The organism is Streptomyces sp. NPDC004266 (assembly GCF_042874095.1).
Lineage (GTDB): Bacteria > Actinomycetota > Actinomycetes > Streptomycetales > Streptomycetaceae > Streptomyces.
Map to the genome: position 1 here is coordinate 229,912 of NZ_JBIAMM010000001.1, position 224,079 is coordinate 453,990.

Sequence of the window (224,079 nt, forward strand, 5' to 3'; positions counted from 1 at the left end):
CGCCCTCGGCGCCAAGCGCTCGCGCACCCACCACAGCGGCCTGCGCAACGTCGTCAACCAGCTCCTCACCGAGCTCGACGGCATCGCGAGCGGCGCCGGCAACGAGGGCGTCTTCGTCCTCGCCGCCACCAACGTGCCCTGGGACGTGGACATCGCGCTGCGCCGCCCGGGCCGCCTCGACCGCACGCTGCTCGTGCTGCCGCCGGACGCCGCCGCCCGGGAGGCGATCCTCCGCTACCACCTGCGGGAGCGCCCCATCGAGGCCGTCGACCTCGGCAGACTCGTCAAGGCCACCGAGGACTTCTCCGGCGCGGACCTCGCGCACGTCTGCGAGACGGCCGCCGAGGCCGCGCTCCTCGACTCCGCCCGCACCGGCTCCGTCCGCCTGATCACCACCAAGGACCTGCTCGGCGCGGCCCGGCAGATCAAGCCGTCCACGGAGCCGTGGTTCGCCGCGGCCCGCAACGTCGCCATGTTCGCCAACGAGGGCGGCCTGTACGACGACCTCCTCGCCCACCTCAAGCGGAAGCGCAAGCTGTGACCGCCTCCTCCACCGCGCTCGCCCGCGCCGAGGCGCTCTACGAGACCGGGCGGTACGCGCAGGCCGGCGAGCTCGTCGCCCGGCACCTGGCGACCGAGCCGGAGGACTCCCAGGCGCTCCTCCTGCTCGCCCGCTGCCACCACCGGGCCGGCGACGGGGCCGCCGCGCTCACCGCCGTCGACCAGGCGCTGAGGGGCGAGCCCGAGCTGCTCGGGGGCTGGCTGATGCGGGTCCACATCCTGCTCGCCGCCCGGCGGTTCCAGGAGGCCGAGGCCACCGCCCGGCACGCCGTGGAACTCGCCCCGCAGCACTGGGGCAGCCACTACGCGCTCGGCACCGCCCTCGCCGAGCACGCCGAGCACGCGCGCACGCCCGCGCGTGCCGTCGAGGCGTACGAGGCGGCGCGGGTCGCCGTGAGCCTCGCCCCCGAGGAGGACGCGGCCCACTTCCTCGTCGGCCTCACGGCCCAGCGGCGCGGCGACCACGCCACCGCGCAGCGGGCGTACGAGACGACCCTGCGGCTCAACCCGCAGAGCAGCGAGGCCCACAACAACCTCTCGCTGCTGCGGCTGCGCCGCCGCTGGTTCCGGCGCGGGGCCTGGACGCAGGCCGCCGAGGGCTTCGTCGCCTCCGCCGCGCTCGACCTCCACGACCGCAAGGCCCGCTACAACCTGGAGGCCATGGCCTGGAACACCGCCGCCGGGGCCCGCTGGGTCGCCCTCGTCGGCTTCCTGGCCTCCGCCGTCGCCCTCGCCGCGGTCCCGGACGGCGCGACCGGGGCGGACGCGGCCGTGCCGCTCCTGGTCGGCGGGGCCGTGATCCTCGGCGCCTGGACCGGGTGGGGGGTGTGGATGGCCCGCCGGGTGCCGCCCCGGCTGCGCCGGCCCCTGCTCCTCGTGGCCCGCAACTGCCGGCCCGTGCTGTTCATGGCGGGGGCCGTCGGGCTCCTCGGCCTCTACTCGCTCGTCTCGCTCGCCCTGGGGTCCTTCGACCCGGGCGTGGTGAGCGGATTCGGCACGCCCCTGTTCTGGGGCGTGATCATCACGTACTGGGTGAGCCGCTCGGCGCTCAACCGCCGCACACCCAAGGAGTAGGCCCTCTTCCCGGCCGTGAGGTTCTCCGTCGGCTGTCGGAGGCGGCGGATAGCATGACCGGGTAGTTGATCGTCAGTGCGTCGTCAGTGATCGCCATCAGACCGAGGAGGCCCGGGACATGGCCGGAGAGCCGCAGAGCGACTGCCTGTTCTGCAAGATCGTGGAAGGGGAGGTGCCGGCGACGATCGTGCGCGAGACGGAGACCACCGTCGCGTTCCGCGACATCAACCCGCAGGCGCCCACGCACGTCCTCGTGATCCCGCGCCTGCACTACCCCGACGCCGCGTCGCTGGCCGCCGCCGCGCCGACCGTCGCCGCCGACATACTGCGGGAGGCGGGCGAGGTCGCCGAGCAGGAGAAGATCGACGGCAGCGGCTTCCGGATCGTCTTCAACACCGGCGCCGGCGCCGGCCAGACCGTCTTCCACGCCCACGCGCACGTCCTCGGCGGCCGCGGCCTCAACTGGCCCCCCGGGTAACCCGTGTCCGTACGCGAACTGGTCGTCCTCGGGACCGCGAGCCAGGTCCCGACCCGGCACCGCAACCACAACGGCTACGTGCTGCGCTGGGACGGCAGGGGCATCCTCTTCGACCCCGGCGAGGGCACGCAGCGCCAGATGCTGCGGGCCGGGGTCGCCGCGCACGACCTCGACCGGATCTGCGTCACGCACTTCCACGGCGACCACTCGCTCGGCCTGGCCGGGGTGATCCAGCGGATCAACCTCGACCAGGTCCCCCACCCGGTCACCGCCCACTACCCGGCGAGCGGGCAGCACTTCTTCGAGCGCCTGCGGTACGCCACGGCCTACCGCGAGACCGTGCGGCTGACCGAGGTCCCGGTGGCCGCCGACGGGCCGCTCGCCGTCACCGGGTCCTTCACCCTGGACGCCCGCCGGCTCTCCCACCCCGTCGAGTCCTACGGCTACCGGATCATCGAGCCCGATGGGCGCCGCCTCCTGCCCGAGAAGCTCGCCGCGCACGGCATCAAGGGCCCCGACGTCGGCCGGATCCAGCGCGACGGCAGCCTGAACGGCGTCTCCCTCGACGAGGTCAGCGAGGTCCGGCGCGGGCAGCGCTTCGCCTTCGTCATGGACACCCGGCTCTGCGACGGGGTGCACGCCCTCGCCGAGGGCGCCGACATGCTCGTCATCGAGTCGACCTTCCTCGACGAGGACGTCCGGCTCGCCACCGACCACGGTCACCTGACGGCCGGACAGGCCGCCGCCGTCGCACGGGACGCGGGCGTCCGGCACCTCGTCCTGACCCACTTCTCGCAGCGCTACTCCGACCCCGCCGCCTTCGAACGGCAGGCGCGGGCGGCCGGGTTCGACGGCGAGCTGAGCATTGCCCAGGACCTCATGAGGGTCCCCGTACCGAAACGAACGTGAACATGCCTGTACCCAAGGCCGAACTGCACCTCCACATCGAGGGCACCCTCGAACCCGAGCTCGCCTTCGCGCTCGCCGCCCGCAACGGCGTCACCCTGCCGTACGCGGACACCGACGCCCTCCGCGAGGCGTACAGCTTCAGCGACCTCCAGTCCTTCCTGGACCTCTACTACAACCTGATGGCGGTCCTGCGCACCGCCGAGGACTTCACCGAGCTCGCCGACGCCTACCTGGAGCGGGCCGCGGCCCAGGGCGTCCGGCACGCCGAGATCTTCTTCGACCCGCAGGCGCACACCGCCCGCGGCGTCCCGATCGGCACCGTGATCGAGGGTCTCGGCGCCTCCCTCGACCGCGCCGAGGAGCGGTACGGGATCTCCACCCGGCTCATCCTCTGCTTCCTGCGCGACCAGTCGGCCGAGTCGGCGCTCGCGACCCTGGACGCCGCGAAGCCGCACCTGCACCGGATCACCGGGGTCGGACTGGACTCGGCGGAGGTCGGCCACCCGCCGGCCAAGTTCCGCGAGGTGTACGAGGAGGCCGCCCGGCTCGGCCTGCGCCGCGTCGCCCACGCGGGCGAGGAGGGCCCGGCGGCCTACGTCCGCGAGGCGCTCGACGTGCTCGGCGCGGAGCGGATCGACCACGGGCTGCGCTGCATGGAGGACCCGGAGCTCGTCGACCGGCTGGCCCGCGAGCGGATCCCGCTGACGGTGTGCCCCTTCTCGAACGTCCGGCTCCGCGTCGTCGACACCCTCGCCGACCATCCGCTGCCCGCGATGATGTCGGCGGGGCTGCTCGTCACCGTCAACTCCGACGACCCCGCCTACTTCGGGGGATACGCGGGCGACAACTTCGACGGGGTGCGCGACGCGCTGGGCCTGTCGCCGGAACAGCTCCGCGAGCTGGCGCGGAACTCCTTCCGGGCCTCGTTCCTGGAGGACGACGAGGAGCGGCGGGCGCGGTACCTCGCCGAGGTGGAGGCGTACGAGTTCGCCGTGTAGCGGCGGTTTTCCGCCGTACCGGCCCCACGGGCCCCCCGCGCGGTGATACTGGGCGCCGGCAGTCGTCTCCGGGGGGAGCAGCAGGGTGTCAGACGCGTCCGGTCCCACGGGGGAGCCCAGGAGCACGGATCCGGGCGCGGCCGTCGGCCGGCCCCCCTACCAGCCGCCCCGGTGGGCCTGGTGGGTGGCCGGGGTCGTGGTGCCGCTGATCGGCATTCTCGCGACGGTCCTGGTGCAGACACAGCGCGCGGGCAGCGCGGGCGCGCCGCCCGTCCAGGGCGCGCCGTCCGCCGCCCCGTCCACCACGAGCGCCGCCCCGGCCGCCCCGGCCGTTCCGTCGGCCTCCGCGACGTCCTCGGCCCCGGCGCCACCGAGCCCCTCGCCGCCGGTCTCCGCGCCGTCGCCGACCCGGGCTCCCACCGGGGCGCCGGCGACGACCCCGCCCGCCCGGCGGTCCACGGCGCCGGCCCCGCCCGCCCCGCCCGCCCGGCAGGACACCGGCAGCGCCGTGGCACCCCCCGTGGGCTCGCTCGTACGGATCGTGAACGGCCACAGCGGTCTGTGCCTCGCGGTGCCCGGCGCGTCGACCGAGGTCGTCGACCTGAACCAGTTCGGCTGCGGCCCGTACGCCGACCACTTCTGGCGTCTGAGGGCCGCGGGCGCGGACGGCGCGGGCCGGATCCGCTACCGGATCGTGAACGGCAACAGCGGCTACTGCGCGGCCGTGCCGGCCGCGAGCAAGGACGCGGCGGTGCGGGTCAACCAGTTCCCCTGCGGCGACTATCCCGACCACTTCTGGCGGGTCGAGTACCAGAAGCGGGACGGCGGCGGGCGTCCGCTCTACCGGATCGTGAACGCCAACAGCGGGCTCTGCCTCGCCGTCCCCGGCGCGGCCACCCACGAGACCGCGCCCGTCGACCAGGCCCCCTGCGGCCCGTACGCCGACCGCTTCTGGCGGTTCGCCCGGGAGTGAGCCCTCAGCCCCGGTCCGACGGGCGGGCCAGACGGAACGCCGACCTCGCCATGCGGCGGCGCCCCGCCGGGACCCCGACCGGCGTGACCTCCTGCTCCGGCGCCCCCACCTGGGGGACCAGGGCCGTCGTCCCCGGTCCCCGCCCCGCGAGCACCGCGGCGGGCGCCCCGCCGCGGCGGCGGATCGAGCCCGGGACCAGGGGGCGGCCGGAGGCGTGGCGGGCGACCGCCGTCATGGGGGCGGCGACCAGCAGGAGCAGGGCGCAGAGGACCAGGCCCATGCCCGGGTAGCCCGCGCGGTCGGAGAGCAGGGAGCCGGTCACCGGGCCGCAGGCCACGCCGAGGGAGGAGGCCGAGCCGACCATGACGGCCCAGCGGCCGCGCGGGTCGAGGGAGGCGGCCAGGCCCAGGAGGTAGGACAGGACGACCGGGTAGACGGTGTTCCAGAGGATCTCGCCGGTCGCGAAGCCGGTGAGGTCCTCGGCGGAGGAGCTCAGCCACACGCAGCCCGCGATGACCACCGTGCCCGCGCCGATGGGGACCGCCCGGCCCAGGCGCGAGCCGAGCGCGCCCGCCGCCGTGACGCCGGCGAGGCCCGCGCCGAGCGCCGCCGCGAAGACCGCGCCGACGGTGACCTCGGAGAGGCCCGCCTGGGTGAGCCCGATGCGGCCGCTCACGCCCCACAGGGCGTTCTGCGCGAGGGACCAGCACAGGACGCCTCCGGCGAGCACGGCACCGGCCCGCCGGTACGGCAGGGGCCCCGGGGCCGCCGCGGCCCCGGGCCCCCTGTCGGAGGACCCCCTGCCGGAGGCCGTGGCCGTCGCCGACCGATCCCGCACCGCGCGTCCGGCGTCCGGCAGCAGCCCCGTGGCCGGCCCGACCAGGGCCGCCGCGCAGGCGATCGCGAGGAGCGGGGCGGCGTGGCCGCCGCCGAGGTGCGGGAGGGTCAGGTAGAGGGCGCCCGCCGTCGCCGAGACGGAGAGCAGGCCGAGGGTCGAGGCGCGGTGCGGGTCGCGCCGGCCGGCGATCCCCGCCACGGCCACCGCCGTCGCGGTGCCCGAGCCGAGGCCGCCGAGGACCGCGCCCGCGACCACCAGCGGCACGAGGCCGGTCGCGGCGGCGGAGCCGTATCCGACGGCCATCGCGAGCAGGCCGGCGCGGGCGGCGCGGCGCGGCCCGATCCGCTCCCCGCGCGCGGCGAGCGTGAAGCCGGCGGTCGAGGAGCCGAGGAGGAGGACGGAGCCGACCAGGCCCGCCTGCGCGGGCGTGAGGCCGAGTCCGGCGGAGAGGCGGCCGACGACGGTCGGCAGCAGGTACGGGGCGAGGTAGCCGGCGGTGAAGAGGGCGACGAGGGCGACGAGCGCCCCGCCGCGGGTCCGCGAGGACATGGGCGTTCCCAGGAACGGAAGGGGAGGGGTGGAGCGCCCGGGGCGTGCGCGGGGCACGGGGTCGCGGAACCATGTGTATCAAGCGGGCGGGCGGCCGGAGAAGGTGGTTTCCGCCGGTTCGGCGTGTGATCCGGGTCACCAACGGTTTGGCAGGTCGGGGCGGGGGTAAGAGGGCGTATTTCTGTGCGTCCAGCCCGTCACCCCATCCCCATCAGGCACACTGATCTGATCCGCACCGCGACCGGGGAGTCTGCCGTGACCACAGCAAGGGGAGAGCAGCCGCAACACGACGCAGGGGTCGACCCGTTGGTGCGCCTGCGCGAGCCCACCGACCCGGCCTGCGACGTCTTCCTGACCGGCACCGTCTTCCTGGACATCATCTTCACCGGACTGGACAGCGCGCCCGTCCGCGGCACCGAGTCCTGGGCCCGGGGGATGGGGTCGAGCCCGGGCGGCGTCGCCAACATGGCCACCGCCCTCGCCCGGCTCGGGCTCCGGACCTCGCTCGCCGCCGCCTTCGGCGACGACCACTACGGCGAGTACTGCTGGGACGCCCTGGAACAGGGCGAGGGGATCGACCTCTCGCTCTCCCGGACCGTGCCCGGCTGGCACTCGCCCGTCACCGTCTCCATGGCCTACGAGGGCGAGCGCACGATGGTCTCCCACGGCCACGAGGCCCCGCCGCTCGACGGCGCCCTGCCCGCCTACCCGCCGCACGCGCGCGCCGCCGTCGCCTCCCTCGTGCCCGGCCGCTCCGAGGAGTGGGTCGCCCGGGCCGCCCGCGGCGGCGCCAAGGTCTTCGCCGACGTCGGCTGGGACGACACCGGCCGCTGGGACCTGGCGGGCCTCACCGACCTCCAGCACTGCGAGGCCTTCCTGCCCAACGCCGCCGAGGCGATGCGCTACACCCGCACCGACTGCCCCCGGGCCGCCGCCCGCGCCCTCGCCGACAAGGTCCGCTACGCCGTCGTCACCCTCGGTGCCGAGGGCGCCTACGCCGTCGACGGCGCCACCGGCGAGACCGCCGAGGTCCCCGCCATCCAGGTCTCCGCCCTCGACCCGACCGGCGCGGGGGACGTCTTCGTCGCCGGCTTCGTCACCGGCACCCTGGCCGACTGGCCGCTCGCCGACCGGCTCGCCTTCGCCGGCCTGACCGCGGCGCTGTCGGTGCAGGAGTTCGGCGGCTCGCTGTCCGCCCCGACCTGGGGCGAGATCGCCGCCTGGTGGCAGCACGTCCAGGGCCACGCCTGCCAGGACCCCGAGGCGCTGCGCGGCCGCTACGCCTTCCTGGAGCGGATCCTGCCCGCCCCGGACCGCTCCTGGCCGCTGCGCAGGGCCGTGCCGACGATCGGGTTCCGGGCGGCCCACCCGTAAACCGCTACGGGCTTGTCGGCGCCTGGTCGTAGGCTTGGTAGCCGAGAGGTCGTCGAGCGGCGAGGACCCCGCAACGGGAGGTATGTGCAGGCCACAGTGCCGGCCCATGACTCACACACCCACAGCCCATGACGGAGCGCCCCGCGAGGAGGCGCCCGGACAGGCCCGCGCCCACTTCACCGTCCCCGCCAAGCACCCCATGGTGACCCTGCTCGGCTCGGGTGACGCCCTGCTCCGCGTGATCGAGCGGTCGTTCCCGGAGACCGACATCCATGTGCGGGGCAACCAGGTCAGCGCGGTCGGAGACGCGGCGGAAGTCGCCCTGATCCAGCGCCTGTTCGACGAGATGATGCTGGTGCTCCGCACCGGTCAGCCGATGACGGAGGACGCAGTGGAACGCTCGATCGCCATGCTCAGGGCGAGCGAGAACGGATCGGCGGAGGGCGGCGAGGAGACCCCCGCCGAGGTGCTCACGCAGAACATCCTCTCCAGCCGGGGACGCACGATCCGTCCCAAGACGCTCAACCAGAAGCGGTACGTCGACGCGATCGACAAGCACACGATCGTCTTCGGCATCGGCCCCGCCGGCACCGGCAAGACCTATCTCGCCATGGCGAAGGCGGTCCAGGCCCTGCAGTCCAAGCAGGTCACCCGGATCATCCTGACCCGCCCCGCCGTCGAGGCGGGCGAGCGCCTCGGCTTCCTGCCGGGCACGCTCTACGAGAAGATCGACCCGTACCTGCGGCCGCTCTACGACGCCCTGCACGACATGCTCGACCCCGACTCCATCCCCAAGCTGATGGCGAACGGGACGATCGAGGTCGCGCCGCTGGCGTACATGCGCGGACGGACGCTGAACGACGCGTTCATCATCCTCGACGAGGCGCAGAACACGAACCCCGAGCAGATGAAGATGTTCCTCACCCGCCTCGGCTTCGACTCGAAGATCGTCATCACCGGTGACGTCACCCAGGTCGACCTGCCGAACGGGACGAAGAGCGGTCTGCGGCAGGTCCGGGACATCCTCGACGGGGTCTCCGACGTCCACTTCTCGACGCTCACGTCGCAGGATGTCGTCCGGCACAAGCTCGTCGGCCGTATCGTCGACGCGTACGAGCAGTACGACAGCCGCAACGGCCGCAACGGGAAGTAGTACACAAGCACCATGTCGATCGACGTCAACAACGAGTCCGGCACCGAGGTCGACGAGCAGGCGATCCTCGACATCGCCCGCTACGCGCTCGCGCGCATGCGCATCCACCCGCTCTCCGAGCTCTCGGTGATCGTCGTGGACGCGGAGGCGATGGAGCAGCTCCACATCCAGTGGATGGACCTGCCCGGACCGACGGACGTCATGTCCTTCCCGATGGACGAGCTGCGCCCGCCGTCGAAGGACGACGAGGAGCCCCCGCAGGGCCTCCTCGGCGACATCGTGCTCTGCCCCGAGGTCGCCACCCAGCAGGGCAAGGACGCCCCGACGCAGCACTCCATGGACGAGGAGCTCCAGCTCCTCACCGTCCACGGGGTGCTGCACCTGCTCGGGTACGACCACGAGGAGCCGGACGAGAAGGCCGAGATGTTCGGCCTCCAGGCGGCGATCGTCGACGGCTGGCGCGCGGAGAAGGGGCTCACCGGCCCGTCCCCGGCGCCGACCGTCTCCTGACCCCGATGGACGCTTCGCTGATCTTCGGCGCGGTCGCGCTGGTCGTGGTCGCATGGCTCGCCGCCTGCGCCGAGGCCGGTCTCGCCCGCGTCTCCAGCTTCCGCGCCGCCGAGGCCGTCCGGTCCGGGCGGCGCGGCTCGGAGAAGCTCGCCCAGGTCGCCTCCGACCCGACCCGCTATCTCAACGTGGCGCTGCTCGTCCGCGTCGCCTGCGAGATGGCGGCCGGGGTCCTCGTCACGTACGCCTGCCTGGAGGCCTTCCCGGAGACCTGGGAGGCGCTCCTCGTCGCCATCGTCGTGATGGTCCTCGTCTCGTACGTGGCCGTCGGCGTCTCGCCGCGCACCATCGGCCGCCAGCACCCGCTGAACACGGCGACCGCCGCCGCGTACGTGCTGCTGCCGCTGGCCCGGATCATGGGCCCGATCCCGCAGCTGCTCATCCTCATCGGCAACGCCCTCACCCCGGGCAAGGGCTTCCGCAAGGGCCCCTTCGCCTCGGAGGCCGAGCTGCGGGCCATGGTCGACCTCGCCGAGCAGGAGTCGCTGATCGAGGACGAGGAGCGCCGGATGGTGCACTCGGTCTTCGAGCTGGGCGACACGCTCGTCCGCGAGGTGATGGTGCCCCGGACCGATCTCATCTGCATCGAGCGGTACAAGACGATCCGTCAGGCCCTGACCCTCGCGCTGCGCTCCGGCTTCTCCCGGATACCGGTCACCGGCGAGAACGAGGACGACATCGTCGGCGTCGTCTACCTGAAGGACCTGGTCCGCCGGACCCACATCAACCGGGACTCCGAGGCCGACCTGGTGTCCACCGCGATGCGGCCCGCCGCCTTCGTGCCCGACACCAAGAACGCCGGTGACCTGCTGCGCGAGATGCAGCAGGAGCGCAACCACGTCGCCGTCGTCATCGACGAGTACGGCGGCACGGCCGGCATCGTCACCATCGAGGACATCCTGGAGGAGATCGTCGGCGAGATCACCGACGAGTACGACCGGGAGCTGCCGCCCGTCGAGGAGCTCGGCGAGGACCGTTACCGGGTCACCGCCCGCCTCGACATCGGCGACCTCGGCGAGCTGTACGGCTTCGGCCCCGACGAGTACGACGACGAGGACGTGGAGACCGTCGGCGGCCTCCTCGCCAAGTCGCTCGGCCGGGTCCCGATCTCCGGGGCCAAGGCGGTCGTGGAGCTGCCGGACGGCCGCTCGCTGCGGCTGACGGCCGAGGCCCCCGCCGGCCGCCGGAACAAGATCGTCACCGTGCTCGTGGAACCGCTGGAACCGGAGGAGAAGCCGGAATGACCCCCGACGAGCTGCGAACCTTCTGCCTGGACTTCAACGACGCGTCGGAGGAGTTCCCCTTCAGCCCGGAGGTCTCCGTCTTCAAGGTCGCCGGGAAGATGTTCGCGCTCTCGTGGCTCGACGCCGAGCCGCTGCGGGTCAACCTCAAGTGCGACCCGGAGGAGGCCGTACGGCTCCGCGAGGAGCACCCGGCGATCGCCCCCGGCTACCACATGAACAAGCGGCACTGGAACACCGTGACCGTCGGAGAGCTCCCGGACCGGATGGTCCGGGAGCTCGTCGAGGACTCGTACGACCTGGTGGTCGCGGGTCTGCCGAAGGCCGTACGGCTCCGCCTCGACAGGCCGTAGCCGGGGGCGTACGGCACCGGCCCGACGGGCCCAGGTTCAGGACCGGCGCCGCAGGCCGAGGGCGACCAGGGCCGCCGCGCCCAGCACGATCGCCGCGTCCAGGGCGATGACCGTGCGGACCCCGGCGAAGAGGTCCGTGCCGGTGGTGGCGAGCACCCCGAGCAGCGGGATGCCGACGGTGAGGCCGACCTGCTGGGTGGTGGTGACCAGACCGGTCGCGAGCCCCTGCTCCTCGTCGCTGACGCCGGAGGTGACGGTCACGCCGTACGAGACGATCGCGCCGAGGTGCAGCATCGACGCCAGGGAGACGGCCGCGGTCGCCAGGACCGCGCCGGACTCCCGGCCGATGCCGAGGATCGCGGCGGTGAGCAGGCCCTGACCGGCGAGCGAGACCACCAGGGTGCGGTGGGCCCCGATCCGGCCGATCACCTTCGGGGTGATCATGCCGGCGAGGACCGAGAAGGCGCCCTGGACGCCGAAGACGATGCCGGAGGCGAAGGCCGAGAGGCCGAGGGTCTCCTGCAGGTACAGGGTCAGGACGAAGACGATCGTCGACATCATCGAGAAGGTGACCAGACCGCCCACGTTGCCGAAGGCGACGGTGCGGCGGCGCAGCACCGGCAGCGAGACCAGCGGGGCCGGGTGCCGGGACTCGATCACGCCGAAGGCCACGAGCAGGAGCACGCCCAGGGCGAGGGTGACCGGGACGTCCACGCCGCCGAAGCCGCGCTCGGCCGCCGTCGTCAGGGCGTAGATCAGGGAGAGCAGACCGCCGGTGACGGTCATCGCGCCGGGCACGTCGAGGCGGGGCCGCTCGGGGGTGCGGGACTCGGGCAGCAGGCCCGGGGCGATCGGCACCACGACCAGGGTGAAGACGGCGAGCAGGGCCATCGTGGAGCGCCAGCCGAGGGTGTCGGTCATGACGCCGCCGAGCACCATGCCGATGGTGAAGCCGAGGGACATCAGGGTGCCGGAGATGCCGAGCGCCCTGGCCCGCAGCGGGCCCTCGGGGAAGACGGTGGTGAGCAGCGCCATGCCCGTCGGCACGATCGCCGCCGCGCCCAGCCCCTGGAGGGCCCGGCCGGCGAGGAAGGCGCCGGGGCTCCAGGCGAGGGTGGCGAGCAGGGAGGCCGCGCCGAAGAGCACGAGGCCGGAGAGGAAGAGCTTCCTGCGGCCGAAGAGGTCGCCGATCCGGCCGAAGAGCAGCAGGAAGCCGCCGGAGGGCAGGGCGAAGGCGGTGACCGCCCACTGGAGGGCGGACGGGTCGAAGCGCAGGTCCGCGCCGAGGACGGGCAGGGCGACGTTCAGGACGGAGAAGTCGAGCGCCACCATGAACTGGGCGGCGCACAGGACGAAGAGGACGAGCCGGTCGCGGCCGGTGAGGGCCGGGGGAGCGGCCGGGGCGGCGGAGGCGGCGGAGGGGGAGGCGGGGGACTCGGGCGGGGTGGTCGTCGTTGCCATGCCCCCACCTTCGGCGGACGGGAACAATGCCGGGGAGCGGGTACTTATCCTGTTGGTCGCACCACCAGGCATCCACCATGCGTCCAGGGGGAGGAAGCACACGTGGCCACCGCTCTCGAGAGTGCCGGCGCGAAGCAGCACCGACTCGGCGAACTGCGCGAGTTCCTGATGAGTCGTCGGGCCCGGGTCAGTCCGGCCGAGGCGGGACTCCCGGACGGCGGCGCGCGCCGCCGCACCCCGGGCCTGCGCCGCGAGGAGGTCGCGGTCCTCGCGGGCGTCGGGGTCTCCTGGTACCAGTGGCTGGAGCAGGGCCGGGACATCACGGTCTCCCCGCAGGTCCTCGACTCGGTGGCGCGGGTGCTGCGGCTGAGCCCGGCCGAGCGGCGCCATCTCTACGTCCTGGCGGCGCTGAACCCGCCGCCGCTGGAGGCGGCGCCGGAGGACCTGGACATGTGCCACGGCCTGCGGCGGCTCATCGACGCGTGGATGCCCTTCCCGGCGCACATCATGGACCAGTACTGGAACACCGTGATGTGGAACGACGCGGCGGCGATCGTGCTCGGCATGCGCAAGGAGATCGTGCAGAACTGCCTGACCGCGTTCTTCACGGACCCGCTGTACCGCTCGCGGTCGAAGCGCTGGGAGGAGCTGGCGCCGAAGGTCGTCGCGCAGTTCCGTTCGGCGTGCTCCGAGTGCCCGGACGACGAGGGTTTCCGGGCGGTGGTCGAGGAGGCCAAGGAGCTCAGCCCGGAGTTCGCGGAGCTGTGGGAGCGGCGGGACATCCTGCCCGGCGGCCAGAACCGCAAGGAGATGGAGCACCCGCTGGTCGGCACGCTGGTCGTCGAGGCCACCCAGCTCAGGGTCCCGGCCCGCCCGGACCTGGTGATCGTGATGCACACCCCGCTCCCGGAGGCGGACACGGCCGAGAAGCTGGAGTGGCTGGTCTCGCCGGAGGGACGCCGCGGGGCGATGTACCCGGTCGCGGGCTGAGCCCGGGCCGGCCCCGGCCGGTCGCGGGCTGAGACCGGGATCGATCACGGGCTGAGACCGGACGGGGCGCGCGCGGACCTCGACCTATGCTCGGGGCATGACACTCAGCAGCGAGCACGGCGACCTCGGCGCCGAGGACCTCAAGATCATCACCCTTGCGCGGAGCGCCCGCGCCCGCAACGGCGTGCCCGAGGGCGCGGCCGTGCGCGACGAGACGGGCCGCACCTACGTGGCCGGCACCGTGGAGCTGGAGTCGCTCAAGCTGAGCGCCCTGCGGACCGCGGTCGCGATGGCGGTGGCCAGCGGTGCCGAGTCCCTGGAGGCGGCGGCCGTGGTGTCGAGCGCCGAGTCCGCCTCGGAGGAGGACCGCGCGGCCGTACGGGACCTGGGCGGCCCGGAGACGCCGGTGCTGCTCGCGGGCCCCGACGGCAAGCTGCGCGCGGCGGTCACGGCCGGCTGAGCCGGGCGGCGGGAACGGGGCGCGAGGGTCCGGCGGCAGGCCGGGCCCTCACGTCTTTGTGCGTTCGTGAAGGATCACCGCGTCTTCTCTTGCCTTCCCCGGCGGTCTGCGCGTCAATGACAGCGGTTCGTCCGACGGACCGTCAGATATCCGTCTTTCACGCAGTGTCCGCACCCCTGCGTTCGGCATCGGAAGGGGTTCGAACCCGTCATGAGAAGCAGAAGCACCTTAGGGACCGTCGCGGTACTCACCGGGGCGCTCGCCGCCGCCGGCCTCGCCTTCGCCCCGACGGCCGGGGCCGTCTCGCCGGGCTCGGCCACGGCGACGTACGACTGCGGCAGCTGGGGCGGTGGCGCCGCCACCCTCACGGCCACGCAGAGCGGCACCGCCGCGACCATCACCATCAGCTCCTCCGTCACCACGCCGATCGCGGTCGGCACCGACACCATCAGCTCGACCCTGACGCTGGCCAAGGCCGGCGGCGGCACCCGGGTCTTCACCGGGAAGAAGAACCCGGCCCGCTCCGCCGGGCAGTCGGTCGTCATGGGCCCGCTGAGCGGGACCGTGGCCTCGGGCGACAGCCTCAACTCGTACTTCGCGGGGGTCGCCCTCAAGATGGTGATCTTCGGGGTCACGGTGAACTGTGACGCGGTGACCTCGCAGTCGCCGGGCCCGTTCGTCTTCAGCTGACCCCGTCCCCACCCGGACCGGTGTCGCCCTCGGCGGCACCGGTCTCTGTCGTGACCTGTCGTGACCTGCGTAAACGACGGAAATCCATCGATCTTGACAGTATCTGATGGGTCATCAGTCGGTGGAATCCGATTCCATTGACTTCTCTCCGCCCGCCACCGTCAATGGCGCCCACTCATCCCTCAGGAGGGGGCACACCATGGCATTCACCCGATCCCGGGCGGCGGCCCGAAGACGGCGCTGGACCGCCGTCCTCGGCGTCACCGCCCTCGCGGCCGCCGGCACGGGCGCGCTCGCCGCCCCGGCCGGCGCGACGGCCACCTCGCAGTCGGTGGACTTCCAGACCCGCTGCGTCCCGCCGCCGATCGCCCAGATCCCGCCGATCGAGGGCACCACCACCGCCCAGATCACGGTCGACAAGACCAGCCCCAAGGTCGGCGAGACCGTGACCGTGACCTACACCGTCACCAAGCCCGCCGCGTCCAACCCCGTCGACCTCGCGCTCCCGGCCGACATCATGACGCCCAGCGGCAAGGTGGTCCTCGGCGGCGCCCAGACCGGCACGGTCACCGTCACCGGCCCCAAGAAGAACCCGCCGGTCCCCGGCAAGGGCTCCTTCCCGGCCTTCTCCATGACGGGCACCTTCACCGCCACCGAGGCCGGGTCGATCACCCTCTCGCCCGGCGACTACAACATCCACACCAGCTACCTCATGGAGCTGGACACCCCCTGTACGGTGCTCAACCCGCCCGCCCCGGTCTCGGAGACGGTCGTCGCGAGCCCCGTGACCAGCCCCAACACCCGCGCGCTCCAGCTCGACAGCGCCTCCGGCGACCCGGGCGTCCGGGTCACCGTCACCGGCTCCAGGTTCACCCCGCTCACCGAGGTCACCGTCGTCGGCCGCGCCGGAGCGGCGGAGACCGCCGACAGGATGACCGCCACCACCGACAGCGAGGGCGGCTTCGCCGCGCGCCTGAAGGTGAACGACCCGGCGACCACCGGGATCGTGGCGTACGAGGGCACGGCCTGGGACCCCGAGAAGGGCGCGGGCCCCGCCGCGTACAAGGTCGTCGTCCCGGCGCCGCCGAACAGCCAGACGATCACCGCGGCCGTCACGGCGGGCGAGCTGTCCATGACGCAGGCCGGGGACGCCGTCCAGCTGTCCTCCGTCGACTTCGGAGCGGGCGGCGCGGCCACCGGCGCGCTGCAGACGGTGACCGTCAAGGACTTCCGCGGCGGCCCCGCCGGCTGGTCCCTGACCGGCAAGGTCACCGACTTCACCGGCCCCGGCGGCGCGATCGGCGCCGGAAACCTCAGCTGGACCCCCGCCTGCACCGCCAGGGCCGGCAGCCCCAGCGCCTGCGCGGCCGGTTCGGCGGGACCGGTCGGCAGCGGCGGCGCGACCCTCGCCTCCACCCCGAACGGCACCCTCACGGGCGGCGAGTTCACCGTCGACGCGCAGCTCTCCCTCGACGTCCCGGCGTTCACCGCGCCCGGCTCGTACGCGGGCGTGCTCACGCTGACCCTGTCCTGACCGCCCTCGCGGGCCGGGCGCGCACCCGGCCGGCCCGCCCCGATCCGCACCCCGGGGGTCCGCACCCGTGCGCACGAAGCCGTACGTCCTCCTCCTGAGCACCCTCCTCGTACTGCTCGGCCTCGCGCCGGGCGCCCGGGCCGCCGAGAACGGCGAGTGGGCCGTCTACCCGGCCGCCTCGAAGCTCGGCGGCCGCCCGTACTTCTACCTCTCCGCCGACCCCGGCACGACGCTCACCGACCGCGTCACCGTGGCCAACAAGACGTCCGCCCCGCTCACCTTCCGGCTGTACGGCGCCGACGCCTACAACACCGACCGGGACGGCGGCTTCGCCGTCCGCACCCAGCGGGAGAGGCAGACCGGCGCCGGCGCCTGGATCAGGCCCGAGCGGACCCGGATCACCGTCCCGGCCCGCTCCGCCGTCACCGTCCCCTACACCCTGACCGTCCCCGCCGACGCCGACCCCGGCGACCACCCCGGGGCCCTCGTCGCCCTCGACGAGCGGATCGCCCGGGGCGGGAAGGGCTCCGTCGCCGTCGGCGTCCAGCGCGCGGTCGGCGCCCGCGTCTACCTCCGGGTCAACGGGCCGACGGTCCCCGCCCTCGCCGTCGAGGACGTCACCCTCGACCAGGACCGGCCGCTGGTCCCCGGCACCCGCACGAGCAGCGCCCTCGTCTCGTACACCCTGCACAACCGGGGCAACGTCACCCTCAACCCCAAGGTCGTCCTGAAGGCCCGGGGCCTCTTCGGCCGCACCCTCCTCGACCGCGACCTGGTCAGGGTGCCGGCCGAGCTGCTGCCCCGCCAGAAGATCCGGCTCACCGAGCGCTGGACCGGCTCCCCGCAGCTCGACTGGGGCGACGTCACCCTCACCGCCACCGCGAAGGACGTGAAGGAGAGCGGCACCGTGTCCTTCCTGGCCCTGCCCTGGCTCGCCGCCGCGGTCCTCGTCACGGGCGGCGCGGCCGGGCTCTACGGCCTGCGGATACGCCGCCGCCGGGCACTGAGTGCGTGACGCGGGCGCTCATCGGGGACAATGGCCCCCATGAGCGCTCGCAACCAAGAAACCGAAGCCGTCCACCGGGCCGGCTTCGCCTGCTTCGTCGGCCGCCCCAACGCGGGCAAGTCCACCCTCACGAACGCTCTGGTCGGCCAGAAGGTGGCCATCACCTCGAACCGGCCGCAGACCACCCGGCACACCGTCCGCGGCATCGTGCACCGCCCGGACGCGCAGCTGATCCTGGTCGACACCCCCGGCCTCCACAAGCCGCGCACCCTCCTCGGCGAGCGGCTCAACGACGTCGTGCGCACCACCTGGGCCGAGGTCGACGTCATCGGCTTCTGCCTGCCCGCCGACCAGAAGCTCGGCCCCGGCGACCGCTTCATCGCCAAGGAGCTCGCCGGGATCAAGAAGACCCCGAAGGTCGCGATCATCACCAAGACCGACCTGGTCGACTCCAAGACGCTCGCCGAGCAGCTCATCGCGATCGACCAGCTCGGCAAGGAGCTCGGCTTCGAGTGGCAGGAGATCGTCCCGGTCTCGGCCGTCGGCGACAAGCAGGTCCAGCTCGTCGCCGACCTGCTCATCCCGCTCCTGCCGGAGTCCCCGCCGCTCTACCCGGAGGGCGACCTCACCGACGAGCCGGAGCAGGTCATGGTCGCGGAGCTGATCCGCGAGGCCGCGCTCGAAGGCGTACGGGACGAGCTGCCGCACTCGATCGCGGTGGTCGTCGAGGAGATGATCCCGCGCGAGAACCGCCCGGCGGACCGGCCGCTGCTCGACATCCACGCCAACGTGTACATCGAGCGCCCCAGCCAGAAGGGCATCATCATCGGCCCCAAGGGCAGCCGCCTCAAGGAGGTCGGCATGAAGTCCCGCAAGCACATCGAGGCGCTCCTCGGCACCCCGGTCTTCCTCGACCTCCACGTGAAGGTCGCGAAGGACTGGCAGCGGGACCCCAAGCAGCTCAGGAAGCTGGGCTTCTAGGCGATCTCCTGGGCGGCCGCCCGGGGCGCGTGTCAGCATGGCGCCGTGACAGAGATCGTCAAGGGGGGAAACCTGCCGGTCCCCGGGCAGGTGTGGCGGATCGCGGTCGTCCGGCGGGCCGCCGGCGACGGGGTGCCGGAGGTCGACGCCTCGGCCCTGCTGCTCGACGCCGACGGCCGGGTCAGGGGCGACGGCGACCTGGTCTTCTACAACCAGCCCGCGCACGCGTCCGGCGCGGTGCGCCTGCTCGGGCAGGTGCGGGACGAGGAGCAGCGGGTCGCCGACTGGCTGGAGATCGACACCGGGCGCGTGGAGCCCGGTGTCCGGCGCATCGTGATCACCGCCTCCAGCGAGGACGGGACGTTCGGCCAGGTGCCGGACCTCCACATACGGACGGTCAGCGCCGCCACCGGCGAGCAGCTGGCGCTGTACGAGGTCGACGACGCGAGCACCGAGACGGCGTTCGTCCTCGGCGAGTTCTACCGGCGCGACGAGGCGTGGAAGTTCCGTGCCGTGGGCCAGGGGTACGACTCCGGTCTCGTCGGCCTGGCCGAGGACTTCGGCATCGAGGGCAGGGACCCGGAGACCGGCCCGGACGACGAGCCCGTCCCCGACGAGGAGCCCGTCCCCGACGACGAGCCCGCCACCGCCGGGACCCCCGTGGAAGCCGTCCCCGAAGAGCTCCTGGCCAAGGTCCGGGAGGACGAGGCCGACGCTGCGCGGACACGGGCACAGGTCCCCGTACAGCGGCCCCCGCGACTCGGCCCCCGGTCGGACATCGAGCTCTTCGGCGAGGACTTCCCGGAGTTCTTCCGCAGCGGCAAGGGCCAAGCCGTCATCACCGTCGACGTGCCGATTCCGGCCGGTTACCTCATCGTCGACTCCACCCGGAAGGGCGACGGCTACTTCTCCGTGCGGACCCTCGACGAGAAGGGCAACGGCGACGTCCTGCTCGCGAGCACGACCCTGACGGACCACGAGGGCCGCGGGCTCCTGCGGTACGACGGCAAGCGCCCGCTGCGCCTGCGCGTGAGCGGCTACGACGAGCACTGGACGGTCGCCCTCCGTCCGGTCGGCACCGTGGAGGTCCTGGACGGCGCCGCCGAGGGGCGGGGCGCCGACGTACTGCTGTACACGGGTCCCGCCGCCCTGCTCACCTCCCGGCTCCACACGAGGCTCGGCCACGCGTACTTCAGCGTGCGGGGCCACGAGCCGGACGGCCGCGATCACCTGCTCGCCACGGCCGCGAGCCGGCTCCCCGGGGACGCGCGGCCGCTGCCCGAGGGACCCCTGCTCGTGCAGGTCCGCAGTGCCGAGGGCGACTGGTCCCTCAAGGTCAGGCCGCCGAAGCAGAGCAGGTTCTGGCGGCGCGCCCGCTAGGCCCCTTCCTTGAGGACCCTCGTGACGAGGGTCCTCTGGGCGTCCGTGAGGTGCGGGTCGCGGCAGCGGACCGTGCGGCCGTCGACGGTGATCTCGTACGAGAAGCCGTCCGGCACGCCCCGGTCGTCGTCGTCGCCGCCCGCGAGGACGGCGGAGGACAGGGACTCCCACTCGGGCCCCGAGACCTCCACCTCCGCCGACCGCTCGATGCCCGCGAAACCGCCCGTGCGCCGCACTCGAATCCGCATGGGCCCTGTCTACCAGCCCTCTCAGGACGTGGACACTCCGACGCCCGACCAGGCCCGCCGCACCGCCTCGGCCGTCTCCTCGCCGTAGACGTCCCGCGCCGTCGCCACCGTCGCCCGCGCGAACTCGCCGAACCGGACCTCCTCGGTCAGCGTGCCGCCGGTCATCGTCGTGTACCAGATCCGGCCGGGCCGCTCCCAGGCGTTGCCGCCGAGCTCGGTGGCCAGCAGGTAGAAGGCGTGGTTCGGGATGCCGGAGTTGATGTGCACCCCGCCGTTGTCGGAGCCGGTGCGGACGTAGTGGTCCATGTGGGCGGGCTGCGGGTCCTTGCCCAGGACGTCGTCGTCGTACGCGGTGCCGGGGGCCTTCATGGACCGCAGCGCCGTGCCCTCGTCGACGGCGGGGCCGAGCAGCCCGGCTCCGATGAGCCAGTCGGCCTGATCCGCGCTCTGGCCCAGGGCGTACTGCTTCACGAGCGAGCCGAAGACGTCCGACACGTGCTCGTTGAGCGCCCCCGACTGGCCGTAGTAGGCGAGGTTCGCCGAGTACTGGGTGAAGCCGTGGGCCAGCTCGTGGCCGATGACGTCGACCGGGATCGTGAAGTCGAGGAACAGCTCTCCGTCGCCGTCGCCGAACACCATCTGCTCGCCGTTCCAGAAGGCGTTGTCGTACTTCTCGTCGTAGTGGACGGTGGCGCGGAGCGGCAGCCCGGCGCCGTCGATCGAGTCGTGGCCGAAGGCGTTCAGGAAGAGGTCGTAGGTGGCGCCGAGGCCGGCGTAGGCGCGGTTGGCCGTGTCGTCGGTGGTGGCCGGCTCGCCCTCGCCGCGCACCTCGTGGCCCGGCAGCCGGGTGCCGTTCTTGGCGTCGTAGATCGTGCGCCGCGGCTTTCCGGTGCTGCTCTCCGCCGGGGCGGGTGCGGGCCGGTCGGTCCGGGTGGCGCGCTGGGCCAGGTCGACCGCGAGGGTGCGGCGGGCGGCTTCGGCGACGGCCGGGTCGGCGTGCTCGGCCAGCCGCTCCAGGACGTGCGGCGGGACGATCGAGCAGAAGACAGGCAGGGGGGAGGTCATGCCAGCAATGTGGCACTGCGTGCTGCCGGTGTCACGAGTAGCGACGACGATTGGCGAAATGGAGTGATGAGTCACGTTTCGGGATTGACGCGACCGCCGTCCCGCATACTGAAACAGGACGTCCGCCTTCCACGGACCTGGGCTATGGTGACGCACATCATGCGTTTCGGGCTGCTTCTCCTTAGCTGCCGCGGCGAGGGCCTGTAGTCGTAGGCCGACCCCCTCCCCGCGGGTTTCGGTGTTGCGTTCGACAGTCGGCCGTCCACTCCGCAGGACCCTCCGAGGAGCCCTACGCAATGTCTCAGTCGCCCTTCGTCAGCCGCCCGACGCCCGTCACCAACGCGACGCACACGCAGCAGCCGTCCGGGATGCCGATCCACAAGTACGGCCCGTACGAGGCCGTGGTCATCCCCGACCGGACCTGGCCCGAGAAGCGCATCACCAAGGCGCCCCGCTGGCTGTCCACCGACCTGCGCGACGGCAACCAGGCCCTGATCGACCCGATGTCCCCGGCCCGCAAGCGCGAGATGTTCGACCTGCTCGTACGCATGGGCTACAAGGAGATCGAGGTCGGCTTCCCGTCCTCCGGCGAGACCGACTTCGCGTTCGTGCGCTCCATCATCGAAGAGGGCGCGATCCCGGACGACGTCACCATCTCCGTCCTGACCCAGGCCCGCGAGGACCTGATCGAGCGGACCGTGGAGTCCCTGAAGGGCGCCAAGCGCGCCACCGTCCACCTGTACAACGCGACCGCGCCCACCTTCCGCCGGGTCGTCTTCCGCGGCTCGAAGGAGCAGATCAAGCAGATCGCCGTGGACGGCACGCGCCTGGTGATGGAGTACGCGGAGAAGCTGCTGGGCCCGGAGACGACCTTCGGCTACCAGTACAGCCCCGAGATCTTCACCGACACCGAGCTGGACTTCGCCCTGGAGGTCTGCGAGGCGGTCTGTGACGTCTGGCAGCCCGGCCCGGGCCGCGAGATCATCCTCAACCTGCCCGCCACCGTGGAGCGTTCGACCCCGTCCACGCACGCGGACCGGTTCGAGTGGATGGCCCGGAACCTGACCCGCCGCGAGCACATCTGCATCTCCGTCCACCCCCACAACGACCGCGGCACCGCCGTGGCGGCGGCCGAACTGGCGCTCATGGCCGGCGCCGACCGCATCGAGGGCTGCCTGTTCGGCCAGGGCGAGCGGACCGGCAACGTCGACCTGGTGACGCTGGGCATGAACCTCTTCTCGCAGGGCGTCGACCCGCAGATCGACTTCTCCCAGATCGACGAGATCCGCCGCACCTCCGAGTACTGCAACCAGATGGAGGTCCACCCGCGCCACCCCTACGCGGGCGACCTGGTCTACACCGCCTTCTCCGGCTCCCACCAGGACGCCATCAAGAAGGGCTTCGACGCCATGGAGGCCGACGCGGCCGCCCAGGGCAAGACCGTCGACGAGATCGAGTGGGCCGTCCCGTACCTGCCGATCGACCCGAAGGACGTCGGCCGCTCCTACGAGGCCGTCATCCGGGTCAACTCGCAGTCCGGCAAGGGCGGCATCGCGTACGTCCTGAAGAACGACCACAAGCTGGACCTGCCCCGCCGGATGCAGATCGAGTTCTCGAAGATCATCCAGCAGAAGACCGACACCGAGGGCGGCGAGGTCACGCCGGCCGCGATCTGGGCCGTCTTCCAGGACGAGTACCTGCCCAACCCGGACAACGCCTGGGGTCGCATCCAGCTGCGCTCCGGCCAGTCCACCTCCGACACCGACGGCACGGACACCCTGACCGTCGAGGCGATCGTCGACGGTGTCGACACCGTCCTGACGGGCTCCGGCAACGGCCCGATCTCCGCGTTCTTCGCCGCGCTGCAGGCCATCGGCGTCGACGCCCGCCTGCTGGACTACCAGGAGCACACCATGAGCGAGGGCGCCTCCGCGCAGGCCGCCTCGTACATCGAGTGCGCCATCGACGGCAAGGTCCTGTGGGGCATCGGCATCGACGCCAACACCACCCGCGCCTCCCTGAAGGCGGTCATCTCGGCGGTCAACCGCTCCGCCCGCTGACCCCGGCCGCCCCGTCGTCCACTGCCCCGCACCCTTCCTCCCGGAGGGTGCGGGGCAGTGGCACGCGCATGCCGGAAACGGCGTCTTTCCGGATGACCGGTGCCGCCCTCGCCTGGACCCCCGCCGCCTCCGCCACCGCGGAGCGCGCGTCGCAGCCGCTCGGCACCGCCGGTCCGTACGCCGAGTTCGTCGAGAAGGACTCCGTCCGCCACCCCGGAGGGTGATCTCGCGACGACCGGTTCGGCCATCGGGCCCGGAGCGATCGCCGCCGCCGTGGCCGCCGCCGCCGTCTGCGGCGGCTCCCTGGCCTTTGCGAAGCGCCGCCGCCGGGCCTCCTGAGGCCCCCCGAGCCGGTGACGTGTCTCGGCCATCTCCGGGGCGAAGTCCTGACGGGGTGCTGACGTCACATCAAGGATGTGGCTAACATCACGCCAACGCCGGCAGTGCAGCCGGGCCGTTGAGGAGGTGCGTGTGCGGTCTGCCCGGAATTCACGTGGTGGGAAAGTGGGCGTCTGCGGGATCCGCACCTCCTGGAACACCGTCGGGGACGGCGAGTTCTTCTGCGAGGAGTGCGGGGGCGACCGCAACTACCGGCGGCGCACCGGCCGCCGCAGGTTCGCCGTCCTGGGCGTCCCGGTCCTGCCCCGGGGCTGTACCGGCCCCGTCGTCGAGTGCGCGGCCTGTCACACGCACTTCGGCACGGAGGTGCTCGACCACCCGACGACGAGCCGCTTCTCCGCGATGCTGCGGGACGCCGTGCACACCGTCGCCCTCGCCGTCCTCGCGGCCGGCGGCACCGACTCCCGCGAGGTCCTGGACCGGGCCGTCACCGCCGTCCGGGCCGCCGGCTTCGCCGAGTGCACGGCCGTCCAGCTCGTCGACCTCGTCGAGGCGCTGGAGGCCGACACCGGACGCTTCATGCCCGAGGTGAACCCCGAGGGGACGCTCCTGTCGATCGAGCTCCACGAGGCCCTGGAGCCGCTCACCCCGCACCTGGCGCCCGCCGGGCGGGAGTCGATCCTCCTCCAGGCCGCCCGGATCGCCCTCGCGGACGGGGCCTACACCCCGGCCGAGACGGAGGTCCTCGGGACGGTCGGCAACGCCCTCGCGCTCGCCCCCGAGGACACCGTCCGCCTCCTCGCCTCGGCCCGGACGGTCCCGTAGCCGGTCAGCCCCTACGGGACGATGTTCTGGTTCAGCCGGAACACGTTGTCGGGGTCGTACCCGCGCTTGACCGCACGCAGCCGGTCGTAGTTCTGGCGGTAGTTCACCCGCACCCGGTCCTGGTCGTCGGTGTCCATGAAGTTCACGTAGCCGCCCTCCTGGGTGTGCGGGCGCAGCGCCCTGTCGTAGGCGCGGGTCCAGGCGATGTTCCGCTCCGAGTCCGCCGGATCGGTCCACGTGCCGCCGAAGGAGTGCGAGAAGGCGGCGTCCCGGTAGGCGAACGCGGTCTCCTCCGCTCCCACCTCGTGGCAGGCGCCGTCGATCGGGAAGATCGCCGTGTCCGACTCCATCGACGGCATCGTCGCACCGAACTCCATGTGGGCCGCGATCGCCCCGTCCGACAGCTCGCGGCTGAAGTTGCCCTTCCAGTAGTGGTAGAGGCCGGGCGGCAGCTGCTCGTCGAAGAGGGTGTTGATCACCGGGTACGGCATCCGGTCCATGAACCGGCCGATGACCGGGCCCAGCCCGTCCAGGCGGGCGAGGACCTTCTCGTCCTCCGCCGGCGAGCCGCTGAAGCAGGTGAACGCGGCGCAGATCGGGCGCCCGTGCCACCGCTCCGGCAGGAACGGCTCCTCCGGGCCCAGCGCCAGGACGAGGATCACGTTCAGCTCGACCGGTGCGGCGGCGTTCATCTCCCGCCAGGCGCGGGCCACGTCCCCGTCGAGCGGATAGCAGGTGATGCCGCCGAGGATCACGTCGACGGGGTGCAGCCGGTACGCGAGCGAGGTGACGACACCGAAGTTCCCGCCGCCGCCGCGCAGCGCCCAGAACAGGTCGGCGTTCCGGTCCCGGTCGCAGGTGACGAGCCTGCCCTCGGCGGTCACCACGTCCGCCGCGATCAGGTTGTCGCAGCTCAGGCCGCAGCGCCGGGCCAGATGCCCCATGCCGCCGCCGAGCGTCAGGCCGCCGAGGCCGGTCGTCGAGACCACCCCGCCGGTGGTGGCGAGCCCGAAGGCGTGGGTCGCGTGGTTGAAGTCGCCCCAGGTGGCGCCGCCCTCGGCCCGCGCCGTGCGGGCCTCCGGGTCGACCCGGACGCCGCGCATCCGGGACAGGTCGACGACGAGACCGTCGTCGACGGTGCCGAAGCCGGCGACCGCGTGGGAGCCGCCGCGCACGGCCAGCGGGAGCTCGTGCTCCCGGGCGTACAGCACCGCCGCGATCACGTCGCCGGCGTCCACGGCGTGCACGACGACGGCGGGGCGGCGGTCGTGCAGGGCGTTGTAGACCCGGCGGGAGACGTCGTACGACGGGTCGCCACGGGTCACGACGGCGCCGCGCACGGCGCCGCGAAGCGTGTCCAGGGGGAGGGTGGTGGTGGTCATGCCTCCGGTGTAGCGCGGCGCGCCAGGGCCTGGCATCGCCCGAACCGCCCATGTGGGGGGCGGGGGGATGGGCGTTTCGACCCACTGCGACAGGGCCCGCGCCCGACGGGGCGGTGCCCCGGTCCACCCGCCGTGTGGGCGATCGTCCCGCTGGGGCGAGGGGGGTCCCCCCTGCTCGAGCGAAGCCGAGAGCTCGGGGGAGGGTGGGCACACGGGACGGCGCCCTTCAGCGGCGCCTCCGCGTTCCGGGCCCGGACCCGCACCGACAGCGGCGGCGCACAACGGGGGCGGGGCGCCGCCCCAGCGGGCGCCGCCCGCAACGGGGGGCGCGGGGGATCAGGTCAGGTCGTGGGCGTAGGCGTAGGCCGTGGCCGCCGCGCGGGAGCCCACCCCCAGCTTCGCGAAGATGTTGTTCAGGTGCCGCGCCACCGTGTGCTCGCTGATCACCAGCGCCCGCGCGATGTCCCTGTTCGTCCCGCCCGACGCGACGAGCCGCAGCACCTCCGCCTCCCGCGCCGTCAGCCCGCCCGGCAGCCGTCGCCGTGTCCCGCCGGTCAGCAGGGCGGCCGCCCGCCGGGCGTCCGGCCCGGCCCCGAGCCGTTCGAACACCGCCCGCGCCGCGCCCAGCTCCAGGCGGGCCCCCTCCTCGTCGCCCACCGTCCGGTCGGCCGCCGCGAGCAGCATCCGTACCTGCGCCGTCTCGTACGGCACGCGCAGCTCCAGCCAGCCGGCGAGCGCCCGGCGCAGCAGCCGCAGCGCGGGCTCCGGCCGGGCCTCGGCCAGGGCCACCGCGCCCCGCGCCGTGTCGGCCATGGCCCGCAGCAGCGGCACGTCCCCGGCCAGCACCTCCAGCTCCGCCGCCGCGCCCGCCGCTCCGGGGACGTCACGGACGGCGAGGGCCACCTCGGTGCGGGCGGCGAGCAGCCTGGCCCGGCCGAGGAGGTCGTGGCGGGGGTCGCTCTGGCAGGCCAGCGCCAGGTCGACGCCGGCCACGGCGGCCTCGGCCCGGCCCTGGGCGAGGCGCAGCAGCGCGAGGCCCGGCTGCGGAATCCGCCCCAGCTCGTGGGCGTGCGCGTACGAGACGGCGGCCTCCTCCAGGCGGCCCTGGCGCCGCTGGACGTCCCCGGCGGCGTAGTACGCGGCGGCCGCCGACTCCAGGCAGTCCACCGGCACTTCCCGGCATGCCTGCCGGGCCTCCGCCTCGGCGAGGGCCCACGCCCCGAGGAGGTCGAGCACCTCGACCCGGTGCGCCCGGCACACGCCCCGGAAGGGGTTCTCGCCGGAGGGCGTGACGCCGAGCGGCGGGGTCTCCCCGTCGCGGTGGCCCGTCCACGGCGGGACGCACCACTCCATCGCCGCGTTCGTCCATTCGACGGCGCGGGCGAAGTCCGCGGACTCCATGCACTGGGTGATGGCCAGGCAGTACAGGAAGCCCGTGAACATGCCGCTCAGTTCGCCCGCCGTCACCGCGCACATCGCCTCGTCGAGGTGGGCCAGGGCCTCGGCGCGGCGGCCCTGGGCGAGGAGGGCCGCGGCGGTGGCCTGGCGGGCGAGGGCCAGCAGGTCGGGGCTCTCGGCGCGGAGGGCGAGGCGGGTCATGCGGCCGGTCGCCGCGAGGGCCGCCGCGTGGTCGCCGCGGGCGGTGGCCTCCTCGGCGTCCGCCCAGGCGAGGAAGCAGTGCTCGGGGCCGGGCGGCAGGCCCTCCAGGTGGTGCCGGGCGCGGTGCAGCCAGCCGGCCGCGGCGGCGGGCCGTCCGAGGCCGGCGTACTCGTAGTGGAGCCACCAGGCGGCGAGGCCGGCGCCCCGGCGGTCATGGGCCGCGACGTACGCGGCGTGCGTCCGCAGCCGGGCGGCGACGGACTCGTCCACGTGCCCGGACCACCAGGCCGCGTCGGAGAGCACGTCGAGGTCCTCGGCGGTCAGGGCGCTCGTGGGGTGCCGGTCGGCCTCGCGCAGCAGCGCGTACGCCTCGGCCCAGGACTCCCGGGCCGCCGCGGACCGTGCCCGCTCGACGGCGGGGGCCTGCTCGACGGGGACGGCCATCGCCGCTCACTTCCCTTCCCGGTCCCTCCAGGATAGGAGCGCGCACGCCGCCGGGCCCGTCGGCCGGGGGCTCGGGGCGGAACGGGCCGGGCCCCCACCGGTGCGTGACCGGTGGGGGCCCGGGAGACGGGGGCGGGTCCGTCAGCCGAGGTCGACGCCGGAGGCGCGGAGCATGTCCTCGCGCTCGACGATCTTCACGCGCTCACGGCCCTGCGCCTCGCCGAGGGCCTTCTCGGCGGCGTCCAGGGCGTACCAGCCCTCCCAGGTGGTGTACGTGACGCCCTTGCCGTCCAGGAAGGACACGACCGCGTCCTCCTCCGGGGTGTCCGGGGTGAGCAGGCGTCCGTTCGCGAAGTCGTCCAGGAGGTTCGCGACGGTCTCGTTGGCGTCGCCCTTGGTGTGGCCGATGAGGCCGACGGGGCCGCGCCGGATCCAGCCGGTGCAGTAGGTGGAGGCCATGTGCGCGCCGGTCTCCTCGATGACGCGGCCGCCCTCGTCCGGGACGGTGCCGGAGACGGCGTCCCAGGGGAGCTTGGGCAGCTCGTCGGAGAGGTAGCCGACGGCGCGGTACACGGCCCGGACGTCCCAGTCCGTGGTCCGGCCGGTGCCCTTGACGTTGCCGGTGCCGTCGAGCTCGGTGCGCTCGGTGCGCAGGCCGACGACCCGGCCGTCCTCGCCGAGGATCTCGACGGGGGACTCGAAGAAGTGGAGGAAGAGCTTGTGCGGGCGGTCGCCGACGTCGCGGATCGCCCAGTTCTCCAGGGTCTTGGCGACCATGTCGGTCTGCTTGTTCTTGCGGCGCTCGGCGATCGAGCCCTCGTCGTAGTCGATGTCCTCGGGGTTGACGATGACCTCGATGTTCGGCGAGTGGTCGAGCTCGCGCAGCTCCATGGGGCTGAACTTCGCCTGCGCCGGGCCGCGGCGGCCGAAGACGTGGATCTCGACGGCCTTGTTGGCCTTCAGGCCGTCGTAGACGTTCGCCGGGATCTCGGTCGGCAGGAGCTCGTCGGCCGTCTTGGCGAGGATGCGGGCGATGTCGAGGGCCACGTTGCCGACGCCGAGGACGGCGACCTTCTCGGCCTCCAGGGGCCAGGTGCGCGGCACGTCCGGGTGGCCGTCGTACCAGGAGGCGAAGTCGGCGGCGCCGTACGAGCCGTCCAGCTCGACGCCCGGGATGCGGAGCTCGCGGTCGAACATGGCCCCGGTGGAGAAGATCACCGCGTCGTAGAAGGAGCGCAGGTCGTCGAGGTGGACGTCGGTGCCGTAGTTCACGTTGCCGAAGAGGCGGACCTGCGGCTTGTCGAGGACCTGGTGGAGGGCGGTGATGATGCCCTTGATGCGGGGGTGGTCGGGGGCGACGCCGTAGCGGATCAGACCGAAGGGCGCGGGCATCCGCTCGAAGAGGTCGATCGACACGCCCGGCTCGGCGGCGGCCTCGGACTTCAGCAGCGCATCGGCGGCGTAGATTCCGGCGGGGCCGGCGCCGACGATCGCGACCCGGAGGGGGCGGGGCATGACGGGGTTTCCCTTCGCAAGCGACGTGGCGACGAGACCGCCGACACTTAGGCCACCCTAAATAACCCTGTGCGCGAAGAGGTACCCGCCCCCGGTCTATGGCCTCATAAGGCGAACTTATGACTTCCATAAGGAGGGCTAGGCGGTTCCGGAGATCGATTCGGGGTCGACGAACGCGAGGACGGTCAGTGTGATCAGGGCGGCGAAGCCGACCAGCGCGAAGAGGGTGAAGAGCAGTCCGAGCGCGAGCTCCCCGCGTCGGAAGAGGGCGGCCCTCGGCAGGACGACGTCCCCCGGGTCGGCGGGGTCGTAGCTGACCTTGACGGCGATGCCGCCCGCCCAGGTGAACACGTGGCGGATCATGCCCGCCGGGTCCGTGTAGAGGTACATCCCCGGCCTCTCCGGAACCTCGGCGGCGAAGGCCGTGATGCCGTGCCGGATCAGACGCCACTCGCGGTACCAGTTGGCCAGGGCGTTCGCGCCGACGGCGAGGGTCCCCGTCAGGACGAGGCCCCCGGGTATGAGAGCGGCCATGGCGACCGCTTGCCCGGCAACGGCGACGAGCACGCACGCGACGACGATCAGGCCGAGGGCACCGGCCGACAGCCCCGTGATGCGGCGCAGCTTCCTCGTCCGTCTGCTCAGGGGGAGCGTGCGCGTCTCGACGAGCATGGTCCCGTCGGCCGTCGTGTCCCGCCCGGCCGCCCCGGGCAGGGCGGCGTTCACGGTGTCGGCGAACATGGCGGCCGCCGCCGCGCTCGCCCCGGCGATCCGGTGCGCATAGCGCGTGGCCCCCGACGGGGCCGTCAACTCGACGGTGACCGACCGCCCCTCGGCCCGTATCCGCTCGATCGCCGCCAGCGGGATGCGCGCCTCCTCGTGCGGGGTGCTCAGGAGCACGCCGTCGCCGTCGAGCCGGAGGGAGGTCTTCTTGGCGCCCTGGACGACGGGCGTGGAGGGGACGATCGACATGGACGGGATGGTAGGGGCGGGATCCGGTTCACGGGAGGGGTGCCGCCCGGGAACCGGGCGGTCCGTCCGCCGTCCTCGGCCGAGGGCCCGCGCGACGGCTCACTTCGGCTTGAAGAGGATCTTCTCCGGAGGGAGCGTCATCCGCACGGTGTTGGCGTCGGTGATCTCCACGATCCGCTGAAGCCCGATCTGCTCCTTCGGCTTGGCCTGCGTCAGGTCGAGGAACTTGTCCGCGGCTCCCGCCAGGTAGGCGGGGAAGGCGTCGAGCGTGGTGTAGCCGAGCGAGAAGTACTCCTTCAGGCGGCGGAAGAGCTTCGGGAGGATCACCACGTCGTCGGTGATCGACCCCATCCCGGTGATCTTCGCGCCGGAGAGGGTTACGTCGCCGAAGGCGTTGCCCGTGGTGTTCCAGATGCCCACGCCGATCCCCGCCTGCGCCTCCGCCTTCCCTTCGGCCAGCGCGTCGCGCAGGACGGGAAGCAGCCCCTGGTAGAACGTCGGGTACGCCAGACCCAGTCTGAGCAGGTGGTAGTTGGCCGTCCTCTCCTTCAGGAGCCTCACCGACACGTCCAGCTCGTAGCCGCTGGGCCCCGGCGGATCCCCGGCGCAGGCGAACGCCACGCAGCGGCCGAAGACGTCGGCGCCGTTGGTGAGGATGAAGCCCGGGACCGATTCCGGGGTCGCCGAGATCATGTCGTGCGGGTGATGGGGGTCGGGGGTGCGCCGGATGTCACGGAAGCCGAGGAAGGTCAGCAGCGCGTCCGTGGCCTCGTCGCCGAACTTGGCCGGCTGGCGCTTCTCGTCCCCGTAGTTCCCCGTGTAGTGGGTCTCCAGCGCGTCGATGCCTTCGAGCCGGACGTCGACGTGTCCGTCGCGCTCCGGCTGCGGCTTCTCGCAGCCCCGGACGAGCTTCCACTCGCCCACGTAGTCCGGGATGAAGGGGACGGTGTCCCCGTCGGGGGCCGTGCGGCCCGAGAGATGGAAGGATCCCTTGATCAGCAACATGGGCATGGTGTCTCCCACGGCGATGTGCGTGCGGCATGGAAGGGAACCGGTTCTCCTCCTTCCATGCTGCGACCGCGCACGGCGGAGCGCCATCGGGGAGGGGGCAGGGGCAGAAGGCCGCGGTAGGGCCGCTCAGCCCTTCACGCCGGCGACGAACGCCGCCCAGGCTGCGGCGGGCACGACCAGGACGGGCCCGTCGCTGACCTTGCTGTCCCGGACCGGGACGGCGCCGGTGAAGTCGTACGAGACCTCGACGCAGTTGCCGCCGTCGCCGTTGCTGTGGGAGCTCTTGAACCAGTGGGCGTTGTTCAGGTCGTACTGGCGCATCGTCTGTGGTCCTCCGCCGCCGACTCGATCAGGGTCAGGGACGCCTCCGGCGGCAAGGTGGCGATCCTGAGCAGATCGTAGGCGCGCTGTGCCTGCTTCACCACCGCCGGATCGTCGAGGAGCGTTCCCGAAAACGCAGTCTCTGTGTAGGCCGTTGGCGGCTGGTCCTCGAACTCCATCAGTCGGAGTGAGCCCTCCATGACGGAGTGCGCTCCGGCCGCGCGGGGGATCACGGTCACCAGGACCCACCGCGCACGGATCAACTCCGCGATGTGGTCCAGCGCCGCCGCCATCGCCGAGGAGCCGCCTACGGGCGTGAGCACCGCGTTCTCATGCAACACGACCCAATACTCGGGCCTTGTAGTGCCCCGCAGGATTGCTGCCCTGTCGATCCGTGAGGTGACCTTCTCCTCGATGAACTCCTCCGTGGCGAACGGGTGCATCGCCACCGTCACAGCCCGCGCGTACTCCGCCGTCTGCAACAACCCCGGCACCACCGTCGGCGCGAACTCGCAGATCCTCGTCGCCACCCCCTCCAGCTCCGCCACCGCACTGAAATAAGACGCGTACGGCGACTTGTCGATGAGCTTGCGCCACGTACGTTCGAAAATACCGCCGGTTTGTAGGACTTCGTCGATTCGCTGCGCCACATCCCGCTGCGGCTTTCGAATTCCCTGCTCGAACAGGCCGATGTACGCCCCGGATACGAACACCCGTCTGCCCAGTTCGCCCTGCGACAGCCCCGCAGCCTCGCGGCGTTCCTTCAGGAGCTCGCCGAAGAACTCCCACGCGTCCTGCTGCTTGCTTCTGGCCATGGATTAACTCCCCCGCCCTACGCCGCAGTTGTACGGACTGCGAGTCTGCCGATTCTACGGATCCGCCCCCACCCTGGAGAGGCGAAGCAGGAAATGGATTCAGAAAGGCATACGTTGGTGATGGAAGACATCATGAAGCCGACCACGGGGGCACTCGGAACCGCACAAGAGGCAGTGGCGGAATTGCGCGAGGCCCTCGCGAGGGCGGGAATCACGCTCCCCTCGCTCGGGCTCGACGTCGTCACGCTCGCCGCGGAGCCCCCGCGGCCGCTCGTGGAATTGGGATGCTGCACGGTGGAAACGGCCCGGCTCCTCGCCGCCGCCGTACTGCCGAGGGAGGAGGGTCGCTCATGACGCTGCCCATCGGGTCGTACGTCGTCGAGATCCGCACCGGACGGGTCGGGAGACTCATGGGGCGCGAGGGCCCGTACGTCCAGATCCGTCCGCTGGGCGGCGGCCGGGAGTGGGACGTGGAGCCGGAGGGGGTGCGGGAGGCCACCTCGGCGGAGCGGCTGAGCGCGGCCACGGCGCACGTCAACGCCCGCAGCCGCGGCGAGGTGCCCTGAGGGCCCCGGGCCCCCGCCCCGCCCTGCGCCCGCCCGGGTGAACGCCGCCCGGCGGGCCGTTGGTCCATCCGCCGCGCCCGCGCTGCACGCACCTCGCCGCACCGGTTACGTGGTCGCCGCGAACCGGTTCTGGTTCGTGGACCACGGAAGGAGACGAGGTGTTCGGCATGGTGGGACGAGGCCGGGTCGCGAGACCGGCGTACCGGCTGGCGGCGGTGTCCGCGGCGGCAGGGGCATTGCTGGCGGGGGGACTCGCGGGGGCGCGGGCCGCGGAGCCGGAGGGGCGGTACATCGTCGTCCTCCAGGACTCGGCGCGCGGCCGGGCCGACTCGGTCGAGCAGGGGCACGGCCGGGACCACGGGGTGCGGGTGGGCTTCCGGTACCGGCACGCGCTGGTCGGGTACTCGGCGGTGGTGCCGGAGTCCCGGGTGGCCGCGCTGCGGGCGGACCCGAACGTGAAGGCGGTGGCGCCCGACCGGCCCGTGCACGCCACCCGGCAGGTGCTGCCGACCGGTGTGGACCGGATCCAGGGCGACGCGAGCAGCGCGCTCTCCGGGAACGGGACGGGTGCCGTCGACACGGCGGTGGCGATCATCGACACCGGGATCGACACCGGGCACCGCGATCTCAACGTGGCCGGCGGGATCAACTGCACGAACGCCTCGCGTCCCGACGACTACCGGGACAACAACGGTCACGGCACCCATGTGGCCGGCACGGTCGCCGCCCGGGACAACGGCGACGACGTCGTCGGTGTCGTGCCCGGCGCCCGGCTGTACGCGGTGAAGGTGCTCGGCGCCAGCGGCAGCGGATCGACCTCCAACATCGTCTGCGGGCTCGACTGGCTGGCGCGGAACGCCGCCTCGCTCGGCATCAAGACTGCGAACATGAGCCTCGGCGGCGACGGCGCCGACGACGGCAACTGCGGATTCACGAACAACGACCCCGAGCACCAGGCGATCTGCCGCGTGGTGAACGACGCCGGCGTCACGCTGGTCGTCGCGGCCGGCAACAGCACCGACGACCTGGCGAACCACACCCCCGCCGCCTTCGACGAGGTCCTCGCGGTGACCGCCGCGGCCGACTTCGACGGACGGCCCGGCGGTGGCGCCGCCGCGACCTGCCGGACGAGCAACCAGGACGACACCGCGGCGAACTTCTCCAGCTTCGCCGTCAGCGCCGCGGACGCCGCCCACACCGTCGCCGGTCCGGGGGTGTGCATCAGGTCCACCCGCAACCACGGCACCACGGTCGTTTTCTCCGGCACCTCCATGGCCTCCCCGCACGTGGCCGGCACGGCCGCGCTGTGCCTCACCGGGCCCTGTGCGGGCATGACCCCCGCCCAGGTGATCGGCAAGCTCCGCGCCGACGCCGCGGCGCAGCCCGCCGCGTACGGCTTCGCGGGCGACCCGAACGCTCCCGTCGCCGGCCGCTACTACGGACACCTCGTCCACGCCGGCGGCTACTGAGCCGCGCCCCGCACGACGGAGCCCCGGGTCCCGGCCCGGGGCTCCGTCGGCGTGCGCGAGAATGGGGACATGAGTCTGTTCCGCGACGACGGCATCGTGCTGCGCACCCAGAAGCTGGGCGAAGCGGACCGCATCATCACGATCCTCACGCGCGGTCACGGCCGCGTACGCGCCGTCGCGCGCGGCGTGCGCCGGACGAAGTCGAAGTTCGGGGCGCGCCTCGAACCCTTCTCGCACGTGGACGTGCAGTTCTTCGCCCGGGGGAGTGAGCTGGTCGGGCGCGGCCTGCCGCTGTGCACGCAGAGCGAGACCATCGCCGCGTACGGCGGCGGGATCGTCACCGACTACGCCCGGTACACCGCCGGCACGGCCATGCTGGAGACGGCGGAGCGCTTCACCGACCACGAGGGCGAGCCCGCCGTGCAGCAGTACCTGCTGCTCGTCGGCGGTCTGCGGACGCTCGCCCGGGGCGAGCACGCCCCGCACCTCATCCTGGACGCCTTCCTGCTCCGTTCCCTCGCCGTGAACGGCTACGCGCCCAGCTTCGAGGACTGTGCCAAATGTGGACTGCACGGGCCGAACCGGTTCTTTTCGGTCGCGGCGGGCGGGGTCATATGCGGCGACTGCCGGGTGCCCGGAAGCGTCGTACCCTCTGCGGAGGCCATCGGCCTGCTCAGCGCGCTGCTCACCGGCGACTGGGCGACGGCGGACGCGTGCGAGCCGCGTCACGTCAGGGAGGGCAGCGGACTCGTGTCCGCCTATCTGCACTGGCACCTGGAGCGCGGCCTGCGCTCCCTGCGGTACGTAGAGAAAAGCTAGGAGAGACCACTCATGGCCATCGCACGACTCCTCGGGCGCCAGCGTCGGGAGTACAGGACCCCCGAGCCGCACCCGTCCGGCGCCCGGCCGCCGAAGCTCCAGGCCGAGCTCGTGCCGGAGCACGTCGCGATCGTCATGGACGGCAACGGCCGCTGGGCCAAGGAGCGCGGCCTGCCGCGCACCGAGGGGCACAAGGTCGGCGCCGAGCAGGTGCTCGACGTGCTCCAGGGCGCGATCGAGATGGGCGTGGGGGCGATCTCGCTGTACGCCTTCTCCACCGAGAACTGGAAGCGCTCGCCCGAGGAGGTGCGCTTCCTGATGAACTTCAACCGCGACTTCATCCGCAAGACGCGTGACCAGCTCGACGAGCTCGGCATCCGCGTGCGCTGGGTGGGCCGGATGCCCAAGCTGTGGAAGTCGGTCGCCAAGGAGCTCCAGGTCGCCCAGGAGCAGACCAAGGACAACACGAAGCTGACGCTGTACTTCTGCATGAACTACGGCGGTCGCGCGGAGCTCACGGACGCGGCGCAGGCGATGGCCGAGGACGTGAAGGCGGGCCGCCTCGACCCGGGGAAGATCACCGAGAAGACCATCCAGAAGTACCTCTACTACCCGGACATGCCGGACGTGGACCTCTTCCTGCGGCCCAGCGGCGAGCAGCGCACCTCCAACTACCTGATCTGGCAGAGCGCGTACGCCGAGATGGTCTTCCAGGACGTGCTGTGGCCCGACTTCGACCGCCGCGACCTGTGGCGGGCCTGCGTCGAGTACGCCCAGCGCGACCGCCGCTTCGGCGGCGTCGACCCGGCCGACCTCGCCGTCCTCGACAAGGCGTAGGCCTCCGGCCGGAAGCGAGGGGGGACGATGGAGCTGGTCTACACACCGACGCGCGCCGACGTGACCGACGCCGTCCGCGTGCAGATGAGGCACGGCTGGTACCGGTGGCTGATGCGGGTGGTGCGGACCGTCGCGGTCCTGGCGGCCCTCGTGATGGTCCTGGAGCTGTTCGGCCCCGGTGACCCGAAGCCCGCGGGGGCCGTGCGCATGGCGGGGCTCGTGCTGCTGCTCGTGGTCCTCGGCCCGCTCGCGCGGTGGGTCACCGTCCGGCAGATGTACGCCCTGATCGGACGGCAGGGGGAGTTCCGGGCCCGCGTGGACGAGGACGGCGTGCGCTGGACCACCCGCGACAGCGAGGTCGTCCACCGCTGGCAGCTCCTGTCCCGGTACACCGAGACGCCCACGCAGTTCGTGCTGCTCTCCGGCGACAAGGGCGGTGTCGGAGTGGCCGCCCTGCCCAAGCGGGGCCTCACCGACCCGGCCGAGGTCGACCGGCTCCGCCAGGTCCTGGAGCGGAACGCCACCCGCCTGTGACGCGTAGACGAAGGGCCCGCGCCGGATCGTTCCGATGCGGGCCCTTCGCACGTCAGGTCACTTCTGGGCGCACTCCGCGCACGTGCCGAAGATCTCGACCGTGTGCGCCACGTTCACGAAGCCGTGCTCCGACGCGATCGTCTCGGCCCACTGCTCCACCATCGGGCCCTCCACCTCCACGGCCTTGCCGCAGACGCGGCAGACCAGATGGTGGTGGTGGTCGCCGGTCGAGCAGCGGCGGTAGACCGTCTCGCCCTCGCTGGTGCGCAGCGCGTCCACCTCGCCCGCGTCCGCGAGGGACTGGAGCGTGCGGTAGACGGTGGTGAGGCCGACGGAGTCGCCGCGGTGCTTGAGCATGTCGTGCAGCTCCTGGGCGCTGCGGAACTCGTCCACCTCGTTCAGTGCCGCCGACACGGCGGCCCGCTGCTTGGTGGAGCGGCCGCGTACGGGGGGTCCTGCCGTCGCCACGGGGGCCTCCTTGGATGCTTGTCTGCCCCGCCATTCTGCCAGCCCCCCGTGCCCCCGGGATCAGCCGAGGATCAGACCTTCACATCGTCCGTGGGCCGCCGGGTGGCCGGAACCTTCGCGTCGCAGGCCCTCGTGGCCGCTTCCGCCGCCCGGGCCCGCCGCTTGGCGAGCGGGGTGGCGAGCAGGGTCAGGACGAGGAAGATCCCGATCGCGTAGAGGACGATCGTCGCGCCGGGCGGCGCCTCCACGTAGTACGTGGTGACCGTGCCGGACAGGGCCACGACGACGCCGATGACGACCGCGCCCACGAAGGTCGCGCGGAAGGACTTCGACAGCTGCTGGGCCGCCGCGACCGGCACCACCATCAGCGCGCTGACCAGGAGCAGGCCCACGACCCGCATGGCGACCGTGACGGTCACGGCGGCGGTGACGGCGACCAGCAGGTTCAGGGCGCGCACCGGCAGCCCGGTGACCCGGGCGAACTCCTCGTCCTGGCTGACCGCGAAGAGCTGCCTGCGCAGGCCGATCGTGACGAGGACCACGAAGGCCGCCAGGATCGAGATCGCGGTGATGTCCTCGGGCGCGACCGTGGAGAGCGAACCGAACAGGTACGAGGTGAGGTTGGCGTTGGAGCCGGTCGGCGAGAGGTTGATCAGCAGGACGCCGCCGGCCATGCCGCCGTAGAAGAGCAGCGCGAGGGTGAGGTCGCCGCGGGTCTTGCCGTACGCCCGGATCAGCTCCATCGCGACGGAGCCGGCGACGGCGACGAGGGTCGCCATCCAGACCGGGCTGGAGTTCAGCAGGAAGCCGAGGCCGACGCCGGTCATGGCGACGTGCCCGATGCCGTCGCCCATCAGCGCCTGGCGGCGCTGGACGAGGTAGACGCCGACGGCGGGTGCGGTGATGCCGACGAGGAGGGCGGCGAGGAGCGCCCGCTGCATGAAGGCCGGTTCGAGGAAGTCCATGGTCAGGTCAGCAGTCCCGTACGGAGCGGCTCGTCGGCCGCGTGCGGATGAACGTGGTCGTGGCCGGGCAGCGCGTGCTGGCCGAGGGCCTCGGGCGGCGGACCGTCGTGGACGACGCAGCCGTCGCGCAGGACGACCGCACGGTCGATGAGGGGCTCCAGGGGGCCCAGCTCGTGCAGGACGAGGAGGACGGAGGTGCCGCCGGCGACCTGCTCGCGCAGGGTCGCGGCGAGGATCTCCTGGCTCGCGAGGTCCACGCCGGCCATCGGCTCGTCCATGATCAGGAGTTCGGGCTCGGAGGCCAGCGCGCGGGCGATCAGCACCCGCTGGTGCTGGCCGCCGGAGAGCGCGGAGACGGAGTCGGCGGCGCGGTCGGCGAGGCCGACGAGGTCGATGGCCCGCTCGACGGCGGCCCGGTCGGCCTTCGTCAGCCAGCCGAACTTCCGGCGGGAGAGGCGGCCGGAGGAGACGACCTCGCGGATGGTGGCGGGGACGCCGCCGGCGGCGGTGGTGCGCTGCGGCACGTAGCCGACGCGGGCCCAGTCGCGGAACCGCTTCCGGTCGGTGCCGAACAGCTCGATCGTGCCGCCGGTCAGCGGGACCTGGCCGATGATCGAGCGGACGGCGGTGGACTTGCCGGAGCCGTTGGCGCCCAGCAGGGCGACGACCTCGCCGGGGTGGACGGTGAGGTCGACGCCCCGGAGGACGGGGCGGGCGCCGAGGGCCGCCGTGGCTCCGCGGACGGAGATGACGGGCTTGTCGCTCACGACTGCCTCCTACTTGGCGCCGAGCGCGGTCTTCAGCGCGGCGAGGTTGGACCGCATGACCTCGATGTAGTCGCGGCCCTCGGACTTGTCGGTGATGCCTTCGAGGGGGTCGAGGACGTCGGTCCGCAGTCCGGTGTCGCCGGCGAGGGTCTTCGCGGTCTTGTCGCTCGCGAGGGTCTCGAAGAAGACGGTGGAGACCTTGTCCTTCGCCGCGATGTCCTGGAGCTCCTTGATGCGGGCGGGGCTCGGCTCGGACTCGGGGTCGATGCCGGTGATGCCCTCCTGCTCCAGGCCGTACCGCTCGGCGAGGTAGCCGAAGGCGGAATGGGTGGTGATGAAGGTCTTCGTGGTGGTGTTCCGCAGGCCCGTCTCGAACTCGGTGTTCAGGGCGCCGAGTTTCCTCACCAGGGCTTCGGTGTTCTTCCGGTAGTCGGCGGCGTGGTCCGGGTCGGCCTTCTCCAGGGCGCTGCCCACGCCCTTGGCGACCTCGGCGTACTTCACGGGGTCGAGCCAGAGGTGGGGGTCGGCGCCGGCCTCGGACTCGTGGGCCTCGCCGTGGCCGTGGTCGTGGCCGACCTCGGTGCCGTGCGCCTCCAGCTTCGTGAGGGCGGCGGCGTCGACGGTGTTCTTCACGCCGGCCTGGGCGACGGCGTCGTCGACGGCGGGCTGGATGCCCTTGAGGTAGAGGACGACGTCGGCCTCGCCGAGCTCGCCGATCTGCCGCGGCTTGAGCTCCAGGTCGTGGGGTTCGACGCCGGGCCTGGTGAGGGTGTTGACGGCGACGTGGCCGCCGCCTATCTGCTCGGCCAGGTACTGCATGGGGTAGAACGACGCCACCACGTCCAGCTTGCCGCCGCTCCCCTTGCCCGCCGCGTCGGAGCTGCCGGAGCAGGCGGAGAGGGAGACGACCCCGAGCGCGACGGCTCCGGCGAGGGCGGTGGAGGGTATGAGGCGACGTACGTTCATGACAGTCATTTTCAACAAAGATGGAAACGGTTGTCAATTGCCCTCCCTGTGTTCCGGGCCACCCGGGCCCCGAGGCGGAACCGATTTGATACGGGGGGCGTGCGCGCCGGTAACCTGTGGCATTCGCACTTCGTCGTCGTAATGAAGAGAGCACCGTGGCCGCCGACAAGATCGACACCATCGTCAGCCTGAGCAAGCGCCGTGGCTTCGTTTTCCCCTGCAGTGAGATCTACGGCGGTCAGCGCGCCGCCTGGGACTACGGACACCTGGGCGTCGAGCTCAAGGAGAACATCAAGCGCCAGTGGTGGCGTTACATGGTCACCTCGCGCGAGGACGTCGTCGGCATCGACTCGTCGGTCATCCTGGCCACCGAGGTCTGGGAGGCCTCCGGCCACGTCGCCACCTTCACCGACCCGCTGACCGAGTGCACCTCCTGCCACAAGCGCTTCCGCGCCGACCACCTGGAGGAGGCGTACGAGGAGAAGCACGGCCGTCTCCCCGAGAACGGCCTCGCCGACCTCAACTGCCCCAACTGCGGCAACAAGGGCACCTTCACCGAGCCGAAGAACTTCTCCGGCCTGCTCTCCACGCACCTCGGCCCGACCCAGGACAGCGGCTCCGTCGCGTACCTGCGCCCCGAGACCGCCCAGGGCATCTTCACCAACTTCGCCCAGGTGCAGACGACCGCGCGCAAGAAGCCCCCGTTCGGCATCGCGCAGATGGGCAAGTCCTTCCGGAACGAGATCACTCCGGGCAACTTCATCTTCCGCACCCGCGAGTTCGAGCAGATGGAGATGGAGTTCTTCGTCAAGCCGGGCGAGGACGAGCAGTGGCAGGAGTACTGGATGCAGCAGCGCTGGAACTGGTACACCGGCCTGGGTCTCCGCGAGGAGAACATGCGCTGGTACGAGCACCCGCAGGAGAAGCTCTCCCACTACTCGAAGCGCACCGCCGACATCGAGTACCGCTTCTCCTTCGGCGGCAGCGAGTGGGGCGAGCTGGAGGGCGTCGCCAACCGCACCGACTACGACCTGAGCGCCCACTCCAAGGCCTCCGGCGCCAGCCTCTCCTTCCTGGAGCAGGAGACGGGCGAGCGCTACACGCCGTACGTCATCGAGCCGGCGGCCGGTGTCGGCCGCACGATGCTCGCCTTCCTCCTCGACGCCTACATCGAGGACGAGGCCCCGAACGCCAAGGGCGTCATGGAGAAGCGCACCGTGCTGCGCCTCGACCACCGCCTGGCCCCGGTCAAGGTCGCGGTCCTCCCGCTCTCCCGCAACGCGCAGCTCTCCCCGAAGGCCAAGGGCCTCGCGGCGGACCTGCGCCAGAACTGGAACATCGAGTTCGACGACGCCGGCGCCATCGGCCGCCGCTACCGCCGTCAGGACGAGATCGGCACCCCGTACTGCATCACCGTCGACTTCGACACCCTCGACGACAACGCGGTGACCGTCCGCGAGCGCGACACCATGAAGCAGGAGCGCGTCTCCCTCGACCAGATCCAGGGCTACCTGGCCAGCCGCCTCATCGGCTGCTGAATCTGATCGCAGACACGGGAAGGCCCCCGGTTCCGTCTTCGGAACCGGGGGCCTTCCCGTGCCGTCAGGCGGTCGCGGCGGCCGCGGCCGCTTCGGCCTCGGCCTGGCGGCGGGCCCCCTCCGCCGCGCGGCGCTTGCCGAACCAGGCCGTCCACACGCCGAGGGCGCCGAGGACTCCGTAGATCATGACCGGGCTGAGCGTGACCATGGTCCCGGTCGGCAGCGCGTACGCGAGGGCGATGCGGAGCAGCGCCTCCGCCACGTACGCCACGCCCCACACCAGCGTCATCGTGCGCATGGTCGAGCGGAAGCCCTCGTACTGCCACATGCCGTTCCACCAGGCCGTGGACGCCGGGGTGCCGTCGGTCGCGAACTTGCGGCCGAAGTAGAACATCAGCGGGCGCGGGGCGAGCAGCGTCCCCAGGCAGAGCAGGCCGAACAGGCCCGTGACCGACGAGTCCTTGATCAGGAGCGCGCGGGCGGTGTGGGCACCGACCAGCGAGACCACGGCCGTGATCACCAGGAAGACCAGGGTGACCGCGGCGAACTCGTCGATCTTGCGGCGCCAGGCGACCATGATCGCGGTGTCGAGGACCGGCCACGCGCTGCTGAGGAGCAGGGCGGAGAACTCGGACCAGCCGTGGTCCTCCGTCAGCGTGTTGTACGTGAGGATCGGCGCGACGACGTTGAGGCCGATGGTGAGGACCCACCCGATCGCGGAGGACCCGCCTGATCGGGCCGGCTTGGCGGGTGTGGACATGGTTCCCCCTGGGAGTGCTTACGGTCGCGGTGCGGGAGAACGCTAGTCATGCACCGGACAGGGAAGGGGAAACTCCAAGCCAAATGATCTTCAAGGCGGGAAGGTCTTCAGACCCGCAGCGCCCGCCGCACCAGGGAGACGACCGCCGTGAACGCGTCCTCGGCCCCCGGGGCCGCCCACTCGGCGGCGTGCGCCGGGTTGTGGAAGCGGTCCGTGGCGTGGAAGACCGCACGCGCCGTGGTCGCGAAGTCCCGCTCCGGGGCCGCGAACAGGCCCTCGCGGTGACCGTCCTCCAGGATGCGGGCGATCTGCTCGACCAGGTGGTCCTCGTGCCGGTCGACGACCGCGCTGTTCTCGCCGATCAGCACCTGGAAGGTGGCCATCAGCTCCGGGTCCCCGCCCGCCTTCTTGCGCTTCAGGCCGAAGAGGGCCGTGAGCCAGCCGGCCAGCCGCTCGTCGGCCGGACCCTCCGCCTCGACGTACGGCACGAGCGCGACGATCGTCCGCTCCAGCCACCGCTCGGTGACGGCCTCGCGCAGCGCCGCCTTGGTGCGGAAGTGGCGGTAGACGCTGCCGTGACTGACGCCGAGGACCCGGGCCACGTCGACGACGGTCGCCTTCGCCGGGCCGTAGCGCCGCAGCACCTCCTCGGTGGCTTCGAGGATGCGCTCTGCGGTCAGGGTCTCGGTGGCGGCCATGCGATGACAGTACCCGTCAGTGCTCGCTGTCCAGGTGGGCCATCTGCGCCTCCGGGTAGCGGGCGCCGGAGGCCGCGCCCGCCGGGACGGCCTCCTCGACGGCGGCCAGGTCGGCGGCGTCGAGCGTGACGTCCAGGGCGCCGAGCGCCTCCGCGAGCCGGTCCCGGCGCCGGGCGCCGATCAGGGGCACGATGTCCTGACCCTGGGCGAGGACCCAGGCGATCGCGGTCTGCGCGACCGTGACGCCCTTGGCCTCGGCGACCGCGCGCAGCCGGTCCACCAGGTCCAGGTTCCGGTCGAGGTTCTCGCCCTGGAAGCGCGGGGACATCCCGCGGAAGTCGCCGGCGCCGAGCTCCCGGTCCCGGGTGAAGTGGCCGCTGATCAGGCCGCGGGAGAGGACTCCGTACGCGGTGACGCCGATGCCCAGTTCACGGGCGGTCGGCAGGATCTTCTCCTCGATGCCCCGGGAGATCAGCGAGTACTCGATCTGGAGGTCCGCGATCGGGGCGACGGCCGCCGCCCGGCGCAGGGTGTCCGCGCCGACCTCGGAGAGGCCGATGTGCCTCACGTGTCCGGCCTCGACCAGCTCGGCGATGGCGCCCACGGTCTCCTCGACCGGCACGTCGGGGTCGACGCGGGCGATCCGGTAGACGTCGATGTGGTCGGTGCCGAGGCGCTGGAGCGAGTACGCCGCGAAGTTCTTCACGGCGGCCGGGCGGCCGTCGTAGCCGGTGAAGCCGCCCTCGACCGTGCGCAGGGCGCCGAACTTGACGCTGGTCAGCGCCCGCTCGCGGGCGCCGGCGGGCGCCGTCCGCAGCGCCTCCTCGATGAGCAGCTCGTTGTGGCCCATCCCGTAGAAGTCGCCCGTGTCGAGCAGGGTGACGCCGGCGTCCAGGGCCGCGTGGATCGTCGCGATCGACTCGGCCCGGTCGCTCTCGCCGTACAGCGCGGACATGCCCATGCAGCCGAGGCCCAGCGCGGAGACGGTGGGGCCGGTGGTGCCGAGGGGGCGGGTGGGAACGGAGTTCTTCGGTGTCGTGGTCATGGAACAACCATGACATGACCGATGACAGATTTCAATATCTGTCACTCCATCCCCGGCTTCCCCGTCTCCTCCCCGCCCCCCGGTCCCCTCCCCTCACTTCACCGTCCGGGGGAGACGCAGGCTCAGCAGCAGCGTCAGCGCCACCACGCCCAGCTGGACCAGGAGCGTCGTCCGCAGCGCCGTCCCCATCTCCGCCGGCGAGGAGGCCAGCGACAGGAAGAGCGAGCCCAGCGTCGCCACGCCCAGCGTCAGCGCCGACTGCTGCGTGGTCACCATGACCCCGCTGCCCACGCCCGCCCGCTCCGACGGGACCTCGGACAGCACCACCCGGAACAGCACCGGCAGCTGGAGCCCCTGACCGAGACCCGCCACCGCCATGCCCGGCACCAGGTCCCCCACGGAGAGCCCCTGCCAGTCGTGCCCCACCGACCAGGCGATGGCGGCGATCCCGAGGCCCTGGAGCACGGCCCCCACCGGCACGACCCGGGTGCCCCAGCGCCGCACGAGCCGCGGCCCCGCCAGCGAGGCGCCGAAGAACGCGAGCGCCATCGGCACGAGCGCCAGGCCCGAGGCCACCGCGCCCGTCTCCAGACCCTGCTGGAGCGCCACCGCGATCACGAACATGAAGCCGCTGAAGCCCAGCGAGAGCGGCAGCACCACCGACAGCCCGCGCCGCAGCGGGACCAGGGCGAGCAGGCTCGGCGGGACCAGCGGCACGGCGCCCCGGCGGTCCGCCCTCCGCTCCACCCACCAGAAGGCCCCCGCCGCGAACGGGAACAGCGCGAGCGACACCCAGGTCCACAGCGGCCAGCCCGCCGCCCTGCCCTCCGTCAGCGGCGCGAGCAGGGCCAGCAGCGCGAGCGCCAGCAGCAGCGTGCCCGGCACGTCCACCGGCGCCGGACGGTCCGAGCGGGTCTCCGGCACGGCGCGCAGGGCGAGGACCAGGCCCGCCACCGCCACCGGCACGTTCACCAGGAACACCGCGCGCCAGCCGGAGCCCGCGATGTCGGCGGTCACCAGCACCCCGCCCAGGATCTGGCCGCCCGCCATCGCGAGACCCGCCGTCGCCCCGTACAGGCTCAGCGCCCGCGCCCGGCGCGGCCCCTCCGTCGAGGAGTGGATGGTCGCGAGCACCTGCGGCAGCATCAGCGCCGCCGCCGCGCCCTGGGCCACCCGCGCCGCGACCAGGGCCCAGGCGTCCGGGGCGAGCCCGCAGGCGAGCGAGGTCAGGCCGAAGGCGGCCATGCCGGCGAGGAAGAGGCGCCGACGGCCGAAGAGGTCGCCGAGCCGCCCGCCGAGGACGAGCAGCACCGAGTACGCCAGGCCGTACCCGGCGACGACCAGCTCCAGCAGCGCCGGTCCGGCGGCCAGGTCGTGGTCGATGGACGGCAGGGCGACGTTGACGATGAAGAAGTCGATGAGGGGGAGCGCGGCACCGAGGAGGACGGTGAACAGGCCGAGGGCGCCGAGCGCCGAGGGCGGCGCCTGGCGGCCGGCCGGGGCCGCGGTGCGGACGGAAGCGGTGGTAGTCACGGGACCGAGCCTCCGCCTCCGCTCAGCCTGGTACCAGAGTGTCTTTATCCTGGTACAAGCACTACCTGGAAACCGGCTGACGACCTCGGCACCCTGGAGGCATGACCATCATGGCGACGAGCGGACCCGAGGCAGCGAGCGAGACCGACGTGCGGCGCCACGAGCTGGCGGCCTTCCTGCGCAGCCGGCGCGAGCGCATCACCCCCGAGCAGGTCGGGCTGCCCCGGGGCCGTCGCCGCCGCACCCCCGGCCTGCGCCGAGAGGAGGTCGCGCACCTCTCCGCCGTCGGCGTCACCTGGTACACCTGGCTCGAACAGGCCCGTGACATCCAGGTCTCCCCGCAGGTCCTGGACGCCCTCGCCGGAGCCCTCCTGCTCGACCCGACCGAGCGCAGCCACCTCTTCGCCCTCGCCGGAGCCGCCGACCCGCACCCCGAGGCGTCCTGCTCCGCCGTCACGCCCACCCTGCGCCGGCTGCTCGACCAGCTGGAGCCCGTGCCCGCCGCGATCCAGAACAGCCGCTACGACTTCCTCGCCCACAACCGCACCTTCGGGCAGCTCTTCTGCGACCTCGACGCGCTGCCCCGCGAGGACCGCAACTCCCTCTGGCTGGCCTTCACCAACGAGGACTTCCGGGCCTCCGTCACCGACCTGCCCGAGGTCATGCGCGCGCTCGCCGGGAAGCTCCGCGCCGCCATGGCCGAGCACCTGGCCGAGCCCGCCTGGAAGGAGCTCGTACGCCGCCTCGAAGAGGCCTCGCCCGAGTTCCGGGAGCTCTGGGCGCGGCACGAGGTGGTCGCCCCCGGCGGCCGCGTGAAGGTCATCCGCAACGCCCGCGTGGGGCTCCTCGGCTTCGAGCACACCAACCTCTGGCTCGGCCCGAACGCCGGGACCCACCTCGTCACGTACGTCCCCGTGGACGACGCCACCCAGGCCGGCGTCGCCCGCCTCCTCGACCTGGTGGTCCGGGAGCGCGAGGCTCAGGGCGTTCTGACGGCCGTCTGAGGGCCGCCTTCCGCGCGCGGCCCGCCCGGCGGGGACTCCTCCTCCGGCGCCAGGCACCGCGCCGTCCGCTCCGCCGTGCGCCGGGCCCACGCTCCGCTGGTCAGCGCCCCGACCGCCAGGACGGCGAGTCCGCAGCCCGTGATGATCCAGTAGCCGGGGCGGGCCGCCGCCACGAAGGCGTCCGCCTGCGGCGTGGCGCCGACCCCCGCCGCCAGGACCGTGCCGATCACCGCGACGCCCAGCGTCTGTCCGACCTGGCGGCTCGTCGAGGCCACCGCCGCCGCCACCCCGGCCTGCGCGCGGGGCATCCCGGAGACGGCGGTGTTCGTGATCGGGGCGTTCACCAGGCCGAAGCCGATGCCGAAGACCACATACCCGGTGAAGAGCAGCGCGTCGCTCGTCTCGGCGGCGAAGGCCGCGAAGAGCAGCGGCCCGGCCGCCATCGCCGTCCCCGCGAGCAGCAGGGAGGGGCGCGGCCCGCGCGCCGCCGTGAGGCGCCCCGAGAGCGGGGCGAAGACGAAGGTCATGCCGGCCATCGGCAGCATCCAGAGCCCGGCGGACAGCGGGGAGAGCCCGCGCACGTCCTGGAGGTACAGCGTGTTCAGGAAGAGGAAGCCGCCGAGCGAGGCGAAGGCGCAGACCGCGATGACGGTGGCCCCGCTGAACGGCGCGCTGCGGAAGAACCGCAGATCGATCAGGGGCTCGCGACGCCGGGGCTCGTAGAGGAGGAGACCGGCGAGGGCGACGACCGCGATCCCGGCGAAGAGCGGGTCGGTCTCGATGATCGCGTACGTGAGCGAGCCGAGGAGCGCCGTCACCAGGACCTGTCCGACGGGGTCGGGGCGCCGGGGCCGGGGCGCGCGGGACTCGGGGACGTACCGCAGGGTCAGGAGCAGGGCGACGAGGGCGACCGGCAGGTTCACCCAGAAGATCGCCCGCCAGCCGACCGACTGGACGAGCACCCCGCCCACCAGCGGCCCGGCGGCCATGGAGACGCCGACGACCCCGCCCCAGACCCCGATGGCACGCGCGCGTGCCGCCGGGTCCGTGAAGGTGTTGGTGATGATCGACATGGCGACCGGGTTCAGCATCGAGCCGCCCACGGCCTGCACCGTCCGGAAGGCGACCAGGGCCTCCAGGTTCGGCGCGAGGGAGCAGAGCAGCGAGCCCAGGGCGAACACCACCAGACCGGTGGCGAAGACCTTCCGGCGGCCGATCCGGTCGGCGGTGGAGCCGGCGAGCATCAGGAGGGAGGCGAGGACGAGGGTGTAGGCGTCGATCGTCCACTGCATGCCGGCGACGGTGGCGCCGAGGTCGCGCCGCATGGCGGGCAGGGCGACGTTGAGGGCGGTGTTGTCCAGGCTGACGATCAGCAGGCTCATGCAGCAGATCGCGAGGACGACGAGGCGGCGACCGCGTGTGAGCTCGGGCATGTGCGGATCGTATGGCTGTCTAAGAAACTCCGCAGTGCGGGACAATGGCCGAATGACCGCGTTCACCCCCCTCGCCATCGGGCCGCACATCGTGCAGCCCCCGGTGGTGCTCGCCCCCATGGCCGGCATCACCAACGCCCCCTTCCGTACCCTCTGCCGTGAGTTCAGCGGCGGCAAGGGGCTGTTCGTGAGCGAGATGATCACGACACGCGCCCTGGTCGAGCGCAACGAGAAGACGATGCAGCTCATCCGCTTCGACGAGACGGAGAAGCCGCGCTCGATCCAGCTGTACGGGGTCGACCCCGTGACGGTCGGCAAGGCCGTGCGGATGATCGTCGACGAGGACCTGGCCGACCACATCGACCTGAACTTCGGCTGCCCGGTCCCCAAGGTGACCCGGAAGGGCGGCGGCTCGGCCCTGCCCTACAAGCGGCCGCTGCTGCGGGCGATCCTGAACGAGGCCGTGACCAACGCGGGCGACCTGCCGGTCACGATGAAGATGCGCAAGGGCATCGACGACGACCACATCACCTACCTCGACGCGGGCCGGATCGCGGTCGAGGAGGGCGTCACGGCGATCGCCCTGCACGGGCGGACGGCGGCGCAGCACTACGGCGGCACGGCCGACTGGGACGCGATCGCCCGGCTCAAGGAGCACGTGCCGGAGATCCCGGTGCTCGGCAACGGCGACATCTGGTCGGCGGACGACGCCCTGCGGATGATGCGCGAGACGGGCTGCGACGGTGTCGTCGTGGGCCGCGGCTGCCTGGGCCGCCCCTGGCTCTTCGGGGACCTGGTGGCGGGCTTCGAGGGCACCGGGGCCTACGCGCAGCCGGGCCTGCGGGAGGTCGCGGACGCGATGGTGCGGCACGCGCGGCTGCTCGGCGAGTGGCTGGGAGACGAGGCACGCGGTGTCATCGACTTCCGCAAGCACGTGGCCTGGTACCTGAAGGGCTTCGCGGTCGGTTCCGAGATGCGCAAGAAGCTCGCGATCACCTCCTCCCTGGAGGAGCTGCGCGCTCAGTTGAGCGAGCTCGACCTGGACCAGCCCTGGCCGGTGGGCGCGGACGGCCCCCGGGGTCGTACATCCGGAAACAACCGGGTTGTCCTGCCGGATGGCTGGTTGAAGGACCCGTACGACTGCGCCGGAGTGAGCGAGGACGCCGAGCTGGACACGTCCGGAGGCTGAGATTCAGCCCCTTCCGGGGGAGTGATCCTCGCCACCCTTGAGGGGGCTTGCGCTCAGATGAGCGGATCACGGGCAGCTGTACAGCCTGAAGGGGTGGCACCGAGTGCCACCCCTTTTGCCTTCAAGAGTTGAACGCAAATGCTCGATTGGGCGCTCAGAAGAGCGGCTCTTCCCTGATTTGGGTCAACTGGCCTTCGGGGCGTGAAACCGGATACTTCGCATCGGTAACTTTCGAAGTGGTGGCGGATGGGTGGTTAAAACCGTGTGACCGGCAGGCGTACCTCCCTAGAAGCCTTCGATCTGGGTATGTTCCTCGCCGTCAGGGCAGCCAACCGAGTCGTCGAGGAGTCGAGACCCGTGTCGGGAAACATTGATCAGAAGTTCGTGTACGACTTCACCGAGGGCAACAGGGACCTGAAGGACCTGCTCGGTGGCAAGGGCGCCAACCTCGCCGAGATGACCAACCTCGGCCTGCCGGTGCCTCCGGGCTTCACGATCACCACCGAGGCGTGCAAGGTCTACCTCGAGAGCGGCTCCGAGCCGGTCGAGCTCCGCGACGAGGTGACCGCCCACCTCGACGCCCTCGAGCGGAAGATGGGCAAGAAGCTCGGCCAGGCCGACGACCCGCTGCTCGTCTCCGTCCGCTCGGGCGCGAAGTTCTCCATGCCGGGCATGATGGACACCGTCCTCAACATCGGCCTCTCCGACGAGTCCGTCACCGGCCTCGCCCGCCAGGCCGACAACGACCGCTTCGCGTGGGACTCGTACCGCCGCCTGATCCAGATGTTCGGCAAGACCGTCCTCGGCGTCGACGGCGAGCTCTTCGAGGAGGCCCTCGACGAGGCCAAGGCCGCGAAGAAGGTCGCCAGCGACACCGACCTGGACGCCGCCGACCTCAAGAAGGTCGTCAAGCACTTCAAGAAGATCGTGAAGGCCCAGACCGGCCGCGACTTCCCGCAGGACCCGCGCGAGCAGATGGACCTCGCCATCGAGGCCGTCTTCAACTCCTGGAACACGGACCGCGCCAAGCTGTACCGCCGCCAGGAGCGCATCCCGGGCGACCTCGGCACCGCCGTCAACGTCTGCTCGATGGTCTTCGGCAACCTCGGCCCGGAATCCGGCACCGGCGTCGCCTTCACCCGCGACCCCGCCTCCGGCCACCAGGGCGTCTACGGCGACTACCTGCAGAACGCGCAGGGCGAGGACGTCGTCGCCGGCATCCGCAACACCGTGCCGCTGGCCGACCTCGAGTCGATCGACAAGAAGTCGTACGACCAGCTCATGCAGATCATGGAGACGCTGGAGACCCACTACAAGGATCTCTGCGACATCGAGTTCACCATCGAGCGCGGCCAGCTCTGGATGCTCCAGACCCGTGTCGGCAAGCGCACCGCCGGTGCCGCCTTCCGCATCGCCACGCAGCTCGTGGACCAGGGCCTGATCGACGAGGCCGAGGCGCTCCAGCGCGTCACCGGCGCCCAGCTCGCCCAGCTGATGTTCCCCAAGTTCGACGAGAACGCCAAGGTCGAGCAGATCGGGCGCGGCATCGCCGCCTCCCCGGGCGCCGCCGTCGGCAAGGCCGTCTTCGACTCGTACACGGCCGTCAAGTGGTCCCGCTCCGGCGAGAAGGTCATCCTGATCCGCCGCGAGACCAACCCGGACGACCTGGACGGCATGATCGCCGCCGAGGGCATCCTCACCTCCCGCGGCGGCAAGACCTCGCACGCCGCCGTCGTCGCCCGCGGCATGGGCAAGACCTGTGTCTGCGGTGCCGAGGAGCTGGAGGTCGACACCAAGCGCCGCCGGATGACCACGGCCGACGGCCAGGTCGTCGAGGAGGGCGACGTCGTCTCCATCGACGGCTCCACCGGCAAGGTCTACCTCGGCGAGGTGCCCGTCGTGCCCTCCCCGGTCGTCGAGTACTTCGAGGGCCGCATGCACGCCGGCGCCGACGACGCCGACGAGCTCGTCGCCGCCGTCCACCGGATCATGGCCTACGCCGACCGCGTCCGCCGCCTCCGCGTCCGCGCCAACGCCGACAACGCCGAGGACGCCTCGCGCGCCCGCCGCTTCGGCGCCCAGGGCATCGGCCTGTGCCGCACCGAGCACATGTTCCTCGGCGAGCGCCGCCAGTACGTCGAGCGGCTCATCCTCGCCGACACGGAAGCCGAGCGCGAGGAGTCGCTGAAGGCGCTGCTCCCGCTGCAGAAGCAGGACTTCATCGAGCTCTTCGAGGCCATGGACGGGCTGCCCGTCACGGTCCGCCTGCTCGACCCGCCGCTGCACGAGTTCCTGCCCGACATCACCGAGCTGTCGGTGCGCGTCGCCCTCGCCGAGTCCCGCAAGGAGCCGCACGAGAACGACCTGCGCCTGCTCCAGGCCGTGCACCGGCTGCACGAGCAGAACCCGATGCTGGGTCTGCGCGGCGTCCGCCTCGGCCTGGTCATCCCCGGCCTGTTCACCATGCAGGTCCGGGCGATCGCGGAGGCCGCGGCCCACCGCATCGAAGCCAAGGGCGACCCGCGCGCCGAGATCATGATCCCGCTCGTCGGCACCGTCCAGGAGCTGGAGATCGTCCGCGAGGAGGCCGAGCAGGTCATCGCCGAGGTGCGGGCGCAGACCGGCGTCGAGCTGAAGCTCGCGCTCGGCACCATGATCGAGCTGCCGCGCGCCGCCGTGACCGCCGGTCAGATCGCCGAGGCCGCGGAGTTCTTCTCCTTCGGTACGAACGACCTGACGCAGACGGTGTGGGGCTTCTCCCGCGACGACGTGGAGGCCTCGTTCTTCACCGCGTACCTGGAGAAGGGCATCTTCGGCGTCAGCCCCTTCGAGACCATCGACAAGGACGGCGTCGGCTCCCTGGTGCGCAGCGCCGTCGAGGCCGGCCGGGCCACCCGCCCCGACATCAAGCTCGGTGTCTGCGGCGAGCACGGCGGCGACCCGGAGTCGGTGCACTTCTTCCACGAGGTCGGCCTCGACTACGTCTCCTGCTCGCCCTTCCGGATCCCGGTGGCGCGCCTGGAGGCCGGCCGCGCCGCGGCCGAGGCGAAGGGCAGCGACAGCCGCTGAGTCCACCGGGGCCGCCGTCGGTCTCTCACCACCCTCACCGACGGGCGGCGGCTCCGGATTCACAAAAGAGGCGGGACGGACACCTTTGTGCGGAGGTGTCCGTCCCGTTGTTCGTTTGCTTGTCGAGCTGATGTGAGTCAATGTTCAATTGCGGCCGTTTGAATTATTGGACATTGAACTTCTGGATTCTTCAGCGCAAAGAACGGGGCGGGCGCGACCCCCGGATCCCCACCCGGAGGCCGCGCCCTTTACCGATGCCGGGCAGGTGAGCCACAACCTCGCCGACCGCCGCCGGACGGGCAAAGCCCCCCACGGTCTTCACCACGTCACCTCGGTCCTGAAGGTTTCCTGCCCGACCCGTACAGCTTTTCGGTTCCCCCCTGATCGCCGCGATGCCTTTCAACTGTGGCTGAAACACCCTGGTAACGTGCAGTGATGCTGTGCATACTCGTCGTCGGGGGTGGTTGCGAGTGCACAGGTGGGGACGTTCATGCTGCGGATTCATTTCACCGGGAACGATTTGGCAGGGGTGCGGACGGCCGCCCGGCCGGATGTTCTGTGGGAAACGATTCTGAGCTTTCACCGTTTAAGGGACCGGCGCGGCCCCGTCTTCTACGGAGAATGGCGCTCGGACGCCCGGATGCGGCTCGGCGGTGAGACCCGGATCCTCGCCGCGCTCGTTCCCAGCCGCGGCTATTTCCCCGACTTCCTGACGCCCGCCGAAGGCGTCCACGGTCTCGACGAGGGCCTCCAGGCGATCCGTGCCACCGAACCCGGCCGGCTGCGCGACGAGCTCTCGCTGCTCGCCGCCGACCGCTCCGGAGCACGGACCGTGCCCCACTCGCTGCGGGCCCTCGCCGACGGCGGCGCGGAGCCCTTCGACCGGCTCGTGGGGGCCCTGCGCAGCTACCACCGGGCCGCGATCGAGCCGTACTGGCCGCACATCCGGGCCCGGGTCGAGGCCGACCGGGCCCGCCGCGGCCGGGCCCTCCTGGACGGCGGCGCCGAGGAGCTGCTCGCCTCGCTGCCGCCGATGCTGCGCTGGCGCGCGCCCGTCCTGGAGGCGGACTACCCGGTCGACCGGGACGTCCACCTCGACGGGCGCGGGCTGCTGCTCCAGCCCTCGTTCTTCTGCCGGGGGACCCCGGTGGTGCTGCGCGACCCCGCGCTGCCGCCGGTCCTCGTCTACCCCGTCACGCACGGCGAGTCGCCGACCGTCCGCGCCCCGGGCGGCTCCTCGCTGGCCAAGCTGGTCGGCCAGACCCGCTCGGCCGTCCTGCACGCCATCGGGGACGGCGGGACGACCAGCGAGCTGGCCCGCAGGGCCGGGGTGTCGCTGGCCTCGGCCAGCCAGCACGCGGGCGTGCTGCGCGAGGCCGGGCTCATCGCGACCCTCCGCCATGGCAACGCGGTCCTGCACACGCTGACGCCGCTGGGCGCCGCCCTGCTCGGCGGTGCCCAGCGGACGGTGGACCTGCGCTGCTACCCGGGCGGCTACGCGCGGAACGGGCAGGTCACGTCATAGCTACGCGCGAAGAGGGCCCGTCCCCGGGAGCGGGACGGGCCCGTCGCCTCGTGGCTACGCGCGGAACGGGCCCCTCACCTCGTAGGTGATGCCGCCCGAGGAGCTGCCGGTCGTGCCGCGCTGGCTGGAGAAGTACAGGCGCGTGCCGTCGGGGGAGAAGGCGGGGCCGGTGATCTCGGAGCCGGACTGGCCGTTGATCCGCAGGAACGGCGTCACGATGTCGTCCGGCGTGATCAGGCAGATCTCCATGTTGCCGCCGTCCTCGGCGACGTACAGGTCGCCGGAGGAGGAGCCGGTGATGTTGTCGACGCCGGTCAGCGGGGCGCCGCCGCCGACGACCAGCGAGTCGTCGTAGGCCAGCTCGTACGTGCCGGCGGCCAGGTCGACCTGCCAGACCCGGTTGTCGCCCTTGGTGGTGAACCAGACGGTGTCGTTGGCGTAGTGGCAGCCCTCGCCGCCGTTGAAGTGCTTGGCGGCGGAGACCTGGGTGCGGGTGGTGGTCGGGGAGCCGTCCGGGTCCGGCACGTTCTGCCAGGAGAAGGTGCCGGAGGCGGCGGTGCCGGCCGTGAGCACCTGGAGGGTGCCGGAGGAGAGGTCGCCCCAGGTGGTGGGGACGAAGCGGTAGAAGCAGCCGTCCGTCTCGTCCTCGGTCAGGTAGATCACCCGGCGCACCGGGTCGGCGGCCGCGGCCTCGTGCTTGAAGCGGCCCATCGCGTCCCGGCGGGTGGCGGTGCCGCCCCACGGGTTCGTCTCGTAGACGTAGCCGAGGGACACCTCCTCGCAGGACAGCCAGGTGTTCCACGGGGTCTTGCCGCCGGCGCAGTTCTGGCGGGTGCCGGAGAGGATGCGGTACGCCCCGGTGACCGTGCCCGCCGAGTCGAACCGCACCGCGCTCGCCCCGCCGCTCGGGTTGATCTCCGAGTTCGATACGTAGATCCAGCCGGTGCCGTCGGCGAAGCAGGCGCCGCCGTCGGGGGCGTTGTGCCAGGCGTACGAGGTGCCGGTCACGGTCTGGCCGGACCGGGCGATCACCCGGCTGCTGAACCCGGCCGGCAGCTGGATGCCGTTCGCGTCGGCCGTGCCGAGCGCCCCGTAGGGGCCGGCGCCGGGCTGGGCGGGGGCGGCGACGGCCGCGCTCTGCCACAGGCTGCCGCCGAAGGCGGCGGCCGAGGTGCCGATGACCGCTCCACGCAGGAAAGTGCGTCGCTCCACGTCTCACTCCCGAGAAGGGTGGTGCCCCGCCGCACCGGTCGGCGACGGGGTCGCGCGCTTCCGGAACCTAGGAGCACGGAGTTGACTGCACGTCAACGAGCGGTGACGGGGAGGCGGCGGGTGCCGGGCGGGTGCCTCGCTGTCGGTGCGGGGCGCTAGGTTTCCCGCCATGGACGTCGACGCACAGCTGCTCGATTCGATCGCGCTCCCGGGAGCGCGCGAACTGGTCTACGGCCGGCCCTTCGAGGCGCAGGCGACCGGTCGGCCCCGGGCCCTGCTGCTGCACGGCGCCGACCTCGAAGTGCACGCACTGGACCCGCTGTTCGCGGGGGACCGGGCGCCCGACGTCGTCTTCCCGCTGCCGTGGCCCGGCTGGGGCGGGGGAGTCCACTCCGCGGACCCCGGCCTGGCCTTCGCCGCCTTCTCCGGACAGCGTTCGGTGCGGGCGGTGCGTGCCGACGGGTCGACCCGGTGGGTGTACGAGCACGCCTGCTGGGACCAGCGCGTCGGGCACCCGCACACCGGCGACGATCGGCAGGTCTGCTCGGGGAGCGAGTCCGGCTCCAGCGGGGTCTCCGCCGACGGACGGTTCGTGTGGGCGCACGTCGTCCTGGAGGCGGGGGACGCCCCCGACGACTACCTGGAGGGCTGGGTCGTCCTCGACGCCGAGACCGGCCGCGAGCTGGCCCGGCTGCCCATGCCGGACAGCGTGGCCTCCGGCTCGTGGCACCTCGTCCACCCCGACGGCGTGCACATGGGCCTGTGCGTGGGCATGGGGCAGGACGGCGTCCTCGTGTACTGGGGGCGCTGGGACGGGCGGCGGCTGACCGTCCACGACGGGCTGAACGACGGGCTCGACCGCATCCTGTTCGACGTCCACCCCGACCACGCCGGATTCCTCACGGTCGAGCACCACGGCAACGACCTCCGGCTGCACGCCCTCGACGGCACGGTCCTCGCCGAGAACGAGGAGGTGCGGTGGGACCACGGCTGCGGCTTCCTCGACGGCGACACCGTCCTCGCGACCACCCAGGTCGAGTACGACTCCGATCCCGGGGCGCACGGCACCTGGCTCCTCGACGCCCGCACCCTGGAGCGGCGCGGGCGCGTCCGCTACCCCCAGGGCACGGCCGACGGCCTCGTCCGCGCCCTCGGGGACGGCACCTGGCTCACCTGCGGCGGCACGAGGGACACCGTCCACCACTGGACGGTCCGGTGACGAGGACCTCGGCACCGGGGGACACCCTGTGCCGGGGCACACTGGGGGCATGCGTGAGACCCCCGACATCGGCGACCGCCACGACCTCGACGTGCTGCTGCGGCGCTTCTACGGCGCCGCCTTCGCCGATCCGCTGATCGGGCCCTTCTTCACCGAGATCGCCGGGACCGACCTGGAGCTCCACCTGCCGCGCATCGCCGACTTCTGGGAGCGCGCCCTCTTCCGCACCGCCGGCTACGGCCGCGACGCCTTCGCCCCGCACGCCGTCCTGCACAGCGCCCGGCCGCTCACCGCCGCCCACTTCGGCCGCTGGGTGCAGCTCTGGCACGCGAGCGTCGACGGCCTCCACAGCGGCCCCCGGGCCGAACGGGCCAAGGCGCAGGGCGAGCGGATCGCCCTCGCCATGCTGCGCCGGCTCGCCGGGCCCGACGCGGACACCGGGGGCACGGGCGGCGGGTTCGTCCCCCTGGCGGCCCTCGAACTGCGCTCCGTGGCCTGAGCGAAAAGAATCCCCGGGAGAGCGATGAGTTCCGAGGGGCGGGGCCGTCTTACCTCTCGACAGGACCGGACGAGAGAAGAGAGAGCGCCATGGCCCCGCAGATGATCTTCGTGAACCTGCCCGTCAAGGACGTCGACGCCAGCAAGGCCTTCTTCGAGAAGCTCGGATACGCCTCGAACCCGCAGTTCAGCGACGAGACGAGCGCCTGTGTGGTCATCAGCGACACGATCTTCGCGATGCTCCTCGAAGAGCCCAAGTTCACGTCCTTCATGGCACCCGGCAAGGAGATCTCCGACGCGACCAAGACCACGGAGGTCCTGGTCACGCTGAGCGCCGAGAGCCGGGAGGCGGTCGACCGGCTCGCCGACGCCGCCCTCGCGGCCGGCGGCACCCCCGCGAAGGAGCCGCTGGAGATGGACTTCATGTACGGCCGTTCCTTCGCCGACCTGGACGGCCACCACTGGGAGGTCTTCTGGATGGACCCGGCGGCCGTCCAGGGCTGAGGCCCGACGTCCGGCTCAGGCCGAGACGCCGCCGTCGATCACCAGGTCCGTGCCGACGGCGGAGCCCGCGTCGTCCGACGCGAGGTACAGCACCGCCGCCGCCACCTCGGCCGCGGACGAGATGCGGCCCAGCGGCGACTGCTCCTTCATCCGGACCTCCCGCTCGGCCTCCGTCTCGCCGGGCTGCAGCGACATCGTGGACTCGGCGGCGCCGGGGCTGACGGCGTTGATCCGGATCCCGTCGCCGATGTGGTCCCGGGCCGCTGCCCGGGTGATCGCCGAGACCGCCGCCTTGGAGACCTGGTAGCCGAAGACGCCGGGGATCCGGACGTGCGGGCCCAGGTTGGACGCGATGTTCACGATGGCCCCGCCGCCGTTCGCCCGCATGTGGCCGACCTCGGCCTGGAGGGCGTGCAGCACGCCCGTGACGTTGACGTCGAGCAGCGTGTGCCAGTCCTCCAGGGGGAGGTCGGCGGCGCTGTGGCCGCCGCCCCGGAAGACCCCCGCGTTGTTCACGGCGACGTCCAGGCCGCCGAACAGCTCGACCGTGCGCCGGACCAGCTCCCTGGTGGACCCGGCGCTCGACACGTCGGCGGTGACCGCCGCGGCCGTGCCCCCGGCGGCCTCGATCAGGGCGACCGTCCCGTCGAGGGGCTCCGCCGTGCGGCCGGCGACGACGACCTTCGCGCCCTCGGCGGCGAACGCGAGCGCGATGGCCCGGCCGAGACCGGAGCCGGCGCCGGTGACGAGGACGGTGCGGTCGGTGAAACGTGCGGACATGCTGGTCAGCCCTTCTGGTGGAGGAGTGCGGCGGCGAGGACGGTGAACAGGACGGCCGCGGCCGCCAGCGACACCGCGTCGCCGCCGAGGGTGAGCAGGGCGGCGAAGAGCACGGTCGGGCCGAGCTCCATCGCCGTGTTCAGGACGCCGCCCGCGAGGCCCGCGCGGTGTGCCGGAACCCCCTCGGTGGCGAGGACCGCGGCGCCCGCGAAGGACAGCGCGGCACCGGCCGGCAGCAGGAGCAGGCCGGGAAGCAGCCCGTACGCGTACGGGACGGAGGTGTCGGAGCCGGTCGCGGCGAGCAGCCCGAGTCCGGCCGCGGCGGTGCCGAGCCCGGCGGCGGTCACCCGCCCGGGGCCGTACCGCCCGATCAGCGGGCCCGCGAGCCGGCCCGAGCCGAGCAGGGCGACCGCGAAGGGCACGAAGGCGGCGGAGGTGAGCGGCGCGGACCAGCCGCGCCCCTGCTGGAGCGCGAGGGACAGCAGGACGAAGACCGTGGCCGTGCCGGCCGCCGTGAGCCCGATCGCCGCGAGGCCCAGGGCGCGGCGGCCGTCGCGCAGGAAGTCCGGGGGCAGCAGCGGGTCGGCGGCCCGCCGCTCGACGGCCCCGAAGGCGGCGAGCAGGACGAGGCCGGCGAGCAGCGGGAGGAGCACCGGGGCGGAGCCCCAGGGGTGGGCGTCGGTGAGGACGAGCCCGTAACTGGCGAGCGTGACCCCGGCGGTGGCGAGCAGCGCCCCGGGCAGGTCGAGGGGGCGGCGGGAGCCGGAGGCCGGGGCGGGCTCCGGCAGGAGCCTCGGGGCCAGGGACAGCGCCGCCGCCGTCACCGCGATCGGGACCGCGAAGGTGCCGCGCCAGGAGGCGGCCGCCGCGACGACCCCCGAGAGCAGGTTCCCCGCGGTCGCGCCGAGCACGGAGAGGCCGCCCCAGGTGGCCATCGCCCTGCCGTACGCGGCGGGTTCGGGGTACAGCGCCCGGAGCACCGCCATCGCGGCCGGGGCGACGAGCGCCGCGCCGACGCCCTGACCGAACCGGGCGGCGAGCAGCGTCCCGTACCCGGGGGCGAGGGGCGCGAGGACGGAGGCGGCGCCGAAGACCACGAGCCCGGCGGTGAGGGGCCGGCGCCCCCCGGAGCGGTCGGCGATCCGGCCGCCGAGGAGGAGCAGTCCGGCGAAGGTCAGGCCGTAGGCGGCGCTCAGCAGGATCAGCTGGGCGCGGTCGAGCCGGAACTCGGCGCCGATGCGGGGGAGGGGGACGGCGAGGGAGGCGAGCGTGAGGACGAGCGTCGTCTGGACGGCGCCGAGGAGGAGGAAGCCGTGCCGGGTGCGCACGGCATCGGGGCGCCGTGACCGTGTCGTCGCCATGTCCATCCCCCTGAGCCCCTGTTCCTCTGATCCCTTGAGCTTTTGAACTTGACCGTACGTTCCAGAATGAGCGCCGAAGAAAGGGCGCCCCCCGTGGGCGCCCGTCCCTCAGTCCAGCAGTCCCAGCGCCTGCTCCGCCGCGTCCGTGACCCGGCCCGGCTCGCTCGACACCTTGCCGACCACCCGGATCCCCTGCAGCAGCACCAGCAGCATCCGGGCGAGCGCCCGCGGATCCCGGCCGGCCGGGAGCTCGCCCCCGGCCCCGGCCCGGACGAGCGCCCCGTGCAGCAGCGTCTCGATCTGCTCCCAGCTCAGCTCGACCCGCCGGGCGACCACCGCGTCGTGCGGCCCCAGCTCCGCCGCCGAGTTGGTGACGAAGCAGCCGTTCAGCCGCTCCCCGTCCGTCGCCGCCTCGGCGGCGAAGCGGCGGACGAGGGCCCGCACGGCCGGCAGGGCCGGGCCCGGCGCGGACAGCTCCTCGACGATCCGCGGATCGCGGGTCTCCAGGTAGCGGTCCATCGCCTTCAGGTACAGCTCGTGCTTGTTGCCGAAGGTCGCGTAGATGCTGGCGCGGCCGATGCCGAGGTGCTCCACGAGGTCCGACATCGTCGTCGCCTCGTAGCCGCGCGCCCAGAACAGTTCGAGGGCTGCCTGGAGTGCGGCCTCCGGATCGAACTCCTTGGTCCTGGCCATGAGGAGACCGTACGGTCATCTGGAACGATCGGTCAAGTTACTTGGTGCGGACGGGATATACCGTCACCGCGACCTCGTCGTCGTCCAGGCACCGTCCCGTCTCCAGGTCGAAGCGCTGCTTCAGGAGCGGCGAGGCCACGAACGGCCGCCCGCCCGCCGAACCGACAAGACCCCGGGACAGCACCTGCGCCCCCGTGAACGGATCGCGGTTGTCGATCGCGTACGTCCGGCCCGAGCGGTCCCGGAAGACCGCCACCTGCCGGCCGTCCGGCAGCAGCGCCGCCACGCCCCGGCCCGGGGTCAGCCGGGCCTCCTCGCAGACCGCCATCCAGGAGTCGGGGGAGGGGGAGAGTTCGAGGGTGGTCGTCATCGTCGTCGTCATCGGGAGGTGGCCCCTTCCAGCGTTCCGATCGTGAGAATCGTGAGGTCCGGCTTGATCTGGTCCCGCTCCGGCACGAACCGGACCGACGGGTCCGGCGCCCCGGGCGCGTTCACGAAGGAGACGAAGCGCTGCAGCCGCTCCGGGTCGTCCAGGGTCTCGGCCCACTCGTCCCGGTAGTCGGCGACGTGCGCGGCCATCAGCGCCTCCAGCTCGTCGCAGAGGCCGAGCGAGTCGTGCACCACCACGTCCCTGAGGTGGTCGAGTCCGCCCTCCAGGCGCTCCAGCCAGGTCGACGTCCGCTCCAGGCGGTCCGCCGTCCGGATGTAGAACATCAGGAACCGGTCGATCAGACGGACCAGTTCGGCGTCCGAGAGGTCCTGCGCGAGCAGGTCCGCGTGGCGCGGGGTCGCGCCGCCGTTCCCGCCCACGTACAGGTTCCAGCCGTTGGCCGTCGCGATGATCCCGAAGTCCTTCGACTGCGCCTCCGCGCACTCCCGGGCACATCCCGACACCGCCGACTTCAGCTTGTGCGGGGCGCGCAGGCCCCGGTAGCGCAGCTCCAGCCGGATCGCCGTCCTCACCGAGTCCTGGACGCCGTAGCGGCACCAGGTCTGCCCGACACAGGACTTCACCGTGCGCAGCGCCTTGCCGTACGCGTGCCCCGACTCGAAGCCCGCGTCGACGAGCCGCGTCCAGATCGAGGGCAGCTGGTCCACCCGCGCGCCGAAGAGGTCGATCCGCTGACCGCCGGTGATCTTCGTGTAGAGCCCGAAGTCCCGGGCCACCTCTCCGATCACGATCAGCTTGTCCGGGGTGATCTCACCGCCGGGGATGCGCGGCACCACCGAATAGGAGCCGTTGCGCTGCATGTTGGCGAGGAAGTGGTCGTTGGTGTCCTGGAGGGAGGCCTGCTCGCCGTCGAGGATGTAGCCGTTGTTGAGGGAGGCCAGGATCGAGCCGACGGTCGGCTTGCAGACCTCGCAGCCCTCACCGCCCCGTGCCTCCTCGCGCCCGTGCGAGTCGAGCAGCGCCGCGAAGGAGGTCATCCGCAGGGTGCGGGCGATCTCGTACAGCTCGCTCCGGGTGTACGAGAAGCAGCCGCAGAGCCCCTCGTCCGTCGGAGCCGGCAGCAGCTTCTCGATCACCTTCACGCAACTGCCGCAGCCCGTACCGGCCTTGGTGCACCTCTTCACCTCGGCCAGCGACTCGCACTGACCGATGGCGTGCTTCGTCACGTTGTGGCAGGAGCAGATCACCGCGTCGTCCGGCAGCGCCGAGGGGCCCAGCGCGACCGGCGCGCCCGCGCCCGCCGGGAGCACCAGCTGCTCGGGCGAGACCGGCGGCACGGTGCCGGTCAGCGGGCGGAGCAGCCCGTACTGCTCGGCGTCGCCGACCAGGACACCGCCGAGCAGCACCCCGTCACCGGAGACCACCAGCTTCTTGTAGACGCCCGAACGGGAGTCGGAGTACACGACGTCGAGGCAGTCCCCGGCCGTCCCGTGCGCGTCGCCGAACGAGGCCACGTCCACGCCGAGCAGCTTCAGCTTCGTCGACATGTCGGCGCCCGTGAAGCCGTCCCCGGCCTCCTCCCCGGCGATCGCCGCAGCCGCCGTCTGCGCCATCTCGTAACCCGGCGCCACCAGGCCGTACACCCGGCCGTCCGAGGCCAGTGCGCACTCGCCGATCGCGAAGACCGCCGGGTCCGACGTGCGGCACAGCTCGTCGACCGCGATGCCCCCGCGCTCGCCGACCGTCAGGCCGCAGTCGCGGGCCAGCTGGTCCCGGGGCCGGACGCCCGCCGAGAAGACCACCATGTCCGTGGCCAGTCGGGAACCGTCCGACAGCTTCATGCCCGTCACGGCGCCGTCCGCCGTCACGACCTCCTGCGTGCCCGTCCCCGTGTGCACGGTCAGGCCCATCTTCTCGATCGTGCGGAGCAGGGCCGCGCCGCCGCCCTCGTCGACCTGCACCGGCATCAGACGCGGAGCGAACTCCACGACGTGCGTGTCGAGGCCGAGGCCCTTCAGCGCGCCCGCCGCCTCCAGGCCGAGCAGGCCGCCGCCGACGACCGCGCCGGTCGTCGCCGTCTTCGCGTACTCCTCGATCGCGAGCAGGTCCTCGATCGTGCGGTAGACGAAACAGCCCTTGGCGTCCTTGCCGGGGACGGGGGGAACGAAGGGGTACGAGCCGGTGGCGAGCACCAGCGTGTCGTACGCGAAGACCCGCCCCGAACGGGCCGCCACCGTCCGGGCCTCCCGGTCCACGGACTCCGCCGGGTCGTCGGTGTGCAGCTCGATGCCGTGCCGCTCCATGAAACCGGCCTCGACCATCGACAGGTCGTCGGGCGTCCTGCCGGAGAAGTACGAGGTCAGCTGCACGCGGTCGTAGGCCGGACGCGGCTCCTCGCAGAGGACCACGATCCTGGCCCGCTCGGTGACGCCACGGTCGGCGAGCGCCTCCAGGAACCGCTGGCCGACCATTCCGTGGCCGACCAGGACGATGGTGGGAGTGGTCATGAGGAGCCTCCGTCGTGGGTGAGCAGGTGGAGCAGGGGGGCCTCGTCGGGCAGGGCTTCGTCGCCCTCCCAGGCCCGTGCGAGCGCGCCGACCGCGGCCAGGTCGCCGAGGAGTACGCCCCCGACGAGCCGGTCCCCACGGACGACGACCTTCCGGTACGCGCTGCGCGTGGCGTCGGTGAGCTGGACGACGTCGTCACCGGGGCGGGCGGTGACTTCGCCGAAGGCGGCGAGATCGAGGGGCTTCGGACCGCGCAGCGTGAGGCGGGTGAGGGCGCGGGTGCCGGTGTACCCCGTTGTGGGCCCGCTTTCCGCCGGGGCGGCCGCCTCTGCCCCGTGGGGGCGATCGTCCCGCGGGGCGATGGGGGTCCCCCCTGCTCGAGCGAAGCCGAGAGCCTGGGGGAGGGTGGGCACACGGGACGGCGCCCTCGGCGGCGCCTCCGCCTCCGGTTCCTCCCCGCACCCCGAGGGCGAGGTGCTCTCGGTGCGGGTCCGGGCGCGGGGGGCGGAGGCACCCGCAGGGGTGCCGTCCGTGGTGCCCACCCGTTCCGCCCCGGCGGAACGACTGCCCACAACGGACGCCAGGAGGTCCGCCAGGGCGTCCGCCTGGTCCAGGGCCGGGCCCGCCAGGCCGTACACGCGTCCCGCGTGCTCCGCGCAGTCGCCGATCGCGTGGACGTACGGGTCCGACGTCCTCAGCTCGTCGTCGACCACGATCCCCGTCGCGACCTCCAGGCCCGCCTCCCGGGCGAGCGCGACCCGGGGCCGCACCCCGCACGCGAGGACCACGACCTGCGCGTCGAGGACGAAGCCGTCGGCGAGTTCGACCGCCGTGACCGCCCCGCCCCGCTGCCGCAGGCCGCTGACCCGGCACTCGGTGTGGACCTCGACGCCGAGGGCCTCGACGTGCTCCCGCAGCAGCGCCGAGGCGTGCTCGTCGAGCTGCCGCTCCATGAGGCGCTCGCCCTGCTGGGTGAGGACCACGTCCGCGCCCCGCTCGGCGAGGGCCCGCGCGGCGGAGACCCCGAGGAGTCCGCCGCCGATGACCACGGCCCGCGCCCCGGGCCGTACGAGGGCGCGCAGCTCCAGGCAGTCGTCGAGGGTGCGGAAGGGGTGGACGCCGGCCGGGAGCGCGGCCCCGCGCAGACCGCGCAGCGGCGGGAGCACGGGGTTGGAGCCGGTGGCCAGGACGAGCCGGTCGTAGGCGACGAGCGAGCCGTCCGCGCACTCGACGGTCCGCGCGGCCCGGTCGATCCGCACCGCCCGCACCCCGAGCCGTACCGGCTCGCGGGTCCCGGGCAGGGCGATCACCTCGGGGGCGTACCGTCCGGCGAGGACGTCGGCGAGCAGCACCCTGTTGTAGGGGGCGTGCGGTTCTTCGCCGAGGAGGGTGACGGGCAGGCGCTGGGCGAGCCGGGCGCCCGCCGTTCCGCCCCCGACCACCACGATCCGTGTACTCATACCGGAAGGGTGCGGGGCCGGTGTTACCCGTCGGGATCCCGACTGTTTCCCGTACGGAACGCTGATCTCCGTCCGGGGCGGGGGCCGCTGTGAGGCCGCAAGCTCTGAACCAGCTCAACGATCAGGCGATCGATGGACGGGGCAACGATCGCCTCCCTAGGCTCACGCTCATGCCCGACATCTCGCTGACCACCCTTGTCCTGCTCTGTCTCGCCGCGCTCGTGGCGGGCTGGATCGACGCCGTGGTGGGCGGCGGCGGGCTGCTCCAGCTGCCCGCCCTGCTGCTCGGCCTTCCGCACGTCCCGGCCGCGCACGTCCTCGGCACCAACAAGGCCGTCTCGATCGTCGGCACCACGGGAGCCGCCGTCACCTATCTCCGCAAGGCGCCCGTGAGAGTGTGGACGGCGGTGCGGATCGGGCTCGCGGCCCTCGCCGGCTCCATGGCCGGGGCCTTCTTCGCGGCCGGGATCAGCAGCGAGGTCCTGCGCCCGGTGATCATGGTGGTGCTGCTCGGCGTCGCGGCCTTCGTGATGCTGCGGCCCTCCTTCGGCGCGAAGCCCGAGGGGGAGGAGCGGGCGCCGCTGACCCGGGCGCGGATCGTGACCGCGATCGTGGTCGTCGGCGGCGGGATCGGGTTCTACGACGGTCTGTTCGGGCCGGGCACCGGCACCTTCCTGGTCCTCTCGCTGACCGCCGTGCTCCACCTGGACCTGGTGACCGCCTCCGCCACCGCGAAGATCGTCAACGTCTGCACCAACGCGGGCGCGCTCGCCATGTTCGCCCATCAGGGCACCGTGTACTGGCAGCTCGCGGCCGTCATGGCCGTCTTCAACCTCGTCGGCGGGACGCTCGGCGCCCGGATGGCGCTGAGCAAGGGCGCCGAGTTCGTCCGCGGCGTGCTGCTCGTCGTGGTCCTCTCGCTGGTCGCGAAGCTGGCCTTCGACCAGTGGGCCTGACCGGGAGCGGGGCCGGAACCGGGAGCGGGACCGGGACCGGGGACGGGAGCGGGGCCGGGGACGGGAGCGGGGCCGGGGACGGGAGCGGGGCTACTTCACCCCGATGAGGTGGCCGAAGGCGACCACGTTCCCCTGGTAGCCGTTCTTCTTCGAGAAGCCGCCGCCGCAGGTGATCACCCGGATCTCGGCCCGGTCGGCCTCGGCGTACACCTTGCGGTCCGGGAAGTGCTCGTTGTCGTACACCTCGATCGCGTCGACCGTGAAGACGGCGGTCCGCCCGTCCTCCCGGACCACCTCGATCCGGTGACCCTTCCTGAGCGCGCCCAGGGTGTAGAAGACGGCGGGCCCGTCGGCGTTGTCGACGTGGCCCGCGACGATCGCGGTGCCCCTGGCGCCGGGCGCGGTGCCGTCCGCGTACCAGCCGGCCAGGTTCCGGTCCGCGGCCGGCGGCACGTCGAGCGCGCCGTCCGCCGTGAGGCCGAGCCGGGTCATCGGGGCGTCCACGTCGGTCTCGGGGATCCGGAGCCGGACCGGCACCGAGGGCGGCAGCGGGTCGGCGGCGGCGTCGGTGTGCACGCTGGGCCCCGCGGCGAAGGCCTGCGCGGCCGACGGCACGGGCGGGGTGACGTTCTCCGAGCCGTTGTGGACGAGCCAGATCCCGACGCAGGCGGCCGCGGCTATGCCCCAGCCCTTGCTTCTGTTGCTCACCTGGGTTCCCTCGGTCGCGCTTCGTGGGGTGTGGCCCTGCCCCCGCCGGGCCGTGTGCGGGCGCGCGGCGGGGGCAGGACAGGCGGTGGTCTCAGTGGCCCTGCGCGCCGCTCGCCCGGCGCCGCAGGAGCCAGACACCGCCGACGGCAGCCGCGGCCAGCACCGCCGCGCCCGCCGTGACCTGGGCGGTGTCGGGGCCGACGCTGCCCCCGACACCGGTCTGGACGTGGCCGCTGGGGCTCCGGTGCTTGACCCACAGGTCGCCCTTGGCGGTCTTGCCGTTGTCGCAGGCCACGCTGATCCCGTAGGAACCGGCCTTGACGTGCTCCGGCACCGTGAACCGTCCGACCACGACTTCCTTGTGCGTGCTCGGCTTCAGCTGGAACTCGCCCGCGCCGAGCGAGTTCGCGTCGCCCACGCCGTGCCCGTGCTTGCCGCAGGCGAGCGTGTTCACGGTGACGGTCTCGCCCGGGGACGCGGACGACGGGGAGAGCTCCAGCGACCCGTGGCCGCCGCCGCCCTGGTTCCAGTTCTCGTCGGCCGAGTTCCAGCTCTCGCCGGTCGAGTTCCAGCTGTCGTCGTTCGCGTACGCCGCGGGGGCGGCGAAGGCCCCTATCGCGGCGACCGTCAGCGCGGTACCGGTGAGCAGGCGGGCAGTGGTGCGCATGGGGGTCCTCCGGGGCGCGCGAGCGGTCATGCCGGCTGGTCCTGCCGGGAGGGACGTCCCGGAGCCGGACCTTCTGAGACCGAGATAAGGGGCATGTCGCGCGCGCCGCCTCCTGATGAGGCATCAGGATTGCTCCGTCCGAGACGGCGTGTCGCCTGGATTTCGGACGTTTTCGCAGGTCAGGGCGGTTCGCAGGCCGTCGGCTGACGGTCCGTGCCGAACGGGTGAGCGCCTCGCGCGGACCTCGGGGCCACCGACGGGTCCCGCGGGGCCGGACCCCCGGCCCACCCGATCCCGGTCGGTCCGGCTCGACGGGCTCCGGCCCGGTGATCCCGGCCAGGACCTCCTCGGCCGTGTGGCGGCCGACGACGTCGGCGTCCCTCGTGAGGGCGGGGTGGGCCCGGCGACCCCCGCGCGGCGAGACGACGTACCTCGTGACCGTCTCGTCGATCCTCCCCCGTACCGCTCGGTCTAGAGGCCGTCCCACTCCACGGAGTCGTACGCGGCGAACACCCGCCCCATCAGCTCCTCGTCCACCGCGAACGCCAGCTCGTCGATCGCCGTCACGGGGGCGATCGTCCGGGAGTTGGTCACGAACGCGGCCCGGTAGTCCGGGAGGCCGGCCAGCGTGACCGGCCGCCGGACCGACTCCAGGCGCCGCTCCAGGAGGCTCATGGTGATGCCGGTGAGGCAGGGCGCCGACGGCCAGACCAGCGAAGTGCCGTCCCAGAAGGCGATGTTGGTGACCGCGCCCTCGGCGATCTCGCCGTACGGAGAGGTCAGCAGGGCCTCGTCGTAGCCGGCCCGGCGGGCCGCGTCGCCGTGGAAGCGCTGGCCGAAGCCGCCCAGGTGCTTGATGTGCGGCGCGGGCCGCCAGTAGTCGACGGTGGTCAGGCGCTGCGGGGCGCCGGGGCCGTCCGGGGCGGGCTCGGCGACGGTCACGACGGTGCGGACGCCGGGATACACGTACACCCGGACCGAGGCGTCCCGCCGCCCGGCGTTCGCGAGGGCCCCGGCGACGAGCTCGCGCACCCGCCCGCCCTCCAGCTCCCGGCCGAAGAGCTCGCGGGTCGAGCGGTCGAGGCGGTCGAGGTGCAGGTCCAGGCCCTTCACGCGCCCGTCCCGCACCTGCATCGCCGTGAAGTGGCCGTACCCGGTCAGGAGGGCGGCGAGGAGCCCCGGATCGGTCGCGGGGGTTCCGTCGATCTCGGTGTGCGGGGGAGGCGTCGTCATGCCCTCACCGTACGGCGCCCGCACGGCACTTGAGCCCGACGGGGTCCGAGGACGCGCCTCTTGACCTCAAGCAAACTTGAGGTATCACGATCGTCCGCATGCTGTTCCGACTGCTCGCCCCCCGCCTCCGGCCGTACGGGCCCCTCCTCGTCCTCCTCGTCGCCCTCCAGCTCCTCCAGACCCTCGCCTCCCTCGCCCTGCCCACCCTCAACGCCGGCGTCATCGACGAGGGCGTCCTGCGCGGCGACACCGGCCGCGTCCTCGGCGGCGGCGCCGGCATGATCGCCGTCACCCTCCTCCAGGCCGTCGCGGCCGCCGCCGCCACCTACACCGGCGCCAGGATCGCCATGGGCGTCGCCCGCGACCTGCGCTCCGAGGTCTTCCGCCGCGTCCAGGACTTCTCCGCCCGGGAGCGCGGCCGCTTCGGCGCCGCCTCCCTCGTCACCCGGACCACCAACGACGTCCAGCAGATCCAGACGTTCACCGTCCTCGTCCTCACCATGCTGGTCGCCGCCCCCCTCCTCTGCGCCGGCGGACTCGTCATGGCCCTGCGCCAGGACGTCCCGCTCGCGCTCGTCCTGCTCCTCTTCGTCCCCGTGATGACCGGCGCCGTCGGCACCGTCGTCCTGCGCATGCGGCCCCTCTTCCGCGGCATGCAGGAGCGCGTCGACCGCGCGAGCCGCGTGCTGCGCGAGCAGATCACCGGCGTCCGAGTCGTCCGCGCCTTCGTCCGCGACCGGCACGAGCGGGAGCGCTTCGCCGCGGCCAACGACGAACTCCTCACCGTCGGCCTCCGGGCCGGCCGGCTCCAGGCCCTCATGTTCCCCACGGTCCTGATCGTCTGGCAGCTGACGACCGTCGCCCTGGTCTACGTCGGCGCCCACCGCATCGACGCCGGAGCCCTCCAGCCGGGCGGCCTCGTCGCCTTCCTCGGCTACCTCCTCCAGACCTCCATGTCCGTGATGATGGTCCTCTTCCTCCTCATGCACATGCCCCGTGCCGAAGCCGGGGCCGAGCGGGTCCGCGAGGTCCTCGACACCCGCCCCTCCGTCACCCCGCCCGCCCATCCCGTCCGGACCCCGACCGGCCCCGGCCGCCTCGACCTCGACGGCGTCGGCTTCCGCTACCCGGGCGCGGAGGAGTCCGTCCTCCACGACGTGAAGCTGGTGGCCCGGCCCGGTGAGACCACCGCGATCATCGGTTCGACGGGCAGCGGCAAGTCGACGCTGCTCGGGTTGGTGCCCCGGCTCTTCGATGCCACCGGCGGCGAGGTCCTCGTCGACGGCGTCGACGTCCGGAGGCTCGACCCCGCCCTGATGGCGAAGACCGTCGGACTCGTCCCCCAGAAGCCCTACCTCTTCTCCGGCACGGTGGCCACCAACCTCCGCTACGGCAAGCCCGACGCCACCGACGAGGAACTCTGGCACGCCCTGGAGGTCGCCCAGGCCGCCGACTTCGTACGCGAACTGGAGCACGGCCTCGACGCCCCCGTCTCCCAGGGCGGCGCCAACTTCTCCGGCGGACAGCGCCAGCGCCTCGCCATCGCCCGCGTGCTCGTCGCCCGCCCCCGCCTCTACCTCTTCGACGACTCCTTCTCCGCCCTCGACCCCCGCACCGACGCCCGGCTCCGCACCGCCCTGCGCGAGGAGACCGCCGACGCCACCGTCGTCATCGTCGCCCAGCGCGTCTCCACCATCCGGCACGCCGACCGGATCGTCGTCCTCGACCGGGGCCGGACCGTCGGCACCGGCACCCACACGTCCCTCATGCGGGACAACCCCACCTACCGGGAGATCGTCCTCTCCCAGCTCACCGAGGAGGAAGCCGCATGAGCACGGCGACCGCGACCCGCGCCCCCAGCCCCACCAAGGCCCCCGTCCGCACCGGCCCCCCGCCCCAGCGCGGCCCCGGCCTCCCCACCCCCTCCCTCGAACGCTCCCTCTCCTTCCGCTCCTCCGGCCTCCGCCTGCTGCGCACCCTCGCCCCCGACCGGGGCCGGCTGCTCGCCGTCCTCGCCGCCGGCGCCGCCGGCGTCTCCCTCTCCGTCCTCGGCCCCCTCCTCCTCGGCCGCGCCACCGACCTCGTCGTCACCGGAGCCACCGGCCCCGCCGGCGTCGACTTCGCTGCCGTCGGCCGGATCCTCGCCCTCTCCGTCGCCGTCGTCACCGGCTCGTCCGCCCTCACCTGGGTCCAGCTGCGGATCGCCACCACCGTCGTCCAGCGGGCCGGGCACCGGCTCCGCGAGCGGGCCCAGCACAAACTGGCCAGGCTGCCCCTCTCCTACCTCGACGGGCAGCCGCGCGGCGAGGTCCTCTCCCGCACCACGAACGACATCGACAACATCACCCAGACCCTCCAGCAGGCCTTCAGCCAGATGACGCGCGCCCTGCTCACCCTGACCGGCGTCCTCCTGATGATGTTCTGGATCTCCCCGGTGCTCGCCCTCGTCGCCCTCGCCACCGTGCCCGTCTCGGTCGCCGTCGCCGCCTTCGTCGGCAAGCGCGCCCAGCCCCAGTTCGTGAAGCAGTGGGCCGTCACCGGCCGGCTCGGCAGCCACGTCGAGGAGATGATCACCGGCCACACCGAGGTCGTCGCCTTCGGCCGCCGCGCCGAGGCCGTGCGCCGCTTCGACGAGCTCGGCGAGGAGCTCTACCGGGCGAGCTTCCGCGCCCAGTTCGTCTCCGGCTTCATCCAGCCCGCGCTGACCTTCGTCGGCAATCTGAACTACGTCGCCATCGCCGTGGTCGGCGGCCTGCGGGTGGCGAGCGGCACCCTGTCCGTCGGCGACGTGCAGGCCTTCATCCAGTACTCCTACGACTTCAACGGCCCCATCACCCAGGTCGCCGCCATGGCCAACCTCCTCCAGTCCGGAGTGGCCTCCGCCGAGCGGGTCTTCGACCTCCTCGACGCCGAGGAGGAGTCCCCAGCGCCGGCCCGCCCGAAGAAGCCCGCCGAGCTCCGCGGCCGGGTCTCCTTCGAGAAGGTCGCCTTCCGCTACGAGGACGGCAAGCCGCTCATCGAGGACCTGTCGCTCACCGTCGAACCCGGCCGGACGGTCGCCATCGTCGGCCCCACCGGCGCCGGCAAGACGACCCTGGTCAACCTGCTCATGCGCTTCCACGAGGTGACGGCCGGGCGGATCACCCTCGACGGCGTCGACACCGCCGCCATGACCCGGGAGGAGCTGCGCTCCGCCACCGGCATGGTCCTCCAGGACACCTGGCTCTTCGGCGGCACCATCGCCGACAACATCGCCTACGGAGCGCCCGGGGAGGTCTCCCGCGAGCGGATCGTCGCCGCCGCGAAGGCCGCCCGCGCCGACCGCTTCGTCCGCACCCTGCCCGCCGGCTACGACACCGTCCTCGACGAGGACGGCGAAGGCCTCAGCGCCGGCGAGAAGCAGCTGATCACCCTCGCCCGCGCCTTCCTCTCCGATCCGGTGATCCTCGTCCTCGACGAGGCCACCAGCTCCGTCGACACCCGCACCGAGCTCCTCGTCCAGCAGGCCATGACCTCCCTGCGCGCGGGCCGCACCAGCTTCGTCGTCGCCCACCGGCTCTCCACGATCCGGGACGCCGACACGATCCTGGTCATGGAGGGCGGCTCGATCGCCGAGCAGGGCACCCACGAGGAACTCCTCGCCGCCGGCGGGGCCTACGCCCGGCTGCACGCCGCCCAGTTCGCCCGTACGGTGGAGACGTGATCGTCACCGTCCGCACCACCACCGACGCGCGCGCCAAGGCCGACGCCCTGGCGCGCGGCGCCGTCGAGGCCCGGCTCGCCGCCTGCGCGCAGATCTCGGGGCCCGTCACCTCCGTCTTCCACTGGCGGGGCGCGATCGAGACCTCCGAGGAGTGGGAGGTGGTGTTCAAGACCACCGAGGCCCGCTACCAGGCCCTGGAGGCGCACCTCCTCGCCGCCCACGACTACGAGACGCCGGAGATCCTCGCCACCCGGGTGACCCGGGTCAACGAGGCCTACGCCCACTGGGTCGAGCAGGAGACCCACGCGGCCGAGGCGATCGAGGCCCCGGCGCCCGACGAGCGGCCGTTCTTCGTGTACGGGACGCTGCGCCCGGGCGCGTACAACCACGACCGCTTCCTCGCCGGCCGCATCGGCACCGAGGCGGACGCCGTGCTGCACGGGGCGGTCCTGCACGACGGGCCCGGCTATCCGTACGTCGTCCCGGCGGACGAGGGCCAGGTGGTCGGCACGCTGCTGACGCCCGCGCCCGGCGCGTACGGCGAACTGTTCGGCCTGCTCGACCGCCTGGAGCTGCCCGTCGGATACGAGCGGGTGGCGAGGGACGTCGTACGGGTGCGGGACGGGGCGCGGGTGTCCGCCTGGGTGTTCCTGGCGGCCCCGGACGCGCCCCTCGGCCCGGTCATCGAGAGCGGCGACTGGTTCAGCCGGCCGTAGCCCCCGCGGCGGCGACCCGCTCCAGGCGCACCGCGCACACCTTGAACTCGGGCATCCGCGAGACCGGGTCGAGCGCCGGGTTCACCAGCGTGTTGGCCCGCCCCTCCCCGTACCAGTGGAACGGCATGAAGACGGTGTCCGGCCGGATCGCCGCCGTGATCCGCGCCGGGGCGACGGCCCGCCCGCGCCGCGAGACCACCGCCAGCGCCTCGCCCTCGGCGACCCCGAGCCGCTCGGCGAGCCGGGGGTGGAGCTCCACGAAGGGGCCGGGCGCCGCCGCGTTCAGCTCCTCGACCCGCCGGGTCTGCGCCCCCGACTGGTACTGGGACACGACCCGGCCGGTGGTCAGCACGACCGGGTAGTCGGCGTCCGTCTCCTCGGCCGCCGCCCGGTGCACCACCGGCACGAACCGGGCCCGCCCGTCCGCCGTCGCGAACCGCTCCAGGAAGAGGCGCGGGGTGCCCGCGTGGCCCTCGTCCGGACACGGCCAGAACACGCCCCGCTCCTCCTCGATCCGCCGGTAGCTGATGCCCGCGTAGTCGGCGGGCCCGCCGGCCGAGGCCCGGCGCAGCTCCTCGAAGACCTCCTGCGGGTCGGTCGGGAAGCCCTTCTCCCAGCCGAGCAGCCCGGCCAGCCCGTGCAGCACCTCCAGGTCGCTGCGGACGCCCCCGGGCGGGGTGAGGGCGCGGCGGCGCAGCAGCACCCTGCCCTCCAGGTTGGTCATCGTGCCGGTCTCCTCCGCCCACTGGGTCACGGGCAGGACGACGTCCGCGAGTTCGGCGGTCTCGGAGAGCACCACGTCCGCGACCGCGAGGAAGTCGAGCGAGCGGATCCGCCCCTCGACGTGCGCGGCGCGCGGCGCCGACACCACCGGGTTGGAGCCCATGAGCAGCAGGGCCCTGACGTCCCGGCCCAGCGCGTCGAGCAGCTCGTACGCGCTCCGCCCGGGTCCCGGCAGCGACTCCGGCGCGACCCCCCACACCCCGGCGACGTGCGCGCGGGCGGCCGGGTCGTCGAGCTTGCGGTAGCCGGGCAGCTGGTCGGCCTTCTGGCCGTGCTCGCGGCCGCCCTGGCCGTTGCCCTGGCCGGTGAGGCAGCCGTAGCCGCTCAGCGGCCGGCCGGCCCGGCCGGTGGCGAGGCAGAGGTTGATCCAGGCGCCGACGGTGTCGGTGCCCTTGGACTGCTGCTCGGGGCCGCGCGCGGTCAGCACCATGGCGTTCTCGGCGTCGCAGAACATCGCGACGGCCTCCCGCAGCTGCGGCACGGACACGCCGGTGATCCGCTCGACCTGCTCGGGCCAGTGGGACATGGCCCCGGCGCGGGCCTCCGCCCAGCCGGCGGTGCGCTCCTCGACGAAGGCCTCGTCCACCCGCCCCTCGGCCACCACCAGGTGCAGCAGGCCGAGGGCGAGCGCGAGATCGGTGCCGGGGCGCGGCGCGAGGTGCAGATCGGCCTGCTCGGCGGTGCGGGTGCGGCGCGGGTCGACGACGATCAGCTTCCCGCCGTTCTCCTTCAGCTCCGTGAGGTAGCGCAGGGCGGGCGGCATGGTCTCGGCGAGGTTGGAGCCGACGAGGACGACGCAGCCGGTCCTCGGGACGTCCTCCAGGGGGAAGGGGAGCCCCCGGTCGAGGCCGAAGGCCCGCTGGTGCGCTGCGGCGGCCGAGGACATGCAGAAGCGGCCGTTGTAGTCGATCTGCGAGGTGCCGAGGACGAGCCGGGCGAACTTGCCCAGCGTGTACGCCTTCTCGTTGGTGAGGCCGCCGCCGCCGAAGACCCCCACGGCATCGGGACCGTGGTCGGCGCGGGTCCGGCGAAGGCCTTCGGCGACGGCGGAGAGCGCCTCCTCCCAGGACGCGGGCTCCAGGGCCCCCGTGTCAGGGCGCCGGACCAGGGGCTCGGTGAGCCGCACCCGGGAGGAGAGCACGGAGGGGGCGGTGCGGCCCTTGCCGCACAGCGCGCCCCGGTTGACGGGGAAGTCGGTCCGCTCGACCACCTCGGCGGGGAGCTCCGGCGCGCCGGTGGGGCGCAGCGACATGCCGCACTGCAGGGCGCAGTAGGGGCAGTGGGTGGGAACGGCGGCGGCGTCGGACATGCGGCCAGCATGCGTCCGGCGTGTTACGCGGGGCGGCGCGGCGTATTACGGCCGCGGTGCGATGCGCTCCGCGGGGCGGGCCGCGCCGGGTGAGGCGAGGGCCTCGGCGACGCCCTCCTCCTTCGGGCCCAGGAAGCGCGGGTCGGGGCGGAGCCCGGCGTCGAGGGCGGCCTTGCCCGCCGCGAAGAGCTCGCGGGTGGTGCCGTAGTACCAGGTGCGGTCGTGGGGTTCGGCGACCCCGACCCCGTACGCGTCGACGCCCGCCCGGCCGCACAGCGCGACGGCCCGCTTGATGTGGAAGTCCTGGGTGACGAGGACGGCCCGGTCGACGCCGAAGACCTTCCGGGCGCGGACGCAGGAGTCCCAGGTGTCGAAGCCCGCGTAGTCGCTGACGATCCGTCCGTCCGGCACCCCGCGCGCGGTGAGGTAGGTGCGCATGGCGCTCGGCTCGTCGTACGAGGTCCGGCTGTTGTCGCCGGTGACGAGGAGGACCCGTACCCTGCCCGCCCGGTACAGCTCGGCGGCGGTGTCGAGGCGGTGCGCGAGGTACGGGGTCGGACGCCCCTTCCAGAGGCCGGCGCCGAAGACGACGGCGACGTCCCGGGCGGGCACGTCGGCGACGGTGCGGAGCCGGGGCTCGGCGACCGTGTGCATCCAGGTGGCCGGGGCGAGCGCGAGGACGGCGCCCAGCATCACGGCCTGGACGGTGCGGCGGCGGGCCCGGGTGGTGCGGGGGATCAACCGGGTGAGCCGTGCCGGCATGCGGAAACCTCCGTGGGGCGGGGAGCGGTGTCGGTCTGTCACCCCGTCCGACGCGCTTCGGCGGCGTTCGGTTCGCCGGACGCCCGTTCTGTTCCGTAGAGCACACCGGCGAGGCCCATCCCGAGGAGCATGCCGAGCAGCTGCGCGGCGGCGAAGGCGGGTACGGAGGCGGGGGCGATGCCGGTGAAGGAGTCGGAGAAGGCCCGGCCCAGCGTGGCCGCCGGATTGGCGAAGGAGCCGGAGGAGGTGAACCAGATCGCCGCGGCGATGTAGCCGGCGACCGCGACGGGCGCGAGGGCGGGGCGGTCGATGTGGCGCAGGCCCTGGACGACGAGGACGAGCCCGGCGGTGGCGACGGCCTCGCCGAGGAGGAGGTGGAGCGCGGCGCGCGGCTCGGTGGCCCAGGAGCCGGGTGCCCGTCCGAACATCGCCTCGGCGAGCAGGGCGCCGGCGACGGCCCCGGCGAGCTGGGCGGCGATGTAGGCGAGGACCTCGCGCCCCTTGCCCTCGTGGCGCCGGGACCACCACTCGGAGAGCGTCACGACGGGGTTGAAGTGGGCGCCGGAGAGCGGGCCGATGAGGGCGATCAGCAGGCCGAGGCCGAGGGCGGACGCGGCGGCGTTGGCGAGCAGCCGGACGCCGACGTCCTGGCTCAGGGAGTCGGCGCGGATGCCGGAGCCGACGACGACGGCGACGAGGGCGGCGGTGCCGATGAACTCGGCTGCGGCGCGCCGGGGGAGCGCGGGCGGGGACATTCTCATAACGGAAAAGATATTCCGTGATTCGGAACGAAAAAAGAGGGGAGGGGAGGGGCGACACCCTCGTACGATCCGTCCATGATCATCGACGACGTCCTCGGGGCCGCGGTCCGCGACAACGCCGACTGGTGCCAGGCCATGTGCCGCGCCCACGGCCTCACCGGCACCTTCGGCCCCCGCGCCTGGACCAGCGCCGTCCGCACCCCGCTCTACTACCCGGACGCGGTGACGCTGACGGAGGACGCCACCGCCGGCGACGTCCTGACCGGAATCGACCGCACCGCCCCGGGCGCCTCCGTCAAGGACAGCCACGCCCGCCTCGACCTGACGGCCGAGGGCTTCCGCCTCCTCTTCGAGGCGAGCTGGATCCACCGCCCCGCCGGACTCCCGGCCCCCGCCGCCACCGGCGACTGGCGCCCGGTCCGCACCCCGGAGGAACTCGCGGCCTGGGCCCTCGCCTGGAGCGGCGGCGACACGGACGAGGCGGCGCTCTTCCGCCCGGAGCTCCTCGCCGACCCGACGGTGACCGTGATCGCGGGCCACGGTCCGGACGGCCGGATCCTCGGGGGAGCGGTCCTCGGCACGAGCACCCGCGTGACGGGGATCTCGAACCTCTTCGCCGTGGACGGCACGGACCCGGCGCACGTGTGGTCCGGCACCCTGGGCCTGATCCCCGCCGACCGCCCGGCCGTCGGCTACGAATCGGGCGACGACCTGGCGCCCGCCCTCGCCACGGGCTTCGAGGAGCTCGCCCCCCTCCGCGTCTGGCTGGCCGGCTAGGGCCTGTCTTTCGGCTCATGCCGGGCCCCGCGGGCCCGGCATGAGCCGAAAGACAGAGCCTAGGCGTCGCGGCCCGGGCGGGACCTTCCGGACACGGCCCGGGGACGCCCCGCCGTCACGCCGCCACGGGGGCGAAACGGTGGAGTTCGTCGGTGCCGGGCTGGACGACGCCGTAGCTGCTCTCCGGCACCTCGTTCCACGCGCCGGGCAGGTCGCCGAGGGGCTCGGAGACGATCAGGCGGGTCTCGTCGGAGACGTCCCGCAGGAAGGCGATGTCGGGATGCAGCCTGCGCAGGGCCTCCACCTGACTGCTGTAGAACAGCGAGCGGGAGGCGTGCGCGCTGGAGTAGCGGAAGGCCCAGAGGCGCTCGCCGTCGGTGAGGGCGAGCGTCATCTGGAGGGGGAACTCCACCCCGTGCTCGCGGCCCACCCGTTCCACGACGCCCGCCATGCGCGCCACGGCGGCGGGCGGGTCCCGGTCCAGGCCGTAGGTGAGGGCCAGGTAGAACATCACCTCGGAGTCCGTCGTGCCCTCGATGCCGGTGTAGAGCTCGGGATCGACGAGCAGGGTGAGGTCACGGCGCATGAGGTGGAAGCCGGCGATGGCGCCGTTGTGCATGAACATCCAGCGGCCGTGCCGGAACGGGTGACAGTTCGACTGCTGCACGGCCGTCCCGGTCGACGCCCGGATGTGGGCGAAGAACAGCGGGGACCGGACGTGGTCCGCCAGCTCCCGCAGATTGCGGTTGTTCCAGGCGGGTCCGACGTCCCTCAGCAGCGCCGGGGTGTCGCCGTGCTCCGAGTACCAGCCGACGCCGAACCCGTCGCCGTTGGTGGTCTCCACGCCGAGCTTGGAGTGCAGGCTCTGGTCGATCAGGGAGTGGGCCGGTCGGTACAGGAGGGTGTCGAGCAGCACCGGAGTCCCCCGGTACGCGAGCCATCGGCACATGCGTGATCACCTGGGTCCCTGCCGGATCGGCGGGTTGCCTCGTGCGCCCCGTCCGGCCCTCCCATTCTCGGCGCCCTCCCCACGGGGTGCCACATCGGCACCGACGGGCGACCGGCCCGGCGGTCACGCGGACGGCCTGGCAGGCGGGGCCCGGGGCGCGTGAGGAGGGCGGCGAGGACACGTCACGCGCCGGAAACGGCGGGGCAACGCGCCCCCGCCAGGATCGGCGCATGACGGAGCCGGACAGCACGCTCGCCAGCACCGCAGGCCTGCTCGTGAGGATCGCCGGACAGCTCGGGACCCAACTGGCCCAGGTGCGTCCGTACGACCGCCGACAGCGGAAACACGACGAGGAGGTATGCCCACCGATGAACGTTCCCGCCCTCGCCCGACAGGTCCGCGCCACCCCCGCCCCGGCCGCGCCCACTTCGCCGGCGCCCGCCCCGGCCGCCCCCACTTCGCCCGCGCCCGCCCCGGCCGCGCCCACTTCGCCCGCGCCCGCCCCCGTCCTCGTCGCCGTGGGCCACGGCAGCCGCGACCCCCGGGCCCGGGCCGCCCTGGCCCGTCTCCTCGACCGGGTCCGCGAGCTGCGCCCGGGGCTCGACGTGCGCCTCGCCCACATCGAGCTGAACGCCCCGCTCCTCGACGACACCCTCGCCGGGCTCGCCGCCGCAGGCGGCCGGGACGCCGTCCTCGTCCCCCTCCTCCTCGCCCCCGGCCACCACGTCACCCACGACCTGCCCGCCGCCCTGGCCGGCAACCCCGCCCTCCGCGCCCGCGTGGCCGACCCCCTCGGCGCCCACCCCCTCCTCGTCGAGGCCCTCGCCGACCGCCTCGCCGAGGCCGGCTGGACCCCCGGCGACACGGACTCCACCGGCGTCGTCCTCGCCTCCGCGGGCTCCCGCGACCCCCGGTCCGGCGCCGTGACCCGCCGGATCGCCGCACTCCTCGGCGAACACCTCGGCGGCGTCCCCGTCGTCCCCGCGTACGCCTCCGCCGCCGCGCCCACCGTCCCCGCCGCCGTCCGCGCGCTCGCCGCCCGGGGCCGGCACCGGGTCGCCGTCGCCTCCTGCTTCACCGCCCCCGGCCTCTTCGCGACCCGCGCCGCCGCCGGCGCCCCCTGGATCGCGTCGGACCCGCTGGGGGCCCACCCGGCCCTCGCCCGCCTGGTCCTGCACCGCTACGACCGCGCCCGCACCGCCTTTCCCGTACGGCAACTCGCCTCCGTCTGAGCTCTTCTGTCGGCCCCTCCGGTTACCTTCGACGCATGGCAGGCATCGAGGACACCAAGGACAGCGCAGACATCACCGACACCCCCGGATACGACGAGACCGCGACCGAACGCTGGGCCGCGGAGCCCGACAAGCGCCCCGGGCGCACCGCCTTCCAGCGCGACCGCGCCCGCGTGCTGCACTCCGCCGCGCTCCGCAGGCTCGCCGGCAAGACGCAGGTCGTCACCCCCGGCACCCGGAGCCACGCCTGGGACGCCAGCCCCCGCACCCGCCTCACGCACTCCCTGGAGTGCGCCCAGGTCGGCCGGGAGCTGGGCGCCGCCCTCGGCTGCGATCCCGACCTCGTCGAGGCCGCCTGCCTCTCCCACGACATGGGTCACCCGCCCTTCGGGCACAACGGCGAGCAGGCCCTCAACGACGTCGCCAAGGACTGCGGCGGCTTCGAGGGGAACGCCCAGTCGCTCCGGCTCCTCACCCGCATCGAGCCGAAGCGCTTCGTGAAGGACGCCGACGGGGAGCTCGTCAGCGTGGGGCTGAACCTCACCCGCGCCGCCCTCGACGCCGCCACCAAGTACCCGTGGGCGCGCGGCGGCCACCCCGAGGACCCCGGCTCGCCGAAGTTCGGCGTGTACGAGGACGACCGGCCCGTCTTCGAGTGGATCAGGCAGGGCGCCCCCGCCCACCGCAAGTGCTTCGAGGCCCAGGTCATGGACTGGTCCGACGACGTGGCCTACTCGGTCCACGACTTCGAGGACGGACTGCACGCCGGGCACGTCGACCCGAACATGCTCCTCGCCGAGCCCGAGCGCGCCGACATCTGGGCGGTCGCCATCGGCCGCTACGTGCCCGAGGACACCGACCCGCAGGAGCTCGCCGAGGCCCTCGACCGGCTCGTCGACCAGGAGTGGTGGCCGCACGGCTACGACGGCTCGGCCGTCGCCCAGGCCCGGCTCAAGGACGCCACCAGCCAGCTCATCGGCCGCTTCTGCCTCGCCGCCGAGGGCGCCACCCGCCAGGCCCACGGCTCCGGGCGCCTCACCCGCTACGGGGCCGAGCTCGTCGTCCCGCGCGAGACCCGCAACGAGTGCGCGGTCCTCAAGGCCGTCGCCGACCGGTACGTGATGCAGCGCCCCCAGCAGGAGGCGCTCCGCGCCGACCAGCGCATCGTCGTCGCCGAACTCGCCGAGGCCCTCGTCGCCCGCGCCCCCGACGGCCTCGAACCGCAGTTCCGGGCCGCGTTCGACACGGCCCGTGACGACCGGGCCCGCAAGCGCGTCCTCGTCGACCAGATCGCCAACCTCACCGACGCCTCCGCCCGCGCCCTCCACGCCCGCCTCCGCGGCCCCCGCTAGGAGGTGCCCCGCCGGTCAGGCCCTCTTCCGTCGCCCTCCTCCGTACGGGACCCTCGCAGGCACGGCCCGGGGAGGTACGACGGGACGAACGCCCGGGGGCGTAGGTTGGAACCGGTCGCAACGAGGAGGAAACGACGTGGTCGACGCAGATCAGACCTTTGTCATCGTCGGCGGGGGCCTGGCAGGGGCCAAAGCGGCGGAGACCCTGCGCGCCGAGGGATTCAACGGCCGGGTGATCCTCATCGGCGACGAACGCGACCACCCGTACGAGCGCCCACCGCTCTCCAAGGGCTACCTCACCGGCGCCAAGGAGCGCGACGGCGTCTTCGTCCACGAGGCCGCCTGGTACGCGGCGAACGACGTCGAGCTCCACCTCGGCCAGTCCGTCACCGCCGTCGACCGCGAGGCCCGCACCGTCCGCCTCGGCGACGGCACCGTCATCCGCTACGACAAGCTGCTCCTCGCCACCGGCGCCGAACCGCGCCGCCTCGACGTCCCCGGCACCGAGCTCGCCGGCGTCCACCACCTGCGCCGCCTCGCCCACGCCGACCGGCTCCGCCAGGTCCTCGCCGGCCTCGGCCGGGACAACGGCCACCTGGTGATCGCCGGCGGCGGCTGGATCGGCCTGGAGGTCGCCGCCGCCGCCCGCGGCTACGGCGCCGAGGTCACCGTCGTCGAGGCCGACCCCACCCCGCTGCACCGGGTCCTCGGCCCCGAGCTCGGGCAGCTCTTCGCCGACCTCCACGCCGACCACGGCGTCCGCTTCCACTTCGGCGCCCGGCTCACCGAGATCGTCGGCCAGGACGGCATGGTCCTCGCCGTCCGCACCGACGACGGCGAGGAGCACCCGGCGCACGCCGTCCTCGCCGCGATCGGCGCCGCCCCCCGGACCGCCCTCGCCGAGAACTCGGGGCTCGCCCTCGTCGACCGGGCCGACGGCGGCGGCATCGCCGTCGACGAGTCCCTGCGCACCTCCGACCCCGACATCTACGCCGCCGGCGACGTGGCCGCCGCCCACCACCCGCTGCTGCACACCCGGCTCCGCGTCGAGCACTGGGCCAACGCCCTCAACGGCGGCCCGGCCGCCGCCCGCGCCATGCTCGGACAGCGCGTCTCCTACGACCGGGTGCCCTACTTCTTCTCCGACCAGTACGACCTGGGCATGGAGTACTCGGGCTGGGCGCCGCCCGGCACGTACGACCAGGTCGTGGTCCGCGGCGACACCGGCAAGCGCGAGTTCATCGCCTTCTGGCTCAAGGAGGGCCGGGTCCTCGCCGGGATGAACGTGAATGTGTGGGACGTCACAGGACCGATCCAGGACCTCATCCGGGCCCGTACGGCCGTGGACCCGGAGGCCCTCGCCGACCCCTCCGTGCCCCTGGAGAGCCTGGTCTGATCGGTGCGAGTGACCCGTAGAATTCATGCGTGGCAGGCAGGATCAACGATGACGACGTGAAGGCGGTACGGGACGCGGTCCCGATCGACGCCGTCGTGTCCGAATACCTCCAGCTGCGCAACGCGGGCGGCGGCAACCTCAAGGGCCTCTGCCCCTTCCACGACGAGAAGTCGCCCTCCTTCCAGGTCAGCCCCAGCAAGGGACTCTTCCACTGCTTCGGCTGTCAGGAAGGCGGCGACACCATCGCCTTCGTGATGAAGATCGACCACCTCTCCTTCTCGGAGACGGTCGAGCGCCTCGCCGCGAAGGCGGGCATCACCCTGCGGTACGAGGAAGGCGGCTACAACCCCGGCCACCAGCGCGGCGAACGCATCCGCCTGATCGAGGCCCACAAGGTCGCCGCCGAGTACTACGCCGGCCAACTCGGCTCCGCCGAGGCGGAGATCGGCCGGAAGTTCCTCGCCGAGCGCGGCTTCGACCAGGCCGCCGCCGAGCACTTCGGCGTCGGCTACTCCCCGGCCGGCTGGGACCACCTCACCCGCTTCCTGCGCGGCAAGGGCTTCTCCGACAAGGAACTGATCCTCTCCGGCCTCTCCCAGGACGGCCGACGCGGCCCCATCGACCGCTTCCGCGGCCGCCTCATGTGGCCGATCAAGGACGTCGGCGGCGAGATCGTCGGCTTCGGCGCGCGCAAGCTCCGCGACGACGACAACGGCCCCAAGTACCTCAACACGCCCGAGACGCCGATCTACAAGAAGTCCCAGGTGCTCTACGGCATCGACCTGGCCAAGAAGGACATCGCCAAGGTCAGCCGGGCCGTCGTCGTCGAGGGCTACACCGACGTCATGGCCTGCCACCTCGCCGGCGTCACCACCGCCATCGCCACCTGCGGCACCGCCTTCGGCGGCGACCACATCAAGATCCTCCGCCGGCTCCTCATGGACAACGGCTCGGCCCGCGTCATCTTCACCTTCGACGGCGACGCCGCCGGCCAGAAGGCCGCCCTGCGCGCCTTCGAGGACGACCAGAAGTTCGCCGCCGAGACGTACATCGCCATCGCCCCCGACGGCATGGACCCCTGCGAACTCCGGCTCGCCAAGGGCGACGAGGCCGTCGCCGAGCTCGTCCGGCCCCGCACCCCGCTCTTCGAGTTCGCCCTCCGCCAGATCGTGACGCGGTACGACCTGGAGACCCCGGCGGGACGCGCCGCCGCCCTCGACGAGGCCGCGCCCGTCGTCGCGAAGATCAAGAACATCGCCTCCCAGCACGAGGTCGCCGTCCAGCTCGCCGGCATGCTCGGCATCCTCGACACCCAGTTCGTGGTCCGGCGGGTCGCCCAGATCGCCCGCTGGCAGCGGCAGGGCGGCGAGCGCGGCCCCGGCCGGCAGCAGCAGCCCCAGCGGACGTACGACACCCCCGCCCCGGCCGCCGCCCCCTCGGGTCCCGCGCTCAACCTGCGCAGCCCCGCCCACCGCACCGAGCGGGAGCTCCTCAAGCTCGCCCTCCAGCGGCCCGAACTGGTCTCCCCGGCCTTCGACGCCTACGGCGTCGACGAGTTCACCGCCCCGCCCTACGCGGCCGTCCGCCAGTGCGTCATGGACGCGGGCGGCGCCACCGGCGCCCCCTCCGACTACCTCGACGCCGTCCGCGAGGCCGCCCCCAACGACTCGGTCCGCGCCCTCGTCACCGAACTCGCCGTCGAGACGATCTTCGCCAAGACCGTCGACGAGGCCTACGCCGGCGACCAGCTCGTCACCGTCCGCCTCCGCGCCGTCGACCGCCGCATCCGCGACGTCCAGGGCACCCTGGCCCGGCTCGGCGCGAACGGCGACCCCGAGCGGCTCGCCGCCGTGCAGAACGAGCTGTGGGTCCTCACCCAGTACGGGCAGTCCCTCCGGAACAACGGCGCCGCGGCCCTCTGACACACGTTCGGTCACGCCCCGGTCTCAAAAAGTCACCGCACGCCCCTCGTGGCGGCGATGTGTCGTACCCCACACTGGGTGACGGTGTCGTTCCGCCCCTCCTGGAGGTCGCCCGCCGTGCAGACCGAGATCCGGACCGTGTCGCAGGAGCCGTCCCCCGAGGAGCCGGACGAGCCGCCGGAGATCCCCGTCCAGCGCCGCCGCACCGGCGACCCCGGCGGCAACGGCCCCTCCTCCGACCTCTTCCGCCAGTACCTGCGCGAGATCGGCCGCATCCCGCTGCTCAGCGCCGAGGAGGAGGTCGAACTCGCCCGCCGCGTCGAGGCCGGGCTCTTCGCCGAGGAGAAGCTCGCCAACACCCCCGATCTGGACTCCCGGCTGGCGATCGACCTGGACCGGCTCGTCGTCCTCGGCCGGATCGCCAAGCGCAAGCTCATCGAGGCCAACCTCCGCCTCGTCGTCTCCGTCGCCAAACGGTACGTGGGCCGCGGCCTCACCATGCTCGACCTCGTCCAGGAGGGGAACCTCGGCCTCATCAGGGCCGTCGAGAAGTTCGACTACGCGCGGGGCTACAAGTTCTCCACGTACGCCACCTGGTGGATCCGCCAGGCCATGTCCCGGGCCCTCGCCGACCAGGCCCGGACCATCCGCGTCCCCGTGCACGTCGTCGAACTCATCAACCGCGTCATCCGCGTCCAGCGCCGCATGCTCCAGGAACGCGGCTACGAACCCACCGCCGAGGAGGTCGCCGCCCAGCTGGACCTGGCCCCCGAGCGGGTCGGCGAGGTCCTCCGCCTCGCCCAGGAGCCCGTCTCCCTGCACGCCCCCGTCGGCGAGGAGGAGGACGTCGCCCTCGGCGACCTCATCGAGGACGGCGACGCCGCCTCCCCCGTCGAGTCCGCCGCCTTCCTGCTGCTCCGCCGCCACCTGGAGGACGTCCTCTCCACCCTCGGCGAGCGCGAGCGCAAGGTCGTCCAGCTCCGCTACGGCCTCGACGACGGCAGGCCCCGCACCCTGGAGGAGATAGGCCGGATCTTCGGCGTGACGCGCGAACGCATCCGCCAGATCGAGTCCAAGACCCTCAACAAACTGCGGGACCACGCCTACGCCGACCAGCTGCGCGGCTACCTCGACTAGTCCAGGTCCCTGACCGTCAGCGTCCACGGTCCGTCCGCCTTGAAGAGCAGCAGGAGCGGACCCGGCGGCAGCGGAACGGTGTGCAGCAGCGGATCGGTGTCGCTGACCAGCAGGGTGGGCCGGGGCGTGAGGGCCGTGTGCCCGGCGACCTCGTGGCACCACATGCCGACGTACCCGCCGCCGTCCTCGTTGCCCTTGAAGTGCAGCTGGAGGTCGGCCGCCCCGCCCGTGTACAGCAGGGCCTCGGGGCCGTACCCGTGCAGCGTCCCCTCCAGCCGGCGGGCGGCGGCCACGGGCTTCACCCGCAGGGCCCAGCGGTTGTACGCCCGCACCCGCAGCCGCAGGGCGCGGCCCTCGGGAGCCGGGGTGACCGCACTCCCCGTGAAGTCGGGGAGGGTGGTGCTGAAGAGGTACTCCCCGTCCTTGTTGCGCTTGTCGAGCGGGAAGACGGCGAAGTAACCCCTGTCCGCGTGCGCGGTCTCGACGAGGACGGGACCGGGCGGGACGCGGCGGTCCACGGTGACCACCTGGTCGCCGTCGCCCGTGACCGTGAAGGGCTCGAAGACGGGGCCGAACTCCCAGCCCTCGACCAGCTCGTACGGCCGGTCGGCCGGCGGGAACGGCCCGCCGGGGGACGGCGAGGGCGCGGGCTCTTCCCGAGGGCCGTCGGCGGCGGGCAGCGGCTGCCCCGGCACCTTCACGACCCCGGTCAGCGGGACCGGCCCGGACACGGCCGGCCGCGGCTCCGGCTCCTCCTCCGCCACCTCGACCCCGTACTCGGTGACGAGGGCGGCGAGGCCGGAGCCGTACCCCCGCCCGAGCCCCGTGAACTTCCAGCCGCCCGACTCCCGGAAGAACTCCCCGAAGGCGACGGCGGTCGCGTCCCCCGTGCCCGTCACCGCGTACGAGGCGACGGCCGCCCCGTCCGGCGCGACCGCCTCCAGGACGCCGCCGTCCGCCGCACCGGCGATCACGATCCGCTCGACGGCCGCCTCCACCTCGTGCAACGCGAGGACCAGCGAAGCCCGTTCGTGCCGCACCGCGCCGGAGGGGTGGACGGGCTGCCCGTCGAAGACCATGTCCGCGTCCCCCCGGACCCGGCCGTCCGTGCCGAGCAGCAGGGCCGCCAGGTCCACGGCGCCCACGCCCTCGGCGCCCACGCGCAGGGTGACCGACGGCACCCACGAATCCTTGGTTATGTGACCCATGCCGCACATCATGCGGCATGGGTCACCGCCGGGTCAGTCGACCTCGGCGACCGCCTGCGCGAACTGTGCCGCGTACAGCCGGGCGTAGGCCCCGCCGGACGACAACAGCTCCTCGTGCGTGCCCTGTTCGACGATCGAGCCGTTCTCCATCACCAGGATCACGTCCGCGTCCCGGATCGTGGAGAGCCGGTGCGCGATCACGAACGAGGTCCGCCCGGCCGCGAGCCGGGCCATCGCCTTCTGGATGAGGACCTCGGTGCGGGTGTCGACCGAGCTGGTCGCCTCGTCCAGGACGAGGATCACCGGATCGGACAGGAACGCCCGCGCGATGGTGATCAGCTGCTTCTCGCCCGCGCTGACCCCCGCCCCGTCGTCCTCGATCACCGTGTCGTACCCCTCGGGCAGGGTCCGGATGAACCGGTCGGCGTGCGCGGCGCGCGCCGCCTCCTCGACCTCGGCCCGGGTCACCGGGCGCGTGGCGCCGTAGGCGATGTTGTCCGCGATGGTGCCGCCGAAGAGCCAGGTGTCCTGGAGGACCATGCCGATGCCCTTCCGCAGCTCCTCGCGGGACATCTTCGCGATGTCCACCCCGTCCAGGGTGATCCGGCCGCCCGTCACCTCGTAGAACCGCATCAGCAGGTTCACCAGGGTCGTCTTGCCGGCGCCGGTCGGGCCGACGATCGCGACCGTCTGCCCCGGATCCACCGCGAGCGACAGGTCCTCGATGAGCGGCTTGTCCGCCTCGTAGCGGAAGGAGACGCCCTCCAGCGCCACCTTGCCCTTGAGGTCCGGCGTCCCCCAGCCTTCGGCCGGGGGCGCCCCCATCTCGCTCGTCGGGCCGTCCGGCTCCTGCTCCTCCGCGTCGAGCAGCTCGAAGATCCGCTCCGCCGAGGCGACGCCCGACTGCACCAGGTTCGCCATCGACGCGACCTGCGTCAGCGGCATCGAGAACTGGCGCGAGTACTGGATGAAGGCCTGCACGTCGCCGATGGACAGGCTGCCGGTCGCCACCCGCAGGCCGCCGACCACGGCCACCAGGACGTAGTTGATGTTCGAGACGAAGAACATCACCGGCTGCATCACACCGCTGTTGAACTGCGCCTTGAACCCGGCCTCGTACAGCGCCTCGTTCTGCTCGCGGAAGTCCTTCGCGGACTCCTCCTGCCGGCCGAAGACCTTCACCAGGCCGTGCCCGGTGTACATCTCCTCCACGTGCGCGTTGAGCGCGCCCGTCGACTTCCACTGCTGCACGAAGTGCGGCTGCGAGCGCTTGCCGATCTTCGCCGCGACGAACACCGAGACCGGCACCGTCACCAGCGCCACCAGCGCCAGCAGCGGCGAGATCCAGAACATCATCCCGAGCACGCCGACGATCGTGAGCAGCGAGTTGATCAGCTGGCCCATCGACTGCTGGAGCGTCTGGGAGATGTTGTCGATGTCGTTGGTCGCCCGGGACAGCACCTCGCCGCGCTTCGCCTTGTCGAAGTACGAGAGGGGGAGCCGCGCCAGCTTCGTCTGGACGTCCTCCCGCATCCGGTAGACCGTCCGGTTGATCACCTTGATCGACATGCGGGTGGAGACCAGCATCAGCAGGCCCGCCGCCACGTAGATCGCGAGGACCCACAGCAGGACCTCGCCGACCGCGCCGAAGTCGATCCCCTGGCCGGGGGTGAAGTCGACCCCGGACAGCATGTCGGCCATGCCGCCGTCGCCGTCCGCGCGGAGCTTCTCCAGGGCCTGCGCCTTCGTGACGCCCTCGGGCATGTTCCGCCCGACGACGCCCGCGAAGATCAGGTCCGTCGCCCTGCCGAGGATCTTCGGTCCGACCACGGAGGCCGCCACCGACAGCACGCCCGCGATCAGCATCAGCCAGAGCGTGCCGCGCTCGGGCGCCAGCTGCTTGAGCAGCCGCTTGCCCGAGCCCTTGAAGTCCATGGACCGCTCACCGGACTGGCCCATCATCATGCGTCCGCCAGGACCGGCCATCAGGCTGCCTCCGCCTCGGTCAGCTGGGAGAGCACGATCTCCCGGTACGTCTCGTTCTCCGCCATCAGCTCACGGTGCCGTCCGGTGCCCACGACCCGGCCCTCGTCGAGGACGACGATCCGGTCGGCCTCCCGGATGGTGGAGACGCGCTGGGCGACGATCACCACGGTCGAGTCCGCCGTCTCCCGGGCCAGCGCGGCCCGGAGCAGGGCGTCCGTCTCGTAGTCCAGCGCGGAGAAGGAGTCGTCGAAGAGGTAGATCTCCGGCCGCTGCACGAGCGTCCGCGCGATGGCGAGGCGCTGGCGCTGTCCGCCGGACACGTTGGTGCCGCCCTGCGCGATCGGGGCGTTCAGGCCGTGCTCCAGCTTGCGTACGAAGTCGGCGGCCTGGGCGACCTCCAGGGCGTGCCAGAGTTCCTCGTCGGTGGCGTCGGGCTTGCCGTAGCGGAGGTTGGTGGCCACCGTGCCGGAGAAGAGGTAGGGCTTCTGGGGGACGAGTCCGACGGTCTTCGCCATCAGGGCGGGGTCGAGCCTCCGGACGTCGACGCCGTCGACGAGGACCTCGCCGCCGGTGGCGTCGAAGAGCCGGGGCACCAGCCCGAGCAGCGTCGACTTGCCGCTGCCCGTCGAACCGATGATCGCGGTGGTCTCACCGGGCCGGGCCACCAGCGCCACGTCCTTCAGGACCGACTCCTCCGCGCCCGGATAGCGGAAGTCCGCGCCCTTGACCTCCAGGTGCCCGCGCTTCAGCAGCTTCGTCACCGGCTCGGCCGGCGGCACGACGCTCGTCTCCGTGCCGAGGACCTCCTCGATGCGCTCCGCGCACACCTCGGCGCGCGGCACCATCATGAACATGAAGGTGGCCATCATCACGGCCATCACGATCTGCATCAGGTAGGCGAGGAAGGCGGTCAGCGCGCCGATCTCCATCCCGCCGCTGTCGATGCGGTGCGCGCCGAACCAGACCACGGCCACGCTGGAGACGTTCACGACGGTCATCACCGTCGGGAACATCAGCGCCATCAGCCGCCCGGTCGCCATCGACACCTCGGTCAGCTCGCCGTTGGACCCGCGGAAGCGCTCCTCCTCGTACCCGTCCTTCACGAAGGCGCGGATGACCCGGTTGCCGGTGATCTGCTCGCGCAGCACCCGGTTCACCGTGTCGAGCCGCTCCTGCATGGTCCGGAAGAGCGGCCGCATCCTCCGCACGATCAGCGAGACGGAGACGCCGAGCACCGGCACCACCGCGAGCAGCACGCCCGACAGGGGGACGTCCTGGCCGAGCGCCATCACGATGCCGCCGACGCACATGATGGGCGCGGAGACCATCAGGGTGAACCCCATCAGGACCAGCATCTGGACCTGCTGCACGTCGTTGGTCGTACGGGTGATCAGCGACGGAGCGCCGAAGTGGCCGAGCTCCCGGGCGGAGAAGGACTGCACCCGGTCGAAGACCGCGCCGCGCACGTCGCGGCCGAGCGCCGAGGCGGTCCGCGCGCCGTAGTACACGGCCCCGATGTTGCAGACGACCTGGACGACGGAGACGCCGACCATCAGGGCGCCGAAGCGCAGGATGTAGCCGGTGTCCCCGTTGACGACGCCGTGGTCGATGATGTCGGCGTTCAGGGTCGGCAGGTAGAGGCTCGCGCAGGTCTGCAGGAACTGCAGCAGGACGAGCAGTGCGATGGGTTTTCGATAGGGCCGCAGATGGGTTCGGAGAAGTCTTATGAGCACGGCTCCTACTATCGCCCGCACCCCGGGAGCGTTACGACTCGGTTTCGGGGCGCGGGCGGAGCCCGGGGGAAGACTTTACGAACCGAACGCGCCCGGGTGGATCTGCTCCCGCGTGGCCACGTACTGCTGCCGCACCGCCTGCCCCGCCGACAGCTCGTCGCCGGGCTCCAGGATCTGCGCGACCGCGCCCTGCCACGGCGGGGGAGCGGACGGGGACAGCGTGCCCCGCGCGACCCCGAGTGCCCAGGCGGCCTGCCGGGCCGCGCCGAGCGCCGCGTAGTCGGCCGGCTGGGGGACGACGACCTGGGCGCCGAAGAGCGCCGGCGCGAGGGCCTGCACGGCCGGCAGGGCGGCCGCCGCGCCGAGCAGGAAGACCCGCCGCACCTCGACGCCCCGCCCGCGCAGCACGTCCATGGCGTCGGTGAGCGCGCAGAGCATCCCCTCGAACGCCGCCCGCGCCAAGTGCTCGGGCTTCATCGACTCGCGCCGCAGCCCGCTGAGCGTGCCCGCCGTGTGCGGCAGGTTCGGGGTCCGCTCGCCCTCCAGATAGGGCAGCAGGACGAGCCCGGAGGCGCCCGGCGTCGACTTCAGCGCCAGCGCCGACAGCTCCTCCAGCGACTCCAGGCCCAGCATCTCGGCGGTCCCGCGCAGCGCCCGTACGGCGTTGGAGGTGGAGACGACGGGCAGGTGCATGCCGGTGGCGTCGGCGAAGGAGGTGATCATGCCGCTCGGGTCGGCGAGGGCCTCGTGGTGCACGGCCATCACGGAGCCGGAGGCGCCGAGCGAGACCACCGCGTCGCCGGGGCCGAGGCCGAGGCCGAGCGCGGCGGCCATCGTCTCGCCGGTGCCGGCGGAGACGAGGAGGCCCTCGGGAGTGATGCCGGCGGCCTCGGAGGGACCGAGGACCTCCGGCAGCACCGCCTGGTGGCCGAGCGCCAGCTCGACGAGGTCGGGCCGGTAGGTCCCGGTCCGCGCGGACCAGTAGCCGGTGCCGGAGGCGGCGCCGCGGTCGGTGGTGCGGCGGACGGGACGGCCCAGGAGCTGCCAGACGAGCCAGTCGTGGGGCTGGAGGACCATGGCGACCCGCTGGGCGTTCTCGGGCTCGGCGCGGGCCAGCCAGCGCAGCTTGGCGACCGGCTGCCCGGCGCCGGGCACGCTGCCGACCGCCTCGGCCCAGGCCTGCCGGCCGCCCAGCGACTCGACGAGGTCGGCGGCGGCGACCTGCGCCCGCTTGTCGTTGCGGACCAGCGCGGGCCGCACCAGGCCGCCCTGCGCGTCGAGCGGCACGAGCCCGTGCTGCTGCGCGGAGACGCCGATGGCCTCCACGCCCTCCAGGAGCCCGCCGGTGGCGGCCTCCCCGAGCGAGAGCAGCCAGGTCTGCGGATCGACGTCGACGGCCTTCGGCTCACCGGGATGCGCGGCGTACCCCTGCCGCAGTACGGCACCCGTGTCCGTGTCACAGACGACGATGCGTGTGAACTCCGCAGAGCTGTCCAGTCCGGCGACTATCCCCATGACACATGATTCTGCCGCACGCGCGGGGCTCAGGTGTTGCTGGTGCCCCAGTCCTCCTCCTCGACCTTGCCGTTGCCCATGCCGCGCCCGCGCAGGGCGTGGACCCGGTCGGTCACGGAGGACGGCAGCCGGTCGCCGACCTTGTCGCCCACGAGGTGCACCGCCTTGCCCGCGGCCTGGCGGCCGGTCTGGGCGGCGGTCTCGGCGGCGTTCCGCACGGCCGGGTTCTCGGCGAACTCCTTGGCGGACTTCTTCATCTGCTCGTAGCGCTCGCGTCCGGCCCGCGTGCCGATCACGTAACCGAGAGCGAGACCCACGACGAACGTCAGCTTGTACCGCACGGCTGCGATCCTTCCCTGGAGGCCCTGGGGATACCGATTGGCGGAGCACCCCCCTGCTTGCGCTAATGTATGTCTCGCAGCGAGCGAGCGCCGCCCGGCAAGGTCCGAGGTGGATCCGATCGGTGCAACGCAGCAATCCCCTGTAGCTCAATTGGCAGAGCAGCCGGCTGTTAACCGGCAGGTTACTGGTTCGAGTCCAGTCGGGGGAGCGCGATCCCCTGTAGCTCAATTGGCAGAGCATTCGGCTGTTAACCGGAGGGTTGCTGGTTCGAGTCCAGCCGGGGGAGCAAGTCGGAAGAGGACCCTTCGGGGTCCTTTTTCGCGTCTCGGGGAACCATCCGGAGCGCGGCGTGGTCTTCATGGACGAGCAGAGCCGATCATCCGGAGCAGGAGATCGTATGAGCGGCTATGCTGCGGCAGACGGCGCGCACACATGTACGCGCCTCACCGTTCGGGGCGGTAGCTCAGCCGGTTAGAGCAGCGGACTCATAATCCGTCGGCCGTGGGTTCGAGTCCCACCCGCCCCACCGAAGAAAAACGTTCTGATCTGCGGAAACGCCCCTGGAGGGGTGTTTCCGCAGGCTGCGTCCACTCCTCGCCCATGATGCGGGAGGGGCGCCCCGGCCTGCCGCACCGTTCCCCGGCCTTCTCCAGCTGGAGCGCCAGGTGGAACGCAGGTGCGGATCCAGGACGATGATGCCACGGCGATCCCCCGGCTCCTGCGTGTGACACGCCGCACACTCCGCCGAATTTCCGACTGCTTCGCGGCGGCCGGCGCCGCGAAGCCCGTCACTCTCGGGAGTGACGCAGAGCGATCGGCCCGTCGACGGGACGGCACCGGGGCCGGGCGGCGGGTCATGCACGGCGGGTCGTGCCCGCGAAGTGCGGCCGGAGCCGCCGCCGTGGCGCCGAGCGGCCGTCGTTTCCGAAGCCCTGTGCGGTGCGGTGCGCGGTGCCCCCGCCCCCTCGCCGTGAGCCCGTATGCACCATCCCAAGTGGCAGGCGGACCGGCGGCAGCTGACGGTGAGCCATGTCGCCGCGTATGGAGAGCCGACACTGGGTCAGCTGACGCGGCGTACGGAAGGAAGTTCAGCGATGCGCTCTGCCCGCATTCTCTTCGCCGCGGCCGCCACCGCCGGCACCCTGGCGCTCGCCGCACCCGGCGCCTACGCGATCACCGCAGGTGACTGGGACGGCTCCTCCCACAGCAAGGAAAGCGACCACGGCAAGCCGGAAAGCGACCACGGCAAGCACGACAGCGACCACGGCAAGCACGACAGCGACCACGAGAAGCCGAAGGGCGGCATGCACACCGGCTCCGGCGCCCTGTCCCTCGTCGGCGGAGACGAGTGGTCCAAGGAGCACGACAAGGGCGACAAGGCCGAGAAGGCCGAGAAGGAGCACGACAAGGGCGGCCGGTACGAGAAGGACCACGACAAGGGCGACGGCTACGAGAAGGACCACGAGAAGCCGAAGGGCGGCATGCACACCGGCTCCGGCGCCCTGTCCCTCGTCAACGCCGACGACTGGACCAAGGACGCGGAGAAGGACAAGCAGAAGGACTGGTCCAAGGACACGGAGGACGAGAGCGGCTACAAGTCGGAGAAGCCGAAGGGCGGCATGCACACGGGCGGAGGCGGCCTCGCGAGCGGCACCACGAACGTGACCGGCGCGGCCCTGGTCGTGGGCGGGCTCGCCGGGTTCGTCCTTTACCGCCGCAAGAAGGCCGCCGGCACGGCTGCGTGAGGAAGACCGGACGCAGGGGCCGCCCCCAGGACGGCGGCCCCTGCGTCCGGCCGCCCACGCCCCCGTATCCCCGATCCCGGATCTTCCGCCCGAATCCGAAGGAGCCCCTGGTGACGACCCGACCGGATCCCGCTGACGCGGGAGCGTCCCGGCGTATCCCGCGGTGGGTGGTCCCCGCCGTGTTCTGGATGCTGGTGCTCGCTGTGCTTCTGCTCGTATTCCGTCCGGGGACGTCCGGCCAGGACACGGAGGCACCGGCCCGGCCCGCGGCCGCCGCCGAGTCCGGTACCGCTTCGGATCCCGCCGCGTCCTCCCTCCCCGGCGCCTCGCACCGTGCCTCGCCGAGCGCCGTCCCGGCGGCCGGTCCGTCGATGCCGAGGTCGGCTCCCACCCGGCTGAGGATTCCCAGAATCGGAGTGGACGCGCCGTTCACCGGCCTGAAGATCGGCCCTTCCGGTGCGCTCGACCCGCCCCCGGCCGACGACACGAACCTGGTGGGCTGGCAGGAGTCCGGCGTCTCCCCCGGTGAACCGGGGACCGCGATCGTCGCGGGCCACCTGGACACGGCCACCGCCCCCGCCGTCTTCGCCCGGCTCGAGGAACTCAAGGGCGGGGACACCTTCGAGGTGAGCCGCGCCGACGGCACCACCGCCGTCTTCCTCGTCGATTCCGTGGAGGCGTTCGACAAGGACGACTTCCCGGACCGGCGCGTCTACGAGGACACCCCCAACGCGCTCGTCCGGCTCATCACGTGCGCCGGCGCCTACGACCGCAAGGCGAAGGACTACACCGAGAACCTGGTCGTCTTCGCCCACCTGGAGGGGACCGGCGAGCGGACCGCTCCGGCCGAGGGAGGCCGCTGAGGCACCGTCGCCCACGACGCCGGCACCACCGCCAAGACGGTCGACCGGACCACCGGTGGCGGCACCTGGGTCCCGCCGGGCCCGTTCACGTTCGAGCACGTTCGAGCAGGGGATCGCGTCCGAGACCGCCCCGGCGACCGACGCCTCCGGCAAGGTCGTCGCCGATGCGGTGAAGATCGTCCGTACGGTCACCGGGACGGACGACGAGAAGAACTTCCCCTGCTCGTACGACCTCGACGGCAACCTGGCGCAGGGGAAGCCGCGGATGAACGGGAGCGTCGCGGCGGGCGGGGGAGACCCCTGTTCCTTTTCGTGTCACTACAGGCACACCTCCGCCGACCCCGACCCCGACCCCGACGCCGGTCGACGGCAGGCCCGTCCGGGCGTGTGGCGCTGATCACACCCCGGACCCGTGATGATCCGGCGCCCCGTTCCGCTGGGCTCTGGGGAGGACGTGGGGGAATCCACCGCCCTCCCGAGGTGCCAGGAGGACCGGGGAACGCGCCGGTTCATACACGAGGGGTGGGACCGATGGACCGAGTCAGCCGCACGCTGCGGGCCGCCGACATGAGCCGCTGCGCCTCCACGTTCGCGACCCGCACGACCGCGAGGACGCGGCTCCCCCTCGACTTCTCCGCGGCCAGCCTGCGGATCGTCGACCGCGTGGTGGACGGTCTGCGACGGGGGGCCGGCGACCCGGCCGGCGTCGCACCCGTCCTCCAGGAACTCGGTGCCTACGTCGGCGAAGTGCTCGTCCGGCGGGCGCGGGCCCGCTGGGTCGACTTCGACGACATGACGGCCGAGCTGTTCCGGCAGCCGGTGGGCGTCCGGACCCCCGACGGACAGGGGTGGAACCCGCTCGGCAAGGTGGTCAACCGCTTCGAGCTGGGCTCCGGCGAATCCGCCTACGAGCTCTTCCTGCAGGTTCCGCGTCGTCCGAACGACCTTCCGCCGGCGCGGGGGACGGCCGACGGCCCGCGCCTGACAGCCGCGTAAGGCGATGCGCCGGGCGGCGCGACGCGGGAAGACCAGGGGAAGAACACGTGAGGGCGGACGACGCCACTCTGCGGCATGCGGTGGAACGTGCGCTGCACGGTGACGAAGAGGCGTTCGCCGAGGTGTACCGGACCGGGCAACCGGGTCTCCTGGGATGTCCGAGAGGGCTCGTCGGCGAGTCCGCCGAGGACGTCGCCTCCGACGCGTGGCCCGAGACAGCCCGCGACCTGGCGCGGTTCCGCGGAGACGGTGCGGGGTTTCGCGGCTGGACCGCGGCCATCGCCCGCAACCGCGCGCTGGACCACCTGCGGCGCCTGCGCTCCCGACCGGGTACGGCCCCCTTCGCGCAGGACGTGTCCGACGGGCCCGCGACGTACTGCGACTCCCTCCTGGCACCCGCGGGCACGGACTCGCCGTCGGCCTCCGGGCACGGCCGCTGACCGCGACCGCTCGCCGTCGGAGTGCGGACGCCCCGAGTCCACGGGCGGGCCCGACGACCGCGACGGGTGCGAGTCCCGGTCTCAGTCCGAGCGGAAGGCGACGCGCACCGCTCCGTCCGTCGGCACGACGAGCACGCCGCCGCCCGTCCTGGCCCAGTCCTCGGGGATGAGGAACATGCGGCCGTTGACCTCGGCGAGGAGCCGCAGACCCTCGTACCGGTACCGGAACCGCTGCGGAGCACCGGCGACGGGCAGGGTTGTCTCGCGTACCTGTCGAGGGGGGAAGTACAGGCGTTCCGCCGTGTCGACGGTCACCGCGGGACGCAGCCACAAGCGCCGCGCCAGGTACCGGGCGTCGTCCGTGCCGTGCTGCTTGGCGTATGCGTGGACCGCCCAGAAGCACGACAGGCCGACCAGCGCGGCGACGAGCGCGAGCGCCAGCCGCTCGCGCGCCACCGGGTAGTCGGCGCCCCCCAGCTTGAAGGACAGCGCTCTGCCGAACACGACGAGGACCAGTCCGCCGCCGATCAGCAGCGGGGTGTCCATCGCCCCGGCACCCCACACGGCGAAACCGCCGAGCACCCCGAGGGCGAACATGACCAGCCCGCAGGCCGAGACCGCGTACGCCACCGGCCGGCCCCACGGCGGCGGGGGCGCGCCCCGGTCTCCCAGCGTGCGCGCCGCGTAGTAGACGAGGACGCCGGCCAGCGCGACGGTGAGCGCCGCGCCCGCCGGGACGTAGAGGGCTCCGGCGCTGCGCAGCGCGTACTCCTGGGTGGAGAAGCCCAGGGTCGCGGCGTCGACGCCGAAGTACGCGTAGAGGGCGTCGGTGTAGGCGAAGCCGAAGTAGAGCAGCAGGGCGCCGATGAACGTGGTCGGGGCGGCCAGGGTGGCGAAGGTGGTGACCCAGTTGCCCCAGGAGCGCGTTCCGCTGTCGGAGTCCGCTTCGGCCATGAGGCTCAGGCTCCCTTCGCTCGGCCGGGCTCAGCCGTTCCCGTCGGACCCGCCGGTCGCGGAGGTGCCGCCGCCGTTGGGCTGACCGGTGGTCTGCCCGGTGGTGTCCCCGGTGGTCTGCCCCGTGGTGTCCCCGGTGGTCTCGCCCGTCGTCTCCCCGGTGGTCTCACCCGTGGTGTCCCCGGTGGTGTCCCCGGTGGTCTCACCCGTGGTGTCCCCGGTGGTGTCCCCGGTCGTCTCACCCGTGGTGTCCCCGGTCGTCTGGCCGGGCGGCGTCACGGGATCCGCGGAGATCGGCTCGCTGACCTCGTCGGAGACACCGGCGTCGTTCCGGAGCGTCGCGCAGACCTGGCGGGTCGGCTTCGAGTTGCCGCCCTCCTGCGAGAACGTGAACTCCGGGGCCGCCGTGCCCCCGGGGGACAAGGTCACGGTCCGGCTCGGCGGAATGGCGGCCCGGCTCTGCTCGCCCGGTGTGCAGTCCAGGACCCAGAGCGTGCCCACATAGGGATCGGACGACGGGTTGGTGACCGTCTTCTTGTAGCTCTGAGGCCAGTGGCCCGAGAAGCCGTCGGAGAGCCGGCCCGCGCGGCTGAAGCTCCCGTTGTCCTTCTCCTTCTCCCTCTCCCTCTTCTCCCTCTCCTGTTTCTGCTGCTCCGTCTCCTGCCCGTCCTGCGTCGTCGGGGCGGTCGCGTCGGTGGCCGGGCTCGGAGCGGGGTCACTGCCGGAGGAGCAGCCGGTCAGCGGGGCCACCGCGGCGCAGGCGAGCGCGAGCGCGAGGAGCGCGCCCCCCGGCCTGCTCCGGAGGCGAGTCGTCCGGCCGCGCATGGAGCCTCCCGATCCGAGTCCGTCGGGGCGGAGTGCCTCCGCTCCTCTTCCGGCAGACTAAAACGGTGCCAAATCGGGAGAAACCGCCGTTCGGGTGCGTGGGCTTCGACCTGACGCGCGGGGCGGACGGGCCGGCGTGCCCGTCCGCCCCGGCGTCACGCGCCTAGTACGTCAGGATGCCCGGGTCCGTCGTGCCCGCCGCGCCCGTCTCCACGTGGCCCGCCAGGCGGCGGAGGTAGTCCGTGGAGGCCGAGGACGTGACGGTGACGTCGTACCAGCGGGCGGAGGCGGAGAGCGGGACGGTGTGGGTGACCGTGGCCCCCTTGGGGACGGACAGGGTCGTCGGGGTGCCGCCGTAGGCGTTGGCGACGGTCACCGTGGCCGTCGTGCCCGCGTTGGTGAAGGTCAGCGCGAGGTCGCCGGTCGTGGCGTCGTGCCGGGCGGTCACCTCCGGGACCGCGGTCTTGCCGGGGGAGCGGAAGCGGCGGAGGAAGCCGTTGGGGCCGTGGACCGTGAGGTCGGTGAGGCCCTTGCTGTACTTGGTGTTCCAGGTGTCCGCGATCGACTTGTTCGCTTCCGTCGTGTACGTCCACGGGGCGTCCGTGCGGTTCGCCGAGGTCACGTAGAACTGGGCGCCGGCCGCGGGGCCGCCGCTGAAGGCGAGGCGGTAGGTGCCCGCCGTCACGTCCGCCGCGCCGTCCACGTACGGCGCGTACTTCAGCGGGCGGGTCGGCTTGGAGCCCGGCTCCTGGCGGGGCATCGTGCCGACGGCCGGGGCGGTGGCCAGGAAGTCGGGGTGGCGGTTCTTGTCCGGGGGGTAGTAGCCGGCCGTCGGGGGCAGCGCGGCCGGCTGGGTCTGCGTGCGGGTGAAGTCGAAGGCGCTGGTCAGGTCGCCGCAGATCGCTCGGCGCCAGGGGGAGATGTTGGGTTCGCGCACCCCGAAGCGGCTCTCCATGAAGCGGATGACCGAGGTGTGGTCGAAGGTCTCGGAGCAGGTGTAGCCGCCGGTGGACCACGGGGAGACGACGATCATCGGGACGCGCGGGCCGAGGCCGTAGGGGCCGGCCACGTAGCCCGCCTTGCCGCCGAAGTAGTCGAGGGCGGTCGGGGCCGTCGACAGGCCCTGCGCCGCCGAGCCCGGGGCGTAGGGCGGGACCACGTGGTCGAAGAAGCCGTCGTTCTCGTCGTACGTGATGAACAGCGCCGTACGGGCCCACACGTCCGGGTTCGAGGTGAGCGCGTCCAGGACCTGCGCGATGTACCAGGCGCCGTAGTTGGCGGGCCAGTTGGCGTGCTCCGAGAAGGCCTCGGGGGCGGCGATCCAGGAGACCTGGGGGAGCCGCCCGGCCTGCACGTCGGCGCGCAGGACGTCGAAGTAGCCCTCGCCCGCCTTGGCGTTCGTGCCGGTGCGGGCCTTGTCGTAGAGGGGGTTGCCCGGCTGGGCGTTGCGGTAGTTGTTGAAGTAGAGGAGGGAGTTGTCGCCGTAGTTGCCGCGGAAGGCGTCGTTGATCCAGCCCCAGGAGCCGCCGGCGTTCAGGCCGTCGCCGATGTCCTGGTAGATCTTCCAGGAGACCCCCGCCGCCTCCAGGCGCTCGGGGTAGGTGGTCCAGCCGTAGCCCGCCTCGGCGTTGTTCAGGACGGGGCCGCCGCCCGTGCCGTCGTTGCCGACGTACCCGGTCCACATGTAGTAGCGGTTGGGGTCGGTGGCGCCGATGAAGGAGCAGTGGTACGCGTCGCAGATGGTGAAGGCGTCCGCGAGCGCGTAGTGGAACGGGATGTCCTCACGGGTGAGGTGCGCCATCGTGGCCTTGGTCTTGGCCGGGATCCAGTTGTCGTACTTGCCCTTGTTGAAGGCGCTCTGGCCGCCCGCCCAGTCGTGGTTCAGGCCCTGGAGGTACTCCATGCCCAGCTTGTCGCTGGTCGGCCGGAAGGGGAGCGTGACCTTGCTGCCGTCCGACTGGTTCCAGACCGACTTCCCGCTGGGCAGGGTCACCGGGCGCGGGTCGCCGAAGCCCCGTACACCCTTCATCGCCCCGAAATAGTGGTCGAAGGAACGATTCTCCTGCATCAGGACCATGATGTGATCGATGTCCTGGATCGTGCCGGTGGCGCCCTGCGCCGGGATCGCGGCGGCGCGGGCGATGCTCTCCGAGAGCATCGTGAACGCGGCGGCGCCGCCGGTCAGCTGCAGGAACCGGCGGCGGTTGAGGTCGGCCATGGGGGAGTTGCCCTCCGGGTGTGAGTACGGCGGTGGGGGTGCGGGTGCGGCGACCGGGCGGACCGGCCGCCGGGCGCCCCAAGGAGAGCGCCCGTGAACCACCGCCAGGAGGCCGTCCCATGACTGCCCGTCGTACGGCGGGCGAACCCCCCGTGCCCGAACGTGAAAACTCACAACCGAACGCCCCCGGTGGGTCGATGACCCCCAGGGGCGAGCGGGAAGCGACAGAAAACTACTCGACGACGAGCTCGACCTCGATGTTTCCGCGCGTGGCCTTCGAGTAGGGGCAGAAGGCGTGCGTCTTCTTCAGCAGGGCGAGGCCCGCCTCGCCCTGGAGGTGGTCGGGGAACTCGGCGCGCATCACGACCGCGAGGCCGAAGCCGCCGTCCGCCGGGTCCTTGCCGATGGAGACCTCGGCGGTGACGGAGACCTCGGAGACGTCGATGCGCTCCTGGCGGGCGATCACGCCCATGGCGCTGGCGAAGCAGGCCGCGTACCCGGCGGCGAAGAGCTGCTCCGGGTTGGTGCCCTGACCGTTGCCGCCGAGGGCCTCGGGGTGGGCGAGGGGGAGGTCGAGCCGCCCGTCGGAGCTGACGGCGCGGCCCTCGCGGCCGTTGGCGGTGGCGACGGCGGTGTAGATCGCGTCCATGGGGTCTTCCGTTCCTCGAAGGGGCCGTGTGGTGCTGCCCTCATATTGTTAGAGCACGATTAAGTTGTGCACAACTTAATAGCGTGTGATGCGCGTCTCCCGTATCCTGGACCCCATGGACGAGGACTTCCTCCGGCTCGACAACCAGATCTGCTTCTCCCTGCACGCCGCCACCCGCGCCTTCAACGGCGTCTACCGGGGCGCGCTCAAGGAGCTGGGCCTGACCTACCCCCAGTACCTCGTCATGCTCGTGCTCTGGGAGCACGGAGAGCTGCCCGTGAAGGGGATCGGCGAACGGCTGCGCCTCGACTCCGGCACCCTGTCGCCGCTGCTCAAGCGCTTGGAGGCGGCCGGATACGTCGAGCGCCGCCGCAGCCCCGAGGACGAGCGGTCCGTCACCGTCCGCCTCACCGGCGACGGGACCGCCCTGCGCGAGAAGGCCCTCGGCGTGCCGCGCCGGATCGCCGCCGCCACCGGGCTCGACCTGGCGGAGCTCGGGGAGCTGCGGGAGCGGCTCCACGCCCTGGCCGCCCGGCTCGACGGCGTCGACCCGGACGACGTGGCGGCCGCCTGCGGCTGACCCCTGCTCGTACGGAGCGGGCGACGGCCCCTTACGCCCCTTACGCCCCCTACGACCTCTTACGAAGCGGTGATCACCAGCGCCGCGTTGTGCCCGCCGAAGCCCACCGACGTGGAGACCGCGAGGCGGAGCCGGGCCCCCCGGGCCGTCGTCGGGACGTCCAGGTCGACGCCCTCGTCCGGCTCCGCGAAGTTCGCGGTCGGCGGCACGGTCTCCTCCGCGAGCGACAGCACCGTGAGAGCCGCCTCCACCGCCCCCGCCGCGCCCAGCAGATGCCCGGTCACCCCCTTCGTCGACGTCACCGGAGGCCGGTGCGGAAGGAGCGCCGCGAGCACCGCCCCCTCCACGGCGTCGCCCCGCGGCGTACCCGTCCCGTGCGCGTTGACCAGGTCGACGTCGCCCGGCACCGCGCCCGCCTCCGCGAGCGCGCCCCGGACGGCCGCCGTCAGACCGGAGCCGTCCGGCCGGGGCGCCACCACGTGGTGCGCGTCCGACGTCGCCCCGTAGCCCGCGATCAGCGCCCGGGGCCGGGCCCCGCGCGCGACGGCGTCCGCCGGGCGCTCCAGCACCAGGAACCCGGCGCCCTCCGCCATCACGAAACCGTCCCGGTCCCTGTCGAACGGCCGCAGCGCGCCCGCCGGGTCGTGGAACCGGCGGGACAGCGCGCCGAGCCGGTCGAAACCCGCGACGTAGAACGGGCTCAGCGACGCCTCGGCCCCGCCCGCCAGGACGATGTCGCAGCGGCCCAGGGCCAGCAGGTCGAGCGCGACGCCGATCGCCGTGGCGCCCGCAGCGCACGCCGTCGTCACCGCCGTCGACGGGCCGCGGATCCCGAACTCGACGGCCAGCTGCCCCGCGACGGAGTTCGGCAGCGCGCCCGGCACCGCGAAGGGGGACATGTCCCCGGGACCGTCCGTCCGCAGCACCTCGCGCTGCGCCTCGAACGTGAGGACGCCGCCCGCCCCGATCCCGGCGACCACGCCGACCCGCGCCCCGTCCCAGCCCGCGGGGTCCAGGCCGGCGTCGGCGAGCGCCTCCCGCGCCGCGACCAGCGCGAGCAGCGCGCTCCGGTCGGGCCGCCGCACCGTCACCGCCCTCCCCAGGTCCCCGGGAAGCCCGGGTGCCCGGCAGACGAGGTGGCGCAGGCCGCCCCCCTCCTCGAGGGCGGCGGTGGCCTTCCCGGCGCGGACGGTCTCCCAGGTCGTCGCGGCGTCCGCGCCGGCCGGGGTGAAGAGGCCGATGCCGGTGACGGCGGCCCCGGCGCCGAGGCCCGTGCCGCCCGGCCCCTCCGGCATGCGGCCCGTCATCGGGCCGCCCCCGCGGACCGGCGGACGAGGTCCCCGATCGCCGCGACCGTGGGCGCCGCGTACAGCTCCTCCTCCGGGACGGGGACGCCCCGCTCCTTGCGGAGCACGAGGGCGAGCTCGGTGAGGAGGAGCGAGTCGAGCCCGGCCTCCTCGCGGGTGGACTCCGGGGTGATGTCCGCCGGGTCGAGACCGAGCGAGACGAGCAGGGTCTTCAGTTCGTCGAAGGTCAGGGCGTTCCTTGTGGGCAGAGGCTCGTGGGCAGGGGTGGGGGTCAGAGCGCGGCGCACGCGCGCGCGTGGTTCAGGCCGAGCAGCACGCACACGTCCGTCAGGAGCGGCACGTGGTACGCGAGCGGCCGGGGCCCCGCCTGGTCCGGGCGGGAGACGAAGCCGCCGTCCGGCCGCTGCCGCTCCAGGAGGTGGCGTACCGCCCGCCCGGTCGCACCCCGGGCGGACGGCACGGTCGGTGTCCGGGCCACCGCGATCAGCGCGTACGCCGTGCTGATCGGGTCGCTCGGATCGGACGGCACGTGCCCCCAGCCGCCGTCCGCGTTCTGCGTGTCGAGCAACCGGGACACGGCCCCCGCCCGGGCCCGCGCCACCTCCGCCCGGGCCGGATGCCCGGGCGCCACGACCAGGAAGGAGTCGTGAGCGAGGACGGTGCGGAACAGGGCGTTGCTCTCGTTCAGGCTCCAGCTGCGTTCGAAGGAGCCCGCGGCCTCCTGCCGGGCCACCACGAACCGGACGGCGGCCTCCACCGCCGGCCGGTGCGCGGGCTCGGGGGCCAGCGCGTTCACGGCCGCGGCCGTTATCCCCACCTCGGACGCGGTGCCGTGCTCGAAGGTCGGGAAGCCGCCGTCCGCGCCCTGCCGGGCCAGCAGGTACCGCTCGCCGTCCGCCACCTCCGCGCCGAACAGCACCGCGCCCGTCGCCCGCAGGAACTCCACGCAGTACGAGGTGTCGTCCACGTCGCTCTGCCCGACACCCCGGTCGAACCCCCAGCCGCCGTCGGCGTTCCGGTGCTCCGCCAGGGCCGTCGCGAGGGCCCGCAGGGTGTGCGCCGGAGCCCCCGCCCCGGCCAGCGCGAGCCCGCCGGTCGCCGTCGCGAACACGTCCATCCCCGTGATGAACGGCAGCCCGCCGTCCTCGCGGAGCCAACCGCGCAGCTCCCGCGCCCGCGCCCGCACCGCCTCCGCGTACCGGGGACGCAGCCGCAGCGCGAGCAGCGCCAGGATCCGGGCGAGATGGTTGCCGTACGGCGGCGGGCCGGGCAGCGAACAGGGTTCGAGCGCCCGCCAGTCCTCCTCCGCGACGAGCCTCGGCGCACCCGTCCCGAAGGCGTGCAGGACCTTGAGCGCCGCCATCTCCGTGATCAGCCAGCGCTGTTGGCCGCGCGCCTCGAAGAGCGTCTCGGGGGAGGGGAGTTCGGGGAAGGGATGGGCGCCCAGCTCGGCCAGGAGCGTCTGGAACATCAGCCGCTTGCGCCCGGCGGTGAAGTGGTCGAAACCGCCGAGCAGCCGGGCGAGCGCGCCCCGCCCGTCCACGTACTCGCCGAGGGCCGCGCGGGCGGCGCACTCCTGCACGGGGTCGGGAGCGCCCTCGTCCAGGGCCGTCTTCAGGCGCCGCGTCAGCCGCTCCTGGGCGTCGGGGTCCACACCCGTCACCGTGAGCAGCCGCAGGGCCAGGGCGGATTCCAGGATCCGGCTGTCGCACGGCGCCCGGAGCAGTCCCCCGGGCCCGGCGGCCGCCACCAGACGGGTGGCGAGCCGTGCCCGGGCACGGTCGAGCGGCTCGGCCCCCGGGAGGGGCTCCGGCCGGGGGCCGGGGACGGCGAGGGAGGCGCCGGGTAAGGGCAGCGCGCAGTACGTCATGGGGAGGTGTCCTTCGGTGCTGTCGTACGAAAGGTGGGGTACCGGCCGGGGGAGCGGCGGCCGGAAACGGCGGTGGCCGGGAACGGCGGTGGCCGGGAGAGGCCGTGCGCTTCTCCGCGCCCACGGCGGTCGGCGGGGCGGGAGGCGCCGTGCGGTCTCCGCGCCCCGGGCGGTCAGCCGGGGAAGAGGCGCCGCACCGCCTCCGCGCCGGCCGGGACCAGCGGGGTGTAGCCCCCGGTCAGGACCGCGAGCGGGGCGACGAAGCCGCACCAGGCGATCTCGTCCGGATCCGGCCGGGGCGCGCGGTCCGCCACCCAGCGGTGGACCGTCAGGAAGCAGGCGCCGTGCGGATCGTCGACGCGGATCCGGTACGCCTCCGTCAGGCCGGGCGCCCGCTCCCAGCCCAGCTCCTCCCGGAGCTCCCGGAGCGCGGCCGTCCGGTACTCCTCGCCGCTGCGGACGGCCCCGCCGACCAGGACGTCGTAGTGGTCCGGGTAGGCCGGTGCCGAGGCGGTCCGCCGGTAGAGGAGCACCCGGCCCGCGTGGTCGGTGCAGACGGTCGCCGCGTACCGGCGGAGCAGTCCGACGGGCGGCCCGGCGGCCCGTCCGCCCTGGACGACCACCCGGTCCCGGGGATCGACGTAGTCGACGCGCTCGGAGACGTACCCCTCGTCGGGGTGCCGCTCGTCGGGGTGCCTCCCGGCGGCGGGGGCCCCGGAGCCGCGCCCGTCGGACGGGGACGCGTCGGAGGGGCGCCTCTCCGGTGCGGGCGCGTTCACGTCCGCTCGCGGACGCGCGCGTGCAGCGGACCGGCCGGGCGCAGGTTGATGCCGAACACGGGCTCGCCCACCGGGCCGGTCGTCTCGACCGTGAACCGGGAGAGGAGCGCGCCGAGCAGCACCTCCATCTCCCGCATCGCGAACCGCGTCCCGAGACAGGCCCGCGGGCCGATGCCGAAGGGGAGGTACGCGCCGGGCGGCAGCGGCGACCGGGCCGGGAAGCGGCCTGGGTCGAAGGTCTCGGGCTCCGGCCAGACCTCCGGGTCGCGGTGGGTCAGGTAGGGGCAGACGAGGAGGTCCGTACCGGCCGGGATCGCCCAGCCGTCCAGCGTCTCGTCCGCCGGACTGTGCCGGGGCAGCAGCCAGCCCGTCGGGTAGAGCCGCAGCGTCTCGGAGAGCACCGCCTCCACCGCCCGCGCGTCCCCGGCGGCCCGCTCCATGACCTCCGGATGCGCGTCGAGCAGGACGAACGCCCAGGTCAGCGTGCGGGCGCTGCTCTCGTACCCGGCGACGAGCAGGGTGACGAGCTCGTCGCGGATCAGCCGGTCCGTGTACGCCGGGTCCGTCTCGGCCGCGTCGAGCAGCCGGTCGAGGACGCCGGGGCCCGCCGGGCGGGGCGCGCCGGACTCGCGGGACCCGGCGCCGGTGCCGCCCCCGCCGTGGCGGACGCGGGCGTCGGCCAGCGCCCGCAGGATCCGCTCGTCGAGCGCGGCGATCGCCGACCCGACCTCCGGCGGCAGCGCGGTCGCGCCGCCCACGTCGGTGGGGAGCGCGGCGACGATGTCCTGCACGGCCGCGAGGTCGACGTACGTCTCCCGGTCCAGGGGCCGGTCCGTGAGCGAGCGCCAGATCGTGTCGACCGTGAAGAACTGCACGTCCTCGGCGATGTCGGTCGGCGCGCCCCGGCGCGCCCGCTCCGCCCAGCGGCCGACGACGCGGGCCGCCGCCTCCGCGAGGTGGTGCTCCCAGCGCTGGATGCCCCGGCCCGTGAACATCGCCTGGAGCAGCCTCCGTTGGGACCGCCAGGCCTCGCCCGTGGCGGTGATCATGCCGTCGCCGAGGAGGGGCCTGGCCCGGTGCGACCGCTTCACGTACCGGTCGCCGCCGACGCCGAGCACCTGGTGCACGTGCCGGGGTGCCGTGACCAGGACCGCCGCCCGGCCGCCGCGGCGGAATCCGGTCAGCCGGCCCGGCGCGTGTGCCCGGCGGAGGAGGTCGACGAGGGGGGCTCCGGAGGCGGTCCAGGCCGTCACGACGCCGTCGTCGAGGAAGTCGGGCAGCATGCCCTCCGTCACGCATTGCGATTGCATGATGACGTATCGTAGCGCTCCGTGCGATCTTCAGATCCGATTCGATCTTCCGCGGCGGTGCCGCTCGGGGTGCTCGACCGGCTCTCCCTCGACGTGGCGGAGCTGCACGCGACGGACTCCGCCCTGCACCTCGGCGGCTTGATCGTCTTCGAGGGGGAACCCCCTTCCCGGGCGCGGGTGTTGGATCACCTGAGGCGCCGCGTCGGCCCGCTCCCCGAACTCGCCCACCGGCTCGCGGGCGACGCGGGGCGCCCCCGCTGGGAGCCCGACCCCGGCTTCGACCCCGACCGTCACCTGTACGAGCTACCCGGAGGCGCCGACCCGTTGACGGTCGTGGCCGAGCTGCTGCGGCAACCCCTGCCGCGCGAACGGCCGTTGTGGGGGATCTGGCTCGTCCGCCGGGCCGGCGGCGGGCGATGGGGGCTCTGCTACCGGGCCCACCACGCCTTCCAGGACGGCGCCGCCGCCGTCGCCACCCTGGAGCGGCTGCTCGGCCCCGAGGGGGCGCCGCGCCCCAGGGCCCTCGCCTTCCGGCCGCCCCGGCCCGTGCCCTGGGCCGCCGTCCTCCCCGAGTTCAGGCCGCCGCGCCGCGTCACCTGGTGGCCGGCCCTCGACACCCCGCCCGCCGGGTCCTACGCCGCCGCGTTCGCCGACGTCGACACCGCCCGGCTGCACGCGCTCGGCCGTCTGACCGGGGCCACCGTCCCGCAGCTCTGCCTGGCCCTGACCGCCGGGACGCTGCGCGCCTGGCACCCCGACGGCTGGGGGCCGGACGGCCCCGGCCACGGCCGGGGGCTGCGCGCCAACCTGGGCATCGGCGTCCGGGACCCCGACGACCCCCGCCCCCTGCTCGGCAACCGGGTCGCCGTCGCCGGGGTCGACCTCCCCTGCGGCGAACCCGACCCGGTCCGGCGGCTCGCCCGCCTCGGACGCGCCCTCGACCACGCCCGGCTCGCCCGGCTCGCCGACGCCCACCGGGTCGTCCTGGGCAGACTCCCGTACCGGATCGGCCGCCTGGCGCTCGTCCGGGGCGTCGACGCCCGGTACACCCCGCTCAGCGTCGCCGACCTCCGGATCCGGCAGCCGCTCGGCTTCGCCGGTGTCCCCGCGGCCGGGGTGTACGCCCTGCCGGTCATGGTGCCGGGCCAGCCGCTCTTCGTCGCCTGGGTGGTGCACCGCCGCCGCCTCCACGTCACCTTCCTCGCCGACCGCGCCCTCGCCGGCGCCGAACGGCTGCCGGAGGCATGGGAGTCGGCCCTCGTCGCGTACGAACGGCTGGCCGGGGAAGGCGCGTTCGCGGGGGTGTGCGGGCTGCCCGGGCAGGCGGGCGAGGGCCCGTCCGCACGGGCGGGTGACGGCGCGTCCGCACGGGCCGAGGGCGGGGCGGGGGCGTCGTGAGCGGCTCGGATCCGATGCCCCCGCAGCCGCCCGGCCCCGGGCGGGAGCGGTCGCCCGATGACGGGCGGGAGCCGTCGCCCGGTCATGGGCGGGAGCCGTCGCCCGGTCATGGGCGGGGGCCGTCGCCCGACCCCGCGCAGGAGCGGCCGCCCGCTCACGGGCAGGACCCCCCGCCCCGGCCCGGCCGAGTGCCCCCGCCCCGGCACGGGCGGGCCCCCGGGGCGTGGCCGCTGCTCGGGCACCTGCCGTACCTGGCCACCCGGCCGCTGGCCTTCCTGGACTCGCTGCCCGGTCACGGCGACGTGGTCCGGGTGCGGATGGGGAGCCGCACCGCCCACGTGGTCAGCCACCCCGCGCTCGTCCGCCGCGTGCTCACCGACCGCGTCTCCTTCGACCGGAGGGGCGTCCTGTACGAGAAGGTCCGGGCGCTCCTCGGCAACGGCCTCGCCACCTGCCCGAACGCCGAACACCGGGACCAGCGGCGCGCCCTCCAACCGGCTTTCCACCCCTCCCTCATGGACCGCTACGCCGCCGTGATGACGGCCGAGACCCAGGCCCTGACCGGGCGCTGGCGGTCCGGAGCGGTCATCGACGTCACCGAGGAGGCGTTCCGGCTCACGACCGCCGTCGCCGTCCGCACCCTCTTCTCCGCCGGCATCACCCAGCGCGCCGCGGAGGAGCTGCGCGAGGCCCTCGAAGTCCTGCTGCGCGGGGTCTACACGCGGGTCGTGGTCCCGGCCGTCGACCGGGTTCCCTCCCCGTCCCGCCGCCGCTACCACCGGGCCCTGGCCCGCTGGCGCACGGGCGTCGCCGCCATCGTCGCCTCCTACCGGGCGACCGGGGTGGACCACGGGGACGCCCTCTCACTGCTGCTCGCCGTGCGGGACGAGCACGGCCGGTCCCTGTCGGACGCCGAACTCGGCGACCAGGTCGCCACCCTCGTCCTGGCCGGCGCCGAGACCACCTCCTCGGTCGTCGCCTGGGCCCTGCGCCTCCTGGCCGACCACCCCGGGGCCGCCGCCCGGCTGCACGAGGAGCTCGACGCGGTCCTCCCGGGGCGCCCGGTCACCCCGGCCGACCTGCCCCGGCTGCCGTACACCGGCGACGTGGTGCGCGAGGTGCTCCGCCTCTATCCGCCGGCCTGGGCGGTCACCCGCACCACCACCCGCGGGACCGAGCTGGCGGGGAGGCCGCTGCCACCCGGCTCCACGGTCGTCTGCTGCCTCTACCTGCTCCACCGGCGCCAGGAGCTCTTCCCGGACGCGGCCCGCTTCGACCCGGGGCGCTGGGCGGCGGGGGCGGTGCCGCGGGACGCCTGGCTCCCGTTCGGGCTCGGGGCCACCAAGTGCGTCGGGGACGCGTTCGGCACGGTCGAGGCCACCCTCGCGGTCGCCGCGATCGCCTCGCGCTGGCGCCTGGACCCGGTCTCGCCGCGCCCGTCCCGCCCGGTCCCGCGCATCGTCCTCTCGCCGGGGCCGCAGCCGATGCGACTTGCCGAACGGTGACCGGAGAAGCGGGCCCAGCCCCCCGTTCACCGAATTGTAAGGAGCATAGTCCGCACTCGCCCCTATACTCGCCCCATGTCCGACATCACCATCCGGCGCGCCACCGCCGACGACTCCCCACGGCTCACCCGGCTCGTCCGGACCTCAGGGGCCTACCGGGGCGACTACGCCGCCATGGTCGAGGGGTACCAGGTCGGCGGTCCGTACATCGAGCACCACCCCGTCTTCGTCGCCGTCGACGAAGGTGACGGCGGCCGGGTGCTCGGCTTCTACGCCCTCCTCGTCGACGAGGCCGAGCTCGACCTCGCGTTCGTCGCCGACGCCGCCCAGGGGCTCGGCATAGGCCGGCTCCTCATGGAGCACATGACCGAACAGGCCAGGGCCGCCGGCCTCGGCGCCGTGCGGGTCGTCGCGCACCCGCCGGCCGAGGAGTTCTACCTGCGGACCGGCGCCGTCCGCACCGGCACCGTGCCCCCCGCCGGCCGCATCCACTGGGAGCGCCCCGAGCTGCGGTACGACGTCGCGTGACCGCCGCCCAGGACACCCAGGAGCGGGAGCGGGACCGCCGCAAGGTCTTCGCCGACCTCACCCCGCTGCGCACCTCCGCGCACTACCGCCGCCTCTGGTTCGGGAGCACCGTCTCCTGGGTCGGACAGGGCATGACGGCCCTCGCCGTCTCCCTCCAGGTGTACGACATCACCCGCTCGCCCTTCTCCGTCGGCCTCGTCGGCCTCTTCGCCCTCGTCCCGCTGATCGTCTTCGGCCTGTACGGCGGCGCCATCGCCGACACCGTCGACCGGCGCAAGCTCGGCCTCGCCAGCGCGAGCGGCTCCGCCGCGCTGTCCATCGCCCTGGCCGCCGCCGCGTTCGCCGGCTTCCACCACGTCTGGTTCCTGTACGGGATCGTCGCCCTCCAGGCCGTGTGCAACGCGCTCAACGCGCCCGCCCGCTCCTCGATGATCCCCCGGCTCCTGCCGCCCGAGCAGCTGCGCGCCGCCAACGCGCTCAACTCGATGGTCATGACCTTCGGCACCCTCGTCGGGCCCAGCCTCGGCGGCCTGATCGTCGGGTTCGCCGGCTACCAGACCGCGTACCTCGTGGACGCCGTCGCCTTCACCGCGAGCCTGTACGCGATGTGGCGGCTGCCGTCCATGCTCCCCGACCGCACGGGCGGCAAGAGGGCCTCGGTCCTCGACGGGCTCCGCTTCCTCGCCACCCGCCCCAACCTGCGCATGACGTTCTTCTCGGACTTCTGCGCGATGATCCTCGCCCACCCCCGCGCCCTGTTCCCGGCCGTCGCCGTCCTCTGGTACGGCGGCGACGCCAGGACCACCGGACTCCTCGTGGCCGCGCCCGCGTTCGGGGCGCTCCTCGGCGGGGTGCTGTCCGGCTGGCAGGGCCGCATCCGCCACCACGGGCAGGCGATCCTTCTCGCCGTCGCCTGCTGGGGCACCGCCGTCGCCGTCTTCGGGCTGACCCGGAACCTCTGGCTCGGGCTCCTCCTGCTCGCCCTCGCCGGCTACTCCGACACCGTCTCGATGATCTTCCGGAACACGATGATGCAGGTCGCCGCCCCGGACGAGATGCGCGGCCGGCTCCAGGGCGTCTTCATCGTGGTCGTCGCGGGCGGGCCCCGCCTCGGCGACTTCCTCGCGGGCTCCGTCGCGGACCTCACCTCGCCGGCGGTCGCCATCACCGGCGGAGGGGTCGCCTGCGTCGTCGCGATCGGCCTCCTCGCCCTGTACGGGCGCGGATTCCGCCGCTACGACGCCCACGACCCGACTCCCTGACCGCCCTCGAACGGCCCCCGCCGCACTGGCGGTTGGCCGCCACGGCACATAACCGCCAGGAGCGACAGGGGTCGACTCCCGCCCCATGGGCCAAGACTCCTCGCGGACCCGGAACACACCCCCGACCCCGGGTCCGCGAGGAGTTCGAACGATGACGTCGAGGACCGCACCCTTCGACAGAGGCAGGGCCGCGCTGCTCGCCGCGGGCATCTCCCTCGTGATGCTCTCGGCCGGGCAGACCGCCGCCGCGAACACCACCGCCCCCGCCGTGCCGGACACCTTCGCGGCGTCCGCGACGAGCCGCACCGTCACCCTCGTCACCGGCGACCGCGTCACCCTCACCGACCTCGGCGACGGGAACCGGACCGTCACCGTCGACCGGGCGAAGGGCGCCACCGGCGCCGTACGCAGCCGGACCGCGAACGGCCGCGTCACCGTCGTCCCCGACGAGGCCCGCCCCTACCTCGACTCCGGCGCGCTCGACCCGCGCCTCTTCGACGTCACCGGCCTCGTCGAGCAGGGCATCACCGGCGAACTCCCGCTGATCGTCACGTACGGCGGGAAGAGCGCCCGCACCGCCGCCGCCCCGCGCGGCACCGAGACCGTCCGCGCCCTGCCCAGCATCGGCGGCGCGGCCGTCACCGCCACCGACCCCACCGCCTTCTGGCAGGACTTCACCGCACGCGGCACCCGGGCCGCCCGCGCCGCCGCCCCCGGCAAGGTCTGGCTCGACGGCCGGGTGAAGGCCGCCATGGCCGAGTCCAACGCCCAGATCGGCACCCCGAGGGCCTGGGAGGCCGGACTCGCCGGCAAGGGCGTCAAGGTCGCCGTCCTCGACACCGGCGCCGACCTCGGCCACCCCGACCTCGCGGGCCGGATCTCCGAGAGCAAGTCCTTCATCGAGGGCCAGGAGGTCGCCGACCGCAACGGACACGGCACCCACGTCTCCTCCACCGTCGGCGGATCCGGCGCCGCGAGCGACGGCGAGGAGAAGGGCGTCGCCCCCGGCGCCACCCTCGCCGTCGGCAAGGTCCTCAGCGACCAGGGCTCCGGCACCGAGTCGCAGATCATCGCGGGCATGGAGTGGGCCGCCAAGGACATCGACGCGAAGATCGTCTCCATGAGCCTGGGCTCCCCCGAACCCAGCGACGGCACCGACCCGATGGCCCAGGCCGTGAACGCCCTCTCCGCCGAGACGGGCGCCCTCTTCGTCATCGCCGCCGGAAACTCCGGCGCCCCCGGCTCCATCGGCTCGCCCGGCGCCGCCGACTCCGCGCTCACCGTCGGCGCCGTCGACTCCGCCGACCGCGCCGCCTACTTCACCAGCCAGGGCCCCCGCCACGGTGACCAGGCCCTCAAGCCCGACGTGTCGGCGCCCGGCGTGGACATCCTCGCCGCCCGCTCCCGGCTCGTCGCCGGCAGCGGCCCCTACACCTCCCTGAGCGGTACGTCGATGGCGACCCCGCACGTCGCCGGCGTCGCCGCCCTCCTCGCCGAGAAGCACCCCGACTGGACCGGCGCCCAGCTCAAGAACGCGCTGATGTCCTCGTCGAAGACCCTCCACGCCGGAGCGTACGAACTCGGCGCCGGCCGGGTCGACGTGGCCGCCGCGATCACCGCGGACGTCACCGCCACCGGCTCCGCCGACCTCGGCTTCACCTCCTGGCCGTACGAGGCGAACAAGCCGGTCACCAGGACCGTCACCTACACCAACTCCTCGGACCGGCCGGTCGAGCTGGACCTCGCCGTCGAGGGCATGCCCGCCGGGGTCGCCGCCCTCGCCGACGCCACCCTCACCGTCCCCGCCCACGGCGCCGCCTCCACCACCGTCACCGGCGACGGCACCAAGGCCCCCGTCGGCCGGTCCTCCGGCCGGATCACCGCCACCGCCGACGGCACGCCCGTCGCGCACACCGCCCTCGGCCTGGTGAAGGAGGAGGAGCGCTACACCCTCACCGTCCACGTCAAGGACCGCGACGGCACCCCCGCCCCCGCCCGCCTCGGCGTCCAGCAGCTCGCCGCGAACGTGGACCCCTTCCCGGCCGCGGTCGGCGAGTCCGGCACCCTCGAACTGCGCCTGGAGCCCGGCACGTACACCGTCGACACCTTCCTCGACGTCCGCGGCTCCCACGGCGAGGACTCCCTCGGACTCGGCTTCCTCACCGAACCCGAGATCGTCCTCGACCGCGACCGCGAGATCACCCTCGACGGACGGCGGCTCCGCGAGATCCGAGCCGAGGTCGACAAGCGCACCGAGACCCGCCAGCTCCTCATGGAATTCGACCGCGAGGCGAACGGCGCCTCCTACGGCGGAGCCGTCCAGGTCCCCGCCACCTACGACTCGATCTTCGCCGCGCCCACCCGGAAGCCCGCCACCGGCACCTTCGAGTACCGGACCGTCTGGCGCCTCGGCAAGCCGCTCCTGGAGACGAGCGTCGACGGCGTCCGCCTCTCCGACGCCACCCCGCAGGCGGGCGCCGCCCTCCTCGAAGGCCGCCACCGCCTCGGCCTCGTCGACGCGGGCACCGGCACCCCCGCCGAGTACACCGGCAAGGACGCCACCGGCAAGGCCGTCCTCGTCCGGCTCACCGAGGGCGCCGACCCGGCACGGCTCGCCCAGACCGCCCAGGACGCGGGCGCCAAGGCCCTGTTCGTCACCGACGACCGGCCCGGCCGGCTGATGAAGTGGTTCGGCACCGAGGCGTACGAGGACCGGCCGCTCGCCGTCGCCACCGTGAACACCGCCGACGCGCACCGGCTCGCCGCCGGCGCCGCCCGCGGCAAGCGCGTCGACCTGACCGGCACCCGCTTCACCCCGTACGCCTACGACCTCTCCGAGGGGCACCCCGGCGCCATCGGCACGGACCTCGTCTTCCGGCCCGACGCGGACGAACTGGCCACGATCCGCTCCACGTTCCGCATGCCGACCAAGCGGAAGGAACTCGGCGGCGAGTTCCGCTACTCGCTCACCGACACCTTCCGGATCGGCTTCGGCTTCAAGGAGCGGATCGCCTTCCCGACCGAGCGCACCGAGTACGTCTCCACCGGCACCGGCCAGCGCTGGCACGAGTCCGTCGACCTCGGCGACTCCCTGGAGCAGCGCGGCGGCCGGTCCGCCTACCGGGGCGGCAGCCGCACGGAACTCGACTGGTTCGGCCCCGTCTGGCACCCGTGGCTCGGCACCGGCCTCGGCTGGGGCCAGCAGCGCACCGGGAACGACCTCCGCTTCAACACCCCCGGCTGGGGCGACTCCGGCACCGACCACACCGGCTTCGGCAACGTGTGGGGCGACGACACGATGACCCAGTACACCGAGGTGTACGTGAACGGCGTCCGCGTCGACCGCAAGAAGAGCTCCGGCGCCTACGCCTGGGACGCCCCGGCGGAGGAGGCCGCGTACAAGGTCGTCACCGACACCGCGCTCGACGCGGACCGCTGGCGGCTCGGCACCGAGAGCCACAGCGAGTGGACGTTCCGCTCCGCCGAGACGCCCTCCGACCAGGTCACCTACCTGCCGATGCTCAACCTCGGCATCGACGTCGACACCGACCTGAACGGCGACGTCCGCTCCGGCGGCCGGCTGCCCGTCGGCGTCTCCGCCGAGTACGTGAAGGGCGCCGCCGGCACCGGCACCATCGGCACCGGCACCCTGGAGGTCTCCTACGACGAGGGCGCGACCTGGACGAAGGTCGCGCTCGAGAAGTCGTGGCGGGGCGCCTCCTGGACCGGTGAGCTGCGGATCCCGTCGGGCGCGGGCTCCGTCTCGCTGCGGGCCGGCGCGAGCGACGACCGGGGCGGGTCGGTGAGCCAGGAACTGATCCGCGCGATCGGCGTGAAGTAGGCGCGTAGGGACGGCCGGGCCCCTTCTTCCGGGGGCCCGGCCCTCACGCGGTCAACGGGCGTTCGGCAACGCCTTCTTCAGCACCTTGCCCATGTCGTTGCGGGGGAGGGCGTCCAGGTAGCGGACCACCCGGGGACGCTTGTGCGGCGCCAGCAGACCCGCCACGTGGTCGGCGAGCTCCGCCTCCACCGGCGGCTCCTCCCCGTCCTGCGGCACCACCCAGGCCACGATCCGCTCGCCCAGGTCGGGATCCGGCTCGCCCGTGACGGCCGCCTCCCGGACACCGGGATGGTCGAGGAGCGCGTTCTCGATCTCACCCGCCCCGATCTTGTACCCCCCGCTCTTGATCAGGTCCGTCGCCTTCCGGCCCACCAGACGCACCCCGCCGTCCGCCTCGCGGACCGCCATGTCGCCGGTGCGGAACCAGTCGCCGTCGAAGGCCGCGGCCGTCGCGTCCGGCCGGTTGAGATAACCGGAGAAGAGGTTCGGCCCGCGCACCTGCACCTCGCCGACCGTCTCCCCGTCGAGCTCCCCGAGCTCGGATCCGTCCTCGTCCACGAGCCGCAGGTCCACGCCCGCGAGCGGCGTCCCGACCGTCCCCGGCCGGGGCTCGCCTCCCGGGCGCACGCTGGTGTTCATGAGCGTCTCGCTCATCCCGTACCGCTCCACGACCGTCCGGCCCGTCGCCGCCGCGATCCGCTCGTGGTCGTGCACGGGCAGCGCGGCGGAACCGGAGACGAGGAGCCGGGCGCCGGCCAGGGCGGCGACGAGGGCTTCGTCCCGGTCGAGCGCCTCGGCGATCCGGTGGTACATCGTGGGCACGCCGAAGAGCATGGTCCCGCCGGCGCCCAGCTCCCGCCCGACGCCCTCCACCGAGAAGGCCCCCAGGTGCCGGACCTCGCCGCCGCGCCGCAGCGGGCCCAGGATCCCGAGGACCAGCCCGTGCACGTGGAACAGCGGCAGCGCGTGCACCAGGACGTCGTCCGCCGTCCACGACCAGGCCTCGGCCAGCGCGTCCAGGGAGGCGGCGACCGCGCGGCGCGAGAGCAGGACGCCCTTCGGAGGGCCGGTCGTGCCGGAGGTGTAGACGACGAGCGCGGTCGCCTCGGGATCGACGGGCACGGCCCCGGGCGGAGCCTCCGGCCCGGTGAGCTCCACGTCGACCCGGGGGAGCGCCGCGAGCCCCGCCGGCAGCTCGTCCCCCGGGCCCGCGAGCACCAGGTCGGGCGTGCTGTCGCCGAGGATGTGCGCCAGCTCCCGCTCGCCGGTGCGCGGGTTGAGCGGTACGGCCGGCACGCCGGCGAGCAGGGCGGCGACCACGGCGACGGCCGTGCGGGCGGTGGGCGTCGCCCAGACGGCGACCCGGCCCGCGCCGCCCACCCGCCCGGCCAGGGCGCCGGCGGCGCGGGCCAGCTCGGCGTACGTCAGGGTGTCGGGGCCGACGCGCAGGGCGGGGCGGTCGTCGGACGGAACCGCCCGTTCGAGTTCGGGGAAGAGCGCACTCACCGGTCGTACTCCTCGGGTCGTCGAGGGCGAGGGGTTACGTGCCGCATTCTGCCCCGCCGCGGACTGCGCCCGCTGGGACGGCGCCCCCCCGCGCCCCCGTCGTGGGCATCGTCCCGCTGGGGCGGTGCCCACCCCCGCGCCCCCGTTGTGGGCAGGCGTTCCGCAAGGGGCGGAACGGGTGGGCACAACGGAACGGCGCCCCTTGCCGGCGCCAGAGGCTTCCGCGCCTGAACCCGCACCCGCAGGTACGGCGCACACGGGGTGCGGGTCAGGGCACGGAACGCGGAGGCGCCGCGAAAGGGCGCCGTCCCGTGTGCCCACCCGTCCCGCCCCTGCGGGACGACTGCCCACACGGCGGGTGGCGGGGCGGCACCGCCCAGCCGGGCGCAGCTCACACGGGCACGGGCGCGGCACCGCCCAGCAGGGCGTCGTTCAGCGTGGTACGGGGGTCAAGGAGCGGTGGTCGTCAGTTTCGTCGGGTGGGGGTCCGGCGCCCCACCCGCCGGCTCGATCCCGCGCATCCGCCCGTACGCGTACACGCACCCCGCCAGCGCGATCGCGACCACGAGGAACGGCGGGTTCTCTCCGTGCTCGGCGATCCGGGGCGTGAAGTATCCGGAGAGTGCGACTCCGCCCATGCCCATGCCGAACACCCCGAGCGCGAGGCCGCGCTTGGCGGGCGGGAACCAGGAGTCGACGAGCGGGATGCCGATGGCGAACGTCGTGCCGCCGAGGCCGAGGAGGAAGCCGACGACCAGCAGCAGGCCGTAGCTGTCCTCGACGACGACCAGGAGCAGCACCGGAACGATCGTCAGCGCCGAGACCAGCGGGAACATCGGCTCAAGATCCGTGGGAGGGGCGCGGCGCGCCGGACTGGTCCGTACGAGGGTCCTTCAGGGCCAGGTCACCGTGGTCGGCGGCGTGCCGTCGTCCTCGACGCGCAGGCGGGCGCCGTCGCTCCCGGCCGACACCTCGACCGTGATCGCGCCGACCCCCGGCCGCCGGTGCGCCGCGGCGAGCGCCCCGCGCAGCACGGCGAGGAGCCGGTCCGCCGTCTCCTCGTCGACGAGCGTGTCGACCGCGCCGGAGAAGTGCACGGACGGCTGGAAGCCGAGCGGGACCGCGGCCCCGCCGGTCTCGCGCAGCACCCGCCCCCGGAAGGAGGCCGGCGCGTCCGCCGGCGGCTGCTGGAGGGCGAAGATGGTGGTCCGGACCTCCTGGATCGTCGAGTCCAGCTCGTCCACGGCCCGGCCGAGCAGCGCGTCCTCGTCGGAGGAGCCGGCCGCCCGCCGCCGGGTGGACTCCAGCATCATCTCCGTGGCGAACAGCCGCTGCACCACCAGGTCGTGCAGGTCCCGTGCGATCCGGTCGCGGTCCTCGAAGACGGCGAGCCGCTCCCGGTCGTGCCGCGCGTCCGCGAGGACCAGCGCGAGCGCCGCCTGCGAGGCGAACTGCGAGGCGAGCAGCCGCTCCACCGCCGAGTACGGCCGCCCGCCGCGCCGCCGGGGCAGGGCGAGGGTGCCGATGAGCTTCCCGCCGCTCTGCAGCGGCAGCATCATCGACGGGCCGAAACGGGACCGCACATGGGTGGTCATCCGCGGATCGGTCGCCGAGTCCTCGACGAACACCGGCTCCCCGCCCAGGAGCTGGACCAGGACCGGGGAGCCGGGCGCGATCGTCGTGCCGACCAGGTCGCCCGGGTCGTCCGTCGTGGAGGCGGCGACGATCTCCATCCCGCCCTCCTCGGTGGGCTGGAGGACCACGCCGGCCGAGGCGTCGGCGAGGACGCGGGCCCGCTCGGCGACGGTCGTCAGGGCGTTCTCGGCGGTGGCGCCGGTGAGCAGGGCCGTGGTCACCGCGGCCGCGCCCTCGATCCAGCGCTCCCGCTGCCGGGCCGTCTCGTACAGCCGGGCGTTGCCGATGGCGATCCCCGCCTGGGAGGCGAGGACCCGGAGCAGGGCGAGGTCCTCCTCGGTGAAGGGGCCCGCGCGCTTGTCGGTGAGGTACAGATTGCCGAAGACCTCGGTGTGGACCCGGATCGGGACGCCGAGGAAGCCGTGCATCTGCGGATGGCCCTCGGGGACGCCGGAGGAGCGCGGGTCGGCCGTCAGGTCGTCGAGCCGCAGCGGCCGCGGGTCCCGGACGAGGGCGCCGAGCAGCCCGGTGCGGCCGTCGGGGAGGCGGCCGATCCGCCGCCGCTCCTCGTCGGTCATGCCGGAGGTGAAGAGTTCGGTGAGGCGGTGGCGCTCGGGGTCGACGACCCCGAGCGCCCCGTAGCGGGCTCCGGTCAGCTCGGTCGCGGAGTCCACGACGTGCTGGAGGGTGGTGCGGAGTTCGAGGTCCGTGCCGACGCCGAGGACCGCTTCGAGCAGCATGGGCAGGCGGGGGGAGTCCTCGTCCGTGTCCGGGGCCCCGGCGCCTTCGTCCATGATCGTCATGGTCTCATCGTCGTACGGATCACCCGGTTCCGGATGATTCAGTCCTCGTCGGCGAGCGGGTCCCGCTCCGCCAGCGGGTCCAGGACCATCGGCTGGACCTTGCCCTCCAGCATCGCGCCCAGGCCCAGGACCGCGCACACGTCCGGCCGTTCGGCGATGTGCACCGGCATCCCGGTCGCCTCCCGCAGCATCTGGTCGAGGCCCGGCAGCAGGGCGCTGCCGCCCACCATCATGATCCCGCGGTCCGCGAGGTCGGCCACCAGGTCCGGCGGGCAGTCCCGCAGCACCTTCCCGATGCCGTCGAGGACCGCCGTCAGCGGGGTGTGGATCGCGTCCCGCACGGCGGCGGTGTCGACGGTCACCGAACGCGCCAGGCCCGTGGCGACGTCCCGCCCGTGGATCTCCGTCCAGGCGGGTCCCTGCGTCGTCAGGCCGTTCCCGCTGAGGGCCAGTTGCAGCGGGCGCACCGACTGGCTCGGCAGCATCAGCTCGTGGTGGTGGCGCAGGTGCTGGATGACGGCGTGGTCGATGGCGTCGCCGCCGACGGGCATCCGCTCCGCCGTGACGATCGCGCCGAGCGAGAGCACCGCCACCTGCGTGGTCGCCGCCCCGCACACCAGGATCATGGTCGCGGTCGGCTGCTCGACGGGAAGCCCGCAGCCCACGGCCGCCGCGATCAGGGTGTCGACCAGCTCGACCCGGCGCGCCCCGAGACCGACGAGGGTCTCCACGGCGGCGCGCTGCGCGAGCGGGTCGCTGTCGTGCGGGGTGCAGGCGGCCGCCCGCAGCCGGGGCTTGCGGCGCAGCTGCCGGCGCAGCTTCTCGCCGAGCAGGTGACGGAGCATCCGCTGCGCCATCTCGATGTCGACGACCGTGCCGCCCGACACCGGGCGCACGACCCGGATGTAGTCGGGGGTGCGGCCGGTCATCTTCTCGGCGAGCGCGCCGACGGCGATCAGCGCTCCCGTACGGGTGTTGACGGCGGCGACGCTGGGCTCGTCGACGACGAGCCCGACGCCCTTGACGAAGACCCGGGTGCGGGCGGCCCCCAGGTCGACGGCGACATGGCAACGACGCAGCTGATCAAGGCTGACGGTCACGGCGGATCCTCCGGAGTGCGGTGCTGGCACGGGCGAGGTGGTCGCGATTCGCGGTCCTGTTCGCATCGTCCGGCCCTCCGGGGCGCGGCGCGCGCTGGGCTGCGCCGCCCGGGGCCCCGGGCGCGGGGCGTGTCGGAGTCCCCACTCCCGGTGAGGAGGGCGCGGAGGCGATCCTTCCCGAAGCGGGAGAATCACGGCGCACCGCCGTCGACCTGCGGTTTCCACACAGGATCCTCACGTTCGCGCCTACCTGGCGCAGCACCGGGCCGCATAGCCTGCGGGCCCCATGGACTACTGCCACGCGTGCCGGCGGCATCTCAACGGGGCCCTCGCCTGTGCCGGGTGCGGGACTCCCGTCGAGGAACTGCGGTACGAGACCCCCCGCACCGCGGACCCCACCCCGGTCCACGCGCCGGTCCACACCCCGGACCACGGCTACGGAGCCCCGACCCGGCCCGCGATCCACGGCACCCCGGACGGGTTCGCGACCTACGGCGCCCCCGGGGCCTACGACACCCCCGGGACCTACGGCGCGAACGGCCAGGCCGCGGCCTACGGCGCCCCGGGCCAGGCCCCCGCTTACGGCGCCCCGGGCCGCCCCGCGGCCCACGGCGACCCCGACGGGCCCACCGCCTACGGGGAACGGAGCGGGCCCACCGCCTACGGGGAACGGAGCGGGTCCGCCGCCCACGGAGCCCCGAGCCCGCCCGCCCACGACGAACCGTCCCCGGCCGGCGGCGCCGGCGAGGACGATCCGGACCGGCCCGCGCCCGAGCACGTCTACGAGCTGGACGTCCTCGAACCGCCGCACCCGGTCCCCGGTGGGCGCCGCGCCGCCCGGGGCCGCTCCGTCCCGCGGCGGGGGAAGAGGTCGCGCTCGCGTCGGGGCCGTACGGTCCTGGTGGGGACGGTGGGCCTGGTCCTCGCGGCCGGGACGCTGAGCCTGGCGAAGCTCGCCCTGGAGCCGTCGCCGCAGGACGGCGCCGCCACCGCCGTGGAGGAGCTGGAGGTCACCGAGACCCCCCTCTCGCCCGAACCCGTCGAGACCACCGAACCGCCCGACGGATCGAGCCCGGCTCCGGTGACGGACGCGCCGAGCTCCGTCCCCGCGCGCCCCCGCCAGGTGAGCGCAGAGACGGGATCGGGGTCGGGCTCCGGATCGGGCACGGGGCCCGGCACGGGCGCGGGCACGGGCACGGGGGCCGGTACCGGCACGGGTACCGGCCAGGGCGGCGACGCCCCGACCTCCGCCCCGACGACCACCGGACCGGCCTCCCCGTCCGCCACGCCCACCGCGTCCCCGTCCGCGACGGCGAGCGGCCCGACGCCCACCGGCTCGGAGACGCCCGGCGGGCCCACGCCCTCGACCACCGGCCCCACGCCGAGCCGGACCCCGACGCCCAGCCCCACGCCGACGTGCACCCGCTTCCTCTGGTGGTGCGTCTAGGGACCCGGTCCCCGGGGGGACTACGCCACGTCCGCGCCCAGCATCCGCTTCAACAGGTCCCGGAGCAGGGTCCGTTCGGTCTCGGTCAGTTCGCCGAGGGGTTCGCGGGCGAAGTCGAGGGAATCGCGCAGCCGGCGGGCGGTGTCCAGGCCCTCGTCGGTGGGGACGGCCAGCTTGACCCGCCGGTCGTCCGGGTCGGGCCGGCGCTCGACCAGGCCGCGGGCCTCCAGGCGGTCGACGATCCCGGTGATGTTGGACGGCTCGCACTTGAGCTTCTGGGCGATGCGGCGCATCGGCAGCGGGTCGAGCGAGAGCAGGCCGAGGACGCGGGCCTGGGCGCCGGTCAGCGCGTGCTGCGCGGCCGCCTGCTCGTACTCCTCGTAGTAGCGCGCCACGACCGTGCCGATCAGCTCGACGACTTCGAGGGTCAGGGGGTCCGTGCGTGAGGTGGCCATGGGGACGAGTCTACCCAGATGCTTGACAACATGAAATATCCAGGCGCATGGTTGTTTGAGGTAGTGAACCTTTTGCGATCTGAAGCTTTTCTGGAGGCCGTGCTCATGTCCGTTCTTCCCGCGTCCAGCCGTGAGTGGCACCTCGTCGCCCGTCCGCACGGCTGGCCCGTGCCGGCGGACTTCGCCCTGCGCGAGACCCCGGTCGCCGCGCCCGCCGAGGGCCGCATCCTCGTGCGCAACCTGCACTTCTCCGTCGACCCGTACATGCGCGGAAGGATGAACGACGTGAAGTCGTACGTTCCGCCGTTCAAGCTCGACCACCCCATGGACGGCGGCGCGGTCGGCGAGGTCGTGGCGTCCGACGCCGAGGGCTTCGCCGTCGGCGACCACGTCCTGCACGGCCTCGGCTGGCGCGAGTACGCCGACGTCCCGGCCCAGCACGCCACCAAGGTCGACCCGGCGCTCGCCCCCCTCTCCGCCTACCTCGGCGTGCTCGGCATGACCGGCCTCACGGCCTACGCCGGCCTCTTCGAGGTCGCCTCCTTCAAGGAGGGCGACGCCGTCTTCGTCTCCGGCGCGGCCGGCGCCGTCGGCAGCCAGGTCGGCCAGATGGCGAGGCTCCGGGGCGCCTCCCGGGTCATCGGCTCCGCCGGCTCCGACGAGAAGGTCAAGTTCCTCGTCGAGGAGCTCGGCTTCGACGCGGCCTTCAACTACAAGAACGGCCCGGTCAAGGACCAGCTCCGCGAGGCCGCCCCGGACGGCATCGACGTCTACTTCGACAACGTCGGCGGGGACCACCTCGAAGCCGCGATCTCCTCGCTCAACGTGCACGGCCGCGCCACCATCTGCGGCATGATCGCCCAGTACAACGACACCGAGCCGGTCCCCGGCCCGCGCAACATGGCGATGATCATCGGCAAGCGGCTGCGGCTCCAGGGCGTCCTCGTCGGCGACCACTACGGCCTGCAGAACCAGTTCGTCCAGGAGGTCGGCGGCTGGCTCGCCTCGGGCGAGCTGAAGCACCGCGAGACCTTCGTCGAGGGCATCGAGAACGGCGTGGACGCCTTCCTCGGCCTGCTCCGCGGCGACAACACCGGAAAGATGATCGTCTCGACGACCCGCTAGTCTTCCCTCAGCCGTCGCGATCGTGGGCGCGAGTCGCGGCGAACCGAAGAAGGAAGACAACAGCATGTCGATCCAGCAGTCCGACGTCCTGTACACCGCCGTCGCCACCGCCGAGAACGGCCGTGACGGGCGCGTCGCCACCGACGACGGCCAGCTCGACGTCGTCGTGAACCCGCCCAAGGCCATGGGCGGCTCCGGCGCGGGCACCAACCCCGAGCAGCTCTTCGCGGCCGGCTACAGCGCCTGCTTCCAGGGCGCGCTCGGCGTCGTGGCCCGCAACGAGAACGCCGACGTCTCCGGCTCGACGGTCACCGCCGAGGTCGGCATCGGCAAGAACGACGACGGCTTCGGCATCATCGTCAAGATCTCGGCGGCCATCCCGAACGTGGACGCCGAGACCGCCAAGAGCCTGATCGAGAAGGCCCACCAGGTCTGCCCGTACTCCAAGGCGACCCGCGGCAACATCACGGTCGAGCTCGCCGTCTGAGTCACGGACGCGCACACCGGGCGAGGACCGCACCCCGAACCACGGGGTGCGGTCCTCGCCGCGTACGGAGGGCTGCGGCATCATGTCCGTGTCCTGCCGACGGGGGGAGCGAGTGGTGTCGGAGAACGGGTCGGAGCAGACCGGTGGCGAGCTGATCGGCGGGCGCTACCGCCTGGGCGAGCGGCTCGGCCAGGGCGGCATGGGCGTGGTCCGGCGGGCCACCGACGAGCTGCTCGGCCGCCCGGTCGCCGTCAAGACCCTCGCGCTCGACTCCGGCGCCGACCCGGGGGGCGCCCTGCGGGAGGCCCGGGTCGTCGCCCAGATCCGCCACCCCCATGTGATCGTCGTCCACGACGTCGTCGAGCACGACGGCCTGCCCGCCCTGGTGATGGAGCTGGTCGACGGCGGCTCGCTCGCCGACCGGCTGGCGGCGGGCGAGGTGCTGACCCCGCGGCAGGCCGCCCGGCTCGGGCTCGACCTCCTCGACGCGCTGTCCGCCGCGCACGCCCGCGACGTGCTGCACCGGGACGTGAAGCCCGCCAACGTCCTCCTGGAGAAGGACACCGGCAGGGCGGTCCTGACCGACTTCGGCATCGCCAGCCTCCCCGGGGCGACGACCCTCAGCCGGACCGGGGTCTTCATCGGCACCCCGGAGTACACGGCGCCGGAGCGCATGCAGGGCGGCGACGCCGGACCCGCCTCCGACCTGTGGTCGCTCGGCGCGCTGCTGTGCGCGGCGGCCACGGGCACCTCGCCGTTCCGCCGGGACTCGATCGGCGCCGTCCTGCACGCGATCGTGTACGAGGAGATCCGGCCGTCCGAGCGGATGGGACCGCTCGTCCCCGTCGTCCGGGGCCTCCTCGAACGGGACCCGGACCGGCGCCTGGGCGCCGCCGAGGCCCGCCGGATGCTGGCCGCGTGCGCGGCGGGGGAGCCGCCGCCGGTCTCCTCGTACACCCCCACCGCGCGCGAGACCGTCCCCTCCGCCGCCCCGGGCCGCTCCGCCCGCACCCCCGGCACGACCACCGCCGGGGACCCGGGGGCCGGACGCCGGAGCGGCAGGGCCGTACCGATCGTGGCCGCCGCCGTCGCGGTCTGCGTCGCGGTGGCGACCGTGGCGGTCCTGCGCGCGGTCCAGGGCGACCCCGCGACGGGGGCGCCGCCGGCCGCAGGCCCGGGGAGCACCTCGGCCGCGTCGACGCCCGGCCGGAACGCCCCGGCGACCACCCCCGCCCCCGCCGAGTCCGACCCGGAGGCGTACGAGTACCGGGAGGTCACCGACGTCCGCGGGTTCACCGTGACCGTCCCGTACGGCGCGCGCCGCTCCACCGACGGCGAGCGGGTGATCTACACGACCGGCGACGGGGCCGTCAGGGTCGGCATCAGGATCCGGCCGGTCCCGTCCGGCGGGGCGATCGGCGTGATGCGGGCCTCCGACGCGAGCGGCCCGACGGACTATCCGGGGTACCGCGACGCCACCGTCGAGGAGACGACGCACAAGGGACTGCCGGCGGCTCGCTGGGAGTTCGGCTGGAACGGATTCACCCCCGCCGAGGGAGCCCGCCACACCGTCGACGTCTGCTGGGAACAGGACGGCACCCTGTACGACCTGTGGGCGTCCGCCCCGGTGCCGCGCGCGGAGGAGGGCCGGAGCGCCCTCGACACGGCCCTCGACTCCTTCCGCGCGACCGGCGGCTGACCTGCCCCGGAGGCCCTCGGAGGCACCGATAGGGTGGCCCCCATGCGTGATTTCGGGGCGGGTTTCAAGTACTTGTTGCAGGGCCAGAAGTGGGTCGGCGGGCACGGGCGTTGGCTCGGCTTCGGGCTGCTGCCCGGACTCGTGACGCTCGTCCTCTACGCCGGCGCGCTCGTCGGCCTCGGCTACGGCGCCGACGACCTGACCGCGTGGGCGACGCCGTTCGCCGACGACTGGTCCTCGCCCTGGCAGGGCGTCTTCCGCGGCGCGCTGACGGGCCTCGTCTTCGCCTTCGGGCTCTTCCTCGCGGTGATCACCTTCACCGCCGTGACCCTCCTCGTCGGCCAGCCCTTCTACGAGTCGCTCTCCGAGGAGGTCGACCGCAGCGAGGGCGGCGAGGTCCCCGAGTCGGGCCTGCCGCTCTGGCGCGAGCTGTGGATCTCGGCCCGGGACAGCCTGCGGGTCCTGGTGCGCGTCGCGTTCTACGGCGTCCTGCTCTTCGCCTGCGGGTTCATCCCCGTCGTCGGCCAGACCGTCGTCCCCGTCATCGGCTTCTGCGTCTCCGGCTTCTTCCTCGCCGAGGAGCTGACGGCCGTCGCGCTCCAGCGCCGGGGCGTCGAGCTCAAGGAGCGGCTGCGGCTGCTCCGCGGGCGCCGGATGGCCGCCCTGGGCTTCGGCGTTCCGCTGACGCTCGCCTTCATCGTGCCGTTCGTCGCCGTCTTCCTCATGCCGGGAGCGGTCGCCGGCGCCACCCTGATGGCCCGCGACCTGCGCGGCGAGAACGCCGACGGGGACGACGACTCAGAAGAGGACGACCGAACGAGCGGCAACCTTCCTTCCTCCGGTGGCGACCAGGGGGTGCACCACTTCCCCCACTGAGAAGGAACACATGACGTCACACAAGCGGAAGACGGGCCGCCGGCGCGCGGTCGTCGGCGGCCTCAGCGCCCTCGGCATCACCGGCGCGGCCGTCGTCGCCGGCGGGCTGCTCGCCCCGGCGGGCGCGGCGGGAGCCCTCGCGGCCTGGCCGGAGGCGAAGGGCGACAAGCCGGTCGCCACGACCATCGAGGTCTCCGGCACCTACGACGGCAGGCTCAAGCGCTTCCACGGCACCGGTGAGCTCGGCTCGGACGGCCAGGACGAGAGCCAGAAGCCGCTGTTCGTCCTCGAGGACGGCGCCGTCCTCAAGAACGTGGTCCTCGGGACGCCGGCCGCCGACGGCGTCCACTGCCTCGGCAGCTGCACCCTCCAGAACGTCTGGTGGGAGAACGTCGGCGAGGACGCCGCCACCTTCAAGGGCACCTCCGCCTCGTCGGTGTACGCGGTGTACGGCGGCGGCGCGAAGGGCGCCTCCGACAAGGTCTTCCAGTTCAACGGCGCGGGCAAGCTGGTCGTGACCAAATTCCAGGTCTCCGACTTCGGCAAGCTCGTCCGCTCCTGCGGCAACTGCGGGAAGCAGTACGCGCGGACGATCCTGATCAACGACGTGGACGTCACCGCGCCCGGCAGGTCGATCGTCGGGGTCAACGCCAACTACGGCGACACGGCGACCCTGCGGAACATCCGGATCCACGGCGACCCCCGGCAGAAGATCAAGCCGTGCACCCGCTTCACCGGGAACAGCACCGGCAAGGAGCCCGAGGAGACCGGCACCGGTCCGGACGGCACCACCTGCCGCTACTCGGCCGCGGACCTCTCCTACCGGTAGCCCCGGGGGGAGGTGGCGGCCCCGAGGGCCGGTGACGCTTCCCCCACCGCGCCCGGCCCTCAGTCGTCGAGGGCCGGGTGCAGCTCCGGGCGCGCGTCCCACCAGGCCCGGTGGAAGGCGTTGTTGTCCACGTTCGCCAGGTACGCGCGGGCCGCCGCCCGGTACAGCAGCTCCGCCTGCGGGGCCGGCACCGCGGCCCGGTTCCAGGCGAGCCGGATCCGCCCCGTCACCGGGTCGCCCTCCAGGGGGCGGAGGACCGTGCCCTCCGCCGCCGGAGCCGTCGGCTGGCTCATCGAGATCGCCCGGCCGGACGCGATCAGGTCGTAGTGCATCTTGCGGTCGGCGACCCGGTGCCGCAGCGAGGGGGTGAACCCGGCCTTCCCGCAGGCCGCGACCAGCGCCTCGGGGCCGCCGTCGTCGTCCTCCACCAGCGTCATCCAGGACTCGCCCGCGAGTTCGGCGAGCGCGATCCGCTCCCGGCCGGCCAGCGGATGCTCCGCCGAGAGCCGCACGCAGAACGGCTCCTTGGGGACGAGGGTGCGGGCCGTCGTCCCCTCGGGCAGCGGCACCTCGTGGTCGTTGACCTCCCCGTACAGGACGGCGTCGTACCGCCCGACGCCGAGTTGACGGGTCAGCGTCGTCGCCGAGTGCTCCACGGTGACGGCGATCTCCCGCCCCGCCACGACCTGTTCCAGCTCCCCGAGCAGCCGGTCGACGAGGACGAGCAGGATGCAGCCGAGCCGCAGCGGGGTGTGCGGGGCGACGGCCCGGGCCCCGGCGACCAGCGCGTCCATCTCGCCGAGCACGAGCCGCGCCTTGGCCAGTACGAACTCGCCCAGCGGGGTGGGCTCCACACCGTGCCGGCCGCGCAGGAAGAGCTCCCCGCCGGCGACCCGCTCGATGCGCCGCAGCTGCGCCGAGAGGGCCGGCTGCGAGACCCCCAGCCGCCCGGCGGCCCGCCCCAGACTGCCCGCTTCCGCTATCCGGCAGACGGCTTCGAGATGCCTCAACTCCAGCTGCATTTCAGCAGCGTACGCAGCGATGCGCGGGCGCACCATAACCCGCGTCTTATGCCGGATGAGATGTCCCGAACTGGCCATGTCCACGCCCATACTCGGCGCGACGATCCGTCTCCCCCACCCTTGAACGGAGCACGACGTTGTACCCGACCAGACTCACGGCGGCCGCGGCCGCCCTGGCGCTCTCGGCGAGCCTCGCGACCGCCCTCGCCGGACCGGCGACCGCGGCGGCCCCCCAGGCCCTGCCCGTACCCCCGGGGCACGGCAAGGCGCTCGCCCTCGCGGCCGCCGACAAGGCCGCGAGCAGCGGCCTCGACGAGCTGCGGCACGGCGCCGACGAGGACCTCGTCCGGACGTCCGTCACCCCCTGGACGAACGGCCTGTACTACGCCTCGTACGAGCGCACCTACCGCGGTCTGCCGGTCGTCGGAGGCGACGCGGTCGTCGTCTCCGACAGCTCCGGCAAGGTCCGCGAGGTCACCGGCGCCCCCGCCCCCGCCATCAGGCTCTCCACCAAGGCGAAGGTGACGGCCGACGCGGCCCTCGCCACCGCCCGGAAGCAGCTGGCCTCGGTCGAGAGCGCGAGCGCCCCGGAGCTGACCGTGCTCCTCAAGGGCGGCAAGGCCGTCCTCACCTGGCACACCCTGGTCGTCGGCCGGACCGCGCAGGACGCCCCGAGCTCCCTCGACACGTACGTCGACGCGCGCACCGGGTCCGTCGCCCGCGCCACCGACAAGATCCTGCACGCCGACGGCCGCGGCTACCACAACGGCAACGTCACCATCGACACCGCCGCGACCTCCATGACCGACACCACCCGCGGCGGCTTCAAGTGCGGCGGGCAGAACGGCAGCGCCTACACCGGCTCCTCGCCGTGGGGCAACGGCACCGCCAACGACCTGGTGACCGCCTGCGTCGACATCATGTACGCGGCGCAGAAGGAACACTCCATGCTCAAGGAGTGGTTCGGCTACAACGGCCAGAACGGCCAGGGCGGCATGGTCCCGGCCCGCGCCGGCCTGAGCGAGGTCAACGCGTACTACGACGGCACGAAGACGACCTACGGGCGGTCCCAGACCGGCTCCAACCAGCTCACCGGCATCGACGTCGTGGCGCACGAGTACGGCCACGAGATCTTCGACCGGACGCCGGGCAGCTCGGGCTCGTCCAACGAGAACGGCGGCATGAACGAGTCGACGGGCGACATCTTCGGCGCGCTCACCGAGCACTACGCCAACAACCCGAACGACACCCCGGACTACACGGTCGGCGAGAAGGTCAACTTCTTCGGCGACGGCAAGCCGATCCGCTACATGTACAACCCCTCGCTCGCCGACAACGCCCCCAACTGCTACCCGCAGTTGACCTCCGGCACCGAGGTGCACGCGGCGGCCGGCCCGCAGAACCACTGGTTCTACCTGCTCGCCGAGGGCTCCAACCCGGGCGGCGGCAAGCCCAGCAGCCCCATATGTTCCGGCGGGCCCTCCTCCGTGACCGGCATCGGCATCCAGAAGGCCGGCAAGATCTTCATGGGCGCCCTGCTCATGAAGACCTCCTCCTGGAACCACCTCGCCGCCCGCAGGGCGACCCTGACCAGCGCCAAGAACACCTACGGCAGCGCCGAGTGCAACGCCGTGAAGGCGGCCTGGAACGCGGTCGGCGTGCCGGCCCAGTCCGGTGAGACCGACTGCGGCGGCACCACCACGCCGGACTTCTCGCTCGCCCTGAACCCGTCCTCGGGCTCGGTCCAGCCGGGTGCCTCCGTCACCTCCACGGTGAACACCTCCACCACCGGCGGCAGCGCGCAGACCGTGCAGCTCTCCGCGAGCGGCGCCCCGAGCGGCGTCACCGTCTCCTTCAGCCCCTCCTCGGTGACCTCCGGCTCCTCGTCCACCATGACCGTGCAGGTCGCGGCGGGCACCGCCAACGGCACGTACCCGATCACCGTCACCGGCAAGGGCTCCGCCACGCACACGGTGACCTACCAGCTGTCGGTCGGCACCACGACGCCGCCCACCGGCTGCGACAGCACCGAGCACACCTACCAGAGCACCCTGGCCTCCGGTCAGGCCGAGGCCCAGCCGGACGGCTCGTACTACTACTCGGCGACCTCCGGCACCCACGTGGGCTGCCTGCGCGGTCCGGCCGGCACCGACTTCGACCTGTACCTGCAGAAGTGGAACGGGTCGACCTGGGTGGACGTGGCCGTCGGCGGCACGGCGACCTCCGACGAGGACACCAGCTACTACGGCACCGCGGGCTACTACCGGTACGTGGTCCACGCGTACAGCGGCTCCGGCGCCTACACGCTGGGCCTGAGCGCCCCGTAAGGGGATGAGCGCCCCGTAACGGGGGCGGGGCGCCGTCGCGGACCGGGGGTTCCGTGACGGCCGCCCCGGAGGGCCGGACGGTCGTATGTCCCACGACCGTCCGGCCCTTCCTCCGTGCTCAGCCCACCTCGGCGAGCACGAACCCCGGCTCCTCGGGCCCCGCGTCCGCGATCCGCCCGCCGTCCGGGCCCCAGGCCCCGGCCAGGCCGCAGCCCACCCCGTCCTCGTTGGCCCCCAGGACGTTGCCGAGCACCACGTGGAGACCGAAGTCCCGGGCCCGCACCGGATACACCTTCTCGAAGGAGTCGTTGTCGGAGCCGAGCACCGAACTCGCCAGATAGACGGCGCAGCCGTCGGCCGCGGCCCGCTCGGCGAGCTCGGGGAAGCGGTTGTCGTAGCAGGTGGCCAGGGCGAAGCGGACCCCGTCGAGGGCGAACCGTCCGTCGGCCCCGCCCGGTTCGAAGACCTCCGCCTCGATTCCGTACAGGTGCTGCTTGTCGTAGCGCGTGAGGAGCGAGCCGTCGGGACCGATCACGAGCGTGGTGATGCCGAACCCCGAACCGCCGTTCCTCATCGGCCCGTTGACCACGGCCGCCGCACCGGCGGCCCGGCAGGCCTCCCGTACGGGTTCGAGGCGCGGGTCGTCCTCGGTGAGGACCAGGGCGGGCGTGTCCCGGATCAGGGACGGCTCGTACCCGGTGAGCGAGAGCTCGGAGAAGACCACGACCCGGGCCCCCTCCGCCCCGGCCGCCCGGACCAGACCGGCGATGGTGCGGACGTTGGTGTCGATGTCCCCGGCGGCCGGGGCGAACTGGGTGGCTGCGACGATCATGGCGGCCATCCTCTCGCATGGGCATGTAAGGGTCAATGTGGGGTTGAGTCTGTTAGCTCCCGGGCCGTCTCGCGCAGTACGGCGAGGAAGGCGGTCGCCGCGACCGTGGGGGCCGGTGGAGTGGCCGCGCAGATCCGGCGGTACGGGGCGTCCTCCGGGTGGAGCGTGACGAGCGCGACGTCCGGGCGGACCGAGGCCGCCGCGAGCGCCGGCACCAGCGTGACGCCCAGGCCCGCCGCGACCGCGCCGAGCTTGGCGATCCAGTCGTGGGCGAGCAGGCCGGTGCGCGGGCGGAACCCGGCCGCGAGGACCGGGCGGAACAGGGTGTCCTCCAGGCGCTCGTCGCCGACGATCCACTCCTCGTCGGCGAGTTCGGAGAGCCGCACGGCCCGCTGCCCCGCGCGCGCGTGCCCCCGCGCGAGCGCCACCAGCATCGGCTCCTCAAGGAGGTGGTGCAGCGTCACGCCCGGCGGCGGGGGAGCGTCCCGGGGCGGGCCGACCACCGCGAGGTCCTCCTCCCCGGCGGCCACCAGGCGCAGGTGCTTCGCGGAGGGCCCCTCCACCCGGCTGACCGTCACCCCCGGGTGCCGCTCCCGGAACGCGGCCTGCGCGCGCGGCACCAGGGCCGCCGTGGCGCTGGAGAAGGAGCCGAGGCGCAGCAGCCCGCCGTCCAGGGAGCGCAAGGCCCCCAACTCCGCCCGCGCGGTGGCCAGTCGGTCCCGGACCGCCTCCGCGTGCGGAACCAGCACCCGGCCCGCCTCGCTCAGTCGCACCCCGCGCGGCAGCCGCTCGAAGAGCTCGGCGCCGATCTCGTCCTCCAGGGACCGGATCTGCCGCGAGACCGCGGACTGCGTGTAGCCGAGGAGGCGGGCGGCGGCGGTGAAGGAGCCCGCGCGGGCGACGGCGAGGAACACCTCGTACAAGCCATGAGGAACGGGCATGGGAAGCATGCTAGACATTCGCTTGTCGCATGCCGGAGCCGGTCCTAGCGTCGACGGCATGGACAACACCCCGCAGACGATCGCCTTCCTCGGCCTCGGATCCATGGGCCTGCCGATGGCCCGTCGCCTCCTCGACGCCGGACACCCGCTGACCGTCTGGAACCGCACCGCCGCCAAGGCGGACGCCCTCGTCGCCGACGGCGCCGCCCGCGCCGCGACCCCCGCCGAGGCCGTCCGGGACGCCGACGTCGTCGTCACGATGCTCGCGGACCCGGCCGCCGCCCTCGCCGTCGCGGACGAGCTGATCCCCGCCCTGCGCCCCGGCACCCACTGGATCGACACCTCGACCGTCGGCCCGGACACCGTCGCCGCCCTCGCCGCCCGGATCCCCGCCGGGGTCACCCTCCTCGACGCGCCCGTCATGGGCAGCGTCGACCGGGCGGCCGCCGGCGAGCTGCTGATCCTCGCGGGCGGCGACACCGCGCCCGTCGCCGGCGTCCTCGACCGGCTCGGCACCGTCACCCCCTGCGGAGGCCCCGGCGCGGGCGCCGCCCTCAAGCTCGTCCTCATCAACGCCGTCATCGGCGGGGTCGCCCTCGTCGCCGAGGCCCTCGCGCTCGCCGACTCCCTCGGCCTGCCCCGCGAGCTCGCGCTGCGCACCCTCGGCGCGGGCCCGCTCGCCGGCGCCGTCGGCCGGGCCACCGCCACCGGCTCGCACTTCCCGGTCGCGCTGGCCGCGAAGGACGTGGCCCTGGCGACGGCCGCGGCGAAGCTGCCCGTCCTGGAAGCCGTCCACGCGGCCCTGACCGAGGACCCGGACCTGCTCGGCGAGGACCTGGCGGCCCTCGCCCGCCGAGCCTCCTAGGGGGCTTCTCCGTCCCCGCGCAGCAGCCGCAGGAAGTCCCGGAAGGCGCCCGGCATGTCGACCGCCGCGGGGTCCAGGAGCCACTGGTACTGGAGGCCGTCCATCACCGCCGTGAGCAGGGGTGCGGCGCGCTCCGGGGTGAGGCCGCCGGGCAGTCGCTCGCCGAACTCCAGGCGCAGGATGTCCGCCATGTCGGCCCGCACCTGCGCGTACCGCTCGGTGAAGAACTCCCGCGCCGGGTGCCCGTCCGTGACGCTCTCGCCGAGCAGCGCGGAGAAGGTCTGCACGATCCCCGGCCGCATCGCGTTGTACTCGACGAGCGACTCCAGGAGGTCCAGCCGCCAGCCCTCGCGGTCCCGGCCCCCGCTCGTGTCCCAGCGGTCCCGCTCCTCCAGGACCGCGACGAGCAGCGCCTCCTTCGTCGGGTAGTAGTGCAGCAGCCCCTGCTGGGTCAGCCCGACGCGCTCGGCGACGGAGCCGAGGGTGGCGCCCCGGTAGCCGCGTTCGGCGATCACTTCGAGGGCGGCGCGCAGGATGTCCGCGCGCCGCTCCTCACTCCTGGCCCGCACCATCGCCGTGGCCCCCTTCCGCAGGTCCGTCCGTCCGACAGGACCGTACCCGCTCGTCCCGCCCTGCGAGTAACGAAAGGGTAACGTCACCTACCGATCTACAGGTAGGTGGGTGCACGATGTGCGGCATCGGGGTCATCGGCACGTCAACGAGGAGGTACGGCCATGGCGGAGAACACCGCGGAGACCGTGAGGAACGCGGTCGTCGAGGCGGCGCTCGGCAAGCTCGACCTGGACGCCAAGACCCGGCTGCTCGCCGGCCAGGACATGTGGTCCCTGCCCGCCCTGCCGGAGATCGGCCTGAAGTCCCTGGTCATGTCCGACGGCCCCATCGGCGTCCGCGGCGTCCGCTGGACCGCCGACGACCCGTCCGTCGCGCTCCCGTCCCCGACCGCCCTCGCCGCCTCCTGGGACCCCGCCCTCGCCCGCCGGGCCGGACGGCTCCTCGCCCAGGAGGCCCGCCGCAAGGGCGTCCACGTCCTCCTCGCGCCCACGGTCAACCTGCACCGCACCCCGCTCGGCGGCCGCCACTTCGAGGCCTACAGCGAGGACCCGTACCTCACCGGCGTCATCGGCACCGGCTACGTCCAGGGCGTCCAGGACGGCGGCGTCGGCACCACCGTCAAGCACTTCGTCGCCAACGACGCCGAGACCGACCGCTTCACCGTCGACAACAGGATCGCCCCGCGCCCCCTCCGAGAGCTCTACCTCGCCCCCTTCGAGGCCATCGTCGAGAACGCCCGCCCCTGGGGCATCATGACCGCCTACAACCAGGTCAACGGCGTCACGATGACCGAGCACCACCAGCTCGTGAACGAGGTCCTGCGCGGTGAGTGGGGCTTCGACGGCTACAACGTCTCCGACTGGATGGCCGCCCGCTCCACCACCGCCGACATCGCGGGCGGCCTCGACGTCGCCATGCCCGGCCCCACCACCGTCTACGGCCCGGCCCTCGCCGCCGCCGTCCGCGCCGGCGAGGTCGAGGAGTCCGCCGTCGACACCGCCGTACGCAACGTCCTGCGGCTCGCCGCCCGCGTCGGCGCCCTCGAAGGCGCCCCGCCGGTCGTCACCGCCCACCCCGCCGCCATCGACGGCGACGCCCTCGCCCGCGAGATCGCCCGCCGCGGCTTCGTCCTCGTACGGAACGAGAACGCCCTCCCGCTGAAGAACGGCACCGTCGCGCTCTCCGGCGCCGCCGCCCGCGACGCCCGGGTCCTCGGCGGCGGCTCCGCCCAGGTCTTCCCCGACCACGTCGTCTCCCCGCTCGACGGCCTCGCCGCCGCCCTCCCCGAAGGCGCCCTGACCTTCACGATCGGCGCCGACCCCAGCGAGGAACTCGCCCCCGCCGGATCGATCTCACCGGGGTTCGCCCTCCGCGCCCGCTGCCGCGACGCCGCGGGGAACGTCATCGGCGAGGGCTCCCTGCCCAACGGCCAGGTCCAGTGGATCGGTGACGACCTCCCCGAGGGCGTCACCCACGAGGCCCTCGCCTCCATCGAGGTCGTCGGCACCTTCACCCCGCGCGAGTCCGGCGAGCACGCCTTCGGCACCCGAGGCCTCGGCGCCTTCACCCTCACCGTCGCCGGGACGACCGTCTTCGACGGCACCCAGGTCATGGGCCCCGAGACCGACCCCTTCGAGGCCTTCTTCGGCTCCCCGGTCGAGCGCGGCAAGGTCGCGCTCACCGCCGGCGAGACCGTCGAGGTCTCCCTGCTGCACACCCTCGACAAGGAGTTCGCGACCCCGCTCCCGGCCGTCATGTTCTCCTTCGTCCACCTCGGTCCCCGCCGTGACCCCGACGAACTGATCGCCGAGGCCGTCGAGGCCGCCCGCGCCGCCGACACCGCCGTCGTGGTCGTCGCCACCACCGAGCGCGTCGAGTCCGAGGGCTTCGACCGCAAGGACCTCGCCCTCCCCGGCCGCCAGGACGACCTCGTCCGCGCCGTGGCCGCCGCCAACCCGAACACGGTCGTCGTCGTCAACGCCGGCTCCCCGGTCGAGCTGCCCTGGCGCGAGGACGTGGCCGCGATCCTGCTCGGCTGGTTCCCCGGCCAGGAGGGCGGAGCCGCCCTCGCCGACGTCCTCACCGGCGCCGAGGAGCCCGGCGGCCGCCTCCCCACCACCTGGCCCGTCGCCCTCGCCGACGCCCCCGTCACCGAGGTCACCCCGACGGACGGAGAACTGCACTACACCGAGGGCGTCTTCATCGGATACCGCGCCTGGGACAAGGCCGGCGCCGTCCCCGCGTACCCCTTCGGCCACGGCCTCGGCTACACCACCTGGTCGTACGAGTCGCTGGTCGCGACCCCCGACGCGGTCACCGTCCGGATCACCAACACCGGCGACCGCCCGGGCCGCGAGACCGTCCAGATCTACCTGGCCCCCGTGGCGGACCCGGTGGAACGCCCCGCCCGCTGGCTCGCCGGCTTCGCGAGCGTCGCGGCCGCGCCCGGCGAGACCGTCGAGACCCGGATCGCGCTGCCCCGCCGCGCCTTCGAGATCTGGGACGAGGACAAGCACGACTGGACCCTCGTCACCGGGACGTACGAGGTCGTCGCCGCCCGCTCCCTCACGGACGCGCGCCTGACCGCCACTCTGGAGGTCTGACCCGCCCGCACCCCCACGGCCGGCCCCGGGGCGGAACCTGACAACCGCCCCGGGGCCCCTCACTCCTTCGTGATCCGCCGGTACGCCAGCTCCGCGAGCCGCGCCTGCCCGTCCCTGCTCGGATGGAACCAGTCCCAGGGGCTCAACTGCCCGCCGTCGAAGCGGAAGCCGAAGACCGCCCCGCCGTCGTACCGGCAGCGCGCGTCCTTCGCGCAGACCTCCTCCAGGACCCCGTTGTACGCCACCACCCGGTCCCGCACCGCCGCCCGCCGCCGCTCGGCCACCGGTCCCAGGTCCTCCGCGTCCGCCAGCATCGCGCCGCAGATCCCCAGCTTCCACACCTCGAGCCCCATCGGGCTCACCCGCCCCGTCGACCACAGGCGCTTCAGGTCCGGCACGCTCGCCACGTACACCTGCGCCTTCGGGGCGCCCGCCCGCAGCCGGGCGAGGGCCGTCTCGAAGGAGGCGCGGAACTCGGCGACCGGGGTCATGAGGTCCGGGGTGGCCCGGCAGGCGTCGTTCGCCCCCATCATCACCGTCACCAGCTCGGGCTTCTCGGCGGCCGCCCCCGCCATCTGCGCGGGGAGGTCCGCCATCCGCGCACCCGTCCGGGCCAGGTTCCAGCTGCGGGTGGCCACCTTCTCCGGGCCGAGCAGCCGCAGCGCCAGACTGTTGACGGCCCTGTCCGTCCCGGTCGCCCAGGACACCTCGGGGCAGTCCGAGAGGAGGGAGCAGGCGTCGAAGGCGCGGGTCATGGAGTCGCCGACGGCCGCGACGGAGCCGGGGGAGACGTCCCACGCGGGCGTCGGCCTCGGCTTCGGCTTCGGGGCGACCGCCTCGACCGGGGCCTTCTCCGGCTCCCCGGCCGTGCAGCCGGAGAGCACCCCACCGCACAGCAGAGCGGCCGTCGCGGCGGCGACAGCGGTACGGAATCGGCGTCGGCCGCGCATCCCCGGCCCCTCCTTCGGCGTCCTGGCGGGTGAAAGCTTCGTGTTCACCGGCACCCGGACCGACCGTACGTCACACCGATGACGGTGCGGCACGGTAGCTTTTCCCCCGTCGAACCAGAGGCGCCTTTGCCGACCGGCTCCGGTAAATTACATCACGTCACATGCTGTCCCTTTTTTGATGGTTTGCGATGCTCTGCTCCTGATGCTGTTTACTGAGGCCGCTGGGAAGGCGAACCTCGTCCCACACTGGAGGTCCCGGTGACGACACGTGGAGTCCTGTACGTTCACTCCGCACCGCGCGCGATGTGCCCGCACGTCGAATGGGCGGTCGCGGGTGTCCTCGGTGCGAGGGTCCAGCTCGACTGGATCCGCCAGCCGGCGTCCCCCGGCACCTGGAGAGCCGAGTTCTCCTGGCAGGGCCAGACCGGCACCGCCTCCAAGCTCGCCTCCGCGCTCCGCGGCTGGCAGATGCTCCGCTTCGAGGTCACCGCGGAACCCTGCCCCACCGCCGAGGGCGAGCGCTACAGCGCCACCCCCGACCTGGGCATCTTCCACGCCGTCACCGGCATGCACGGCGACATCCTGATCCCCGAGGACCGGCTGCGGGCCGCCCTGGCCCGCTCCGCGCAGGGCGAGACCCAGCTGGAGACGGAGATCGCCAAGCTGCTCGGAAAGCCCTGGGACGACGAGCTGGAACCCTTCCGGTACGCGGGCGAGGGCGCCCCCGTCCGCTGGCTGCACCAGGTCGTCTGACGCCCCCTTCCGACGGGTTGTAGATTCCGCCGGGGTGCGCAGGGGGCGCGCCGGGCGGGAGAGAAGTGACGCGTGACGGTTTGCCGGGCGCCGCGTTCGGCGCGGCGGTGGTCTTCCTGGGGGCGGGGGTCGCGGGGGGTGCCTGGCCGACGGGCCGGGCGGCGCTGGTGAGCGCCCTGGTGTGCGGGGCGCTGGGAGCGACGCTCCTCGCGGTACGACGGGGCCGTGCGGCGGCCCCGGAGGTGCGGGACGCCGTCCCGGAAGCGCCGGGCAAGACCGACGCGAAGCCGGTGCGGCCCGGCCGGTCCTCGCTCGTGGCCGCCGCCCTGGTCTGGGTCCTGGCCCTGCTCGCCGGAGGCGTCTGGGCGCTCGCGGCCGGGGACGACGACGCGGACGGCACGAGGGCGGACGCGCCGCCCACGGCGGAGGCGAAGCCCGCCGCGTCCCGCGACCCCCGGCCGGCCATCGCCTGGACCGTCCCGCCCGCGGGTCAGAAGTACGACGAGGGCGTCGGCGCGTGGGGCCTCGGCTCCGCCGTCGCCCAGGGACGCATCGACGGACTCTTCGCGTACGACGGCGCGAGGGGGAGCGTCCGTTGGAGCGTGGCCGCACCCGCCCGCGAGGCCCTGTGCGCGATGAGCCAGGACGTCGAGGAGGGCGTCGGCCTCATCGCGTACGGACGCCACGAGAAGCCCTGCGCGACCGTGCTCGCCGTCCGCGCCTCCGACGGCAAGGTCATGTGGCGGCGGAAGCTCGGCGGAAAGGGCCTCGCCAGGGGAGCCCTCGGCGTCGGCGGCGCCACCGCCGTCACCGCCGAGGACGACGCCGTACGGGCCCGCTCCACCGAGTCCGGCGACCAGCGCTGGCAGCGGGCGACGCCGAAGGGGTGCGCGACCCTGGCGCTCGACGCCGACGCCACCCGTGCCCTCGTCGTCGAGCAGTGCGGCCGGGGCGCCCGGATCCTCGCCCTCGACACCCGTACCGGCGCCCAGCGGTGGAAGCGGGACCTGCCCGTCGAGTCGGCGGCCCACGCCTCGGTCGTCTCCGTCTCCCCGGTGGTCGTCGCCGTCGACGAGGCGGACGCCCGCGGCACCCACGCCTTCCTGCTCTTCGACGACAGGGGAGCCCCGACCGCGACCGTGCCGCTGAGCGGTCCCGAAGGCGTCCTCTCCGCCCACGGGGACGTCGGCGACGGACGCGCCGTCAGGCCCCTCGTCCGCGACGGCCTCCTGGTCACCTTCGCCGAGAAGGGGTCGATGGTGCCGACCGCCGTCGTCGCGTACTCCCTGAAGGACGGCCGGAAGGCGTGGGTGCACAGCAGCGAATGGCAGACGATGGCCCTCGCCGCCGAGCCCGACGGCCGCGTCGCCTTCCTGGCGTCGGACGCGTCCGTCACGTTCCTCGACGGAGCCACGGGCAAGGCGACCACCGTCCTGGAGCCCGACGCGGACAAGCGGCCGGAGATCTCCATCCGGCCGGAACTGGTCCCCGTGACCGGTGGCCACGTCGTCCTCAACCAGATCCTGTTGCAGGCGGAACCGGCGGCCTTCGCCCTGCGCTGAGCCCACGAAAAGGCCCACCCCGGGCGGGGGTGGGCCTCACGTGTGGAGCGCGGGTCAGACCGTGCGGAACGCCAGGACCACGTTGTGGCCGCCGAAGCCGAACGAGTTGTTGATCGCGGCGATCGTGCCCTGCGGCAGCTCGCGCGGCTCGCCGCGGACGATGTCGGCCTCGACCTCCGGGTCCAGGTCGTCGACGTTGATCGTCGGCGGGGCCACGCGGTGGTGGAGCGCCAGGACCGTCGCGACGGTCTCGATGCCGCCCGCGCCACCGAGGAGGTGACCGGTCATCGACTTCGTCGCGGAGATCGCGACGTGGTCCAGGTCGTCGCCCAGGACCTTCCGCAGCGCCTTGATCTCGGCGACGTCGCCCTGCGGCGTCGACGTGGCGTGCGCGTTGAGGTGGACGACCTCGGACGGCTTGAGGTCCGTGGAGTCCAGCAGGTTCTGCATCGCGGCGGCGATGCCCCGGCCGGTCGGCTCGGGCTGCGCGATGTGGTGGCTGTCGGCCGACAGGCCCTGGCCGAGCACCTCGCAGTAGATGCGGGCGCCGCGGGCCTTGGCGTGCTCCTCGGACTCGAGGATCACGACACCGGCGCCCTCGCCGAGCACGAAGCCGTCGCGGCCGGTGTCGTAGGGACGCGAGGCCTTCGTCGGCTCGTCGTTGTTCTTGGACATCGCCATCATGTTGGCGAAGGCGGCGATCGGCAGCGGGTGGATCGCGGCCTCGGTACCGCCGGCGACGACCACGTCGGCACGGCCGGTACGGATCATCTCGACGGCGTAGCCGATCGCCTCGGCACCCGACGCGCACGCGGAGACGGGGGTGTGGACGCCCGCCCGGGCGTTCACCTCCAGACCCACGTTCGCGGAGGGGCTGTTGGGCATGAGCATGGGCACGGTGTGCGGGGAGACGCGGCGGACGCCCTTCTCCTTCAGCACGTCGTACTGGTCGAGCAGGGTGGTGACACCGCCGATGCCGGACGCGATGACGGAGCCGAGCCGCTCGGGCACGACCGTCCCGTCCTCGCCCGCCGGGGCGGTGTAGCCCGCGTCGGCCCAGGCCTCACGGGCCGCGATCAGCGCGAACTGCGCCGAGCGGTCCAGCTTGCGGGCCAGCGGGCGGGGCAGCACGTCACCGGGGTCGACCGCGGCGAGCGCCGCGATCTGGACGGGCAGTTCGGCGAAGCGCTCGCCCTCCAGGGGCTTGACGCCGGAGCGCCCCGCGAGAAGACCTTCCCAGGTCGACGCGGAGTCGCCACCCAGCGGTGTGGTTGCGCCGATACCGGTGACGACCACGGTGCGATTGGTCGAGCTCACAGGAATTCGTTCTCCATGTGTGTGATGGTCGGAATACGGCGCCACCGCCGGGTGGCGGACCGAGTCAGCGTGGACCGATTCGGCAGGGGCCGAATCAGTCCTGGTGCTTCAGGATGTAGTCGGCGGCGTCGCCGACCGTCTTGAGGTTCTTGACGTCCTCGTCCGGGATCTTGACGTCGAAGCGCTCTTCGGCGGCCACGACGACCTCGACCATGGACAGGGAGTCGACGTCCAGGTCGTCGGTGAAGGACTTGCCGAGCTCGACGTCCTCGACCGGAATGCCGGCGATCTCGTTGACGATCTCGGCGAGACCCTTGACGATCTCTTCCTGGGTGGCGGCCATGGTGGCGCTCCTTCTTGTGTCTGTACTGAGGAAAACGGCTTCCGGAAGGTCCGGAGTGCCTAGGGGAGAGTAACGACCGTCGCGGCGTAGACGAGACCCGCCCCGAAGCCGATGACGAGCGCGGTGTCGCCGCTCTTCGCCTTCCCGGTCGCCAGGAGCCGCTCCATGGCGAGCGGGATCGAGGCGGCCGAGGTGTTGCCGGTGGTCTCCACGTCACGGGCGACCGTGACGTGCTCCGGCAGCTTCAGAGTCTTCACCATCGAGTCGATGATCCGCATGTTCGCCTGGTGCGGGATGAAGACGTCCAGGTCGTCCGCCGTGATGCCGGCGGCGTCCAGGGCCTGCTGGGCGACCTTCGCCATCTCGAAGACGGCCCAGCGGAAGACCGCCTGGCCCTCCTGCGTGATGGCGGGGAACTTGATCTCGCCCTGCTGGTTGAGCGGAAGGTTCGAGACGTCGCCGACCTGGAACTCGTTCCACGGCACGGTCTGCTTGATCGTCTCGGACTTGTCGCCCTCGGAACCCCAGACCGTGGGGCCGATGTGCGGCTCCTCGGAGGGGCCGACGACCACGGCGCCGGCGCCGTCGCCGAACAGGAAGGCCGTCGCGCGGTCCTCCAGATCCGTCAGGTCGCTGAGCCGCTCGACACCGATGACCAGGACGTACTCCGCCGAACCCTCGACGATCATGCCCTTGGCCAGCGTCAGGCCGTAGCCGAAGCCCGCGCAGCCGGCGGAGATGTCGAACGCGGCCGGCTTCCCGGCGCCGATCTTGTCGGCGATCTCGGTGGCGACGGCCGGCGTCTGCTTGAAGTGCGAGACCGTGGAGACGATCACGGCACCGATCTGCTCGGGGGTGATCCCGGCGTCGGCGATGGCCTTGCCCGAGGCCTCCACCGACATGGCGGCGACCGTCTCCTCCGGGGAGGCCCAGTGACGGGTGGCGATGCCGGAGCGCGAGCGGATCCACTCGTCGGACGAGTCGATCTTCTCGAGGATCACCTCGTTCGGCACGACCCGGGTGGGGCGGTAGCCGCCGACACCGAGGATCCGCGCGTACGGGGCGCCCTTGCTGGGCTTGATCTTCGACATGTTTCTCGACACTCCTTGTCAGACGGCCGCGTGCTCGGCGATGAGCGTACGGGCCGCGTCCAGGTCGTCGGGAGTCTTGAGGGCGACCGTGGCCACACCCGGCAGGGCGCGCTTGGCGATCCCGGTCAGGGTGCCGCCGGGGCACACCTCGATCAGCGCGGTCGCGCCGAGCTCCTGGAAGGTCTCCATGCACAGGTCCCAGCGGACCGGGTTCGCGACCTGGCCGACCAGGCGGGCCACGACCTCGGCGCCGTCGGTGACGACCTGCCCGTCCTTGTTGGAGACGTAGCGGGTGACCGGGGCGGCCGGCGACAGCTCCTTCGCGGCCTCCTCCAGCGTCGCCACGGCGGGGGCCATGTGGTGCGTGTGGAAGGCGCCCGCGACCTTGAGCGCGACGACCCGGCGGACGCCCTCGGGCTTGTCCGCCTCCAGGGCGGCCAGCTGCTCCAGGGTGCCGGCGGCCACGATCTGGCCGGCGCCGTTCACGTTGGCGGCGGTCAGGCCGAGCTTCTCCAGGTGCGGGACGGTCACCTCGGGGTCGCCGCCGAGCAGCGCCGACATGCCCGTCGCGGTGATCGCGGCGGCCTCGGCCATCGCGAGACCGCGGGTGCGGACGAGGCGGAGCGCGGCGGTGTCGTCGAGGACGCCCGCGAACGCGGCGGCGGTGAACTCGCCGACGCTGTGACCGGCGACGACGCCGGGGGCCACGTCACCGAGGGCGGCCGCGGAGAGCAGGCCGGCGGCGACGAGGAGGGGCTGGGCCACGGCGGTGTCACGGATCTCGTCCGCGTCCGCCTTCGTGCCGTAGTGGGCGAGGTCGAGCCCGATCGCGTCCGACCAGGCCGCGATGCGGTCGGCGGCGCCGGGGAGTTCGAGCCAGGGGGTCAGGAAGCCGGGCGTCTGGGCGCCTTGGCCGGGAGCGACGAGTACGAGCACCCTCACACTCTCTCTTGGGGACGGCTCCGAGCGCCCGTGAGGACAAGGACGAAGAACCGTCGGGGGAATTGTTGGTGTTCGACAAAAGTCTAGGACTGCTGATCTCCGTCGGCCAAGCGTCCCAGGATCAGTGCGATCCGCAGAGTGAACGCGGAACGAACGTCGGAGGGTGACCAGCCGGTGACGTCGGTCACACGTCGAAGCCGGTAGCGCACGGTGTTCGGGTGGACGAAGAGCATCCGGGCCGCGCCTTCCAGACTGCTCGCCTGCTCCAGATAGACACTGAGGGTTTCGAGCAGCGCCGACCCCGCCTCCTCCAGCGGTCTGTAGATCTCCTCCACCAGCTGCTCGCGCGCCGAAGGGTCGGAGGCGATGGCGCGCTCCGGAAGGAGATCGTCCGCCAGAACCGGCCGGGGGGCGTCCTGCCACGCCGAGCAGGCCTTGAGACCGGCCGCCGCCGCCTGCGCGGAGCGGGTCGCGGCCAGCAGGTCGGGGACGACGGGACCGGCGACGACCGGCCCCGCCGCGTACGGCCCGATCAGCGCCTTGGCGACGGCCAGGGGGTTGTCGTTGCCGCCCGCGATGACGACGAGCCGGTCGCCGAGGACACCGGTGAGGACCTGGAGCTTGGCGTGCCGGGCGGCCCGGCGGATCGCCTCGACGGTGAGCTCGCTGTCCCCGTCGGGCGCGGTGCCGAGAACGACGCACACGTGGTCGGGCGAGTTCCAGCCGAGGGCCGCGGCACGGGAGACGGCACCCTCGTCCGCCTCGCCGGAGAGCACCGCGTTGACGACGAGCGATTCGAGCCGGGCGTCCCAGGCGCCCCGGGCCTCGGCGGCCTGCGCGTACACCTGGGCGGTCGCGAAGGCGATCTCCCGCGCGTAGACGAGCAGCGCCTCCCGCAGGACGTTCTCGTCCCCGGGGGCGGCGACCTCCTCGATCGCCGACTCCATGACCTCGATCGTGGTGCGGACCATCTCCACGGTCTGCCGCAGGGTGATCGCGCGGGTCAGCTCCCGGGGCGCCGTGCCGAAGACGTCGGTGGAGATGGCCTGCGGGGTCTCCGGGTGCCGGAACCACTCGGTGAACGCGGCGATGCCGGCCTGGGCGACCAGACCGATCCACGACCGGTTCTCGGGCGGCATCGCGCGGTACCACGGCAGCGTCTCGTCCATGCGGGCGATGGCGCCGGCGGCGAGTCGCCCGGACGACTGTTCGAGGCGCTTCAGGGTCGCGGCGTGCGGATGGGCGGCGTTCACGGGTTCAGGCACGGGGACAAGACTGCCTTATCGGGACGCCCGCATGCGGGGCCGGGGCCGCTTCGCCGGGCTACGGTACGTCCGTGATACGCATCCAGCGCGCGGCCGAGCGGTACCCCGGGGGCGACCCGGCGGCCGGGATCGAGACCCGGCACGCCCTCTCCTTCGGCCCGCACTACGACCCCGACAACCTCCGCTTCGGCGCGCTCCTCGCCGTCAACGAGGAGCGGCTGGCCCCCGGCGCCGGCTTCGACGAGCACCCCCACTCCCACACCGAGATCGTGACGTGGGTGGTGGAGGGCGAGCTCACGCACGCCGACAGCACGGGGCACACGTCGGTGGTCCGCCCCGGGGACCTCCAGCACCTCGCCGCGGCGGCCGGCGTCCGGCACGTCGAACGCAACGACGGCGAGGTCCCCCTGGTCTTCGTCCAGATGTGGCTGGCCCCGCTGGAGCCGGGAGGGACGCCGTCGTACGAGGTGGTGCGGGGCGTCGGGGACACGTACGACCTCCCGGCGGCGGGCGCGACGCTGCGGGTGGAACGCCTCAAGGCGGGCGAGACCGCGGAGCTCCCGACCGCGGCCTTCACGTACGTGCACGTGGTGCGGGGCGGGGTGTCGCTGGGCGACGAGTCCCTGGGCCCGGGGGACGCGGCCCGGCTGACGGGGGCGGAGGGCCTGGAACTGCAGGCGACCGCGGACACGGAGCTCCTGACCTGGAAGATGCGAGCGCCTTAGCCCCGCGCCCCCCGTTGCGGGCTGCGCCCGCCGGTGCGGTGCCCACCCCCGTGCCCCCGTTGTGGGCATGCGTTCCGCCGGGGCGGAACGGGTGGGCACAACGGAACGGCGCCCTTGCCGGCGCCAGAGGCTCCCGCGCCCTGACCCGCACCCCTGGTGACGGCGCACCCGGGGTGCGGGTCCAGGCGCGTAAGGCGGAGGCGCCGCTGAAGGGCGCCGTCCCGTGTGCCCACCCTCCCCCAAGCTCTCGGCTTCGCTCGAGCAGGGGGGACCCCCTCGCCCAGCGGGACGATTGCCCACACGGCGGGTGGCAGAAGGGCACCGCCCAGCTCGGCGCGGCCCCGCACCAGGGCGAGGGCACCGCCCAGCTCGGCGCGGCCCCGCGCCGGTGCGGGGACCGGGCGCGTCAGCGCAGCGCGCTCTTCGTCTTCCACGCCGCCCAGGACACGTTCCACGCCCCGTACCCGTTCCCCTCCGCCACCACGCCCTTCGTCTCGCGCCCCTTGATCTCGAAGGGATCGCCCACGTTCACGGACGCGTAGAAGGAGGAGGCGTCGGCGTCGCTCATCCCGATGCACCCCGAACTGTGGTTCGCGCGCCCGAAGTACGCCGCGTTCCACGGCGCCGCGTGCGCGTACATCCCCGACCACGTCAGCCGCATCGAGTAGTCGACGTCCTTGTTGTAGGCGTCGCCGAGACCGACCGTCTCGGAGTTCATGTTGATGGTGCCCTCCTTCGCCATCAGCACGGCCGTCCCCCGCCAGGACCGCTTGTCGCCGCCCGGGGTGCCCCCGGAGACCGGGATGCTCCGGACCGCCCGCCCGTCCCGTTCCAGCGTCAGCCGATGCGCGTCCAGGTCGACCTTCACGACCTGCGCCGCGCCGACGGTGAAGCCCGTGCGGTAGTCCCGTACGAACCAGCCGCCGCCCGAGTCCGTGCCGTCGAGGTCCGCTTCGAGGGTGACCTTCGTGCCCGGCTTCCAGTACTCCCGGGGACGCCAGTCGACCCGGTCCCGGCCCGAGTAGTCCTTGACCCAGCCCCAGGAGCCCTCGGTGCCGTTCGAGGTGGTGACCTTCAGCTGCCGCTCCACGTCCGCCTTCCGCGTCACCGGCAGGTCGAAGACGATGGAGAGCGGATGCCCGATGCCGACCGTGGTGTTCTTGCCGGGTGCCAGGGTCACCTTGTTGACCTTCTCGGGCTCCGGGGTGGTGAAGGACGACCGGCTGGTCGACTCCTTGCCGTCGGCCGCACGGGACGTCACCTCGACCGTGTACGAGGTGCCGGGCGCCGCCTTGCGGTCCGACACCCAGCTCGTACCGCCCGCGTCCGTACGCCCCTTGAGGGCACCGCCCTCCGCGTCCACCACCTTCACCGCCGTGAGCGTGCCGCCGGTCGCCCTCACGGTCACCGGACTGCCGGCCTCCTTCCTCAGGACCTCCACCTTCGCCGGCGGCGCCTGCGAGGAACCGGCCCCCGACCCCGCCCCCGACGGGCCCCCGTCCGCCGCCTGGGCCGTGCAGGCGGTGAGGGAGACGACGAGCGCGACGGCCGCCAGGGCGGGACGGGGTGTGCGTATCGGCAGCACGGAAGACCTCCGCGGTGTGAGGGAGAAAGGGTGGGATGTCCTGGACTGTAGGTCGCCCCCGCATCCCCTCGGGGGCCCGGGAGCCTCTGTGACCGGGGCTGCGGCAGAACGGTCATCGTCCGGTCACAATCGCCGCGCGCACCCGTCGTATTCGGCTGTGAGCCTGCTGTGCGCCCCGACCACCGAGGGGCGGAACAAGGAGGCTCCCGTTGTGTCAGCGCTGCTCGTGACGGCCGCACCCACCGACCGCCGCGCCCCCGCAGAACCGGTCAGGCTCGGACCCGTGACCCCCGAGGCGTACCGCGCCTTCCTCGGCTCCCGCTCCGGTGCGGACGGGCCCAGCTTCCTCCAACTCCCCTCCTGGGCCCAGGTGAAGGAGGGCTGGAGCCACCAGCTCGTCGGCTGGGGGCGGGAGGGCGCGGAGCTCTCCGGCGTCGCGCTCGTCCTCCTCCGGCCCTTCCCCGGCACCCGGAAGTACTTCGCCTACCTGCCCGAGGGGCCCGTCGCCGACTGGGCCGACCCCGACCTGGACGGCTGGCTCTCCCCGCTCCTCGGCCATCTGCGCTCCCTGGGCGCCTTCGCCGTCCGCATGGGACCCGGGCCCGCCTACCGCCGGTGGAACGCCGCCACCGTCAAGGCCGCCACCGGGCCCGGCCGTCGGCTCTCCGACGTCCTCGCCGACGAGGTCGACCCCCTGGGCACCGCGGTCGCCGAGCGGCTGCGCGCCCGTGGCTGGCGCAAGTGCGGCGGCGACTCCGAGGACGGCGCCGACGCCCAGCCCCGGCACGTCTTCCAGGTCCCGCTCGCCGGCCGCAGCACCGACGACCTGTGGACCGGTCTCAACCAGGAGTGGCGGCGCAACGTCCGCAAGGCACGGAAGTCCGGCGTCGAGGTCGTCGTCGGCTCCGCCGCCGACCTGCCCGAGTTCTACCGGCTGCTGCGCATCACGGAGGAACGCGACGGCTTCCGGCTCGGCCGCTCCCTCGCGTACTACGAGCGCCAGTACGCCGTCCTCAACGCCGAGCAGCCGGGCCGCATGAAGCTCTACCTCGCCCGCCACGAGGGCGAGATCCTCGCCGCGCACACCATGCTCGCGGTGGGCGGCCGCGTCTGGTACCAGACCGGCGCCTCCGCCGACCACCGCCGCGAGGTCCGCCCCTCCAACGCCCTGCAGTGGCGCATGATGCTCGACGCCCACGCCCTCGGCGCCGCCGTCTACGACCTCCGCGGGGTACCCTCCACCCTTGATCCGGACGCCCGTTCCCACGGCCTCCTCCGCTGGAAGCTCGGCACGGGCGGACAGGTCGTCGAGACGCTGGGGGAGTGGGAGATTCCGATGCAGGGCACGACCAACGGGGCGCTGTACCGCGCCTTCCAGGCCTATCTGGCCCGTCGATGACGGCGACGCTCACCGCACCACCGGAGCGGAAGAAGGCCTCCGCCCTCCGCAGCGGAGCCCTCATGGCCGCGGGCTCGCTCGTCTCCCGCGCCACCGGCTTCGTGCGGGCCTCCGTCGTCGCCGCGGCGCTCGGCGCGGGCTACGTCGCCGACGGGTACGCCGTCGGCAACTCCGTCCCCACCATCGTCTACATGCTGCTCCTCGGCGGGGCGCTCAACGCCGTCTTCGTCCCCGAACTGGTCAAGGCCGCCAAGGAGCACGAGGACGGCGGCGTCGCCTACACCGACCGGCTCCTCACCCTGAGCGCACTCGCCCTGACCGCGCTCACCACGGCGGCGGTGCTGGCCGCTCCGCTCATCGTCGACACGTACACCGACTACGCGGGCGCACAGCGCGAGATGACCATCACCTTCGCGCGCACGTGCCTGCCGCAGATCTTCTTCCTCGGGCTCTTCACCCTGCTCGGACAGGTCCTCAACGCCCGGGGCCGGTTCGGCGCCATGATGTGGACCCCCGTCCTCAACAACGTCGTCGCCGTCACCGTCTTCGGCCTCTTCCTCGCCGTCGGCGACGGCGGCGAACTCACCCCCGGGGAGACCGCCCTCCTCGGCTGGGGCACCACCGCCGGCATCGCCGTCCAGGCCCTCGCCCTGCTGCCCTCGCTGCGCGCCGCCGGCTTCCGCTGGCGCCCCCGCTTCGACTGGCGCGGCAGCGGCCTCGCCGCCCCGCTCCGCTCGGCGGGCTGGCTCGTCCTGCTCGTCCTCACCAACCAGGGCGCGTACTGGGTGACCACCCGGCTCGCCACCTCCGCGGGCACGGACCCCACGGTCAGCGGCGGAGGCCTCGCCGCGTACAACAACGCCTACCTCCTGTGGACCGTCCCGCACGGCATCATCACCGTCTCCCTCGTCACCGCGCTGCTGCCCCGGATGAGCGGCAGCGCCGCCGAGGGAGACCTCGCGGGGGTCCGGCGGGACGTCTCCTCCGCGCTGCGGACCAGCGCGGCGGCGATCGTCCCCGCCGCCTGCGCGCTCCTCGCGCTCGCCGTCCCGCTGATGACGGTCGTCTTCCGGTACGGGGCGACCACCGGCGACGACGTGCGCGCCATGGCCTGGACCCTGATGGCCTTCGCGCCCGGCCTGGTCGCCCTCTCCGGCCAGTACGTGTGCACCCGCGCCTTCTACGCCCTGCGCGACACCCGCACCCCGTTCCTGCTGAACCTCGTCATCGCCGGCCTGAACGCCGCCCTCTCCCTGGCCGCCTCCTCCTGCCTCCCCGCCCGCTGGGCGGTCACGGGCATGGCGGCGGCGTACTCGCTGGCGCTCGGGGCGGGCTGGGCGGTGACGGCGTACGCGCTGCGCCGCCGGCTGGGGAAGGGCACGGGCGAGGCGGTCTCCGCGCTGGCACGGCTCCTCGTGGCCGCGGTGCCGGCGGCGGGGTACGGGCTGTTCGTCGTGGACGCGGCGGGGGAGGCGGGGGCGGTGGTGGCGGGTCTGGCGGGAGCGGCGACGATCCTGACGGTCTTCGCCCTCCTCGCCCACCCCCTCCGCCTCACAGAACTCCAGACCCTCCTCCGCACCACCACCACCCGCCTCCACCGCCCCTGAAACCCCTCGCCCCCCTTGCGGGCCGCGCCCAGCGGGACGATCGCCCACACGGCGGGGGCACGGCGGCACCGCCCCAGCGGGCGCGGCCCGCAACGGGGGCGCCGGCGCAGTACGAACCTCAGCGGCCCCCGCCGGCCGGCCCGACCGACCTTGGGATACTTCACGACATGCCCCGCGTGCTCCTCATAGAAGACGACCCCTCCGTCCGCGAAGGCGTCGAGCTCGGCCTCCGTCGCCGCGGGCACGAGGTCCGCACCGCCCCCACCGGCGAGGCGGGTCTCGCCGCGCTCGGCGAGTTCCGGCCGGACCTGCTGCTCCTCGACCTGATGCTGCCCGGCATGAACGGCGTCCAGGTCTGCCGCCGGGTCCGCGAGGGGAGCCAGCTGCCGATCATCATGCTCACCGCCCGCGGGGACGACTTCGACGTGGTCGTGGGCCTGGAGGCCGGCGCCGACGACTACATCGTCAAGCCCGCCCGTACGGAGGTCATCGAGGCCCGGATACGGGCCGTGCTGCGGCGCATCGAGGAGCCCGGCGCCGGCCGGGCCGCCGTCGAGTTCCACGGGGAGCTCGCGATCGACCGGGCGGGCCTGACCGTCGCCAAGGCGGGCGAGCGCGTCGCCCTCGCCCCCTCCGAGCTGAAGCTGCTGCTGCACCTCACGGCCGCCCCCGAACAGGTCTTCAGCCGGCAGCAGCTCCTGGAGCACGTCTGGGAGCACAGCTACCACGGTGACGCCCGGCTGGTGGACGCCTGTGTCCGCCGGCTGCGGAACAAGATCGAGGACACCCCGGGCGAGCCCCGGTACATCCAGACCCTGCGGGGCTTCGGCTACCGCTTCGGCCCCCTGTGAAGGCCTGCGTGAGCCCGGACCCGGACGGCGGGAACGGCGACGGACCGGCTCCGGGACGCCGTCGCGGGACCCGCGGCCCCCGCCTCCACCCCTTCGGCCTCCGTACCCGGCTCGTCCTCGCCTTCCTCCTCGTCGCGGCCGTCGGCTGCGGCACCACCGCCGCCCTCACCTACCGCGCCGCCCGGAACGCCATCCTGGAGCAGACCCAGGACACCGCCGTCTCGGCTTTCCGCGACCAGGTCGATCCGCTCGTCATCACCCTGCCCGTCAACGGGGACTCCCTGCGGGATGTGGTCCTCTCCATCGCCCGCCAGGGCAAGCCCCGCCCCTGGCGGGTCTACGCCGAGTACGGCTCGGTCCGCATCTCCTCCACCGACCGCCCCACCTCCTCCGTCGTCACGCCCGAGCTGCGGGCCCGGGCCCAGGCCCGCACGGCCACCCCGCACGGCAGCTTCCAGCGGGTGGTGAAGAACGGCACGCCGTACCTGACGATGGCCGTCCCCGCCGTGTTCCGGACGCACGTGAGCCAGGGGACGGCCCAGCCGACCGGTCTCGTCTTCTACGCGGTCATGGAGCTCGACGAGGAGGAGGCGAACATCGAGGCCATGGTGACCGCGGCCCGTGACGGCGCCCTCCCGGCGCTGGCCGTGGCCCTGGTGCCCGCGCTCATCGCCTCGCGCGGCGTGCTCCGCCCCGTGCGGGAGCTGCGGCAGGCGGCCCACAGCATGGGCCGGGGCCGGCTCGACACCCGTATCCACGCAAAGGGCAGCGACGAACTCGCCGATCTCGCCCGGACGTTCAACGAGTCCGCCGCCCAGCTGGAACGTTCCGTCGCGGAACTCCGCAACGCCGAGGCCCGCGCCCGCCGCTTCGCCTCCGACGTCTCGCACGAACTGCGCACCCCGCTCGCCGGCATGCTCGCGGTCACCGAGGTCCTCGACGAGGACGCCGGCAGCCTCGACAGCGACACCGCCCGCGCCGTCCGGCTGATCAGCGCCGAGACCGGGAAGCTCGCCGTGCTCGTCGAGGACCTGATGGAGATCTCCCGCTTCGACGCGCGGGCGGCCGAGCTCCACACCGACGAGGTCGACGCCGCCGACTGCGTCCGCAAGACCCTCCAGCACCGGCACTGGACCGATCCGGCGCAGGTCGTCCCGTACCTTGGGGAGGGGATCAGGGCGCGGCTCGACCCGCGCCGTTTCGACGTCGTCGTCGCCAACCTCGTCGGCAACGCGCTGCGGCACGGGGCCGCGCCGGTGACGGTCAGGCTGTACGCGGAGGGGGACGAGCTGGTGACGGAGGTCGCGGACCGGGGGCCGGGCATCCACCCGGACGTCCTGCCGCACGTCTTCGACCGCTTCTACAAGGCGGACCAGGCCAGGACCCGCTCGGCGGGCAGCGGCCTCGGCCTGGCGATCACCCTGGAGAACGTCCGGCTGCACGGCGGCACCGTCCACGCCGCCAACCACCCGGCGGGCGGGGCGGTCTTCACCGTGCGGATGCCGCTGTGAGGCGCCGGACGACAGCGGGCCTCCGGACGACCCCGGGCCTCCGTGCGACCCCGGGCCTCCGTACGGCCTCGGGTCGCCGGACGACCGCGCCCCGCCGGGCGGCCGTCGCGGCCCTGCTCGGGACCGTCGCGCTCGCCGCCTGCGGCATCCAGGAGAGCGACGTCGTCGAGGCGGGCGGCGCCGCGACCGTCGCGGTCGCCCCGGCGCCCGAGTTCCGCATGGTGCTCTACTTCCTCGGGCCGGACGGACGGCCGGTCCCGGTGGTCCGTGAGCTGGGGCCACCGGTCCCCGACCCGACGTTCGCCTCGGGCGGCTCCGAGTCGGCCGAGGACCGCAAGGCCCAGGGGCTGGGCTCCGGATGGGCGCGGGACAAGCGCGGTGCCCGGGCCGCCACCGACGAGGTGCTCGCCGCGCTCCTCGCCGGCCCGGCCGGTGCCGACACCGCCGCCGGCCTGACCACGGGCCTCCCGGTGTCCGGGAAGCCGCCGCACGCCGAGGCGACCGGGACCCTGACCCCGGAGGGCCGCCGGGTCGTCCTGCTCCGGTCGACGTTCCCCGTCAGGGGCCTGTCGGAGGCGGCCGTCCAGCAGTTGGTGTGCACGGCCGCGTACGCGGAGGACGGCGGGGGCATGGTCGACGTGAGCCTGGCGGGCGTCGACGGCACGCTCCCGACGACCCGCTGCGATACCTGAGGGGCTCCCGTCAGCGCGCGCGCAGGTCCGCGAGCACCGCGTCCGTGAACGGCGGCCACGCCTCGACCGCCCACGGTCCGAAGGGCCGGTCGGTGAGCACCACGCACGCCGCCCCCGTGCTGTTCCCGCCCGCCCACCGGGCGTCCGGGTCGATCCACAGGAACGTTCCGGCCTGCCCGAAGTGCCCGAAGGTGCGCGGCGAGGAGCTCGCGCCCGTCCAGTGCGGGGACTTGCCGTCGCGGATCTCGAAGCCGAGCCCCCAGTCGTTCGGCTTCTGGTGCCCGTAGCCGGGCAGGATGCCGGTCAGACCGGGGTACGTGACGGTCATCGCGTCCAGGACGGTCCGGGCGTCCAGCAGCCGCGGCGCCTGCACCTCGGCGGCGAACCGCACCAGGTCGTCCACGGTGGACACGCCGTCCTTCGCGGGCGAGCCCTCCAGGGTCGTCGAGGCCATGCCGAGGGGCTCCAGGACCGCCTGGTGCAGATACTCGGAGAAGGGGATGTCGGTGGCCTTGGCGACGTGGTCGCCGAGGGCCTCGAAGCCGGTGTTGGAGTAGATCCGGCGGGTGCCCGGCGCGGCCATGACCCGGTTCTCGTCGAAGGCGAGCCCCGAGGTGTGGGCGAGGAGGTGGCGGACGGTCGAGCCCTCGGGCCCGGCCGGCTCGTCGAGGTCGATCGCCCCCTCCTCGTACGCGACGAGGACGGCGTACGCCGCGAGCGGCTTGGTGACGGAGGCGAGCGGGAAGCGCTGCCCGGTGGGGCCGTGGGACCCGGCCAGGGTGCCGTCCGCGCGGACGACGGCGGCGGCCGCGGTGGGGACGGGCCAGTTCTCGATCGACGCCAGGCTCGGCAAGCTGCTGTGCATGGGGCCGAGCCTACTTGCTTCGAGTGCACTCCAACGTTTTAGCGTGGGGACATGAGCGTGACCGAGAGCATCGCGAGCACGACCGGGCTTACGGGGAAGGACCGTTACACCATCAGCGAGGTGGCCGCCCTGACCGGCCTCACCGCGCACACCCTGCGCTGGTACGAGCGGATCGGGCTGCTGCCGCAGGTCGACCGTTCGCACACGGGACAGCGCCGCTTCACGGAGCACGACCTCGGCTGGCTGACCTTCGTCGGCAAGCTGCGGCTGACCGGGATGCCGGTCGCCGACATGGTCAGGTACGCCGAGCTGGTGCGCGAGGGCGACCACACCAGGGACGACCGGCGGGAGCTCCTGGAGGCCACCCGACGCGACGTCCTCGCCCGGATCACGGAGCTCCAGGACACGCTCGCCGTGCTCGACATCAAGATCAGCCACTACGGGACCGCAAGCGGAGGCACACCTTCATGACCAGCGTGACCAAGATCGACACCGTACGCCTCGGCGGTCAGGGCGGGCCGGAGATCGGAGTCCAGGGCTTCGGCGCCATGGGCATCAGCGAGTTCTACGGCGACACCGACGAGGCGGCCGCCCGCGACACCCTCGACGCGGCCCTGGAGGCGGGCGTCACCCTGATCGACACCGCCGACATCTACGGCAGCGGCGCCAACGAGGAGTTCCTCGCGCCCTTCCTCGCCGCCCACCGCGACGAGGTCACCCTCGCCACCAAGTTCGCCATAGAGCGCCGCGCCGACGACCCGGCCCACCGGGCCGTCCGCAACGACCCCGCCTACATCAAGAAGGCCGCCGAGGACAGCCTGCGCCGCCTCGGCGTCGAGACCATCGACCTCTACTACATGCACCGCCGCGACCCGCGGATCCCCTTCGCCGAGTCCGTCGGCGCGATGGCCGAGCTCGTCCAGGAGGGCAAGGTCCGCTTCCTGGGCCTGAGCGAGGTCACCGGGCCCGAGCTGCGCGAGGCCCACGCGGTGCACCCGATCGCCGCCCTCCAGTCGGAGTGGTCGCTCTTCTCCCGGGACGTGGAGCGCAGCGCCGTCGGCGCCGCCGCCGAGCTCGGCGTCACCTTCGTGCCCTACTCGCCGCTCGGCCGGGGCTTCCTGACCGGCGCGTTCGCGGACGCGGGCAAGGAGCTGTCGGGCGGCGACTTCCGCCGGCACCAGCCCCGCTACACCGGCGAGAACGCCGAACGGAACGCCGCCCTCCTCGACCCGGTCCGGAAGATCGCCGCCACCCACGGCGCGACGCCGGCCCAGATCGCCCTCGCCTGGGTGCAGCAGCGCGCCGCCGTGCACGGCCTCACGGTCGTCCCGATCCCGGGCACCCGCAAGCGCTCCCGCCTCCTGGAGAACGCGGCCGCCACCCGCATCACCCTCACCGCCGCCGAACTCGCCGAACTGGAGCCGATCGCCGGCCTGGTGGCCGGCGACCGCTACCCGGACATGAGCTCCACGTCGGCGGCCCGAGAGGCCTGAGCCCCACCGCCCGCTCACGCGAGCCCCAGGGCGAAGACCGCGAAGCCCGCCGCGAGAAGCCCCGCCAGGGTGCGGCGGACCGGGCCGGTCTTCGCCCACGGGGCCTCGAAGACGCGCGCGTACCGGCCGATCGCGACCAGCAGCCCGGCGAAGACCGGCATCCAGGCCAGCCGGGCGAGGATCCAGCCCACCGAGTCCGGCGCGCCCACCAGCCCCGCGACCTCGCCGGCGTACGAGGCGGGGATCGCGGCGGTGAGCATCGCCGTCTGGTGCCAGCACAGGATCGTCATCGCGGACAGGTTGACCACGACGACCGGCGCCCACAGCGCGGGCCGCCTCAGGAGCGTGCCGAGCCGGTCCCGGAGCAGGACCGCCGCACCGCTCTGCGCGGCGGCGAGGGCGAGGACGAGCAGCGACGGCGGGTGCGAGTTGGTGCGGGCCTCACCGGGGACGCCGACCATCGACGCCGGGTAGCCGAAGAACAGCAGCAGGGCGGCGAAGAGCGCGGCGCCGCCGAGCAGCAGCCCCCACGCGTGGCGCCGGACGACCCGGCCCTCGCCCCACGAGACGCCGAGCTGGTACGCGAACAGCCAGCCGGGCAGGATGTTCAGGACGCTCAGCCAGGACGGCACGGCGTCGGCGTACGGCCCGTACCGCAGGAAGTCGACGACGGCGACCGAGCCGAGCAGCGGCGCCGCGGCCCACACCCCGAGGCGGCGGGCCGCCCGCACGCACAGCGGGGTCAGCGCGGTGACCACCGTGTACACCCCGACGAACCAGAGCGGCTGGATCACCAGCGTGGACGCCGTCCGCAGCGTGTCCACGGGCACCCCGAGCCCGAAGCGCAGCACCGGCAGCAGCGCCGCCCAGACGGCGGTGACCCCGAGCACCGGGCGGCCCAGCCGGGCGAGCCGGCCGCCCAGCCACGCGCGCGTGGAGCCCGTGCGGCGCCGGTACGACAGGACCGACGCGTAGCCGCCGACGAGGAAGAAGATCCCCAGCATCTGCAGGACCCAGCTGACGGGCGCCAGACCCGCGAAGGTGCCCAGCGGGCTCGCGTTGTGGATCGCGCCGTCGGCGGAGAGCGTGAAACCGCCGAGCAGCCAGTGCCCGGTCGGCACGGCGAGCAGAGCGAGGGCCCGCAGCCCGTCGACCGCCCGGTCGCGGTGGGCGGGGGTGGAGGACTCGATCTTCCGGACGAGGGTCCTCATCGGACGTCCCCCTCGGCGATCGCGGCGAACGCGCGGAGGGAGGCGGTGCCGGGCGCGAAGTAGCCGCCGTGCCCGGCGGCGTCCCCCGCCGGGATCAGGCGCGCCCCGAAGGCGGGGTCGGTGGGGTCGGCGCCGTGCCCGAGGCCCGCGAACTCGACGTTCGGGACCCGGTCGATCCAGTCGGTGGGATCCTTCGCCGCCCAGACGCGGGCGGAGGTGCCGAGCTCGGAGACGTTCTCGGCGCGCATCCCGGGGGAGCCGAAGACCACCAGGTCCTTGGCCTTCAGCTCGTGCGCGGCGAGACCGCAGACCACGGAGCCGTAGCTGTGGCAGAAGACGGACGGCTCGGCCGCGCCGACGGCGGCGAGCCCGTCCGTGAAGCGGGTCAGCCGCACGGCCCCGGCCTCCGCGAGCCGGCCGGTGGCCGCGTCCAGGCCGACCCCCACGGGCGTCGTGTACCCGGCCCAGGCGACGACCGCCGTACGGCCGCCGGTCGCCCGGCGCAGCCCGGCCGCCATGTCGGCGAGCGGCCGCACGCGGACGGCGTCGACGTCGGAGCCGGGCACGATCACGGCCACGTGCTCGGCCCGCGCCAGGTCCCCGTAGACCAGCGCCACCTGCCCCCGGCCGCGCGGATCGTGGGCGAGGACCCGCGCCCCGCCGAACTCCCCTTGCGTGGAGCGGGCGTTGGCCTCGTACCGCAGCTCCAGGGGCGCCCCGTCGAGGTTCCCGACGACCGTCGGGTGCGTCCGGGCCAGCTCCCTCTGTCGTACGGGACTCAGTCCGGCGAAGAACCGCGCGATCTCGGCCGGGCCCGTCCGCTCCGGGTCGGGCAGCCCCGCGGCCCGCCACGCCGCCGCCCCGGCCGGGGCCCCGGTCACGGCCTCCTGGGTGTTCCCGGACGCCCAGCCGGCCGTCCCGGCGATCACGCCGGTCACCACCGCGGCGGTGATCAGGGTCCTCGTGAAGCGGCGCATCGGCCCGCCCTCCCTCGCTCTCGTCGTTGGCGAGAGGAAGGTAGGAAGACGACGGGTGACGGCACGTCACACCGGGGAGCCAAGTCCGCGGTGATACCGGGGTAGGGGGCGGAGGAGCGGCCAACACCAGCCCTGGGGTGGGGATTTCCCCCGGGTGCTAGCGCGACTCCCCGGGCGTGACCAGGCCCGACTCGTACGCGAAGACCACCGCCTGTGCCCGGTCGCGCAGGTCCAGTTTGGCGAGCACCCGGCCGATGTGGGTCTTCACCGTCTGCTCGGCGAGGACCAGGGTGTCCGCGATCTCCTGGTTCGACAGGCCCCGGGCGATCAGCTCCAGGACCTCCGTCTCGCGCGGCGTGAGCCCGTTCAGGCGCAGCGCCGTGGTGTCCCGGCGGGGCGCCGGGCGCGAGGCGGCGAAGTCGGCGATGAGGCGGCGGGTCACGGACGGGGCGAGCAGCGCCTCGCCCGCCGCCACCACCCGTACCGCCGCGATGAGATCGGCCGGCGGCGCGTCCTTGAGGAGGAAGCCGGACGCGCCCGCGCGCAGCGCCTCGTACACGTAGTCGTCGACGTCGAAGGTGGTCAGCATCAGCACCTTCGGCCGGTGCACGACCCCGGCCGGCGGATGCAGGATCTCCCGGGCCGCCGCGAGCCCGTCCAGCTCCGGCATCCGCACGTCCATCAGGACCACGTCCGGGTGCGTCGAGCGCGCCACCTCCACGCCCTGCCGCCCGTCCGGCGCCTCGCCGACCACGTCGATGTCGGGCTGCGCGGCGAGCAGGGCGGCGAAACCGGCCCGCACCATGGCCTGGTCGTCGACGATGATCACGCGGATGGTCACTCGGTGTCCTTCGTACGCAGGGGAAGCCTGGCCGCGACGCGGAAGCCGCCGTCGGGCAGCGGCCCGGTGTCCAGCGAGCCGCCGGTCAACCGTACGCGTTCCCGCATGCCGACGAGCCCGTGCCCGGTGCCGGCGGCGCCCCGCTCGACGGAGGAACGCTCCTCCAGGGACGGCCCGTTGACGACGAGAACGGTCAGCCACCCGTCCTCGGCCCGTACGGATACGCGGGTCGAGGCCCCGGGCGCGTGCCGCACCACGTTCGCCAGGGCCTCCTGCACGATCCGGTACGCCGACAGGTCCACCGCCTGCGGCACCTCCCCGAGGTCGGCGGCGAGCCGCAGCTCGGCCGGCACCCCCGCCCGTACGGTCGCCTCGACGAGCTGCTGGACCCGGTCGAGGCCCGGCTGTGGAGCCCGCTCGCCCTCGCCGCCGTCACTGCGCAGGACGGAGAGCAGCCGGCGCATCTCGGCCAGCGACTCGCGCGCGCTCGCCGCGATGGAGGTGAACTCCTCGCGGGCCGCGTCCGGGAGTTCGGGGATGCGGTACGGGGCCGAGTCCGCCTGCACGGTGATCACGGACATGTGGTGGGCGACGACGTCGTGCAGCTCGCGCGCGATCCTGGCCCGCTCCTCCAGGAGCGTGCGGCGGGCCCGTTCGGCCTCGTTGATGGTCTCCTGCTCGGCCAGCCGCCGCTGGGCCTCGCCACGGGCGCGGACGGCCGAGGTGAGGAGCAGCAGCACACCGCTCAGGACGAGCAGCAGGAGGTGCAGGCTGGTGAGCCCGGCGGGCCGGAAGGCCTCCAGGACGAAACCGGCCACGCCGGTGGCCAGCCACACCCCGAACAGCGCCCGGCGGGACTCGCGCAGTCCGAGCGCGACCATCAGCGCGCAGTAGCCGATGACGACCGGCGGGGTCCACGGCCACATCTCCGCCCGGGGGCCGTCCGAGCCGAGCAGCACGAGCGCGCCGAGCACATCGGCGGCGAAGACGACCCACCAGGCCTGGAGGGGACGGGTGACGGCGAGGAGCAGCGGCGCGGCCTGGGCGGTGCCGAGGGCGCCGGCGAGGGCGCCGTTGACGCCGTAGTCGTTGATGAGGAGCAGGACGGTGGAGGGGAGGAGCGCGGCGGTGAACGCGAGGGCGACGGCGTACGGCAGCAGCCGCACCCAGCGACCGGGCGCGCCCGCGAGGAGCGGGGCGCCCGGCGTGGTGGGCGTGGTGAGCGCGACTCCGAGCCCCTGGAACGCCTCCCGCGTCCGGGCGATCACCCACCGCCCACCGGGACGACGGCCGACGGGCGGGGGAGCGGTGGGCGGCTGGGGCCGCGATTCGATGTCCATGACGCCCCCAGCGTAGGGAGCCCCGTGACGCGGGGCGTCATACCGAGGACCGGGGTGAACCCTGATACCGGGGTATGAACCGGGCCCCACCCACACCCGTTGCGACCGCATCCGCGGGGGCGGTGGCCCGGGCCCCGTTGCGGGCGCCCGTCCGCCGGGGCGGTGCCGCCGCCCCCGCGCCCCCGTTGTGGGCATGCGTTCCGCTGGGGCGAGGGGGGTCCCCCTCGCCCAGCGGGACGACTGCCCACACGGAGGTGGGCCGGGGGCACCGCCCCGCGAAGGCGGGACGGCCCCCACACCCCCTCACAGCTCCGCCAGAAGCTCCGCCTTCTTCGCCGAGAACTCCGCATCCGTGACCAGCCCCGCCTGATGCAGCTCCCCCAAGTGACGAATCCTTTCAGCCACGGCCCCCGGATCCCCGTGCCCCGCCCCCCGCCCCCCGGCCGGAACCGCGACGGGCACGGCGGCGCGGTCCCTGCCCCGGATCGCGGCGAGGACCGCCGCGGCGAAGGTCAGGGACTCGTGCACCGGCCCGTAGCGGCCGAAGACGACGCACGCCGGGTCCTGGTCGGGCTGGACGGCCCGGGGCCCGCCGGCCCGGGGCACGAGCCGCAGGTACCCGTCGACGCCGTCCGGCGAGCGCCACTCGACCCCGCAGAGGTCCCGTACCGAGAAGACCTGGTCGCCGGCCTTCCACTTCTCCGAGGACGCCCCCGTCCGGGACCAGCGGAAGGCGACCTCCGACGTCCCGTCGAAGCTGGCCTTACCGTCGTACGCCTTGAAGGACTGCGGCCCCGGCGGCGGCGCCACCAGGAACCGGTCGGCGGGCGCGAAGCCCCCCGCGTCCGCGAAGCCCCCCGCGTCCACGTCGCCCGGCGCGTACGCCTCGTACCCGACGGCCCCCGCGGCCCCCGGGCGCGACGCGAGGAGCGCCAGCAGCTCGTCCCGGCAGTGCTCGGCGAGCGCCTCGCGTTCCGCCGGGAGCACCAGGCGGTACGGATCGCTGCCCTCCTTGAGCTGCCCGGCCGCCGCCTCCATCAGCGGATCGGCGCCCGGCCGCGGCACGGCGTGCAGCACGACGGTGCCCCGCTTGCCGGGCGTGAGCGTCACCGACGCCAGCGCCTCGTGCGGCACGCGTCTCTCGCGCAGCGCCCCGAAGAGCTTCGGCGTGCGGATCCCCCGGTCGAAGCGGATGACGAGGGCGTCGCTCTCGAGCTCCCAGGTGGCATGAATTCCGGCCAGCACATCACCCATGCGCCTCATCGTAAGCGGCGTGTGCCCTTGCGTCGCCCCTGTGAAAGGTCCTGAAATTGCGTGATCTACGCGCGTCAGAGCCCTTCCGTGCCGGATATTCCGTCGTGGCAAGCGCTGTCGGCACGTGCGCAGACCAGGTCCGGGTACGCCCCGACGCCTATCGCGGCGAAGTTGCCGAGGCTCTGCGTCCCCGGCTCGAAATAGCCGCTGTGGCCGAGCGCGCCGTGCGCGGAGAGCAGCCTCGCGCCGAACTCCGGCGCGACCGGGTCGGCGCCGTGCCCGACCCCGCCCACCTCCAGGTGCGGCACGTCCGCGATCCAGTCATCGGCGTCCCGCATGGCCCACACGCGCGCGTGGCTGTCGAGGTCGGCGGCCCGCTCGACCCGCATGCCGGGGCTGCCGGCCACGGCCAGGTCGGTCACCCGGGCGGGCAGCCGGGGCGCGGCGGCCCCGCAGAGCACGGAGCCGTAGCTGTGGCAGAAGAGCGCCACGCGCGCCTCCGGGGGCAGGGACTCGGCGAGGCCCACCAGGCGTACGGCCCCCTCCTCGGCCAGCCGGCCGGTCACCGCGTCGACGCCTATCCCGACGGGCGCGGTGTAGTCGGCCCAGGCGATGACCGCCACGCGCGCCCGTGGCGAGGCCTGCCGCTCGGCCGCGTAGAGGGCCTCGGCCATGCCGGCGGGGGCTCCGTACCGGCCGTGGGTCTTCTGGAAGGTGAGCAGGTTGGTGTCGACGCCGGGCACGATCACCGAGACGCGCCGGGCCCGCTCCAGATCGCCGAGGACCTCGGCGGCCCGCCCCGTACCGGTGGGGTCGAAGGCGAGGACCTGGCGGCCGGGCCGCATCAGCGAGGCGAAGCGGTCGACGCGGCGCCGGGCCTCGTGCCGGCCTTCGGGGGAGAGCCTGGTGTCGTCGACCCTGCTCCGCTCGGCGGCGTACGCGCGCGCGAGGGTGATGCGGTTGGCGCGGTAGCGCAGGGCGACCGGGGCGCCGTTGAGGTTGCCGACGACGAGCGGGTGCCGGGCGGCGAGCCGGGCGCCGCCCGCCGGGCCGAGTGCGGCGAAGAACGCGGCGACGGCGCGGGCCGGGGCGCCCGGGTCGGGCAGCGGCCGGTGGTCGATCCGGTCCCGTGCCCAGGCGGCGAGCGCGGCCTCGCGGGACGACCACGGCAGGGGCTGGTGCCGGATCGTGGTCCACCCGGTGGTCGCGAGGAGTACGAACACGACGGCGAGGGCGAGGAGCGCGCGCGTGGCGACGAGGGCGGGCGAGGCATCGGAGGTCACGGGCGGCCACCCTACGGGGCCCGACGCAGGTCCCTTCACACGGCGGCCCTCCTGCGGGAAGCGGAGGGCCTGCGCGGCGGTCCTGGCGCGGCGGCAGGCCGGCGGCCTGCGCGGCAGCCCCCGTACGGAAGGGCCGGCGGCCTACGCCCCCGCCCCCGGCCCCTCCCCGGACCGGTCCCGCCAGTGGGAGACGAGCGCCGGGCCGAGGTGGTCGAGGTACTCCTCGGTGAGCGCGCGGATGGCCTCCAGGCTCCCGTCCGTGCCCCGGCCCCACATCTGCCCGGTCACCCGCATCACCCCGCTGAAGGCCGCCACCGCGATCCGGGGGCGCGGGTCCTCGTCGACGTCGAGGCCCTCGCGCGCGGCGATGATCCGGGAGATCGTCTCCTCCATCTCGGTGGAGCGGCGCAGGTGGGCGGCGAGCAGCGCGGGCGTCGACTCGATCATCCGGTACGTGCGCAGGTGCAGCTCGACGGGGACGACCTCGGCGATCGCCTCGCCGATGGTGTCCCAGGCGCACAGGACGGCGTTGCGCATCGCGTCGAGGGGGGCCTCGGCCGGGGGCCGCTGTCCGAGGGCGTGCACGAAACGCTCCTCCACCATCCGCTGGACGGCGAAGGCGACCTCCTCCTTGGAGGAGAAGTACCGGAAGAAGGTGCGCTGGGAGACCTCCACGGCGTCGACGATCTCGTCGACGGTGGTCCGCTCGTACCCGTGCTCGGTGAAGAGCTCCAGGGCGACCCGGATCAGCGCGTCGCGCGTGCGCTGCTTCTTCCGCTCGCGCAGTCCGGGCACGGTCACGTCGGTCCTCTTTTTCCGGCATTTCGTCCTGCTCAGCGTACCTGTGAGCTACGTGACAGTTACCGACGCGTGAATCGCTTTGTCAATTGTCAGTGACTGTCATTAGCCTCGTTCGCATGACTAGTCAGACCACCGTGGAAAAGGCCCCGCAGGGTCAGGGGGACGCCCGGGAACCCGCTCCGGTCCCGGCGAAGGGACTGCGCGGCCACCCGTGGTTGACGCTCTTCAGCGTGGCCGTCGGCGTGATGATGGTCGCGCTCGACGGCACGATCGTCGCCATCGCCAACCCGGCCATCAAGGAGGACCTCGGCGCCACCCTCGCCCAGGTCCAGTGGATCACCAACGGATACCTGCTCGCGCTCGCCGTCGCCCTGATCACCGCCGGCAAGCTCGGTGACCGCTTCGGCCACCGGCAGACCTTCCTCATAGGCATCGCCGGCTTCGCCGCCGCCTCCGGCGCCATCGGCCTGTCGCACTCCATCGGGGCCGTGATCGCCTTCCGCGTCCTGCAGGGCCTCTTCGGCGCCCTGCTGATGCCGGCCGCCCTGGGCCTGCTGCGCGCGACCTTCCCCGCCGAGAAGCTGAACATGGCCATCGGCATCTGGGGCATGGTCATCGGCGCCTCCACGGCGGGCGGCCCGATCCTCGGCGGCTTCCTCGTGGAGCACGTCAACTGGCAGTCCGTCTTCTTCGTCAACGTGCCGGTCGGCGTGCTCGCGCTCGTGCTCGGCCTGGTCATCCTCAAGGACCACCGCGCCGAGAACGCGCCGCGGTCCTTCGACCTCCTGGGCATCCTGCTGCTCTCCGGCGCCATGGCCGCCCTCATCTGGGGCATCATCAAGGCCGGTGAGTCCTGGGGCTGGGCGAGCGGCAACACCTGGGGCTGCCTGCTCGGCGCGGTGGTCCTGTTCGCGGTCTTCGCCTTCTGGGAGACGAAGGTCAAGGAGCCGCTCATCCCGCTGGGGATGTTCCGCTCCGTGCCGCTCTCGGCCGGTGTGGTGCTGATGGTCCTGATGGCCTTCGCCTTCATGGGCGGGCTCTTCTTCGTGACCTTCTACCTCCAGGGCGTGAAGGGGCTCGGCCCGGTCGATGCCGGTCTGCACCTGCTGCCGCTGACCGCGATGATGATCGTCTCCTCGCCGCTGGCCGGCGCGCTGATCACCAAGTTCGGGCCGCGCGTGCCGCTCGTCGGCGGCATGGTCTGCACGGCCGTCGCCATGTTCGGCATGATCACGCTCACCTCCGGCACCGGCACCCTCGCCATGTCCCTCTGGTTCGCCCTGCTCGGCCTGGGCCTCGCCCCGGTCATGGTCGGCGCGACCGAGGTCATCGTGGGCAACGCGCCGCTGGAGCTCTCCGGCGTGGCCGGCGGTCTGCAGCAGGCCGCCATGCAGGTCGGCGGCGCGCTCGGCACGGCGGTGCTCGGCGCCGTGATGTCCTCGAAGGTCTCCGACTCCTTCGCGGGGAACTGGAAGGAGGCCGGCATCCCGGTCCCGGCCGACCCGCGCCTCGAACAGGCCGCCGAGTTCGGCATGACGCCGCCGGAGCTGGCCCAGGCGCCGGGGATGACCCCCGGCCTCCTCCAGCAGATCACCGGCGTCATCCACGACACCTTCCTCGACGGCATGGGTCTGGCCTTCACCGTCGCCGGTGGCGTCGCGGTCGTCGCGGCCCTCGTCGCCACGCTCACCAAGCGCGGTGAGAACGCGGAGGCGGGCGGCATGGGCGGTCACATCTGACGCTCGCCCGTCAGGGTTCCCGTAGGGGGCCGTCACCCGTTCGCGTGAACGGGGGCGGCCCCTCTTCCGTTGTCCGGAGACCTCCGCCATCCTCGTGATTACAGAGAGTGACGAAACGGGGGTTCATCAGCATGTATACGAAGACCGTCCTCACCGGCGCGGCCGTCACGGCCCTCCTCCTGACCACCCTCACGGCGGCACCTGCGGCGTCGGCCGTACCGGCAGCCGCGTGGGCCGGGGCTCCGCCCTCCGGCGCCGCGCCGTCCGGGACCGTGCTCGGGGCCTGCGGGCCCGGTCGGCTCTGCCTCTGGCCGAAGCCCGACTTCAAGGGCCGGCCGTGGACGCACGAGCTGGCCACGACCGACATCGACAGCTGCGTCGCCCTGCCGCCGGGCACCTCGGCCCAGTCCCTGGCGAACCGCACGGGCCGGCCGGTCACCACGTACCAGTCGGCGGAGTGCGGGGAGACGGGAGAGTTCGAGACGTACCCGGGGAGGGGGACCTGGGTGCCGCAGACGGCCTACGAGGTCAGAGCGTTCAAGCTCTGGGAGCGGTAGGCGAGGGGACATCGCGCGGCTCGCCCGACCCCGGAGGTCCCGGCGAGGCCGACGCTCCCGGCAGGGCCACCGCCTCAGGCGGGGCCGAGAGCCGGGCCACCTCGGTGCGGAGCGCCCGGACCTCCAGGGTGAGCGCCTCCAGGAGCTCCGTCTGCCGGCGCTCCACCGCGTCGTCCCGGTCGAAGCGGGAGATGAACCAGGCGGCGATGTTGGCCGTGACGACACCGAGCAGGGCGATGCCCGAGAGCATCAGGCCCACCGCGAGGACCCGGCCGAGCCCCGTGGTCGGGGCGTGGTCGCCGTAGCCGACCGTGGTCATCGTGGTGAAGGACCACCACACCGCGTCCCCGAGCGTCTTGATGTTGCCGTGCGGGGCGTCCCGCTCCACGTGCAGCACGGCCAGCGAGCCGAACATCATCAGCCCGACCACCGCGCCCGCCACATACGTGGTGAGCGTTATCTGCGGGGCCATCCGGGCCCGCCGGCCCACGAGGAGGAGCGTGGAGACGACCCGCAGCAGCCGCAGCGGCTGCACCATCGGCAGTATCACCGCCAGCAGGTCCAGCGGATGGCCGCGCACGAAGTGCCGGCGGTCCGGGGCGAGCACGAGACGGACGAGATAGTCGAGCGCGAAGGCGCCCCAGACGGTCCACTCGGCGTAGGTGCACAGCCGGTGCACCCACGGCTCGGCGCCGGGAGCCACGATCGGCACCGCGTAGGCGATGCCGAACACGACCGCGAGCACCAGGAGCGGCGTCTGGGTGCGTTCCTCCCAGCGAAGCTTCATGACGGACATGACCGGCATCGTAAGGAACGGCGAAGGGCGGCGGGACCGCGTCCCACCGCCCTCACCAGCCGAAACGAACGGCCGACGGCGTCCGTCAGGCGTCGCCGCCCGCCGGGCCCGGGTCGGCGGCCGCGACGTCGAGCAGCTGGTAGCGGTCCACGGCCTGCTTCAGGGCCGAGCGCTCGACCTTGCCCTGGCGGGCGAGCTCGGTCAGCACGGCGAGCACGATCGACTGCGCGTCGATGTGGAAGTAGCGGCGGGCCGCGCCGCGCGTGTCCGCGAAGCCGAAGCCGTCCGCGCCCAGCGAGGTGTAGGAGCCGGGCACCCAGCGGGAGATCTGGTCCGGCACCGACCGCATCCAGTCCGAGACCGCGACGAACGGGCCCTCGGAGCCCTGGAGCTTGCGCGTCACGTACGGGACGCGCTGCTCCTCGTCGGGGTGGAGCAGGTTGTGCTCCTCGACGGCCACGGCCTCGCGGCGCAGCTCGGTCCAGGAGGTCGCGGACCAGACGTCGGCCTTGACGTTCCACTCCTCGGCGAGGATCCGCTGCGCCTCGATCGCCCACGGCACGGCGACGCCCGAGGCCATGATCTGCGCCGGGATCGTGCCGGCCTCGGCGGCCCTGAAGCGGTGGATGCCCTGGAGGATGCCGTCGACGTCCACGTTCTCGGGCTCGGCCGGGTGCTGGATCGGCTCGTTGTAGACGGTGAGGTAGTAGAAGACGTCCTCGGCCTCGGGGCCGTACATCCGCCGCAGACCGTCCTTGACGATGTGCGCGATCTCGAAGCCGAACGCCGGGTCGTAGGCGATGCAGGCCGGGTTGGTCGAGGCGAGGAGGTGCGAGTGGCCGTCCGCGTGCTGGAGGCCCTCGCCGGTCAGCGTGGTCCGGCCGGCGGTGGCGCCGAGCACGAAGCCGCGCGCCAGCTGGTCGGCCATCTGCCAGAACTGGTCGCCGGTCCGCTGGAAGCCGAACATCGAGTAGAAGACGTAGACCGGGATCAGCGGCTCGCCGTGCGTGGCGTACGCCGAGCCGGCGGCGATCAGCGAGGCCGTGCAGCCGGCCTCGGAGATGCCGTCGTGGAGCATCTGGCCGGTCGGCGACTCCTTGTAGGCGAGGAGGAGTTCGCGGTCCACCGCCTCGTACTGCTGGCCCAGCGGGTTGTAGATCTTGGCGCTCGGGAAGAAGGCGTCCATGCCGAAGGTGCGGTACTCGTCGGGGGCGATCAGCACGAAGCGCTTGCCGATCTCCTTGTCCCGCATGAGGTCCTTCAGGATGCGGACGAAGGCCATCGTGGTGGCGATCGACTGCTGCCCGGAGCCCTTCCTGGCGGCGGCGTAGGTCTTGTCGTCGGGGAGGGGCAGGGGCTTCGCCCGCACGACCCGGGTCGGGACGTACCCGCCCAGCGCCTTGCGGCGGTCGTGCATGTACTGGATCTCCTCGGAGTCCCGGCCCGGGTGGTAGTAGGGCGGCAGGCCCTCCTCCAACTGCCGGTCCGTCACCGGGATGTGCAGCCGGTCGCGGAAGCGCTTGAGGTCGTCGACCGTCAGCTTCTTCATCTGGTGGGTCGCGTTGCGGCCCTCGAAGTTCGGGCCCAGCGTCCAGCCCTTGACGGTCTGCGCCAGGATCACGGTCGGCTGGCCCGCGTGGGCCTTCGCCGCCGCGTAGGCCGCGTAGATCTTCTTGTGGTCGTGGCCGCCGCGGCCGAGGTGCAGGATCTGCTGGTCCGACATGCCCTCGACCATGGCCCGCAGCCGGTGGTCGTCGCCGAAGAAGTGCTCCCGGATGTAGCCGCCGGTCTCCGTGGCGTACGTCTGGAACTGGCCGTCGGGGGTGGTGTTCAGCTTGTTGACCAGGATGCCGTCGCGGTCCTGCGCGAGCAGCGGGTCCCAGGAGCGGTCCCAGATCAGCTTGATGACGTTCCAGCCGTTGCCCCGGAAGATCGACTCCAGCTCCTGGATGATCTTGCCGTTGCCGCGGACCGGGCCGTCGAGCCGCTGGAGGTTGCAGTTGACGACGAAGGTGAGGTTGTCCAGACCCTCGCGGGCGGCGATGGACAGCTGGCCGAGCGACTCGACCTCGTCCATCTCGCCGTCGCCGAGGAACGCCCAGACGTGCGACGCGGAGGTGTCGGCGATGCCGCGCGCCTCCATGTACCGGTTCATCCGCGCCTGGTAGATCGCGCCGAGCGGGCCGAGGCCCATCGACACCGTCGGGAACTCCCAGAAGTCCGGCATCAGCCGCGGGTGGGGGTACGACGAGAGGCCGTTCGGGAACTTCGACCTCTCCTGGCGGAAGCCGTCGAGCTGGGTGTCGCTCAGCCGGTCCAGAAGGTACGCGCGGGCGTAGATGCCGGGGGAGGCGTGCCCCTGGAAGAAGATCTGGTCGCCGCCGTCGCCCTCGTCCTTGCCGCGGAAGAAGTGGTTGAAGCCGACGTCGTACAGGGAGGCCGAGGAGGCGAAGGTGGCGATGTGGCCGCCGACGCCGATGCCCGGGCGCTGGGCGCGCGAGACCATCACGGCCGCGTTCCACCGGGTGGCGTTGAGGACCTTGCGCTCGATCTCCTCGTTGCCGGGGAAGAACGGCTCGTCCCTGGTGGCGATGGTGTTGACGTAGTCCGTGCTGCGCATCTCGGGCACGGCCACGCGCTTCTCGCGGGCCCGCTCGATCAGGCGGAGCATGAGGTAGCGGGCCCGCTCACGGCCCCGCTCGTCGACGGCCGCGTCGAGGGAGTCGAGCCATTCCTGGGTCTCTTCCGGGTCGAAATCCGGGACCTGGCTGGGAAGGCCGCCAATGATGATCGGGTTGCGATCGGATCCGGGAGCCACGCTCTTCCTTCGCTGTTCGGTGGTGCCCACGGGGCCACGGGCTGGTCAGGAGATGTCCATCGTGTACCCCGCCGGCGCCGGACGTCACATTTACCGAGGGGTAACCCCCGGGGGGTGCCTCGCCCGCCTTCCAGGAGTGAGGGTGCGGTCAAATCGCAACCTTACGCTCAACCCGCGCATGCGTTTCGTCCGGGCGTTCGGCAGACTGAAACCTCAGAAGTCAGCAAAGCGGGACGAAGCATGTGCACCCGATCACGGAGGAGGGACCGGCGGTGCCGGAAGTTGCGGCGAGACGGCCCCAAACGTCACCGTTTCGGCGGTCTCGGCGGCCGGGTACTTGCGCGATCCGCCCCGGCACGTGTGGACTACGGCCAGCGCCACGCGCATACGCGTGGCCCACAGCATTTACCGAATGAGCAGGAGGCAAGCCGTGAGCGCGACCGCGGACCACGCGGAGGAGCGGACCAACCCGGCAGCGAGGCTGGGGTTCGAGCCCGGACAGGTGGTCCAGGAGATCGGCTACGACGACGACGTCGACCAGGATCTCCGTGAAGGCATCGAGTCCGTCATCGGACAGGACCTCGTGGACGAGGACTACGACGACGTCGCCGACGTCGTCGTGCTGTGGTTCCGCGACGAGGACGGCGATCTCACCGACGCCCTGGTGGACGCCATCGGTCTTCTGGAGGACGGCGGCAACATCTGGCTGCTGACCCCGAAGACCGGCCGCGACGGCTACATCGAGCCGTCCGACATCCAGGATGCCGCGCAGACAGCGGGTCTCTCCCAGACCAAGAGCATCAGCGTCGCCAAGGACTGGACGGGCACCCGCCTGGCCGCCCCCAAGCGCTGATCACCACGCTGCGAGGAGCCCCCGCCGGTCCGCCGGCGGGGGCTTTCGTGCGCAGGCCGTAGGGTGGGGTTCACCGGTACGGCCCAAGGCCCGGGCCCCGTCGAAAGGGACGCGTACGCGATGGCGATCGAGGTCGGCACCAAGGCCCCGGAGTTCCAGCTCAAGGACAACCACGGCCGGACCGTGCGGCTCTCCGACTTCCGCGGCGAGAAGAACGTGGTGCTGCTCTTCTACCCCTTCGCCTTCACCGGCGTCTGCACCGGGGAACTGCGCGAGCTCCGCGACAACCTCCCGGCGTTCGTCAACGACGACACCGAGCTCCTCGCCGTCTCCAACGACTCCATCCACACCCTCCGCGTCTTCGGCGACCAGGAGGACCTGGAGTTCCCGCTGCTCTCCGACTTCTGGCCGCACGGCGCGGCCTCCCGGGCCTACGGCGTCTTCGACGAGGAGAAGGGCTGCGCGGTCCGCGGCACCTTCGTCATCGACAAGGAGGGCGTCGTCCGCTGGACCGTCGTGAACGCCCTGTCGGACGCCCGCGACCTGCGCGACTACGTGAGGGCCCTCGAAGCGCTCTGAGCGCCCCGAGGCCGACACCCGCGGATTCACCGGGCGAATCGACTGTTTCGACCGGGAACCCGTCACTAGGATCCAGACGTTGATCCGATGCCAACGCACGACTGGGGGCGCTGCCCCTGGAAACCTATGGAGGGACTCGTGGGAGTCAGCCTCAGCAAGGGCGGCAACGTCTCGCTGACCAAGGAGGCCCCTGGCCTCACCGCCGTGACCGTCGGTCTGGGCTGGGACGTCCGCACCACCACCGGTACGGACTTCGACCTCGACGCCAGCGCCATCCTGGTGAGCGAGGCGGGCAAGGTCCGCAACGACCAGGACTTCGTCTTCTTCAACAACCTGAAGAGCGCCGACGGCTCGGTCGAGCACACCGGTGACAACCTCACCGGCGAGGGCGAGGGCGACGACGAGCAGGTCAAGGTCAACCTGGCCGGCGTGCCGGCCGACGTGGCCAAGATCGTCTTCCCGGTCTCGATCTACGACGCGGAGAACCGCCAGCAGTCCTTCGGCCAGGTGCGCAACGCGTTCATCCGCGTCGTGAACCAGGCCGGCGGCGCCGAGATCGCCCGGTACGACCTCTCCGAGGACGCCTCGACCGAGACCGCCATGGTCTTCGGTGAGCTCTACCGGCACGGCGCGGAGTGGAAGTTCCGCGCCGTCGGCCAGGGGTACGCCTCGGGCCTGCGCGGCATCGCGCAGGACTTCGGCGTCAACGTCTGAGCCGAACCGTTCGAACCGTCCGGCGCCGCACCTCCCGTGTGGCGCCGGACGTGCCTCATCACCACCGGGGAGGAACCGAATCATGGGCGTCACGCTCGCCAAGGGAGGCAACGTCTCCCTCTCCAAGGCCGCACCCAACCTGACCCAGGTCCTCGTGGGGCTCGGCTGGGACGCGCGCTCCACCACCGGAGCCCCCTTCGACCTCGACGCCAGCGCCCTGCTGTGCCAGGCCGGCCGGGTGCTCGGGGACGAGTACTTCGTCTTCTACAACCAGCTCCGCAGCCCCGAGGGGTCCGTCGAACACACCGGCGACAACCTCACCGGCGAGGGTGACGGGGACGACGAGTCGCTCATCGTGGACCTCACCAAGGTGCCGGCCCACTGCGACAAGATCGTCTTCCCGGTGTCGATCCACGACGCCGACAACCGCGGCCAGAGCTTCGGCCAGGTCAGCAACGCGTTCATCCGCGTCGTGAATCGGCTGGACGGCCAGGAGCTCGCCCGGTACGACCTTTCGGAGGACGCCTCCACGGAGACCGCGATGATCTTCGGCGAGCTCTACCGCTACAACGGCGAATGGAAGTTCCGGGCGGTGGGACAGGGGTACGCGTCCGGGCTTCGGGGCATCGCTCTAGACTTCGGGGTCAACGTTTCGTAAAGCCTGTAATTTCACGATGGGGTAGACAGTGATTCTGAAAACCTTCGGCTGGTCGTTCGCGATCACTGTGCTCGGCTTGGCCGTGGCGGTGCTCTACGGGGGGTGGGAGGCGTTCGGGATCGTCGCGATCCTCTGCGTCCTGGAGATCTCCCTGTCGTTCGACAACGCGGTGGTCAACGCCGGAATCCTGCAGAAGATGAATGCCTTCTGGCAGAAGATCTTCCTCACGGTCGGCGTGCTCATCGCGGTCTTCGGCATGCGCCTCGTCTTCCCCGTCGTGATCGTCGCCATCAGCGCGAAGATCGGCCCCCTCGAAGCCGTCGATCTCGCGCTGAACGACGCCGACAGGTACCAGGAGCTGGTGACCGACGCGCACCCGTCGATCGCCGCCTTCGGTGGCATGTTCCTGCTGATGATCTTCCTCGACTTCATCTTCGAGGACCGGGACATCCAGTGGCTGCGCTGGATCGAGCGCCCGCTCGCCAAGCTCGGCAAGGTCGACATGCTGTCGGTCTGCATCGCGCTGGTCGTCCTGCTCATCACCTCCATGACCTTCGCGACCCAGGCCCACCAGCACGGCGGCGCGCACGTCGACAAGGCGCAGACGGTCCTGGTCTCCGGCATCGCCGGCCTCATCACGTACCTCGTCGTCGGCGGCCTCTCCGGCTACTTCGAGAACAAGCTGGAGGAGGAAGAGGAGCGCGAGCACGAGGCCGAGGAAGAGGCCAAGCGCACCGGCAAGAAGGTCTCCGCGGTCCAGCTGGCCGGCAAGGCCGCCTTCTTCATGTTCCTCTACCTGGAGGTCCTCGACGCCTCCTTCTCCTTCGACGGTGTCATCGGCGCCTTCGCCGTCACCAACGACATCGTCCTGATGGCGCTCGGCCTGGGCGTCGGCGCCATGTACGTCCGTTCGCTGACGGTCTACCTGGTCCGCCAGGGCACCCTCGACGACTACGTCTACCTGGAGCACGGCGCCCACTACGCGATCGGCGCCCTGGCCGTGGTCCTCATGATCACCATCCAGTACGAGATCCCCGAGATCGTCACCGGTTCCATCGGCGTCCTGCTCATCGCCTGGTCCTTCTGGTCCTCCGTCCGCCGCAACAAGCGGCTCGCGGAGGCCGAGGGCGGCTCCGGCCCCTCGGACGACAAGACCGAGGTGCCGTCCGGGGTGTGACACCCCCGGCGGCGAGGAACGCTTCACTGCGGGGCGGCCGATGCACCGGCCGCCCCGCAGGCATGTGCACGGCGTAGACGACCAGTGGGGGTGAAGGCGGCATGGCCTTCTGGGACAACCTGTTTCCGACGAGGGCGGCGCAGTTCGACTCGGGCAGCGCCGCGTCGAACGCGATCGACCTGACGAAACGGCGGCCGACCGTCTCGCTCACCAAACAGGGCGCCGCCACCGGCAACCTCCGGGTCAACCTCTCCTGGCGGATGCGCACCTCCGACATCGAGGGCCGCTCCCGGCAGAGCGGCCGGCTGCTGCGGAACCCGGCCCAGCTCTTCAAGCCCGAGGTCGTCCAGGCCCACACCCAGGGCATGGTCAACGTCGACCTCGACCTCGGCTGCCTCTACGAGCTCACCGACGGCAGCAAGGGCGTCGTGCAGCCCCTCGGCGGCTTCTTCGGCGACCTCAACACGGCCCCGTACGTGAAGCTCAGCGGCGACGACCGCTTCGGGGGCTCCTCGGGCGAGACGGTCTTCGTCAACCTGGACCACCGGGACGAGATCAAGCGCCTGCTGTTCTTCGTCTACATCTACGACCAGACGCCGGCCTTCGACCGCACGCACGCCAAGGTCACGCTCTACCCGAGCAACGGCCCCCGGATCGAGATCGAGCTCGACGAGCGCGCCCCGCAGGCCCGCTCCTGCGCCGTCTTCTCCATGGAGAACGTCAAGGGCGAGCTGACGGTCCGCCGCGAGGTGCGGTTCGTGTACGGCTTCCAGGCCGAACTGGACCGGCTGTACGGCTGGGGGCTCCAGTGGGGGCGCGGCTACAAGACCAAGGCGTAGGGCCCTGTCCGCCGGCTCAGCTCCGGACGAACTGGGGCCCCATCGGAGGCATGCGGAACTCCGGCGCCGGGTTCTGCTCGGGGGCGGTCACGGGCTGCGGGTAGCCGTACGCGGGGGCCGGGGCGTTCCCCGGCTGCTGCGGGTACCCGTAGGCGGGCGCCCGGTCCGGCATGGGGGGCACCCGGTCCGGCATGGGCGGCACGGCCGGCTGCGGCGGCACGGGAGTGTGGGCCACGGTCAGGTCGGGGTCGTGGGAGCCGCCCGCGGGGGAGCCGGCGGCCGACGCGCCCTCCGGGGAGCCGGAGACGCCGCCGACCGGCCCCTGGGCGTCCCGGGAGGCGTCCGGGGCGCCCCCCAGGGCCGCGTCCTCCGCCGCGTCCTCGTCGACCGAGATGCCGAAGTCCGTGGCGAGACCGACGAGCCCCGTCGGATAACCCTGCCCCACCGCGCGGAACTTCCAGCCGTCCCCGCGCCGGTACAGCTCGCCGCAGATGACCGCCGTCTCCTCGCCGGTCTCCGCCGTCACGTCGAACAGGGCCAGCGGCTCGCGCTCCGTCCCGGCCACCGCGTCGTACAGCAGGATCCGCAGGTCGGAGACGGAGCGGAAGGTGCCGCCGTCGGAGGAGGCCGCGATCACCACCCGGTCGACCGAGACGTCGAGCGCCGCCAGATCGGCCTCCACGGTGTCCGTCAGGCCCTCGGAGACCCGCTTCTTCGGCAGCCGTCGCACCAGCCCCGAGGGGTGGCGCGGCTGGTTGTAGAAGACGAAGTCCTCGTCGGACCGCACGCGGCCGGAAGGCCCGAGGAGCAGGGCCGAGGCGTCCACGTCGGGGACCCCGGGGCCCGGGGTCCAGCGGAGCACGGCCCGTACGGCCGCGGTGTCGAGAGGGACGTTGGAGCCCTTCTGCATCGCGTGCGTCATGACCGCAATCCTGCCCTCCCGCCCGACCCGCGGACAACGCGGGGGCGCTCCCGATACCGGAACGTGGCGCGGGACGCCGGTCGGTTACCTGAATTTCATGCGCCCAGGGAACTACGGACACCCGCACCTACGTACTATTACCGGCCACATGTCATCAGGGCCGGAGAGGCAGACGGGGGACTCACATGCGTCATTTCGGGCACATCCCGTCCGCGGTGCGGACCGGGCTGTTCCACCAGGAGCCGGCCGACTTCACGGCCGACTCGCCCGCGCGCACGCTCGCCGTGGCCCTGGGCGCCACGCTCTACAGCCCGGCCACCCGGCCCCGGCTCGCCGACGCCGTGCGCAAACAGGCCGGACGCGGCGTGGTCTCCATGGTGCTCTGCCTGGAGGACTCCATCAGCGACGCCGACGTCGAGGCGGGCGAGGACAACCTAGTCCGGAACTTCGCCGACCTCGCCGCCGGGACCGGGACGGACGCCGGCACCGCCCCGGACCTGCCCCTGCTCTTCATCCGGGTCCGCGAACCGCACCAGATCACCGACCTCGTCGACCGCCTCGGCGCGTCCGTCCGCCTGCTGTCCGGATTCGTACTGCCCAAGTTCACCGAGGCCCGCGGCCGCGCCTTCCTCGAAGCGCTCGCCGAGGCCGAGCGGACCACCGGGCGGCGCCTCTTCGCCATGCCCGTCCTGGAGTCCCCCGAGCTCCTCCACCTGGAGACCCGGGCCGAGACCCTCGCCGGGATCGCCTCGATCACCGACAAGTACCGCGACCGCGTCCTCGCCCTCCGCCTCGGCGTCACCGACTTCTGCTCCGCCTACGGCCTGCGCCGCTCGCCCGACATGACCGCGTACGACATCAAGATCGTCGCGAACGTCATCGCCGACGTCGTCAACGTCCTCGGCCGCTCCGACGGCACCGGCTTCACCGTCACCGGACCCGTCTGGGAGTACTTCCGCCCCGGCGAGCGCATGTTCAAGCCGCAGCTGCGCCGCAGCCCCTTCCTCGAAGGCCGCGCCGAGGACCTGCGCACCGCCCTCATCGAGCACGACCTCGACGGCCTGCTGCGCGAGATCGAACTCGACCGGGCCAACGGCCTGCTCGGCAAGACCTGCATCCACCCCACCCACGTGGTGCCGGTGCACGCCCTCTCCGTCGTCAGCCACGAGGAGTGGAGCGACGCCCAGGACATCCTGCGGCCCGACCGGGACGGCGGCGGCGTGCTCCGCTCCGCCTACACGAACAAGATGAACGAGGTGAAGCCGCATCGCGCGTGGGCCGAGCGCACCCTCCTGCGCGCCGAGGTCTTCGGCGTCGCCAAGGAGGACGTCGGCTTCGTGGATCTGCTCACCGCCGGCCTGGCCGGCTGACGAAGGGACGTCGACGACGTGGTGTGGACCGGAACGTGGGTCGCGGAGCGACTGGGCGTCGAACTGATCGGCGGCGAGGAGCTACCGGCCCTGTTGGGCCTCGCACTGCGTCGCAACCCCAAGCGCGCGCACCTGCTGGTCTCCAACGTGCTCGGCAAGCACGTGCCGCAGCGGCCCTCCCTGGTGTACGGCTCCGGCCTCGCCCTCGGCCGCAGCGTCCGCGCACTGCTCGGCGACGAGGAGGCCGCCCGGTCCGTCGTCCTCGGCTACGCGGAGACCGCCACCGCCCTCGGGCACGCCGTCGCCGACGGCCTCGGCCTCGCCCCGTACCTCCACTCCACCCGCCGCCCGGTGGCCGGCGTCGCCCGCGCGGGCGGCTTCGAGGAGTCCCACTCCCACGCCACCTCGCACCTCCTGCTGCCCGAGGACCCCGAGCTCCTCGCGGGCGACGGCCCCCTCGTCCTCGTCGACGACGAGTTCTCCACCGGCAACACCGTCCTGAACACCATCCGCGCCCTGCACGAGCGCTACCCGCGCGAGCGGTACGTCGTCGTGGCCCTCGTCGACATGCGCTCCGCCGCCGACGCCGGCCGCCTGGACGCCTTCGCGACGGAGATCGGCGCCCGCGTCGACCTGATCGCCGGCGCGGCCGGCACGGTCCGCCTCCCGGACGGGGTCCTGGAGAAGGGCCAGGCGCTGGTGGCGGAACACGAGAAGGCGCAGGGGACGGAGACCGGCCCCGTGCGCCGCGTGCCGCGGGAGGCACCCGTACGGGTGGAACTCGGCTGGCCCGAGGAACTCCCCGACGGCGGCCGGCACGGCTTCACGACCGAGCACCGGGAGCGCCTGGAGACGGCGCTGCCGGGGATGGCGAACCGGATCGCGGAGGCGCTCGGCACCCCGGCGGGGACGGGGGCGGGGAAGGCCCGGCCCGCCCCCGGGGCCCAGGCTCAGACCCAGTCCCAGGTTCAGCCCCAGACCGAGTCCCAGGCCCAGACCGAGTCCCAGGCCCAGCCCCAGGCCCAGGTTCAGCCCCAGACCGAGTCCCAGGTTCAGCCCCAGCCCCAGCCCCAGGCCCAGCCCCAGCCCCCGGCCCGACCCGGGGAACGGCCCCCGGCGAACCCCCGCGTGCTCGTCCTCGGCTTCGAAGAGCTGATGTACGCGCCGCTGCGCCTCGGCACCGCCCTGGAGGACGCCGGTCACGACGTCCGCTACTCGACCACCACCCGCTCGCCCGTCCTCGCCGTCGACGACCCCGGCTACGCGATCCGCACCCGACTCGTCTTCCCGGCCCACGACGACCCCGCCGACGGGCCCGGCGAGCGCTACGCCTACAACGTCGCGGGCGCGGGCTTCGACGCCGTCGTCCTCGTCGTCGACTCCACCGCCGACACCCCGGCCCTGCACGCCCCGGACGGCCTGCTCGCCCAGCTCGCCGCGCACATCCCGCGCGTCGTGCTCGCGGTGGTCCCGTCCCACGTCCCCACGGCCTCCGTCACCGAAGCTCCCGAAAGGAGCTCCATGCTGCCCGAGCCCCTCCGCGGCCCCGCCTTCTCCTCGTACGCACCCGAAGAGGTCGGCTGGCTGCTCCAGGACCTCTCGGACGTCGAACTCGAGGCACCCACCGAGGAACGGGAGGAGGCCATCCAGAGCGGCGGCGCCCACTACGCCGAGTCGCTCCCCGTCGAGTACCAGCCCAGCGAGCGCTACCAGGAGCTCTTCCACACCGCCCTGGAGAGCTCCGCCGCCCGGATGGCCCGCGCGGTCGGCACGGTCACCGAGACCGTCCTCGCCGAGCGGTCCGCACGCCCCGTCCTGGTCTCCCTCGCCCGGGCCGGCACCCCCGTCGGCGTCCTCATGCGCCGCTGGGCGCAGGCCCGCCACGGCCTCGACCTCCCGCACTACGCCGTGTCCATCGTGCGCGGCCGCGGCATCGACGCCAACGCGCTGCGGTGGCTCGCCGCCCACCACGACCCGGCCGACGTCGTGTTCGTCGACGGCTGGACCGGAAAGGGCGCCATCACCCGCGAACTCGCCGAAGCGATCAAGGAGTTCGACGGCTTCGACCCGGAGATCGCGGTCCTCGCCGACCCCGGCTCCTGCGTCCGCACCTACGGCACCCGCGAGGACTTCCTCATCCCGTCCGCGTGCCTCAACTCCACGGTCTCCGGCCTGATATCGCGCACGGTCCTCCGCTCCGACCTCGTCGGACCGAACGACTTCCACGGCGCCAAGTTCTACCGCGAGCTGGCCGGGTCCGACGTCTCCGGGGCCTTCCTCGACGCCGTCGCCGCCCGCTTCGACGAGGTCGCCGCGACCGTCGACACGGACGTCAAGGAGCTCCTGGCCGCCGACCGCACCCCCACCTGGGAGGGCTGGGCGGCCGTCGAGCGGATCAGCGAGGAGTACGGCATCCACGACGTCAACCTGGTCAAGCCGGGCGTCGGCGAGACCACCCGCGTCCTGCTCCGCCGCGTCCCCTGGAAGATCCTCGCCAAGCGGGGCGCCGACGCCGAGCTCGCGCACGTCCGGCTGCTCGCCGAGCAGCGCGGCGTACCGGTCGAGGTGGTCGACGAACTCCCGTACAGCTGCGTGGGACTGATCCACCCCCAGTACACGAGGGGCGCCACGGGCGCCGACGGCAAGGCGGTGGTGTCCCGGTGAGCACGCAGACGAGCACGCCGACCGGTCCCGAGACCTCGACGGGCCCCGAGACCTCGAACGAGACCGGGCCCGAGACCGAGACCTCGACGGGGCCGGAGACCCCGACCGCGACCGGGACCGGCATCAGGACGGGCACGACCCTGGTCGCCAGCGACCTCGACCGCACCCTCATCTACTCGACCGCGGCCCTCGCCCTCGGCATGCCGGACGCCCAGGCCCCCCGGCTGCTCTGCGTCGAGGTCCACGAGTCCAAGCCGCTCTCCTACATGACCGAGGACGCGGCCGAACTCCTGGCGCGGCTGACCGCCGAGACCGTCTTCGTGCCCACCACGACGCGGACGCGCAAGCAGTACCAGCGCATCCAGCTCCCGGGCACCGCACCGGCGTACGCGATCTGCGCCAACGGCGGACACATCCTCGTCGACGGCGTCTCCGACCGCGACTGGCACGAGTCCGTCCTGCGCAGGCTCGACGACGAATGCGCGCCGCTCTCCGAGATCCGCGCCTACCTCACCGCCACCACGGACCTGTCCTGGGTGCGCAAGCACCGGGTGGCCGAGGACCTCTTCGCCTACCTGGTCGTCGAGCGGGAGCGGCTCCCCGAGGACTGGCTGGACCGCTTCGGCGGCTGGGCGGGCGACCGCGGCTGGACCGTCTCGCTCCAGGGCCGCAAGGTGTACGCCGTACCGAAGCCGCTCACCAAGAGCGCGGCCGTCCGCGAGGTCGCCCGCCGCACCGGCGCCACGCTCACCCTGGCCGCCGGGGACTCCCTCCTCGACGCCGACCTGCTGCTCGCCGCCGACCGGGCCTGGCGCCCGGGCCACGGCGAACTCGCCGACAGCGACTGGACGGCACCCCACCTCGACGTCCTCGCGGAGCGCGGAGTGGCGGCGGGGGAAGAGATCCTCCGCCGCTTCCGGGCGGCCGTCGCCGGCTGACCTGAGGGTCAGCCGCAGCAACCCCCGCCGCAGCAGCCGCCGCCGCCCCCGCTCGGGGCGGGGGCGGCACCGGCGGCACCGCCGACGGCCACGGCCGACAGCAGCTTCACGGTGTCGTCGTGCCCGACGGGGCAGGCGGCGGGAGCGGAGGACTCGGCCATGGGACGGCTGAGCTCGAAGGTGTCGTCGCAGGTGCGGCAGCGGTATTCGTAACGAGGCATGGCACCAGGCTAACGGCGGCGGCGCCGGCGACCACCGGGCGGACGGGCGCCCGCCCGGGCCTCACAGGGCAGCCGAGCGACCGCCCCGGCCCTCCCCGCCCCGATCAGCGACTCAGCGACCGGCCCGGGAACGGGCTCGGGGACGGCCGGGCCGTTCAGTGACCGGAGCCCCGTTCCTCCCGGATCTGCCCGACGACCCGGGCGGCGGTGGCGCGGACGGCCTCCAGTTCGGTCAGGAAGTGCCAGTAATCGGGGTGGCGGCCCTCCAGCCCGTCCACGGCCCGGTCGAGCCGGGCGACGGCGTCGTCGAGGGGCCGGGCGTGGCGGGGGTCGGGCGTGTTCCGTCCGGCCATCGCGAGCCGCTGGGCGTCCCGTACCGCGAACCGCGCCCGGTCGGTCTCCGCCTTCGGGTCCTTCGCGACGGCGTCCAGGCGGCGCAGCCGGTCACCGGCGGCCGAGACGGCCTCGTCGGTCGAGTCGAGCAGCGCGCGGGCCGTGGAGAGCAGCGAGGTCGCGTCGGGCCAGCGCTGCTCGGCCCGCGCCCTTCCGGCCTCGGCGAGCCGCTCCTCGGCCTGCCGGAGCGTCGCGACGGCCTGCTCCGGCACGTGCTGGAGGTCCTGCCAGCAGGCGGCCGAGTACCGCCGGCGCAGCTCGGAGAGGACGGGCTCGACGCCTCCCGCGCGGGTGGTGAGCGCCTCGGTGCGGGTACGCAGCGACACCAGGCGCTTGTCGATCTCGGCGGCCCGCTCGGGCAGCCGCTCGGCCTCGGTCCGCACGGCCTCGGCGTCCCGCAGCACCCGGTCGGCGCGCTGGAGCGTCTCGGCGACCCCGTGGCGGCCCGCGCCCTCGTTGAGACGGGTGAGCTCGGGCCCGAGCGCGGCGAGCCGCGCGGCCAGGTCGTCGGCGCGCAGCCCGCTCTCCCGGGCGCCGTCCAGGGCGCCGCTCGCGCCCCGCAGGGCCTGCCGGGCCCGCTCGACGGCGGGCGCGAGGCGGGCGAGCTGGGTCTCGGCGCGCCCGAGGAGAGGGGCGAGCCCTTGCTCGAACCGGTCCAACTCGCCCTTGACGCGGTCGAGCTCCTCCTTGGCGCGGGTCAGATCGGCGCGGGCGCGCGAGGCGGTGGCGGCGTCCAACTCGTCCCGATCGAGGTCATGCGCGTCGACGGCACTGATGTAGCCGTGGCTGACCTCGTCGATCCGCCGCCCGAGCGCCTCGAACCCGTCGACGGCGCGGCGCGCCTCGGGGGAGCCGTCCACGGCGGTGATCGTCTCGATGGAGATGCGCAGCCCGCGCTGGGCGGTGTCGAGCTCGTAGAAGGCGGCCGCGGCGGCGTCCTTGGCGGCCTGGGCCTCGGCCCGCTGCCCCTCTCCGCGTCCCCCGAACCAGCGACGGGTCCCGCCGCCCGCGAAGGCCTGCGGCAGCAGCGCGCCCACGAGCAGGGGCAGCGCGAACGCCAGCCGGAACGCGGAGGAACCCCCGGGCGCCGATGTGCCCCCAGGGGGCGTCCTGTCGATCAGGCCGGGCCCGCGGCGTCCGGCACCGCGCCCCGCCGTGTCGTCGTGGGTCGGCATGGCTCCGCCATGACTCCCCCCTCCGCCCCGCGATGTCCGGTGCCGGACGCCGCTCCCTGATCCGGCCTGATCGACAGGACACCCCCTAGCGTCGCTCGCCGCCACGTACTACTCCCCGTGCTCTGTCCGCCGTGCCCGGTCCGGTTCATTCTCCCACCCGGTAAGGACGAACACACGGCCCGGTCAGTTCACCGTACGAACGGCGACGTCCCCGTTGTCGCTGCGCAGACTCACGACGTGCCCGCTGCCGTCGCGGCGGGGCACGTCGATCCGGACGTCGCCGTTGTCGCTGGAGCCGGAGGCGGCGTACTCGGCCTCGGGCACCGTCACGGTCACGTCGCCGTTGTCGGTGACGACGTCGACCTTGCGGGGGACGGCGGCGAGGGTGATGCGCACGTCCCCGTTGTCGGACCGGACGGCGACCTCGGCCGAGGTGACGGAGCCGTCGACGTCCAGATCCCCGTTCCCCCCACCGAGATCGAGCGCTCCGCTGACCTTCCGTACCCGCACGTCCCCGTTGTCGGACCGCACCTTCAGGGGCGTGTCGAACCCCTCGGCGGTCACGCCCCCGTTGTCGTCCTCGACGGTGACGGCGACACCGCGGGGCACCTGGATCCGGTGCACGGCAGAGCAACTCGCCGCGACGGCATCACACTCCACCCGCAACGTGAGCCGCCCGTCCACCAGCTTCCAGTCGGCGTCGGGCCCGGACCCCATGAACACCCACCCGTCGACCTGCCGCTCCACCCGCACGTCGTCGACGTCGGCGGGCGTGATCACCAGCTCGGAGTCGTCCGAGTCGACGATGAGCGCGTCCCCGTCGAACGCGAACGTCTTCCGCTCCACCGGCGCCCCCTCGACGTCGGCACCGCTCCCGCACCCCGCGAGCACGAGCACGGCGACCCCGGAAGCGAGCAGCGCACGGGACGTGCGGCGTACGGCCATGACGATCAATCCCCCAGAAGCGACGTCCACGATCCCCCGACCGTAGAACCCCGCCACCCCCCGTCACGATCCGGCGACCCACCGTCCAGGGGGTAGGGCTACCCCCAGCACCCATCCGTTTGCGACACCCACCCACCGGCCATGTAGGCTGTTGCCTCTTCCACGGGTGCGTAGCTCAGGGGTAGAGCGCTGCTCTTACAAAGCAGATGTCGGCGGTTCGAAACCGTCCGCGCCCACCAGGGAAAAGGCCCCCAGCCGATCATGGCTGGGGGCTTCTCCATGCCACACGGATGCCACATGACATCCACGCTCGACCGCTACGACGGCGGTCGATCACGACTGGGGCGGCTTCTGAGCGGCTACTCCATGCAACCGCCCGCCCCGCGCTGCGTTCCCGCACGTCAGTGACTACGTCTACAGGGACCGCGATCCGGACCCGCCGGAGGAGAAGACCCCCGGCCAGTGCGACCTGCCAGCCGATCGCACGCTAACAGCCCAGGCACTGCAGTGCGGTAAGAGTTTCTCTACTTCATCAAGGCACCCGCCGCGCACAGCGCGGCGCGCGCGGCCCGTCGCCCGGGCCTGCGCTCCTGTCTCCGCCCCGCTCCAGCCCGGCCGCCGTCCGCACGCCTGACAGCTTGGGTTGATGGGTGACGAACCCACGAGGTGGCCGAGGCGGTACGCGAGTGCGGCTCAAGACGATGCCTCCGGCGGGGGCGCTCCGACTCCGGGATGGAGGGGGGCCGTGGGCGGGTGCCGGCTGGTGGGTTGTGGCGGTGGGGGGCTCCCATCCTGTCTGCCGTCGACCCAGGCAGAGCCGAGCAGACACGGCACCGGGCCCGCTCCACGGTGTGTGGACCGACGGCAGACGGGATGGGAGAGTTGGGGGGAATCTCGCAGCAAGAGCAGCGGATCGCTCCTACTCGCGCCCCGCAATTTACCCCTTGGCTTTCGAAATTCCAGCCGACGTCAGGTATTCAGCCCTGGATGAGTTACTTAAGACCGTGCGCGGCCGCGATGTGAGGCCGCTGTGCGAGGAGGGTTTTCAGTCTGCTGTTAGGCCACAGGTCGATGTGGGGTGCTTTCCCCTCAGAGTTGTGTTGCTCCGCCCAAGCCACGGCGTCCGTCGTAAAGCGGCCGCTAGTAGCGATGATTAGGCCCCGCACTAGCGTAGGCCCCCACAGCTTGCCGGCTGTTACTGACTCCATGACAGCAGTGGCATTAACCGAACGGCTTAGCCAGTGTTTTGCTTGCACGATCACTCGTTCCGTACGGACACCCCCGGAACCGTCTTTGAGGACACGGTCCAGCGAGAGGTCACGTCCACGGTCAGGAGCACGAGTTTGCGTCAGCCACTCGACGTTCTGGTGCTCTGGAATGGCTCGCAGCAGGTCATAGAGGAGCCGTTCAAACCCGTCGTCGCGCAGCCGATCCCACGGTAGGGCCAACGTGGCTGCTCCCGTGAGATCACCAGAGGCTGCCTGCCCAAGGTCGATGTCTGGGACGGGCAATGGATCACTATCACCCAGAGCCTGGGCCTGGATGCCCGTGCGCACGGCTGGCCAATCGAATTCAGCGATGTCATGCCAGTCGTGCCCCTGGCTGAATCGCATGTGTCGAATTAGATCCCACCATCGATCAATGCTTTCGGCGTCCTCGCCCAAGAGTCTAGCGATTTCCCGAATCGCCGTATCGATCCTATCGGTCGAGTCGTTAGTCAATTGCTCCAACGAGTCGCGCTTCGTACCCTCGACGGCGATAGGGAGCGCTGCGTCGACGGTGGCGACGAGTTGCTCCAAGCGGCCTCGGGCAGCTCGCCGGCGAGCCCGGTCGAGTCGATATCGGTAGGCGGCAAGGTCCACAGCTGGCTTGTCGGTAGCATCATCCACCGCGGTTGTCGGAACACCGGCTTCGAAGCATTCAAGGTATGCCTGGCCAACTTCCTGGATGTCCGGAAGGGGGTCGCTGATGGTCCAGCCATCGATGAGTGGAAGCCCGGGGAGGAGGTCTGCCCAGGCGGCCCGGAGCCCGTCATACTCGATATTCGAGCCGAGTTGCGGGCCGGTCGGAATGAGGGGTTGCGCCCGCTCCCACACCCCTTCGAGCTTCTTCAAGTTGGCCGTCGTGCGGTCCATGGCAGCGAGCAGCTCTTCCAGATCCATGGCTACAGAGTCGCACCTACAGCAAGAGCGTGGGGGGCTTTCGGCACCACCAACTACGAAGACCAGACGGCTCCGCCTGGCTCCCGCAATCATGAGTCGAGCCCCAACGGCCACCGATGTCCAAGGCCACCGACATGCCTCCGGCGGGGGCCTCAGGCTCCGGGATGGCGGGGGCGCCGTACGCGGGTGCCGGCCGGTGGGGTGTGACGGTGGGGAACTCCCATCCCGCCTGCCGTCGACCCAGGCAGAGCCGAGCAGACACGGCACCGGGCGTCCAGGTCGTTCGTACAGTGGCGCGCTCCACCTGGACGCCCGGCACCGCGCCTGCTCCACGGTGTGTGGGCCGACGGCAGACGGGACGGGAGTCGGGGGTGCGGATAGCGCAAAGGCTGCCTGCGGCTTCAAGTTCGTAGCGGCGTCTTAGCCGACCCTGAGTTCACCAGTGCAGGAATCGAAAATTCCCGATCTTTCAGGAATGCCTAAAGCGCAGGTGCACGAAATCAGAAACCACACCTGAGATCGCTTCGTCAAATCCATGGCGGTTGGCTACGGTAAGGCGAAGTTGCCAAATTAGGCCTTGAACCCTCAGTAGCTTTGTTTCAGCCAGCGCTTGCAGAGATGGCCAGGGGCACCTGATGTGCGCCTCTTCTAGATACTCCACGCCCTTCCAGAGGTCAGCTGGATTATGCAGGCTTTCCCACCAGTCCGGGTCCTTCAAGTACAGCTTTGCAACGTCAGAACTGAACACAGAGAGATCCGCCGCCGACACGAACGCAGGAGTGCCCGTCTCCTTCGCATGCTTGTGGATCAAAATGCTCGGAGTGGTGTCGCATTTCAGTACGGCAAGCTTCGCATCAACGTCACGAACCGGAACCGGCCGACTGTAACTACCGTCAAGGAATGACGGGATTAGAGAATACTCTGCAGCCGAAAGCAGGATTAGGTTTTTGACCAAAGGCAAATCATCGGCCAGTTCACTCTCGTATTCGCCCCATGACTGACAGAATCTTTCAACGACCTCCAAAGCGTTGGGCGCATACTGGAAAAGACCGTGATGTTCGAGCACCGGAACGAGCCCTTCTGAGGGCTTTTTAACCTCTTCAGTCATTCCCTTGACCTGAATCCGAGAGCAGACTATGTGAACAGCGAGAAGGCGATGCAGGTAAGGCCGTAACTGGCACTCCAAAGGGTCATGTTATACAAGATGCTCGCCACTACCTGACAGGGGACCGTCGGCAGATCAACTACAACAAGCGTATACAACAGAAGGCCAAGGATGACGCCCGCCACAAGGGCCACTGCACCGACTTGAACAGTGAGGTCAACGTCTCGATTTTTCGCAAAGGCGAAAACTAGCCCCAAAGCCACACCTTGAACGGTTACGGTCAGCTTCGCAGCTTCAGCCATGATGGATGCCTGGCTCGATTGACCTCCACTTCCATGCACGTTCTGCGTCCCAAACTCAGCCAAGAATCCCCAGAGCAAGTTTGCGCCAAGATAGAGGAAAATTACCGGGGAAAGGGTGAAGGTTGCAATGATTAGAGTGATGGGCACGCTCGAATTAAGCATAACGAGGGCTGTGATCAACGCCAGGATTCCAGCGGCAACCTGAGTGGTTACAATTAGGCGCCGAGCAATCTCACCAGAACGCTCCTGGTTTCCTGTCCCGTCTTTATCCTCGCTACCGTTATCTCTCTGCTCCCCCGATTGAGACTTCCCCCCTTCGGCTTCGCTGGCCATCGAGCCTCCGTTTGATTCGATAGGTCTCAGCCTGCCGGAGCGACACTGATCCCGGAGGAAGGGTTACTGCATATGGTGGAATAATTTCACCCCCGAGACCTACAGCCGCAGCGCCATGGGCGACGCAGACGCCCGGAACATCGCTGAGCCCCGATGGGGCGTGCCGTATCCGTGCCAATATCACGTGGGGAGCCTCGGTGAAGGAGGGGCATTGGCGGGCGCCGGGATCCGCTCTCTGATCATCGGTGTGGGCCAGGCCAATGATCGTCCTCCCTCTCTTGCAAAGCAGGGCTTCATGACACGGGCGGCAAGGCTTGGGTGGGCTGGCTACTGCGCCAACCAATCGGTCAACTGGAGACGTCACGATCTAGTGCCGTACTTGCATGTTGGAGGAACTCGCGAACAACACCGTCCAATTGCTTCAGCTTCTCAGGAAACTTTGAGGTGTCATAGGCAACGATCGCGTCACCTACCTCGTCGGAGAGGCGAGCGAAGCTCAGCAGGATTCGAAACGGGGCAACGAGGTCGCTGGACAGCTCCGTTACCTTGGTCACGAACGGTTCGATGTCAGCTGGTCCGTCAAGGACAACGTGCCGGCCGAATCGGCTCACATCGTCAGCGAGCACTATGGCCCGATCAACGTAGCCGTCCTTAAACTCACTGCTCTTCAGGTATGACGTAGGATCTGTGGCTTCGTTTTTCGAGATCCTCGTCCGGTCGAGGAGCCGCCCGAAGTGCACCCAGGGTTGTAGGTGATCGTGGAATGTCATGGCAGCGGACGAGAACGCCTCGTAGGAGGCTCGACGTGGCGCCCTACGTTCACGCACCGCCTCATTGCGCATCTGCATCTTGGTTGCTGACCTTGCGGTCCAGCCAGTCACGATCACGCCTACTGTTCCGACTCCGGCACCCAGCACAGCAGCTATCCCTGCATCCATGACGACGATGATGCCGCCATAGTCGCTTCCGAGTAGCGCACTTGATCGAGAAGGCGAAGAAAGCACACCCTTCCACGGGTCGATGGTGCGGTTTTCACTCGGAGCTGGAGGGTAGTTGGGTCGACCACGAGGCAGCCCTGGCTGGGTGTGCGGCCGAGCTTGGCGACCTGGAGGGCAGGAAAGCTAGACGATCGCGTGCGCGAGCGTTTCGGACTCCTTGGCTAACTGCCCCCGGGCGTCGCAGAAGCAGACTCCTCGCCGAGTCCCAACTCCGCAAGTCACGGCCTATTCGTGGACGGCCGTACGTCATCGTGCCCGCGCTAGGCCTCTGACCTGGCAGAACTCGTGATCCGCACGCGCCCTCCGGAGCCGTGTGCAGGCAAGGTACTGAGGCCTCCGAACCAATGGCAATCTGCTGGTCAACACGTCTTGCACCCTCCACGATGGCCGTCATGGACCGGTTGCAGGACAGTGCGTGGCAGTACGTGGCGGAGGTGCTCCGCCCTGAGGATCTCCCGATGCTCGCTGCGCACGCGCTGGTTGACGGGCACGACTCTCCTGCCCTCCGTGAGCTGGCCGGCCTGCCGCGCCGGAGCGATGCGACCGAGGTCCGCGAGCTGTACCTCCAGGCGCTGAGCGAGCTCGACGTGCCTCTTCCTGACGAGGAGACGGCCGGCCGACGTCTCCTCGTGAGCCTCGCGGTCGGTCTCGCGCAAGGCGCGCTGAGTCCCAGGGAAGTGGGCGACGGTCTCTCGATGACCGTTACGGCACGCACCCGGGAGGAGGCGCAGTTCCTCTCCACCGCAGCGGAGTACAGCGAATGGATCCAGCCGGATGATCTCCTGGCATGGGGACGCGAGCTACAAGCGGCAGCCCAGTTGTTGGCGGCTTCTACCGATCTTGGCCCTGGCATCCACGTACCAGCTTCGCGACACGACTGACCGCCTGGCCTCGGCGCGCTCGCGTGCCAGATCCGTGCCAGGGCGAGCGGTCACCCACGGGCACCCGGAGCCCGTCGGGGGGTAAACGCCCGTCGGGGGACTCGTCGCCTGGCACGCGCGACGACCAGCGAGTACGTATCCGCGCGTGGTGCCAGGTCTGCGAAGCGGACGTCGGCGGTTCGAAACCGTTCGGGCCCGGCAGTCCGGAGGCCCCGGGCGGTCATGGTCCGGGGTCTTCGGTGGCCCTGGTGGGCGTCAGTGGGGTGGTCGGTCGCGGCCGGGCTCTCGTCGGCGGAGGTCCGGTGTGAGGGTGAGGGTGAGGTGTGCGGCCGGGGCGTGTGGGGGGTCCTCGGCTGTGGGCGGATCGTGTGGTGGGTGGCATCGGGGCCCTGGTCGGCGGCCCGGTTCGCAGGGCGTCATCCAGCGGCCACCACCGGGCCGGCCGTGACCTGAGGAGGGTGGGGGAGCAGCGGTGCGAGGTTCTCCCTCACGAAGTCCGCCGCCCGTTCGATCGATTCCTCGGCGCCGGATCGGTCCTCGAAGACGCTGGTGGAGACCATCACCCCGTCCCCGGCGTCCACCCAGTAGTAGGCCACGAAGCCGGGGACTCGGCGCAGGAGGGGCACGAATCCCTCGGCCACCTGGCGTCCTGCCTCGGCGGAGTCGGTCACTCCTTCGTAGCGCCGGATCACTGCGTACATGCTGATCTCCTCGTGGGTCCCAAGGTCACCTTGCGTGAAACGACATACCCCCGTCGGTCGCCTCTCGCTCGGGGAACGTCCGGAGGTGACCTGGATAGACGCACCGGCTCCGTCAGGGAGAAGGCCTCGGACCGATCGTGGTCCGGGGTCTTCGGTGTGCGTCGTGACGGTGGACGGGGCGGCCGGCGGACAAGGGGGCATGGCGGTGACCGTCTGGGTCGATGACTGGCAGATGCAGTGCTGTGGGGAGGGCTTCGCGTCGGGCGGGGTCGTCTCGTGGAACCTGGTGCGGGTCGATCCGGAGGATTACGCCGATGTCGTCGGGGAGCGGCAGGCGGCCGCGATCGACTTCCGTGAGGAGCACCATGGGCAGCGGCCGGACCGCGAGGCCGTCTCGCTGGAGGTGCTGACGGTCGTCGAGGTCCACTGTCGCCACGAGGCGTCCCCGGGCATGACCGCCTTCCCCGTGCCGGGTACCGCCGTACTGGTTCCGGTCGAGGAGGCGGACGGGTGGGCCGAGGCTCGGCCGGGTGTTCGTTTCGCGGGGTACCTGGTGACCGCCCGCTTGGCGTAGGGGTGGGTTTCCGGCCGGGTGGCGGGGGGTTTCCGTCGATCATGGCCGGGGGTCTTCGGCGTGGTGGGAGCGGGTGTGGTCGGATGAGGGGATGAGCACCTTGTACTTGTTTGCCAGCGCCGCCGAGCCCGTTTTCGACATCGCCCGCGTCATCGAGGACGCGCAGGCCGACGGCTGGGACGTCTGCCTCGGGCTCACCCCCACGGCGGCCCGCTGGCTCGCCGGGTCGCTCGACGGGCTCGCCGTGCTCACCGGGCATCCCGTGCGGTGGGACTACGGGCTTCCCGGCGAGCCGGACGTGTGGCCGGAGGCCTCGGCGGTCCTCGTCGCGCCGGCCACCTTCAACACCGTGAACCAGTGGGCGCTCGGGATCGTGGACAAGTTCGTCGTCGGCGTGGTCGCGGAGGGGATCGGCAAGGGGATTCCCATGGTGGCCATGCCGTGCGTGAACGCCGCCCACGCCCAGCACCCGCAGTTCGAGCGGTCCCTGGAGACCCTTCGTGGTGCCGGGGTCTCGGTGCCGTACGGCGAGGACGCCTTCCTGCCGGAGCCGTCGGCGGGCTTCCCGTGGCGGGCGGCCCTCGATGCCGTCCGGGAGCGGGTGGCCGTCGGCTGAGAGGGGTGGCCGTCGGCTGGGAGCGGGTGGCCGCCGGCTGGGAGGGGCGCGGGTCGAAGTTGACGTGGACGCGTCCCGGCCGGTGTACTCCGGGCATGTCTGACGTGGGGGACGCGCCCGAACCGGGTTCGCAGGGCGGCGAGATGACGCCGCAGCGGTACATCGAGACCAGGATCGTGCAGTACCAGGAGTGGTACGACGCCAAGGCGACCCGGATGAAGGCGATGCACCTGCGGATGCGGACCGTGTCCGTCGTGGGCGGCGCGCTGGTGCCGGTGTTCGTGAACCTGGACCTGGGGTTCGCGCGGCTCACCGCCACGGCGCTGAGCGTGGTCGTCGTCGCCGCCATCTCGCTGGAGAGCGTGTACCGCTACCGGGAGCAGTGGAAGAACTACCGGTCGACGGAGCAGCTGCTCGGGCACGAACGCGTCTACTTCGAGGCCAAGGTTGGGCCGTACCGCAACCTGGGCCGGCGCGAGGCGTTCTCCGTCCTCGTCGCCCGCGTCGAGAAGGCCATCGCCAACGAGAACTCCGCCACCCTGAACGTCATGACCCTCGGCGGACAGGTCGACTCCGACGTGCAGCGTCAGGCGGTCCCGGCCGCCCGGCAGGAGGCGGAGGAGGCCGCGTAGCGCGCCTCCGCGGGCCCCGGGTGCCGGGGCCCGCAGGGTGTCAGCCGACCCGCGCGGTCAGCACCACTTGTAGTCGACCCGCGTCGAGTTGTACGAGCACGTGTCGACCGTCGTGCCGTTCGACCTGCGCAGCTTCGCCGTGTCCCGGTCGTTGTTCCAGACGTACGCGGCACGGTTCTGGTACACGTTCGCGGCCGTGTTCGTGCCGCGGCCCGTGCGGACCGTCACGATCTTGCCCTTGCCGAGCGTGTAGTTGCCGAACGTGTACTTGTGGTTGGCCGCGTCCGTCAGCGTCCAGCCCCGCAGGTTGACCGCCGCGCCGGTCGTGTTGCGTATCTGGACGTACTCGGCGTTGAGGCTGCCGTTGGACCGGTTGTCCGTGCCCGGGCTGTCGTAGTAGATCTTGTACAGGTGGACCGAGCCGGCGGCCTGGGCCTGCGAAGGCAGGAGGAGGATGCCGGAGGCGGCGGCCGCGGTCACGGCCGCGAGCGTGCGTACGCGAAGCATGAGTGTCCCTCAGTTCTCTTCCGGGCGCCCGCCGATGGGGCCCGGAGAGCACACAGGATATGCATGATCTTCACTTCTTCCGCACGGATTCCGGTCAGTCCCGGTCATCCGTCCTAGACTCGTCGCATGGGCAGCGAACCGCTGCGGATCACCGTCCTCGGATCCGCCACCCCCTTTCCCCGGCCGGGCGACGCCTGCTCCGGCTACCTCGTCGAGGGCGGCGGCGTCCGCCTCTGGGTGGACGCCGGGACCGGCACCCTCGCCGAGCTCCAGCGGTACGTCTCGCTCGGTGAGGTCGACGCCGTGTGGATCTCCCATCTGCACGCCGACCACAGCGCCGATCTGCTGACCGCCTACTACGCGCTGCTGTACGCGGGGCTCGAAATCCCCCTGCCCGTGCCGCTCTTCGGCCCGCCCGGCATCGCCGACCGGCTCGCCGCCTTCCTCACCAACGGGCCCGACCGCAGTCCGGTCGAAAAGGCCTTCGCCGTCGAGGAGCTGCGCGACGGGCATCTCGCCCGCGTCGGCGGGCTCACCCTCCGGTCCCGCGCCGTCGACCACGGCGGTCCGCCCGCCTTCGCCCTGCGCGTGGAGGACGGGGAGGGGCGTTCGCTCGTCTACTCCGGGGACTGCGGGCCCTGCCCCGCGCTCGTCGAACTCGCGCTCGACTGCGACCTGTTCGTCTGCGAGGCCGACGGCGCCGTGCCCGGGCACCATTCGGCCGCACAGGCCGGGCGGAGCGCCGCCGGCGCCCGAGCCGGCCGCCTCGTCGTGACCCACGTCGGACCGGGGACCACCCCGGCGGAGGCCGTCGCCCTCGCCGCCGCCGAGTACCCCGGCCCCATCGCCCACGCCGACCCCGGGCTGCGGTTCGAGGCCGGGGCGGGAGCGGGGGCGGGAACCGGGGCGGGAGCCGGCGCCTGAGGCGGGGCGGGCGATGGGGCCGGAGCCGGGGCCTGGGGCGGGGTGGGAGCCGGGGGCGGAGCCTGAGGCGGCCTCACGCGTCGAAGTCGTACTCCAGGACGTACGACGACGAGTCCAGCGTCATCTCGTTGAGCTCCACCGCCATCCCGGGCCCCGTGAAGGCCGTGCGGCCGATGAGCACCACCGGCGTCCCGAACTCCAGGGAGAGCCGGTCCGACTCGTCCGCCGTCGGCATCCGGCAGCGGATCTCCTCCCGGAACCGCACCGGCCGGTGCCCCAGCTCCGTCAGGCGCGCGTAGGTGCCGCCGGGGCCCGTGTCCGGCTCGGTGATCGGCGTACCGCGGACGAGCTCGGCGGAGAGGTACGACACCGAGAGCAGCACCGGCTTCGTGTCGAGGACGAAGCGGCGGCTCCGGACGCAGACCGGCGCCCCCGGCGCCAGGTTCAGCGCCCCCGCGACCCGGTCGCCGGCCTCCGTCTCGCCCACCTCGATCTGGTCGACGACCAGCTCCCGGTCCTCGACGTCCGCCGACCAGACCGAGCGGCCGTTGCCCCACCGGTCCCCGGCGAGGCGCGGGATGCCCCGGCGGCGCAGCGGACGGAAGACCCGGACGAAGACCCCGGCGCCCTTGCGCGCCTCGGCGAGCCCCTCCGTGCGCAGCACGGACAGGGCCTGGCGAGCGGTCATGCGAGCCACGTCGTAGGTCGTCATGAGGTCGTTCTCGCCGGGGAGACGATCGCCCGGCGCGAAGGCGCCCGACTGGATCGCGGTTCTCAACTCGTCGGCAATGCGCTGGTACTTGGGCCGACGAGCGCTGTCCTGGTCAGTCACGGGTGGACCACTCCCTTCGTCTGCGGGACACCCTACGGCGCGCTCCTCGGCCCCGGTGCACGCCCGTACGCCGTCCCGCCCGGTCGATCCATCCATCGGGGGACATCTCTAGAGATACGTTGACAGGGCCCGGTCGCCGCGCTTCCCTGAGTGTCCCCAGGCTTCAGGGACCGGGACGGAGGGGATGCGTGCAGCCACTGCCCGAGGTCGGTGACCTCGTCCGCGACACCGCCACGGGGCGGGTCGGTTTCTACGTGGGGAGCGCCTCCGGACGCTTTCTGATCCGCGCCGTCCACGGTGGCGCCGAGTGGGAGGCCGAGCCCGTCGACGTCCACCTCGCCACGCCCCTGCACGAACTGCGCGCCCGCACCGCCGAGATCAACGCACGGAGCAGACGCGGCCTGGGTGGGTGAGGGGAGGGGCGAGAGGCGGGGCGGGGTGGCCGGGCGGTTGCCGCCGGGGAGCGTGGCGAGCTCGGGGCGGGTGTTCCCGGGCGCGGCTCGTCCGGGGCGGGGCGGTTGTCAGTGGTCCGCGCCACACTGGAGACATGTGCCGCAGCATCAAGACCCTCCGCCCGCCCGTCCTGCCCGAGGAGGCGACCGAGGACGACATCCGCGCCGCCGCCCTGCAGTACGTCCGCAAGGTCTCGGGCTTCCGCGCCCCCGCCGCCCACAACCGTGAGGTCTTCGAGCGGGCCGTGGACGAGATCGCCGACGCTACCGAGAGACTCCTCGCCGGCCTGGTGGTGCGCGGCGCGCACCCCGCCGCCGTCGGGACGCGGGAGCCTCGGCCGGATGCCGTCGGGACGCGGGAGCCTCAGCCGGATGCCGTCGGGACGCGGGGGACTCGCCCCGCCGCCGTCAGGACGCGGGCGCGGGAGCCGCGGTCGGACGGCGTATGAGGTACGCGGCGAGGCCGCCCGCGAGGAAGAGCGCGAGGGTCGACACCCCCGCGCTGAACCAGGTCGCGCCCAGCCACTGACCGCCCAGCCAGCCGAGCCCCACGCTGTACGAGGCCCAGGTCACGCCCGCCAGCGCGGACCACGGCAGGAACTCCTCGACCCGTCGCTTCGCCGCGCCCGCCCCCAGCGAGACCACGGAGCGGCCGGCCGGGGCGAAGCGCGCGAGCACCACGAGCAGCCCGCCGCCCCGCGCGAGCGCGGTGCCGAGACGTTCCTGCGCCAGTGAGAGGCGGCGTGAGCGCCCGATCGCCCGGTCCAGCCTGGCCCCGCCGCGCAGCGCCAGCCGGTACGCGAGGAAGTCGCCGAGCACCGAGGCGCCGGCCGCGCAGAGGAGCAGGGGGAGGAGCGACGGTACGCCGGCGGAGGCCCCGGTGGCCGTCGCCGCCGCCGTGGCGGCGGTGATCACGAGGAAACCGCTCGGCAGCACGGGCAGGAAGACGTCGAGCAGGATCGACGTCGCCACGACCGGGTAGATCCATGGGCCGGCGGTGAGCGACCGCAGCGAGCCCAGGCTGTCGAGCAGATTCACAGGCCTGAGCCTACGCGGGGGCGGGCGCCCGGCCGCCGGTGGGTGCGGGGCCGGCGCCGGTCTGTGGGGGACGCGTATGCGGATGGGCGCCGGCGGGAGAGGGGGCGGGGGGAGAGAGGGGCCGGGGGAGAGGCGCCGGCGGGAGAGGGGCCGGAAACCGTGCTGCGGTTTCCGGCCCCTCCCGGTGGACGTGCTCCCGGGTCAGGCCGCGACCGGCGCGCCCCGCTCTTCCCGTGCCTTCGCGGCAGTCGTCTCCCCGGCGCCGAAGAGCCGGTCGAGGGCCAGCGCGCCCGGGCCCGTGAACACGAGCAGGGCGAAGGCCCAGCAGAACATGGCCGCGCTCTCGCCGCCGTTCTGGATCGGGAGGAGCGACTCCGGCTGGTGGACCTTGAAGTACGCGTACGCCATCGAGCCCGAGGCCAGGAAGGCGGCGCTCCGGGTGCCGACGCCGGCCAGGACCAGGATGCCGGCGCCGAGCTGGATGACGGCCGCGTACCAGCCCGGCCAGGTGCCGGCCGGTACCGCGCTGCCGCCGAGGACGCCGAAGAGCGAGGAGGCGCCGTGGCAGGCGAAGAGCAGGCCGACGACGATGCGGAAGAGGCCGAGCGCGTAGGGCTGGGCCTGGTTCAGCCGGGCGGCGAGGCTCGCGGGGGTGTCGGGAGAGCCGGAGGCGGCGGGCGTCGTGCCGGCCTTGGCGGTGTCCGGGGCGTTCGGGTCGGTCATGGGGGTGGGACTCCTTCGGTCTGGCCTCGTCCGTGGGGAACGGGGCGCGGGGGGACGGAAACCGATGAGGTCGTCAGGTTAGGCACCCCTCACCAATACTTGCAAGTTCAACATTCAGCCACCGGGGAGTGTGTGGCGGGGCTCACTCCCCGGCGGCCGCCGCTGACGCAGGCTCAGTGGGGCGGTGGTCAGCAGCCGTTGAGGACGGACTGGAGGGCGCTCTTCTCGGCGGAGTCGACGCTGAGGTTCCAGTAGTACTTCACCTGCACCCACGCCCGGACGTACGTGCAGCGGTAGGCCGTCCGCGAGGGCAGCCACGTCGCCGGGTCCTGGTCGCCCTTGGCCTGGTTGACGTTGTCGGTGACGGCTATGAGCTGCGGCCGCGTGAGGTCGTTCGCGAAGGACTGGCGCTGGGAGGTGGTCCAGGAGTTCGCGCCCGAGCGCCAGGCTTCGGCGAGCGGGACCATGTGGTCGATGTCGAGGTCGGAGGCGACGGTCCAGGTGGCGCCGTCGTACTCCGAGTACCAGCTGCCGCTGGTCGCGGCGCAGTTGGAGTCGGTGACGACGTTCACGCCGTCGCGCTTGAGGACGGTCTCGCGCGTGTTGCAGGTGCCGGACTGGGTGATCCAGTGCGGGAAGAGGTCCCGGCTGTAGCCCGTGGTGGAACCTTCCGCCTTGACCGTGAGGGCGGCCAGGTAGGTGCGGGCGGTCGCGGCGCTGACCGGGGTGGGCATCGCGGCCTGCGCGGTCGGGGCGGTGGCGAGGAGGCCGGTGACGGTGAGGGTGGCGGAGGTGGCGAGCACGGCGAGTCGACGCGCGTAGATCATGCCGACGGGCATGTGAACTCCCTTGGTGTGGGGGGACCTTGGCTGGTAGCCGTCCCCGCGGGGTGCCGGGCGGTCGGGCCCGGTCATCGTGGCGGCGCCAGGTTTCCTTGCGGGGTGCGCCAGGTAACAGAGTGGCGACATGGACACGTCACATCAAGGGGTGTGCGGGTCCTGATGGAGTGCCAGATTCCGCCCGCGTTCAGGAGTTCAGGAGTTCAGGAGTTCAGGACTTCAGGGGGATGAAGGGGCGAGGGGAGCTCGGGGTGCGCGGGTGCGGGGGCCCGCGGCGCGTCCCGGAAACGCCTCGCGCGCGGCCGGGAGGTCCGGCCGCGCGCGAGGGGGGTACGAGGAAGAGGGGGTGCCGCGCCTACGACAGTGCGGTCAGCGTGATCGAGCCGTCCTCCGCGCGCTCCACCCGCAGCCGGGTGAGGTCGGCGACGTGCACGTCCGGCGCGAAGGCCGCCGCCCGCGGGCCCACGCCCACGACCCGCATGCCGGCCGCGCGGCCCGCCCGGATGCCCGCCTCGGAGTCCTCGAAGACCACGCAGTCCGCCGGGGCGAAGCCCAGCGCCGCCGCGCCCTTGAGGAAGCCCTCGGGGTCCGGCTTGCTGGCGCCGACGCTTTCGGCCGTGATCCGGGTCTCCGGCACGGGGAGCGCCGCCGCGCCCATCCGGGCCTGGGCGAGGGCCTCGTCCGCCGAGGTCACCAGGGCGTGCGGCAGGTCCGCGATGGCGGCCAGGAAGGCGGGGGCGCCGGGGACGGGGACGACCCCGTCGAGGTCGGCGGTCTCCTCGGCCAGCATCACCCGGTTGTCGGCGTGGTTCTCCGCCATCGGGCGGTCCGGCAGGAGGACGGCCATCGTCGCGAACCCCTGGCGTCCGTGCACCACCTTGAGCACCTCGTCCGGGTCGAGCCCCTGCCGGTCCGCCCAGCGGCGCCAGCAGCGCTCGACGACGGCGTCCGAGTCGACGAGGGTGCCGTCCATGTCGAGGAGGAGGGCGCGGGCGGTGAGCGTCGCCGGGGTGCTGGCAGGCATCGGGTCTCCAGAGGGGGTGGCGCGGAGAACGAAGTGGTCCCGCCCACCGGTCAGGGAGTGCGGGCGGGGCCACTTTGTTCTTTCACGATACAAAACCGGGGGTCGTCTTGGCCAACCGGTCCGCGTGCCGGAATCCCGCGGCCCGCCGCAGGGCCCGTCGGCGGCCCGCCGCAGGGCCCTCCGTGGGTCGTCGCAGGGACCTCCGGGGCCGTCGTCGGCCCGCTGTCGCCTGCGCCGTCATGCCCGCTGGCGCCCGCCGGTCGTGACGCCCGCTGGCACCCGCCGGTCGTGACGCCCGCTGGCGTCCGCGCCCGTGACGCCCGCTGGCGTCCGCGCCCGCCCTGCCCGGTCTACAGCCAGGTGCTCCGCTCCAGGGCCTCGCGGGTGTGGGGGCCGTACACGCCCTTCGGGTCGCCCTCGATGTACATCCAGGACTGGTAGTTCTTCACCGCGCGCCAGACCTCCTGGTCGTACTTCCCGTCCACGTCCCCGTGGTACGCCCCCGCCAGGGTCAGTCGCGCCTGGAGCTCGACCACCTCCTCGCCCCTGGAGCCGAGGCTCAGCGTGACCGCCGCCTCCTCGGTCGGCCGTGCGGACGGCGTGGTCGTCGTCGGAGCCGCGGTCGTCGGTGACGCGGAGGGGACGGCGGCCGGAGGGGCCGCCGGGCTCGTCGACGCGCTCGGGCTCGCGGTGGTGCGGCTCGGGGTGGGAGCGGAGGAGGGGGACGCGGACGTCCGCTGGGGGGTCGGGGAGGACGTGGTCGGCTCGGGGGACTCCGACGAGGGGGACGGCGCCTCCGACACGGCGACGTTCAGGGACGCGCTCGTGGTGACCTCCGGGACGGCCGCCCGGTCGTCGGTCTCGTCCGCGCCGCCGAGGACGGCCGCAGCCAGGGCCGCGGTGCCCGCCACGGCGACGGCGGCCACCGCCGCGACCACCGCGCCGCGCCTGCGGCCCCGGCCCCGCGCCTGCTCCCGGTCGTGCGCGGGCGGCACGTCGCCGATGCCGCGCAGCAGCAGCGGCATCGTCTCGGAGGGGTCGCCCGTGCCGCCGGGGCGGCCGTCCTCGGGGTGCGGCCCCGGCCCCGCCGGGTATGCCCCGGGGCCGGCGGGGCGCACCGCCGGCATCGGCGCCGTGAGGTCGCCCCCCGGTCGGATCGCCGCCAGCCGGGTGGTCGGCGGATCCTCCGTCGAGTGCGTCGAGTGCGTCGAGTGCACCGGCTCCGTCGCGCGCACCGGCTCAGCCGAGTACGCCGGCTCAGCCGAGTACGCCGGCTCAGCCGAGTACGCCGGCAGATACGCGGTCGGCTGCCCGTCCGGCCCGTCCGGTCCGTCCGCACCGGCTGCCGCCGAGTCCGCCCCGCTCGCCGGGTGCGTCGCGTACGGCCCCGCCGCGCCGCCCCCCGTGGCATACGGCCCCGCCGCGCCGGCCCCGTGCCGTCCGTACGGTCCCTCCGGCCCGCCCGGCTCCTCCGACCCCTCGGACGCGTCCAGGATCACGTACGGCCTGATCCGGAGCGGGTCGAAGTCCTCGGCAGCCGCCGTCTCCGCCGCCCGGGCGCAGGCGCAGCCAGGTCTGTGTACACCGCATTCAGGACATGCGTGTCCGGTCATGATGGGTCCCCTCCCCGATACAACTGCGAGCGATTATGCAGCCCGCCCCTGTATGTCGGGCGAACGGCCGTGCCCTTCCGCAGGCCATAACGGGACATTCGGACCAGGATGGAGGGGCCGCCCACGGAGACGGAGACCCCATGGCCCAGGACACAAGCCCGGACCGGATCGGCGAGGCCCCCGTGCCCGGGGAGGGACAGAGCCACCGCACCGTCCTCGTCGCGATCGGCGCGCTGCTGCTCGGGATGCTGCTCGCCGCGCTCGACCAGACCATCGTCTCCACCGCCCTGCCGACCATCGTCAGCGAGCTCGGCGGGATGGAGCACCTCTCCTGGGTGGTCACCGCGTACATGCTGGCGTCCACGGCCGGGACGCCCCTCTGGGGCAAGCTCGGCGACCAGTACGGGCGCAAGAAGCTCTTCCAGGGAGCCATCGTCGTCTTCCTCGTCGGCTCCGCCCTCTGCGGCATCGCGCAGAACATGCCGCAGCTCATCGCCTTCCGCGCGGTCCAGGGCCTCGGCGGCGGCGGCCTCATGGTCCTGTCGATGGCGATCGTCGGCGACCTCGTCTCACCCCGGGAGCGCGGCAGGTACCAGGGCCTCTTCGGTGCCACCAGCGTCCTCGGCCCGCTGCTCGGAGGGCTCTTCACCGAGCACCTCTCCTGGCGCTGGGTCTTCTACGTCAACCTGCCGATCGGGATCGTCGCCCTCTTCGTGATCGCCGCCGTGCTGCACATCCCGGTGCGCTCCACCCCGCACACGATCGACTACCTCGGCACCTTCCTCATCGCCTCGGTCGCCACCTGCCTGGTCCTGGTGGCCTCCCTCGGCGGCACCACCTGGGCGTGGGGCTCGCCGCAGATCATCGGCCTCGCCGTCCTCGGAGCCGTGCTCCTCGTCTGGTTCCTGCACGTGGAGCGGAGGGCCGCCGAACCGGTGCTGCCGCTCAAGCTGTTCCGGATCCGGACCTTCAGCCTCGTCTCGGTCATCAGCTTCGTCGTCGGCTTCGCCATGTTCGGCGCGATGACCTATCTGCCGACCTTCCTCCAGGTGGTCCAGGGCGTCACCCCGACCATGTCCGGCGTCCACATGCTGCCGATGGTCCTCGGCATGCTGATCACCTCGACCGCCTCCGGGCAGATCGTCTCGCGCACCGGCCGCTGGAAGGTCTTCCCCATCGCCGGCACCGCCCTCACCTGCCTCGGCCTGCTCCTCCTCCACCGGCTCACGGAGACCAGCTCGACCTGGTCGATGAGCGTCTGCTTCTTCGTCTTCGGAGCCGGACTCGGCCTCGTCATGCAGGTCCTCGTCCTGGTCGTGCAGAACGCCGTCTCGTACGAGGACCTCGGCGTCGCCACCTCCGGAGCCACCTTCTTCCGCTCCATCGGAGCCTCGTTCGGCGTCGCCGTCTTCGGCACGATCTTCACCAACCGGCTCACCGGCGAACTCGCCGACGTGTTCGCGAACGCGGGGACGGAGCTCCCGCCCGGCACCGGCGCGGAGCAGGTCGCCGCCGACCCGCGCGCCATCGCCCAGCTCCCGCCCGAACTGAGGCCGGACGTCCTGCACGCGTACGCCACGTCCATCACGGACGTCTTCCTGTACGCGGCGCCCGTCGTCCTCGTCGCCTTCGGCATCGCCTGGTTCCTGAAGGAGGACAAGCTGCGCGCCTCCGTCACCGCGCCCGACACCAGCCAGACCCTGGCCTCCAACCCTGTCGAGCGCTCCTCGTACGAGGAGTGCGCCCGCGCCCTGTCCGTCCTCGGCTCCAGGGAGGGACGCAAGGAGATCTACGTGAGGATCACCGAACGCGCCGGGCTCGACCTGCTGCCCGCCGCGAGCTGGCTGCTGCTGCGCATCCGCCGCCACGGGATCGTCGAACCCGTCCGGCTCGCCGAGGTCACCCCCGTACCGCTGCGGGTGATCACGGAGGCGTCCCGGCAGGTGGAGGAGCGGCGGCTCGCGGTCCGGGAGGGCGTCCAGCTGGTCCTCACCGAGGACGGCGTACGGGCCGCGACGGTACTGGCCGAGGCCCGGGAGGAGTCGCTCGCCGAACTCCTCGGCGACTGGTGGGGGCCCGACCGGCCGACCGACCTCGTGCAGCTGGTGGAGGAGCTGACGGCCGAGCTGTGCGGCTCGGACGGGGAGCGGCCCCACAGCCCCGGCCCGCCCCGCGACCACCGGTCCTGAGCCGACGGAGCCCGGTGCGGCCCCGGGTCCGGGGGCCGACGGAGCCCGGTGCGGCCCCAGGTCCGGGGCGCGGACTCAGAGCTCCTTGCCGTACCAGATGTCCATGTAGGGCCCGGTGCAGTACGCGGGGATCTCCGCGTACCCGTGCCGCGTGTACAGGGCCCGCGCCTCGACCAGGTCGAGGCGCGTGTTGAGGACCATCCGGCGCGCGCCGAGGCCGCGGGCCTCCTCCTCCAGCCTCCGCAGCAGGCCGCCCGCGCCGCCCGCGCCGCGGAAGGCGTGCCGCAGGAAGACCCGGGTCAGCTCGGCGCGTTCGCCGTCCAGCATCAGGACCCCGCCGCAGCCGGCCGGCTTCCCCTCGAACCGCGCGACCAGGAACTGCCCGGTCGGCGGGGTCAGCAGCTCGACGCCGTCGTTCGTCAGGCCCTCGTCGATCTCGGCCTCGGTCGCGGGCCGCTTCCAGTAACGGCCGGCCACGTCGCCGTAGTAGTCGCGCCGGAGGGCGGTCGCGTCCGGGGTGTCGACGCGCTCGGGGGAGAAGGTCCAGGTCATGCGGGTCATTGTGCGACCCGCACGACCGGCCCCGCCGCCGAATTACTTCGGCGACGCCTGCTGGACGACCTCGAACGACCACAGGGTCGAGCCGGAGGCGGCGGGCTTCGGCCGCTCGCCCCCTTCGCCGCCGCCCTGGTGGGCGGCCTTCATGGAGCCGTTCATCCAGTTCTGGAAGTCCTCCTCGCTGCGCCAGCGGGTGTACACCAGGTACTGGTCGGTGCCCTCCACAGGGCGCAGCAGCTCGAACCACTCGAACCCGTCGGACCCCTCCACGGCCCCGGCCCTGGAGGCGAAGCGCTGCTCCAGCACCTCGCGCTGCTCGGCCGGCACGGTCAGGACGTTGATCTTCACGATGCTCATGAAGGGCAGGATATGGCCCACGGCTCCGGCCTCCCCGCGGAGGACGCGACGGCGGACCCCGGTCGGGTGGGTCCGGTACGCGGGCGGGCCCGCCGAGGTGCTGCCCGTCGACGGGCCGGTGCCCTGAGGGGGAGCCCCGGCCCTATCCGACCACGCGGGCCAGGAGCAGGCCGTCGTAGCCCTTCGTGCCGACCGTCTGCAGGGCCGTCGCGTCCAGGCGGGGTTCGCCGGCGATCAGGTCGAACATCTCGCGCGTGCCCGTGATGGCCGGGTCGTCCGGGTCCGGGGTGGCGACCCTGCCGTTCCGCACCACGTTGTCGACGATGATCACCGTGCCCGGGCGCGAGAGCTTCAGGGCCCAGGCCACGTAGTGCGGGTTGTTGACCTTGTCGGCGTCGATGAAGACGAGGTCGAAGGGGCCGGCGCCCTCCTCCTCGAGCCGCGGCAGGCTGTCCAGGGCCGCGCCCGTCCGGACCTCGACGATCTTGTCGAGGCCGGCGCGGGCGATGTTGGCGCGGGCGACGTCCGCGTGGGCCGGGTCGTACTCCAGGGTGATCAGCCGGCCGTCGGCGGGCAGTGCGCGGGCCAGCCAGATCGTGCTGTAGCCGCCGAGGGTGCCGATCTCCAGGATGTTCCGCGCGCCCTGCGTGGCGGCGAGCAGGTGGAGCAGCTTGCCCTGGTTGGGGGCGACGGCGATCTCCGGGAGGCCCGCCGCCGTGGAGTCGGCGAGCGCGGCCGTGAGCGCCTCGTCGGCGGGGGCGATCGTCTCGGTGATGTACCGGTCGACCGCGGACCACCGGTTTTCCTGAGGGTTCGTCATGCGGGCGAACGTACACCTGCGTCCTTGCCGGAGCGGCGCCTTTTCCCCCGTACGGCGAGCGGCACCGCGCACGGCACCAGGAGCAGCAGGCCGCCGCCGACCGTCAGGAGCCAGACGGGGACGCCGCCGCCCACGGTCATCAGCCGGTCGGTGTACTCGACTTCGCGGTACGGCGTGTCGGCGACGGCCCGCAGGTGGTGGTCGTCGTCGATCCGCTCGGGGTGCGGGAAGCGCTGCTCCAGGACCGTCAGCCGGACCGGCCGGTCGCCCGCGAGCTCCGCGACGGCGCCCTCGGGCCGCTCGATCAGGCCGGCGAAGGTGACCTCGGGGCGGTCGCCGCCGATGGGGGAGCGGGGCTCCATCCGGTGCTCGGCGAGTACGTGGAGCCCGAGGTCCTGGGGCGTGCGCGCGAGGCGGGAGAGCCGCATGGGATAGACGAGTTCGGGGGAGGGGAAGGCGATCCGCAGCGGGGTCAGCTCGCCGTGGAGGGTCGCGTCCTTCTCCTGCGGGGCCAGGCGGACGGCGACGTACTCCCACTTCCGCTCGACGTACGGCCGGAGCGCGCCGGTGAGCCGCTCGGGCAGCTCGAAGCCGTTGGCGCGCAGCCAGTGGCCGAGGGCGTCGGGGTCGGTGGCGGTGAGCCGGGCCACGTCGAAGGGGCCGAGGCGTTCGCGCCCGACGACACCGACGCCGGAGCCCGCGCCGGGCGGGGCGGCGGCGGCTCCGTCGCCGTGGTCGCCGTCGAAGGGCCAGTCGCCCTCGCGCGGCCAGAAGTAGGGGCGGTCGCGCTGCTCGGGTTCGGCGAGCCGGTCGAGTTCGTCGAAGAGCGCCGGGTCGCCGAGGCGGACGTCGGCGCGGCCGGGCACCGGCATGACCCAGGCCGCCCGCCGGGCGTTCCCGTGGACGTAGAAGCGCATGACGACGGTCTCGGTGCGCCCGTCCCAGCGGACGGCCGACTCCTCCCGGTCGACGCCGATGCGCTCGGCCTTGTCCGGGATCATGGCGCCGCAGCCGCAGGCGTACGCCGGTGCGACGAGCGAGCCGAGCTGGAGCGCGAGCAGCGCGACGACGGTGGTCAGGATTCTGCTGTGTGTCCCCCGCATGGGAGCTCGGACGTGTCCGGGGAGGATCCGGTTCCACCCGCGGGGGCGTCCGGTCGGGGGCCGTCCCGCCGGGGTCACGCGCTGCGGACGCGGAGTTCCTTCACGCCGTTCAGCCAGGCGGCCCGCAGCCGGCGCGGTTCGCCGGCGAGGGTGAGGTCGGGCAGGGCGTCGGCGATGGCGTGGAAGATCAGCTCGATCTCCTTGATCGCGAGGGACTTGCCGAGGCAGAAGTGGGGTCCGCCGCCGCCGAAGCCGAGGTGGGGGTTGGGGTCGCGGGTGATGTCGAAGCGCTGGGGGTCGGTGAAGACCTCGGGGTCGTTGTTGGCGGAGGAGTAGAAGAGGCCGACCCGGTCGCCCTTGCGGATCTTCTGCCCGCCGAGTTCGGTGTCCTGGGTCGCGGTCCGCTGGAAGGAGACGACGGGGGTCGCCCAGCGCACGATCTCCTCGGCGGCGGTCGCGGGCCGCTCGCGCTTGAAGAGCTCCCACTGGTCGGGGTGGGTGAGGAAGGCGTGCATGCCGTGGCTGATGGCGTTGCGGGTGGTCTCGTTCCCGGCGACGGCGAGCAGCAGCACGAAGAAGCCGAACTCGTCGGAGGAGAGGTTGCCCTGGCCCTCGGCCGCGACGAGCTGCGACACGATGTCCTGGGCGGGGCACTCCTTGCGGGCGGCGGCCATGTTCATCGAGTAGCCGATGAGTTCCATGGCGGCCTCGGCGCCGATCTCCTCGGTGATGGCGTACTCGGGGTCGTCGTACGCGACCATCTTGTTCGACCAGTCGAAGATCCGGGAACGGTCCTCCTGGGGGACGCCGATGAGCTCGGCGATGGCCTGGAGGGGGAGTTCGACGGCGACGCGGGTGACGAAGTCGAAGGTGCCGTCGGCGTCCGTGCCGCGCCGCGCCTCGTCGACGATGGCGTGCGCGCGGTCGCGCAGGGCGGTCTCCAGGTTCCGGATCGCGCGGGGGGTGAAACCGCGCTGGACGATCTGGCGGACCCGGGTGTGCTCGGGCGGGTCCATGTTGAGCATGATCAGCTTCTGGACCTCGATCTGGTCCCGGGTGATGTGCTCGTTGAAGCGGATGACGGCGGTGTTCTCGTTCGAGGAGAACAGCTCGGGGTGGGTGGAGACGTACTTGACGTCCGCGTGGCGCGTGACCGCCCAGTACCCGCCGTCCGCGAAGCCGGTGACGCCGGCCGGCTGGGAGCACCACCACACGGGCGCGGTCTGCCGCAGCCGGGCGAACTCCGGGAAGGGGACGCGGTCGCGGAGCAGATCGGGGTCGGTGGCGTCGAACCCGTCGGGGAGGTGGGGGCAGGCCATCGGCAACACTCTCCATATCTGATGGACCATCAGAAGTTGCCGGGAAAGTTAGTAACGAGTTCTACAAGTGGCAAGGGGCGGAGCGGGAACTGTTGCGTCCCGGACCCTTGCGTACCGGCGGTAGCAGTCATAAGACTGCAGGAAGAACTAGAACGCGTACTAGTTCCCCGTGACGCCGACCGGCCGGGGTGCCGGGACACCCCGGTCGGTCGAGGAGAGGACGAGCCCATGGCCGCGGAACCCGTCATCGTCGAAGCCGTACGCACCCCCATCGGCAAGCGCGGAGGCGCGCTCGCCAACCTCCACCCCGCCTACCTCCTGGGCGAGACCTACCGCGAACTCCTCGGCCGCACCGGCATCCACGCCGACTGCGTCGAACAGATCGTCGGCGGTACGGTCACCCACGCCGGCGAGCAGTCCATGAACCCTGCCCGCACCGCCTGGCTCACCATGGGCCTGCCCTACGAGACGGCCGCCACCACCGTCGACTGCCAGTGCGGCTCCTCGCAGCAGGCCAGCCACATGGTCGCCAACATGGTCGCGGCCGGCGTCATCGACATCGGGATCTCCTGCGGCGTCGAGGCCATGTCCCGCGTCCCGCTCGGCTCCGGTTCCAAGCACGGCCCGGGCAAACCGTTCCCCGACGAGTGGAACGTCGACCTGCCCAACCAGTTCGAGGCCGCCGAGCGCATCGCCCGCCGCCGCGGACTCACCCGCGAGCGCGTCGACTCCCTCGGCCTGCTCTCCCAGGAACGGGCCGCGACCGCCTGGGCCGAGGAGCGCTTCAAGCGCGAGACCTTCGCCGTCCAGGTCCCCACCACGGAGGCCGAACAGGCCGCCGGACAGGGCATGTGGCGGCTCGTCGACCGTGACGAGGGCCTGCGCGACACCACCATGGAGGGCCTGGCCCGCCTCAAGCCCGTCATGCCCACCGCGATCCACACCGCCGGGAACTCCTCCCAGATCTCCGACGGCGCCGCCGCCCTCATGTGGGCCTCCAAGCGCATGGCCCGCGCCCTCAAGCTCCGCCCCCGCGCCCGGATCGTCGCCCAGGCCCTCGTCGGCGCCGACCCGCACTACCACCTCGACGGGCCCGTCGACGCGACCCGGGCCGTCCTCGGCAAGGCCGGGATGAGCCTGAGGGACATCGACCTCGTCGAGATCAACGAGGCCTTCGCCTCGGTCGTACTGAGCTGGGCGCAGGTCTTCGACCAGGACCTGGAGAAGGTCAACGTCAACGGCGGCGCCATCGCCCTCGGCCACCCCGTCGGCGCCACCGGCGCCCGGCTCATCGCCACCGCCCTGCACGAGCTGGAACGCACCGACAAGGAGTTCGCGCTCGTCACCATGTGTGCGGGTGGGGCGCTCGCGACCGGGACGATCATCCAGCGGCTCTGACGGAGCCCTCCGCGTGGAACGCCGCAGGCCCCGCCCCTCCGTGAGGAGGGCGGGGCCTTGCGGATGCGCGATGCGGCAGTGGTGCTTCTCAGTACCAGCCGTTGGCCTGCCAGAACGCCCAGGCGGCGTTCGGGGAGCCGTAGCGCTCGTTCATGTAGTTGAGGCCCCACTTGATCTGGGTGGCCGGGTTGGTCTTCCAGTCGGCACCGGCCGAGGCCATCTTCGAGGCCGGCAGGGCCTGGACCAGGCCGTAGGCGCCCGAGGACGAGTTGGTGGCGGTGTGGTTCCAGCCGGACTCGTGCTCGACGATCTTGCTGAAGGACGCGAACTGCGCCGGCGGGACGATCTGGCGGGCGATCTCCTGCTCCGAGGCGGCCGAGGCCGAGCCCGTCGTGCCCATCACCGCGGCCGACGTGCCGACGAGCACGGCGGCGGAAACGGCGAAGGTCTTCTTGCGGGCGTTGACACGAGTGGCGATCGAGCGGAACAAAACGTCTTACCTAACGTCGGGGACAAGGGGTGCGCCGGGCGTTTTCGGCATGCCGGAACCAGGGCCCGGGAAGCCCGGGAACTGGGGGAACCGGCCTGCCGTGGTGCTCCCGGACGAGGTGTCCTGAGCACCGGCTGCCTGGCGACGTCCACCAGAGAAGCAGGGTCCGAACGGCCGGGCAAGGACCCCCAGTACGAGGGAGGTTCGGACCCGGAGGGTCGGCGGGGGCGGGTGGGTACGTGACGTTTCCGCAGGCCACGACCGGGTGTGGGGCGGTTTGGGCAGGTCTGTCGGTCTACTATTCCAGCTCGTACGTGACGTAGGTCCTGTGGGGCGCCTCACCCGGGGAGGGCCCTTCCGGCGCCGCGAATGTGACCTGGGCCTCGAAGTTCGCCCGCCGCGTGGCCCGCCGCAGCGCCCTCAGGAGCGCGCCGCCGACCGTGAGGGTCAGGACGACGGTGAGAGCGGCCCGGCCGAGGTCCCAGCCGAGGGAGGTGGCGAGGACGTAGGCGAGGAAACGGACCAGGTTCTCGTGCACGGGATCCCCGGGCACGAAGGAGATCGCCTGGCCGACGCCGCCGACCGTCACCCATCCGTAGAGGTTGGTGACCGTGCCGTACGCGAACGCCGCCACGAACCCGTACGCGGACAGCATCAGCAGCTCGGCCCGCCCCCGCAGCCCCTCCGGGCCCGGCAGCAGCCCCGCGCCCATCGCGAACCAGCCCATCGCCAGCATCTGCGTCGGCATCCACGGCCCCACACCACCCGTGAGCAGCGCGGACGCGAACATCGTCACCGCGCCCAGGACGAAACCGAAGCCCGGCCCGAGGACCCGGCCGCTCAACAGCATCAGGAAGAACATCGGCTCCAGGCCGGCCGTCCCCGCCCCCAGCGGCCGCAGGGCCGCGCCCACGGCGGCGAGCACGCCCAGCATCGCCACCGCCTTCGCGTCCATCCCGCAGTCGGCGATCGTCGCCACGACGACCGCGATGAGGAGGGGGAGGATCAGGGCGAAGAGCCAGGGGGCGTCGGCCGCGTGGTCCGTGACCGCCGCCGCGCCGTCGGCGAAGAGCGGCCAGCCGATCCCGATCAGACCGATGAGGGAGACGAGGAGGAGCGCGGCCACCGAGCGCGGCCCGAGCCGGATCGGACGGACGGCGCGGGTGCTGCGGCCAAGGCGGGTGGTGCGGCCAAGGCGGGTGGTGCGGACCAGGCGGGCGGGGCGGGTGCTCACAGCGCCGCCTCCACCTGCTCGACCGTGAGCCACGGCTGCGGTGCCAGGATCTTCGCCACCTGCGGGGAGAACGCCGGCGAGGACACCACGACCTCGGCCGTCGGGCCGTCCGCGACCACCTCCCCGTCCGCGACGATCACCACCCGGTGCGCCAGCTCCGCCGCCAGCTCCACGTCGTGCGTGGCCAGCACGATCGCGTGCCCCTCCGCCGCGAGACCGCGCAGATGCGCGACCAGACGGGCCTTGGCCGCGTAGTCCAGGCCGCGCGTCGGCTCGTCGAGCAGGAGCAGCGGCGGGCGGCCGGTCAGGACCACGGCCAGCGCGAGCGCGAGCCGCTGGCCCTCGGACAGGTCCCGGGGGTGCGTGTCGTCCGCCAGACCCGGCAGCAGCTCCTCCACCAGCGCCCGGCAGGTCCCGGGCGTCGTGCCCGCGTCCGCGTCGGCCGCCGCGCACTCGGCGGCCACGGTGTCCGCGTACAGCAGGTCCCGCGGCTCCTGCGGGACCAGGCCGACCCGGCGGATCAGCTCGCGGGGGTCGGTGGCGTGCGGGACGTGGCCGGCGACCCGGACGGTGCCGCCCGTCGGCTCGATCATGCCCACGAGCGTGGAGAGCAGGGTGGACTTGCCGGCGCCGTTCCGGCCCATGAGCGCGACGGTCTCGCCGGGGGCGACCCGGAGGTCGATCCGGCGGAGGGCTTCCACGCGGCCGCGGCGTACGGCGAGGCCTTCGACGAGGGCCGGGGGAGCGGTGGGGGCGGGGGCGGAGGCCTGGGTGCGGCGCCGTTTGAAGGGGTTGATCCCCCCACCCCTTCCCTTCCCGGGACCGTCGCTCCGTCCCGGGCCCCGTCCGGCCTCCGGCCGCGTGCCCGAACGCCGGACGGGCTGGAGGTCCGGCCCCGCGGGGACCCGGCCCTCCAGCCTCCCCTTCAGGCCGCCCGCCCGCCGCCTCGCGTCCCGCACCGTCAGCGGCAGGGGGTCCCAGCCCGCGAGGCGGCCCAGGGCCACCACCGGCGGGTGGACCGGGGAGACCGCCATCATCTCGGCCGGCGGGCCCATCACGGCCTCCGGCAGGAGGAGGACCTGGTCCGCGTACTGGACGACGCGCTCCAGGCGGTGCTCGGCGAGGAGGACCGTCGTGCCCAGGTCGTGGACCAGGCGCTGGAGGACCGCGAGGACGTCCTCCGCCGCCGACGGGTCGAGCGCGGAGGTCGGCTCGTCGAGGACGAGGACCTTGGGGTGCGGGGTCAGGACGGAGCCGATCGCGACCCGCTGGCGCTGGCCGCCGGAGAGCGTGGCGATCGGGCGGTCGCGCAGCGCGGCGAGGCCCAGGAGGTCGAGGGTCTCCTCGACGCGGCGCCGCATGACGCCGGGCGCGAGCCCCAGGGACTCCATGCCGTAGGCGAGCTCGTCCTCGACCGTGTCGGTGACGAAGTGCGCGGACGGGTCCTGCCCCACCGTGCCCACCAGGTCGGCGAGCTCGCGCGGCGGGTGCGCGCGGGTGTCGCGGCCGTCGACCGTCACCCGCCCGGTCAGGGTGCCGCCCGTGAAGTGGGGGACGAGGCCGGAGACCGCGCCGAGGAGGGTCGACTTGCCGACGCCCGAGGGCCCGACGAGGAGCACGAGCTCGCCCTCGGGGACGGTGAGGTCCACGTTCCGCAGGGTCGGCCCGGCGTCCTCCTCGTACCGCACCGAGACGTTCTCGAACCGGATCACGTGTTCCTCTCCAGGGGCGAAGGTACGGGCGCCACGAACGCCGGGATCAGGCCCACCAGGACCGACACCGCCGGCCACAGCGGCAGCTCCGGCGCCTCCAGGGGGACGACCCCGGGGCGCAGCGCCTCGGGGGCGTACGCGCTCGCCCGGATCATCAGGACGGCGACCGCCACCCCGGAGCCCGCGACCAGCCAGGCCCGCGCGCCCCAGCGGTCGGGCCGGTAGCGCGTGCGGACGGTCCGGCGGCCGCCGAGCCGGAGGCCGGCCACGGCGGCGAGGAGTCCGGCGCCGAGCAGCGGCAGCCCGTACCCCGCGCCCTCCGCCGCGAGCAGCCCGTACGAGCCGGCGCACACGCCGAGGAGCCCGCCCAGGGTGAGGACGTTCGTGGTGCGCCGTACCGCCGCCGGGACCTGCGCCGTCCGCCCGTACCCGCGCGCGTCCATCGACGCGGCGACCGCGATCGACCGCTCGAGGGCGCCCTCCAGGACCGGCAGGCCGATCTGGAGCACCGCCCGCACCCCGCCCGTGGGCCGGCCCCGCAGCCGGCGGGCGGTCCGCAGCCGGGCCACGTCGGCGACCATGTTCGGCGCGAAGGTCATCGCCACGACGACGGCGACCCCCACCTCGTACAGCGCCCCCGGCAGCGACTTCAGCAGCCGCGCCGGGTTGGCGAGGGCGTTCGCGGCCCCCACGCAGATCAGCAGGGTCGCCAGCTCGGCGCCGTCGTACAGCGCGAACACCAGCTGCTCGGCCGTCACCCTGCCCCCGATCCGTATCCCCCGGGCCCAGTCGGGCAGCGGCACCTCGGGCAGCGTGAACAGCGCGTGCGTACCGGGGAGGGGCGAGCCGAGCAGCAGCGAGAACACCACCCGCAGGGCCACCACGAACAGGCCGAGCTTCACGAACGCGCCGTACGAGCGGGCCCAGGGCGCGTCCGTGCGCCGGGCCGCGACGACGTATCCGGCGACCCCGACGAGCAGCCCGAGCAGCAGCGGGTTCGTGGTCCGGGAGGCGGCGACGGCCAGGCCGAGCGCCCACAGCCACCACGCGCCCGCGTGCAGGGCGTTGGCCCGGCTCGCCTCGGGGGCGGTGAGCACGGAGGCGGTGAACACCCGGAGGCCACGGGGGACGCTGGGGGCGGCACTCATGCGCGCCGGCGGGCCTTCCAGATCGCCGCCCCGCCGAGGGCCAGGACGGCCGCCCCGCCGACGAGCACGCCGAAGGACGGGCCGCCGCCCGAACCCTCCGCGGCGGCCGGGGCGGTGGGACCGGCCGAGGCCGGGGTCCGCTCCGTGACCTGCTCGCCGCAGCCGTGCGCCGGGTAGCCCGCGATCCCGCACAGCATGGCCGAGCTGTCGTACCGCAGCGGCTTCGCCACCGCGGCCAGCGCCTCCGCGCCCGTCGCGTCCTCGCGGACCTCCGCGCAGCCGACCTTGACCAGCTTCTTCGGCGGGGCCTCTCCGGGGGGCGCGTCCGCGGGGCCGCCGAAGTCGACGACGACCGCGATCCGCTTGGTGCCGTCCCTCTTCTCCACGCCTCCGCAGATCCCCGGGAAGTCGGGGGCGACGGAGGGCAGGGAGGTGTCGTCCGTGCCGTTGCTGATCGCGAAGCGGAAGCCGAGGGCGTCGCCGTCGGAGGGCCGGGCGGTCGCCGGGCCCTGCGTGGCGTACGTCCACGGCTTTCCGCCGTCGCTCTCCCAGAACGACCAGTAGCGGTAACCGGCCGCCTGCGCCGGGACCGCCGCGACCGCGATCAGGGCGAGGAGCGCCCCGGCCACGGCGCCCGCGACCTTCGCCGCGGCGGTCGTGATCCCGGCGATCCGTCTCCCCGCGACCCTCGTCCCGGCGATCCGTGTCTCCCCGGCCCTCGCCCCCGCGACCCTCGTCCCGGCGGTCACTTCTTGCGGCCGCTCACGAGGAAGCCGACGCCGACGCCGACGAGCGTGCCGATGCCGATGATCCACCAGACGTCGAAGCCGGACTCGGCGTCGTCGCTGGTGGAGGAGGCGGAGGTGTCCGGCGTCTTGGGCGCCGGGCCGGTGGCGTTGAGCTGCTCGACCAGGTCCGCCGTGCCGAACTCGCGCGGGTCGGTGTCCGTCGCGCGGGCCGCCAGTATCAGCTGGGCGTAGGCGGCCGGGCCGCCCTCCTTCGCCCAGGCGGCGGAGTTCTTCTCCAGCCACGCCAGGGCCGGCTCGGCCTCCTTGGCGGCGCCCGCGGCGGCGAGCGCGACGACGGCGTCGGCGGTGTTGCCGACGTCGGGCTGCGCGGTGGTGTCGGTGGCGCCCGGCATCGGCGGCAGGGTGAGGTGGCCGGTCTTCGCGAGCGCCTTCGACAGGTAGGAGGCGCCGTTCAGCGCGGCCCGCTCGACGGTCGGCTTCGACAGGTCCGTGCAGGCCGGCGGCTGCTCTGGGGAGGCCTTGGTGGCGACGACGCTCTTGCCGAGCCCGGCGAGGGTGGCCGCCGCGGTGGCGTCGGCGTTGGCGAGGAGCTTGCCGGTCTTGTCCGGCTGGTACGCGAAGGCCCCGGCGCCGTCCTTGTCCGAGCAGGGCAGGGCGAAGGCGAGGAGCGCGTCGTACGGGGTGCGGCCCTCGGCGGAGGTGAACGAGACGGGCCGCACGCCGATCGCGGCGAGCGCGCCGACGACGATCGAGGTGGAGTTGGCGTCGCTCGCGCCGCCGACGCCGTAGCCCCAGCCGCCGTCCTTGTTCTGCACGCTCCGCAGCCAGTCGGAGCCGGCCTTGACGGCCTTGTCGATCGTCTCCGGGGCGGCGGCCTGGCGGCGCACGGCGTGGAGCGCCTGGACGGCGACGGCGGTGGCGTTGGTGTCGCGCATCGTCTTCGCGTCGCAGGGCTTCGACACGTCCGCGCGGTACGAGGCGAACGAGCCGTCGGCGCACTGCTGGCCCAGGAGCCAGTCCACGGCCCGGTCGGCGGGCTGGTAGCCGGTGCCGCGCTGGGCGAGGAAGGCGAGCGACTGACGCCAGACACCGTCGTACGTCGGGTCCTTCGTGCCGTACAGGCCGGACGGGAGCGTGCCCGTGGACGGCGACGGCGAGGGCGCGGCGGAGGCCGCCCCGGCTACTCCGGTGCCGAGCACGACTGCGGCGGCGGCGAGCGCGGCGGCGCCGCGGCGGACGGTGTTCATGGGGCCCTCTCCTGCGGCCGGGCACCGGCACGCCTCGGGGGCACCAGGCTCGGCTCCGTGTTCCTCGACGGTGCCGGCGGTCACGTCCCGGGCGGGGCATTCCGGCTCGCCGCTGGTTTCGGAGCGGCTCACGGCTCGGGGCATCCCCTGCTCGGGCGAAGCCGAGGGCCAGGGGAAGGGGCGGCACCGGATTTCCACCGGCTTCCCCCCGTACGGGCATGATGACGACGCGCCCACTCTACCGGCCCGTAAGGACGCTTCTCCGGGGGTGGGAGGTGCCTCACACGGGGGTGGGAGCAGGTTGCCGGGACGCTCCCCGGGCAGCTGATCGCTGTGCCATGCTGACGCCGCCGCCCACGCGCGCGCGTGGACCGGCGACGGCAGGACGACGGCGTCTTCACGGGGGTGCGGAATGCGGGCGTTGACCGAGAGCGACCCGCGGAGGGTCGGTCCCTACCGGCTCCTCTACCGGCTGGGCGAGGGCGGCATGGGCCGCGTCTACCTGGGCCGCTCGCGGGGCGGCCGGACGGTCGCGCTCAAGGTGGTGCACGGCGTCCTCGCCGGCGACCCGGGTTTCCGGACGCGCTTCGCCCGCGAGGTGCGGGCCGCCCAGTCGTTACGCGGAGCGGGCACGGTCCCCGTCCTCGACGCCGACCCGGACGCGGAGGTGCCCTGGCTGGCCACCGCGTACGTGCCGGGCCCCGCGCTCTCCGACGCGGTCCTGGCGCACGGACCCCTCCCCGAACCGGCCCTCTGGCGGCTGCTCTCCGGCCTCGCGCACGCCCTCGACGGCGTGCACCGGGCGGGGCTCGTCCACCGGGACGTCAAACCGTCCAACGTGCTGCTCTCACCGTCCGGCCCCCTGCTCATCGACTTCGGCATCGCGCGCTCCGCCGACGAGACGGCCCTGACGGGAACGGGTCTGGTCGTCGGCTCGCCCGGTTTCATGTCGCCGGAGCAGGCGGAGGGGCGGACGGTCGGTCCCGCCGCGGACCTCTTCTCGCTCGGCGCGGTGCTCGCGTTCGCGGCGACCGGACGCGGACCCTTCGGTGGCGGGTCGGTGGCGGAGCTGCTGTACCGGCTCGTCCACCACGAGCCCGACCTCACCGGGGCCGAGGGGCCGTTCGCGGAGCTCGTACGGCGCTGCCTGGCCAAGCGGCCGGACGACCGACCGCCGGTGGCCGAGCTCGCCGCGACCGCCGACGCCCACCGGGAGGAGTCGGGGAGCTGGCTGCCGGCCCCGGTGGTCGCGGCGATCGCGCAGAAGGCGGAGGAGCTGCTCAACGCGGAGGCGGAGTCCGAGCCGGAGCCGGAGCGGGAGCGGGGGCCGGAGCGGGGGCCGGCGTCGGAGCGGGGGCCGGCGTCGGAGCCGGACACCGGGCCCAAGCCGGCGCCCACGGGCACCGGTACCGGGACGGGTGCGACGGCCGCCACCGCCGCCACCACCGTCCTCCCCCCGCCCCCGCCGACCGTCGTTCTGCCCCCGCCCCGCGCCGCCGTCCGGGGGCCGGCCGCCGCGCCGCGGGCCCGCGCCCGGTCGACGGGGGTGCCGACCGCGCGGGAGCGCGCCGTGCGGACGCTGACCGCGGGTCTGGGCAGGCCCCTGTTCGGGTTGTTCTACCTGGCGCCGATGGTGGCCTTCCTCGTGGGCGGTGTCGACCTCCTGAGCCGGGCGGAGGCGTACCCCTCGCTCTCCGACCAGGCGCAGGGCCCCTACCAGTGGGCGATGGACGACTGGTGGCGCGTCCCCGCGACGCTGCTCCTGATCGCCGCGACGGTGGGCCTCCACGGCTACCGGGGGCGGCTGCTCACGGTCCGGCCCGGCCGGGTCCGGCTGTGGTCGGCCGGGATCGCCGTCTACTGGATCGCGCTGATCGCCGTGCTGACCCTGCACCTCCTGTGGTTCCTGTTCGTGGAGAACGGCTACGACTCCTACGAGCACGGCGGGCAGCACTGGCTGTGGTGGGTGGCGATCCCCGTGATGGTGCTCGGCGGCGGCGTCTCCCCGCTGGTCCTGATCATGTCCCTCATCCGCCTCTTCAAGGCCTGAGGCCGGGTCCCCGGACCGCGACGTACGTGACGGGGTCCGTGCCCGCCACTGGCTCCGCGCGCCCGAGCTTCACCAGGCGGCGGACGTGGGCCTCGGCCTCGCTGACGGCGATGTTGCGGGAGCCGTGGGGGATCTGCTCCCAGGGGCGGTTCCATTCCATGCGCTCGGCGAGCTGCCAGGGCGTGAGGGGGGTCGTGAGGAGGGAGAGGAGGCCGGTGAGGCGTTCCTCGTGGTGGTCGAGGAGTTCGCGGACCCGGCCCGCGGCGTCGGCGAAGGCGTACTGGTGGGCGGGGAGGACCTCGGCGACGCCGAGGCGGCCGATCCGTTCGAGGGAGTCGAGGTAGTCGCCGAGGGGGTCGGTCTCCGTGACTTCGTCGGGGTCCTCGTAGAGGCCGATGTGCGGGGAGATCCCGGGCAGCAGGTGGTCGCCGGAGAAGAGCCGGCCGTGGCCGGGCAGCCGGGAGGGGTGCTCCTCCTCCAGGTGCAGGCAGACGTGCCCGGGGGTGTGGCCGGGCGTCCAGATCGCGCGCAGCCTCCGTCCGGCCAGGTCGAGGAGCTCCCCGGGGACGATCTCGCGGTCGGGGAGGGCCGAGCGGAGGCCGGGCAGGGTCCGCGTCCGGCCGGAGGCGCGGGCGGCCCGCAGCGGGGCGATGTGGTCGTCGGGGGCGCCGACGGTGGCGAGCTTGCGGGCGAGGTAGTCGAGCCAGGTGCCGGGTTCGGACTCGCGGGTGCGGCGGACGACGGCCGTGTCGGCGGCGTGCATGGCGATCCAGGCCCCGGACTCCTCGCGGACCCGGCCGGAGAGGCCGTGGTGGTCGGGGTGGTGGTGGGTGATGACGACGCCGTGGATCTCCCGTACGGACAGCCCCAGGGCGGTGAGCCCGTCGGTGAGTTCGGTCCAGGACGCCGGGTCGTCCCAGCCCGTGTCGACGAGGACCGGGCCGCGGTCGGTGTCGAGGACGTGGACCAGGGTGTGGCCCAGGGGATTGTCCGGGATGGGCACCCGCAGGGACCAGACGCCTCCGCCGTGCTCGGTCACCTGGGTCATGAGCGTCCTCGTCTCTGCGCACCGGTCGGCCGTCGCCCGCCGCCAACTGAAACTGACTATCCGTCAGAGTAGCCCGTGGTGCGGTGACTTCCACCCGCCGGTGACCTGCGTTCCGGTGGTCGGGGCAGGTCCCGCGGGGTGGGTCGGCATCGCCGGCTCCCCGTACAACCATCGCCATGTCTCGTATGTCTGTCTGGTTGTCGTTCGTGCGAGCGCTCGTGCGACCGGTCCATCGAGGGGGCGACGCGCCCTCCTCCTCCGACTGAAGAAACGGACATCATGCACCCTCACCGCCACCGCGCCACCGGCCGCGGACTCGCCGCCGCGACCCTCGTCCTCGCCACCGTCACCGGCGCCCTGGTCGCCGCCCCGGCGTCCGCCGCCCCGGCGACGGGCACCCTCGCCGCGGAGACCGGCACCGGGGCGGAGCAGCAGGCCGTCGTCGGCCTGCCGGTCGACACGAACGTCCTCGGCAGCGGCCCGTCGGGCTTCCTCTGGGCGGGTCAGGGGCACTACAACTGGACGCGGTACGCGGACGGCTCCGTGACCACGCTGCCCGCGGGCACCGGGGAGACCGCGGTCTACGCGGGCGGTGTCGGGTCGGACGTCGTCGTCGGGATGAACCCCCGTGTCACGGGACCCGTCTACACCCTGTACGACATGAGCTCCAAGGACGCGGCCCCCGTCGTGATCGACGCGAGCCACCTGGGCTCGGGCACCTACTTCTCGCGACTGGTCGGCTCCACCGTCGTCGTGAGCAGCACCACCGGCTTCCACCTCCTCGACAACCAGGACGGCCGGACCGTCGACCGGACGGTGCAGGGGCTTCCCGCGGGGATGCGCGGGGCCGATGTCGACGTGAGCGCGCCGGACACCTTGATCCTCCGCTACCGGCCGACCGCGGACGGGGACGCCTGGCGCGCGGCGCTGGTGGACGTCGCCTCCGCCACGGTCGTGGAGGACCGGGCCCTGACCGGGGCGAGCGCCTACGCCCATCAGCTCGCCACCGCCGCGTCCGCCACGCACTTCGCCTGGACCGAGGACACGAACGCCGGCAACGCGGTCCTGCGGGTCGCGCGGCGCGGGCAGGAGGACTCCGAGCGCATCCCGCTCGGACCGAGCAACGTGCCCGGACTGAGCTCACCGCTCACCACCGAATTCCTGGGCGACTGGGTCACGTACGGCCTCACCGACGGCCGGTACGCCACGACGCCCAACCCGCTCTACGCGCTGACGGCCCGCTCGCTGAAGGACGGCCGGACGGTCAAGCTCCTCGACGTCGTGCACGACGTCCGCGGCGACGGGGACGGGGCGATCCTGGCGAGGGGCGGCACCGTCGAGCAGGGCGAGGGCCTCTACCGGATCACCGCCGGTCCCGAGGGCGACCCGGTCGTCACGCTCGTGGCGCGCACCGGGCGCGCGGTCGTCCTGAAGCTGACCGGCCAGAACGTCCCCGCCGTCGTCGACTTCAGCAAGGCCCCCGCCCCCCGACTGAGCTGGCAGTTCGCTCCCGCCGTCAACGCCTCCGTGCAGGTCGTGCTGACCCACACGGCCACGGGGAAGAGGTCGACGCTCACGACCACCTACCTGAGCCCGGACGGCCTCGCCGACCTGCCCTGGTACGGCCGGTTCGACGACGGCACCTCCGTCCGGCACGGCTCGTACACGTGGCGGATGACGGCCCGGACCGGATACGGCCTCGGTCCCGTCCACGAGCGGAGCGGCACCCTCACCGTGGGCGGCCCGCACCTCCCGCACAGCTTCACCGACGGCGTCGATCCCGACCTGCTCATCAAGACGAGCGGTGGGCACCTGGGGGCCTACGACACCAACCAGATCCTGGCGTACAACCCCGACGGTCCGGTGCCGTGGGTGAGCGCGAAGTGGGGCACGGCCGGATGGGGCGTGTACGACCACCTCGTCACGCCCGGCGACATCGGCGGCGCGGCCCACGCCGACGTCCTGGGGCGTGACCGGTACGGCGTCCTGTGGCAGCACCTGGGCACCGGCGACCCCGCCAAGCCCTTCGCCCCCCGCACCCGCGTCGGCACCGGCTGGCAGGCGTACCGGCTGCTCACCGGGGGCTCCGACCTCACCGGCGACGGCCGCCCCGACCTGGTCGGCGTCGACAGGGCCGGCGTCGCCTGGCTCCACAAGGGCACGGGCAGCTGGAGCAAGCCCTTCGCCGGCCGGGTGAGGATCGGCGGGGGCTGGGGCGCCTACAACCTCGTCACCGCCACCGGTGACCTGGCCGGCGGGCGCGCCGGCGACCTCGTCGCCCGGGACAGGGACGGCGTGCTCTGGCTCCACCTCGGCAAGGGCGACGGCACCTTCGCGCCCCGCACCCGCATCGGCGGCGGCTGGAACCAGTACGCCGAGATCACCGCCGTGGGCGACCTCGACCACGACGGCCGCCCGGACCTCCTCGCGAGGAACCGCTCGACCGCCACCTACAAGCTCACGATCTACCGCGGCACGGGCCGGTGGGCGGCGCCGCTCGACGACGACGGGACGCGCTACCCGGAGGGCCTCTTCGCGCCCGAGGACTTGCTGCAGTACTGACGCGGAGGGCGAACCCCGGGAACCGGAGCGCGACGACGGCCCCCGCCGGCGGTAAAGCCGCTGGTGGGGGCCGGTTCGGTCTCAAGTATGGCCAAGTGTAACTAGAACTGGTATCAGTTCTGAAGCACCGTCAGAAAACCCAGTGGGCACGTCCATCTCCTCGGGAGGCAGCGGTCATGACCGAGCTTGTGGAGCACGGAAGGCTGTTCATCGGCGGGGAGTTGACCGAACCGCTCGGCACCGGCGTCATCGAGGTGATCTCCCCGCACACCGAGCAGGTCATCGGCCGTGTCCCGCACGCCTCCGAGGCCGACGTCGACCGGGCCGTCGCCGCCGCCCGCCGGGCCTTCGACGAGGGGCCCTGGCCCCGGACGACGGTCGAGGAGCGGATCGCCGTCGTCACCCGCATCAAGGACGCGATCGCCGTCCGGTACGAGGAGATCGGCCGCTCCATCAGCACGCAGAACGGCTCCCCGTACTCCTGGTCCGTCCTCGCGCAGGCGCTCGGCGCGATGATGGTCTGGGACGCGGCGATCACCGTCGCCCGGGACTTCCCGTACGAGGAGCGGCGCGGCGGCGTCCTCGGGCCGCTGCTCGTGCGGCGCGAGCCGGTCGGCGTCGTCGCGGCCGTCGTCCCGTGGAACGTCCCGCAGTTCACCGCCGCCGCCAAGCTGGGCCCCGCGCTGCTCGCCGGCTGCACGGTGGTCCTCAAGCCCTCGCCGGAGTCGCCCCTCGACTCGTACATCCTCGGCGAGATAGCGGCCGAGGCCGGGCTCCCGGAGGGGGTCCTGTCGATCCTGCCCGCCGACCGCGAGGTCAGCGAGTACCTCGTCGGCCACCCCGGCGTCGACAAGGTCTCCTTCACCGGCTCGGTCCCCGCCGGCAAGCGGGTCATGGAGGTCGCCTCCCGCAACCTCACCCGCGTCACCCTCGAACTCGGCGGCAAGTCGGCGGCCGTGGTCCTGCCGGACGCCGACCTGGAGACCGCCGTCGCCGGGATCGTCCCGGCCGCCTGGATGAACAACGGGCAGGCGTGCGTGGCCCAGACCCGCATCCTCGCCCCCCGCTCGCGGTACGAGGAGATCGCCGAGGCCTTCGCGGCGGCGGCCGGCGCGCTGGTCGTGGGCGACCCGCTCGACCCGGCCACCCAGGTCGGCCCGCTCGTCGCCCGGCGCCAGCAGCAGCGCTCCCTCGACTACATCGGGATCGGCCAGGCGGAGGGCGCGAAGCTGCTCACCGGCGGAGGCCGCCCGGAGGGCCTCGACCGCGGCTGGTACGTCGAGCCGACCCTCTTCGGCGACGTCGACAACTCCATGCGGATCGCCCGCGAGGAGATCTTCGGCCCGGTCGTCTGCCTCCTGCCGTACGGGGACGAGGCCGAGGCCCTGCGGATCGCGAACGACTCCGAGTACGGGCTCAGCGGCAGCGTCTGGACGGGGGACGTGGAGCACGGCATCGACTTCGCCCGCCGGGTCCGCACCGGCACCTTCAACGTCAACACCTTCAGCCTCGACATGCTCGGCCCCTTCGGCGGCTACAAGAACTCGGGCCTGGGGCGGGAGTTCGGCCCCGAGGGCTTCGGCGAGTACCTGGAGCACAAGATGATCCACCTGCCCGCCGGACACGGGGACGCGTGATGGGCGACCGCTGGCACGTCGAGGTCGACCGGAGCGTCTGCATCGGCTCCGGCATGTGCGTCAACCACGCCCCGGCCGGCTTCCGCCTCGACACGGCCCGACAGTCCCACCCGGTGGAACCGGAGACGGACGCGGGCGAACGCCTCCTCGCGGCGGCGGAGGGCTGCCCCGTGGAGGCGATCCTGATCACCCTGGCGGACGGAGGGGAGCCGGTCTTCCCGCCGGAGGAGTGAGCGGGAGACCGGCCGGGGCGTCCTCGTACATCGGCCTGGCGGCCTTCGGCCGGGCCTGCGTGAGGGAGAACGGCGGGATGAGCGCCCCGCCGGGGTTCCCGGTGGACGCCGTACGGCCCTGACGCGGGCGCCGTTGCGGCACCCGGACGTTCCCGCGTGCAAAACTGGGCCCCTTGGTCACGGGGGCAACGGGCCTTCGTGCGCGCGGAATCGGGAGTGTTGTGCGCAAGGCGATGTGGGTGGCCGCGGCCGCCGGTGTGGTGCTGCTCGTCGCGGGCTGTGGGAGCGAGGGCGGTACGGACAAGGGCGGTTCGTCCTCGGCCGGTTCGTCCGCGACGGGCGGTTCGGGCTCGGGCGGTTCGAGCGACCAGAAGCTCGACGCGGCCGCTGTCACCAAGGAGTTGACGGACGCGGCGACCGGGGCGGGCTTCACGCAGGACTCCTCGGGCGAGGACGTGCCGGAGGCGCTGAAGGACTGCATGGTCTCCTGGACGGCCGACGCCGAGAAGGCCGCCGACCCGAAGAAGTCCTACGCGGACACGGTCACGGCCCTGACCGGCGGCGGCTGGACCGAGGCCCGCAGCTCCGAGCTGCAGGGCTCGGTCATCAAGTCCCTGACGAAGAGCACCTGGCAGCTCCAGGCCAGCAACCACGCGACGGGCCCGCTGAAGCTGGTGATGTTCGTCGCCACGGACGCCTCCCCGGAGTGCGAGGCGGTCATGAAGGCCGAGAACGCCAAGCAGAAGAAGTCCTGACGCTTCCGGGCCCCGGCCGCTCGTGTCCCCGCCCGCCGGGGACGCGAGCGGCACCGCTTAGCCCGTCGGCTCCGGCGTCCGCGCCGGTGCCGTCAGGTCGATCAGCCGGCAGACCGTCTCGATGTCGATCTTCACCTGTGCGATCGAGGCGCGTCCGGACAGCCAGGTGATCAGCGCCGAGTGCCAGGTGTGCTCGATCACCCGGACCGCCGACAGCTGGCTCGGGGTCGGGTGCTCCGCCCCCATCGCGTCCAGGATGATCGCGGTCGTCAGCCGGGAGACCGTGTCGACCTCGGGGCTCACGCTGCGGTCCGCGAAGGTCAGCGCCCGCACCATCGCGTCGGCCAGCTGCGGCTCCCGCTGCAGCGCCCGGAAGGCGCGCATCAGCGTCTCGGCGACCCGCTCCGCCGGGTCCGCGCCGGCGGGCGGCCGCTTCCGCAGCGTCGTGTGCATGTGCTGCAGCTGGTCCTGCATGGTCGCCACGAGCAGATGGATCTTGGACGGGAAGTACCGGTACAGCGTGCCGAGGGCGACCCCCGCCGCCTCGGCGACCTCCCGCATCTGCACGGCGTCGAAACCGCCCCTGGCCGCGAGCTGCGCGCTGGCGTTCAGGATGCGGCGGCGCCGCGCCTCCTGGCGCTCCGTGAGGGGCGGTGACGCGGGTCTGTGGTCCGCTCTGTTGTCTGCGGTCATGAGGTCCCGTTCCGTGCGGTGGGGAGCGACAGTATGGCGGTGCGGCCGCCGTGGCGCGAATCACCTGTTCCGGCTCTCACCACGGAGCTACCTGCCGGTAGATTCTGTCCTTCTTGAAGGATCAAGAAGTCGGCCGAGAAGATCCAGAACGATCAAGTCTGTAACTTGTTCTAGATTAGCGCGAGCGGTTACGCTCCGGCGAAACGCACGCTCGAAGGGGGTCGCGCATGACCGCTGAGGCCATAGAGGCAAGCCCCCGACAGGGCGTCACCACGGCCGGTGACCGTCCGTTGCGGATCGCTCTCCTCACGTACAAGGGCAACCCGTTCTGCGGGGGCCAGGGCGTCTACGTCCGGCACCTCTCCCGCGAGCTCGCCCGCCTCGGGCACACCGTCGAGGTCATCGGCTCCCAGCCGTACCCGACGCTCGACGAGGGCGTGCCGCTCACCGAGATCTCCAGCCTCGACCTGTACCGCTCGCCGGACCCCTTCCGGACCCCGAAGCGCGACGAGTACCGGGACTGGATCGACGCCCTCGAGGTCGCCACCATGTGGACCGGCGGCTTCCCCGAGCCGCTCACCTTCTCCCTGCGGGCCCGGCGCCTGCTCGCCGCCCGCCGCGGCGACTTCGACGTCGTCCACGACAACCAGACCCTCGGCTACGGACTCCTCGGCGGTCCGCGCGCCATCGGCGCGCCGCTCGTCACGACGATCCACCACCCGATCACCGTCGACCGGCAGCTCGAACTCGACGCCGCCGCCGACTGGAAGCGCCGCGCCTCCGTCCGCCGCTGGTACGCCTTCACCAACATGCAGAAGAGGGTCGCCCGCCGGCTGCCGTCCGTGCTCACCGTCTCCGGCACCTCCCGCCAGGAGATCGTCGAGCACCTCGGCGTCCGCGAGGACCGCATCGAGGTCGTCCACATCGGCGCCGACACCGACCTCTGGTCCCCGGACCCGTCCGTCGCCGAGGTCCCCGGCCGGATCGTCACCACCTCCAGCGCCGACGTCCCCCTCAAGGGCCTCGTCCACCTGATCGAGGCGCTCGCCAAGCTCCGCACCGAGAACCCCGACGCGCACCTCGTCGTGGTCGGCAAGCGCGCCGAGGACGGCCCGGTCGCGCAGGCCATCGAGCGGTACGGGCTCGACGGCGCCGTCGAGTTCGTCAAGGGCATCACCGACGCCGAGCTCGTCGACCTCTACCGGTCCGCGCAGGTCGCCTGCGTGCCCTCGCTGTACGAGGGCTTCTCGCTGCCGGCCGCGGAGGGCATGGCGACGGGGACCCCGCTGGTGGCCACGACGGGCGGCGCCATCCCGGAGGTCGCCGGTCCCGACGGCGAGACCTGCCTGGCCGTGCCGCCCGGTGACGCGGGGGCGCTCTCCGCCGCGCTCGGACGGGTGCTGGGCGATCCCGGGCTGCGGGCGCGGCTCGGTGCGGCCGGCCGTGCGCGGGTTCTGGACCGCTTCACCTGGGCGCGGGCCGCGCAGGGCACCGCCGAGCTGTACCGCGAGGCCGTGGCCCGCCAAGGCGCCGGGGCCCGCCGGTGAGGCATCGCTCCGTTCGCCGGGCGCGGCCCGGCGGTGGGGTCGTGCCCTCCCTCCCCCGAGCTCTCGGCCTCGATCGAGCAGGGGGGACCCCCCTCGCCCCGCGGAACGCCCGCCCACGCCCGGGCGGCGGCGACACCTGCCCACAACCCTCTGTCCACACCGAAAGGCAGACCTCGTGCTGACCGTCGACTTCACCCGTTTCCCGCTCGCCCCCGGCGACCGTGTGCTCGATCTGGGTTGCGGGGCGGGCCGGCACGCCTTCGAGTGCTACCGGCGCGGCGCCCAGGTCGTGGCCCTCGACCAGAACGGCGAGGAGATCCGCGAGGTCGCCAAGTGGTTCGCCGCCATGAAGGAGGCCGGCGAGGCCCCCGCCGGCGCGACCGCGACCGCGATGGAGGGCGACGCCCTCAACCTGCCGTTCCCCGACGAGTCCTTCGACGTCGTCATCATCTCCGAGGTCATGGAGCACATCCCCGACGACAAGGGCGTGCTCGCCGAGATGGTCCGCGTCCTCAAGCCGGGCGGCCGGATCGCGATCACCGTGCCCCGGTACGGGCCCGAGAAGGTCTGCTGGGCGCTCTCCGACGCGTACCACGAGGTCGAGGGCGGCCACATCCGCATCTACAAGGCCGACGAGCTGCTCGCCAAGATCCGGCAGGCCGGCCTCAGGCCGTACGGCACCCACCACGCGCACGCGCTCCACTCGCCGTACTGGTGGCTGAAGTGCGCCTTCGGCGTCGACAACGACAAGGCGCTGCCGGTCCGCGCGTACCACAAGCTCCTGGTCTGGGACATCATGAAGAAGCCCGCCCTGACCCGGGTCGCCGAGCAGCTGCTCAACCCGGTCGTCGGCAAGAGCTTCGTGGCGTACGCGACCAAGCCCCACCTGCCGAAGGCCGACGCCGCCGCGGACTCCGCCGACACCGTGGACGAGGCCAAGTGACGTCTCCCGAGCGGATCGCCGAACACCTCGTCCTGCCCGGGGTGCTCACCGCCGAGCAGGCCGCCGAGACCGTGGCGGGGATACTCGCCGTGCAGCGCGAGGACGGTGCCATCCCCTGGTTCCGCGGGCACCACCTGGACCCGTGGGACCACACCGAGGCCGCCATGGCCCTGGACGCGGCCGGCGAGCACGCCGCCGCGACCCGCGCCTACGAGTGGCTCGCCCGCCACCAGAACGCCGACGGCTCCTGGTACGCGGCCTACCACGACGGCGACCCGGACCAGGTCACCGACCGGAGCCTCGAGTCCAACTTCGTCGCGTACGTCGCGGTCGGCGTCTGGCACCACTACCTGTCCACCGGCGACGACGCCTTCCTCGACCGGATGTGGCCCGTCGTCTACGCGGCCGTCGAGTTCGTCCTCGGGCTCCAGCAGCCCGGCGGCCAGATCGGCTGGAAGCGCGAGCCCGACGGCACGCCGGTGCGCGACGCGCTGCTCACCGGCAGCTCCTCGATCCACCAGGCGCTGCGCTGCGCCCTCGCCATCGCCGAGGTCCGCGAGGAGCCGCAGCCCGACTGGGAGCTGGCCGCCGGGGCCCTCGGCCACGCGATCCGCCGGCACCCCGAGCGCTTCCTGGACAAGTCCCGCTACTCGATGGACTGGTACTACCCGGTCCTCGGCGGGGCGGTCACCGGGGC

204 protein-coding genes, 4 tRNA genes and 2 pseudogenes (2 of these 210 cut by a window edge) are annotated in these 224,079 nt (G+C 73.0%); 106 read left to right on the plus strand and 104 right to left on the minus strand.

All coding sequences use genetic code 11. From position 1 onward, the window contains the following. The 5 genes from ACFYUZ_RS00960 to ACFYUZ_RS00980 all read left to right on the plus strand — a co-directional run. Positions 1 to 541, plus strand: partial view of an ATP-binding protein gene (locus ACFYUZ_RS00960; protein ID WP_389305115.1) — the 3' end only. It extends 755 nt beyond the left edge of the window; the window shows 541 of its 1,296 coding nt (coding positions 756-1,296); its start codon lies beyond the left edge, outside the window; the stop codon is at positions 539 to 541. Further along, entirely contained in the window at positions 538 to 1,635 is a 1,098-nt protein-coding gene (locus ACFYUZ_RS00965) for a tetratricopeptide repeat protein (RefSeq protein WP_389305116.1), read from the plus strand. The genes ACFYUZ_RS00960 and ACFYUZ_RS00965 overlap by 4 nt, the downstream gene beginning before the upstream one ends. Before the next feature lie 118 nt (positions 1,636 to 1,753). Beyond that, on the plus strand, positions 1,754 to 2,113 hold the full coding sequence (locus ACFYUZ_RS00970; protein WP_093876164.1) for a histidine triad nucleotide-binding protein: 360 nt from the start codon (positions 1,754 to 1,756) through the stop codon (positions 2,111 to 2,113). A gap of 3 nt (positions 2,114 to 2,116) precedes the next feature. Continuing rightward, the gene (locus ACFYUZ_RS00975) at positions 2,117 to 3,022 is read left to right on the plus strand and encodes a ribonuclease Z (RefSeq protein WP_389305118.1); all 906 of its coding nucleotides are present in this window, start codon (positions 2,117 to 2,119) and stop codon (positions 3,020 to 3,022) included. Positions 3,023 to 3,024: 2 nt separating this feature from the next. Continuing rightward, positions 3,025 to 4,020, plus strand: coding sequence for an adenosine deaminase (locus ACFYUZ_RS00980; protein ID WP_389305119.1), 996 nt, complete (start codon positions 3,025 to 3,027; stop codon positions 4,018 to 4,020). A 156-nt stretch (positions 4,021 to 4,176) separates the two neighbouring features. Here ACFYUZ_RS00980 and ACFYUZ_RS00985 read toward each other — a convergent pair whose 3' ends face one another. Then, positions 4,177 to 4,518: a hypothetical protein gene (locus tag ACFYUZ_RS00985; protein WP_389305120.1), complete on the minus strand. Its 342-nt coding sequence runs from the start codon at positions 4,516 to 4,518 to the stop codon at positions 4,177 to 4,179. Between the two features lie 10 nt (positions 4,519 to 4,528). Between ACFYUZ_RS00985 and ACFYUZ_RS00990 the strand changes: the two genes are divergently transcribed. Then, a complete protein-coding gene (locus ACFYUZ_RS00990) occupies positions 4,529 to 4,993 on the plus strand; it encodes an RICIN domain-containing protein (RefSeq protein ID WP_389305122.1) in 465 nt (154 codons plus the stop codon). 4 nt (positions 4,994 to 4,997) lie between these two features. Here ACFYUZ_RS00990 and ACFYUZ_RS00995 read toward each other — a convergent pair whose 3' ends face one another. Further along, the gene (locus ACFYUZ_RS00995; RefSeq protein WP_389305124.1) at positions 4,998 to 6,380 is read right to left on the minus strand and encodes an MFS transporter; all 1,383 of its coding nucleotides are present in this window, start codon (positions 6,378 to 6,380) and stop codon (positions 4,998 to 5,000) included. A 255-nt stretch (positions 6,381 to 6,635) separates the two neighbouring features. Here ACFYUZ_RS00995 and ACFYUZ_RS01000 point away from each other — a divergent pair, with 255 nt between their 5' ends. The 5 genes from ACFYUZ_RS01000 (at position 6,636) to ACFYUZ_RS01020 (ending at position 11,068) form a co-directional block, all read left to right on the plus strand. Further along, on the plus strand, positions 6,636 to 7,754 hold the full coding sequence (locus tag ACFYUZ_RS01000) for a carbohydrate kinase family protein (RefSeq protein ID WP_389305125.1): 1,119 nt from the start codon (positions 6,636 to 6,638) through the stop codon (positions 7,752 to 7,754). Between the two features lie 106 nt (positions 7,755 to 7,860). Beyond that, the gene (locus tag ACFYUZ_RS01005) at positions 7,861 to 8,907 is read left to right on the plus strand and encodes a PhoH family protein (protein ID WP_389305126.1); all 1,047 of its coding nucleotides are present in this window, start codon (positions 7,861 to 7,863) and stop codon (positions 8,905 to 8,907) included. A 12-nt stretch (positions 8,908 to 8,919) separates the two neighbouring features. Beyond that, positions 8,920 to 9,417 carry an rRNA maturation RNase YbeY gene (gene ybeY / locus ACFYUZ_RS01010; RefSeq protein ID WP_041129173.1) on the plus strand — a complete coding sequence of 166 codons (498 nt, stop codon included), beginning with the start codon at positions 8,920 to 8,922 and terminating at the stop codon, positions 9,415 to 9,417. A 5-nt stretch (positions 9,418 to 9,422) separates the two neighbouring features. Further along, positions 9,423 to 10,718: a hemolysin family protein gene (locus ACFYUZ_RS01015; protein ID WP_389305128.1), complete on the plus strand. Its 1,296-nt coding sequence runs from the start codon at positions 9,423 to 9,425 to the stop codon at positions 10,716 to 10,718. Continuing rightward, on the plus strand, positions 10,715 to 11,068 hold the full coding sequence (locus ACFYUZ_RS01020) for an MmcQ/YjbR family DNA-binding protein (protein WP_389305129.1): 354 nt from the start codon (positions 10,715 to 10,717) through the stop codon (positions 11,066 to 11,068). The genes ACFYUZ_RS01015 and ACFYUZ_RS01020 overlap by 4 nt, the downstream gene beginning before the upstream one ends. Positions 11,069 to 11,104: 36 nt before the next feature. Here ACFYUZ_RS01020 and ACFYUZ_RS01025 read toward each other — a convergent pair whose 3' ends face one another. Next, a complete protein-coding gene (locus tag ACFYUZ_RS01025) occupies positions 11,105 to 12,529 on the minus strand; it encodes an MFS transporter (RefSeq protein ID WP_389305130.1) in 1,425 nt (474 codons plus the stop codon). A 168-nt stretch (positions 12,530 to 12,697) separates the two neighbouring features. On the opposite strand from ACFYUZ_RS01025, the gene ACFYUZ_RS01030 reads away from it, so the two are divergent. From ACFYUZ_RS01030 to ACFYUZ_RS01060, 7 genes are all read left to right on the plus strand, one after another. Further along, positions 12,698 to 13,519, plus strand: coding sequence for a helix-turn-helix transcriptional regulator (locus ACFYUZ_RS01030; RefSeq protein WP_389306239.1), 822 nt, complete (start codon positions 12,698 to 12,700; stop codon positions 13,517 to 13,519). Between the two features lie 97 nt (positions 13,520 to 13,616). Further along, positions 13,617 to 13,979 carry a cytidine deaminase gene (locus ACFYUZ_RS01035; protein ID WP_389305132.1) on the plus strand — a complete coding sequence of 121 codons (363 nt, stop codon included), beginning with the start codon at positions 13,617 to 13,619 and terminating at the stop codon, positions 13,977 to 13,979. Between the two features lie 210 nt (positions 13,980 to 14,189). Next, on the plus strand, positions 14,190 to 14,669 hold the full coding sequence (locus ACFYUZ_RS01040) for a hypothetical protein (RefSeq protein ID WP_389305134.1): 480 nt from the start codon (positions 14,190 to 14,192) through the stop codon (positions 14,667 to 14,669). Positions 14,670 to 14,868: 199 nt separating this feature from the next. Then, positions 14,869 to 16,203 (plus strand): beta-xylosidase, encoded by a 1,335-nt coding sequence (locus tag ACFYUZ_RS01045; RefSeq protein WP_389305136.1) that lies wholly within the window; start codon positions 14,869 to 14,871, stop codon positions 16,201 to 16,203. A 67-nt stretch (positions 16,204 to 16,270) separates the two neighbouring features. Continuing rightward, on the plus strand, positions 16,271 to 17,218 hold the full coding sequence (locus ACFYUZ_RS01050; protein WP_389305138.1) for a WxL protein peptidoglycan domain-containing protein: 948 nt from the start codon (positions 16,271 to 16,273) through the stop codon (positions 17,216 to 17,218). 21 nt (positions 17,219 to 17,239) lie between these two features. Continuing rightward, the gene (gene era, locus ACFYUZ_RS01055; RefSeq protein ID WP_371129588.1) at positions 17,240 to 18,190 is read left to right on the plus strand and encodes a GTPase Era; all 951 of its coding nucleotides are present in this window, start codon (positions 17,240 to 17,242) and stop codon (positions 18,188 to 18,190) included. A 45-nt stretch (positions 18,191 to 18,235) separates the two neighbouring features. Next, positions 18,236 to 19,570 (plus strand): TerD family protein, encoded by a 1,335-nt coding sequence (locus ACFYUZ_RS01060; RefSeq protein WP_389305139.1) that lies wholly within the window; start codon positions 18,236 to 18,238, stop codon positions 19,568 to 19,570. Here ACFYUZ_RS01060 and ACFYUZ_RS01065 read toward each other — a convergent pair. Beyond that, positions 19,567 to 19,818: a protealysin inhibitor emfourin gene (locus tag ACFYUZ_RS01065; RefSeq protein ID WP_389305141.1), complete on the minus strand. Its 252-nt coding sequence runs from the start codon at positions 19,816 to 19,818 to the stop codon at positions 19,567 to 19,569. The genes ACFYUZ_RS01060 and ACFYUZ_RS01065 overlap by 4 nt on opposite strands. Before the next feature lie 21 nt (positions 19,819 to 19,839). Continuing rightward, a complete protein-coding gene (locus ACFYUZ_RS01070) occupies positions 19,840 to 20,883 on the minus strand; it encodes a M4 family metallopeptidase (protein ID WP_389305142.1) in 1,044 nt (347 codons plus the stop codon). 296 nt (positions 20,884 to 21,179) lie between these two features. Between ACFYUZ_RS01070 and leuA the strand changes: the two genes are divergently transcribed. The 3 genes from leuA to ACFYUZ_RS01085 all read left to right on the plus strand — a co-directional run bounded on the left by leuA (position 21,180) and on the right by ACFYUZ_RS01085 (position 24,107). Then, positions 21,180 to 22,943, plus strand: coding sequence for a 2-isopropylmalate synthase (gene leuA / locus ACFYUZ_RS01075; protein WP_389305144.1), 1,764 nt, complete (start codon positions 21,180 to 21,182; stop codon positions 22,941 to 22,943). A gap of 92 nt (positions 22,944 to 23,035) precedes the next feature. Continuing rightward, positions 23,036 to 23,167 (plus strand): hypothetical protein, encoded by a 132-nt coding sequence (locus ACFYUZ_RS01080; protein WP_389305146.1) that lies wholly within the window; start codon positions 23,036 to 23,038, stop codon positions 23,165 to 23,167. A 247-nt stretch (positions 23,168 to 23,414) separates the two neighbouring features. Continuing rightward, positions 23,415 to 24,107 (plus strand): TerB family tellurite resistance protein, encoded by a 693-nt coding sequence (locus ACFYUZ_RS01085; RefSeq protein ID WP_389305148.1) that lies wholly within the window; start codon positions 23,415 to 23,417, stop codon positions 24,105 to 24,107. Between the two features lie 11 nt (positions 24,108 to 24,118). Here ACFYUZ_RS01085 and ACFYUZ_RS01090 read toward each other — a convergent pair whose 3' ends face one another. The 7 genes from ACFYUZ_RS01090 to ACFYUZ_RS01120 form a co-directional block, all read right to left on the minus strand. Beyond that, positions 24,119 to 25,489 carry an FAD-binding oxidoreductase gene (locus ACFYUZ_RS01090; protein ID WP_389305150.1) on the minus strand — a complete coding sequence of 457 codons (1,371 nt, stop codon included), beginning with the start codon at positions 25,487 to 25,489 and terminating at the stop codon, positions 24,119 to 24,121. 336 nt (positions 25,490 to 25,825) lie between these two features. Continuing rightward, positions 25,826 to 27,532, minus strand: a complete 1,707-nt coding sequence (locus ACFYUZ_RS01095) for a LuxR C-terminal-related transcriptional regulator (RefSeq protein WP_389305151.1) — start codon at positions 27,530 to 27,532, stop codon at positions 25,826 to 25,828. Between the two features lie 141 nt (positions 27,533 to 27,673). After that, entirely contained in the window at positions 27,674 to 29,047 is a 1,374-nt protein-coding gene (locus tag ACFYUZ_RS01100; protein WP_389305153.1) for an FAD-dependent oxidoreductase, read from the minus strand. Positions 29,048 to 29,185: 138 nt separating this feature from the next. Continuing rightward, entirely contained in the window at positions 29,186 to 30,019 is an 834-nt protein-coding gene (locus ACFYUZ_RS01105) for a hypothetical protein (RefSeq protein WP_389305155.1), read from the minus strand. Positions 30,020 to 30,118: 99 nt separating this feature from the next. Continuing rightward, a complete protein-coding gene (locus tag ACFYUZ_RS01110; RefSeq protein ID WP_389305156.1) occupies positions 30,119 to 31,030 on the minus strand; it encodes a nuclease in 912 nt (303 codons plus the stop codon). Positions 31,031 to 31,156: 126 nt separating this feature from the next. Then, positions 31,157 to 31,351, minus strand: coding sequence for a DUF397 domain-containing protein (locus ACFYUZ_RS01115; RefSeq protein ID WP_389305157.1), 195 nt, complete (start codon positions 31,349 to 31,351; stop codon positions 31,157 to 31,159). Beyond that, positions 31,333 to 32,166, minus strand: coding sequence for a Scr1 family TA system antitoxin-like transcriptional regulator (locus ACFYUZ_RS01120; RefSeq protein WP_389305159.1), 834 nt, complete (start codon positions 32,164 to 32,166; stop codon positions 31,333 to 31,335). Before ACFYUZ_RS01120 ends, ACFYUZ_RS01115 begins: the two co-directional genes overlap by 19 nt. A 350-nt stretch (positions 32,167 to 32,516) precedes the next feature. Between ACFYUZ_RS01120 and ACFYUZ_RS01125 the strand changes: the two genes are divergently transcribed. The 5 genes from ACFYUZ_RS01125 (at position 32,517) to ACFYUZ_RS01145 (ending at position 36,391) form a co-directional block, all read left to right on the plus strand. Beyond that, a complete protein-coding gene (locus tag ACFYUZ_RS01125) occupies positions 32,517 to 32,732 on the plus strand; it encodes a hypothetical protein (protein ID WP_093876188.1) in 216 nt (71 codons plus the stop codon). Positions 32,733 to 32,899: 167 nt separating this feature from the next. Beyond that, positions 32,900 to 34,201, plus strand: coding sequence for a S8 family serine peptidase (locus ACFYUZ_RS01130; protein ID WP_389305161.1), 1,302 nt, complete (start codon positions 32,900 to 32,902; stop codon positions 34,199 to 34,201). Between the two features lie 69 nt (positions 34,202 to 34,270). Then, positions 34,271 to 35,020, plus strand: coding sequence for a DNA repair protein RecO (gene recO, locus ACFYUZ_RS01135; RefSeq protein WP_030684767.1), 750 nt, complete (start codon positions 34,271 to 34,273; stop codon positions 35,018 to 35,020). A gap of 12 nt (positions 35,021 to 35,032) precedes the next feature. Then, positions 35,033 to 35,857: an isoprenyl transferase gene (locus tag ACFYUZ_RS01140; RefSeq protein WP_389305163.1), complete on the plus strand. Its 825-nt coding sequence runs from the start codon at positions 35,033 to 35,035 to the stop codon at positions 35,855 to 35,857. 27 nt (positions 35,858 to 35,884) lie between these two features. Beyond that, positions 35,885 to 36,391, plus strand: a complete 507-nt coding sequence (locus tag ACFYUZ_RS01145; protein WP_389305165.1) for a YcxB family protein — start codon at positions 35,885 to 35,887, stop codon at positions 36,389 to 36,391. Positions 36,392 to 36,448: 57 nt separating this feature from the next. Here the strand turns inward: ACFYUZ_RS01145 and ACFYUZ_RS01150 are convergent, their stop codons facing one another. The 4 genes from ACFYUZ_RS01150 to ACFYUZ_RS01165 form a co-directional block, all read right to left on the minus strand. Next, complete coding sequence (locus ACFYUZ_RS01150) at positions 36,449 to 36,859, minus strand: Fur family transcriptional regulator (protein WP_389305166.1); 411 nt, start codon at positions 36,857 to 36,859, stop codon at positions 36,449 to 36,451. A 71-nt stretch (positions 36,860 to 36,930) separates the two neighbouring features. Next, on the minus strand, positions 36,931 to 37,824 hold the full coding sequence (locus ACFYUZ_RS01155) for a metal ABC transporter permease (RefSeq protein WP_389305167.1): 894 nt from the start codon (positions 37,822 to 37,824) through the stop codon (positions 36,931 to 36,933). A gap of 2 nt (positions 37,825 to 37,826) precedes the next feature. Then, positions 37,827 to 38,591: a metal ABC transporter ATP-binding protein gene (locus ACFYUZ_RS01160; RefSeq protein WP_389305168.1), complete on the minus strand. Its 765-nt coding sequence runs from the start codon at positions 38,589 to 38,591 to the stop codon at positions 37,827 to 37,829. Positions 38,592 to 38,600: 9 nt separating this feature from the next. Beyond that, positions 38,601 to 39,557 carry a metal ABC transporter substrate-binding protein gene (locus ACFYUZ_RS01165; protein ID WP_389305169.1) on the minus strand — a complete coding sequence of 319 codons (957 nt, stop codon included), beginning with the start codon at positions 39,555 to 39,557 and terminating at the stop codon, positions 38,601 to 38,603. 155 nt (positions 39,558 to 39,712) lie between these two features. On the opposite strand from ACFYUZ_RS01165, the gene ACFYUZ_RS01170 reads away from it, so the two are divergent. Continuing rightward, entirely contained in the window at positions 39,713 to 41,095 is a 1,383-nt protein-coding gene (locus ACFYUZ_RS01170) for a glycine--tRNA ligase (protein ID WP_389305170.1), read from the plus strand. A 64-nt stretch (positions 41,096 to 41,159) separates the two neighbouring features. Here the strand turns inward: ACFYUZ_RS01170 and ACFYUZ_RS01175 are convergent, their stop codons facing one another. From ACFYUZ_RS01175 to ACFYUZ_RS01190, 4 genes are all read right to left on the minus strand, one after another. Next, positions 41,160 to 41,855 carry a VC0807 family protein gene (locus tag ACFYUZ_RS01175; protein WP_389305171.1) on the minus strand — a complete coding sequence of 232 codons (696 nt, stop codon included), beginning with the start codon at positions 41,853 to 41,855 and terminating at the stop codon, positions 41,160 to 41,162. Positions 41,856 to 41,962: 107 nt separating this feature from the next. Further along, entirely contained in the window at positions 41,963 to 42,553 is a 591-nt protein-coding gene (locus tag ACFYUZ_RS01180) for a TetR family transcriptional regulator (protein WP_389305173.1), read from the minus strand. A 16-nt stretch (positions 42,554 to 42,569) separates the two neighbouring features. Further along, positions 42,570 to 43,598, minus strand: a complete 1,029-nt coding sequence (locus ACFYUZ_RS01185; protein WP_389305175.1) for an aldo/keto reductase — start codon at positions 43,596 to 43,598, stop codon at positions 42,570 to 42,572. 93 nt (positions 43,599 to 43,691) lie between these two features. Continuing rightward, complete coding sequence (locus tag ACFYUZ_RS01190; RefSeq protein WP_389305176.1) at positions 43,692 to 45,131, minus strand: MFS transporter; 1,440 nt, start codon at positions 45,129 to 45,131, stop codon at positions 43,692 to 43,694. Between the two features lie 101 nt (positions 45,132 to 45,232). Between ACFYUZ_RS01190 and ACFYUZ_RS01195 the strand changes: the two genes are divergently transcribed. Next, entirely contained in the window at positions 45,233 to 46,135 is a 903-nt protein-coding gene (locus ACFYUZ_RS01195; RefSeq protein WP_389305178.1) for a helix-turn-helix domain-containing protein, read from the plus strand. Here the strand turns inward: ACFYUZ_RS01195 and ACFYUZ_RS01200 are convergent. Beyond that, positions 46,111 to 47,568, minus strand: coding sequence for an MFS transporter (locus tag ACFYUZ_RS01200; RefSeq protein ID WP_389305179.1), 1,458 nt, complete (start codon positions 47,566 to 47,568; stop codon positions 46,111 to 46,113). The two genes, ACFYUZ_RS01195 and ACFYUZ_RS01200, sit on opposite strands and share 25 nt — an antisense overlap. A 52-nt stretch (positions 47,569 to 47,620) precedes the next feature. On the opposite strand from ACFYUZ_RS01200, the gene dusB reads away from it, so the two are divergent. From dusB to ACFYUZ_RS01215, 3 genes are all read left to right on the plus strand, one after another. Continuing rightward, positions 47,621 to 48,757, plus strand: coding sequence for a tRNA dihydrouridine synthase DusB (dusB, locus tag ACFYUZ_RS01205; protein WP_389305181.1), 1,137 nt, complete (start codon positions 47,621 to 47,623; stop codon positions 48,755 to 48,757). Between the two features lie 357 nt (positions 48,758 to 49,114). Then, positions 49,115 to 51,826, plus strand: coding sequence for a pyruvate, phosphate dikinase (gene ppdK / locus ACFYUZ_RS01210; protein ID WP_389305182.1), 2,712 nt, complete (start codon positions 49,115 to 49,117; stop codon positions 51,824 to 51,826). A 490-nt stretch (positions 51,827 to 52,316) separates the two neighbouring features. Beyond that, positions 52,317 to 53,351, plus strand: a complete 1,035-nt coding sequence (locus tag ACFYUZ_RS01215) for a helix-turn-helix domain-containing protein (RefSeq protein WP_389305184.1) — start codon at positions 52,317 to 52,319, stop codon at positions 53,349 to 53,351. A gap of 54 nt (positions 53,352 to 53,405) precedes the next feature. Here ACFYUZ_RS01215 and ACFYUZ_RS01220 read toward each other — a convergent pair whose 3' ends face one another. Beyond that, entirely contained in the window at positions 53,406 to 54,563 is a 1,158-nt protein-coding gene (locus tag ACFYUZ_RS01220) for an alkaline phosphatase PhoX (RefSeq protein WP_389305186.1), read from the minus strand. A gap of 169 nt (positions 54,564 to 54,732) precedes the next feature. Here ACFYUZ_RS01220 and ACFYUZ_RS01225 point away from each other — a divergent pair, with 169 nt between their 5' ends. From ACFYUZ_RS01225 to ACFYUZ_RS01235, 3 genes are all read left to right on the plus strand, one after another. Beyond that, positions 54,733 to 55,782, plus strand: a complete 1,050-nt coding sequence (locus ACFYUZ_RS01225) for a hypothetical protein (protein WP_389305187.1) — start codon at positions 54,733 to 54,735, stop codon at positions 55,780 to 55,782. A 49-nt stretch (positions 55,783 to 55,831) separates the two neighbouring features. Beyond that, complete coding sequence (locus ACFYUZ_RS01230; protein WP_389305189.1) at positions 55,832 to 56,281, plus strand: group III truncated hemoglobin; 450 nt, start codon at positions 55,832 to 55,834, stop codon at positions 56,279 to 56,281. Positions 56,282 to 56,370: 89 nt separating this feature from the next. Further along, positions 56,371 to 56,784 carry a VOC family protein gene (locus ACFYUZ_RS01235; RefSeq protein WP_389305190.1) on the plus strand — a complete coding sequence of 138 codons (414 nt, stop codon included), beginning with the start codon at positions 56,371 to 56,373 and terminating at the stop codon, positions 56,782 to 56,784. Between the two features lie 15 nt (positions 56,785 to 56,799). Here the strand turns inward: ACFYUZ_RS01235 and ACFYUZ_RS01240 are convergent, their stop codons facing one another. The 6 genes from ACFYUZ_RS01240 to ACFYUZ_RS01265 form a co-directional block, all read right to left on the minus strand. Then, on the minus strand, positions 56,800 to 57,564 hold the full coding sequence (locus ACFYUZ_RS01240; RefSeq protein WP_389305192.1) for an SDR family NAD(P)-dependent oxidoreductase: 765 nt from the start codon (positions 57,562 to 57,564) through the stop codon (positions 56,800 to 56,802). Positions 57,565 to 57,569: 5 nt separating this feature from the next. Next, entirely contained in the window at positions 57,570 to 58,925 is a 1,356-nt protein-coding gene (locus ACFYUZ_RS01245; RefSeq protein ID WP_389305194.1) for an MFS transporter, read from the minus strand. Positions 58,926 to 59,033: 108 nt separating this feature from the next. Next, positions 59,034 to 59,618, minus strand: coding sequence for a TetR/AcrR family transcriptional regulator (locus tag ACFYUZ_RS01250; RefSeq protein WP_389305196.1), 585 nt, complete (start codon positions 59,616 to 59,618; stop codon positions 59,034 to 59,036). Positions 59,619 to 59,655: 37 nt separating this feature from the next. After that, the gene (nirD, locus tag ACFYUZ_RS01255; protein WP_389305198.1) at positions 59,656 to 60,000 is read right to left on the minus strand and encodes a nitrite reductase small subunit NirD; all 345 of its coding nucleotides are present in this window, start codon (positions 59,998 to 60,000) and stop codon (positions 59,656 to 59,658) included. Next, on the minus strand, positions 59,997 to 62,516 hold the full coding sequence (gene nirB, locus ACFYUZ_RS01260) for a nitrite reductase large subunit NirB (protein ID WP_389305200.1): 2,520 nt from the start codon (positions 62,514 to 62,516) through the stop codon (positions 59,997 to 59,999). Before nirB ends, nirD begins: the two co-directional genes overlap by 4 nt. Next, a complete protein-coding gene (locus ACFYUZ_RS01265; protein WP_389305201.1) occupies positions 62,513 to 63,976 on the minus strand; it encodes an FAD-dependent oxidoreductase in 1,464 nt (487 codons plus the stop codon). The genes nirB and ACFYUZ_RS01265 overlap by 4 nt, the downstream gene beginning before the upstream one ends. A gap of 170 nt (positions 63,977 to 64,146) precedes the next feature. Between ACFYUZ_RS01265 and ACFYUZ_RS01270 the strand changes: the two genes are divergently transcribed. Next, positions 64,147 to 64,932, plus strand: a complete 786-nt coding sequence (locus ACFYUZ_RS01270; RefSeq protein WP_389305202.1) for a sulfite exporter TauE/SafE family protein — start codon at positions 64,147 to 64,149, stop codon at positions 64,930 to 64,932. 90 nt (positions 64,933 to 65,022) lie between these two features. Here the strand turns inward: ACFYUZ_RS01270 and ACFYUZ_RS01275 are convergent, their stop codons facing one another. The 3 genes from ACFYUZ_RS01275 to ACFYUZ_RS01285 all read right to left on the minus strand — a co-directional run bounded on the left by ACFYUZ_RS01275 (position 65,023) and on the right by ACFYUZ_RS01285 (position 67,540). Further along, positions 65,023 to 65,640, minus strand: a complete 618-nt coding sequence (locus tag ACFYUZ_RS01275; RefSeq protein WP_389305204.1) for a class F sortase — start codon at positions 65,638 to 65,640, stop codon at positions 65,023 to 65,025. Positions 65,641 to 65,731: 91 nt separating this feature from the next. After that, on the minus strand, positions 65,732 to 66,307 hold the full coding sequence (locus tag ACFYUZ_RS01280) for a hypothetical protein (RefSeq protein WP_389305206.1): 576 nt from the start codon (positions 66,305 to 66,307) through the stop codon (positions 65,732 to 65,734). A gap of 471 nt (positions 66,308 to 66,778) precedes the next feature. Then, positions 66,779 to 67,540, minus strand: a complete 762-nt coding sequence (locus ACFYUZ_RS01285; RefSeq protein ID WP_389305207.1) for an aminotransferase class IV — start codon at positions 67,538 to 67,540, stop codon at positions 66,779 to 66,781. Positions 67,541 to 67,638: 98 nt separating this feature from the next. Between ACFYUZ_RS01285 and ACFYUZ_RS01290 the strand changes: the two genes are divergently transcribed. From ACFYUZ_RS01290 to cutA, 3 genes are read left to right on the plus strand one after another with little or no spacing between them, the layout of a single operon-like run. Beyond that, the gene (locus ACFYUZ_RS01290) at positions 67,639 to 69,372 is read left to right on the plus strand and encodes an ABC transporter ATP-binding protein (protein ID WP_389305209.1); all 1,734 of its coding nucleotides are present in this window, start codon (positions 67,639 to 67,641) and stop codon (positions 69,370 to 69,372) included. Next, positions 69,369 to 71,243, plus strand: a complete 1,875-nt coding sequence (locus ACFYUZ_RS01295) for an ABC transporter ATP-binding protein (protein ID WP_389305210.1) — start codon at positions 69,369 to 69,371, stop codon at positions 71,241 to 71,243. Before ACFYUZ_RS01290 ends, ACFYUZ_RS01295 begins: the two co-directional genes overlap by 4 nt. Further along, complete coding sequence (gene cutA, locus ACFYUZ_RS01300) at positions 71,240 to 71,959, plus strand: divalent cation tolerance protein CutA (protein ID WP_389305212.1); 720 nt, start codon at positions 71,240 to 71,242, stop codon at positions 71,957 to 71,959. Before ACFYUZ_RS01295 ends, cutA begins: the two co-directional genes overlap by 4 nt. On the opposite strand, the gene ACFYUZ_RS01305 is transcribed toward cutA, so the two are convergent. The 3 genes from ACFYUZ_RS01305 to ACFYUZ_RS01315 are packed head-to-tail and all read right to left on the minus strand — an operon-like array spanning position 71,946 to position 75,574. Further along, positions 71,946 to 74,051: a molybdopterin oxidoreductase family protein gene (locus tag ACFYUZ_RS01305; RefSeq protein ID WP_389305213.1), complete on the minus strand. Its 2,106-nt coding sequence runs from the start codon at positions 74,049 to 74,051 to the stop codon at positions 71,946 to 71,948. The genes cutA and ACFYUZ_RS01305 overlap by 14 nt on opposite strands. A 45-nt stretch (positions 74,052 to 74,096) precedes the next feature. Further along, positions 74,097 to 74,813 carry a vancomycin high temperature exclusion protein gene (locus tag ACFYUZ_RS01310; RefSeq protein WP_389305215.1) on the minus strand — a complete coding sequence of 239 codons (717 nt, stop codon included), beginning with the start codon at positions 74,811 to 74,813 and terminating at the stop codon, positions 74,097 to 74,099. A gap of 38 nt (positions 74,814 to 74,851) precedes the next feature. Next, positions 74,852 to 75,574 carry an aquaporin gene (locus tag ACFYUZ_RS01315; RefSeq protein ID WP_389305216.1) on the minus strand — a complete coding sequence of 241 codons (723 nt, stop codon included), beginning with the start codon at positions 75,572 to 75,574 and terminating at the stop codon, positions 74,852 to 74,854. A 75-nt stretch (positions 75,575 to 75,649) separates the two neighbouring features. On the opposite strand from ACFYUZ_RS01315, the gene ACFYUZ_RS01320 reads away from it, so the two are divergent. Then, complete coding sequence (locus tag ACFYUZ_RS01320) at positions 75,650 to 76,351, plus strand: hypothetical protein (RefSeq protein WP_389305217.1); 702 nt, start codon at positions 75,650 to 75,652, stop codon at positions 76,349 to 76,351. 115 nt (positions 76,352 to 76,466) lie between these two features. Here the strand turns inward: ACFYUZ_RS01320 and ACFYUZ_RS01325 are convergent, their stop codons facing one another. Continuing rightward, on the minus strand, positions 76,467 to 77,300 hold the full coding sequence (locus ACFYUZ_RS01325; RefSeq protein ID WP_389305219.1) for a class II glutamine amidotransferase: 834 nt from the start codon (positions 77,298 to 77,300) through the stop codon (positions 76,467 to 76,469). 230 nt (positions 77,301 to 77,530) lie between these two features. Between ACFYUZ_RS01325 and ACFYUZ_RS01330 the strand changes: the two genes are divergently transcribed. The 5 genes from ACFYUZ_RS01330 (at position 77,531) to ACFYUZ_RS01350 (ending at position 84,339) form a co-directional block, all read left to right on the plus strand. After that, entirely contained in the window at positions 77,531 to 78,532 is a 1,002-nt protein-coding gene (locus tag ACFYUZ_RS01330; RefSeq protein WP_389305221.1) for a sirohydrochlorin chelatase, read from the plus strand. Between the two features lie 35 nt (positions 78,533 to 78,567). Further along, complete coding sequence (locus tag ACFYUZ_RS01335) at positions 78,568 to 79,884, plus strand: deoxyguanosinetriphosphate triphosphohydrolase (RefSeq protein WP_389305223.1); 1,317 nt, start codon at positions 78,568 to 78,570, stop codon at positions 79,882 to 79,884. A 136-nt stretch (positions 79,885 to 80,020) separates the two neighbouring features. Beyond that, positions 80,021 to 81,280 carry an NAD(P)/FAD-dependent oxidoreductase gene (locus tag ACFYUZ_RS01340; RefSeq protein ID WP_389305225.1) on the plus strand — a complete coding sequence of 420 codons (1,260 nt, stop codon included), beginning with the start codon at positions 80,021 to 80,023 and terminating at the stop codon, positions 81,278 to 81,280. A gap of 29 nt (positions 81,281 to 81,309) precedes the next feature. Beyond that, the gene (gene dnaG, locus ACFYUZ_RS01345) at positions 81,310 to 83,202 is read left to right on the plus strand and encodes a DNA primase (RefSeq protein ID WP_389305227.1); all 1,893 of its coding nucleotides are present in this window, start codon (positions 81,310 to 81,312) and stop codon (positions 83,200 to 83,202) included. 117 nt (positions 83,203 to 83,319) lie between these two features. Continuing rightward, positions 83,320 to 84,339 carry an RNA polymerase sigma factor gene (locus ACFYUZ_RS01350; protein ID WP_389305229.1) on the plus strand — a complete coding sequence of 340 codons (1,020 nt, stop codon included), beginning with the start codon at positions 83,320 to 83,322 and terminating at the stop codon, positions 84,337 to 84,339. Here ACFYUZ_RS01350 and ACFYUZ_RS01355 read toward each other — a convergent pair. The 5 genes from ACFYUZ_RS01355 to ACFYUZ_RS01375 form a co-directional block, all read right to left on the minus strand. Continuing rightward, positions 84,336 to 85,547, minus strand: a complete 1,212-nt coding sequence (locus ACFYUZ_RS01355; RefSeq protein WP_389305231.1) for a TerD family protein — start codon at positions 85,545 to 85,547, stop codon at positions 84,336 to 84,338. The two genes, ACFYUZ_RS01350 and ACFYUZ_RS01355, sit on opposite strands and share 4 nt — an antisense overlap. Positions 85,548 to 85,580: 33 nt before the next feature. Beyond that, on the minus strand, positions 85,581 to 87,533 hold the full coding sequence (locus ACFYUZ_RS01360; RefSeq protein ID WP_389305232.1) for an ABC transporter ATP-binding protein: 1,953 nt from the start codon (positions 87,531 to 87,533) through the stop codon (positions 85,581 to 85,583). Further along, on the minus strand, positions 87,533 to 89,266 hold the full coding sequence (locus ACFYUZ_RS01365) for an ABC transporter ATP-binding protein (RefSeq protein ID WP_389305233.1): 1,734 nt from the start codon (positions 89,264 to 89,266) through the stop codon (positions 87,533 to 87,535). Before ACFYUZ_RS01365 ends, ACFYUZ_RS01360 begins: the two co-directional genes overlap by 1 nt. A 75-nt stretch (positions 89,267 to 89,341) precedes the next feature. Beyond that, positions 89,342 to 90,781: an FGGY family carbohydrate kinase gene (locus ACFYUZ_RS01370; protein WP_389305235.1), complete on the minus strand. Its 1,440-nt coding sequence runs from the start codon at positions 90,779 to 90,781 to the stop codon at positions 89,342 to 89,344. Positions 90,782 to 90,810: 29 nt separating this feature from the next. Next, on the minus strand, positions 90,811 to 91,122 hold the full coding sequence (locus ACFYUZ_RS01375; RefSeq protein ID WP_389305237.1) for a YtxH domain-containing protein: 312 nt from the start codon (positions 91,120 to 91,122) through the stop codon (positions 90,811 to 90,813). 136 nt (positions 91,123 to 91,258) lie between these two features. Here ACFYUZ_RS01375 and ACFYUZ_RS01380 point away from each other — a divergent pair. From ACFYUZ_RS01380 to ACFYUZ_RS01415, 8 genes are all read left to right on the plus strand, one after another. After that, positions 91,259 to 91,331: transfer RNA gene (locus ACFYUZ_RS01380), tRNA-Asn, on the plus strand. A 5-nt stretch (positions 91,332 to 91,336) separates the two neighbouring features. Continuing rightward, positions 91,337 to 91,409: transfer RNA gene (locus ACFYUZ_RS01385), tRNA-Asn, on the plus strand. A 166-nt stretch (positions 91,410 to 91,575) separates the two neighbouring features. Next, positions 91,576 to 91,649 (plus strand) — tRNA-Ile (locus ACFYUZ_RS01390). Between the two features lie 568 nt (positions 91,650 to 92,217). Beyond that, entirely contained in the window at positions 92,218 to 92,868 is a 651-nt protein-coding gene (locus tag ACFYUZ_RS01395) for a hypothetical protein (RefSeq protein ID WP_389305239.1), read from the plus strand. A gap of 188 nt (positions 92,869 to 93,056) precedes the next feature. Further along, the gene (locus tag ACFYUZ_RS01400) at positions 93,057 to 93,731 is read left to right on the plus strand and encodes a class F sortase (protein ID WP_389306241.1); all 675 of its coding nucleotides are present in this window, start codon (positions 93,057 to 93,059) and stop codon (positions 93,729 to 93,731) included. 55 nt (positions 93,732 to 93,786) lie between these two features. Next, positions 93,787 to 94,128, plus strand: a complete 342-nt coding sequence (locus tag ACFYUZ_RS01405) for a hypothetical protein (protein WP_389305240.1) — start codon at positions 93,787 to 93,789, stop codon at positions 94,126 to 94,128. Between the two features lie 134 nt (positions 94,129 to 94,262). Then, complete coding sequence (locus tag ACFYUZ_RS01410) at positions 94,263 to 94,727, plus strand: hypothetical protein (RefSeq protein ID WP_389305242.1); 465 nt, start codon at positions 94,263 to 94,265, stop codon at positions 94,725 to 94,727. Between the two features lie 47 nt (positions 94,728 to 94,774). Then, the gene (locus ACFYUZ_RS01415; RefSeq protein WP_389305243.1) at positions 94,775 to 95,167 is read left to right on the plus strand and encodes an RNA polymerase sigma factor; all 393 of its coding nucleotides are present in this window, start codon (positions 94,775 to 94,777) and stop codon (positions 95,165 to 95,167) included. Between the two features lie 81 nt (positions 95,168 to 95,248). Here ACFYUZ_RS01415 and ACFYUZ_RS01420 read toward each other — a convergent pair whose 3' ends face one another. From ACFYUZ_RS01420 to ACFYUZ_RS01435, 4 genes are all read right to left on the minus strand, one after another. Beyond that, positions 95,249 to 96,121, minus strand: coding sequence for a hypothetical protein (locus tag ACFYUZ_RS01420; RefSeq protein ID WP_389305245.1), 873 nt, complete (start codon positions 96,119 to 96,121; stop codon positions 95,249 to 95,251). 30 nt (positions 96,122 to 96,151) lie between these two features. Next, the gene (locus ACFYUZ_RS01425) at positions 96,152 to 96,946 is read right to left on the minus strand and encodes a hypothetical protein (protein WP_389305247.1); all 795 of its coding nucleotides are present in this window, start codon (positions 96,944 to 96,946) and stop codon (positions 96,152 to 96,154) included. Positions 96,947 to 97,109: 163 nt separating this feature from the next. Next, positions 97,110 to 99,164: a phosphocholine-specific phospholipase C gene (locus ACFYUZ_RS01430; RefSeq protein WP_389305250.1), complete on the minus strand. Its 2,055-nt coding sequence runs from the start codon at positions 99,162 to 99,164 to the stop codon at positions 97,110 to 97,112. Positions 99,165 to 99,396: 232 nt separating this feature from the next. Next, on the minus strand, positions 99,397 to 99,813 hold the full coding sequence (locus tag ACFYUZ_RS01435) for an organic hydroperoxide resistance protein (RefSeq protein WP_389305252.1): 417 nt from the start codon (positions 99,811 to 99,813) through the stop codon (positions 99,397 to 99,399). 115 nt (positions 99,814 to 99,928) lie between these two features. Here ACFYUZ_RS01435 and ACFYUZ_RS01440 point away from each other — a divergent pair, with 115 nt between their 5' ends. Further along, entirely contained in the window at positions 99,929 to 100,393 is a 465-nt protein-coding gene (locus tag ACFYUZ_RS01440; RefSeq protein WP_260174349.1) for a MarR family winged helix-turn-helix transcriptional regulator, read from the plus strand. 59 nt (positions 100,394 to 100,452) lie between these two features. Here ACFYUZ_RS01440 and ACFYUZ_RS01445 read toward each other — a convergent pair whose 3' ends face one another. The 5 genes from ACFYUZ_RS01445 to ACFYUZ_RS01465 form a co-directional block, all read right to left on the minus strand. Next, complete coding sequence (locus ACFYUZ_RS01445) at positions 100,453 to 101,700, minus strand: beta-ketoacyl-[acyl-carrier-protein] synthase family protein (protein WP_389305254.1); 1,248 nt, start codon at positions 101,698 to 101,700, stop codon at positions 100,453 to 100,455. After that, the gene (locus ACFYUZ_RS01450) at positions 101,697 to 101,987 is read right to left on the minus strand and encodes an acyl carrier protein (RefSeq protein ID WP_389305256.1); all 291 of its coding nucleotides are present in this window, start codon (positions 101,985 to 101,987) and stop codon (positions 101,697 to 101,699) included. The genes ACFYUZ_RS01445 and ACFYUZ_RS01450 overlap by 4 nt, the downstream gene beginning before the upstream one ends. Then, positions 101,972 to 103,570, minus strand: coding sequence for a prenyltransferase/squalene oxidase repeat-containing protein (locus ACFYUZ_RS01455; protein ID WP_389305258.1), 1,599 nt, complete (start codon positions 103,568 to 103,570; stop codon positions 101,972 to 101,974). The genes ACFYUZ_RS01450 and ACFYUZ_RS01455 overlap by 16 nt, the downstream gene beginning before the upstream one ends. A gap of 173 nt (positions 103,571 to 103,743) precedes the next feature. After that, entirely contained in the window at positions 103,744 to 104,349 is a 606-nt protein-coding gene (locus tag ACFYUZ_RS01460) for an NUDIX domain-containing protein (protein ID WP_389305260.1), read from the minus strand. Continuing rightward, positions 104,346 to 105,659, minus strand: coding sequence for a cytochrome P450 (locus tag ACFYUZ_RS01465; protein ID WP_389305262.1), 1,314 nt, complete (start codon positions 105,657 to 105,659; stop codon positions 104,346 to 104,348). Before ACFYUZ_RS01465 ends, ACFYUZ_RS01460 begins: the two co-directional genes overlap by 4 nt. 57 nt (positions 105,660 to 105,716) lie before the next feature. On the opposite strand from ACFYUZ_RS01465, the gene ACFYUZ_RS01470 reads away from it, so the two are divergent. The 5 genes from ACFYUZ_RS01470 (at position 105,717) to ACFYUZ_RS01490 (ending at position 114,193) form a co-directional block, all read left to right on the plus strand. Then, positions 105,717 to 107,057 carry a wax ester/triacylglycerol synthase domain-containing protein gene (locus tag ACFYUZ_RS01470; protein WP_389305263.1) on the plus strand — a complete coding sequence of 447 codons (1,341 nt, stop codon included), beginning with the start codon at positions 105,717 to 105,719 and terminating at the stop codon, positions 107,055 to 107,057. A gap of 188 nt (positions 107,058 to 107,245) precedes the next feature. Beyond that, on the plus strand, positions 107,246 to 108,562 hold the full coding sequence (locus tag ACFYUZ_RS01475; protein ID WP_389305265.1) for a cytochrome P450: 1,317 nt from the start codon (positions 107,246 to 107,248) through the stop codon (positions 108,560 to 108,562). A 75-nt stretch (positions 108,563 to 108,637) separates the two neighbouring features. After that, the gene (locus ACFYUZ_RS01480) at positions 108,638 to 109,090 is read left to right on the plus strand and encodes a GNAT family N-acetyltransferase (RefSeq protein WP_389305267.1); all 453 of its coding nucleotides are present in this window, start codon (positions 108,638 to 108,640) and stop codon (positions 109,088 to 109,090) included. Further along, positions 109,087 to 110,352, plus strand: a complete 1,266-nt coding sequence (locus ACFYUZ_RS01485) for an MFS transporter (protein WP_389305268.1) — start codon at positions 109,087 to 109,089, stop codon at positions 110,350 to 110,352. Before ACFYUZ_RS01480 ends, ACFYUZ_RS01485 begins: the two co-directional genes overlap by 4 nt. Positions 110,353 to 110,503: 151 nt before the next feature. Next, the gene (locus ACFYUZ_RS01490) at positions 110,504 to 114,193 is read left to right on the plus strand and encodes a S8 family serine peptidase (protein ID WP_389305270.1); all 3,690 of its coding nucleotides are present in this window, start codon (positions 110,504 to 110,506) and stop codon (positions 114,191 to 114,193) included. 51 nt (positions 114,194 to 114,244) lie between these two features. Here the strand turns inward: ACFYUZ_RS01490 and ACFYUZ_RS01495 are convergent, their stop codons facing one another. The 4 genes and pseudogenes from ACFYUZ_RS01495 to ACFYUZ_RS01510 all read right to left on the minus strand — a co-directional run bounded on the left by ACFYUZ_RS01495 (position 114,245) and on the right by ACFYUZ_RS01510 (position 119,237). Next, on the minus strand, positions 114,245 to 115,699 hold the full coding sequence (locus tag ACFYUZ_RS01495) for an acyl-CoA synthetase (protein WP_389305272.1): 1,455 nt from the start codon (positions 115,697 to 115,699) through the stop codon (positions 114,245 to 114,247). 545 nt (positions 115,700 to 116,244) lie between these two features. Beyond that, positions 116,245 to 116,535 (minus strand): annotated as a pseudogene (locus tag ACFYUZ_RS01500) (MFS transporter); the annotation flags it as partial. Between the two features lie 57 nt (positions 116,536 to 116,592). After that, on the minus strand, positions 116,593 to 118,137 hold the full coding sequence (locus ACFYUZ_RS01505; RefSeq protein WP_389305273.1) for a GAF domain-containing protein: 1,545 nt from the start codon (positions 118,135 to 118,137) through the stop codon (positions 116,593 to 116,595). A gap of 38 nt (positions 118,138 to 118,175) precedes the next feature. Next, the gene (locus ACFYUZ_RS01510; RefSeq protein ID WP_389305275.1) at positions 118,176 to 119,237 is read right to left on the minus strand and encodes a rod shape-determining protein; all 1,062 of its coding nucleotides are present in this window, start codon (positions 119,235 to 119,237) and stop codon (positions 118,176 to 118,178) included. Between the two features lie 286 nt (positions 119,238 to 119,523). On the opposite strand from ACFYUZ_RS01510, the gene ACFYUZ_RS01515 reads away from it, so the two are divergent. After that, complete coding sequence (locus tag ACFYUZ_RS01515; protein WP_389305276.1) at positions 119,524 to 120,684, plus strand: hypothetical protein; 1,161 nt, start codon at positions 119,524 to 119,526, stop codon at positions 120,682 to 120,684. 20 nt (positions 120,685 to 120,704) lie between these two features. Here ACFYUZ_RS01515 and ACFYUZ_RS01520 read toward each other — a convergent pair whose 3' ends face one another. Then, complete coding sequence (locus ACFYUZ_RS01520) at positions 120,705 to 121,139, minus strand: MarR family winged helix-turn-helix transcriptional regulator (protein WP_389305277.1); 435 nt, start codon at positions 121,137 to 121,139, stop codon at positions 120,705 to 120,707. A 105-nt stretch (positions 121,140 to 121,244) separates the two neighbouring features. Between ACFYUZ_RS01520 and ACFYUZ_RS01525 the strand changes: the two genes are divergently transcribed. The 5 genes from ACFYUZ_RS01525 to ACFYUZ_RS01545 all read left to right on the plus strand — a co-directional run bounded on the left by ACFYUZ_RS01525 (position 121,245) and on the right by ACFYUZ_RS01545 (position 126,155). Continuing rightward, entirely contained in the window at positions 121,245 to 122,264 is a 1,020-nt protein-coding gene (locus ACFYUZ_RS01525; protein WP_389305279.1) for an NADP-dependent oxidoreductase, read from the plus strand. Positions 122,265 to 122,328: 64 nt separating this feature from the next. Beyond that, entirely contained in the window at positions 122,329 to 122,751 is a 423-nt protein-coding gene (locus tag ACFYUZ_RS01530; RefSeq protein WP_389305280.1) for an organic hydroperoxide resistance protein, read from the plus strand. Between the two features lie 115 nt (positions 122,752 to 122,866). After that, complete coding sequence (locus ACFYUZ_RS01535; RefSeq protein ID WP_389305282.1) at positions 122,867 to 124,450, plus strand: protein kinase; 1,584 nt, start codon at positions 122,867 to 122,869, stop codon at positions 124,448 to 124,450. 42 nt (positions 124,451 to 124,492) lie between these two features. Beyond that, positions 124,493 to 125,326, plus strand: a complete 834-nt coding sequence (locus tag ACFYUZ_RS01540; RefSeq protein ID WP_389305284.1) for an EI24 domain-containing protein — start codon at positions 124,493 to 124,495, stop codon at positions 125,324 to 125,326. A gap of 10 nt (positions 125,327 to 125,336) precedes the next feature. Continuing rightward, positions 125,337 to 126,155, plus strand: a complete 819-nt coding sequence (locus tag ACFYUZ_RS01545) for a pectate lyase (RefSeq protein ID WP_389305286.1) — start codon at positions 125,337 to 125,339, stop codon at positions 126,153 to 126,155. 59 nt (positions 126,156 to 126,214) lie between these two features. On the opposite strand, the gene ACFYUZ_RS01550 is transcribed toward ACFYUZ_RS01545, so the two are convergent. Further along, on the minus strand, positions 126,215 to 127,177 hold the full coding sequence (locus ACFYUZ_RS01550; protein WP_389305288.1) for a LysR family transcriptional regulator: 963 nt from the start codon (positions 127,175 to 127,177) through the stop codon (positions 126,215 to 126,217). 137 nt (positions 127,178 to 127,314) lie between these two features. On the opposite strand from ACFYUZ_RS01550, the gene ACFYUZ_RS01555 reads away from it, so the two are divergent. Then, positions 127,315 to 129,504, plus strand: a complete 2,190-nt coding sequence (locus ACFYUZ_RS01555; protein WP_389305290.1) for a M4 family metallopeptidase — start codon at positions 127,315 to 127,317, stop codon at positions 129,502 to 129,504. A gap of 118 nt (positions 129,505 to 129,622) precedes the next feature. Here ACFYUZ_RS01555 and ACFYUZ_RS01560 read toward each other — a convergent pair whose 3' ends face one another. Together ACFYUZ_RS01560 and ACFYUZ_RS01565 are read right to left on the minus strand one after the other, a co-directional pair. Then, complete coding sequence (locus ACFYUZ_RS01560; protein ID WP_389305291.1) at positions 129,623 to 130,336, minus strand: carbon-nitrogen hydrolase family protein; 714 nt, start codon at positions 130,334 to 130,336, stop codon at positions 129,623 to 129,625. Positions 130,337 to 130,368: 32 nt separating this feature from the next. Continuing rightward, complete coding sequence (locus ACFYUZ_RS01565) at positions 130,369 to 131,277, minus strand: LysR family transcriptional regulator (protein ID WP_389305293.1); 909 nt, start codon at positions 131,275 to 131,277, stop codon at positions 130,369 to 130,371. 58 nt (positions 131,278 to 131,335) lie between these two features. Between ACFYUZ_RS01565 and ACFYUZ_RS01570 the strand changes: the two genes are divergently transcribed. Then, on the plus strand, positions 131,336 to 132,142 hold the full coding sequence (locus tag ACFYUZ_RS01570) for an NAD(P)-dependent oxidoreductase (protein WP_389305295.1): 807 nt from the start codon (positions 131,336 to 131,338) through the stop codon (positions 132,140 to 132,142). On the opposite strand, the gene ACFYUZ_RS01575 is transcribed toward ACFYUZ_RS01570, so the two are convergent. Further along, positions 132,139 to 132,714 carry a TetR/AcrR family transcriptional regulator gene (locus ACFYUZ_RS01575; protein ID WP_389305297.1) on the minus strand — a complete coding sequence of 192 codons (576 nt, stop codon included), beginning with the start codon at positions 132,712 to 132,714 and terminating at the stop codon, positions 132,139 to 132,141. The two genes, ACFYUZ_RS01570 and ACFYUZ_RS01575, sit on opposite strands and share 4 nt — an antisense overlap. A 162-nt stretch (positions 132,715 to 132,876) precedes the next feature. Between ACFYUZ_RS01575 and ACFYUZ_RS01580 the strand changes: the two genes are divergently transcribed. Beyond that, positions 132,877 to 135,318, plus strand: coding sequence for a beta-glucosidase (locus ACFYUZ_RS01580; protein ID WP_389305299.1), 2,442 nt, complete (start codon positions 132,877 to 132,879; stop codon positions 135,316 to 135,318). Between the two features lie 59 nt (positions 135,319 to 135,377). Here ACFYUZ_RS01580 and ACFYUZ_RS01585 read toward each other — a convergent pair whose 3' ends face one another. Then, complete coding sequence (locus tag ACFYUZ_RS01585; protein ID WP_389305301.1) at positions 135,378 to 136,268, minus strand: SGNH/GDSL hydrolase family protein; 891 nt, start codon at positions 136,266 to 136,268, stop codon at positions 135,378 to 135,380. Between the two features lie 258 nt (positions 136,269 to 136,526). On the opposite strand from ACFYUZ_RS01585, the gene ACFYUZ_RS01590 reads away from it, so the two are divergent. Continuing rightward, positions 136,527 to 137,021, plus strand: coding sequence for a DUF3145 domain-containing protein (locus ACFYUZ_RS01590; RefSeq protein ID WP_030693373.1), 495 nt, complete (start codon positions 136,527 to 136,529; stop codon positions 137,019 to 137,021). A gap of 65 nt (positions 137,022 to 137,086) precedes the next feature. Then, entirely contained in the window at positions 137,087 to 138,583 is a 1,497-nt protein-coding gene (locus ACFYUZ_RS01595) for a PQQ-binding-like beta-propeller repeat protein (protein WP_389305303.1), read from the plus strand. A gap of 54 nt (positions 138,584 to 138,637) precedes the next feature. Here ACFYUZ_RS01595 and fabF read toward each other — a convergent pair whose 3' ends face one another. The 5 genes from fabF to fasR all read right to left on the minus strand — a co-directional run bounded on the left by fabF (position 138,638) and on the right by fasR (position 143,541). Further along, entirely contained in the window at positions 138,638 to 139,900 is a 1,263-nt protein-coding gene (gene fabF / locus ACFYUZ_RS01600) for a beta-ketoacyl-ACP synthase II (RefSeq protein WP_389305304.1), read from the minus strand. A gap of 94 nt (positions 139,901 to 139,994) precedes the next feature. Next, entirely contained in the window at positions 139,995 to 140,243 is a 249-nt protein-coding gene (locus ACFYUZ_RS01605) for an acyl carrier protein (RefSeq protein WP_389305306.1), read from the minus strand. Positions 140,244 to 140,302: 59 nt separating this feature from the next. After that, positions 140,303 to 141,334, minus strand: coding sequence for a ketoacyl-ACP synthase III (locus tag ACFYUZ_RS01610; RefSeq protein WP_356901266.1), 1,032 nt, complete (start codon positions 141,332 to 141,334; stop codon positions 140,303 to 140,305). An 18-nt stretch (positions 141,335 to 141,352) separates the two neighbouring features. Further along, positions 141,353 to 142,270, minus strand: a complete 918-nt coding sequence (locus ACFYUZ_RS01615) for an ACP S-malonyltransferase (protein ID WP_389305308.1) — start codon at positions 142,268 to 142,270, stop codon at positions 141,353 to 141,355. An 89-nt stretch (positions 142,271 to 142,359) separates the two neighbouring features. After that, entirely contained in the window at positions 142,360 to 143,541 is a 1,182-nt protein-coding gene (fasR, locus tag ACFYUZ_RS01620; RefSeq protein ID WP_389305309.1) for a fatty acid biosynthesis transcriptional regulator FasR, read from the minus strand. Positions 143,542 to 143,612: 71 nt separating this feature from the next. Here fasR and ACFYUZ_RS01625 point away from each other — a divergent pair, with 71 nt between their 5' ends. Further along, positions 143,613 to 144,266, plus strand: a complete 654-nt coding sequence (locus ACFYUZ_RS01625) for a pirin family protein (RefSeq protein WP_389305311.1) — start codon at positions 143,613 to 143,615, stop codon at positions 144,264 to 144,266. Positions 144,267 to 144,672: 406 nt separating this feature from the next. Here the strand turns inward: ACFYUZ_RS01625 and ACFYUZ_RS01630 are convergent, their stop codons facing one another. Further along, the gene (locus ACFYUZ_RS01630) at positions 144,673 to 145,851 is read right to left on the minus strand and encodes an Ig-like domain-containing protein (protein WP_389305313.1); all 1,179 of its coding nucleotides are present in this window, start codon (positions 145,849 to 145,851) and stop codon (positions 144,673 to 144,675) included. 211 nt (positions 145,852 to 146,062) lie between these two features. Here ACFYUZ_RS01630 and ACFYUZ_RS01635 point away from each other — a divergent pair, with 211 nt between their 5' ends. From ACFYUZ_RS01635 to ACFYUZ_RS01655, 5 genes are all read left to right on the plus strand, one after another. Next, a complete protein-coding gene (locus ACFYUZ_RS01635) occupies positions 146,063 to 147,250 on the plus strand; it encodes a lipid II:glycine glycyltransferase FemX (protein ID WP_389305315.1) in 1,188 nt (395 codons plus the stop codon). Then, positions 147,247 to 148,857 (plus strand): murein biosynthesis integral membrane protein MurJ, encoded by a 1,611-nt coding sequence (murJ, locus tag ACFYUZ_RS01640; protein ID WP_389305316.1) that lies wholly within the window; start codon positions 147,247 to 147,249, stop codon positions 148,855 to 148,857. Before ACFYUZ_RS01635 ends, murJ begins: the two co-directional genes overlap by 4 nt. A 167-nt stretch (positions 148,858 to 149,024) precedes the next feature. Further along, on the plus strand, positions 149,025 to 149,708 hold the full coding sequence (locus tag ACFYUZ_RS01645; protein WP_389305317.1) for a response regulator: 684 nt from the start codon (positions 149,025 to 149,027) through the stop codon (positions 149,706 to 149,708). An 8-nt stretch (positions 149,709 to 149,716) separates the two neighbouring features. After that, on the plus strand, positions 149,717 to 151,219 hold the full coding sequence (locus ACFYUZ_RS01650) for a sensor histidine kinase (RefSeq protein ID WP_389305319.1): 1,503 nt from the start codon (positions 149,717 to 149,719) through the stop codon (positions 151,217 to 151,219). After that, the gene (locus ACFYUZ_RS01655) at positions 151,216 to 151,911 is read left to right on the plus strand and encodes a hypothetical protein (RefSeq protein WP_389305320.1); all 696 of its coding nucleotides are present in this window, start codon (positions 151,216 to 151,218) and stop codon (positions 151,909 to 151,911) included. The genes ACFYUZ_RS01650 and ACFYUZ_RS01655 overlap by 4 nt, the downstream gene beginning before the upstream one ends. Before the next feature lie 10 nt (positions 151,912 to 151,921). Here ACFYUZ_RS01655 and ACFYUZ_RS01660 read toward each other — a convergent pair whose 3' ends face one another. Continuing rightward, positions 151,922 to 152,776, minus strand: a complete 855-nt coding sequence (locus ACFYUZ_RS01660; protein ID WP_389305321.1) for a serine hydrolase domain-containing protein — start codon at positions 152,774 to 152,776, stop codon at positions 151,922 to 151,924. A gap of 51 nt (positions 152,777 to 152,827) precedes the next feature. Between ACFYUZ_RS01660 and ACFYUZ_RS01665 the strand changes: the two genes are divergently transcribed. Continuing rightward, positions 152,828 to 153,247 (plus strand): MerR family transcriptional regulator, encoded by a 420-nt coding sequence (locus ACFYUZ_RS01665; RefSeq protein ID WP_389305322.1) that lies wholly within the window; start codon positions 152,828 to 152,830, stop codon positions 153,245 to 153,247. Next, on the plus strand, positions 153,244 to 154,269 hold the full coding sequence (locus ACFYUZ_RS01670; protein WP_389305324.1) for an aldo/keto reductase: 1,026 nt from the start codon (positions 153,244 to 153,246) through the stop codon (positions 154,267 to 154,269). The genes ACFYUZ_RS01665 and ACFYUZ_RS01670 overlap by 4 nt, the downstream gene beginning before the upstream one ends. Positions 154,270 to 154,283: 14 nt before the next feature. Here the strand turns inward: ACFYUZ_RS01670 and ACFYUZ_RS01675 are convergent, their stop codons facing one another. From ACFYUZ_RS01675 to ACFYUZ_RS01705, 7 genes are all read right to left on the minus strand, one after another. Continuing rightward, positions 154,284 to 155,480 carry an acyltransferase gene (locus ACFYUZ_RS01675; protein WP_389305326.1) on the minus strand — a complete coding sequence of 399 codons (1,197 nt, stop codon included), beginning with the start codon at positions 155,478 to 155,480 and terminating at the stop codon, positions 154,284 to 154,286. Beyond that, on the minus strand, positions 155,477 to 156,457 hold the full coding sequence (locus ACFYUZ_RS01680) for an alpha/beta hydrolase (protein ID WP_389305327.1): 981 nt from the start codon (positions 156,455 to 156,457) through the stop codon (positions 155,477 to 155,479). Before ACFYUZ_RS01680 ends, ACFYUZ_RS01675 begins: the two co-directional genes overlap by 4 nt. Positions 156,458 to 156,614: 157 nt before the next feature. After that, positions 156,615 to 157,298: a response regulator gene (locus ACFYUZ_RS01685; RefSeq protein ID WP_389305328.1), complete on the minus strand. Its 684-nt coding sequence runs from the start codon at positions 157,296 to 157,298 to the stop codon at positions 156,615 to 156,617. Beyond that, positions 157,295 to 158,638 carry a sensor histidine kinase gene (locus tag ACFYUZ_RS01690; protein ID WP_389305330.1) on the minus strand — a complete coding sequence of 448 codons (1,344 nt, stop codon included), beginning with the start codon at positions 158,636 to 158,638 and terminating at the stop codon, positions 157,295 to 157,297. The genes ACFYUZ_RS01685 and ACFYUZ_RS01690 overlap by 4 nt, the downstream gene beginning before the upstream one ends. Positions 158,639 to 158,941: 303 nt before the next feature. Further along, complete coding sequence (locus ACFYUZ_RS01695; RefSeq protein WP_389305331.1) at positions 158,942 to 159,892, minus strand: DUF4429 domain-containing protein; 951 nt, start codon at positions 159,890 to 159,892, stop codon at positions 158,942 to 158,944. A 74-nt stretch (positions 159,893 to 159,966) separates the two neighbouring features. Further along, on the minus strand, positions 159,967 to 161,175 hold the full coding sequence (locus tag ACFYUZ_RS01700; protein WP_389305333.1) for an alpha/beta hydrolase: 1,209 nt from the start codon (positions 161,173 to 161,175) through the stop codon (positions 159,967 to 159,969). A gap of 141 nt (positions 161,176 to 161,316) precedes the next feature. Then, positions 161,317 to 161,976 carry a TetR family transcriptional regulator gene (locus ACFYUZ_RS01705; RefSeq protein WP_389305335.1) on the minus strand — a complete coding sequence of 220 codons (660 nt, stop codon included), beginning with the start codon at positions 161,974 to 161,976 and terminating at the stop codon, positions 161,317 to 161,319. A 116-nt stretch (positions 161,977 to 162,092) separates the two neighbouring features. Between ACFYUZ_RS01705 and ACFYUZ_RS01710 the strand changes: the two genes are divergently transcribed. Further along, complete coding sequence (locus ACFYUZ_RS01710) at positions 162,093 to 163,715, plus strand: MFS transporter (RefSeq protein WP_389305337.1); 1,623 nt, start codon at positions 162,093 to 162,095, stop codon at positions 163,713 to 163,715. Positions 163,716 to 163,846: 131 nt separating this feature from the next. Then, a complete protein-coding gene (locus tag ACFYUZ_RS01715; RefSeq protein WP_389305339.1) occupies positions 163,847 to 164,272 on the plus strand; it encodes a peptidase inhibitor family I36 protein in 426 nt (141 codons plus the stop codon). Here ACFYUZ_RS01715 and ACFYUZ_RS01720 read toward each other — a convergent pair. Beyond that, complete coding sequence (locus ACFYUZ_RS01720) at positions 164,253 to 165,059, minus strand: potassium channel family protein (protein WP_389306243.1); 807 nt, start codon at positions 165,057 to 165,059, stop codon at positions 164,253 to 164,255. The two genes, ACFYUZ_RS01715 and ACFYUZ_RS01720, sit on opposite strands and share 20 nt — an antisense overlap. Positions 165,060 to 165,153: 94 nt before the next feature. Beyond that, positions 165,154 to 167,886: a pyruvate dehydrogenase (acetyl-transferring), homodimeric type gene (gene aceE / locus ACFYUZ_RS01725; protein WP_389305340.1), complete on the minus strand. Its 2,733-nt coding sequence runs from the start codon at positions 167,884 to 167,886 to the stop codon at positions 165,154 to 165,156. Between the two features lie 430 nt (positions 167,887 to 168,316). Here aceE and ACFYUZ_RS01730 point away from each other — a divergent pair, with 430 nt between their 5' ends. From ACFYUZ_RS01730 to ACFYUZ_RS01755, 6 genes are all read left to right on the plus strand, one after another. After that, positions 168,317 to 168,739: a DUF3052 domain-containing protein gene (locus ACFYUZ_RS01730; RefSeq protein ID WP_356904628.1), complete on the plus strand. Its 423-nt coding sequence runs from the start codon at positions 168,317 to 168,319 to the stop codon at positions 168,737 to 168,739. Positions 168,740 to 168,859: 120 nt separating this feature from the next. Next, positions 168,860 to 169,318 (plus strand): peroxiredoxin, encoded by a 459-nt coding sequence (locus ACFYUZ_RS01735; protein WP_389305342.1) that lies wholly within the window; start codon positions 168,860 to 168,862, stop codon positions 169,316 to 169,318. Positions 169,319 to 169,456: 138 nt separating this feature from the next. Continuing rightward, a complete protein-coding gene (locus tag ACFYUZ_RS01740) occupies positions 169,457 to 170,032 on the plus strand; it encodes a TerD family protein (protein ID WP_030495317.1) in 576 nt (191 codons plus the stop codon). 82 nt (positions 170,033 to 170,114) lie between these two features. After that, a complete protein-coding gene (locus ACFYUZ_RS01745) occupies positions 170,115 to 170,690 on the plus strand; it encodes a TerD family protein (protein WP_225799707.1) in 576 nt (191 codons plus the stop codon). 28 nt (positions 170,691 to 170,718) lie between these two features. Continuing rightward, positions 170,719 to 171,867: a DUF475 domain-containing protein gene (locus ACFYUZ_RS01750; RefSeq protein ID WP_389305344.1), complete on the plus strand. Its 1,149-nt coding sequence runs from the start codon at positions 170,719 to 170,721 to the stop codon at positions 171,865 to 171,867. 101 nt (positions 171,868 to 171,968) lie between these two features. Further along, on the plus strand, positions 171,969 to 172,706 hold the full coding sequence (locus ACFYUZ_RS01755; protein ID WP_389305346.1) for a Tellurium resistance: 738 nt from the start codon (positions 171,969 to 171,971) through the stop codon (positions 172,704 to 172,706). Between the two features lie 16 nt (positions 172,707 to 172,722). Here the strand turns inward: ACFYUZ_RS01755 and ACFYUZ_RS01760 are convergent, their stop codons facing one another. Next, entirely contained in the window at positions 172,723 to 173,628 is a 906-nt protein-coding gene (locus ACFYUZ_RS01760) for a TerD family protein (protein ID WP_389305348.1), read from the minus strand. A gap of 185 nt (positions 173,629 to 173,813) precedes the next feature. Between ACFYUZ_RS01760 and ACFYUZ_RS01765 the strand changes: the two genes are divergently transcribed. The 3 genes from ACFYUZ_RS01765 to ACFYUZ_RS01775 all read left to right on the plus strand — a co-directional run bounded on the left by ACFYUZ_RS01765 (position 173,814) and on the right by ACFYUZ_RS01775 (position 178,600). After that, the gene (locus ACFYUZ_RS01765; RefSeq protein ID WP_389305350.1) at positions 173,814 to 174,998 is read left to right on the plus strand and encodes an HpcH/HpaI aldolase/citrate lyase family protein; all 1,185 of its coding nucleotides are present in this window, start codon (positions 173,814 to 173,816) and stop codon (positions 174,996 to 174,998) included. Positions 174,999 to 175,016: 18 nt separating this feature from the next. After that, positions 175,017 to 177,662, plus strand: a complete 2,646-nt coding sequence (locus ACFYUZ_RS01770) for a phosphoribosyltransferase (RefSeq protein WP_389305351.1) — start codon at positions 175,017 to 175,019, stop codon at positions 177,660 to 177,662. 122 nt (positions 177,663 to 177,784) lie between these two features. Next, the gene (locus ACFYUZ_RS01775; protein WP_389306245.1) at positions 177,785 to 178,600 is read left to right on the plus strand and encodes an HAD family hydrolase; all 816 of its coding nucleotides are present in this window, start codon (positions 177,785 to 177,787) and stop codon (positions 178,598 to 178,600) included. Between the two features lie 8 nt (positions 178,601 to 178,608). Here the strand turns inward: ACFYUZ_RS01775 and ACFYUZ_RS01780 are convergent, their stop codons facing one another. The 3 genes from ACFYUZ_RS01780 to ACFYUZ_RS01790 form a co-directional block, all read right to left on the minus strand. Continuing rightward, entirely contained in the window at positions 178,609 to 178,821 is a 213-nt protein-coding gene (locus tag ACFYUZ_RS01780; RefSeq protein ID WP_389305353.1) for a zinc ribbon domain-containing protein, read from the minus strand. A 155-nt stretch (positions 178,822 to 178,976) separates the two neighbouring features. Continuing rightward, on the minus strand, positions 178,977 to 180,389 hold the full coding sequence (locus ACFYUZ_RS01785) for a hypothetical protein (RefSeq protein ID WP_389305355.1): 1,413 nt from the start codon (positions 180,387 to 180,389) through the stop codon (positions 178,977 to 178,979). 183 nt (positions 180,390 to 180,572) lie between these two features. After that, the gene (locus ACFYUZ_RS01790) at positions 180,573 to 181,334 is read right to left on the minus strand and encodes a DUF4097 family beta strand repeat-containing protein (RefSeq protein WP_389305357.1); all 762 of its coding nucleotides are present in this window, start codon (positions 181,332 to 181,334) and stop codon (positions 180,573 to 180,575) included. Between the two features lie 164 nt (positions 181,335 to 181,498). On the opposite strand from ACFYUZ_RS01790, the gene ACFYUZ_RS01795 reads away from it, so the two are divergent. After that, positions 181,499 to 181,573: transfer RNA gene (locus ACFYUZ_RS01795), tRNA-Val, on the plus strand. Between the two features lie 753 nt (positions 181,574 to 182,326). Here the strand turns inward: ACFYUZ_RS01795 and ACFYUZ_RS01800 are convergent. The 4 genes from ACFYUZ_RS01800 to ACFYUZ_RS01815 all read right to left on the minus strand — a co-directional run bounded on the left by ACFYUZ_RS01800 (position 182,327) and on the right by ACFYUZ_RS01815 (position 186,174). Then, positions 182,327 to 183,496, minus strand: a complete 1,170-nt coding sequence (locus ACFYUZ_RS01800; RefSeq protein ID WP_389305359.1) for a restriction endonuclease — start codon at positions 183,494 to 183,496, stop codon at positions 182,327 to 182,329. 469 nt (positions 183,497 to 183,965) lie between these two features. Further along, positions 183,966 to 184,604 carry a hypothetical protein gene (locus tag ACFYUZ_RS01805; RefSeq protein WP_389305361.1) on the minus strand — a complete coding sequence of 213 codons (639 nt, stop codon included), beginning with the start codon at positions 184,602 to 184,604 and terminating at the stop codon, positions 183,966 to 183,968. A 26-nt stretch (positions 184,605 to 184,630) separates the two neighbouring features. Continuing rightward, positions 184,631 to 185,236: a hypothetical protein gene (locus ACFYUZ_RS01810; RefSeq protein ID WP_389305362.1), complete on the minus strand. Its 606-nt coding sequence runs from the start codon at positions 185,234 to 185,236 to the stop codon at positions 184,631 to 184,633. Positions 185,237 to 185,583: 347 nt separating this feature from the next. Continuing rightward, on the minus strand, positions 185,584 to 186,174 hold the full coding sequence (locus ACFYUZ_RS01815; protein WP_389305364.1) for a hypothetical protein: 591 nt from the start codon (positions 186,172 to 186,174) through the stop codon (positions 185,584 to 185,586). 452 nt (positions 186,175 to 186,626) lie between these two features. On the opposite strand from ACFYUZ_RS01815, the gene ACFYUZ_RS01820 reads away from it, so the two are divergent. Next, positions 186,627 to 187,115, plus strand: a complete 489-nt coding sequence (locus tag ACFYUZ_RS01820; RefSeq protein WP_389305365.1) for a hypothetical protein — start codon at positions 186,627 to 186,629, stop codon at positions 187,113 to 187,115. A 416-nt stretch (positions 187,116 to 187,531) separates the two neighbouring features. Here ACFYUZ_RS01820 and ACFYUZ_RS01825 read toward each other — a convergent pair whose 3' ends face one another. After that, positions 187,532 to 187,816 carry an antibiotic biosynthesis monooxygenase gene (locus tag ACFYUZ_RS01825; protein WP_389305367.1) on the minus strand — a complete coding sequence of 95 codons (285 nt, stop codon included), beginning with the start codon at positions 187,814 to 187,816 and terminating at the stop codon, positions 187,532 to 187,534. A gap of 199 nt (positions 187,817 to 188,015) precedes the next feature. Here ACFYUZ_RS01825 and ACFYUZ_RS01830 point away from each other — a divergent pair, with 199 nt between their 5' ends. The 3 genes from ACFYUZ_RS01830 (at position 188,016) to ACFYUZ_RS01840 (ending at position 189,638) form a co-directional block, all read left to right on the plus strand. Then, on the plus strand, positions 188,016 to 188,390 hold the full coding sequence (locus ACFYUZ_RS01830) for a DUF6578 domain-containing protein (RefSeq protein ID WP_389305369.1): 375 nt from the start codon (positions 188,016 to 188,018) through the stop codon (positions 188,388 to 188,390). Positions 188,391 to 188,481: 91 nt separating this feature from the next. Then, positions 188,482 to 189,006 (plus strand): flavoprotein, encoded by a 525-nt coding sequence (locus ACFYUZ_RS01835; RefSeq protein WP_389305371.1) that lies wholly within the window; start codon positions 188,482 to 188,484, stop codon positions 189,004 to 189,006. Positions 189,007 to 189,101: 95 nt separating this feature from the next. Next, the gene (locus tag ACFYUZ_RS01840; protein ID WP_389305373.1) at positions 189,102 to 189,638 is read left to right on the plus strand and encodes a DUF4231 domain-containing protein; all 537 of its coding nucleotides are present in this window, start codon (positions 189,102 to 189,104) and stop codon (positions 189,636 to 189,638) included. Positions 189,639 to 189,695: 57 nt separating this feature from the next. Here ACFYUZ_RS01840 and ACFYUZ_RS01845 read toward each other — a convergent pair whose 3' ends face one another. Beyond that, complete coding sequence (locus tag ACFYUZ_RS01845) at positions 189,696 to 190,145, minus strand: lamin tail domain-containing protein (RefSeq protein WP_356906673.1); 450 nt, start codon at positions 190,143 to 190,145, stop codon at positions 189,696 to 189,698. A 126-nt stretch (positions 190,146 to 190,271) separates the two neighbouring features. Here ACFYUZ_RS01845 and ACFYUZ_RS01850 point away from each other — a divergent pair, with 126 nt between their 5' ends. Next, on the plus strand, positions 190,272 to 191,069 hold the full coding sequence (locus ACFYUZ_RS01850; RefSeq protein WP_389305374.1) for an MBL fold metallo-hydrolase: 798 nt from the start codon (positions 190,272 to 190,274) through the stop codon (positions 191,067 to 191,069). Between the two features lie 73 nt (positions 191,070 to 191,142). Here ACFYUZ_RS01850 and ACFYUZ_RS01855 read toward each other — a convergent pair whose 3' ends face one another. Continuing rightward, a complete protein-coding gene (locus ACFYUZ_RS01855) occupies positions 191,143 to 191,901 on the minus strand; it encodes a GntR family transcriptional regulator (protein ID WP_389305376.1) in 759 nt (252 codons plus the stop codon). Positions 191,902 to 192,089: 188 nt separating this feature from the next. On the opposite strand from ACFYUZ_RS01855, the gene ACFYUZ_RS01860 reads away from it, so the two are divergent. Both ACFYUZ_RS01860 and ACFYUZ_RS01865 read left to right on the plus strand, forming a co-directional pair. After that, on the plus strand, positions 192,090 to 192,314 hold the full coding sequence (locus ACFYUZ_RS01860; protein WP_389305378.1) for a hypothetical protein: 225 nt from the start codon (positions 192,090 to 192,092) through the stop codon (positions 192,312 to 192,314). A 134-nt stretch (positions 192,315 to 192,448) separates the two neighbouring features. Then, positions 192,449 to 192,667 (plus strand): annotated as a pseudogene (locus tag ACFYUZ_RS01865) (DUF2277 domain-containing protein); the annotation flags it as partial. Positions 192,668 to 192,761: 94 nt separating this feature from the next. Here the strand turns inward: ACFYUZ_RS01865 and ACFYUZ_RS01870 are convergent. The 5 genes from ACFYUZ_RS01870 to ACFYUZ_RS01890 form a co-directional block, all read right to left on the minus strand. Beyond that, the gene (locus ACFYUZ_RS01870) at positions 192,762 to 193,391 is read right to left on the minus strand and encodes a DedA family protein (RefSeq protein ID WP_389305380.1); all 630 of its coding nucleotides are present in this window, start codon (positions 193,389 to 193,391) and stop codon (positions 192,762 to 192,764) included. 201 nt (positions 193,392 to 193,592) lie between these two features. Further along, entirely contained in the window at positions 193,593 to 194,114 is a 522-nt protein-coding gene (locus ACFYUZ_RS01875) for a DoxX family protein (protein WP_389305382.1), read from the minus strand. A gap of 188 nt (positions 194,115 to 194,302) precedes the next feature. Then, positions 194,303 to 194,953, minus strand: coding sequence for an HNH endonuclease family protein (locus ACFYUZ_RS01880; protein WP_389305383.1), 651 nt, complete (start codon positions 194,951 to 194,953; stop codon positions 194,303 to 194,305). Between the two features lie 355 nt (positions 194,954 to 195,308). Then, positions 195,309 to 195,977: an HAD-IA family hydrolase gene (locus ACFYUZ_RS01885; protein WP_389305384.1), complete on the minus strand. Its 669-nt coding sequence runs from the start codon at positions 195,975 to 195,977 to the stop codon at positions 195,309 to 195,311. A 350-nt stretch (positions 195,978 to 196,327) separates the two neighbouring features. Continuing rightward, the gene (locus ACFYUZ_RS01890; protein ID WP_389305385.1) at positions 196,328 to 197,212 is read right to left on the minus strand and encodes a peptidoglycan-binding protein; all 885 of its coding nucleotides are present in this window, start codon (positions 197,210 to 197,212) and stop codon (positions 196,328 to 196,330) included. 518 nt (positions 197,213 to 197,730) lie between these two features. Here ACFYUZ_RS01890 and ACFYUZ_RS01895 point away from each other — a divergent pair. Further along, positions 197,731 to 199,779, plus strand: coding sequence for a DHA2 family efflux MFS transporter permease subunit (locus tag ACFYUZ_RS01895; protein WP_389305387.1), 2,049 nt, complete (start codon positions 197,731 to 197,733; stop codon positions 199,777 to 199,779). 75 nt (positions 199,780 to 199,854) lie between these two features. Here the strand turns inward: ACFYUZ_RS01895 and ACFYUZ_RS01900 are convergent, their stop codons facing one another. The 5 genes from ACFYUZ_RS01900 to ACFYUZ_RS01920 form a co-directional block, all read right to left on the minus strand. Next, the gene (locus tag ACFYUZ_RS01900; protein ID WP_389305388.1) at positions 199,855 to 200,340 is read right to left on the minus strand and encodes a GNAT family N-acetyltransferase; all 486 of its coding nucleotides are present in this window, start codon (positions 200,338 to 200,340) and stop codon (positions 199,855 to 199,857) included. Positions 200,341 to 200,373: 33 nt separating this feature from the next. Beyond that, a complete protein-coding gene (locus tag ACFYUZ_RS01905) occupies positions 200,374 to 200,694 on the minus strand; it encodes an antibiotic biosynthesis monooxygenase (RefSeq protein ID WP_030688139.1) in 321 nt (106 codons plus the stop codon). A 142-nt stretch (positions 200,695 to 200,836) separates the two neighbouring features. After that, the gene (locus ACFYUZ_RS01910; protein WP_389305389.1) at positions 200,837 to 201,514 is read right to left on the minus strand and encodes an O-methyltransferase; all 678 of its coding nucleotides are present in this window, start codon (positions 201,512 to 201,514) and stop codon (positions 200,837 to 200,839) included. Next, positions 201,511 to 202,617 (minus strand): DUF2330 domain-containing protein, encoded by a 1,107-nt coding sequence (locus tag ACFYUZ_RS01915; protein WP_389305391.1) that lies wholly within the window; start codon positions 202,615 to 202,617, stop codon positions 201,511 to 201,513. Before ACFYUZ_RS01915 ends, ACFYUZ_RS01910 begins: the two co-directional genes overlap by 4 nt. A gap of 74 nt (positions 202,618 to 202,691) precedes the next feature. Beyond that, positions 202,692 to 203,936 (minus strand): cytochrome P450, encoded by a 1,245-nt coding sequence (locus ACFYUZ_RS01920; protein WP_389305393.1) that lies wholly within the window; start codon positions 203,934 to 203,936, stop codon positions 202,692 to 202,694. A gap of 228 nt (positions 203,937 to 204,164) precedes the next feature. On the opposite strand from ACFYUZ_RS01920, the gene ACFYUZ_RS01925 reads away from it, so the two are divergent. Further along, a complete protein-coding gene (locus ACFYUZ_RS01925) occupies positions 204,165 to 205,334 on the plus strand; it encodes a steroid 3-ketoacyl-CoA thiolase (RefSeq protein WP_389305395.1) in 1,170 nt (389 codons plus the stop codon). An 88-nt stretch (positions 205,335 to 205,422) separates the two neighbouring features. Here ACFYUZ_RS01925 and ACFYUZ_RS01930 read toward each other — a convergent pair whose 3' ends face one another. From ACFYUZ_RS01930 to ACFYUZ_RS01955, 6 genes are all read right to left on the minus strand, one after another. Continuing rightward, on the minus strand, positions 205,423 to 205,824 hold the full coding sequence (locus ACFYUZ_RS01930; protein WP_389305397.1) for a transglycosylase SLT domain-containing protein: 402 nt from the start codon (positions 205,822 to 205,824) through the stop codon (positions 205,423 to 205,425). Positions 205,825 to 206,122: 298 nt separating this feature from the next. After that, positions 206,123 to 207,037, minus strand: a complete 915-nt coding sequence (locus ACFYUZ_RS01935; protein ID WP_389306247.1) for an ECF transporter S component — start codon at positions 207,035 to 207,037, stop codon at positions 206,123 to 206,125. Between the two features lie 17 nt (positions 207,038 to 207,054). Further along, entirely contained in the window at positions 207,055 to 208,770 is a 1,716-nt protein-coding gene (locus ACFYUZ_RS01940) for an ABC transporter ATP-binding protein (RefSeq protein WP_389305398.1), read from the minus strand. Beyond that, positions 208,767 to 209,918, minus strand: coding sequence for an energy-coupling factor transporter transmembrane protein EcfT (locus ACFYUZ_RS01945; protein WP_389305399.1), 1,152 nt, complete (start codon positions 209,916 to 209,918; stop codon positions 208,767 to 208,769). Before ACFYUZ_RS01945 ends, ACFYUZ_RS01940 begins: the two co-directional genes overlap by 4 nt. Beyond that, positions 209,915 to 210,589, minus strand: a complete 675-nt coding sequence (locus tag ACFYUZ_RS01950) for an SCO2322 family protein (protein WP_389306249.1) — start codon at positions 210,587 to 210,589, stop codon at positions 209,915 to 209,917. Before ACFYUZ_RS01950 ends, ACFYUZ_RS01945 begins: the two co-directional genes overlap by 4 nt. 74 nt (positions 210,590 to 210,663) lie before the next feature. Beyond that, entirely contained in the window at positions 210,664 to 211,914 is a 1,251-nt protein-coding gene (locus ACFYUZ_RS01955; RefSeq protein ID WP_389305400.1) for a prenyltransferase/squalene oxidase repeat-containing protein, read from the minus strand. A 421-nt stretch (positions 211,915 to 212,335) separates the two neighbouring features. Between ACFYUZ_RS01955 and ACFYUZ_RS01960 the strand changes: the two genes are divergently transcribed. Further along, positions 212,336 to 213,964, plus strand: a complete 1,629-nt coding sequence (locus ACFYUZ_RS01960; protein WP_389305402.1) for a serine/threonine-protein kinase — start codon at positions 212,336 to 212,338, stop codon at positions 213,962 to 213,964. Here the strand turns inward: ACFYUZ_RS01960 and ACFYUZ_RS01965 are convergent. After that, complete coding sequence (locus ACFYUZ_RS01965; RefSeq protein WP_389305403.1) at positions 213,954 to 215,012, minus strand: MBL fold metallo-hydrolase; 1,059 nt, start codon at positions 215,010 to 215,012, stop codon at positions 213,954 to 213,956. The two genes, ACFYUZ_RS01960 and ACFYUZ_RS01965, sit on opposite strands and share 11 nt — an antisense overlap. Before the next feature lie 279 nt (positions 215,013 to 215,291). Here ACFYUZ_RS01965 and ACFYUZ_RS01970 point away from each other — a divergent pair, with 279 nt between their 5' ends. From ACFYUZ_RS01970 to ACFYUZ_RS01985, 4 genes are all read left to right on the plus strand, one after another. After that, complete coding sequence (locus tag ACFYUZ_RS01970) at positions 215,292 to 217,574, plus strand: FG-GAP repeat domain-containing protein (RefSeq protein ID WP_389305405.1); 2,283 nt, start codon at positions 215,292 to 215,294, stop codon at positions 217,572 to 217,574. A gap of 176 nt (positions 217,575 to 217,750) precedes the next feature. Next, positions 217,751 to 219,211, plus strand: a complete 1,461-nt coding sequence (locus ACFYUZ_RS01975; RefSeq protein ID WP_389305407.1) for an aldehyde dehydrogenase — start codon at positions 217,751 to 217,753, stop codon at positions 219,209 to 219,211. After that, positions 219,211 to 219,444, plus strand: a complete 234-nt coding sequence (locus ACFYUZ_RS01980; protein ID WP_030688175.1) for a ferredoxin — start codon at positions 219,211 to 219,213, stop codon at positions 219,442 to 219,444. Before ACFYUZ_RS01975 ends, ACFYUZ_RS01980 begins: the two co-directional genes overlap by 1 nt. Before the next feature lie 221 nt (positions 219,445 to 219,665). Beyond that, positions 219,666 to 220,199 (plus strand): hypothetical protein, encoded by a 534-nt coding sequence (locus tag ACFYUZ_RS01985; RefSeq protein WP_389305409.1) that lies wholly within the window; start codon positions 219,666 to 219,668, stop codon positions 220,197 to 220,199. Between the two features lie 57 nt (positions 220,200 to 220,256). On the opposite strand, the gene ACFYUZ_RS01990 is transcribed toward ACFYUZ_RS01985, so the two are convergent. Beyond that, a complete protein-coding gene (locus ACFYUZ_RS01990) occupies positions 220,257 to 220,892 on the minus strand; it encodes a TetR family transcriptional regulator (protein ID WP_389305410.1) in 636 nt (211 codons plus the stop codon). Positions 220,893 to 221,119: 227 nt separating this feature from the next. Here ACFYUZ_RS01990 and ACFYUZ_RS01995 point away from each other — a divergent pair, with 227 nt between their 5' ends. From ACFYUZ_RS01995 to ACFYUZ_RS02005, 3 genes are all read left to right on the plus strand, one after another. Continuing rightward, a complete protein-coding gene (locus ACFYUZ_RS01995; protein ID WP_389305412.1) occupies positions 221,120 to 222,439 on the plus strand; it encodes a glycosyltransferase family 4 protein in 1,320 nt (439 codons plus the stop codon). A 175-nt stretch (positions 222,440 to 222,614) separates the two neighbouring features. Further along, positions 222,615 to 223,382, plus strand: coding sequence for a class I SAM-dependent methyltransferase (locus ACFYUZ_RS02000; protein ID WP_389305414.1), 768 nt, complete (start codon positions 222,615 to 222,617; stop codon positions 223,380 to 223,382). Next, positions 223,379 to 224,079 carry the 5' portion of a prenyltransferase gene (locus tag ACFYUZ_RS02005; protein ID WP_389305416.1) on the plus strand. Its footprint extends 388 nt past the window's final position, so the window shows 701 of its 1,089 coding nt (coding positions 1-701); its start codon is at positions 223,379 to 223,381; its stop codon lies off the right edge, out of view. Before ACFYUZ_RS02000 ends, ACFYUZ_RS02005 begins: the two co-directional genes overlap by 4 nt.

Excerpts from the sequence above, each read along its gene's own strand:
- ACFYUZ_RS00970 (WP_093876164.1), top strand. The coding sequence starts at position 1,754 with ATGGCCGGAGAGCCGCAGAGCGACTGCCTGTTCTGCAAGATCGTGGAA.
- ACFYUZ_RS00980 (WP_389305119.1), top strand. The coding sequence starts at position 3,025 with ATGCCTGTACCCAAGGCCGAACTGCACCTCCACATCGAGGGCACCCTC.
- ACFYUZ_RS00995 (WP_389305124.1), bottom strand. The coding sequence starts at position 6,380 with ATGTCCTCGCGGACCCGCGGCGGGGCGCTCGTCGCCCTCGTCGCCCTC.
- ACFYUZ_RS01005 (WP_389305126.1), top strand. The coding sequence starts at position 7,861 with ATGACTCACACACCCACAGCCCATGACGGAGCGCCCCGCGAGGAGGCG.
- ybeY (WP_041129173.1), top strand. The coding sequence starts at position 8,920 with ATGTCGATCGACGTCAACAACGAGTCCGGCACCGAGGTCGACGAGCAG.
- ACFYUZ_RS01015 (WP_389305128.1), top strand. The coding sequence starts at position 9,423 with ATGGACGCTTCGCTGATCTTCGGCGCGGTCGCGCTGGTCGTGGTCGCA.
- ACFYUZ_RS01020 (WP_389305129.1), top strand. The coding sequence starts at position 10,715 with ATGACCCCCGACGAGCTGCGAACCTTCTGCCTGGACTTCAACGACGCG.
- ACFYUZ_RS01025 (WP_389305130.1), bottom strand. The coding sequence starts at position 12,529 with ATGGCAACGACGACCACCCCGCCCGAGTCCCCCGCCTCCCCCTCCGCC.
- ACFYUZ_RS01030 (WP_389306239.1), top strand. The coding sequence starts at position 12,698 with ATGAGTCGTCGGGCCCGGGTCAGTCCGGCCGAGGCGGGACTCCCGGAC.
- ACFYUZ_RS01035 (WP_389305132.1), top strand. The coding sequence starts at position 13,617 with ATGACACTCAGCAGCGAGCACGGCGACCTCGGCGCCGAGGACCTCAAG.
- ACFYUZ_RS01040 (WP_389305134.1), top strand. The coding sequence starts at position 14,190 with ATGAGAAGCAGAAGCACCTTAGGGACCGTCGCGGTACTCACCGGGGCG.
- ACFYUZ_RS01045 (WP_389305136.1), top strand. The coding sequence starts at position 14,869 with ATGGCATTCACCCGATCCCGGGCGGCGGCCCGAAGACGGCGCTGGACC.
- era (WP_371129588.1), top strand. The coding sequence starts at position 17,240 with ATGGCCCCCATGAGCGCTCGCAACCAAGAAACCGAAGCCGTCCACCGG.
- ACFYUZ_RS01065 (WP_389305141.1), bottom strand. The coding sequence starts at position 19,818 with ATGCGGATTCGAGTGCGGCGCACGGGCGGTTTCGCGGGCATCGAGCGG.
- ACFYUZ_RS01070 (WP_389305142.1), bottom strand. The coding sequence starts at position 20,883 with ATGACCTCCCCCCTGCCTGTCTTCTGCTCGATCGTCCCGCCGCACGTC.
- leuA (WP_389305144.1), top strand. The coding sequence starts at position 21,180 with ATGTCTCAGTCGCCCTTCGTCAGCCGCCCGACGCCCGTCACCAACGCG.
- ACFYUZ_RS01080 (WP_389305146.1), top strand. The coding sequence starts at position 23,036 with ATGACCGGTGCCGCCCTCGCCTGGACCCCCGCCGCCTCCGCCACCGCG.
- ACFYUZ_RS01090 (WP_389305150.1), bottom strand. The coding sequence starts at position 25,489 with ATGACCACCACCACCCTCCCCCTGGACACGCTTCGCGGCGCCGTGCGC.
- ACFYUZ_RS01095 (WP_389305151.1), bottom strand. The coding sequence starts at position 27,532 with ATGGCCGTCCCCGTCGAGCAGGCCCCCGCCGTCGAGCGGGCACGGTCC.
- ACFYUZ_RS01100 (WP_389305153.1), bottom strand. The coding sequence starts at position 29,047 with ATGCCCCGCCCCCTCCGGGTCGCGATCGTCGGCGCCGGCCCCGCCGGA.
- ACFYUZ_RS01105 (WP_389305155.1), bottom strand. The coding sequence starts at position 30,019 with ATGTCGATCGTCCCCTCCACGCCCGTCGTCCAGGGCGCCAAGAAGACC.
- ACFYUZ_RS01110 (WP_389305156.1), bottom strand. The coding sequence starts at position 31,030 with ATGCCCATGTTGCTGATCAAGGGATCCTTCCATCTCTCGGGCCGCACG.
- ACFYUZ_RS01115 (WP_389305157.1), bottom strand. The coding sequence starts at position 31,351 with ATGCGCCAGTACGACCTGAACAACGCCCACTGGTTCAAGAGCTCCCAC.
- ACFYUZ_RS01120 (WP_389305159.1), bottom strand. The coding sequence starts at position 32,166 with ATGGCCAGAAGCAAGCAGCAGGACGCGTGGGAGTTCTTCGGCGAGCTC.
- ACFYUZ_RS01125 (WP_093876188.1), top strand. The coding sequence starts at position 32,517 with ATGACGCTGCCCATCGGGTCGTACGTCGTCGAGATCCGCACCGGACGG.
- ACFYUZ_RS01130 (WP_389305161.1), top strand. The coding sequence starts at position 32,900 with ATGGTGGGACGAGGCCGGGTCGCGAGACCGGCGTACCGGCTGGCGGCG.
- recO (WP_030684767.1), top strand. The coding sequence starts at position 34,271 with ATGAGTCTGTTCCGCGACGACGGCATCGTGCTGCGCACCCAGAAGCTG.
- ACFYUZ_RS01140 (WP_389305163.1), top strand. The coding sequence starts at position 35,033 with ATGGCCATCGCACGACTCCTCGGGCGCCAGCGTCGGGAGTACAGGACC.
- ACFYUZ_RS01145 (WP_389305165.1), top strand. The coding sequence starts at position 35,885 with ATGGAGCTGGTCTACACACCGACGCGCGCCGACGTGACCGACGCCGTC.
- ACFYUZ_RS01155 (WP_389305167.1), bottom strand. The coding sequence starts at position 37,824 with ATGGACTTCCTCGAACCGGCCTTCATGCAGCGGGCGCTCCTCGCCGCC.
- ACFYUZ_RS01165 (WP_389305169.1), bottom strand. The coding sequence starts at position 39,557 with ATGAACGTACGTCGCCTCATACCCTCCACCGCCCTCGCCGGAGCCGTC.
- ACFYUZ_RS01175 (WP_389305171.1), bottom strand. The coding sequence starts at position 41,855 with ATGTCCACACCCGCCAAGCCGGCCCGATCAGGCGGGTCCTCCGCGATC.
- ACFYUZ_RS01180 (WP_389305173.1), bottom strand. The coding sequence starts at position 42,553 with ATGGCCGCCACCGAGACCCTGACCGCAGAGCGCATCCTCGAAGCCACC.
- ACFYUZ_RS01185 (WP_389305175.1), bottom strand. The coding sequence starts at position 43,598 with ATGACCACGACACCGAAGAACTCCGTTCCCACCCGCCCCCTCGGCACC.
- ACFYUZ_RS01195 (WP_389305178.1), top strand. The coding sequence starts at position 45,233 with ATGACCATCATGGCGACGAGCGGACCCGAGGCAGCGAGCGAGACCGAC.
- ACFYUZ_RS01200 (WP_389305179.1), bottom strand. The coding sequence starts at position 47,568 with ATGCCCGAGCTCACACGCGGTCGCCGCCTCGTCGTCCTCGCGATCTGC.
- dusB (WP_389305181.1), top strand. The coding sequence starts at position 47,621 with ATGACCGCGTTCACCCCCCTCGCCATCGGGCCGCACATCGTGCAGCCC.
- ACFYUZ_RS01215 (WP_389305184.1), top strand. The coding sequence starts at position 52,317 with ATGCTGCGGATTCATTTCACCGGGAACGATTTGGCAGGGGTGCGGACG.
- ACFYUZ_RS01225 (WP_389305187.1), top strand. The coding sequence starts at position 54,733 with ATGGACGTCGACGCACAGCTGCTCGATTCGATCGCGCTCCCGGGAGCG.
- ACFYUZ_RS01230 (WP_389305189.1), top strand. The coding sequence starts at position 55,832 with ATGCGTGAGACCCCCGACATCGGCGACCGCCACGACCTCGACGTGCTG.
- ACFYUZ_RS01235 (WP_389305190.1), top strand. The coding sequence starts at position 56,371 with ATGGCCCCGCAGATGATCTTCGTGAACCTGCCCGTCAAGGACGTCGAC.
- ACFYUZ_RS01240 (WP_389305192.1), bottom strand. The coding sequence starts at position 57,564 with ATGTCCGCACGTTTCACCGACCGCACCGTCCTCGTCACCGGCGCCGGC.
- ACFYUZ_RS01245 (WP_389305194.1), bottom strand. The coding sequence starts at position 58,925 with ATGGCGACGACACGGTCACGGCGCCCCGATGCCGTGCGCACCCGGCAC.
- ACFYUZ_RS01250 (WP_389305196.1), bottom strand. The coding sequence starts at position 59,618 with ATGGCCAGGACCAAGGAGTTCGATCCGGAGGCCGCACTCCAGGCAGCC.
- nirD (WP_389305198.1), bottom strand. The coding sequence starts at position 60,000 with ATGACGACGACGATGACGACCACCCTCGAACTCTCCCCCTCCCCCGAC.
- nirB (WP_389305200.1), bottom strand. The coding sequence starts at position 62,516 with ATGACCACTCCCACCATCGTCCTGGTCGGCCACGGAATGGTCGGCCAG.
- ACFYUZ_RS01265 (WP_389305201.1), bottom strand. The coding sequence starts at position 63,976 with ATGAGTACACGGATCGTGGTGGTCGGGGGCGGAACGGCGGGCGCCCGG.
- ACFYUZ_RS01270 (WP_389305202.1), top strand. The coding sequence starts at position 64,147 with ATGCCCGACATCTCGCTGACCACCCTTGTCCTGCTCTGTCTCGCCGCG.
- ACFYUZ_RS01280 (WP_389305206.1), bottom strand. The coding sequence starts at position 66,307 with ATGCGCACCACTGCCCGCCTGCTCACCGGTACCGCGCTGACGGTCGCC.
- ACFYUZ_RS01285 (WP_389305207.1), bottom strand. The coding sequence starts at position 67,540 with ATGACGACGCCTCCCCCGCACACCGAGATCGACGGAACCCCCGCGACC.
- ACFYUZ_RS01290 (WP_389305209.1), top strand. The coding sequence starts at position 67,639 with ATGCTGTTCCGACTGCTCGCCCCCCGCCTCCGGCCGTACGGGCCCCTC.
- ACFYUZ_RS01295 (WP_389305210.1), top strand. The coding sequence starts at position 69,369 with ATGAGCACGGCGACCGCGACCCGCGCCCCCAGCCCCACCAAGGCCCCC.
- ACFYUZ_RS01305 (WP_389305213.1), bottom strand. The coding sequence starts at position 74,051 with ATGTCCGACGCCGCCGCCGTTCCCACCCACTGCCCCTACTGCGCCCTG.
- ACFYUZ_RS01310 (WP_389305215.1), bottom strand. The coding sequence starts at position 74,813 with ATGCCGGCACGGCTCACCCGGTTGATCCCCCGCACCACCCGGGCCCGC.
- ACFYUZ_RS01315 (WP_389305216.1), bottom strand. The coding sequence starts at position 75,574 with ATGAGAATGTCCCCGCCCGCGCTCCCCCGGCGCGCCGCAGCCGAGTTC.
- ACFYUZ_RS01320 (WP_389305217.1), top strand. The coding sequence starts at position 75,650 with ATGATCATCGACGACGTCCTCGGGGCCGCGGTCCGCGACAACGCCGAC.
- ACFYUZ_RS01325 (WP_389305219.1), bottom strand. The coding sequence starts at position 77,300 with ATGTGCCGATGGCTCGCGTACCGGGGGACTCCGGTGCTGCTCGACACC.
- ACFYUZ_RS01330 (WP_389305221.1), top strand. The coding sequence starts at position 77,531 with ATGACGGAGCCGGACAGCACGCTCGCCAGCACCGCAGGCCTGCTCGTG.
- ACFYUZ_RS01335 (WP_389305223.1), top strand. The coding sequence starts at position 78,568 with ATGGCAGGCATCGAGGACACCAAGGACAGCGCAGACATCACCGACACC.
- ACFYUZ_RS01355 (WP_389305231.1), bottom strand. The coding sequence starts at position 85,547 with ATGGGTCACATAACCAAGGATTCGTGGGTGCCGTCGGTCACCCTGCGC.
- ACFYUZ_RS01360 (WP_389305232.1), bottom strand. The coding sequence starts at position 87,533 with ATGGCCGGTCCTGGCGGACGCATGATGATGGGCCAGTCCGGTGAGCGG.
- ACFYUZ_RS01370 (WP_389305235.1), bottom strand. The coding sequence starts at position 90,781 with ATGGGGATAGTCGCCGGACTGGACAGCTCTGCGGAGTTCACACGCATC.
- ACFYUZ_RS01395 (WP_389305239.1), top strand. The coding sequence starts at position 92,218 with ATGCGCTCTGCCCGCATTCTCTTCGCCGCGGCCGCCACCGCCGGCACC.
- ACFYUZ_RS01400 (WP_389306241.1), top strand. The coding sequence starts at position 93,057 with ATGCTGGTGCTCGCTGTGCTTCTGCTCGTATTCCGTCCGGGGACGTCC.
- ACFYUZ_RS01410 (WP_389305242.1), top strand. The coding sequence starts at position 94,263 with ATGGACCGAGTCAGCCGCACGCTGCGGGCCGCCGACATGAGCCGCTGC.
- ACFYUZ_RS01420 (WP_389305245.1), bottom strand. The coding sequence starts at position 96,121 with ATGGCCGAAGCGGACTCCGACAGCGGAACGCGCTCCTGGGGCAACTGG.
- ACFYUZ_RS01425 (WP_389305247.1), bottom strand. The coding sequence starts at position 96,946 with ATGCGCGGCCGGACGACTCGCCTCCGGAGCAGGCCGGGGGGCGCGCTC.
- ACFYUZ_RS01430 (WP_389305250.1), bottom strand. The coding sequence starts at position 99,164 with ATGGCCGACCTCAACCGCCGCCGGTTCCTGCAGCTGACCGGCGGCGCC.
- ACFYUZ_RS01435 (WP_389305252.1), bottom strand. The coding sequence starts at position 99,813 with ATGGACGCGATCTACACCGCCGTCGCCACCGCCAACGGCCGCGAGGGC.
- ACFYUZ_RS01440 (WP_260174349.1), top strand. The coding sequence starts at position 99,929 with ATGGACGAGGACTTCCTCCGGCTCGACAACCAGATCTGCTTCTCCCTG.
- ACFYUZ_RS01445 (WP_389305254.1), bottom strand. The coding sequence starts at position 101,700 with ATGACGGGCCGCATGCCGGAGGGGCCGGGCGGCACGGGCCTCGGCGCC.
- ACFYUZ_RS01455 (WP_389305258.1), bottom strand. The coding sequence starts at position 103,570 with ATGACGTACTGCGCGCTGCCCTTACCCGGCGCCTCCCTCGCCGTCCCC.
- ACFYUZ_RS01465 (WP_389305262.1), bottom strand. The coding sequence starts at position 105,659 with ATGCAATCGCAATGCGTGACGGAGGGCATGCTGCCCGACTTCCTCGAC.
- ACFYUZ_RS01480 (WP_389305267.1), top strand. The coding sequence starts at position 108,638 with ATGTCCGACATCACCATCCGGCGCGCCACCGCCGACGACTCCCCACGG.
- ACFYUZ_RS01490 (WP_389305270.1), top strand. The coding sequence starts at position 110,504 with ATGACGTCGAGGACCGCACCCTTCGACAGAGGCAGGGCCGCGCTGCTC.
- ACFYUZ_RS01505 (WP_389305273.1), bottom strand. The coding sequence starts at position 118,137 with ATGACGATCATGGACGAAGGCGCCGGGGCCCCGGACACGGACGAGGAC.
- ACFYUZ_RS01515 (WP_389305276.1), top strand. The coding sequence starts at position 119,524 with ATGGACTACTGCCACGCGTGCCGGCGGCATCTCAACGGGGCCCTCGCC.
- ACFYUZ_RS01520 (WP_389305277.1), bottom strand. The coding sequence starts at position 121,139 with ATGGCCACCTCACGCACGGACCCCCTGACCCTCGAAGTCGTCGAGCTG.
- ACFYUZ_RS01525 (WP_389305279.1), top strand. The coding sequence starts at position 121,245 with ATGTCCGTTCTTCCCGCGTCCAGCCGTGAGTGGCACCTCGTCGCCCGT.
- ACFYUZ_RS01530 (WP_389305280.1), top strand. The coding sequence starts at position 122,329 with ATGTCGATCCAGCAGTCCGACGTCCTGTACACCGCCGTCGCCACCGCC.
- ACFYUZ_RS01540 (WP_389305284.1), top strand. The coding sequence starts at position 124,493 with ATGCGTGATTTCGGGGCGGGTTTCAAGTACTTGTTGCAGGGCCAGAAG.
- ACFYUZ_RS01545 (WP_389305286.1), top strand. The coding sequence starts at position 125,337 with ATGACGTCACACAAGCGGAAGACGGGCCGCCGGCGCGCGGTCGTCGGC.
- ACFYUZ_RS01550 (WP_389305288.1), bottom strand. The coding sequence starts at position 127,177 with ATGCAGCTGGAGTTGAGGCATCTCGAAGCCGTCTGCCGGATAGCGGAA.
- ACFYUZ_RS01560 (WP_389305291.1), bottom strand. The coding sequence starts at position 130,336 with ATGATCGTCGCAGCCACCCAGTTCGCCCCGGCCGCCGGGGACATCGAC.
- ACFYUZ_RS01565 (WP_389305293.1), bottom strand. The coding sequence starts at position 131,277 with ATGCCCGTTCCTCATGGCTTGTACGAGGTGTTCCTCGCCGTCGCCCGC.
- ACFYUZ_RS01570 (WP_389305295.1), top strand. The coding sequence starts at position 131,336 with ATGGACAACACCCCGCAGACGATCGCCTTCCTCGGCCTCGGATCCATG.
- ACFYUZ_RS01575 (WP_389305297.1), bottom strand. The coding sequence starts at position 132,714 with ATGGTGCGGGCCAGGAGTGAGGAGCGGCGCGCGGACATCCTGCGCGCC.
- ACFYUZ_RS01580 (WP_389305299.1), top strand. The coding sequence starts at position 132,877 with ATGGCGGAGAACACCGCGGAGACCGTGAGGAACGCGGTCGTCGAGGCG.
- ACFYUZ_RS01585 (WP_389305301.1), bottom strand. The coding sequence starts at position 136,268 with ATGCGCGGCCGACGCCGATTCCGTACCGCTGTCGCCGCCGCGACGGCC.
- ACFYUZ_RS01605 (WP_389305306.1), bottom strand. The coding sequence starts at position 140,243 with ATGGCCGCCACCCAGGAAGAGATCGTCAAGGGTCTCGCCGAGATCGTC.
- ACFYUZ_RS01610 (WP_356901266.1), bottom strand. The coding sequence starts at position 141,334 with ATGTCGAAGATCAAGCCCAGCAAGGGCGCCCCGTACGCGCGGATCCTC.
- murJ (WP_389305316.1), top strand. The coding sequence starts at position 147,247 with ATGACGGCGACGCTCACCGCACCACCGGAGCGGAAGAAGGCCTCCGCC.
- ACFYUZ_RS01645 (WP_389305317.1), top strand. The coding sequence starts at position 149,025 with ATGCCCCGCGTGCTCCTCATAGAAGACGACCCCTCCGTCCGCGAAGGC.
- ACFYUZ_RS01660 (WP_389305321.1), bottom strand. The coding sequence starts at position 152,776 with ATGCACAGCAGCTTGCCGAGCCTGGCGTCGATCGAGAACTGGCCCGTC.
- ACFYUZ_RS01665 (WP_389305322.1), top strand. The coding sequence starts at position 152,828 with ATGAGCGTGACCGAGAGCATCGCGAGCACGACCGGGCTTACGGGGAAG.
- ACFYUZ_RS01670 (WP_389305324.1), top strand. The coding sequence starts at position 153,244 with ATGACCAGCGTGACCAAGATCGACACCGTACGCCTCGGCGGTCAGGGC.
- ACFYUZ_RS01675 (WP_389305326.1), bottom strand. The coding sequence starts at position 155,480 with ATGAGGACCCTCGTCCGGAAGATCGAGTCCTCCACCCCCGCCCACCGC.
- ACFYUZ_RS01680 (WP_389305327.1), bottom strand. The coding sequence starts at position 156,457 with ATGCGCCGCTTCACGAGGACCCTGATCACCGCCGCGGTGGTGACCGGC.
- ACFYUZ_RS01690 (WP_389305330.1), bottom strand. The coding sequence starts at position 158,638 with ATGGACATCGAATCGCGGCCCCAGCCGCCCACCGCTCCCCCGCCCGTC.
- ACFYUZ_RS01695 (WP_389305331.1), bottom strand. The coding sequence starts at position 159,892 with ATGGGTGATGTGCTGGCCGGAATTCATGCCACCTGGGAGCTCGAGAGC.
- ACFYUZ_RS01710 (WP_389305337.1), top strand. The coding sequence starts at position 162,093 with ATGACTAGTCAGACCACCGTGGAAAAGGCCCCGCAGGGTCAGGGGGAC.
- ACFYUZ_RS01715 (WP_389305339.1), top strand. The coding sequence starts at position 163,847 with ATGTATACGAAGACCGTCCTCACCGGCGCGGCCGTCACGGCCCTCCTC.
- ACFYUZ_RS01720 (WP_389306243.1), bottom strand. The coding sequence starts at position 165,059 with ATGAAGCTTCGCTGGGAGGAACGCACCCAGACGCCGCTCCTGGTGCTC.
- ACFYUZ_RS01735 (WP_389305342.1), top strand. The coding sequence starts at position 168,860 with ATGGCGATCGAGGTCGGCACCAAGGCCCCGGAGTTCCAGCTCAAGGAC.
- ACFYUZ_RS01745 (WP_225799707.1), top strand. The coding sequence starts at position 170,115 with ATGGGCGTCACGCTCGCCAAGGGAGGCAACGTCTCCCTCTCCAAGGCC.
- ACFYUZ_RS01755 (WP_389305346.1), top strand. The coding sequence starts at position 171,969 with ATGGCCTTCTGGGACAACCTGTTTCCGACGAGGGCGGCGCAGTTCGAC.
- ACFYUZ_RS01760 (WP_389305348.1), bottom strand. The coding sequence starts at position 173,628 with ATGACGCACGCGATGCAGAAGGGCTCCAACGTCCCTCTCGACACCGCG.
- ACFYUZ_RS01765 (WP_389305350.1), top strand. The coding sequence starts at position 173,814 with ATGCGTCATTTCGGGCACATCCCGTCCGCGGTGCGGACCGGGCTGTTC.
- ACFYUZ_RS01780 (WP_389305353.1), bottom strand. The coding sequence starts at position 178,821 with ATGCCTCGTTACGAATACCGCTGCCGCACCTGCGACGACACCTTCGAG.
- ACFYUZ_RS01785 (WP_389305355.1), bottom strand. The coding sequence starts at position 180,389 with ATGCCGACCCACGACGACACGGCGGGGCGCGGTGCCGGACGCCGCGGG.
- ACFYUZ_RS01790 (WP_389305357.1), bottom strand. The coding sequence starts at position 181,334 with ATGGCCGTACGCCGCACGTCCCGTGCGCTGCTCGCTTCCGGGGTCGCC.
- ACFYUZ_RS01800 (WP_389305359.1), bottom strand. The coding sequence starts at position 183,496 with ATGGATCTGGAAGAGCTGCTCGCTGCCATGGACCGCACGACGGCCAAC.
- ACFYUZ_RS01805 (WP_389305361.1), bottom strand. The coding sequence starts at position 184,604 with ATGACTGAAGAGGTTAAAAAGCCCTCAGAAGGGCTCGTTCCGGTGCTC.
- ACFYUZ_RS01810 (WP_389305362.1), bottom strand. The coding sequence starts at position 185,236 with ATGGCCAGCGAAGCCGAAGGGGGGAAGTCTCAATCGGGGGAGCAGAGA.
- ACFYUZ_RS01815 (WP_389305364.1), bottom strand. The coding sequence starts at position 186,174 with ATGGATGCAGGGATAGCTGCTGTGCTGGGTGCCGGAGTCGGAACAGTA.
- ACFYUZ_RS01820 (WP_389305365.1), top strand. The coding sequence starts at position 186,627 with ATGGACCGGTTGCAGGACAGTGCGTGGCAGTACGTGGCGGAGGTGCTC.
- ACFYUZ_RS01825 (WP_389305367.1), bottom strand. The coding sequence starts at position 187,816 with ATGTACGCAGTGATCCGGCGCTACGAAGGAGTGACCGACTCCGCCGAG.
- ACFYUZ_RS01830 (WP_389305369.1), top strand. The coding sequence starts at position 188,016 with ATGGCGGTGACCGTCTGGGTCGATGACTGGCAGATGCAGTGCTGTGGG.
- ACFYUZ_RS01835 (WP_389305371.1), top strand. The coding sequence starts at position 188,482 with ATGAGCACCTTGTACTTGTTTGCCAGCGCCGCCGAGCCCGTTTTCGAC.
- ACFYUZ_RS01840 (WP_389305373.1), top strand. The coding sequence starts at position 189,102 with ATGTCTGACGTGGGGGACGCGCCCGAACCGGGTTCGCAGGGCGGCGAG.
- ACFYUZ_RS01845 (WP_356906673.1), bottom strand. The coding sequence starts at position 190,145 with ATGCTTCGCGTACGCACGCTCGCGGCCGTGACCGCGGCCGCCGCCTCC.
- ACFYUZ_RS01850 (WP_389305374.1), top strand. The coding sequence starts at position 190,272 with ATGGGCAGCGAACCGCTGCGGATCACCGTCCTCGGATCCGCCACCCCC.
- ACFYUZ_RS01875 (WP_389305382.1), bottom strand. The coding sequence starts at position 194,114 with ATGACCGACCCGAACGCCCCGGACACCGCCAAGGCCGGCACGACGCCC.
- ACFYUZ_RS01880 (WP_389305383.1), bottom strand. The coding sequence starts at position 194,953 with ATGCCCGTCGGCATGATCTACGCGCGTCGACTCGCCGTGCTCGCCACC.
- ACFYUZ_RS01885 (WP_389305384.1), bottom strand. The coding sequence starts at position 195,977 with ATGCCTGCCAGCACCCCGGCGACGCTCACCGCCCGCGCCCTCCTCCTC.
- ACFYUZ_RS01895 (WP_389305387.1), top strand. The coding sequence starts at position 197,731 with ATGGCCCAGGACACAAGCCCGGACCGGATCGGCGAGGCCCCCGTGCCC.
- ACFYUZ_RS01900 (WP_389305388.1), bottom strand. The coding sequence starts at position 200,340 with ATGACCCGCATGACCTGGACCTTCTCCCCCGAGCGCGTCGACACCCCG.
- ACFYUZ_RS01905 (WP_030688139.1), bottom strand. The coding sequence starts at position 200,694 with ATGAGCATCGTGAAGATCAACGTCCTGACCGTGCCGGCCGAGCAGCGC.
- ACFYUZ_RS01910 (WP_389305389.1), bottom strand. The coding sequence starts at position 201,514 with ATGACGAACCCTCAGGAAAACCGGTGGTCCGCGGTCGACCGGTACATC.
- ACFYUZ_RS01915 (WP_389305391.1), bottom strand. The coding sequence starts at position 202,617 with ATGCGGGGGACACACAGCAGAATCCTGACCACCGTCGTCGCGCTGCTC.
- ACFYUZ_RS01920 (WP_389305393.1), bottom strand. The coding sequence starts at position 203,936 with ATGGCCTGCCCCCACCTCCCCGACGGGTTCGACGCCACCGACCCCGAT.
- ACFYUZ_RS01925 (WP_389305395.1), top strand. The coding sequence starts at position 204,165 with ATGGCCGCGGAACCCGTCATCGTCGAAGCCGTACGCACCCCCATCGGC.
- ACFYUZ_RS01945 (WP_389305399.1), bottom strand. The coding sequence starts at position 209,918 with ATGAGTGCCGCCCCCAGCGTCCCCCGTGGCCTCCGGGTGTTCACCGCC.
- ACFYUZ_RS01955 (WP_389305400.1), bottom strand. The coding sequence starts at position 211,914 with ATGAACACCGTCCGCCGCGGCGCCGCCGCGCTCGCCGCCGCCGCAGTC.
- ACFYUZ_RS01965 (WP_389305403.1), bottom strand. The coding sequence starts at position 215,012 with ATGACCCAGGTGACCGAGCACGGCGGAGGCGTCTGGTCCCTGCGGGTG.
- ACFYUZ_RS01970 (WP_389305405.1), top strand. The coding sequence starts at position 215,292 with ATGCACCCTCACCGCCACCGCGCCACCGGCCGCGGACTCGCCGCCGCG.
- ACFYUZ_RS01975 (WP_389305407.1), top strand. The coding sequence starts at position 217,751 with ATGACCGAGCTTGTGGAGCACGGAAGGCTGTTCATCGGCGGGGAGTTG.
- ACFYUZ_RS01980 (WP_030688175.1), top strand. The coding sequence starts at position 219,211 with ATGGGCGACCGCTGGCACGTCGAGGTCGACCGGAGCGTCTGCATCGGC.
- ACFYUZ_RS01990 (WP_389305410.1), bottom strand. The coding sequence starts at position 220,892 with ATGACCGCAGACAACAGAGCGGACCACAGACCCGCGTCACCGCCCCTC.
- ACFYUZ_RS01995 (WP_389305412.1), top strand. The coding sequence starts at position 221,120 with ATGACCGCTGAGGCCATAGAGGCAAGCCCCCGACAGGGCGTCACCACG.